Below are 184,758 nucleotides of genomic sequence, written 5' to 3'. Positions count from 1 at the left end.
TCTCCAACTGTCTCTTTCCTTTTCTGAAATCATACACCACACAGAGGCATGACCATATGTATGTCCAAAAGACCCGGCAAACAAACTCCAATAAGCACGTTTTCTTACCATCCAACCTCCATGATATTCAAATTGTGTTCCTGGAACTGGAAAAGCTGTTGGCATTTGTTCATAGGCAGGTTCTGCATCAAATACTGGCATAGGCTGTTCTGTGTCATAATATGTTTTTACTAAATCATAATTTTTTGGCGTTAACCCATGTCCTGATTGAATCATGATAAATGATATCCAAACATCATCGTCTGTCCAATAAGACATGGTTGAGCATTCCCCCGTCTCCTGTTCATGACATGGATGATACGTCATAAGAAGCTTTTCCCAATTAGGGTCTTTGTCATTATGTTTTAAGTCCTTGCCAAGTACACCTTTTGCAATACCTTCAGCCATACTCCGCCAAACATCCTTGTAATCGACTCCGAGATGGATTGGCTGCCTATCTCCTCCAAGACCCCAAATGATATTGGTTCTGTCCTTATAGCGATTCCCTATCCATTTCCCATATTCATAAGCATTATCTTTAGTAACAATTTTCTCCGAGAATTCCCCCATCCAGTTATGACCAACAACAAGTTCTCCCCATACAGGCAGTAACAGTACATAAAATCCATATTCCTCTGCTTTATCTACTATCCAGTCTAAATACTCGAAATATTTTTCATTTGGCGTGTTCAAGTTATTGTTTAATAACGCCTTATCTCCAGCTGGATTTCTCATTTCCTTATCCTGCTCTGGGTCAAGTGCAACCAGTTGAAGTACAGTAAATCCTTGTGATTTTCGTTTCTGCATCAGGTATTCTACATCGTCCCATTTCAATCTCTGTGCCAATGTCCAAACTGTATCTGCAAGCCAGATAAATGGTGTGCCATCCTGGTGTGTAAAGTATCTTCTATTCTCCGAAATTTTTAATTTTTCCATTTGAATTCTCCTTTTCGCAAACATTTATTTTTATTTAGCTGAATGATCGCAAGCGCTTTCAGAACCATGATCCCGCTGTTAAGAAAAACATCCTTATTCTTTTACCCTTTTGATATGCTTTATTACTTGAATGATAACGCATTCAAAGACATAACCACTGCTTCACATTAGACTTTTCACTAGTAGAATTACGACTTTACAGTTCTGTCCTCTCATACATTGCTATGAAAAATGCTTCAAAACCTGGAATACTTCATCATTTTTCAAAAACAAAGTGTGTCTCAAAAGCTCTAAAAATTAAAAACACGGTACCAACGAATGCAGGTCTCGTGTTTTTTATTATTCAATTTTTCATTTGGCGTATTCAAAATTGTTTAATAACGCTTTATCTCCTGCTGGGTTTCTCATTTCCCTATTCTGCTCCGGGTCAAGTGCAACCATCTGAAGTACAGTAAATCCTTGTGATTTTCTTTTCTGTATCAGATACTCTATATCGCTCCATTTCAATCTCTGCGCTATTATCCAAATCGTATCTGCAAGCCAGATAAATGCTGTGCCATCTTGGTATGTAAGATATCTTAACTTATCCGCTATGATTTTTAAATTTCAACTTCAAACGCATTATGCAAGTAATGTTCCAATTATAACATCAACCGAATTCCCACAATTATTAACACAAAACGAAGGATTATAACTAGCGCATTGCTACTTAACTTTGAATTAATAAAGGCTCCTAATTTCCCACCAAACCATGCCCCAGGTAATAGAAGTAAGGCGAACAACCAATTAACATTTCCTAATGATATGTGTGTGATCGAACTAAGTATAGCAGAAAGGAATACAATCATCATTGAACTTGCTATTGCTATATGCGGTGGAAAGGAAAACAGTATTATCATTGCTGGGACAAGTAATGATCCGCCACCGATTCCAAATAAGCCAGATAAAAAACCGACAAAAAATACAATTGGAATTGCTAATGTTAAATTTATACCATAGGTAAATTGTTCTCCTTCGGGGGTGACTATGTGACGACTAACAGTAAATTTTTTTGGTTGTCCAATAGGCTTTATCTTATTTTTTACCATAAGCAAAATAGCAACGATGACCATAAACAAACCGAAATAAAAAGAAAAGGAATCATCATTGAAATAACGATTGACCCAAGCACCTAATATGCCTCCTGGACCACTTCCAATAAATAGATAAAGACAGCTTTTATAATCTACTAGTTTCTTTTTCATATAAGTAAGGGTAGAGGACAAGCCAGTAATGACGACAGTAATCATAGACGTGCCTACAGCTATTTGTGGTGATATATCGAAGTGTGATATTGCACCAATTCCAAATAATAGTGGAACGATTACAATTCCTCCACCTAAACCGACAAGACCTCCTAATGTACCAGCCAGCAGTCCTCCAAATAATAATAATAATAATAATACATACTCCATTTTGTAACTCCTTTAAGTGCTACCATAATATATGTTCACGTGCGGTTTATAAGTACTTTAATAGATTCTTAAAAACTACTGAATATGCATTTGGCCACATATGAAATCCTTCAACCGTAAAGTTTTCTTTTAAATTACCTGCCGAATCAACTAATCCCTCATTAACATTAATAAATTCGTAGCCATGTTTTTCTGCTAGTATTGCTAATGATTTATTAGCTTCTAAAAAATTTGGATTATTTCTAGTTTTAAATAGTTCTTTGTTGAGGTTTTCATTTGTGGTCTTATGTACTTCTGCATTGACAGGGTAATAAGCCATAACATACACCATACATCTAGGTAGTCTTTCCTTTATTTGTTGTAAAATTTTTTCATAGTTTACAATGAGATTTTCCCTTTTATAGTCTGGTGAACCTATGTCGTTTGAACCGATATTAATAAATACTTTAGAAGGTTCTAATGCAAAAATGCATGTTTCCATGTGTGATAAAAGTTCAGTTGTTAGAAAACCACCAACGCCACGATTATAAATGATATAACGGTCCTCAAGCGTTTGTTGAAGTTCATTAATGGGGAAGTGTTCCATTAACGATGAACCAACGAACAAAATTTGTCCACTACGAACCTTTTGGTTTAAATGCTTATAACGCGTCAATTTTTCCTCTTTTTGAAATTTAAAAAATGCTTGCATTACTTCATTTGCCACAGGATTTTCTAGCATCTCAAACCATTGTTTATCTGACATCAAAATCGACTCCTTTAGCTGTTTATTTGATAATGATTTTTCTGCATATACTTGTTTTGTTCATTAACTCTGACTAAAGTATATTCTCTTGTTTTCATAATGTATAATATATAATAAATGATATCTTTATAATTATTTATATATAAGGTGGGAACGTATGGAACTTCAACATCTACGTCAATTTAAAGTAGTTGCAGAATTAGAGCATATGACAAGAGCAAGTGAGAATTTACACATCGCGCAGCCTGCTCTTAGTAAAACAATTCGTATCTTAGAAGATGAACTTAAGGTCAAGTTATTTACTCGCATAGGCAAAAATATAAAACTAAATCTTAATGGTCAAATTCTTTTAAAATACACAAACGAAATTATGTACATAATTGATAATGCAAAAAAGAGCTTGCAGATGCTAATGAACATCAAGATAACACAGTAGTGATTACAGTTTATGCAGCTTCCAAGTTACTTCCGAAAATCCTACTAGAAATAAAAAAACAGTACCCTGAATTTAAATTTATTATTAAACAACATGAGAATGAGAAAGAAATAAATGCTGATTTATTTATATATTCAACGAAAGAGAAAGCACACGGACCGAATATCATTAATTTGTTAGAAGAGGAAATATTATTGGCAGTTCCCAATGAACATCCTTTCGCTTCGAAACAAGATATTTGCTTAGAAAAATTGGCTTCAGAACCCATTATTAGCTTACAGAAAGGGAAGGGCTTAAGAGATATCACTACATCTTATTGCCGTATGGCTGGATTTGAACCTAACATTATACTCGAAAGTGATGACCCAGCTACTGTCCGCGGCTTTATAGGTGTTGGACTTGGGATTGGTTTTCTACCAGCAATTACATGGCAAGGAGGGGTGGATAATAGCATAAAACTATTGTCGATCGCAAATATCCAATGCAAACGCTATATAAATCTTTCTTTTAGAGAAGGGAGATACCGTTCTAAGGCAACAAAAGTTGTATGTGACCATATCGTGAAATATTTTGAACAACTACAACAATTTGAATAGTGAAGTACAGGTTCCAGAACCTGATTAGTTCATTTAGAGATCAAGAAGAATTCTTGGACATTCGCGAAAGATAAGAAAAGACAGCTCGCGCCCTTTGAGTGAAGCTAGAGCTGTACCCTAATCTGTCGTACAAGCGATAATGGTCCAACAATGAGAAACCTGCACCAGCAGGCACAAGAGGTGCGACATTATGATTATTTTCTGATTAAGTTAAATGGGACTTCAGTGTCTTCAATAAAGTACGGAATACTGTTTTTGACTATCTATACAACATAAACCTATTAGCTTGTTCTCTTTTGAACATTCAATCGATACTCGACAGGCGTTACCTTCAGATGTCGTTTGAATATTTTTGAGAAATACGAGAAGTTACTATAACCAACATAAAGAGCGACAGAACTCACGGACATATCGGTTTTTTCTAATAACTCCTTCGATATATTCATTCGTTCGTTAACGAGATACTCCGATATCGAACATCCTGTTTCCTTTTTAAAGATTCTAGATAAATAATCGGGATTTAAATAAACTTCATTGGCAATATCCTCACGGGAGATATTTTGATCAATATTTGCTGCAATATATTTAATTACCTTCTCTAGCACAGAATCTGATTTCGTTTCGGAAAAATGCTCTACCCTTGAAACACTATGAGAGAACCACTCCATCAGATCTTTAACAGATCGACATGCATGATTTAATTTATGAACAGATTCGTTGTCACTAAAAATGCGATGAGCCTGAATTCCTTTTTGCTTCAGTGTATAGTACACCATCTGCTGAAAATCATGATAAAAATTTCGCAGCCTCTTAGCGTCAATTCCTTCATTATACATCTTCTCCAGTATATTGCTTGCCTCTTCGGTTACTTTATTATAATTACCTTCCTGAAGCATAACAGACCATATACTCATATCAGGTAATTGAACTGTAGCATCGATAACGATTTTCTCATCAATTGTGAACACTTTATTTAAAAAAGAAATATTATTTCGGTCTTGTTCAAGTAACTTATCAATCATCTCGATTAATTGATCTGCTTTTATAAAGGTTCCAAGGTAACAGGTTAGATCACAATCAAAAGAGGTATGACAATCATTCACATAGGAGTCAAACAACTGTTTTAAATTCCTAGTAATAACCTCTTCTTCCTCTTCGTCGTCAATCGAAAGAATCACAATGAGTTTTCTCTCTTCTTGACGAATGATTTGCCCCGTATATCCATTTTTCGTAAAAAGCAATTCTTCTCCTGCTTTTTTTAACGCCTGTCTCAATGACCTGGCTTCATCTACACTACCCTGTTCAGATTCCCCTTGAAAACTAATAAGAATCGGCATGATCCGTTGGTTCTCATTTAATTCAATCGATCGCTCATCCGCGACTTCCTTAATTGTCTGTAAGTTACTTTCAATCGTCCCGTTCAAAATATCGTGCCAAAAGCGTTCCACTAACAATGGTTGATTTTTGACCCAATTCTGTCCGAGCATGCTTCCTTCCTGTAACTCTTTCTCTTTTTCTATTTTATCCGTTGTTTTTTTTATGACTTCTTCTAACTCAACAAAGGGGACTGGCTTTAAGATATAATCGATACTTCCTAATTGCAGCGCCTGCTTAGCAAAATTAAAATCGGCATGACAAGTAAGAAAAACACATTCTGTTTTTGGATATGATTCTCGCACCCATGCTAAGAGATCCAATCCACTCCCCTTAGGCATTTCAATATCGCAAAGCATGATATCAACCGAATGAGAATCAAATACTTCTTTTGCTTGTCGAAAATTATTTGCCGTATACACATTATCAATATCAAGTTTTTCCCAATTGACCCCATCCTTCACACCTTCAATAGCATGTATCTCATCATCCACAATTAAAACAGAGTACATGAGCAATCCTCCTTCATCATCTTTGCTTTACAGGCAAAAGCACCTCGACTAATGCGCCATTGGGCTTTGCATTTCCAATCGATAACCGTGCCCGCTCCTGATAATTGAGCTGCAATCTTCGTTTCACATTCCAAATCCCGATATGTTCTCCCTTTTCACTACGTTCCAGCTTTCCGGCCCGAACAGTTTCTAGGACATGTTCTGGAAACCCATCACCGGTATCTTGAATCGTGATTTTCATTTTTTCTTCAGCTTCCAGATTTACCGACTCTACTTTTATTAACAAGTGAATCGTTTTGTCCATGTTCACTGCATACTTGATCGTATTCTCTACAAATGTCTGGATAATTACCGGCGGAAGTTCCACACTCAATAATTGATTGTTTTCAACTTCTATTTGATACGTAAATTTTTCAGGAAACCGTAACTCTTGAATCCGTAAATAGTTTTTTATATGGGTTAGTTCATCATTTAGTAGCGCAAAGTCCATATTCCCCTTTAAAGTATAGCGGAAATAGCGAACAAGACATAACACCATTTCTTGTACAAGATCATACTTTTTGACTTGAGCTAGATTAAAAATAATATTTAATGTATTCATAAAAAAATGCGGATTAATTTGATAATTCAAGTACTGGAGTTCCGCTTTTTGTTTCAAGATTCGTTCTTCATAGATATTAATTTTTAATTCTTTGATTTGATCCATCATTTGATTGAATGTATGGTTTACAAGGATAAATTCATCCGAAGTGGAATGTTGCGGTATTCGAATATCTAAATTCCCTCTACCAATTCGCTTCATCGCATGAACAATTTTATACAAAGGAGATAATACTGCTTTATTTAACAAAAATAAGCTGAAAGGAATGATGAATAAAGCACCAAAAGCAACGAATGTTGCGATCCTCTTTAGTGATTGAAAATTTTCTGTTATCTTCACATCTGGTATCAATGCTACAAGACTAAAGTTGGCTGTTGCTGAAGGCTGACCAATGATTAAAAACTTATCCTCACTTCCTGACAGATAATAGTTTTCTAAATTTCCAGTCAAATTAATGGCATTCTTCTCAATGATATCAGCTGGTGCCCCTACTGCCTCACCAGTATCCGTAACAAAAAAGGAGGCCCCTAACTCACCAAAATCAATTAAATCGAGTGGCGTGAGCAATGTTTCTAAGTTAAGCCATGCCCCAATCACTGTCCCACTCGTTTTTATATAACGAAATAAATAATGTTCCCCATCAATCGCTTTTAGATGCCACCCTTTTTCGTTCACTTTTAAACTATCCTCGTTAATGACTTGACGTATATAATTTCTGGCATTTTCTCTATCCTTATACGAGGCACTATCAAGCTTAAACGCTTCTGTAAAATCATTGGTATGGTTAGAATATAAAAAGATAGATTCAATCGACTCAAACATTAAAATATGATCTTTTATTTTACCCTGTGCTCTTATTTTCGCTAACATATAATCCTTTTCTGATAAAAAGAACTCTAATTGCTGAATGTCACTATCAAACGTTGCCGTATTTATTAGATATTCCTCAACAGTTTTTAATGTACTATCAATCGTACCCATATAAAGCGTTACCATTTTTTCGTTCGATTCAGCTACTTCCTCACGAACCACATCCATTGCATGGTAATTGCTGTAAAACAAAAAAATAAGTAATGGGACGGTGAGTAACAAAAATCCTAATACTAACTTGAAACGGATTGAATTCCACAATATTTTTTTCATAGGTGGGTTCCCCTTTTACTATGATTAACCTATCCCTTAATTTTAACTAATATCATACTATTTTCATAGATAAAAAATCTTCCTTATGCCATATCGTAGGCGTAAGGAAGATTTTTAAAAGCAATACAACATACCTATATTGTAAGCGCTTATATTTTATTTGACTAACACTATTCAGACTTACTAATATGAAAAAGGTGACATTTGTTTTCAAAAGGCATAGTAGTAAATTCCTTTAGTAAATAGTCTAAACACTAGTTATAATAAAAGTAAGCTTATATCTAGACATTGAAGACCCACTAGTTTTACATCGGTTTTCTCATATTTTGCTGCTGGACCAACACCAATTACCATCATCCCAGCTCCTAATGCCGCCTCTACTCCTGCCTCGGCATCTTCTATAACGATACACTCTTCTGGGGAAACTCCTAACTTTTCAGCTGCCAGTAAAAACACTTCCGGATCTGGTTTACTATTTGTAATCTGATTCCCATCGACGATAGAATCAAATGCGTCTAAAAGGTCGATTTTTTCTAAAATAATCATCGCGTTCTTACTTGAAGAACCAATCGCTAGCTTTAGTCCGCGATCACCCGCATCACTTATCAGGGTTTTAACACCCGGCAATATATTTTCCGGTGTAAGTCCATTTAGCAAATGACGATAATGATTATTTTTCCTTTCCATAAGTTCTAATTTCTCTTGATCTGAATAGGATGTGGATGATTGTTCTAGAATGATATTCAAACTTTCCAATCTACTTATCCCACGTAACCGCTCGTTAATGTCTCGATTAAATGTCACATGTTCATCATCACTAATTCGCTTCCATGCTTGGTAGTGAAGTTCATCTGTTGAAACAATCACACCATCCAGGTCAAATATAATCGCCTTCTTTGTCATAGCAAACACCTCAATTATGTTTAGTTTAAAATAATCGTCGACTAAACCTTTTTTCTTTAACTAATGTTAATTTTAGTTAATAGCATTGTCATGCACTATATCAATTACGTCTAATTAATGAAAAAATCGCGACCTATATATAGGGACGGTTCTTCCGTTAGCCGGTCCCTTGTTCCGCTATTCCTCCTAAAATCCTTCGTTTCGGCTTCGCTTCGGTTCCTCGTTCCGCTATTCAGCTTTTTAAACTTCATTTTCGCTGTGTCTCCTACATTAACGGAACCAGAATCCGCTCCCCTCTTTTCGCGACCGCTTTCTCCTTATTTAACGGAATGAGGAACCGCTTTAGCCATTGAACGGTCCCTCGTTCCCCTATTCACTTATAAAAAAACGTCTCCCCACCATTCGTAGGGAGACGCCAGAAAAATATTATTTAAACAAATCGATCAATTTCGCCCAAAATCCTTTTGGTTCTTCTTCAGTTTGGGTGGTCTCTTCAGCCTCTTCCTTTTTAATACTTTCTGTCTTTACAACAAATTGAACCGAATTGATGTTTTCATTTTTGGGTGACACAAAGGAAACGGGTTCAAAATCAGATTTATCGTATTCAGCTAGCATCTGATCAACCTCTTCCTTCATTTGATCTGGTAAATCACTCGCCGCTTCATAGAGTTCTTCCGTACCGTCATGAAGTTGGTTGACTCCATTTTCTAATTCTCCTGTTCCTTGAGACAAGTTGACGATTCCATTATGCATCTCACCGTAGGAGCTTGATAATTGGCCGACTCCTCCCGTGTAATCGACTAAACCTGAGTGGAATGCTTGATAGTTAGAAGCAACGCTACGAATTCCTTCCTGTAATGGTGCCAATGAATCAGCTACATTCATCTGTTCAAAAGCAGTGGAAAGCCCTTCTGCCATCGCATCTACATTCTTAGCCATTTCAGAAAGAGCGCCATCTACTTGCTCTAATGTCACGGTGACGGCATCAAAGCCTTCTTTTACAGCGGAATACGTGCCTTTTGCCATACGAGCTGCCGTGTATGATTCGATTAATTGATCGAGTACAGCCTCGTTTGCACCGCTCACATATAATTGCTGAATTTCTTCTTCTGTAATCGTATAATCAGGAATCGCCTGCATCGCTTTATTCAATTCGCCGTACGCAGTGGCATAGTTTTGATTTAAAAGAACTAAGTTTTTTGACGTTTCATTAAGACCGGCCGACAGCTGAACAAGTCCTTCTTGTAATTGTTTCAACTCATCAACGTTCATATCCGGTAAGCTTTCACCCAATGATTTGTTCATTGTTTCAAGAGCTTGCTTAATGTTCGTTGACGCATTCACTAGTTCAGAAGACGATGTCGCAACGGTAGTCATTCCTTGTTTGTATTCCTTTGAACCGTTACGTAAAGACCCAACGCCATTGTTAAGTTCAGAAACACCATCATTTAATTCCCCAACACCATCATTAACCTCTTCGATCGCATCCGTTAACGTTTGAATGTCTCCTGTCATCTCGTCAATATTTGGTGCATCAATCGACATTGAGGAAGGAACAGCCGTGATATTGATCCCTTCAAGCTCAAAATCAATCACATCTGCTTCAAGCACAAATGTTGCCTCCTGTTCTGGCATCACTGTAAACGTCACTTGCTTATTCTTTCCTGCATTGGCTAACATCCCATCAGGAGCCTGAATGTTACGGTAGAGATCGAGATTAAGCGCAAGAGAAATTTGTAATAAATAGTTTTCAAAAAAGACAGAGTCGACGTTTTCATTAGCAGTCGTTGCAATTCGAATCTGAACATGCCCGTCTTTTCCAGCAAGCGCTTTAGGATCGATTTCTTCTCCATCTAATAAATAGGAAACTGAGATACCCCAGGGCAAAGCAACATCTGGTAAGTTCCCTTGATAATAAAACGTTCCCTCAGGTGCAGCGAACGACACGACGCTATCTGATTGCTTGATTGGTGAAACATCGGTTAAGTTTTTTAGCGTTGTATACTCACCATAATCAGTAACTTCTCCCGCTTTTTCTATCTCTAACATGTTGACAACATACATCTCTTGTCTATCACCAGTAGCACTGAGATTGGCATAGACGACTTCATCCTTGGAGGAAATTTCTCCTTTTTGCTCGGAAACTTTTTCTGTAGACGTGCCCTCAGGAAAAGCTGCCGATACAAGAAATGACGGCGCGACTATTATCATCGTTGCAAAGACAAGTAGGAACTTTCTCATTCTCATCATCATTTCTCCTTATAAAAATTTGCTTTCCATGTTGTTTTGCTTATCCATTTATCGAAAACGAGTAACATCGCTGGTAGGAAGAAGACAACCAAAATAAACGCAAGCAGCGCCCCTCTTCCAAGCAACAATCCGATCGAAAAGACCATTGGGTTCGAGGAGGTCATCCATAAGATAAACCCGACACTCGATAAGATGGCAGCCGAAATCGAAATCGAGAACACTTTTTCATTAAGTGTTTTCTTAATCGCTTTAAGGGCAGACATTTCCCTTCGATCCTCCACATACCCATCAGTCAGCAAAATCGCGTAATCGACCGTGGTAGCGAGTTGAATAATACTTATAAGCAAATAACCAACGTACCCCAAGGAGGTCTCCGTAAAATAGGGAACCGACAAATTCAACCAAACCGCCGACTGAATAGTAAGGAGGAGTACGACTGGAATGGCTATTGACTTAAAGGTGACAAGTAGGACGAGCGCAACTGTAACCACCGTCAATAGATTGACTAGCGTATTGTCCTTTTGAACGGTTTGCTTAATATCATACAATGTCACGCTTTCTCCAACTAGGTACACATCTTCACCAAAATAAGCTTCAGCCGTTGTTTGAACCCGTTCAACTAACTGAAACGCCTCGTCTCCCTCGTTTTTCGTATTTGTTTGAAGGATGATTCGACTATAATTTTCAGAGTAAAACTGCTCCGTCACAGATGGCTCCAAATACTCTGGAGGAATGGCGGCACTAACAGTATTCGTATAAGCTATTACACTAGATACATTCTCGATTCTCTCTACCTCTTGAACCAATTCCTCTTCTTTAGCGATATCCCCTTTGGGCACGAGTAACACCATAGGCGTGTTCTCTCCAAATTGCTCGTGAATTTTTGTTAAATCACTTCCGGGGCGAGTTGTTTCAGGCTGGTCCCCAATCCCATACGTGAAATCCGTCTGACTTTGCGCTAAAAAGGCTGGGAAAATAAGAAGAAAGACAAGAAGTAAGCTTGGAATTCTAACTTTTACGACCGCACTTCCAATTTTCGAAAAACTTGGAACGAAGGCTGTATGCTTCGTCTTATCAATCCATTTATAAAACAGAAGCGTGAGTGCTGGTAAAAAGACCATAACACTTAGAAAGCTTAATAAAATCCCTTTTACTAGATTAATCCCTAGATCTGAGCCAATTTCAAAGTTCATAAACGATAATGCCATAAACCCAAAAAATGTTGTTGAGGCACTCGCGGCAATGGCCGAGAAGGAACTTTTCATTGCAAGCTCCATCGCTTTATGAGGATCGGCTACTTTCTTTCGATAATCCTCAAAACGATGCAGAAGAAAAATCGCATAATCTAGTGAAACGGCAAGCTGTAAAATCGGGGCAACTGATTGCGTAACAAAGGAGATTTCTCCAAGAAACATATTTGTCCCCATATTAATTAAAACTGAAACACCAATTGCTGTTAAAAATAACACTGGTTCAATCCACGAGTTTGTCGATAGCACTAAAATAATAATAATGATCGGAACTAATAGCGCCGCCGCATACATCGATTCTTTTCCCGTCATTGTTTGCTGCGTCGCCGTATTGAGTGATACTCCGGCCATCGCATTTTCCTCACCTATTAACTCGTAAATTTCAGTCGTTATCGCGACTTCCTCCCCGTCACGAATACTGAACGAATAAAGGGCGTGGCCATTCTTATAATACGTTTCAACAACCTCTTGATCCGCCATTTCTAACGGTTCTTTTATATCGATCGCATCATCCAACCATGTGACATCCGACACCCCATCAATGGCAGCAAGCTCTTCTTTAAATACAAGCGCTTCCTGAAGACTCACATCATGGACCATTACGCGGTTATTTGGAACATTACCTTCAAATTCCTGCTCCATAATTTCCATTGCAGTCGTTGAAGGTGCATCATCAGGCAAGTAATCCGTCATATCATAATTTACTGATACCGTTAACGATGCCAAAGCACAGATTACCGTTAGCACCATAAACGTAAGCGCAACGGCCTTTTTATGTTTAATGATTCGAGCTGCAATTCCTATCTCCACTCACCCTCTCTTGCCTTTTTTTCATGTTCCCTCTAATATTATATTGACACTGTGTTGTCTAATCAACAAACAGTTTAATAACATCCGTCACTTTGACAACACAAACATCCATTATGTTGGAAAACAGAAAAGAAAGGAACTCTATATGGCTACTTCCAAATTGGACAGACGAAAAAAATATACTCAAATGGTTTTAAAAGATAGTTTTATAAAGCTATTAAAAGAAAAAGACATTTCCTCCATCACAGTAAAAGAAATATGTGAGCTAGCAGATATCAATCGCTCAACTTTTTATTCGCATTTCTCGGATCAATTTGACCTCCTAGATAAATTAGAAAATGAAATCATTGAGGACATGACGGGGTATTTAAGTCAGCACCATCACATGAACGAAGACGATGACATCCAGATGCTTGAAAATTTGATAGAATATTTCGCTTCAAAGCAGGAGATATGCAAAACGCTCTTAAATGAAAAATCAGACAACGCATTTCAGAAAAAGGTCATGGTCTTCGCACATCAATTCTTTAAAAATAGCTGGATTGCTGACAACCACCTGGATGAAGCTCTCTCTGAGTATGTAAGCACATTCATCATTAGTGGCAGTATTCATGTTATCAACAGCTGGCTAAACAATGGCATGAACAAATCACCAAAAGAAATGGCTGAAATCATAAATAACCTTGTTAAGAAAGGACTTTTAGGGATGAAGTGATGTTTTATTCGTTATTTACCATCCTCCCTGTTTTATTTCAGAAATACACATTATGTCTGCTCCTAGTGAGCAGGCAAAATAAAAAGCCCCCAAGATGTGGACTTAAATACAAAAAGAACCAACCAATTAAATGACTGTGATTCTTTTTTAAGTTATCGATAATATCACCAATTTGAGAACTAATAATCAATGTTTTTGCTCTGACAAAATGCTTTCGCAATTTCCTTATAACACTGATCCCGAAAATCATACCATTGTTCAGCAATCCCTAACTGATTGATCCTGTCCTTAAATCTCCGAAATGCTCCTTTTCCACTGATAGCCTGTAGCAAAATGTCTTGTTCTTTCTGGTCAGAGAGTCTATAGCAAAACTTTTCGATCATGTTATACTCATGAACATCAAAGCTAGTAGGGAGCAAGGCATACTTATCATCGTTTTCAACGATATCATTCGCTAGTTCGACTTCTTCTTGCTGCCAATCTGGTAGATGACCGAATTCCTCACCATCTTCTGCCATGTGTAATGCCTTACACGAAACATAGGCGATTTTTTAACTTTCATAGGTCTTGTCCCTCCTATTTTCATTTCCTATCAAATTATGACCTTCCTTCCATTATCCATTTTTTTCAGCCATCAATTCTAGTAGAATGGCCTCTTGTGTTTGAACATTCGCACCTAATCAAATCCTTCACTTAACTATGGGGAAAGCTGTCATGATATTTGTTGCTGTCTATACAATGGTTGATGGGATTTTCCAAGCTCAATATGTGAATGCAACGGCATTATTTCGTTTTTTCTGATGGAGACAACCAACACATAAAAACACGTGAATTCCTTTAAGAATCCACGTGTGAAATTACTATTTTTTTCGGAATGCGTACTTCCTTACGATTAAGCACGAAACCACTTCCAGATTTCCTGCGGTGTAGCATTTTTACTGTACATTAAGATTCCTGTTTTAAAAATCTTACTAGCAAGTTTCATGAAAATCCAGATGCTTGCGAATGTAAGTTTTCTAGTTACATCACATGTTCGTAAGTTATGTAAGCTGAGCGTGTGTAATCCCTACAAGCTCTCGTTCCAAGTCTCGTTGAACCAATTCCTCACCAATAAATACTAACACTGGGTTTACGTGAACATCGGACTTCACCCGTTCATACATCGGAAATCCATAGGCATAATTAAACAAGTACATCGCAGGGCTATCTGTTAGTCTGATAAATCCCTTCACCCTTAAGAGTTTTTCGTGATTTTTCTCCAAAAAATTTTGTAGTTGAATACGGTCTACAGGTTGTTCCATTGAAATGGCACATGTTTTTAAATGGAGGCTTGTCACATCTGTTTTGAACTCAACCCGATGATTTTCTAACTTATCTTTTTGATCCTTTGGGTCATCAAGAATTGACATATCCATCTCAGAGAACGTTACTGCTTGTTTTAATGCGAATGGATTCTCCTGCTCAATACTAGCTGTTACTTTTGCTACTTCATCTTCAGTTACTTGATCTATTTTATTAATTAAAACGACATCGGCAAATTTCACTTGATAGGCAATTAATTTTTTCAGACTTTTATTCATCTTTTGCTCTAGCCATTGCTTTGCATTCACGATCGTAATAACGGCATGAATTTGAATTGTTTCTACTAACAAAGGGTGAGTACATGCGTCAAGTACATCTAACGGATGGGCTGCCCCAGTTGCTTCAATATAAATCACATCAAGCTTATGATCTTCTGTTAAGTTTTTTAATTGAGTACTCAGTTCTCCTTGTATTGAACAGCAAATGCATCCATTTAACATTTCCTTTATAGGGACATTTGTAGGGACATATGAGGAATCGATATTCACTTTCCCCAGCTCATTCATGAGCACAGCTACTTGACGCCCCTTCTGATTTTCATAAGATAAAAGTCGAGATAATAATGTGCTTTTTCCACTCCCTAAAAATCCACTTAGTATGACAACATCAACTTTTTTCTTCATCCGTACACCTCACAGTTACTCTTTTATTCCTTTATACTGTTGGACATCTGCTAGCACCCTATCTAAAGCTTGCCAAGCCATTAATGCACAATTATGTCTAGCTCTTAACTTATGAACACCTTTTAGTGACATTGCATCTTGAAGATCAATTCCGGTATTTACCCGATCGCCTGTTCGAATTAACTGCTCAAACTCATGCCTTAGCTCTGAGACGTCAGTTAGACTAGTTCCTTTAATTAATTCGGTCATCATCGAGGTGGAAGCCATACTTATGCTACACCCTTCTCCCTCAAACGAGACGTTCTTGACCTGATTCTCATCGATATCAACATACAAAGTAACAACATCTCCACATGTCGGGTTTTTATAGTGAACTTTCTTCACTTGTTCTCCTTCTAACACACCTACATTGCGACGATACTTCGCGTGGTCCATCACCACTTTGCGATAAATATCTTGAAGCATGTAAACACACCTTTCATCCTGTCGTTCGCAATTACCTTTAAAAGTTTACCACTTTTAACGAAAAGTCATAAACAACCGTTTCCCTTGGCTTTTTTCGCTTAGCTCTGAAGCCATCTTTTTAGCTGTAGCTCAAACGTTCCTTGTTTCATTCCTGGTGAGACATAAATGACTTGGGCTTTTAGAGTTAATGGGTGTGTCCATATCGTTGCTTCTACTTGAAAGACTTCCTCTACTAGTTGCTTTGTGGGAATTTCGTTTGGTGACCCGTTCGCTACCAATCTACCGTCCTGCATAACGATGAACCGTTCACAATAAGAAGATGCTAGATTTATATCTTGCATCGTTGTAAGTACCGTTATCTTAAGCCGCTTTAATAGGTCAAGAATATGAAGCTGTTGATGAATATCTAGATGCTTCATCGGTTCATCAAGAATAAAGAAACTAGGCTCTTGCGCAATCGTTCTAGCCATCATAACACACTGCTTCTCACCATCAGACAATGTCGCAAATCTGCGGTGTTCATAACCCTCTAATCCAACCTGTTTAAGTGCATCTAGTGCAATGTCACAATCAATTTTAGTTTCCTGGTTGAGGAAATGTTTATGTGGATTTCTTCCCATAAGGACACTCTTTAAAACGGGAAAGTCTAAAGGAACGCAACCTACCTGCCCTACGACAGCAACCTTTTTTGCACAATCTTTATACTGAAAAAGACTTAATGGCTTCACCACCTAACAGACCACACCTTCAGTTGGTTTAAGCACTTTATAGAGCGTCTTTATAACGTCGATTTCCCACTCCCATTTGGACCAACTACCCCAACAAATTCTCCTTCGTTCCTATCAAAACGAACATCTTGAATAATGGCTTGGTGATTTAGTTCAGTCACTAACTTATTAAAACATAATTTCATTTTTCTCCACCTCCACCGTCCTTCGTTTCTGGCAAACATAAATCAACCTAGAGGATTCATTTTTTTCATACTTACTACCGTCATAATCACCAAACGTGTGGAGAATCGTAAACCCTACCTCTTCTAACATTTCATCCAATTTCCGACGTTCATATAATTTCACACGTTCCTCGTACTCTCTTAATACTCCTTTATCTTCTACCTTGATTTTCTTTACAACCGAATTGTTGATAATCATCCGATACTGAAGAATAGAAAGGTCATCGATGATATCCTTTGAAAAAGGAACAAGATGATTTTCCAAGAATGAAGGATTCAAATAATCAAAGACAAAGTATCCATTTGTTTTTAAAGCATGAAACACGTTTTTTAACACTTTTTTATTTTGTTCATCTTCATTAAAATATCCAAAGCTTGTAAAAAGATTTACCACGATATCAAAGTCATCTTTATAATACAGATCTCTCATATCTATACGTACATAATAAATATCTTTAGCGTAATCTTTCTTTTTGGCTTCATTTAATAAAGTCGGTGACAAATCAACCCCCGTAACATGAAAGCCTTGTTTCGCAAACCACCTACTATGCCTCCCATTTCCACAACATAAATCAAGTAATGACTGACCTCTTGTCGTTGGCACAAACTTCATTAATTGCGTTAACTCATTGTGAGCTAAGTCATCGTTACGGTGTTTATAGATTTTTAAATAGTCTTCATTAAAGTATTGTTCATACCACGTTTCCATTCGCCCTCCAATAACCGTTATTATTACGATTTATGTTTTGTCCTAGCTCTATCTAATTAAGAAGTAAGCTACTGAACGTAGCCTACTCCTTAACTGACAATACATGCGTTAAATTGTTTTTCTAGTTCTATCTTATCTAGATTTCTCCCAATGAAAACAAGCTCCGTTTTCCTATTTTCCCCTTCTTGCCACTTCTTATCAGGTCTACCTGAGAACAACATATGAAGTCCTTGAAACACAATTCGTTCTTGCATCCCTTCGATATTCAAAATTCCTTTATACCGAAGTAAGTCCTCTCCTTTTTCTTGAACCAAGTAATTGATCCAATAATCAACTTTGCTCATGTCTAGGGGCCTGTCTTCCGTAAATGCAACCGAGGATACACGGTCATCATGATGATGGTGATGATGCTCCTCTAGAAAATGAGGATTAACGGTTAGCTTATGGTCAACATTGAATGTGTGAATGTTTAATATGTCTTGTAGATTGATTTGGCAATTCTCAGCAAAGAGTCTTTTAGCTGTTGGATTCATTTGGCTCACCCTTGCTTCAAGTTGCTTGATTTCATCAGCTTTTATTAAATCTTGCTTATTAAAAACAATCACATCCGCAAAGGCAATTTGTTCCTGAGCTTCGTCTTTTTTATCTAAGTGTTTTGTAATGTGTTTACTATCGACTACTGTGACAATACTATCTATCTCAAACATCTCACTTAAGACTTCATCAACGAAAAATGTCTGCGCAACAGGAGCCGGATCAGCTAAACCTGTCGTTTCAATAATGACCTGATCAATATGTACATGTCCTTGTTCCATTGAAAAGTGTAAGGTACGAAGAATTTTAATTAAATCACCACGAACCGTGCAACAAATGCATCCATTGTTCATCTCGACAATTTCTTCCTCAGAATCCACAACAAGCTGATTATCAATCCCAACCTCGCCATATTCATTGACAATGACAGCGATCTTTTTATGATGCTTTTCAGTCAAAATCCGGTTAAGTAGAGTTGTCTTCCCAGCTCCAAGATAACCCGTTAATATGGTTACCGGAATTCTTGATTGTTTTGAAAAAACCATTTCATCACTACTCACTTAAAATTTTTTAGACACTTTCTTTACCTTTATCGGGTCTTTCGCAATCCCTTTTGAAATGCCCTCTTCACGGACGAACCCATCACCCGTGAATGTGTGACTTATTTTCCCGGTTAAATCTCGATTTAACACAAGTGAATTGACAAAGCTGCTTGCATCCTCAGGCTCCAATCCTTTGTACCAATCCCCTGAAGGATAAACGACTGCGACACAACGATCATCACACCGCCCATTACAACGAGTTCTTGTTGTATGGACAAGGTTATCTAAATTCCTTTTGGAAACCTCATCACGAATTGCTTGTGTGACCTCTTCAGCCCCCCAATTATTACAACTACTCCCATTACAAAACAACACATGAAGCTTCGTTTGACTTAGATCCCAAGTTGCCACTATAACACCTCTCCCAAATCGTTATCACTACGATTTATTAAACATGTTTAACCATTTCTCTTATAATTTATTCATTGGATTACAACAAATCGTAATCATTACGATTATAATCCTTACAAAGATAAGGTGTCAAATATAGGTCATTAAAAAGACTAATTACCCTGTAATTAGTCGATATTCTCCATCCACCGACTCTTCATCACACTTAACAAATCACACAAAATAATGTAAATAGTGAATGTTCTCTATCAAACTATTCTTTTTTAAATTTATACATTTTCCCCCTATTACACTGGCTTCCAAGTGATGAGGGCACCAATAATCCTCCTTCAAATACATTACCACAAATCGTAATAATTACGTTTTGCATTATAGTATATATCTTGTCTCTTGGCTAGGATTATTTTTCTTATTTTTAACGAAAACCAAAGATAATTAGATTAAACTACTATAATTTTTATAAGCAGAAGGGTTTCAAAAGAAATGTCAACAGCCTGAGTCCCCTATCGAACTCAGGCCGTCTTTAAAGAATCACTTAGGATATAGATACGTCTAAAGCGCACCGTAAATCACAGCCCGTAACCTTGGCTGGTGAATGGCTTCAAAGTTCGGTAACATTTGCTGCATATAGACAGCCGATAGTTTTTCTTTAGGATCAATCAGCACCCATGTTCCGGCTAAGCCTGACCACCCAAATTCGCCTATTGAACCGTTAATGCCTCCTTCTGCTGGGTCAATCATCGTTCTCACCCCTAAGCCATAACCATAGCCCTTTAGATAATCCCAATTATAGTGTCGTTTTTGTTCTGCTGTTAGATGGTTTGTGGCCATTAATTGGATCGTTTTTGAGCCGATAATCCGGGTACCGTTGAACTCTCCCCCATTTGCTAGCATATAGGCAAATCGACCGTAATCCCCTAACGTTGATAACAACCCCGCTCCCCCAGATTCAAACATCGCGTTCGGATGAAATTGCTCATCCGTCGTTTCATTTTTGATTAACGTTCCGTCCGCTTCACGGTTATAAATGGATGCAAGGCGATGTTTTTTATCTTCTGGGAGATTGAAAAACGTATCTCTCATTCCAAGTGGCTTAAAAATTTCCTCGTCTAAAAATTCACCAAACCTTTTGCCCGACACCACTTCAATCAATGCGCCAAGTACATCATGACTAAAACCATAGCGCCACTGGGTCCCAGGATCGAATGCTAACGGGATGGACGCAAGCAGTTTTGATAAATCCCGCGACGTCGAATTTTCACGTTGCGTCTTGTTCAACTCGCCTAGTGCCTTTGCAATCTGTCGTTCTGTTGGATTTCTATCTCCAGGATACGTTAAACCCGATGTCATCGTAAACAGGTCTTTCACAGTTATTGATCGTAATGCCGGCGAGACAACGGTTTCACCTTGTTCACTTCGATAAACCTGAGGATTTGTGAATTCTGGTAAATACTCCTCAAGTGGATCATTGAGCAAAAATAACCCACGTTCATACAGCATCAGTGCCGCCGTACATGTCACAACCTTGGTCATAGAGAAGATTCTGAAAATCGTATCTTCCTTTACCGGAATTTGAGATTCCTTATCTGCATACCCTACATAATCCTCAAATACAGTCCTACCTTGATGCATCACCATCAACGAGTTACCTGCAGGACCTTTTTCAACAAAGCTTCTTAATAATGGCTGAAGTTTTTGTAAAGATTCCAAACCTTATTCCTCCTTTAAAACAAGCGCTTATACTTTATAATTACGTTTATTTACTCTTACTCTTTCGACCAATACATCTTTTTTCCTTTTATTTAAACACGCTATGTAAAAACGAGTCCACTGAGTAAACTAGCCCTCTGAAGCGCAATGGATCTCCATATTACAAAAAGACCACTGAAAAGGAGATTTCACTTTTCAGTGGTCTTATCCTAATAACCTACACCTCATTGAAAACACTACGAGCAAAAAATAGAGTGGAACTCATTTATTCGATGAGTCAGGATGATAAAGAGATTCGCGTAGCGTCTACGTTTTGGTGACTCTTTTTAATCAGATAGATAATATTTGTAAAAAGGGACTTTCCACCTTGGATTTGGATCATTTGATTAGCAAAGAAATTGGCAATAGTCAGAGGAAATCGTTGAGAAGGCCTCATCCGAATGTATAACATCAAAGGAGGAATCACTGGGATGGTTCTTCCGCTCCCTTCGTTTTTGAAAGTAAAAAAGCCAAGGGGAACATCCCCTTGCTTCTTCCTGATCTCCTACTCCAATTGTCTCCATACCTGTTCGTATACGTTCTTCAAAGGAACATTATGGGTTTTCGCAATCTGTTTACACTCCTCAAACTCTGGTGCTCTTTGAACAACTTGTCCGTTATAAAACCCTTCCTTAACAGTGATAGGGCCCCATTTTGTTTCAACACTTCGAACCGATCTTTCCGCTCGAAACACCGTAATCGGGTAGTATCTGATCCCAAGTGTTGTTGTTTCTTTAAGTAGGATGTCGCGAATGGCTTCGAGTTTATCTCGGTTACATAACAGCTGAACTAAGACACCCGGCCTATTTTTTTTCATATAAATCGGTGTATAAAAGACATCATTCGCTCCACATTCAAAGAGCTGATCCATGACATACCCAAGCCATTCCCCAGAGATATCATCAAGATTCACTTCCACTTTTAACATCTGGTCGTCGATATGTTCCTCGTTTGGAGGATGAGAAACCATACTATTGCTCCTCTCAGTTCCAAATTAACTATATTCCGATTACAACTCGAAGTACATTTGGTCGGTCTTTAAACGTTTTCGTTCCTGCGCCATACCCTATTGCATTTACTTCCATTGAGGGAAAGGTCGAAAACTCTTCTGCTAAGACGGCCACAATCGCGGCACCTGTTGGAGTTGTCAGTTCAAATCTGACATCGCTTTGCTCGATCGGAACACCTTTTAATATTTCTAAGGTGGCAGGGGCCGGGACGGGGTAAACCCCGTGGTCAATTCGAATTCTCCCTGATCCGACTGGGATTGCAGAAGATTTTATTTTCTCGATGCCTAACTGCTCGATTAAAATTGAGGTTCCGACGATATCGATAATCGAATCAACGGCGCCAACTTCGTGAAAATGAACCTTCTCTAGAGGCAAGCCGTGTATATGACCTTCTGCCTCGCCGATTTTTTTAAAGATGCTCAGGGACATATTCTTTACTTTACTTGATAGTTCAGAAGACTCGATCATCTCGACAATATCTTGATACGCTCTGTGATGATGGTCATGCGTATGGTCGTCGTGATTGTGATGGTGGTCATGTCCATGATGGTGATGATCATGTTCATGATGATGGTGGTCCTCCCCATGGTGATGCCCATGATCGTGATGATGGGTCTCACCAGCATCTCCTTTTAATATGACATCAAACTTAGTACTTGTGATCCCATTTTTAACGACGCTGCCCCATTTAATTTCATATTCTTCTTCAATCGAAAGCTTCTTTAGTTCTTGTTTGAGAAGGACAGGGTCTCCGACCACATCAAGGAGCGCACCAATGACCATATCTCCGCTGATTCCAGAAAAGCAATCAAAATATAAGGTTTTCATTGTTGTCCTTCTCCTTTTTGAGCTAATTGATGAATGAGTACCGCGTTGTAGGCTGCACCAAAGCCGTTATCAATATTGACGACACTAATGCCTGATGCACACGAGTTTAGCATCGTTAATAATGCCGACAAACCGTTGAAATTGGCCCCATAACCGACACTTGTCGGGACGGCCAAAATCGGGTGGCTCACAAGACCGCCTACGACACTTGGCAGAGCGCCTTCCATTCCTGCGACGACAACGGAAACCGTGGCTTGTTGGATTTCTTCAATATGATTAAATAACCGATGAATTCCTGCGACGCCTACATCATAAAACCGGCGCACATTGCTTCCTAACGCTTCAGCCGTAATCGCCGCTTCTTCGGCGACCTTTAAGTCGGATGTACCTGCGCAAACAATCGCGATATACCCTTCCTTAGGCACGGTGGACTGTTCCTTTCTCCAAAAGAGAATTTGAGCGATTTCATGATAAGTGAATTCCGGAAACTCTTTTAAGATATGTGAAGCTTTGTCTTCTGAAATCCGTGTCACGAGTATGGAATTTCCATTTGCACGGATCGCTTGGACAATCGCGAGAATCTGTTCTTTTGTTTTTCCTTCACCATAGACAACTTCGGGAAATCCTTGTCGTTTTTCTCGATGGTGGTCCACCTTGGCAAAGCCTAAATTCTCAAAGGTTGCAAGCTGTTTCTTCGCATCCTCAATCGTTAACGTTCCTGTTTGTACTTGCTTTAGAATGTCTTCGAGCATAAATTGTCACTCACCTTAGTTAAAGTTCCTATTAAAAATGCTTTGCAATGTCTTTTGCTAACAGCTCATATTTTTGATAAATCTTAGCATATGCTTTATGGTTGGTCTCGTTTGGTAAAATGGGCGCATTCATCGGAATATGTTCTTTAATTTGTTCAAAAGACGAGACGTTTCCAAGCGCGACCAACCCTGTCCAGGCAGCGCCCCATGCCGCACTATGATGACTTTCCGAAACATAGACGTTCTTCCCGAATACATCTGCTAGCATTTGTAACCATAATGTCGACTGAGCTAATCCGCCATTGACATAAATCTTCTCAGGCACACCTGCTAGACGTTCTAAGCTCTTACCAATTTGAAAAAGATTAAACGTAATCCCTTCTAAAACGGCGCGAACGAAATGTTCTTTTTTATGAGTCACCGTCATCCCGAAGAAATTCCCTTTTGCGTGCTGATTCCATAACGGTGCTCGTTCCCCGTTAATATACGGTAGGAAAATAAGCCCCTCTGCACCTAGCGTCGTTTTCTCAGCTTCTTTTGTAAACTCCGTGAAACTGCCTTCATAATTGAGAAGTTCCTTTAACCATTGTAATGCAATTCCACCATTATTTGTTGGACCTCCAATGATGGAGTATTCGTCTGTAAATGCGTAACAGAACGTTTCTCGTTGGTCTGATACATGAAAGCCCTTTGCAAATTGCCTAATCGCACCACTTGTTCCTGCTGTAATCGCAACTTCACCCGGAGAAATCGCACCAATTCCTAGATTCGCTAATTGACCATCTGCTGCGCCCATCACAAATGGTAGATCGTCCGCAATCCCCATCTTTTCGGCAATGTCTTTCTTTACCCCTGTTAACACCTTCGTAGGCGGCACAACGTCTGATAGCTGTTCCTTTTTCACACCGGTCATCTCGAGTAATTCATCATCCCAATCTAAGGTCGTCGCATTAAATAGACCTGTCGCTGCCGCCATCGAATAATCGACGACACGTTGGTCAAACCACTTTACGAGGAGGTATTCTTTAATTGAGATAAAATAGCGTGCCTTTTGATAAGGCTCGTATCCTACTTCTTTCATCCATAATAATTTCGATAACGGGGCCATCGGGTGAATCGGAACCCCTGTTTTTTGAAAAATATTGGCGCCATCTTGTTGATTCAACCTGTCCGCTTGTCCACTACTTCGACCGTCAGCCCAAATCATCGCACGAGAGAGAGGACTATACCCTTCATCCACACAAAGAAGAGAATGCATCGCCGAAGAAAACCCGATCGTTATCAGATTTTCTTTTGGGATCGCCGCTTTCTCAATGGCTGCTCGAACGACAGTCACCGCTATTCTTTCAATTTCCACTGCATCTTGCTCCACCCAGCCTTGTTCAGGATAGTACGATGTAATCGCTTCTTCTGAATCTGCAACGACGTTCCCGTTTAAATCAAAGACAACGGCTTTGACACTTGTCGTTCCAAGATCAAGTCCAATCACGTATTCTTTTGACATTGCTTAGATTTCCCCCAATCTCGTTTCTTTCCACAGAAAAGACTTTGGAGCAATTCCAAAGTCTGTTTAATTAAGAAAGAACCTTATTCATACTTCCGCTCTTATATCCAATTAAATCTAACGTAATATATTTATAGCCGTATTTCGTTAATTCTTTTACGATCTCTTCATGATGGTTAAGTATAACACTCATATCATTTGGTTCAACTTCAATGCGAGCCATTTCATCATGTGTCCGAACGCGAACTTGACGGATATGAAGTGATTTTAAATACGCCTCGGCTTGCTCTACTTTCGTTAATTTCTCAATTGTGATTTTTTCACCGTAAGCAATTCTTGAAGAAAGACAAGCAAAAGAAGGCTTATTCCATGTTGGCAAATCGAATTCTCTTGATAGTTCTCTTATTTCATCTTTAAATAGGTTTGCCTCTTGAAGTGGACCTCGAATTCCCTTTTCTTTTGCCGCTTTCATTCCAGGTCGAAATTCATTTAAATCATCAGCAATCACGCCATAGACAATATTCTTGAATCCTCCCTTTTCCATGACTGGAATCAAGTGCTCGAACAAACTGTTTTTACAGAAATAGCAGCGATTCTTATCGTTCTCTGTATAACCTGGAATGGCTAATTCTGATGTTTCAATCACCTCATGTTTAGCCCCGATTTGTTTCGCTAATTCGATCGCCTCTTTTAGCTCTGTCGAAGGGTATGTTTCTGAATCGGCCGTGACGGCTAAGACCTGTTCCGGCCCTAGTGTGTCGACCGCTACTTTTAATAAAAACGTACTATCGACTCCACCAGAAAAAGCAACGACGACTGATTTCATTTCTCGGAGAATTGAAACTAATTGATGAAGTTTTTCATTCATTGTTGTCTTCTCCTTCCTCTATCAAATCGATACACCATGATTAAATCGTCATACTTCCAAAGCCGCCATCTACTCGAATCAGAGTCCCTGTAACAAAGCTAGATGCTTTTTCAGATGAAAGCCATACTGCCGCCCCTTGTAATTCTTCCGGATTTCCGAAACGATTCATCGGCGTATGATTCATAATCGATGCCACTCGTTCTTCACTTAAAATTTTACGATTTTGTTCTGCTGGGAAGAACCCAGGAATGATTGCATTGACACGAATGCCATGTGGAGCAAATTCTCTCGCTAAAAACTGAGTCATGCTGTTGACGCCGGCTTTTGATACGGAATACGTAAACACTTTCGAAAGTGGTGTTGTTGAAGACACAGAAGAGAGATTAATAATGCTTCCTTGTTTTCCAAGCTCAATCATTCTCTTCGCAAAGATTTGGCACGTAATCATCATACCTTTTAAATTAACATCCATAATATCATCCCACTCTTCTTCTTCAATTTCGAAGAATGGTGTTGCACTATTTTTTCCGGGTGCATTTAAAAGAATGTCAAAACCACCAGACCATGCTTCAATTTCTTTGACAACAGTTTCTAATGACTCACGATTACTCACATCCGCTTGGAACGCTTTGGCTACGCCACCTTTTGCCTCGATTTCTTGAACGACTTGATTTGCCTTTTCAAGATTACGACCGACAATGGCAACCTGTGCCCCGTGGTCTGTCAGTCCTTTTGCAATACATGAACCTAAAACACTATTTCCCCCAATGGCTACAGCTGTTTTCCCACTTAAGTCAAATAAATCTGACATCGTTAGTCCTCCTCGTTAATCTCCAGTTTATCTCTAAGCTTTTAAATTCCCATGTTCATTAAAATCAAGTTCATATGCAACCGTTAGTTGTTCCATATCAGGGTGTGCGTGGACATGGTCGAGTAACGCTTCTGATACTTCAATTTCGGCAATATCTAACGTATTTTTAATTCGCACCATTTTTACTTTTGTAAAGTCTAGAATATTACATGTTTTGATCGCTGCTTTTATCGCGTCTTGATCATTGGCTAAGGTTGTGGCGATTTTCGTTGGCGCACAAACCGTTGACGTTAATCCATTGGCATAGGTGACTTCACGATCCATCTGGTCAACGAGACGCTGGGTTGTAAAATCAGCCGTTCCGACTCCGTTTGCGTTCCCTTCTGATTGCGAAGTTAAATCAAGCACCACCATCTTATTCACATCCGGTCCACCTTTGGCATATGGCGTAGGGTAACGGCCGGTAATATTCGGGTCCATGCCATCTCCACTAATGTTCTTGCCAATCTCATCAATCACCAACACGTCAAATTTCTCAAAAAACAGTTTAGGTAGAAGCTGTTTTGCTAACGCTTGAAGGTCCGGCTCTTTCTCTTCGATTTCTTCAGCCGCTAGAACCTCGACTCTCGCTACTCGGTCAAAGGCATTTTCAAGTGTCGCTACTCCGAATAAAATCGGTGTTTTTTCCATCATCATTCGCGCCATGGCCGGAACATTCTCCGCCATATATTTAAAGCCTAATTGATGGGTCGCTTCTGCACCTTTTTGCTTACCAAGCCCAATACTAATCATTTTCATAATTCCGCTTTCAACTGGCCCTCTAAAAGCTGTGTGTGGCTTAATCCGATTAATTACAACGATTCCATCTGCAAGAGATGCATATTTGTCTATATAGACTGGTAATCCGTTTTCTAATTCACCTAGTTTGATCACTTCCATAGAAGAACGAATTTCCGCTTTTACGCTTTCTTCTGTTACACCTAAGTGAGCCAACACTTCACGTTGTCCTTCCGCCGTTGCCCCCCCATGACTTCCCATACTTGGGACAATAAATGGTGTAGCCCCCATATCCTTTAGAAACTGTACCGTTTTTGCTGTAACTTCCACAAGACGATCCATCCCTCGACTGCCGACAGCAATCGCAATTTCCATTCCTGGCTTTACTTTTGAGCGGATCGATTCTACTTGAAACTTTTCATCTAATGCCCGCTCTAAATCGTCTATTTTGGTATCATCAAAGTATTGCTTTACTTTTGCCATTTTTGGAACTGGAATGTCTTTTAATAAATCATGAAGAATACCCATCTTATCTGTGCTCCTTTAAAAATATTTCACTTAACGCTCTGAAAAATATTTTTGCGCATTATTGAATCCAATATTTTCAACCATGTTCTTAATTATCTTCTTATCATTTGGAACTTTTCCTTCTTCAACCCACTCACCAATAATGTTACATACAATTCTTCGGAAATACTCATGACGAACATAAGATAACAAACTTCTCGAATCGGTCGTCATTCCAATAAAATGACTTAAGACACCTAAGTTGGCCAGGTCTGTCATTTGTCTAAGCATTCCATCATATTGGTCATTAAACCACCAGCCAGAGCCAAATTGAACTTTCCCTGGTATGCCTTCTTCAAAGAAGTTCCCAGCCATGGTACCAAGTACATAATTATCTCGTGGATTTAAATTATACAACACCGTTCTAGGTAACGATCTTGCTTGGTCTAATGTATCTAAGAAACGTGATAAACCTTTTGCTAATTGATTGTCACCGATTGAATCAAAGCCACCGTCAGCGCCAATTAATTCACGCATATACGTATTGTTATTTCTAATTGCACCCATATGCAGCTGCATAACCCATTCTTTTTCAGCATACATCGTTCCTAGCTCGACAAGTAAATAAGAGCGATAGCCTATTAATTCCTCATTGGTAAGCTCTTCATTATTCATCCGCTTCATGAAAATCTTTTCAACTTCATCTTTTGATAATCGTTTATAACTCATTAGTTGAATATCATGGTCCGACGCGTAACATCCGTTCTCAGCAAAGTAATGAACTCTTTGTTTTAATGCCGTGACTAATCCATCAAGAGAATCAATTTTGATGTCTGATATAGCCTCCAGTTTTTTAAGCCAATCTTTGAAGCTATCTCTTTCAAGATAAAGTGCCTGGTCAGGACGGAAGGTTGGTGCGACTTCAACATCAAATGACCCATCTCTTAATAACTTATGGAATTCAAGCGTATCCGTAGGGTCATCCGTTGTTCCAACCAATGAGACATTTGATCGTTCAATAAACCGACGAGGCTTAAAATCCTCCGTCTGCAACTTTTCATTACATTCTTCCCAAATCTCAAGAGCCGTATCCGGTGATAAAAGCTTATCGATTCCAAAGTATGTTCTAAGTTCCATATGCGTCCAATGATATAATGGGTTTCCGAAAAGGTGAGGTACTGTTTCGGCCCATGCCTCAAATTTCTCCCAATCACTTGCATTACCTGTTATTAATGCTTCTTTCACTCCATGAATTCGCATCGCACGCCATTTATAATGATCTCCTGCAAGCCAAAGCTGTGTAATATTCTCGAAAGAATTATTTTCATAAATCTCTTTTGGACTTAAATGACAGTGATAGTCAAAAATTGGTAAGCCCTTCATTATTTGATGGTATAGTTCTTCAGCGGTTGAATTAGTTAATAAAAAAGCATCGTTTAAAAACGTTTTCATCTCATCACCCTCATACACACTATTTTGAAACTTTTTACTTTTTAATGCCTCTAGGATTGACACTTTTATGATATAATTTGGTTATCAATAATTTGTTAGTTTACCAAACTAATTAATATGTTGCCTGTAGAATATCATTTCTACTATTTCTCGTCAATATTTACTCCACTCTTTCTTTCATTAAATAATGATTGATTTTCTTTTACAGTGACAAAATGTACAATAATTTTATTAAACACATAAAGAATACGCTCTCGGCTCTATAGTTAAAGGAGGATTTTGCATGGCAACCGGCGATGCTGCTTATATAAAAAAAATAAATAGAAGTTTAATCATTAGTAAAATCATTGAAGAAGGAATGATTTCAAGAGCGGACTTATCAAAAATCACAAACTTAACAAGAGCTACGATTTCGGTTCAAGTAGCAGATTTATTAGATGAGGAATTAATTGTTGAATCTCAGCAAGAACATCATACCGTTGGAAGAAAACCGATTATGCTTTCTCTCAATCGAACTGCTGGTAATGCATTAGGAATCGATTTGGATTATAAGCACATTACGTTTACATTAGCGGATTTAGGTGGAATTCCTATCCAAACGGACGTGATTGAATTAACGAATTCTCATTATCATGAAGTCGTTGCATTAATCGTTACACAAATAAAAAAGTATGCGGCGCAATGTTCGGACAGCCGTTACGGACTGATCGGCGTTGTCATCGGCATTCATGGGATCGTGTCAAAAAATGAAATGGTCGATTTTGTTCCTCAACACAAATGGGAAAACAAAAACGTAAAAGGCGATTTAGAAAAAGAAATTAATATACAGATACAGATTGAGAATAATGCCAACTTATGCTCTTTTGCAGAAAAAGTCTTTCGGCATCATCACAGTGAAAATTTACTAAGCATCAGTATGTATTCAGGCATTGGGCTAGGCGTTTTAATCGCTGGCGAGTTCCTTAAAGGATTTCATGGGTATGCAGGAGAAATGGGCCACATGATTATTATCCCAGATGGAAAACCATGCAATTGTGGAAACTTAGGATGTTGGGAACTATATGCTTCAGAAGCTAGCTTCTTTTCACAGTTAAATGAATTGCATCAGAAAGAGTTAACCTATGAAGATGTTCAGAACTTGATTCGTAATCAAGACCCATCAACGATTCACCTTTTAGACCAATACATTAAATATGTGGCGATTGGCTTAAACAATGTGATTAATTTATTAAATCCAGAAACATTAGTGTTGAATAGTGAATTATTGAAATCTTATCCGGCCGGAATTGATAAACTCAAATCCTGCCTAACTTCCTCTGTTAGTCACTATAATGAATTATTGGTTTCTGACCTTGGGAAGGATGCAGCCGTCATGGGTGCCTGCGCATTTTCAATTAAACACTTTTTAGGTGTTCAGAAGTTAAATATTACAATTAACAACGAAAGTTAGCTTTTTTGCAATAGTGGAAAAGACGCTTCAGACCGTAGACAACGCCTTTGAGAAAGGATTCTAGAAGGCGTTTAACGTGTTTTTGCCTATTTGTGGTTGGTGTTCAAACAGATCACTGTCTCGCAATTGTGACAGTGATATTAAAAAGGAAATGGATTCCTGTTTTATCTCTAAAAAAGCGGACGATAGCGGGTTCGAAGCATTTACTCAAAATAAGGGGATGTCTCAAGGTCTTAAACAACCTTTTGAGACATCCCCTTTTCCATTCTATTTCATCCAGTTTGTATGAAAAACGCCTTCTTTATCGATACGTTGATACGTATGAGCACCAAAAAAATCACGCTGAGCTTGCAATAAATTTGCAGGTAGCGTCTCACTACGATAACTATCATAATACGCGATCGCATCTGCAAAAGCTGGTACCGGAATATCATCGCAATCTTTCCATAATTAAAATCCCAATTGTATTCCTCAGACGCCGCTCTCATTTGAGCAAAACCTTGAGCATAGGAAACAATTTCCCTTAGATACAGAGCCTTACGTACAGCTTCAATAAATCCACATTTTAATACTTATTTAATAAAAAGAGGCATTAAATGCCTCTCTTTACTACTCCAAACCTACACTATAATAGTCATTTTCTTTTGTAACTTCCTGTCCATTTACTAATAACTTTCGGTCTTCATTTTCAGGCAAATAGAAACGAAGAGATGAATATGGAAGTTTATAATTACCTTCGATTTTGTAACTTACATTAATTGTTTCGGAATCCGCATTCATTTCAACCGAAACAGTCGTGTGATTTTCTTTGTAATTTACTGAAATACCATCATCCTCATAAAGCACATAAGAAGCACTAGCTTCTTGCTTGTGTGGGAATAATAAGAATCCTCGCTCATCTTTATCCTTATTTGCAAATGAAGAATCAGCATCGTTAATTGGAATGATACTTCCACCTTTTATTAATAAAGGATTATAGTTTAATGGTGCAGGGATAGACACGGTTTGCCCACCTTCATACCATTGAGATGTGTGATAATCATACCATCCACCTTCATACTTTGGTAAATACACGCTTCTCTCTCTTTGGCCTTTCTCGACAACTGAAGCGACCAACATAGATTCTCCAAGCATGAAATCATCGTTCTCTTCAAATGTTTTCTCATCCGCTTCGAATTCGTAGAACGTTGGTCTTAGAATTGGCTCATACTTTTCATGTGCATGAAATAGTGCTGTGTATAAGTAAGGAATGATACGATGACGGAACTTAATCAAATCACGGATATTACTCGTCGTCTCTTCATACATCCAAGGAACATTTACAGTTTGGTCTTCATTCCAAGAATGGATCGTAAAGCGCGGGTGGAAAATTCCATTTTGTACCCATCTTAGTAGTAATTCAGGTTCAGGAGCTGGTCCCGAAAATCCACCGATATCATGACCAATGTTATAAATACCAGATAAGCTTAAACCAACACCCATCTTAATATTGTATTTTAGCGATTTCCAACTCGTATAGTTATCACCAGACCATGTTTGAACGTAACGCTGCATTCCAGGACTACCCGATCTCGAAATTAAATAAGGTCTAACCTCAGGCGCAAATTCCTTTTGTGCTTCATAAGAGGCTTTCATCATGAGAAGTGGCTGTAATGAACGTACAGCTTCAAAATTCAATTTCTCACCAAATCCATTAACTGTCGCATCTTTAGACCAAATCTCAAATTCGTTATTATCATTCCATGTAGAATCAATTCCGTATTCTAAAAGCTGCTCGGTCACCTTTTGTTTCCACCACTGAACAGATTCCTCATTCGTAAAATCAACATAGGCACCAACTTCATCCCAGAATTGCGACATTTCTGCTTGTCCGTCACCACCTGCAATGAACATATTTGCTTCTTTTAGTTCGTTAAAAAGAGGATGGTCTTTTAACAACGCTGGTTTAATATTCGCGCAAAGCTTAACTCCCTTTTCATGGTACTCGTCGATAAACCCTTTTGGGTCAGGGAATTTATCGGTATTCCAGTTAAACACATACCGTTTATCCCCAATTGATGTGTATCCCGAAGATAACTGGAAAGAGTCACAAATAATATCGTGTTCTTCACACTCTTCAATAAATTTCTTTAACTGATTTTGTGCATCAGGAGCATCTGTGTAGGTCATAGTCGAACCAGAGTATCCAAAACTCCACTTAGGAGCGAAAATAGTTTTTCCAGTTAACCAAGAGTATTTTTTTACAACATCTTTTACTTTTGGTCCTAAAATCACGTAATAATCCAAATCGCCGTCTAGAGATTGATAATATCGATAGGGACCATGATAATTATCCATTTCATTTCCCATGTCGAACACACTTTGTGCCATATTATCATAGAAAATACCGAAAGAAATGTTGGTTTGAGTATTTCTCGTGATATAAAACGGAATATGTTTATATAATGGGTCTGTATATTGAGCATCATAGCCCATTGGGTCAATGCTTAACATACGATAACGTTTTCCGTAACGATCCGTTTCACCACTTTTCTCACCTAGCCCAAAATACTGTTCATCTCTTGTACGTTGCAAATAATGAAAGTTTCCCTCTCCTAGAGAATCATCAAAATTATAGGCTTGTGTACTACGGTCAGCCGCTATTTGCTGTACATTCCCCTCACTGTCTTTGGAGAACCAAGTGATTTTAAAACCATCTAAATCAATAGCCAATTTTAAACGTGTGGATTCAACAGTAAAATTTCTTCCTTCATTTTCATACGTATATTGTGGTAACGAAAAGGGCGATAAGTCAAAACGATCTCTACCTTTAAGAGGAACATCATCCATTCCTGGTGCAACCAGCCAAGTGTTTTTTACATTAAGCTCATCACCTTTTGTCATTACAACCCGAATCATATCTTCTTCTAACACCATTACTCTTGCTATAACTTCAGAATTGTCCAATTGGAACGTTAAAACATTATCTTTTTGATTTAAAAATTGAAATTGATAGTTTTCTCTTAAAGACATAAAACTCACCTTTTCTTTTAGTGTCGGTATATATGATGTACATGTTTAAAGCGCGTGGTAACTTCCATCTCTTGTGTAAATAATCACGTTATTAAATATTCATTAATAACCAAGTAATTTTGGCAGAATCATAGTAATTTCTGGTATATATGTTACAATAAGCAAAACGGCAATAATCGCTACATAGAATGGTATAAGAGGTTTTATCACATCTTCAATATCTAAATTTGCAATACTTGCCCCAACAAAAAGCGCACTTCCAACCGGTGGTGTAATATTTCCAATACTTAAATTTAAAACCATCATAATTCCAAAATGAATAGGGTCCATTCCGAAACTTGTTACAATCGGTAAAAATATCGGTGTAAAAATCAGAACAGCTGGTGTAATATCCATGAAAGTACCGATAAATAATAAAAATACATTTAGAATTAATAGGATAATAATCGGATTTTCTGATATCCCCATAATCAATTGACTAAGAGCAGTAGGCATACCTGTGAATGCCATTACCCATGACATAACAGAAGAAGCAGCTACAAGTAACATAATAACTGAAGTAATTTCAACAGTTTCCATTATAATTTTTGGCAAATCCGAAAGTTTAACAGTACGATAAGCCATCGCCAAAATAAATGTATAGGCTACTGCCACAGCTGCAGCTTCAGTTGCAGTGAAAATCCCACCTAGAATCCCACCAATAACAATGACAATCAACATTAAGCTAGGAACTGCATCTAAAAATGTTTTAAAGGCTACTTTTAAAGGGACTCTCTCAGATACAGGATATTTATTGCGTTTTGCAATAAAGAAACCAACAACCATACAAGCTAATCCCCATAAAATTCCTGGTAAATAACCTGCGATAAATAAAGCGGCAACAGATGTCCCTCCACTTACTAAAGAATAAATAATCAATATACCACTTGGGGGAATAATTAATCCGGTTGGTGCAGAAGCAATATTCACTGCAGCTGAAAATTTCGGGTCATATCCTTCTTTCTTCTGTAAAGGCCCCATTGTTCTTCCAATTGCTGCTGCTGCTGCAACAGATGAACCTGAAAGAGAACCAAATAACATATTTCCCAATACGTTTGCATGAGCTAAGGAACCTGGCATTTTCCCGACAAGCACTTTCGCCAAATTTATGAGTCGTTCGGCGATCCCACCATTATTCATTAAGATACCTGAAAGAATGAAAAAAGGAACTGCTAACAAGGTAAAGCTATCAAGTCCTGTTACAATTTTTTGTGCTGCTGTAAAAACAGCCATATCCATCGGTAAAATGGTAAGGATAGTAACCAGAGAAGCAATTACAATACTTATCGAGATAGGCACACTAATAACAAGCATGAGTATAAATACGGTAACTAAAACAAGTCCTGCTTCTAATGCCATAAAACCTCACTCCTTTCTACTAAAACCTTCAAATTATTATGATTATTCATTATGAATTGGCTTTGATTTTGTGAAATACTCCTTCAAATGAACGATTAAATAAAATAAAAATAAAACTCCTGAAACTACTAGACTTAAATATAAATACTGTATTGGCATTCCTATCGCAGATGAAACTTGCCCAATTGCATTTTGATACGCTTTTATTCCACCGAAAAGGAGAATAACAACAATAAATATCATGACTATTGCTTCAACAAGTAAACGCACAATTATTTGATATTTTTCGGGTATTTTTCGAGCAACAAAAACAACGGCTAAATGTTTCTTCTTCCCGTATGCATAAGCTGCACCAACCATTGTCAGCCAAATAAGAGAATATCTTAAAAATTCCTCTGAAACCGTACTTGGTGAATTTAAAACAAAACGAGTAAACACTTGCCAACAAGCTACGATAACCATCACGGTCATTAAGGAGCATGTTAAAACTGCTGTAACCGTATCGACTATTTTTCTCATAGGCTTTGACACCCTTCTCTTAATATTTTATAGGCCTCTTTTTCTGAAAAACAACCAACCAGAAAATAGAGGCCTATTATTCCTATAACTTATTTTAGATGGCTTTGGAAGTCATCAAAGTATTTTACATTGGTTTCATTTTCTGCTTTAAATTTCTCATGAAGTGGTGTTGCCGCATCAATAAAAGCTTGCTTATCAATCGTATAGAATTCCACTCCCATTTCTTCCGATGCGGTGATAGATTCTTGAATTGCTGTAGACCATACTTCTTTATGGCTTTCGGATGAAGCATCTGCTGCATCTGAAATTGCTTGTTGCTGTTCTGATGAAAGACTATCCCATGTTTTAGTACTTATAATTAATACATCTGGTACATATTGATGTTCAGTATACGTATACGCTTTCGCTACTTCACCATGTTTACTGTTTACTAAAGCTGTTTCATTATTTTCTGCTCCATCAATAACCCCTTGTTGAAGAGAAGTATAAACTTCACCATAAGCCATTGGTGTTGGTGCTCCACCCATCGCTTCAATCATTGAAATGGACGTTGGACTTTCTTGTACACGAATTTTTAAACCTTTCATATCAGCAGGAGACTCTACTTTTTTATCAGCTGTATAAATACTGCGCTGACCCGCATCATACCAGCCAATAGCTACAAAACCTTGGTCTTCAGTACCTTGGAAAATTTCTTGTACAGCTTCACTATTATCCATTACTTCGTGATAGTGCTCTTTACTTTGAAAGACAAATGGAAGTGAGAAAATTGAATAATTTGAATCAAACGCTTCCAAAGCACTTGCACTTACCTTCGCCATTGGAAGTGTACCTGACTTTACAAGCTCAATCACATCACGTTCTTGCCCTAATTGTCCGTTCGGGAATACTTCAATTTTTACATTCCCCTCTGAATTTTCATCCGTAAGATTTGACAACTCTATTAAAGAAGTATGAATAGGATGATCTTCTGGCTGGTTATGTGCTAATCGTAAAGAAACTGCCTCTGCACTACTTTCATTTGGAGAGCTTTCATCTCCGCTATTAGTTTCGGTGTTCTCTGTATTATCGGTCCCACACGCAGCTAATAATGAAACTGATAAAAATCCTGTTGCTAACATTTTAAATATTTTTTTCATCTAAGTTTCCCCCTCTTATTTAAAATCATGTAATAAACCGACGTTGTTAAGTTGTAATCCCTTTCAAATACGTTCATAATCAAAGTAACTATAACAACTGATTACTAATATGAGACTAAACCATTATCCAGCAATTAAGAACACGTTTTCCGAAATTATAAATACGTTTTCATTTTTTAACCGAATAATAATAACGTGATTATTACATTTTTTATTTTATTTCATAAATCACAAAAATTCAAGTCCTTTTTCTACATTTTTTTGTTTTAATGGCTTGAAAGCGTTTGACATTCTTCTTTTTTACTGTGAAAATATATTTAATTACTCATTTTCTTTCATTTTATAATAACGTGATTATCTATTTGTAAAAATAATTTATATAGTTGGTGAATTTACATGAAAATAACAATTAAGGATATTGCTAAACAACTCGGCGTAAGCCATTCCACCGTTTCAAAGGCATTAAATGATAGTCCGCTGGTTAGACAAGATACTAAAGATAAAATTATTAAACTTGCAAAAGAAAAGGGCTATGAACCTAATTATGCTGCACAAAGACTTGTTTCTAAAAAATCTAATGTTATTGGCCTAATCTGGCCAACATTAGAACGTGTTGCACCCTCTACATTAGTAACAAAAATTAATGAAGAGGTTTCCAACCACAACTATAAAATGATTTTATCAATTGATTCAATTGAAGAATCAATTGAAATGTACAAACGTTTCCAGGTCGATGGCGTGATTTTGTTTAATAAAGACAACATCGACTTACCAAAAACGATATCTTTGCCATGTGTTACGTATGGTGTTAGTAAGGATGTATCCATTCCTGTCATCGACGTAAATTATAAAGAAGCAATGAACACCGCCGTGGAATACTTATACCATTTAGGTCATGAAAACATTGCTTTTGTTGGAGACTTTTCCTTTACTGATGAGCGACAAGTTGAAAAATATACTGGGTTTCATCAATCAATGGAAAAGTTAAACCTTCCCGTTAGTAATCAAAACTTGATTAACACGAGAGGATTAGATTGGTACGATGGATATACGGCGACTATTAATCTCTTAAATTCCTCTTTTAAGCCTACTGCGATCATCGGGTCAAGTTATGATATAAGTGCAGGGATTGTTCGTGCATTAAGACAAGCTAATTATATTATTCCAAAGGATATGTCGGTCATTAGTTATGATAATATCCCACAATTAGAGAATCTAGAGGTACCGTTAACAAGTGTTGGTGTCCCTGTAGAAGTAATTGCAGAAAATATGGTGAAAACGTTATTATCTTTTATTAATAACCCAGATACAGTCCCTGCTAGTCAAACATTAACACCGAGAATTTCAGAAAGAACATCTTGTGCCTTAGCTAGAACGATCATGAACTAATGTGCAATTTGCAAACAAAGAGGATGATAGAAAAAGAGACCGCAAAAACCATTACCTCAAAGGATAATGCATCGCGGTCTCTTACATCTTCCCTTGCATAGCCTCCTATGAAGTTCGTGTTCCTAGAGGCGGAGATTTGCCGCCGACTTCCTTCTGATTCCGGGTCACCCCTCGGGAATCTTGGGAAGAAGCAAGAGAATCATCCCTTGCTCCTTTCCTACCCCTTTCAACTTACATCCTTCCCCCATTGCTACTAATGACATCCTTATACCAATAGAAAGATTTCTTTCTCTTTCTTTCCATCGTTCCACTTCCATCATCATGCTTATCAACATAGATGAACCCATAACGCTTTGAAAATTCTCCTGTTGAAGCACTAACTAAGTCAATACATCCCCAGCTTGTATAGCCCATTAGGTTCACACCATCTTCAATCGCTTCACCCATTGCTTCAATATGACTACGTAGATAGTCAATACGATTCACTTTACTATTCAGAAAGGATAATGCAATGGTTAGAAGAGCATTATATGGAGCCCTTTGACTTGGGACTATTATCAGATGAGCTTCATTTATCAAAGTCATATGTCTCAAGAATATTCAAACGCGAAACTGGGAGTAGCTTAACAGAGTATCTTACTATTCGGAGAATCAAGCAAGCTTGTCAATTACTACAGATGACCAATAAACCTATAGAATTAATTGGTGAAAGCGTAGGCCTTGGGAGTGTCTCATATTTTATTCATATATTTAAGAAAAACATAGGAACTACTCCACATCAATATAGACTTTCTCATCAGACGATTCATAAATAAAACCAGATGAGCTTTTACTAGCTACGGTGCGGCCTTGAAAAATAGACAAATTCCCCTAAAGAAAAGCATGATACCTTTGACAACTTTGAGGGGACTCAGAAGTTAAACAAAGATAAATGTACACGTTACATCCTTAATTCTCATGATAAAAGGCACAAAGTATATTCTTTGTGCCTTTTAAGCCTATTTACTTGTTCAACTACGCCCCCTAAGTTAATCAAGGTGATATGTCTTAATATTAACTTTTTCGTAAACCTACCCTATTTTTACTTTTCTACTAAAAAATTAGATTTTATACGTTTCTCCATTGTCATGCTTGGCAAGACTAGGCATAGACATAAGTAAGAGGAAACTAAGAGACAGGAGTGAGAAGGTTGGGGAAGATCATTCATCTACACTCAAAGCCAAAGCAACTTCATCTAGGAGACCGCAAAGAGAATTTTAATAAGCGGTTCGAATCAATTGAACGGAAGAAGCAAGCCATTGAGAAAATGAAGAAGAACCTAAAAAAGGATAAATAGCACTTGGCTATCTACCCTTTGTATTACGCTTTTGCTTTTTGACATTTTTGATTCTGGCTGTTTTTGATTTCTTCTACTCGACGACGAATATCTACTTTACTTTGTTCTAGTTTCCGTTGACGATCTCGATTGATATCTTTTTGAGATTTGAATTGAATAATATGGTTAGCCATGTTTATTCGCCTCCTTTAGCGTAGTATGGTCAGTTTGTTGCATCCGTTCCGTAATTAAGCACAGCGCATGAATTAAGCGATATACTTCTCTTGAATCTATTATATCATTTTTTACCAATAAGTGATTAACTTTTTGTTTATCTGAATCAAAATGAAAGTTATAGACCCACTGCTTGTCTCTATCTATGTTCATTTTCACGGAAACAATCGTGTGGTTCTCATACGGGTGATTAATAACGGGTTGTTTCATATCCTTTTTAATCACTTCGACGACACCCCAATCTTCATAATAAGGATTGTCAATATCTATTATCTTGGGTGTTCGACCTGATGTACCTACATCCTCTAGCTTATGTAATTCTCTACCCCTAAGTTCGTGCAAAAAGCCCATCACCATTTTTGGCAATGAGCAATTATTAAGGGGGTCTGCCTCCCTTAAATCCCTGTTTCTTTTTCTATCGCATTTGGATCGTTAAACGTTTTTAAGTTCAACTTATTCATAATTCGAGACGTTAACGTACCAGATACCATCGCACCATTTACATTTAATGCCGTACGCCCCATGTCAATAAGTGGCTCTACTGAGATTAGGAGACCCGCTAAGGCGACTGGTAGATTCATTGAAGAAAGAACGATTAATGCGGCGAATGTCGCACCGCCACCAACACCGGCAATCCCAAACGAAGCAACACCTATAATCAGAACCAATTGAACGATGAACCCAGGTGATAGGGGATCGATTCCCATTGACGGTGCAATCATTACTGCTAGCATCGCAGGATAAATTCCCGCACACCCATTCTGTCCAATTGTCGCCCCAAACGATGCAGACATGTTTGCGATCCCTTGATGAACGCCTAAGCTATTCTTTTGCGCTTGAATGTTAAGCGGAATCGTCCCCGCACTTGAACGAGATGTAAAAGCAAACCCTAATACCGGCAATACCTTACGAAGGAAGGTTATCGGATTAAGCCCAAACAAACCAACGACAATTAAGTGAATAATGAACATAGCAAGTAACGCTGCATACGATGCGCCAACAAATTTACCGAGTTCAAGGATTCCAGCCACATTCGTATTGGCTACCGTGTTGGCCATTAATCCTAAAATACCATATGGTGTTAAACGTAGAATAAGCGTTACAATTCGCATCACGACCGCATAGACCGCATTAATCCAATCAACAAAAATCTTTGCTTGCTCCGGTTGTTTTTTGCGAACGCCAAGAACCGCAATACCGACAATGATTGAAAAGATAACAACAGCAATGGTCGATGTCGCACGAGCCCCTGTCATATCTAAGAATGGGTTCGATGGGATAAAGCTTAAGATTTGCTGCGGAATCGTCAAATCCTCCACAGTACCTAATCGCTCTTCTAACGCAATCCCTTGATTATTTTCAGCTTGACCAGCCTCAATTTGACTCGCGTCTAAATTAAAGATCGAAGCCGCGCCAATCCCAACGAATGCTGCCACCATTGCAGTCGCTACTAAAATACCAATAATCCAAGCCGACATTTTTCCTAATTCAGATGACTTCTCCAAATTGATGATCGACTGAATAATTGAAACCATGATGAGCGGGATGACGATCATCATTAATAAGCTCACATAACCTCTACCAACAATATTAAACCAATCGGTCGTTGCACCGACAATGGCCGAATCAGGTTGATACGCCAATTGGAGAAATGCCCCAAGTACAATACCAAGGCCTAAGCCAGTGAGCACACGTTTCCCAAAGGAAACATGCTTCTTTTGCATGTAAAATAAAATACCAATCAGTGCAAGCATGATAAAAATATTAATTAAAATAAATAAAGTATTCATCTTATTTCTCTCCCCCTATTACAGTTATGTCATTAATCGGCTTACATGTTTCTCTTTATCTCACAAATCCGATTAGTGCACTTGGAATAGGGTTATAGAATACCGATTTTAATGACCGTTGTCAAGAGCCTTGTTTGCGGGGGTCTGACCCCCTTCAACATAATGCTGGTAATGTTGGTTTTGTGGGTGGGGAAAATAGGATAGGATTTTTACATATGGATTGGATATTGAGGAAATAAAAGCGGAATAACTGCTCCACCAATAATCCGCCGGACTTGAAATCATCTTCGCTTCGACTGGATTCAGGTGAATATATTTACTCGCTTCCAAAAAATAAGGGGCATCATTAATTAATTCCGCATGGTACCGCCCTTGGAACAAATGGCCACTCATGTCGTGGCGCTTATTAAAGTAAATAGCATAGAGAGAATGGAGTCTTTTGATAATATCCTTGGTAGGTGTATCAATCGTTTCGAAGAGAAGGTGAATATGATTGGTCATCAAACAGTAGGCATGTAGGTAAAACGGATACTGCGAACGGTTTTTTTCAAGTAGTGATAGATACCTCAACCGATCCGCATCATCATAAAAAATCGAAGCACGGAGATTTCCGCGACTTGTAACGTGAAATGTCGCCCCCGGAAACCAAACACGAGGTTTACGCGCCACACATCCCACCCCTTTCTATGGTTGGTTTATCATAGAATGCATTCTACGTTATTTTACTTATTCCTGCTTCTTAGGGTCTGTCCCCCACTGCGTTAAAGCACCGGGGGACAGACCCCCCATTCTTACTCTACAAAACCTTCCAGCTCTTGCCTTTTCAAATCATCGGCAACAAGGTTTGCTAACACCAAGGCACCTTTACGATTAAAGTGTAGCCAATCTCCTGTACTGTATAAGAGAGTCGTTTCTTCTGGTCCAATTTCTGTAAAGTAAGCAGAACTAAGAACGTTAAGATCCACAAGGTCAACATTCTGTTCTTTTGCTAAAGCAATCATCGAATGTCTGTAGAAATCATCTTCTGCGTAATGAATGACATCTGTGCCCTCTGTTTTCCAGCTAATCGCCCGACCTTGAGGAGGGATTAATACCACACTTGCTCCTTTTTCTTTTACTGCTTCCACAATTTCTCTCACATAGGCAACAAATTGTTCTTCTGAATATGCTTTTTCATCGTTGATGCCCATTTCAAATAGAAAATAATCGCCGGGTTTAATGTACTTCAAGACAGCGTCCAATGATCCACCCTCTAAGAAACCTTTTGCAACCTGGCCGGCAGTCGCCATATTCCTAACTTTGAAAGTTTCTGCATCTACAAATTGATGAAAGACCTGTCCCCAGCCAACTAATTCATCGCTATCCTTTGGATAATATGTGGATACTGTTGAATCACCGCCGATCCAGACGGTTCTAGGCATAACATGACTATTTGAAATTTTTGTGATCTCAAGAGACGATAACGTAAAAGCTGTTCCTTCCCTACCTTCTGTAATCAACAGATTCAGTTGTCCATCCTTGATTGGAAGAAGAAAGGAATCCGAAACCCCGTTCCCCGTCATATTTAATACTTGATAGACATCTTCCGCAGCAACACTCGCACGCTCTACATCTCCTAACTTAACTTTTACATTGTAAAGTCCGTTTTGCAGGTCAAGATTGAACGTGTTTGTACTTTCTGTACCCGTCTTTAAAAATCGGACAGCATCGCTCCCCACTCCTGTTCCAGAAGCCGTTACATCTTCCATAAACTGCGGTGTTTGAAACCCATATCCTACAAACGAAGAATAGAGGTCGGATGCGCTAACACCAATATAATCTGATTCTATAGGTCCATTCCCAAAATCAAACTTATACGTGGTTGGTGTTGAATTAGCATGGATATTTGTAGTGCTAGCTAATACAACAGATACCAAAAAAATTAAACTTAATCCGAGGGACATAATTGTCTGCATTTTCCTTTTCAATTGAACGCCTCCTAAAAAAATTTTAATTTGGTCTCCAGCACGTAATATCGCTATTCAATTACAAGGATCGTATCGCTTCCTTCAAAAGGTCTTCCGTCTTTTAACTTTCCATTAATGGTGATTTTAACATCTCCCAATTTACCATCCAACGCATTAATGACCTTACTTTTGTTCAATTTGAGCATATAGTCTTTAATGCCATCGCTATCATAATCCCCTACTATTCCTGCATCCAATTCTTCTGGTTTAACAGTACTTTCATTAATTGCAAAAGTAATAGTTGAAGCCTCTAAGTCAGAATTTACATCAACAGATGAAAATTCGACATATGCGGTTAAGGTGTTTGTATCATTGCTGCTATTGGCATTTAGTGTATCTGGCTGTATATCAAGACTTGCAGGAACAAACACATAAATGTTCGGTTTTTGGGGTTGCTCCATTCCGTCTCCTAGGTAAAAGCTGGTATGCGGTGGTTGGTTATACGAGACATTCTGCCATGCGATACCTAATCGATATACTGGATCATGCATTAATGTGTGAATACGGTGTGATGTTAGCGATGTTGTGGTGAAAATCCGTAGTGCAGTATTTTCTGCTGTTCTCCATATCGCTTCTTCTCTCCAGTCACCTAATAGATCCGCCTGTAGGGAGGGGTTTCCTTTAGTAGAATTATTAGAAGAAGTCCCTACAGCTGTCAACAAATTCTCCGTCTCTTCATTTTCATAGTTCCATTTATCAATTGTGCCAAATCCATTGGTTACTAGATTATGATTCAATAGCTCTCGCAGTAAATCCCCGTCCCACCAAATGCCAAAATTGATGGAAGAAGGTACAGTGCTACTTATTTTGGTTCCTTTGTTCGACCATAGCCCAACTCCAGTACTGGCCCAGAGTTCTTCCCCTTTGTGCCTTGGATCAATATCAGCTGACATGCCTCTGCCCGTATCGTCTCCAGTATGTACCCCCCAGAGAATTTCTCCTGTTTTAGCATCTCGGAATGCAGCTCCATATGCCGCACCAGGATCCTCGTGAACACCAAATACCTCAAGCCCTGGTCGCTCTGGATCCAAATCACCTAAATGCATCGCATCCCCATGACCTAAACCTGTTGTGTAGATTCCCGTTCCATCATCATCTATAGCCATCGCGCCAAAGGTGATTTCATCCTTACCATCCCCATCAACATCTGCGATACTTAAATTATGATTACCCTGACTTGCAAAATCCTCATTCCCCGGATCATCACTGTCGAATGTCCATAGTTTTGTTAATTGACCATCTCTATAATTAAAAGCGGTCAGCATCGTTTTTGCATAATACCCACGGGTCATAATTAAACTTGGTCTTTCTCCATCTAGGTAAGCAATTCCTGCAAGAAAACGATCCACTCGATTCCCATAACAATCTCCCCAGTCACAGACATCCCCTCTAGGTGGTGAAAACTCGGTGGATACAAGCTCTTCTCCTGTTTCTCCATCAAAAATCGTTAAAAATTCAGGTCCTTTCAGGATCATGCCTTCTGAATCACGATAATCGGCATTCGGGTCTCCAATAACCTTCCCTTGACCATCAATTGTGCCGTCAGCTGTTCTAAATGCGACCTCTGACTTCCCGTCACCGTCTAAATCATAGACCATGAATTGAGTATAGTGTGCACCTGCACGGATATTTTTTCCAAGATTAATTCTCCACATTAGGGTTCCATCTAATTTATAAGCATCTATATAGACTTCTCCCGTACTACCCGTTGGTGACGGTGCATTATCTTTAGAGTTCGATGGGTCCCATTTTAAGACAATTTCATATTCCCCATCTCCATCTAAATCCCCTACACTTGCATCGTTTGCGTTATACACATAAGGTTCTCCTGATGGTGTGATGCCAGCTGGTGGTTGTTGAATTGGAACATCACGGTAATTTGTGCCCCATACACTAAATGCTTTTGACTTTGAAACCTCTTCCCCCTCTATAACAGCATGAACAGTATAGCTAGAACTAGAGGTACCATCTGAATCAAGATAATTCGTGCTTGATGTGATCGCTGAGAGATTTATCTTTTCCCCATCACGGTAAAGGTTAAAAGCTATATTCTCAGAATCGGTACCTAATAAACGCCAACTTATAAAAACTCCATTATCAACCTTCACAGCTACGGGAGCTCTTTCTAAAAACTCCATTTGGCGTAAATTCGATGATTTGTAAGCGGTTTCATTTTGGGATAAACCTTGATTAGGAAAAAAGGAAACAACTAGTAGAATACTAAACAAAAACGATATGAATTTAACTTGGCTAATTCGCATACATTACCTCCTTTTAAATGCAACAATTTAAAAGTAATCCGGCAAACCTCCTTCCTCAAAAAGAAAGCACATCCAAAACATGAGCCATTCCTTATTTCCACTATCAAAACTAGTATGATTCCTGACTTATGTTTTGATAGTTGAATAATTAAACAGGATCTGTTGATGTATGGAAAAATTTCTTAGGAGTTTGCAAGCGTTATATGAGGGTAAAATGTGATGGTAAGTTGTAGTGTTCAGATCCCATTCAACACGTAACATGTTACTTTATTCTGAATATTTAATAAATAGGATATTAGATTGATTATTACTTTGTGTGAAATGATCCAAAAGTCCTGCTATATGATTACAGCCATACGATTTTACCACTCTCACCGCCATGATGATAAAGGAATTATTCGAGTTTCTATTATTATATGGGCCGGTTATTCTTGCTCCTTCCCCTACTATGCGAATGTCAATAAAATAGTAGGCCATCACATTAAAAACGCTGAGAAAATCGCTTTAAGTAAATTTATGCATCTACAATGCTTAACCCTGCAGATGCATTTTATTATCTTTGCTAGGAACTCATTTTAGGTTGAACTGATTTGTCGTCTTAAATTTAGTCGACACTCATTTCATTTACGAGAGTCCATACGACGTTCATGTAACTAATTTCATTTCTATATTCCACTACGTATTTCTTCGTTCCATTACATTAATTCCAATGCCCATTAACACAACTCCCATTAAGGTCATAATGCTCATTGGATACATTAATTCACTTATTGATTCTCCGTAGATTGTCGCAGCTTTTAAACCTTCCATAGCATGTTTAATTGGTACAAAATCAGCTATCATTAATAAAAAGTCGGACGAGACAATCTCCAATGGCCAATAGGCACCACCAAGCATTGACATACTTACAGATACAAGCGAAATAATCGCATTGAATTGCTGTGTGTTTTTGACAATACTAACTAAAAACATCGTTAAGGCCACTATTGAAAATACATATGGAACTAAGACAAGTAAAGTTTTTCCAAACCCTCCGTAAAAGTCAACACCGATTACATAACGGAAAACGAAAAAAATTAGTGCAACCTGAAAGTACCCCAACAGGAAGCTATAAAATAAATTCGCTGCATACATTTCCCACTTTTTAAGTGGCGATAAAATCATTCGGTCCCATACTCCCAAATGTCTCTCCTGTAAAATGTGATGAACATTATAGGATATCGTGTATATGACAAAAAATAGTGTAAAACCAAAAATAGTCTGCATTTGGTTATCAATTATCACAGATTCATCCCCGCGGAAGGAAGCCACCTCAACCCCAAACAATGGATTTTCCTCTTGTTTCTTTAATTTATCTAACAGTGCGTCTTTATCAACATACTGGGAAGTTGACGTAGCCTTTTCGATCCTTTCCTCCATTAAAAGATCCCCATAAATAGAGTGGAAATAGTTTTCAAGTAGATGTAGATTCTGTGTTTCTGTTGCAATAATGATTGTATAAGACTCCTCATTAAGGTTTACACTTGCTTCCACATCGCCTTCACTGACCCTTTTCTTTGCTTCCTCTTCGGTTACTATCGTAAATTGAAAGGCCTCTGATTGGGTCAAATCCTCCCAAAGTGCTGTTTCTTCAACATTCTCGATATTCGTATAAACTGGTACCTGAATACTTTTATAATTTGCGCTACCTAATAACGTTGCAAAAAGGATACTCATCACTGTCATGCCAATCATAAGCATCGGCTTTCGAATAAATAATTGATACTTTGCCTTTAGGATACTTATCATATGGCATCACCCCTTTTTGGAAAACTAACGACTGCTGCTGTCAACATAATCAAGCCAAATACAAGCAAATAAAGAATATGGTTGGAAATACTTGAAAGCTCTTCTCCCTGTAGCAATTGCAACAACGAAGTCATTCCTGCACCATTTGGGGTGAAATTGCCCAAAAATCCGATTACGGACGATGAATCGCCAATTGGTGTAAAGCTTCCACCTAAAAATGAGAAAATGGCAACCATGACATTTCCGAAAAAATTGGAAACGGCTTCTGAATTGATTCTGTAATTTAGCGCAGTTAACAACGTTGCCAATCCACCAATCGCAAAGCATAGGGATAAGTTGACTAATAGGAACCCTAAAATGTCTTTCCACATAACATCAAACACAAGAGATGTTACCCCATATAAAATCATCTGTTGTATAAAAGCAATAATCATGACCGAGGTAAAAATACCTGTTAAATATGACCATCTAGAGGTATTGGATAAAATAATTCGATTAAATACTTGAATCTGCTTTTCACGGTATGCAAACGAACTAATATTTGATGCAATAAACATAATAAACATCACACTCATACCAACTGTGTAATATTGCACGGAGTTGATAGGATCCTGCTTCGAAACAGTTTCAACCGACCCAAGCTGCTGATTGTCTGTAGCAGCTAGCTGGATGCCTGCTTTCCCAATGACTGTCATTGTAGAAAGCTGCTTTTGATAGTTTAGTAGAATATCCTCCACTACATTTGAGGAAATTTCCTTCTCTTCATTTTTATATACTTTAATTGATGTAGAAGTTGGCTCTTCAAGTAAAACAGAAGAAAGAATATCCAATGTATACTTTTCTGGTATTTCAATTATCGCCGCAAAACTTTCATCATTTCGAACACCTTCTATCTGTTCCGGCTCTATCACCTCAAGCTGAACAATTTCTTTTAGATCTTTACTACCAAACACCTTGTTTACTAATATTTGAATTGGCTTAAGCTGTTCAGCCCCTTGAGAGAAAGCTTCCTCCGCCTCCATTGGTAGGTTTTTTGCTTTTACTTTTTCAATAAAAGCATCTGTATCCTTTTTCTCATCACTGTTGTCAATGAAAGCTACCTTAGCTGAAATCGTAGTTGGTTCATTCCCCATTACGCCTCCTAAGGCAAAGCCAAGAATCGCAATCAGCACAAGTGGCATCAGAAGTAAGACCATTAATTCTTGGGGATTTCGATACAATACCAATAAGTCTTTCTTAATAAAAGGAATAATCATCTGCCTCACCGCCTATTTAATCTCTTAGAGCCCTTCCTGTCAGATGAAGGAAAACATCCTCTAGTGTCGGAGCTTTAACATCAACTGAAATCAAATTTGTCATTGTTTCTTCTGCCAATTGAGAGATCTTTCGAAACAAGTTGTACTCCTTAGGGACAATGATTGTTACCTCACGATCCTGGGTTTTCACTTGACGAATAGCAGGGTCCGCTTGAAGCAGTTTGATAAACTCCTCTTTTACTCGCTCAACCTTTATTGAAATTGTATTTTCAGAGGAAAGAATGTTTTTTAGCTCTTTTTTTGTACCAGATGCGATAATATGACCTTTATCCATGATATAGATGCGGTCGCATAAAAACTCGACTTCTTCCATGTAGTGACTGGTATACAAAACCGTCATCCCTCTTTCCTGATTGAGGCGCTTTACCGTTTCTAAAATATAATTTCTTGATTGCGGGTCAATCCCAACAGTTGGTTCATCCATAATGATGATTTCCGGATTATGAAGCAGAGCCACCCCGATATTGAGCCTTCTTTTCATACCACCAGAGAAGGTTTTGACAAGATCCTTTCTACGGTCAGTCAGTCCGATTTGTTCCAACACCTCATCGATTCGCTTTTTCAATTCAACACCTTTTAAACGATAAATCTCACCAAAAAATCGCAAATTCTCTTCCGCTGATAAATCTGGATAAAGTGCGATTTCCTGAGGGACAACCCCTAAAATCATACGGATGTTCCGTGGATTTTTAATTGTGCTTTCATTTATTAGTCTGACATCCCCAGAAGTTGGAACAACTAATGAAGAGAGCATGGAGATTGTGGTTGATTTACCTGCCCCATTTGGGCCGAGAAGCCCAACAATCTCTCCCTTTTCCAAAAACATATTAACTCCTTGCGCTGCATATTTTTGTTTATATTTTTTCGATAAATTGATTACGTCTAACATACCGTCCCCTCCTTTATATTTTCATGATATCTATTTTGAGTTGATAACAGCACTATCTGACGTCACTTGTTTCTGTAAAAAACATGACCTAAGTCATATTCAAAAGAAAAAGGACCATCCATTTGGTCCATTTAGACCTTTGGACAACCCTGACTGTCACGTAATATCATTTTTTACAGCAAAAATGGCAAGCTGAGTGCGATCCCGAAGCTCTAATTTATGTAGAATCTGCGTAATATGGTTTTTCACCGTTCCAATTGATAAAAATAATTCATCCGCAATTTCTTTATTGGTTTTTCCTTCTCCTATTAATTTTGTAATATCCAGCTCCCGAGAGGATAGTGGGAACTCAAGCTTTTTCTCTACCTTATGTAATAATCGTGGCATTACCTTTGCTACAACCTCTTCATGAATTGGCAAGCCCCCCTGCAAGCAACTATGTACTGCATTAAGTAAGACATTCTGATCTGAGGTTTTTAATAAAAATGCATTTGCACCATATTTTAAAGCCTGTATTGCATACTCATCATCATTAAAGGTTGTCAGAATTAAAATTTTTACACGCGGCCAACATTCCTTTATTTTCCTTGTTGCTTCAAGTCCGTTCATGACAGGCATCCGTATATCCATCAACACCACGTCAATGACATGAGCCTCCATCTTTTTTATAGCCTTTTCTCCATTTTCGGCCTCAGCTACTACCTTGATTTGGCTATCCTGTTCTAGCATAAGCTTTAAGCCTTGCCTAACAATGGACTGGTCTTCTACGATTAACACGTTCCACATGTAGCAATCCCTACTTTACATTTTTTCTAATGGAATCATTCCTTTTATAATAAACTGTTCATCCGTTTGATAGACAGTTAGTGTTCCGCTTAGCTCCTCCACACGCGTTCTCATATTTTGCAGACCGAAACCTTCCTGAAATGGTTCCTTTTTATAAATTCGGTTTTTAACTATAAATTCGATATTTCCGTTTGCCGTTTTACCAAGTACCACTTGTATCTCACGTGAGTGCGCATGCCGCATTGCATTTGTTAGCCCTTCCTGTATGACTCGGTATAACACAACACTTTGTTCGTTTTTGAGCCTCTCTGAAAGGATTCCCTGCTTTGTTGTAAAGTGAACCATGATATGACTTTCCGCCTCTAGTTTTTTAATGAGGTGCAAAATCGTTGCAATTCCTTCGTATTCTCTATCCTTTAATGTTCTAACAGCATACCTGGTTTCTTCTAAACTATCCTTTGCTATCTCCTTCAGTTCTTTGTAGTTTTCAGCGCCGTTTTGAATAGAGAGAATTTCTAGCTGCATGAGTAACGCCGTCAACTTATGTCCAACAGAATCATGAATGTCCCTCGCAATCTTCGTCCGTTCCTGATAACGTGCTTCTTCTTCCGTGACGAGTGCAAGCCTTTTTACCTTGCGATATTCCCCTAGTAATTCTTCATAAAGGTCACGCTGCTCCTGTTTCTTCGTCCACAATGCATTTAACTGTATCACTAAAAAATAGAATAGTAGAAAATAAAAAAAAGAAGAAAGCTGAATAACATCTATCAAAAAGAATACTAGTAAACAAGATGCAGATATAATCACGAGTTTTTTAAAATATCCACTATCGAGCTGCTCAGCAGCCAAGATAGCAATAAATAGCAACAGTAAGAAAGTATAAGGATTATCTACTTCTACAACACCAAGCAACAACAACAATCCTGTCATTACAACATATAAATAAAACGGCCTTGGTGCGATTTTCAGAAAAAAATACAACGTTATGACTGCTGTACAAATCACTATAGAATAAGGAGACAGAATTTTTCTTTCATAAGCGAATAACAACCCCAAAAGTCCCATTAAACCTACTGTCTGGAAAACAAATTGTTTCATACAAACCCCGCATTTTTCAAGTTAGTTTTTCCTTTTATTCTTTTATTATATCACCTTATACGAATTTTCCCATTTTGTCTCTTTATAGACAATCCTTTATTTTTGTAAAAAGCTTTGATATTTTTTCTGTTCAACTTTACCACCGTAATATTTCAAAAAACACCTACAAACGTTGACATATCAACATTTGTAGGTGTTTTAATGTTTGTAGAAAAAACTCGTTTAATCTAAGGATCGGTGGTCGGATCGTTAAACCGATATGACCACTTTTTCCAATCCCGAGAACCTGTAAATCACTCCGACGTTTCCTTCAAGAAACTTTTCATACCGCGTACACTCTTCAACTCGATTGGTTGTATCTGCTTTTGAGATGTATTTTCTTCCTGAATATCGAGATGATGAAATAAGTAATCCTTCATATATCAGAAGGAACATTAACATATAATCCTTACCGCTAAGGAAGACTGATCCCTTTAATCACTTGCGTTTCCAAGCTTTGATTAATCCCTTTTTCAATCATTCGTAAGAACTCTAGATCCTTAGGAGCAACTAAAGTAATGGCAAGACCATCGCCACCTGCACGGCCTGTTCGTCCAATGCGATGAACATAGCTTTCGACATCATGTGGGATATCATAGTTGAAAACATGTGTCACACCTTCTACATCAAGACCCCTTGCGGCAACGTCTGTTGCAACTAAAAATTGGATTTTTGCCTCACGGAATCGTTTCATCGCTTTTGTACGTTTTGACTGTGGCAAATCGCCGTGCAGCTCGTCTGATTCATATCCGTTGGCAATCAAAGCTTCGTGAAGTTTTTGAGCACGAATTTTTGTGCGACAGAAAATAATCGCTAAAAACGGACGGTGTTCTTGTAGTAAATGCAATAATGTTGCCTGTTTTCTACGGTCAGTAGTTTCAATAACCACTTGTTTAATCTCTCCAACTGTTATTTTTTTTGCTTTTACCTCAATGATTTCTGGATCGACCATATACTTGTTAGCAAGAGAATGGATTTCGTTTGGCATAGTCGCAGAAAACAGCATCGTTTGTCGCTCAGAACGTGTTTCATAAATGATGTCATCTACCTCTGGAAGAAAACCCATAAGTAGCATTTGGTCAGCTTCATCTAGCACAAGCATCTGGATAGTTGAAAGGTCAATTGTTCCGCGTCGAATATGATCTAATAACCGACCAGGAGTGGCAACGACAATATGTTGAGCTCCTTTTAACTTTTTCAATTGACGCTCAACATCCTGACCACCGTATACAGCTAACACATTGACGCCTTCTACGTTCTCCATCATTTTCTTTGTTTCTTTTGAAATTTGCTGAGCCAATTCTCGCGTCGGTGTCAAAATAAGAGCTTGAACATCCGACTTGTTCACATTAATCTTTTCAAGGATTGGAAGTACAAAAGCTAGCGTCTTTCCTGTTCCAGTTTGTGCTTGAGCCATCACATCTTTCCCCTCAAGTACAGAAGGTATCGTCTTCTCCTGTATTGACGTAGGTGCTACAATCCCTAATGACTTTAATGTATGGTTAATTTCTTTTCGAATACCGAGTTGTAAAAAATCAGGCAAGGTTAATCACGTCTCTTTTCTTATATGAATGCCAGTATTTTTGTTCAAAGGCTTATTAACTATAGCATATTGAATAGTATTATACAGAGGGATTTTAATTATTAATTGCTTGAGGTGAATTTGTATCGAGGACTCATACATTTCCTCAAAAACGTTTCGTGGGAATTACGGGACGGGACAAAAATCTTACCCCATCCAAGTTGTATACATCCTCTTCAAGACGTGGTTACCACCTTGCTAAAGGACCAAAATATTTCATTAAACAGTTACAAGCAATATAAACAAAAGGGCTTCAATATACAATTTATTCGCGTGTTGGTTAGTTATGATTCTACTACGATTTATTTAGATTTTTAGTTTAGCTAAGAATGTTTTGATATGATTACGTAATTTTCCCTTTCACTGCGCATACTAAAACGATGACATTTGAAAGCGAGGTGGGATACGTATGTCCAATCAAGGAAAGCAAAAAAAGGATCAAACGAGAGAGCAAATCGAAAAACAAGACAAAAGCAATGATCTTGAATTAGGTGATGAATTTCGAATTGGAAACACTAGTTCACAAAGTTCCAAAAAAAGTGGACGACAAGTGAATAAAAAATAACATTGATTGGGAGGACTATGAAAAAAGAGACCTTTTTCAGGGTCCTCCTTTATAATTTAATTCAACAGAGGACTAAGCGCACAGTTTACTGTCCCGGGCTTTAATTTACTTCCTTTATTCATAAACTATCTTTTCAAACGTTTTTCCATTGCTATAAACCACTTTTATCCCTAGACGCATCTCCTCATATTGCTCTACTTGATTCAAATGAAAAAAGCGAACTCTATCATCTGGTGGATTATGTTGGTTATCTAATTCAAGTTCTTCTTCTCCTATGAGGGTTCCATCCTCATACTTCAGAAGATACGCACCCTCTAAAACGACAGGTGAATCATTTACCTTATGTTTAGTTAATGTCACGCTAAAGTTTTCGTTAAACATATCGATATCGGTTTGAAGGAAGCCATAATTGCTCGATTCAAAATACCCCAGCTGTTCGGTGTGGATCTCCCCACTCTTGAGAGTATCATCATAGGAAACGGATACGAAGTACTTGAGTGTATTTTTCTGTTGTTTTTGTTCTTCTACCCATTTTTCTTCACTTTCTTGTTGCGAATTAGAGTTAGAAGTGCTTAAACCAACTTCCCATTGGGGCTCTAAATCAACCTCAAATGGGACTTTCACTTGAAACAATCCTTGCTGTAACTCCTCCGCTTTAAGAGCTGTGTATTCCTCACTATCGCCGTAGAGGTAATTGAAAACAACTTCGGAATCACTTTGAAGCTCCTTTACTTGCCATTCAAAGGTTGCTTCCGCTTGACCACCTTCTAATTCTTTTGTATTCACATCCATATTTATCGCACTAATCCAACTCTGTTCCTTCATTATGTCATTCATTACATTTTGAATATGATTTGTTTGGCCATTTACCTCATTAGTGAGATTATGTTGGTTACTAGTCAAAACATTCATTTGATACTCTACTTGATCTAATCTGGACAATAATGTAAAATTCATACTTACACTCATAACCAATGCTACCGTCACAAAAATTCTAAAAGGTTTTATGTACTTATCTTTATCCAATGTTTCCCCTCCTTGTTGACTCTTACACTATTTCTCTAGGAATCAGCGGTAAAGCTAAGCTACTAAGAAAAATGCCTAGACCCTTTACCGCTCTTGGATATTAATTCTACCACATTGCTACGCTTCCATATAAAAAAGCACAAGAACTGACCATGTGCTTCCTAGAATTTTTATCAATATAACATGCATCCTAGTCATTCAGGCGCTTACAATTATAACAATATTCCCCTTTTTCTCTCCGTTTTCAACATAACTATGCGCCTCAGCAATTCTCTCTAGTGAATAATGTCTATCAATAACGGATGTTATTTTCCCTGCCTCAACCAGCTTTTTGATGAAATTTAAATCTTCAGTCTTTTCCAAAGCCAACGCACAGATTACTTTCTTACTGCCTGCCACACTCGTCCCTAGCATTTGAAAAAGCTGTTTCGTCTTAAAGCTAGCTAAAAGATAGCAGCCGCTTTCACTTAGAGAGCTCTTACATTTTGAAAACGAACTCTTGCCTAATATGTCAAAAATAAGATCATATGTCTCATTGTTCTTGGTGAAATCCTCTTTCGTGTAGTCAATGACCTTACCAGCTCCTAAAGACTTTACCAGTTCCATTCTCGGGGTACTGCATACCCCTGTCACTTCTGCCCCGTAGTAAAACTTGGCAAGCTGAACTGCAGCTGAACCTATATCTCCAGACGCACCATTGATAAGAACTTTTTGTCCGCTTTCGATTTTTACTTTTTTAAGTAAATTTAAAGCCATTAATGCCCCATAAGGTACCGTGGAAGCTTCTTCAAAGGTCATATTGGCAGGTTTTATTGCTACCACTCCGTCTTCAGGCATACATAGAAACTCGGCATAGGTTCCGAAGTGTTGACCCCGATATCCAAAGACTTGGTCCCCTTTTGTAAATCGTTTTACGTCTTTACCTGTTGCTTCAATCTCACCCGCAAATTGAGATCCTAGTATTCTTATTCTTGGTTTTCTAATCCCGAAAACTATTCGCGAGGGTAGCCAGAGAGCGAAAGGCATCGTGAACTTACGCGGAGAGATTTCTTTGAAGTTGCGAGCCATAATATCCCCGAAACTTACCGGTGTCGCATAAACCTTTACTAGGATTTCATTGTCCTTAGGCGTAGGTTTTTCTACCTCGTTAATTTGAAGAACATCGGGCGGGCCGTATTTTGTATAAACAGCTGCTTTCATATGACAATCCTCCCTCTCCTTGGTTAGCATCTCTTTCACGACTATTTCGAGCACAACTTGCTCTTTTTCCCAATATTTTAACTTTACCATAACTCTGAATTTTTACCATAGTTTTCTAATTTCTAAGTACTGTAAACATCTAAGTTCTTAAATACAAACAAGCGCTCATCCATACCGGATAGCACTTGTAAGTCTCTTATAATTAGACTATCCATTTTATCAAGTACAATTTACAAGTACATTTCCCCTCTAATATAAAGGCATCTTCCAAGGTTCTGCGACAGGGTAATACCGAGTTACAGAAAGTAGACGTAATGTGATCTCCTCTGGTGCGTCATCAAGACGGTCACTCCAAAGAGTACTCGTCGTTAGATATCTACCCTCTTCATTGGTTTTATTAAAAATGGATTCTCTTTTTAATAAAGGATAGGCATTACCCTTTTCATCAATAAGTACCCAATCCCTCATTTCACTTGATTGTCCTTCCTTACTCCCTTTGATTTCAATGGCAAAGTTTCGTTCAATGTTAAGGGGGAATAACGATTTACGCAGTGAATAATTATTTTTTCTTTTTGCCTCTTTGATGGTGAAATAGTTGCCCTCATATTCAAAGGAAATGGGCTCTTTTTTCAGGTCCTCCGGCTTGAAGGTAATCTCAAAATCTGCAGGCTCTGTTTTGATCATCCCATCAAGGACAAATGAAAGATTCTGTTCATCACGTTGTGGGATAAATGACTCTTTCCAGGCAAGGTGTCCGGTCTCACCTAAATCTTCTCCACTACCACTAATCGATCGAGAATCACTTGATTGTCCAAAATCTTCAAAAAACGATTCTTTTTGATAGATTAATTTCCCTGATTCATCAACGATATGATAAGAAATAGCTGTTCCGAAGCGAGTGAAGGAATGAACAATTTCTTCTCCAAATTCCTCTTCTATTTCTTCTATCTCTGCTTCTATTCTTACTTGTTCTTCGTCGGTGAATTTCGTTTCATAGAAAAGTTCTTTTGTCGAGGGTGCTGAGCGAACCTCTTTTAGTTGCACGTTGACACCATGTTCATTCGTCGATTCTTCTAAAGGAACCGTTGTTGCAGCTGCCAAACTGGCTTCAAGATTAACTGGAATCTCTAAATACCATTCCCCTTCTTTACCATCTAACTCTCGCAACTGAAACGTAACGATCATTTCCTTCATACCTTCTACTCTCGGTGTGGAAAACTCGATGATTCCATAATCACCCGTGAATCCCCAGCCCAAGCTTGAGACATCAATGGGGTCGCCCTGCTCAGTTGTAACAAGAACTTCATTTACGTCCTCTGCCAAATCAAAGTAGATGTTTTTCAGCTTCCCGCTTTTGGACAAGACTTGATAAGAGAATACCACTCGAGATGTATCGGCGACCACATCCTCCACTTTAAATGTTAACCCTTGATCGGTTACCTCCTCGTTTACACGTTCCATAAACCCAGCCTCCGAAGCCATTTGAAGACCTTCATCCACTCCTCCCCCATCAGAAAATAATCCACCAACCCACTGTGCAAATGCAGGATTAACTGATGTACTCAGACCAATCGCTACCATCAATATTGCTGCGACACTGACAAGTTTTTTCCAGTACCTTTTTTTCCTTTTCTCTTGATGGTAAGGCTCTATTTGACTGATAATCGTCGTTGCAAAATCATCAGATAGCGCAGGAGCCTGTAATGTTTTTGTCATAAAATCATTTTCCTGCTTAAAGATTGCTACGACCTTTTGACACTCCGAGCACGCTTCGATATGTGCTTTGATATCGCTGTAGTCTTGTTCAGAAAGAAGTTCATCCACATATTGGGACAATCTATCTATCGTTGGACACTTCATCAAAATAACCCCCCTTTTGCTTTGCTTCATTCCTCATCTTCTTTTTAGCGCGGTGAAGCTTGTTACGCACAGTTGAAAGTGGCAAATCAACAAGAGTGCTGATTTCCTCATAACTTAATTCCTGAATGTAGCGCAATAGAATAATCATCCGCTCATCCTCTGGCAAGTTTAAAAGCAATCGCTCAAGTTGACGTTCTTTCTCCTTTTTCAGAAAAATCATTTCTGGATTTGTACGTGGTTCACTTACACTATCTTGAAACTCCACGTGCTTTATTTTATAACGTTTTTTTCGAAACTCATCCATGCAGTGGTTAATAGCAACACGGTAGATCCAGCTTTTGAATGAGCCTTGATGATCATATTTAGAAAGCTGACGATAGACCTTGATGAAACATTCCTGAACTAAGTCTTGGGCATCTTGAGGCTGCTTCGTCATTCGTAAAATCGTCGCATACAATTGATTTTTGTATTTATTTATGATGTAGGTAAAGGCATGCTTGTCTCCAGCGAGTACCTCTTCAATCCTTTTTCGTTCTTCTTCCATAGCACCCTCCTGAAACGAACTTGCGCAAGTATCGTTTACTCTTACACCTTCAATAACGAGATAACAATAAAAATAATTTCACCTTTTTTTAAAAAGTTACTAAAATGGACTTCAGCATGCCCTTCTACCAAACCATACTCAAGGTTTCTTGAACACTATTGAGACAGAGAGGCGATCCTTGCGTCATGGGGCTTCATAATAAAAGTCAATCAAAAAAGTGCTTTTAACCTAAAGAAATAGCAAGAGCATGTTTTGAAAAAAGATTAATCAAAACATGCTCTTGCAACGTGTGGAGCCATTGCTTTTTCCTTGAATCTACTAAAATGGACTTTTTAAGTGGCTTCGACTTTTAAACTAAGCCAACATGTACTTTTCAAAGCCAATTAAAGACTAATAGCACATCTAAAGCCTGTATTCCCCGTAGAACTGTCTGGAGTATTGCTACTTCTCGCAGCAACCCTGTAACGATTACAATAGGATTTATGGCAGAGATAGGAGCCCCCCCTCATAACTCTGGCCGAACCTTCGCTTGGACCATTTGGATCATTTAAGACAGTAGCTTCTGGGTGGGTATTTGAAAACCAGTCAGAACACCATTCCCATACATTCCCTGCCACATTGTATAAGCCAAAACCATTTGGTTGAAAAGCATCAACAGGAGCTGTCGATACATAACCATCTTTGGCAGTATTATTTGTAGGAAACACTCCTTGCCAGATGTTGCATACATGCTTTTTTTTATGTGTTAGCTTATCTCCCCATGGATATTTCTTTTGAACAAGACCCCCTCGTGCGGCATACTCCCACTCAGCTTCTGTTCTGTATCCTGTTTCTTCAACGAATTCTTGAAATTGTTTATTTGTTACTGAAAAGCGATCAACGGCAAATGGCGACACATACACTTTTCGAACAGGACCTTCCCCATCAGCTTTAAACCCTTCCACATCATCTGTTCCCATCAGGAATTCGCCACCAGTGAGTTCAATTAGCTCCTCCCCATGTCTTAGTGTTTTGGACTTTTTAATAGCCATTTCACTTTCGAACGCTTTTACTGTATCTACTTGTTCGCGCATTGCTAAGCAACAACATGCTTTATCATTCATCTGGCTCACCTCTTATATTTTTCATATCTATGTCATTTGTAAACAATTCTAATATAAGGTTTCTACTTTTACACTAACACACTTCTATCCATTTCGGTATAAAGTATGTGACTTTAACTCTTTTTACATTGTAAATTAGCGTAGGGGCTGTCGTTAACACAAAAATGCAGGTTCACTCAAATGTCGATTCATCAAATTTTTGAGTCAACTTTCAATAAAACAATAAATATATAACAACTATTCTAATGATTTGAGGTTGAAAAACTGTCGAGGTTTCCTTTAAGTTTAACTAAATCTACTTCAATCTTGAGTAAGTTTGTTAAATTGGTAGTTTACGCAAGTTAATGCACTATTAAAAAACCATTCAACGCATTTCCTCTAGTAATCTAATTCTTCTCTGATCGTAAAATTTATTTAAAATTAACATTCTGTTAATAAATTCACTGTAAAATTAGCGGTATCAAATTATTTTTAAGGAGTGTTTGAATGAGTAGTTTTTCTAGGACAATGGTTGAGATCCCAGTTATAACAAAGTTATGGGCAAAATACCCAAAAACTTGGAAATACATTCTGAACATTGGCCTCTTTATGAAATACAAAACGATAAATCTCGAAAAGTTACCAACATACATTAAGCTGCCATCTTCCTTCGATTTACATATCAATCCACTGGAAAACAGGGGCCGTGCTTTGTTAATTAGCAGTGGCATCACACAAGAGCGCTTAGTTAAGTTTTGGGAGCGCTCTGTCAAAGAATATTCTCCAACTACGGTATTGGATATCGGAGTTAATTATGGGGAATGTTTATTTTCTGTAAAGTACCCTACTGAAACAAAAGTATATGGAGTTGAGGCAAATGCACAGCTCATACCTTTTATAAATAAGTCACTTGACAATCACCCAAATAAAAACCAGATTCAAATTATCAATGCATTTGCATCAAACCTAGAACATCAAGATCAGGATTTTTACATAGACACAAACTGGTCAGGTACTTCTTCAGGAAAAGAAATCTATTCACAGATGGTAGAAAAGCATCTTGTCCAAACGGTAACAGTAGACTCCTTATTGAAAGATCAGGATGTAAGCAAAGAAAGAATCTTATTCAAGATTGATGTGGAAGGGTATGAAGCGTTTGTCCTTGAGGGGATGAAACAAGTGATTAACCAAAGCAAAAGCTTGTTAGGAATCATTGAGTTTGATAGTGTTTATCTCCAAAATGCCGGCACTCATCTAGACTCCTTTCTAGCCAATCTTACAGAGAACTTTACTGTCTACCTATTTGATCATGCAGGTGAGTTAAATCTGCTAACTGAAGTGACCATAGAGAGGATCCAAAAAATCTTGAAATCGAGTGAAATTCATATAGATTTAGTCCTAGTAAAGGGAGAACTTTAAATATTTTCTAAGTTGACTTTGTGTGCTTGCGAATCAATTTATCCCGTTTACTAAGAGGGCACTGAAAAAGGAAAAGCACCCTTTTTCAGTGCTTTTTAAACTACACTCTCGTATTAACGATTTTTGTAAGGTCATTGTTCATTGGACGGTTTGGATCGTCACCGTTAATTTCTGGCAGTGCCGTTGCAAGCACTTGGAATGCTACCGTAATATTTAAACATGAGGCTGTTAATGGACGATATGCTACATTAATATAGCGTTCGTCTTGGACTGGTTCACTTGTTGCATTTACAACGAGTAGCCTACCTACTGTTCCACTTAAAAAGTCAATCGTTTTTTCCATAACCTCTTGACCGTATTCTTCAGTTTGAATCAGCATGACATTACTTGCGTTAGTCATTGTACGGTGAACCCCGTGTGAAAACTCACCTATTTCGCACACTGACCCCGGTACGCATAACGTCTCGAGAATTTTTAATGCCCCCTCGACTGCAGATCCATAATTGGTTCCATGACCAACGACTAGAAATTGATTGATGGTACTCCAATCTTGATGATTTTCCGTCCATTTCTTCGTTGCTTTAATTGTTGCGGTGATATCGTTAATGCTTGCTGTTATTTCGTCGATATACGCTTTAAAGAGCTCTTCTGAAATAAGCCCTTTCTCTTTGCCAACCGAAATCGCTAATACGATTAAAAGGGTTAAAGAGTTACTAACGCCTTTTGTTTTGGCATTGCATGATTCTAACCCGCTTAAGAAATTGAAATAATAATCTCCTAGCTGCTCGACTTGTGTCTCCTTTCTTTCGGTCATAGATAGTACTGTAAAACCAAGCTCTTTTGCTCGTTCTATTGATTGAACGGTGCCACTACTCGTACCCGTTTGAGAAATCGCAACAACTAGGGTTGCTGCTCTATCAAAGCTTTCAACTATTTTACTATGACCCAAAAATTCAAATGGCGTATACGTTCTTATTTCAATTTGTGCTACGTCTTCATAAAATCGTTTTGCTACTGTCGCAATATTTAAGGAGCTGCCCGAAGCAACAAAAATCACTTTGCTGATAGTTGTCGTATCATACGCCTTTAAAAATTGGTCAATTTGGTTGTGATCGAGTAAATCCATTAGTTTATCTGTTTCCTCATTTATATAATCCCACATTATATTTTTCATCTTCACGACTCCCTTTCTTTTGTTTCCTCAATGAGCTTACACATGTGAGACGATAAATTCCGCAACTCCCTCTAAATCATAGCTAGCTACCCCATGAGGTACTAAGAAATGGTCTCCTTTTGATAGAGAAAATGATTGACCAGCCATTGTAAGTTGAGCATTTCCCGCAATAACACTAACTTGTAAAAAGTCGTTTGTTACTTCACGTGACGCTTTTCCATTTAACATCCAGTGGTAGACGGTAAAATACTGCTCTTCCACCAATTTTTTTTCGACTAAATCACCTATGACCTTTTCTGTATGTTCTCCATTCACGTCTTGGTGCGGAACAGTTGTTACTTGTTTGGCACGTTCTAAATGCAGTTCACGTGTTTGGCCTGCTCCATCCGTTCGATCATAGTCGTAAACCCGGTACGTAATATCTGAACTTTGTTGTGTTTCTAAAATGACGATCCCCTTACCAATCGCATGAATCGTGCCACTTGGAACATAAACAAAATCGCCTGCCCTTACCTTGATGCGTCTTAGCAACTCGTCCCATTTCCCTTTATCGACCATTTCTTCTAGTTCTTCTTTTGTGTTGGCTTGGTGACCTAACACAAGCTCTGCTCCTTCTTCCGCACTTAAAACATACCAACATTCTGTTTTGCCATAAGGTACATTTTCAACTTCGCGGGCAAACCGATCATTCGGGTGGACTTGGACAGAAAGATCATCCGCAGCATCCAATATCTTTACTAATAAAGGATATTCTTCTTGGTCATTCTTCTTTTTATTGAAAAGTTCGCCATGGTCTTTCCACGCATCCGCTAAAGTTTTCCCTTTCAGCGGGCCATTCGTGATTAGACTCGGGCCATGTGGATGCGCAGAAATAACCCAAGCTTCTCCCGTTTGAGTATATGGAATATCGTAGCCAAATTCACTGTTTAACTTTTGCCCACCCCAGATTCTTTCCTGAAAAACTGGTTGTAAAAAGATAGGTTCATTTATGTACATAGTAGCCTCCATACTTTAGTAATACTGAGAGAAGAGCAAATCATGCTCTCCTCTCACCTATTCTATTATTTATTGAATTGTTTTAAGTAAGATAAAAGCTTCTTCTTTCGATGTCACACCAAGCAGTTGTTCTCTAAAAGCATCATCCATTAACTTACGAGAAAGCATTTGGAGTATTTTTAGATGAGCATCTCCTGCCGCTTCAGTCGGCACCGCAATCATAAAAATTAGCTTGGCTTCTGTTCCATCTAAACTATTCCAGTCTACGCCATCACGTTTCATTCCAAAAACAACAGTTGGTCGTTTCACTCCGTCTGATTTGCCGTGTGGAATGGCAATATTCATTCCAAGTCCTGTGGAGCTTTCCTCTTCACGAGTTAAAATAGCTTGTTTAAATGCTTGTTTAGAGCTTAGAACACCTACTGTATCAAGCTTAGAAATCAATTCATCGATTACATCATCACGTGTATTTCCTTTTAAATCGGTTTCAATTAAATCGACGGTTGTTATATCCGTTAACTTGGTAATCTCATTGGTTGTTGTTTCTTCTACCACATTCTTCTCTTTCATCGCCCCAGAAACTGCGTTAACATTCGCTGCATTCGGTTCCACATCCTTCTTCAATGCGATGACCATGAATGCTGTTACGAAGGAACCTATAATCGCTGCGATGAAAAACATAACGACATTATCTACTGCACCGAGTACGGCTACAATCGGTCCACCATGAGCCACTCGGTCTCCTACATTTGCCATCATTGCAATCACAGAGCCTGTCATCCCCCCGACCATAATACTCGGGATAACACGAAGTGGATCTTGTGCGGCGAACGGGATTGCTCCTTCTGTAATACCGAAAAGTCCCATTGTAAATGAAGCTTTCCCTGCTTCTTTGTCAGCTTGACGAAATTTACGCTTGCTTAGGAAGGTTGCGATTCCAAGTCCAATTGGTGGAATACAGATTGCTACTGCTATGGGTCCCATAATCATATAGTTTCCTTCCGCAATCATAGCGGAACCGAATAGAAATGCTACTTTATTGAATGGCCCACCCATATCAACTGTAATCATAGCGCCAAGAATCAACGCAAGTAAAATTGTGCTTCCACCTTGCATACCTGCAAGAAATACAGTTAATGATTCAAAAATTTGAGCTACTGGAGCCCCGATAACATAAATAAATAATAACCCAACAATGACCGTTGAAAAGATAGGAATGAAAATAATTGGCATAACCGGCTGGATGGCTTTTGGCACTTTAATTTTTTTAATTCCAAGAGCAATATAACCCGCTAGGAAACCAGCAATAATCCCACCGATAAACCCTGCACCAGCTTCACTTCCATAAAAACTACCCGTGGCTGCGATATATCCACCAATCATACCTGGTACAAGACCCGGTCGGTCAGCAATACTGACAGCAATGAATCCTGCTAAAATTGGAATCATGAACATGAAAGCAGTGCCACCAAGAGCTTCGACCTGTTTCCAAATGGAATCGTCTGGTATTTGAATTCCACCTGGTGTTTGCACGCCTCCAAGCGTTAATGCAAGCGCAATGAGTAATCCCCCGACGACAATGAATGGAACCATATAAGACACACCACTCATTAAGTGCTTATAAATAGGATTGCTCTTTTGTTTGCGATTGTTTGATTCGCCGGTAGACGCTAATTCCGGCTTATAAACAGGAGCATCTCCGTTTTGAATTCGTTTAATCAGTTCTTCTGGTTTACGGATTCCATCTTGAACACCCGTTACAATTACTTTCTTTCCTGCGAAACGTTCCTTTGCTACCTCCTTATCCGCTGCGATAATAATTCCATCAGCTTCTGCAATATCTTGTTCTGTCAACTCATTCTCTACCCCTATCGAACCTTGTGTTTCCACCTTGATGTCGACACCCAACGCTTTACCGGCTTTTTGCAAATTCTCTGCAGCCATATACGTATGAGCAATACCGACTGGGCAAGCTGTAATAGCTAATATTTTCCCCATAATGTGTTTCCCCCTATCTAATAATTGCTTACTCTTATCATAAGTCCAAACATACAGTGCATTATCTTTTTCTTTTACCGCAAGTTACGGTAAAAATAGATTTATTAAGAAAGCGCTATTATAGATAGATTACCTTCACGACAATAAAAAAGAATGGACATAAGTGTCCACTCTTAATTATTACCGTTGTCTATCTAAAATCTGCGAGAAGTCTTTGTAGCTTTGCGCCTCTACTAACTCTTGAACGATGAATGGCGACTCACTTAGAAAAGCTATCTGCCCCATAACACTTCGGAAGTTTTGTTGGTTTTCCTTGGAGAGGGCTAACATCATGACAAGGGTTACGCGTTCATTTCCCCACTCCATCGCCTCTCTCATGAGCGCAACGGCTATCACAGATTCCTTAACCATCAATGGGCTTCCATGTGGAATCGCGATCCTTCCGCCAATGGCAGTTGACGATGTCCTCTCTCTATTGACTGCGCTATGAATAAACCCTTTCTCAACATAGCCCCCTTGGTAAAGAGAAGTCGCAAGCATCTCGACTACTTCATATCGATGCCCTTTGTCCACATCAAAAAAAACGAGATCGTCCTGTAGAAATCGAATTAAGCTGTTAGAATCGTTCGGTTCTGTGCGTTTCTTCTTCAGTTTCTCCATAAAACGGTTTAATGCTTTCTTGTCTTCTTGTCCAAACAATGGAGAAATAACGATATATTCATGTGTTATTTTTTCAAGTGGAACCGTTGAAATAATAAAATTGATTTTGTGAGTTTTCAGATATTCTTGAACTTCGGCTTTCGCAATACATCCGACGATATCAATTTCCTGATATTGCTGTTGTATTTTCGCTTCTAATAAGTGTGACATACCAATACCCATATGACATACAATTAATGCTTTTTCCTTTTTCTCCTTCTTCCCTTCAAGTCTTTCAATGGAAGCTTGAAAATGAAGAACTATATAAGCAGCCTCATCTTCAGGAATATCAATCGCAAAGGTAGATTTAATTTCTTCAAGCGTTAAGATAGCCATATTAAACATATAGGGATACATTTTTTTAATATTAGGTAGCAATGGATTGGTAATCGGAAAACCATACTTAATTCGACTAATAACAGAGTGCATATGAACCGCTAGCCCTTTTATTAATATCGAGTCCGATTCAAATGGAAACAATGTTAACTTCTCCATCTTCCCAACTAATACGTTTACAATATCCATTTCGCTGTTATTGTATTCTAGCTGTTCTACGGCATCCTCACCTGTACGTTTACCGCTGATAAGATGCCATGTAATGTAAACTTGCTCTTCTTCTGGAAAGGACAATCGAAACGCCGACTCCAACTGATTAAAAAGCCAACGGGCATAGGCATATTCTCTCCGCTCAACAGCCTTCTCCTTTTCTGCATCATGGACAAAGACGGGCGATTTTTGCCGTGTACGCTTAATCATAATTAACACGTGTACGAGCAAACTCTCTATCGCATCCTCTGTGAAAGAAAGCGAAAACTCACGCTGCATATCCCGTAATGCTTTCCGGACAGCAGTCACTTCATAAGCCATAAATAAATCCAATACATAATTTGTTTCAAGTTGAGTAGCTTGAACTAATTCAGACAAATGTGCTAAGGCATGTCGTTTATTTAGTTCTAAACCCTGAATCACGTGACCGAGCCTTGTCTTAGAAATAAGTTGTAAATCAAAACGTTGAAGCCAATTTCCAAGAGTAAGCATATCTTTTTTGATCGTTGCTTTTGGCACATAATACTCATCTGCAACATGCTGTAAAGTAATCGCCTTATCGTTTGTTAAAAGCTGAAACGCTATTTCTAACAAGCGCTCTTCTGTTGTTCTTCTCTCAAAAGATAGTATGTTGTTAAAAAGGTTGGATCGGTCTTCTCCGTTAATATCAATCAAAATTCCAAGGCCTGGCTTCCGAATGAGATTTGCACTCGAATAATCTTGAAGAGACTCTTCTAAGCGATCCAAATCGTTTCGTATCGTTTTTTCAGCACAACCCAGTTTCTCTGACAACTCTTTTAATTGCAAAGCTCCTTCTGCATGAGCAAGCAATATTCGTAATAATTCCTTCTGTCTCTCGTTCATTTGCTACACCCGCTCTAAGTTGAATAAGATATAGCTTATCATACCTTATTCATTAAAGAGAAGAAAATATAGGATTGTCTCGCTAGAAATAGACTTTTCTTACTGTGCCTGAATTAGGGGTTGATGATAGCCGTTATGCGAGTCACTTCCCTAGTAATTCACGTGTCTTCTCCAAAATCTCTTCATCTTTTAAGCGAAATTTAAATTCTACTCGTCTTGATGCTTGATTGCTATAATTCCCCTCTTCATCGGTACGCCCTTCAGTGTAGGATCTTCCGTTCACTGTTAATTTCGTTTTTAAATGGTCTTGAATGTTTTTATAAGGGAACTCTTCACTAAGGATATACTCCGCTACACTGAACGCTCTTTGTTGGGAAAGTTCTAGATTATACAAATAGCTTCCATGTTTATCGGCATGACCTTCGATGATGATTTCTGAAATATACTGATCATATCCATTTTCGAGTAACACATCTAAATAGGCAGGAACAAATTCATCTAGAAATTTAAACGCCTCTGGCTTTAACACCGCCGCGTCAAACTCAAACAAAATATCTGTATTAAAGATTAACGCGCCTGTTTTCTCATCAATTTCAATACTTAGAGCCGAATCGTTAAATTCTTCATTTAAATCCTCAATAATATTCACTCGAACGCCCATAATTTGGTCAATGGTTCGTTTCATCTCTTCAATTTGAAACGATTTAATGACCATCATCGTAATAAAAATCAGGATAAAACAAAGCAGAAGTGCCGTTAATAAATCCGTGAATGACGGCCAAAAATGACTTTCCTCCTCTTCATGATGAAACAGCTTTTTATATTTATTAATCATGTGTTTCAACCCTTACTCGGCTGCTCTGTCTACTATCTTGTGAAATCGATTGTAGCTGGCGATTTAACTGAGTAAATTCTTGACTCAACGCTTGGATGGTTTGCTGCATATAACGAGCATTTCTGAGTTGGCTTTCTTCGGTTATCTCCCCAATTTGCTTGAATTCTTTCTTCATGGCATCATTAATATCTAGCACATAATCCCCCATGTTCCGACTTACCTTTTCCAATTTATCACCAAGGGTTCCTTCTAACGTAGCAACATATCTTGAGAGCGTATCTTTTAAAATCGCTACGCTTGACTCTATCTGATTTTCTCTCGTAGAAAATGAATCTGACATTTGTGTTATGGTCCGATTGATGTCATTGAGAATTTGCTGATTATTCGTACCTAGTTGCTCATAGAACCTGGATGCATCGTTCAAATATTTTTCATAGGCATGAGAATTGGCTGAATGAGCTTTTAAATGATTGTAAAACTCTTGATTAAATTGCTTCAGTTCGTCAAAACGGATTGAGAGCAGATTTTTATTCTCTTCTTGAGCTCTGTTAATCGTTTCTAGCTCATCGGGCAGTCGACCAATTGCATTGCTAAGTGTATGGAAATCATTTTTCAGCTCCCCTAAATACGAATTGATTCCTGATAGTTTTGAGCTAACATCGTCTCCAAAAATCCGTTGAAACTGTTGGTTGTGATCTTTCATTGTTTTTACCAACTGATCACTTTGTGTGTTCACTTTCTTGAAAGCATTATTCATAAATTCCTGGTTCCCCACAACGGAGGAGAAAAAGTCCTTCAAATCGACAACTGAATCTTGAAAGTGGTTCATCGTCTCCGTCTGAGAGGTTGTTAGTTCAGCTATTTTTTGATACGTTTCAGTAAACGCACTCGTCATCTTTTCGTTTCGTTGATCCATTTTGTAAAAATAAGAGAATAATTGATCGAAATTCTTATTTAGCTTCGTAACCCCTTTATCAAAGCCATGGGTTACTTCTTTGACATTATCAATGAGGATCGTGAAATCCTTTAAATTATCTGTAAGACCTTCATTAAACTTCGCCAAATCCTTCGCAGATTGCTGCAACCCACCAGTATAGTCTTGGAAACCTTTGAAGGAGTCTACAATGCTTTGCAACGATTCTTGGTTCGTTTCCCGAAGCTGAACGATGGAGGAGTTAATGGTCTCTGAAACATCAATGAGACGGTGCATGGCATCTTGTTCGTTCTCTTCCAAATACGATTCTGTTTTTAACATGATATCCGTTAATAGATATTCCGTATTCGCTACTCGAGTAATAACTGTCATGGCGAGCGATAACCCCATCCCAGCAATACTTGTGTAAAAGGCGACATCGATGCCAGCTAGCACCAGTGCCACATTTTCTACAAGCTGATCCCCTGTCGAATCTATACTTCCGAGTGACATAGCAAGTCCGATGAATGTTCCTAGTACACCAACTAATATGAAGACGGAAACGGTCATCTGAATCATTTTAATAAGACTTACGACCGGAATGTTAAATATACGCCAACCCGAGAACTTATTTTGAACAAAGGTCTCAACTTTCACCGATTCCTGTTGATTCTTAAATTCAAATTCCTCTTGAAATGTATTGACCGGCGCAATCTTCAATGAATTAGTTCCACTAATAAAGCTACGTATTCTTCGTAATTTATTATATAAGATAAAATGAACAAATACCGCTACAACAAATGTGACAAATAACACCATGAAAATAAATTCAATCAATGGGTTGGATACCATAGATTGGGCTTGCTGTTCACTCACGAATAACGTAAGAATTCCTTCAACCATTCAAAATCCCCCTAGTTAAAAGTTCAAATCCACCAAGACCTTAAATCCGGTAAGATGTCCCTTTCATCTTTGTTTATAGCTATTCGCAAGTTGGACAAAACATGCATCGGTGTAGGGGGAAGTTGCTTCAAGAATTCGGCTATAAACAAGAAGGCGGTTCCTCAATAGGAGTGAAAAGTTCTTCTGTTACCCCTTGGCATACTGACTAGCAAGGTATTTCCAATCATCCAAAAAGTTAGCCCATAAATTGGGCCTTCGTCTAATAGCCAAAGGATGATAGGCTACGGCAGTCTGATATCCTCTAACATCATGAAGCTTTCCACGTAAAGATTTTACTTCTGCTTCTGGATTCTGAAAAAAGGATTGGACAGCAATATTTCCTAAGCATACTATGAACAAAGGTTTTTTCATTTGTAATTGCTGATTAAGATGCCCCATACAAATTTGTCTGACAGTCTCTTTATCATAAGCTCGAACAGGCTTTCGCTTTAGCAGATATGTTACATATATGTCGCTAGTTTTTAAACCAACTTGGTTAACCGCTGTTTGTAAGGTTTGCCTTGTCCCACACACAAACGGATTCCCTTCTTTGTCTTCACGGGCTCCCGGGTTATCTAGCAAGACTATAATTGGGGCTTCTGGATTCCCCTCTCCCCAAACCATTCTTGTTCCATGTTCATCAAGACCACATTCACTGCAATTAATAAGGCTGGTGGGAGTTGGTTCTTCCGGCCATAAAGCTGGACAGAAATCTGACACTTGTTTCAACTCCTTGTTAATTTTTTAATGTAAATAGCATTGTCTCTATGTAGTATGCCGGATACTCACCAAAAAACTTATAGATTTTCCCTCTGGAGACGTTTAAATGGTGCAACCATAAAAAATGCTAAACGGCTATAGCCGTTTAGCATTTTTTTTATTTCCCTATCAGGACCTTGCACTATGTAATTTGTAGCGTTAGATCCGGTTAATTTATAGCAAAGCCGTCGTTTTCTTCGTTAATTCAACTTGTTCGCCGCCTTTTACTTCGACGATTTTCTCATCGACACTAAGCCATACGGACATTGCCGATGGGTTATAAACAAAATGACTATCCGCAGAGAATTTCAGGTGTTGGAATGCTTTGACATAATCAACAATTTCAATATTTGTCGCATACCAGATATCCTCACGATTTCCGATATATTCGCAGAAGTCTTCGATCACATGCCAATTTTGATCGTTGTCGAATTCATAGCTGTGTCCCCATACATACATCATATATAAATATTGTTTCTTATGTAGGTTCACAAAATCCTCTGCAATTTTCATTAAATCGCGGTTGTGATGACATGTTGGGTTCCATTCTAAGAAATCATCAGGCATCGCAAAATTGCCCGTGCTGTTGACGGTTCTAGAATATTCGATTCCCAGGTACGGCAGCAAGTTTTTAATAAAACTGCTATACGATCCATTCGGATAAGAAGAACCTCTTACCGTGTATCCAACGATTTTCTCTAAATTTTTGCGGTCCTCGACAAACTCTTCAATAAGTTGCTCTTTCGGTGAGCGAGCTATGGTCGGATGTGTTACGGTATGCGTGGATACTTCGTGATTACGGTATAGTTGGGCAATTTCCTCTCCGGGAATACGGTCCCCTGTTCCAAGTAAACCAGAATTAATATGAAATGTTCCTTTTATCCCATTTTTATTAAACGTATTGACAAGTTTTCTGTCGGCTGCCTTCCCATCGTCATAACTCATTGTTAACACTTTAAATTTTCCTTCGGGGAATGTCATCAGTACTTTTGGCATTTTTCATCTCTCCTAATTTTTCATTTATCTCTTTCTTGAGGGAACAATGATATTGCTCCGTCGTGATACGGCGTATGCGCTTGGATAAAATATTCATAGTCCGGAAATTTTTTCAAGCTTAATTCATCACGCAACCATACCCATTCATTTATTTCTGATTGTGTTTTATGTGCGCGAAATGCTTGTAATTTGAACGGCAGATAGTCTTTAACATTAATTTTCGTTATTTGCTGTGGTTCAAGCCCAACTTGGTGTGGATTTTTTGCAACACTACCATCTGAAACATAGAATAAGTTGGTCTTCGATTGTGAGATATATTTTTGGTACATTTGAAACGCTTTTGATGTGGCGAGTCCGATGGTACAGTGATCAGGGTGGCCCCCTAAGGTTTCATGAAACGTTACAACAGAATCTGGTTTTACATCAATCATTTGTTTAAGAATAGTCTCTGTGAGCGTTTGCAAAGGTTGAATTTCTACTAACTTGTCACGGATTCCTAAAAATCTTAAATTATTAATCTTTAGCGCTTTGCATGCATGTTTAAGTTCTTGTTCACGAATAATCGAAATGTCTTCCCGCGTTGCGATGGGTGGAACGCCCATCCGCCGACCCATCTCACCTTTCGTTGCGCAAACCAAGACTATACGGTGACCTTCATATCCGTATTTTGCCATGGTGCCACCGCAAATAAAGGTTTCATCATCTGGGTGTGCAAAAACTGCCAAAATCGTTGCCATTAGTAGAATCCCTTCTATTTTTAATAAATTTAAATCGGAAACGGCTGGGAACTAATTTCTAATGTGCGAGCAAGTCGGTCGTGCTCATCGTAACCGGTGACGATGACCAGGTCATCAGCAATATCCATATGCGTCAACTGATCAACATGGATGATTGACTTTTGGTCATCAAGTTCCAAAAAGACACGAAATCCATGTTCCCCTTTCACATGTGCCCGCTGCAAAGAAGCCTTGCCGTTTCGAAAATAACCGCCTGGGTTCACCTCAATATGGATGTAAATATTCGTCCCAACCCATTGTTGAAGTTTTTTCAACAGTAAGTCTGGGGAGAGTTTTTCCAAGATTCAAGCCTCCTCCGTTTAATGACACGTACTATGCCTCTCTAGTGTGGGTTACCTTATTGTCATACGTCTTTAATTATACCTTCATGTAACCCCTTTCATCAAACAAGATGCCTAGCCCACTGCTCTAAAGCCTGGGAGTCAGGATCCTTAATGCGTTAACACGTTTGATAGAAATGTATCGAACATACTTCTTGCTTTACAAATATAATAAAACCTGTCCTCTCGAGGGTGGCGGTTCCTCCCTATATAAAAATTGATGTTTAACTAGGTCTGGCACCAATTAATAAAAATCATGCCCACCCAATCTTGAAATGCTTTTACAAAACTTTGCCCATTTCAAAGGGACGTGATTACTTCCAGTTTTTATCTCACAATAGTTATCATATTCAATTCGGACTCTCCAATGTCCTCCATCTAAGACGCCGAACTCAACATACTCTTCTGCCCAATTAACAAAATCACATTTATGTAGTTCAGAACGGAACCATTGTATGTCATCTGTGGTAACTGTATTAACCGAACTATCATTGTCGAAGTTGCCCTCAGGGTTTACGACATGATGCTCAATCTCTTTTTCTTTTAAATTAATTTTCACCTTAAAATACGGTCCCGGATAGCCTCCAGCCTCTGCATATATGATGTTAATTAACTCATAAGGCTTCTTTCCTCTATATTTTTTCCATGTGTAATCACAGTCACTACAATAGTATTTTGCCTGACCAAAGCTGTGCTTATCTATGAAAACATCTTTAGACTGAAGTTCTGGTACGTTTAGTAGATTCGGTCGGACATCATAATTATCTTGCTTGCATTTGGGACATATTGACATGACTCTTCTATAGGTGGACACCCTTCTACCCCATTTCTATTAATTCGGCTACTTTTATTATAGTTACATTTTTTAATAACAGATACGGCAATCCAGCTATTTTGCATCTTTAGTGAAATAATATTCACAAAAAGGCGTTAACACTTGTCGGAGCAATTCATCCTATATTTTTTTCCCTTAACCTGCTTTAACGTCGCTACTATAAGAAAGCTAACAATCACTAATAAGAGCCATGAACTCACCTTTCCTAAATGAACGAGACTCCATGCATCACGTTGGTTTGGATATTCCCAAGCTCCATAAAACGTTGCGATATTTTCGGCTATCCATATAAAAAATCCGATGAGCACAAAAGAAAGTACGAGTGGCATACGATAACGAGTGCCATCAACCCCGTATGTGACCCTTGATTGCCAAAAGACGATAATGACAACTCCAGATAACCACCATCGAACGTCAACCCAATAATGGTGAGTAAAAAAATTCAAATAAATCGCAGCTGCAAGAGGTACAACTACCAAAAAACGTGGCCACTTAACCAGTTCAACCTTAAGCCTTCTCCAGGCCTGGCAAAGATAACTCGCTACACTTGCGTACATGAATCCGCTATACAAAGGCACTCCAAAAATTTTGAAATATCCTTCATCTGGATAAGACCACGATCCCATCTGGACCTTGAAAAGTTCAAGAGTAAGGCCAATAAGATGGAACAATGTGATAACCTTTAGTTCATCCCGTGTTTCAAGCCCTGAACGCACCATCCCCCACTGCATCAGAAGGCAGATGATGAGCAGCCAGTCATACCGTGGTAGGAAGGGAAGCGGCATGATTTGTGTCAAAGCCAAAGAGGCAAAAATAACGACAGGAAACAAACATGATAGGGCCTGCTCCCAACCAAAACGAACAAGTTGTTTTAATGCTCTCATGATTTGTGCCTCCCAAGGTTCTGAATATATGTAAGTCCTGCTTGTATAATAGCTAAATAGATTTTAGAAAATTGATGAACCTTGTATACGTTTCATAAAAAGAATCCCACTTATTTATTTGACTTTAATACATAATTTATCGAATGACAACAAAAAAATATTGAAATCAATTATATTGTTATTGTTTTAATTTCAGACAAGAAAAAAAGCATTCCTCATTACAGGAAATGCTCTATGTATTTTAAACTATTCAACTTATGACACCTGCTTCGTTACGAAGAGAAAATAACCCAGAATAATGTTCGCGCATAGTGGTCTTTTTAACTTAATTTATGATTATCTCTTTTATGAAGGTGATGTCCTCACAATCTACTAGTTAAACCGCTTTAAATCAGTAGAGTCAAACCCCTTTTCCCAACTCTTCAATCTGATCTGACGAATAAATGGTGACTCCACCTTGATTCATTTGCGCTGCTTTAAACATTGCGTTTGCAACGGTTTTTCCTTGAATGCCTTTGAATTTTTTTACTGGACCTATAAAGAGAAAGGAGAGAGCTGAAAAAACACCTTCAGCCATTTTTTCTCCTAAACGGAATTCTTGGCGTTTTCCAAGCAGCAGAGATGGTCGAAAAATCGAAATGGAATCAAAATCAATCTTTCTGACCTCCTCCTCTAATTTTCCTTTCATTCTTGTGTAAAAAACCGATGATTTTGAGTTTGCATAAGGAGAACTAATAAAAAGAAATTGTTTCGCCCCAACCTTTTTCGTCAGTTTGGCAATCGCAAGTGAATACGTCACATCTATTTTATACATCGTTTCTTGTGATTTTGCTTTTTTGATAGTCGTTCCAAGACAACTAAAAACATCGTCTACTCGAAATGGAATAACAAATTCATCTAATTGATCAAAATCAATAATCTTTTCTTCTAGTTTAGGGTGTGTGAAGCCTAAAGGCTTTCGAACAAGGGCCGTAACCTTTTTATATTCCTTTTGATTAAGCAAAATCGTTATTAACTCTTTTCCGACAAGACCGGTTGCCCCGACAATTAGAGCCATCTTTTCGGTCATTTCTCCTCCTCCTTAGTACCGCGTTCGTTCATTTTTTTAAAAATTTCTTTTATGTGGTTGAGTTCAGAGTCAGAAAGCATTCCAAACATTTTTTTCATGATAAGCATTTTCTGTTTTCTTGCTTCCTCTAACAACGTTCTTCCTGTATCCGTTATTTCTAATACGATGGCTCTGCGGTCATCCTCAAGGTGACTTCTTTTAATGAAGCCATCTTTTACAAGTTTGTTTGTTAGAGCAGTAACACCACCCGTGGTTATATGAAGTTCTTGTGCAAGTTTAGATGGACGTTTCACCTTATCTAGTTCTAACAGTTCAAGAATGAGAACATGTGTAGGAGAAAGACTAATTTGATTATGATTGTTCCATTCATTCGACCAATTTCTAGCAGCGAGAATAAAGGCCTCATAGAGTTCAAACATATCGTCACTCTTAGATTGAACCATCTGCAAGACCTCCTTTATTTATTAGTTTTACCGATTAAGGTTTGCACTAATTTTCTTGGTAAAAATCGCATAGAGTGGATGGCTGCCCTAAACTTAAATCCTGGTACAACCACAGGCTCCCCTTTTAACATCGCTCGGTATCCACTAAGTGCGACGTCTTTGGCTGACAAACCAATACTATTAAATTGCTCTATTTCCGCAACCTTTGCTGCTTTGGCAAAATTCGTTTTCGTCGGACCAGGGCAAAGTGCGGTTACTTTGATGTCGCCTTGCTGTTTCAATTCAGTATTTAATGATTCGGAAAATGAAAGAACAAAAGCTTTGCTAGCCCCATAAACACTCATCTTTGGAACCGAAAAAAACGAGGCAATCGATCCAACATTCATAATACGTCCATAGTGGTTCTTTACCATATCCTGAACAAATAAATGCGTAAGTTTCGTTAAGGAAAACATATTTAATTGCATCATAGTAAGCTGTTTGTCCAAATCTAATTCAATAAAATTTCCGGACATCCCAAATCCCGCATTGTTTATTAAAATATCAACAGAACTTCCTCGCTCTTTAATTTCCGTATATAATTCCTGAGGAGATTCAGGCAGAGAAAGGTCCTTCGCAATCGTCATGATTTTTATAGTTGATTGACCTAGCTCCGTTTTCATTTCTTCTAATTTTTCTTTGTTTCTTGCTACAAGAATCAAGTTGTAATTATGTTCAGCAAAAATTTTCGCTAATTCATACCCTATTCCACTACTCGCACCCGTAAGCAAAACTGTTTCATTCGCCATCATTCACCTCATATTTGTTTATCAACTAAGTAACTTACTACTAAGTAATTATACATGGTAATGCTAGCAGAGCAAAACAGATTTATTGTCAGAACCTAATAAAAAATAGCTTTTTTGTTTAAAAGTAATACGATATATACCTTGATTTAGATGATTAAAAGAACCAGTGAACACCACATAGACAATCCCAACAATAACAAGGATTCCAAGCAATGGAAAGTCCCAAAGCTCAACTAAGCCATGATTCTGAAAAATGTAGTCTACCATCTTCGTTCCTACCTTTTGTATAAGCTTTTAAAGCTTTTATATTTTTAAGGCTTAATACTTTCCAAATAATCTCCAATGTTTTCCTCCGTCATCCCACCAGTAATCACATCAACGATCATTCCATCCTTATCTATTAAAAAAGGCGTAAGCAACGGACTAACGTTATATGCATCAAGTACGTTTGAACCCCGGTCAATAACAACTGGGAATGATAAACCACCAACCCTCTGGACAAATCGCTTTACACTTAGTTCTGGTTCATCCACATTAACTGCCAAAATTTCAATTCCTTGATCCTTGTAAACTTGGTATTGACTTTACATATAGGGCATCTCTTTTTCACAAGGAGGACAATACGTTGCCCAAAAGTTTAAAAATACACCTTTGCCTCTTAAACTCTCAAGTTCTATTTTATCCTCATTTAAATCAGATAAGATAAAATTGGGTGCTTTGTCTCCGACAGAAAGCATATTAGAGTCGTTAAAAAAGGCTGTATAAAATGTATAACCAATTGCAGCAAATAGAATAAGTAGTATAATTTCTACTCATTAAACGTTTTTGTTTTTTGTGCATCACTACCACCTCTTACATCTTTAAAATCACCAATACGTGAGTGTATCTAAAATACCTAAAACGATCATTAAAATACCCGCAATCCGCTGGATGATCTTCCCGACCATACGACTTTTTTTCATCAGAGCACCATTTAGACCAAAATACCAAATTAAAAATATTGCTAAAATAAACGGAATCGCGGTTCCAATTGCAAATATACTTGGAAGAACAAATTCATAACTTTTTAAGACTGCCATTGGCATTAGTAACATAAAGAATAAAAGAAACATTGTTGGGCAAAAACCTAATGAAAAGCTACTGCCTAAAAAGAAAGCTCTCCCTTTACTTTTTCCATAAGATTTGTCCCGTTTTTTTATAAAAGAAAAAGACCATGAAAATTTGAAAACGCCTAATAAATAAATTCCAATAAACCCCAAAAACGGACCTAGTAATTTACGAATCCATGGAAGATACCCTGTTAATTCTCTTTGAAATTCAGAGCCCAATAACCAAACAATAAAACCAAGGCCTGAAAAAACGACTATTTTTCCTAGTAGATAAAAAAATACTTCTCCTAAGGGAATATTTTTTTGAATGATCGATTTCCATAGAGTGTAATCGCACTAATATTCCCTGTGAATTGTATAAGATTAGGAGGGTTTTAAATTTTCCACTTTTCTAAACAATAACTTTTTTGATTTGAGGTCAAAAAACGTCATTAGAATTACTGATAAAAGGGTTACAGTCCAACAGTAAAATCAAATAAAAATCTTGGAGAATCCCCTCGCAAGAACCCAAACTAATTCGTCCAATTGAATACAAAATATTATAGATTAAGAAGACTACCAATGCAGGGAGATTATAGACCATCTCGTCTTCCAAACCGTCTCTATCAATGTAAGCAAACTCCAAGAGTAAAAACAGGACATCCGATTGCGATCTTTTTAGTTTCTCTTAATAGCCGCCCCCTTAAGAGCATTCTATTGCATTGACCTTTGACAGCATCCACGGTCTTTTAGCTAATTCTTATAAGAAAGTCCCGCCTTGTTCCTACATTAGTCGGTTTTAAACGAAAGCAGTATAAATAAGAACCTGATAAAGATGCTTAACATCCCAATGACGATTAGTTCCGCTATCGCAGTAGTAAGGCTAAACATTAGTCATCCCTCTCCTCTTCAGCTTTGCTTGGCCCGGTTCTCTTTTCTTTTAGTTCAAAGTAAGCTTTTACAGCGTCTCTTGCTATATGCTGTGCCATTCCTTGTCTCGCTCCATTGATGTCTAGTTTCGCATGAGGAACCACGACAGCAAAAGCAATTTCTGGATCATTAAACGGGGCATATCCAACAAAGGTTTGTGTCTCTCCATCAATGACAGTCGTTTTTTCCCCCTGTTGAACGCCAACCTTGACTTGAGCTGTTCCCGTTTTTCCTGCAACCTCATATTGTGGACTTTCTGAGAATCTCGCGGCTGCATTTCCATGGGTAACGACACGCCTAAGACCTAATTGAGTTCGTTTTATATGTTCATTGCTCATTTCAATTCTATTTAAAACTCTCGGCTCAAACTTATGAATAATTGCCCCATGTTCATCTATGTCAGCAACTGGTTCTCGAATTTCCGTTACTAGATTTACTTTCATGCGATAACCATCGCTTGCAATTGTGGCGATATATTGGGCGAGCTGTAGCGTTGTATAAGTATCATATTGACCAATCATCAAATCAAGTAACTTTCCTCCATTTGTATTCTCCCCTTGCATCCCGTTGAAGGAGGAAGGCAAATCAATCCCTGTTTCAGCACCTAATCCAAATTGAGAAAAGCTGTTACGAACCACGTTATAAGCATCCGCTATCGTTAAACTGGTCCACCCGCATTGCGTATTAGGGCCGGCGTAATAGCAATTGGCTAGTCTCATTCCGATTTCAAACATATACACATTAGATGATTGTTCAAGAGCATAAACATCATCAATCCAACCAAACCCTCTTTTATTCCACGTTCCTTTTGGTGGCGTTGAGGGCAAATAAATTGTTCGGTCATTAAATTTAGTTCCTGGGCTAGTAACCCCCTCTTGAAATCCAGTCAAAACGGATGCCGCCTTCACGGAGGAACCCATTTCGAATGCTTTATTTACAACTCCTACATGATCGGCCATGTTAGAATTTTCTCTTTCAACTGAATCTAGAAATCCGGCCATCGCCAATACATCACCGGTCCGTGGATGTAAGATTACCGCATACGCAGAACGGTCTTTAATAAACGAATGTTTGCCAGCATCCATCTCATTGTCTAAAATATCTTCTAGCTTTTGCTGCAGTTCCATATCGATTGATAAAATAAGATCATTCCCTCTTTGACCATCCTTTTCAAATAAATGTTCTCCTACCAAATTCTCTCCCTCTTGACTCGTTACAGCCTTTACTCCTTTTAGCAACTCTTCATATTGAGCTTCTAAATAACTTGTTCCTACTACCTCATTTCGTTCATAGCCTCTTACCAAATAAGAAGGAAGCTTTTCACTTGGAATCAAGTTTACATTTCCAAAAAACCCTCGAAATGCATCTCCATAAGGATAGATTCTGCTAGAATCTAACTGAATGTCAATCCCAGGTAACAGGTCTAAGTTTTCACTAATTAAGTGTGCTTCTTCATCGGTCAACCCGCGCTTGATACGCTGAGGGGCATTGGCTGTTCCTTGAACCATTTCTCGAAATATCGCAATTATTTTTAGCTCTTTATCACTAATTGTCTTCAGATGTTTCTCCGTTATTGCTTCCACTTCTAATCGATACAATTTAGTATGGCTGTCTACGTTGTTACGTACTTCCCTGCTTACGAGTTGATATCTCTCTTCTTCCGCCATCGTTACCAGAAGATAATCTTTCTTATCTCTTTCCGTCACTTTAGATGTATCAATCGTTAAGAAGGGTTCAAGTGTTTGAGCTACTTTTAATACGGCGGATGGACGTGTATTTTCTGACGGCATCATATAAGTTACCGAGAACTCTACCTTATTGTTAACAACAATCGTTCCATACCGATCCACCATCAATCCACGAGGTACATCCGTTTGAAACATTCGTTCTTTCATGTTATCTATCTGACTTGCAAATGCCTCACCATTTATAATTTGGATGTATCCGAGTCTAAAAATAAGTGAGGAGAATAATAGAAATATCGTTAAGAATAAAATGTTGAGTCGATAGGTATAGCTTACTCGTCTTTTTTTCTCCATTTTTCTTCCTCTTTTTCTTTCACTTAAAGCTTGAATGAATTTTTATTAAAGCAATTCTTCAAAAATCTCCATAACCTTAGGAACAACATATTTACTGCCACCGCGAGTTTCTGCATTTTCAATCATCATTAACATAATTAAATCCGAATTATCTGGGTTGACTGCAATAAATCCGCCGGTTTCTTTCCCTGCTTCTTGTTGAGATTGTTTATATTCTGTGGTCCCTGTTTTTCCCGCTAGCCTAATCTGTTCTAGCTTCGAAGCGGCACCGGTGCCCCTCTCTACAACCGCTGTTAGATCTGCAAGTATTTTCGCTGCTTGTTCTTCACTTATAATAGACTCTTTCCAGATGGAGGGAATTTCCTCTTTATATAAGAGGGGCTTAGGAATAACACCATTCGTAACAAATGGCGCGTACATTAAAGCTAAATGCAAAGGAGTCACAAGTAATTCCCCTTGCCCGTAGGCCGTGTCTGCTAATTGAATTTCTGAATTCATGCCGTCATTATGAACGGTAGACATCGACATCCCATACGAAAACGGGAGCGTCTCGTTAAATCCAAAAGCATTCAAGCCTTTTATAAAATTGTCGATCCCAATTTCTAAGGCCATTTGGGCAAAGTAGATATTATCTGAATGGACTAACGCATCTGTCAAATCAACGGGATTAACAGCCGTCACTCGCGTAACAGCGTAATTACCCCAAGATGGGTCCTTCTGCCACTGTTTCCCTTCTATATTTTTCTTTTCAAAAGGATCCCAATGATGATTTAACCCAATTGCTGCGGTTATTGGTTTCATGATAGACCCTGGTGCATACGCTTGAGTAAAGCGATTTAGCAGAGGTTTATGTTCATTTTCATTTAAACTTTTCCACTTCTGAGATGATAGTCCAAGGATGAAATCGTTAGGGTTATACGCAGGGGAGCTGACTAATGATAAAACCTCTCCTGTTTTTGGATTCAATGAAACGGCTGTACCCGCCTCCCCATCAAACTTGTTGTAGATTATTTCTTGCTGGTGGGCATCAATGGTGAGTTGAATATCCCCCCCGTTCACAGCCTCCTTCCTTGCAATCTCTACCTTGCTCTTTCCTAGTGAATCGACAATATAAATAGAACACCCTTCTTCTCCGCGCAGCTTATGTTCTAATATCTTCTCAAGTCCAGCCTTCCCGACTTTATCGTTCGCCGTATAGCCATGATCACTTAGCTTTTCAAACTCTTCAGAAGTGATTGAGCCAATATACCCAATCAGGTGGGCGCTCGCATTTTTGTAAGGATACACTCTTGCACTTACTTCTCGGTATGTCACACCTTGTATTTCACGTAATGCCTCTAACATGTCTTCTTGATCTGTTGGAATAGCTGAAAGAGGAACAAACATATCTGGTTTTACCCATTTTTGATTAAGGGTCTCTACTATCGACTCTTCAGGGTGATTTAGAACGTTTGCAACTTTAGCTACTGTTATCTGCTCAGATTTCATTCGCTCAGGAACAATTCCGATTTCATAGTTCAGGCCATTTATAGCTAATCCCAAATGATTTCTGTCAAAGATCTCCCCCCTTTTAGCCTGCAGAGTTTCGATTCTCACTTTATCTCCCTCATCCAATTGTGGAAAAATTAATGATGGAGACCATGCGACATGCCATTCTTTTTCCTCTTTATCAAAAACCATCTCTACTTCAGAATGAGTGGTTACTTCTCCTGCTAACGTCATCATCGTTTGCTTGAACGGGATGGTGACAGACTCATTTTTTGATATTTTTTCTTCGTCTTGTTCTTTTGCTATCTGTTCTATTTTAATTTCCTCTGCTTCAATCCCACTATGGATTTTTTCATAGCGTTCTATAAAATGATTAGCTGAAATTGCTTCCTTAGATGACCTTGTTAGAAGTTCATACATTTCGTGATAGTTACCATTTTCCAAGAAAGTTGAAAAATGCATAAAACCTTCTTCTGGTGAGTTTTTTTCTTTAGTGCAACCGACAAGAACTTGACAAAGAACGATTAGTGCTAAAAAAAGTAAGGCTCTTCGTTTCTTCATAATTCATTCTCCTCTAAGACATATTGGGACTTCATGGTATGTAAAAAGTTCAACTTTCCTCTTTAAGAAACACATCTCATTCCTCTATCTTTTAAATATTACATATGTAGTATTTAAAAGTATTACACGTGTAATATTTAAAGTCAATATCTTTTTTTCTTTACTTAGGTTAGTAAAACTTTTTTAATTCAATCGCAAAAAACCCCAGATTATCAAATCTGCGGCTCATTCATATACACTTGATACTACCTAACAACTTTTATAACCCGATTAATACAGCTCTTCCTTCTCTAAAATGGAAAGAGCGATTTTCGCTGCAGAGCTTCCACCTGCCTGCTTTTCACCTTGAATATGAACGGCAAAAAAGATCGTATTATCAACAGTTTCTACATACCCCACAAACCAACCATCAATCTGTTCTCCATTTAAAACAGCCGTTCCCGTTTTTCCAAATAGACGCTTACCCTTTTTCTCTTCTAGAAGTAATGAGTCTTTGACAATTTGAATATTATCTGGCTCAAACATAAATTCATTATCGTAAAACTTTCTTAATAGGTCTACCTGCTCCACAGGAGAAATTGTAAGAGTTCCATCTAGCCAATAATCAGAGAGATTACCAGCTACATGACGGTTCCCATACTCTATTTCATTGAAATAACTTTGCAGTTTTTCTATGCCTATTTGTTGGTCAAGTGCCTGAAAATACCATGACGCAGAGCTTTTCATAGCAGAGAATAAATCATGATCCTGGTTCCACTCCTCATATGGTTGTGGCGTCCCATCCCAAATCAGCTGAGAATCGTCTCTAGTAATGATACCAGTCTCTAGTGCAAACAATGAATTGAAGATTTTATAGGTCGAAGCAGGTGCGTATCTAGTCGTACTCTCTTCCTGATTATATATACTGTACTGTTTCTTACTCGAATCATACAACACGGCACTTCCTGAAAACTCATCAAAAAGGTTGATGTAATCTTTGTTCTTCATAGTAGCACTCCCGAAAGAATGGTTTTCTTTCGGGAGTGCCAAAGCAGAAAGCGTTGGAGCACTAACCAATAAAAAACAAAAAACAGCAATTAACACAAAAATACTTTTCATCTTTATCCGCTGGGATTCTACTTCAAAATTAGTAATCCCTACAATACGCCTTTTCACTTGCTTGAACGGACTGCTGATTTCCGAAGCCGCTAAAAACGAGGGTCGGCCTTGAGAAAAGGAGGCAAATTTTAAGATAACCTTACCGTATTGTAGGTGTAAATCCTGATTTAACGTTTTTAAGACGGCATAATCGCAAGAAATCTCCATCTCTGTTTTCAATTCTCGTAAAAAATACCAGACGATTGGATTAAACCAATAAACCGTTTTAACAAGGAACATAAAATAATTTACTAGCATATCTTTGCGTTTACAGTGGTATAACTCGTGCAGCAATACACATTTCACCTCATCCACCGAAAGCATGGACATCTCTTTTGGCAAGACAATGTACGGCTGGAAAACCCCAAAGGTAAGCGGCGATTTAATCCAAGAGCAATACCCTAGCACCACCGTTTTATGAATAGCTAATTCCTCTTTACAACGATTAAAAAGCATGATTAACTCTTTATCTTTAACAACCTGCAAACTTTTCTTCATTTTCCCTATTCTTACGTTGCTATGTAAAATGACTGTTAACATACTAATTATTCCTACTACCCACACTAGGAAAAAGCCAGCATCCAGTATCCCCATAGAAGACTGCTCAATTGACATTGAAAAGTCTTGCAGCCAATTGGCACCATGATTCATCGTATCTGTCGTTCCATCATCGGCATGATTATCAGCTTTTATCGAATGGTTTGCTCTAAAATTTATGAGCCAATTTTCAACTAAATTTATATTAAAATAACGAAAAGGAATAAAAGGAGCGACTAAAATGAAAAGTGTAATTAAACTAATATGATAGTGAGCGCTAACCGTAATTTGCTTATTCGCTGCTTTCTTTAGTAAGAGAATCATGCCTAATATGACGGATACTAAAATATTACTGATAAGAAAGAGAGTAAAGAAAGAATCCCCCATGTTATTCCTTCTTTCTATTCTTACGTTCTTCTAAGATTTCGTACAACTCATCAATTTCTTCTTCCGATAGTTTATCTTTTTCCAAAAAATTTAACACCATTGAATTAAGGGCGCCATTATAAAAACGATTTAAAAAACTATGGCTCTCGCCTTCTACATAATCACTTTCAGCTACATTTGGTGTGTAAACAAAAACACGCCCTTCTTTATGATTACTTAAAGCACCCTTTTTAATAAGCCGTAACAACATCGTTTGAATTGTTTTAGGACTCCATGTACTCACATGGGACAACGTTTCAATCACTTCATTCGTATTGATAGAAGGATGCTTCCAAATAACTTTCATCACTTCTAATTCTGCTTCTGAAATTTGAGGCAACTTTTTCATCTAACCCACCCTTAAACTTACGATTGTAATACTTCCATTATATTGGTCGTAGTTTATGACGTCAATGAAGATATAAGGTAAAGGTACCAGTTGATTATTTCGTTAAAGGGAATTCTTTGCGTAACTTCACGCAGGAGATCAAATGGTGTACTAGCGGAGATAGACATCAATTTTTTCTACAGTAGAAAAAAAGATTCAAATAAACATAAATAAAAGGTATTCAACCGCAGTTTTTTTAAAACACTGCGGTTAGATACCTTTTATCCTTTATAGTTCTACAACTGCTTTGATTACTTTGTTTTCTGGAGCGAAGAAGCTTTCGAAGTCATCAATTAAGTTTGCTAAGGTCGAACGGTTTGTGATTAATGCATCGACATTCACTTGCTTGTTCTCGATGCAGTTAATAACATAGCTAAAGTCTTCCTTTGTTGCATTACGTGAACCTAGTAAACTCATTTCCCGTTTATGAAATTCAGGGTCATTAAATGAGATTTCATCCTTTACTAGCCCTACATACACTAATTGACCGCCATGACTAACTAGTTGGAAAGCGTTGGTCATCGATGCTTTGTTTCCCGTTGCATCAAATACAGTTGTAGGAAAATCTCCATTTGTTAGCTTGCTTACTTCTTCTACTATGTTGTTAGAGGCATTAACCGTCCCATCAACATCTGCCCACTCTTTGCAAAATTGAAGACGGTCCTCATTAAGGTCCATTGCAATCACCTTAGCACCAGCGAGCTTAGCAAATCTCATCACACCTAAGCCAATTGGTCCCGCACCAATCACTAATACGGTTTCCCCTTTTTGAATTTTTGAACGTTTAACGGCATGGGCACCAATACTTAACGGCTCAACCATCGAAGCTTCATCAAGACTAATCTGGTTTACTTTAAGTGTATGGTCACTTGGAACGAGGAGGTATTCTCTCATACCGCCATCCAAATGAACGCCTAGTACCTTCATATTGGTACAGCAGTTTGTTTTTCCACTGCGACACGCAATGCAGGTACCGCACTCCATATAGGGAATGACTGTTGCTAAGTCTCCAGACGAAAAACCATCCACTGCTGCTCCAACCTTCACGACTTCGCCAGCAAGCTCGTGTCCTAGTATTCGCGGATAGGTGAAAAAAGGCTGCACTCCGTTATATGCATGGATATCCGTACCACAAATTCCAATACGCTTTACTTTTAATAGAATTTCCCCTTTTCCGACTTCTGGGATTTCCTCTTCCATTTGTTTAAATTGTTTTGGTTCCTCGCAGGTGATTACCTTCATCGTTAATCCTCCATCTCTATGTTTAGCTCTCCACTCAAACTATCTGTTTTTTTGTGAAACATTTCACAAAAATTGTTTTATTTTTATTAGCTGAGGACGGCATTATCACAACGCCGTCATTTTTTTATATGGATTGTTTGTGATTCTCTCTCTTTTATCACTTAAAACAATACCGTTGGTAGCCACATCGATATTGCTGGGAAAAATGCTACGATGATTGCTGCAATAATAAGGACTAAATAAAATGGTAGTATTTCCTTCATAAACTCTTCTATTTTTGCACCAGTAATTGCGCAGGTCGTAAACATAATCGTGCCAAGTGGTGGTGTAATTGTACCGATGCTTAAGCATAGAATGAAAAAGATACCAAAATGAACCGGGTCAATTCCATATTGCATCAGCATTGGCATAAATAATGGCGTTAAAATAATTAAAGCAACATTTCCTTCGATAAACATTCCTACAATGAGTAAGAAAATCATCACAACAAGCAGAAACATATATGGATTACTAACGAAGCTTGTTACAAATTCTGTTAATTTCTGCGGAACTTGCTCTAATGTTAAAATCCACGCAAACGCTGATCCTGCGGCAATGATAATCAAAATAGAAGCTGCAGTATAAACTGTCTCAATGAGGGCTTGAATTAATTCACTAAATTTTAATTTACGAAATACAAGTAATCCTAAAAATAACGCATATAGAACAGCAATCGCTCCGGCTTCGGTCGGGCTAAATATACCAAATCTGATCCCACCAATAATAATAACTGGTAATAATATCGCTAAGATGGCATCTTTAGAAGCAATCACAACCTCTTTTACTTTTGGACGTTTTGCATTCAAATTAACTTCATAGCCTCTTTTTCTAGCAATTAAATCAACTAGTACTAGCATTAACAAACATAATACAATACCTGGAATAACCCCTGCTAAAAATAGTTTACCAATGGAGACGTTCCCGACATATCCGTACATAATTAACGCAATACCTGGTGGAATAATCGGTGTAATCAGAGAAGAAGCTGCTGTTAGGGCTGTCGCAAAGCCTTTTGAATAGCCACGCTTTTCCATTTCAGGAACCAATACTTTTGATTGCATCGCCGCATCAGCAATATTAGAACCGGACAGACCACCCATCATCGTACTCAGCACTACGTTCACTTTTGCCATACCACCTGGTAAATGACCTGTTATAACATTGGCGAAGTTTAACATCCTTTGGGTAATGCCTGTATAATTCATTAAAACCCCAGCTGCTACAAAGAAAACAATTGCCAATAGTGGATAAGATTCAACCCCGCCTACCATTCGCTGAATTAAGACCATGCTTGAAAAATTATCATTAAACATAAAGTAGACAAAGCTACTTCCAATAAGCGCAAATGAGATCGGAACATTCAGGAAAAATAAGATTATTAAAACAAAGAGTGTAACAAATAAAGCCATTTTAGTTTTCCTCCTTATTCCTAAGCGCTTTAGCTTCGTTAACTAAATGAATTGTTAAATGGACACAAGCCAATAGCCCTCCAAGTGGAACAGCGATATCAATAGCTGTATAGCTAATACCTAGAACGGGTGTAATTTTTAACTTTGCTTGAATGGCAAATTGCAAGCCCATAATTAAGAAAACAACGATGCAAACAAAATAAATCGTAAAGTAACGAAGTGCTTCGGCGACAATCCGTACAGAATTAGGCATTCTTCGTACAAAGTAATCGATTCCGATATGCCCTTGCCGTTTCATCGTAGAGCTGACGCCGACAAAAATTAACCAAACAAACAATCCCAACGTCACTTCTTCAGCCCATGCTAACGGACTATTCACGACAAATCGTAGGAAAACACTTACAATAGTGATAATAATAATGCCTGATAATGCCGAAACACTGATTACATCATCAATATTTAATACCCACTTTTTTAATAGTTTCCCCATAGGTCTCCTCCTATTTTTTAAAAGGGCCCTAAAGGATGAGGACCCTTACATTCCACCTAAATTATCGATTGTTTAATAGTTCTTGAACTTTGTCATGCAAACCAGGAGTCCAGTTTGGAAATGCATCATAAACACTTTGTGCTTTTTCTTTAAATGGCTCTAAGTCAACTTCATTTATTGTAATTCCCTCTGCTTCGAAATCTGCAAGAATTTGCTCTGACAGCTCTTCTGAAATTTCACTTCCATATTCAGTTGCTTCGTCGCCAGTTTCTTTTAGAATCGTCACAAGGTCTTCTGGTAACTCGTTTAAGAATTCCGTTCCTGCAATCCAAGGACTGATAATTTTTGTATGTTCTGTTAATGCTAAATATTTAGCAACTTCATTTGTTTTTGAACCTTGCAGTACAGGTAATGGATTTTCTGCTCCATCAACCATTCCTTGTTGTAATGATGTATAAAGGTCGGCTAGTGGCATTGGAGTTGGTGATGCACCTAATGCCTCAAATACGTTAATATACATATTGTTATTAGGTACGCGGATTTTTAAGCCTTTTAAGTCCTCAGGCGTTTTTACTTCCTTCGTCGTCATCAGGTGACGCTTCCCGTAAATCGTTTTTGTTGTTACGATATCTAAACCATTTCCTTCTAATTCAACCTCTAATTCTTTAAACCAGTCAGTTGTTGTTAAGTAGAAAAGGTCATCAAAATCATCTGTTAAGTAAGGAGCTGTAAAAATCCCAAGGTCTGGTACATAGTCCATAAGAAAATCATAACCAGTTAAAATAACAACATTGCTTCCCATAATCGCTTGCTCAACAACGTCCTTCTCAGAACCTAATTGAGAACTTGGATATAACTTCAGCTCTAATCTGCCTTCACTGCGTTCTTCTGCTAACTCTTTCCACTTTTTAGCTGCTTCATCAATGGGTTCACCCGGTTGATTTCCATAAGCAATATTAATAGAATATACTTCTTCAGTTCCGGTATTACTTGTAGAGTCATCATTTGATTCAGTGTTAGCTGAATCCGAACCACATGCACCTAAAATAGATCCTAAAACAATCATTGAGCTTAAAAATAAAGTAGAACGTAATTTTTTCATGTAATGCACTCCCTTTTTCATTTAATAGCAATCCAACTAGTTATCTCTAATGGAACGGTGGTACTTATTCTGCATAATCCACAGATAACTGACAAGTTTATCTCTTTAAAACGTCATTTTACTGTTTCAATTATTTAAGATACCATAAATTCATTCGACTTTTAATCTGCCTTTTAGAGAAATAACCGTCAATATATTCCAGTCCTTTATTGACTCCGCTTACAATGGAGCGTTTTCATAACTTACTATATGAACAGGTCTTTCCTCTTTCCGGTTTTCAATACGATATAGTTGAATTGCTTCTTTGTTAACGCTTACTATTTCAGTATATCAGCAATTATTGAAATAAAAATTGCGTATCATTGCAAAAATATACTCTTTTTTGATATTATTAATTTAACATTTTCTAAAATTGGTGGTGTTTTCTAATGAAGCCAGTACGTAAATCATTTGAACCTAAAAGCTTGTTTCCATTTCAAATTGTTTACCAAGATACCAAAACCCCTCAAAAAGAGTTACCCATTCATATTCATGATTGGTTTGAATTAGTTTATGTCTATGGCGGAAGTGGAACATTCTTTGTTGATAACTCAATTCAAGAGATGAAAAAAGGAGATTTGTTTGTCTTACCTGGCAATACGATTCATCACGCTATCCCAGATAAAGAAAATCCTATAACGTCTACGGCAATCTTCTTTAATCCAGTTCTTGTTCAACACCGTAATTTAGGAGATGCTTTTTCTTTTTTAGAGTTGTTTGAAAAAAGTCTTCGGCTCCGTAATTATCGTTACTCCATTCTAGAGCCACAGCAAACAGAAGTTGAGGACTTTTTAAAGGATATGCATGATGAAATGCTAAAAAAAGAAGTGGGTTTTAAGCATTCTGTGTTACTTCAACTCCAAATGCTGTTGCTTACGTTAAATCGTTCGATGGTTAATCAGGATGAGGGGGATGAGCGAATTAATATTTTGCCAAATTGGTTTAAGGACGTATTAGATCACATAGAGACTCATTACACTCATGAAATCTCCCTCGATTCGTTAGCTTCCTGTGGCAATGTTAGTACCGCACACCTTAGCCGTGTATTTAAGCAAATGACCGGTTTAAATATCACAGAATATATTGCAACGAAAAAGATATTACTAGCGAAAGACCTCTTGATTAAAACAGATGAAAATATTGCTTCAATCGCTGAGCAGTGCGGGTTTGAAAGTATACCTCATTTCTACCGTACCTTTAAAAAGTTTATTGGCATAACACCTGCTTCCTATCGAAAACATGGAAATGTGGGTCAACTTCTTAATTAGTATAAAATGCTACTTGTGACAAAGCTCCTATTTAGACCAATTTCTACATTCCCGGAAGGGTAGATCATGTTCTCTTATCGTTGCTAATCGACTAGTAAATCTTTTAATTTAGTGGAAAAAATAACATTTGCTTAAGGTCTGCCTTGCGTGAAGTCATTGCCTCCTCTCCTCTTTTAAAAAACAAAAGTAATCCACCCTTAAGCTTCACAAGGTGGATTACTTTGACCAGCTGCCCCTTTTTAGGGCAGTTCTATTGCATTGATTATAGATGTCCCCCCCCATCAGAGGTTAGCCATTATTATGCCGCTGATAAATTTGAAACATTAAAGCTTTTGCTTATTAAATCCCTTCACAATTAACCAGGCTGCCAAACTCATCTCATAAAAGAAAGCTTCAGAAATTTTTCACAATAAAAAAGGCACCCTCTTTTGAGAAGTACCAATAATTTAACTATTATACTATCCCTCTACCACAAAAAAGTCACACTTATAAAGATTCTTTAACCTTTTTGCTCTATCCATTGTTCACTCTTGTCGGAAGTGAACGAAAACGTGGATGCTCAGCAAGAATCGATTTTCTCATTTGCATGACGACAGGATGTTTTGATGAAAAAAACTGTTCTTTTGAATCGTAAAGCTCTATTAATTTCCCTTTTTCTAATACCCCTAAAGTATCAGAGATTGAAAAGGCAGCTTTAATATCATGTGTAATAAAAATATAAGATAAGCCAAAATCATCTTTTAATTCGTTTAATAATTCTAAAATTAAGCTCTGTGTAACCATATCTAAACTACTAACCGATTCATCTAGAACAATTAACTTCGGTTTAAGAGAAATTGCCCTTGCAATATTAATTCTTTGCAATTGTCCACCGCTAAATTCATGCGGGTATTTTTTTAAGTGCATTTCACTTAATCCTACTCGTTCTAATAGCGAAATAACTGTTTTTCTTTGTTCCCCAGTGGTTAGTTTTTGGTAGTTCTCTAATGGTTCACTTATAATTTGTTCAGCTGTCATCCGGGGATTAACCGATGAATATGAATCTTGAAAAACAACTTGTATATCGCGACGTATTTTTCGTTGTGTACGTTTATCGGCGTTATAAATATCATATCCTTGAAACAAAACCTGACCTTGTTGTGGAGGTTGTATGCCAAGAATCACTTTCCCTAAGGTGCTTTTACCAGCTCCACTTGTACCAAGTAACCCCAAACATGTTCCTTCTTCAACAGAAAAGGAAATATCAGTAAGCACTTGATTGGATCGAGCCTTCCACTTAAAAGTCTTCTTAGAATGATAGCTATGAGTTACATCTTTTACCTGTAATAAGCTCATTGGTTTCACCCCTTTTCAAAGTACAATCTAAATATCACAACATATGGGTGATAGTTTCTTGTTCAAGATGTAAGGAAGGCCTTGTTCTTAACAGCTTTTTTGTGTACTCATGTTGGGGGTTATCAAATAGTTTAAACACATTTGCAGTTTCGACAATTCTTCCATTTTGCATCACGATTACATCATCTGCCATTTCTGAAATCACGCCAAGATCATGAGAAATGAGTAAAATCGACGTTTTATATTTAGCACGAATTTCATCTAATAGACGAAGGACTAATAATTGGTTATGAAGGTCAAGTGCTGTAGTTGGCTCATCAGCAATAATAACAGAGGGGTGTAAACATGCGGCCATGGCAATCATCACTCGTTGAAGCATACCTCCACTCAAATGAAAAGGGTATTTTTTTAATAATTCACCAGAGTTTTCCAAATTTACACTTTCCATCGCATCAACCGCAAGCTCCTTAGCTTGCTTTTTGTTTAATGAGGTATGTGACCTAATAGTTTCAACAAATTGATGGCCAATTGTAAAGACAGGCGTAAAAGAATTCATAGGATTTTGCATAATAAAAGCAATATCCTTCCCTCGAATTTTCCGCATTTCCTTGTTTTCTAAGCCATTCAATTCCCTGCCTTGTAGTGTAATGCTTCCTTGGATGTTCATATTTTTCCGATCAAGTAACTGTAAGATAGACATACTCGTAACTGTTTTCCCACTACCGCTTTCCCCAACAAGACCCAGTACCTTTCCTTTTTCAATTCCAAAATTAATATCTTTAACAAGGGAGAACATACCTTCTTTTGTTTTCACTTGTACATGTAAGTCTCTAACATTTAAAATATTTTGCTCTTCTGTTCCCATTATTAACCAGTCCTTTTTAATTAACGGCGTGTAATGCCATAATGTTCTGATAGTGCTTCACCTAATAAATTAAAGGTAACAACTACTAGCATAATCATTAGACCTGGATACAGCATTAATGCTGGATTAGTTCTGATATAGGATTTCCCTTCGTGAATCATCGCTCCCCACTCTGGTGTAGGGGGTTGCACACCTAAACCTAAAAAGGACATAGAGGATAAATCCATAATCGCCCAACCCATTTCTAATGTTCCCATTACCGCTAGTGGTGGGAGGACATTAGGAATGATATGTTTCTTCATGATCGTCCATTGAGAAGAACCACTTATTTTAGCTGCAGTAATATAGTTCTGTTCTTTAAGACTTAAGACTACTCCTCGGATGATCCTTGCATAATAGACCCACTGTACGAAAATTAATGCCAATATGACTTGTTTAAGCCCCGCTCCCCAAATACCGACTAATCCAAGAACAAGCAAAAGGTTAGGGACTGCCATCAGACCATCAGCGACCCGCATTAACAGCTGATCAACCCAACCACCTTTAAAACCAGCAATAAGACCAATGATTAAGCCGATACTTAAAGATGAAATAAAAATCAAAGTAGCAAAACCTAGCGAAACGCGAGCGCCAAATAAGATACGTGATAACGTACATCTTCCTAAATGGTCTGTTCCTAATGGATAATCAAAAGAAGGAGACTGAAGTTTATGAGCTAAATCAACAGCAGTCGGGTCATTAGGTGCAAGCCATGGAGCAAAAATCGTGATAAAAAATAACATGCACACTATTAGAGAACAAAGAAAAATCACTTTTTGACTTCTGAACATAACTCGACACTTTGCAATCATTGATGGTGCCTTCCTTTTCTAGAAATACGTGGATCAATATACATTTGGATAAGGTCAACAATTAAATTGCTCACAAGAAATAAACCCGCTGCTAATAGTACATAGCATTGAATAACTGGAACATCGCGGTTAAAAATAGCCTCGATAAAATATCGCCCAAATCCTGGCCACGAAAAGACTGCCTCTACAATTATAGCTCCAGTCATAAGTTTTCCTAAATTGATTCCAAGGCCGGTAATCATAGGAGAAATGGCAATTCTCAATACATGTTTTCCCATGATGACTTTTTCATGAATCCCTCTCGTCCGCGCAAAAAGAATATAGGGCTCTTGTAAATGTTCTAGAACGCTTGCACGTAATAGCCGAGTATATAAAGCGATTAATGGTAAAGCCAACGTTACAGAAGGTAAAATTAAATGTTTCCAAGTTCCGATACCTTCTACTGGAAAAAGATCAAGTTTTACTGAAAAGAAAAAAATCAATAAATATCCAAGCCAAAAAGAGGGTATCGATGCCCCAAAAAAGGAGAGAACTCTACTAAAATGGTCAATTCCACTGTTTTTCTTTATACCAGCTAAAAACCCAAGAGGGACACTTACTAGGAGCGCTATTATGATACTGCCTAAAGTTAACTGAATTGTTGCTGGCAGTCGAGAAGAAACCTCTTCCCACACGGGTTTATTTGTAACATAAGATATGCCAAAATCAAATTGGCATATCTTAATAATAGAATTTACATATTGAACAAGGAGAGGTTGATCTAAGCCAAACTCCTGTCTTTTTTGGGCCAATATCTCATCTGTTGGTTGAATATGGGCAGCGGCTAAGTATGCCTCAGCGGGATCCACTGGTGATAGATTAATCATGCCAAATGTCAGTAGAGTGGCCAAAAGAAAGATAGGAACGATGGCGATGATTCTTTTCAAGATATAAATGCCCATAAAAACTCTCCTATCGCTTACTCGTCTACGCTAATTCCTATAAATGGATGTTCGTCTCGGTTAGCAGGGAATGTAAAATTAGAAACATCCTTTTGATAGATTGCTATTTTCTTAATATAAGAAATAGGTACAATTGCAGCCTGTTCTTGTAGTGAACTTAAAATTTCGGTGTACAATTGTTGGCGCACTTTTTCATCCGTTGTTTGTTTAACCTCAGTAATCTGATTCATTAACTCATCTTTGTTAGGATAAGCTGAAATAGCTTCGTTAAATCCAAATCCTTCTGTAGCAACAATGTTTACAAAAGTATGCGGATCATATGGAGCGCCATAGTTACTAAAGAAATTCATATCAAAGTCATTATCTTTGAATCTTTCTATTTGAGTGGTTAGCTCAACTCCGACAATATTTAAATTAACACCTATCCCTCTCCACTCAGATTGTAATGTTTCAGCCATTGTTTTTTGAATGGATTCAGCAGAGTTATACATTAACTCGATTTCAAGTGGTTGCCCGTCCTTTTCACGAATATCTTTTCCTTCTGGTAACGTCCATCCTGCTTCATCTAAGAACTGTTTCGCTTTTTCAACATCATAATTAACCGTGGTTACATCGACGCTTGAAGTGTAGGGGAAATTAGTTGGTAAGATATAGTCAGCCTTCTCTTCCAAACCAGACGTTACTCCCTCAACCATTGCTTCTTTATTAAAACCATAATGTAATGCTTGACGTACTCGTATATCTGAAAGCTGTTCTCTCGTCGTATTCATAACTAGTTGTCTTGTAGCAACTGGATCAGAAATATTAGTTTCATAGGAACCTGTAGATTCTAATTGGTTAAATGAATCTACATTGATAACACCTTCACCATATATTAGGTCTACTTCACCTTTCTCAAAGGCAAGTACGTGTGTTTCAGCATCAGGTATAACCTTGACTGTAATTTGTTCTACACTTGGGAGTTCACCCCAATAATTTTCATTACGTTTAAAAATAGCATATTGATCTACTTTATATTCATCCAAAACCCATGGTCCTGTACCGACTGGTTTTTCTACACCTTTTGATGTGTCACTATCATCAGGAAAACCAGCTTCTCCTAAAAACCGGACTGGACGAACGACAGCTAATTCCTGAATAGTAGGATAATACGGTTCCGTTAATGTTAATTTAAACGTGTACTCATCTACGACCTCTGTTTGATCAATCTTTGTAATAACACCTAACCAACTATGTAAATTTGCATTTTTTAGAATAGCATCAAAGTTCTTTTTAACAATCTCGGCATTAAAGCTTGTACCATCAGAAAAGTTCACATCTTGACGTAAATTAAATATATACTCTTTCCCATTCTTAGAAATATCCCAAGACTCAGCTAAATGTGGTTTTAGCTCTCCTCCATCTTGATAACTAACTAAAGGTTCATAAACCATAGATTGAGCAAATAATTGAGATGGATTATAAACATGTGGGTTCATTTCGCCTACATCTCTATGCCAAGCAACAGTAATCATATTTTTGCTTTCATTGCCAGTTGATGCATTTTCTACTGAATCACTTGAACAACCTATTAAAGTCATTGATAAAATTAAAACAATTGCAAATAAAAACAATGTTTGTTTTGTGGTTCTATGTATTGCCATAACATTTGTGCTCCTTTTATATTGAAATCGAAAATCATTATCAATTATAGGTAAAACAAAAGTGAATGTCAATTATACGTTTAGGACTACCGCTCATAAAATTATAGTAAACAAGAAGAGAAAATTATAGAGGGAAGTCAACCAAAATCGGTAACATTTCTCCAACAAACTGCCTACAATCACCTATGATAAAAAAACAGACCATCTAATTAAAAATGGCCTTAAAAAATTCGAATACACCTTCATCATCGGTTCAAGGATTTTGGAAAGGAATTGGATAAGGTCGGCAGGTTAATCCCCGAACGACCCCAACATTTGATTTAAAAACACTCATTTTGTTAATAGTACATCCTAACGTTTGAGCTAATTATTTTTTTCAGCTTCAATCATCACATTTTCAATCAAACATTCTCTATTTTTAGGTTCACTATGTTCCAGCGAACAACTAAATAAGGTTGTTTTACCTTCAATTTCCTAAATAACATCCAAAAAGAATGCTACACTCTATTTCATTCTTCCTCGATTTACAACATAAATATACTTAATCTTTAATATTATTACTGATAACGTCAATCCCCTCTTTGAAGGAGTGAAGTCAGTGAAGTACTTCATTGGTAAAAATCAAGATAACCATGCTCCTATTTCAAACGGTCATGTATTAGCTTGGATTCAACAGTATGATGTTGGATGTCGTCCAATAGATAAAATAAGTCAACTTTTTTTCGGAAACTTTGACCTGTCAAGTTCACTTTTAGATCCTCCCGGTTCTTATATTATAGCAAAAGATTTAAATGAAAAAATCTGGTACGATCCATATGGATATATTCAAGAAAAGTTGGGACAAATCGGGGAAATTATTTCGTTAAATAGTACGAAATACATTCACGGTTCTGGCATTTATGAAGTAGTCTCTCATAAAGGTAATACAGTAGTCAGAACAAAAACATGGGCTCCTCCTAACAGAAACTCCGTCATACGCTCTATCGAAGTTAAAACTCTCCGTAGCAACCCTTCAGAAGTGTCGATTTACCCTGTCGTACATTTAAAAAACATTGTTCAAAGAATTAATAACACCTTTATTTCTCGAATTTCTGAAAACCAGTGGCTTGCAACTACAGTTTCTCCCTCAGTTGAAGGAATGACAGGTAACATTTCTAAAGCTGTAACTAAAGGCGAGGTAACCATCTTTGAACACAGCTTGCTCCCTGTTCCATTGATTTTTTCCATTCCTGCAAAAAAGATAACAGGATCAAAATATAGTGATCCAGTCTTTCAAATATTTGCAGCAGGCGCTTCAAAAGAGGAGGCTCTACAAGAATTAGAGAATACATTAGTTCATATAAGACAAAGTGAACAACAAACATTAAAAGTATGGCAGACATGGCATAGTGAAACGGTAGAAATTGGTACACTCCCACCGAATCTAGATTATTTTTGGAGAGTCAGTAACACTTTAACAAAAATGAGCCTACAGAAAGATGGCACACCTATTATCATCGGATTTAAACCTTACCAAGGCAATGTATGGATTCGTGATAGCTTATGGATTTCTTCTACGTTAGCTCTGGTGGGGCATCTGGAAGACGCTGTAAATGCATTATACGCGACACTTAGTTATTTAATAGAACGCCCTGATGGTAATTATTATTTTGCTTATAATGTTGTCACACGTTTACCAAACGAGCATGCTTCTGAAAATGATACCACCGGACTCATTTTATACGGAATATGGCAAGTTTGCTCATTAGTAAAAGATCCTACAATTATATATGATATGTGGCCAATTATAACCCAATCGACCGAATGGATTTTGAAAAACCGTGATTCAAGCGGGCTTATCTTTCCTGATGCAGGCATTTGGGAAACGTTTGGCCCCCATTTAGGAGAAAAGTTCGAACATATGACATGGACATCAGCCATTTCAGCATTTGGTTTAATTAAAGCAGCCGATATGGCGGAGGTTATCTTTGAAAATGAGAAAGCAAGTCGATTTAGACAAGGAGCATCTGAATTAATTCAGGCAATTCATAGACATAACGTCCATAATGGAATTGTAACTCGGTCTATGGAGACAAAATTATTAGATGCTTCTGTTACTCTATTCTTCTCTGAGTTTCCTATATTTCCAAAAGAGTGGATGAAACCTACACTTAGGGCCATTCAGCAAAGACTTGAAGATCCCTTCATTGGAGGTATTTGGAGGCATGAGAGTTTAACTACAGAAGAAGGCGATTTAAAGCCGTGGACAGGACCAACCTTTTGGTTAGGTGAAGCACTCCTAGTTAACAATGATGTAAACCAAGCTTGGACATATTTTAATCATAATTATAATAACAGTGCTTTTTGTGGACTTTTACCTGAATTATTATATAGCAGAGGTCGTCCAAGAGGGATTGGGATGCCAAGTTATTCTCAATCAGGTGTGATTAGATCGCTATTGTTATATAATAATTTATATGATGGAAAGGGATTGTAATTTTCATAAAGGGAACTCAAGGCTTTTTTACTTATCGATTTGCTTCCGCTTAGGTGAAGTTTATTTAACTTTTACATTCTCCTTTAGAACCTCATTTGCTTATGATACGGTTCTCCTTAGTCTATCTAAATGAGGTTTATTTAGATTTTCCATTTGAAAACGGTATTACTATTGGAAACTCTTCTACTAAAGGACCATATTTTATGGAATACTAAACTTCTTAAAAAACGACATGAACAATAAAAAGCCAGTTGTTTATACGGACTAAACAACTGGCTTTCCTTGTAAAACGAATTTTCTTAAATCTCCATTCCCTAATTAGTAGACTTTTAAGGTAAAGCTTAAATGATGATCGCTATTACGACAGTGGAATAGTTTGAGTCTTTTGTCTAACATAATTTCATTTTACGTAATTAGATGTAGGAAAGGGCCGGTACTCATTTCACCATTGTTCGCCCTCTTAGATCTAATATTAGCATTTAGAGGAACTACTTCCTACAATGATTAATAAAATAAACAACACAACAATTAATATAAAGCCGTGCCCACGAGTAGGTGCGGCATAACCATATCCGTAAGCAGAGGCAGTATAAGGTGCATCCGTTACGCCAGCAACCATCGTAGGGGGGATATTGGGCGGTACATTGGCTCCTGCCATCATAGTAGGGTGGATGTTTGGCGGTACATTGTTACCATACATATTCTCAGCACTTCCTTTTCGGTTAGTATATTACATTATACTCACCTAGTTAAAATATGAACCTGTCTAGCTGCTAAATGGGTGGATGTCACCGTTTTTATTAAAAAATCTAACATGGTAAAAAATTAATCATGAATGTTTATTCAGATAAAACTGATAATGAATACTGGAAATGGAACAAAGATTATGGTGTATAACAGTTTTTGGATTTTTATAGGAGCTGCGATCACTTTGTAAAGTGAAAAGCTTATGCATCGTTGCAGGAGAAATTCTTGTGATTTCATTTGCTAAATATGCCGGTTGTGTACTTTCTGGAAATCTTTGTGAATTTAAAAATTGTATCATCTGTTCGGCAGTCATGATACCAAATCCATGTCCAAAAAATGTTCCATCGCTTAACACGACGGCGTTTTCTCCCCGATACCATGGTGTATTTGGATGAAAAGCAGGATTATTAAAATACACAACATCCCCTGGCAAAAAACGATTCGAATAGAAGGAGTGTAATTCTAAGTCAGGATCTGTATGCCAACTGTATAAATAGAGGTTTTGAAAAATAGCATCGAAACGACGTCTCCCGATACTTTTTAAGATGGCCTGGTAATAGATAATGATGATTGCAGTCGCGCATTCAAATGCATAAAGGGAGCCGTTCCGATAAATATCTAGAATGGCATCAGATGGCCTGACACCTGACCTTAACAAAAAACCTCCAGCATATGTTAATGTCCAGTATGAACGATTACAACGTGCATTTTCAAAGATGGTAAACTCCACTTGACTCGCATTCATTTCATTTGCGCTATCCATAATATTTTTTCGACTGTTGATTTCAAATCTAAGTTCATTCATGGAAGGATAGGAAAACAATTCAGGAGAATCAAGCATTTGTTTAATGATTACTCTTTCTACCCTTCCGACGTCCGTCGTGCTATCTAATGAAAACGCCCTTCCAGCTACTTGTATCATGTCATTCCCCATTTCATTTGATAGATGGTTTCTTCTCTAACGCTTCTTTCCTGGAATCATTAAGCAATCTATCGCATCTATATCTAACTTTATATGATAAGGAGGTGGAATACTTGCTACTGGGTTTTATGTCGGTTCGGCTTTAGAGTATAGTTTTTACAGGAATAAGTGGGGTGGGGACTGAGATTAGTCGTGCAGTTTCACTATCCAGACCGACATTTTCAGGAAGAGTGACGCCCCCCATTTGTTATATTTCCCATAAAAAAGGGCCACAATAAGGGACCGCATCTTAATTGCAATAATAGTTGTTGTATACGTTCACTCAATCAAACAACTTTAAATACCAATTATAATTCAGAGTGATTTACAAAGAATAAAAACCTCATTTTTGAAATTGTCTCTTTTCGGAGAATGGGTTTTCGTAACAGGCGCGCAACGTGTGGAGCCATTGCTTCTTCCTCGAAACTGCTAAAAGGGACTTTTTCATTGGCCCGAATTTCATGTCTTTTTATGATAAATTACCTGCTAATATGCTTGTCGCATTTCATGATAAAATACTAAGAAATATAGAAAGGGCGTTCAAACTGAACGAATGTACATAGGAATAGACTTGATACAACCCTAACATAATCGCCACTTGACTACGCTTCCATGAACTCTTTAAACTCTCATAATTACCTTCTTTTATGTTATTTATAATCCATTTGAAGAACCTCCAATAAAAAGCTATATATTGAGGTTTTTATTATAATGAATTTCCATCCATAATTTCACACGCTTATTTTCACTATACTGCTCTTATTTGAATTACTGCATTTGCTCCACTGAAAAAAGTACCCTATTATCGTAATAAAATCCCCCTACAAAAACTACCTACTCAAAAATGGAATATATTAATTGAAATAGGCAGAGTATAACAATATAAACATACAGTAATCATGTCTAAAAGGAGTGGTATTTGATGGTAGCAGAGTATCAAACGAGATTAACATCTTCGGAAATTGCAGCACTTTGGAGTAATTGTCAGAACAATAGCATGGCAGTATGTGTTTTTAAGTATTTTTCAGAAAATGTTGTTGATACAGAAATTAAATCAATTATAAAATACGCACTAAACATCTCTGAAGAAAACCTTAGCCAATCCAAACATATTCTTAACGAAAATAAACATCCTCTCCCAGTTGGTTTTTCAGATGAAGATGTGAGCCCCACTGCTCCACGTCTTTATTCGGATGCATATTACTTATACTATATTAAAAATATGGCAAAGGTAGGGATATCCGTTTATGGTGTCGCTTTGGCAACTACCTCACACTCAAATGTCCGTAAACTTTTAAGTCAATCCATACAGTCATCAACTGAATTGTACAATAAAACAGCCTCTCTTTTATTATCGAAGGGGTTATTTGTAGAACCACCTTATGTTGCAACCTCTGATGATGTAGATTTTATTGATAAAAAAAATTATAAAGGTGGTCTGTTAAATAGGAATCCTAGACCAGTAAATGTTATTGAAATTACACATGTATATGCCAATATTGAAACAAACATAGTCGGTCAGGTACTTTTAGTTGGTCTGGCGCAAGTTTCAAAATCTAAAAAAGTCCGTGAATATTGCTTTAGAGGCAAAGATATAGCAAAGAAACACGTTAAAATATTTTCCTCAATTTTAACTGACGATGAGATTCCTGCACCAATCCCGTCTGACCTTGAAGTTTCTGACTCTACTCTAACACCATTTTCAGATAAACTAATCATGTTCCATTCATCCTTGTTAATCACATCTAGTATATCGAACTACGCAACAGCTTCTGCAGCTAGTTTAAGAACGGATATAAACACAACGTACCTTCGTTTAACAACAGAAGTTGCAAACTACGCCAATGATGGTGTAAATCTAATGATTGATAACGCCTGGATAGAGGAACCACCTCAAGCAACAAATCGAGAGCAGTTATCTAATCTATAATTGGTGTGAAGAGATGGAAAACAAAACCGAGAAATTACTGTGGAGTATAGCTCTACCAGGGTTTGCTCAATTGCTAAATGGTAAATTGGTAAAAGGAATTGTTTTTATTTTTTTGGAGTTTTTAATTAACGTACAAGCTAATCTGAATTTAAATATTGTCCACAGCTTTCAGGGCAATATGCAGTCTGCTATTGATTTAACTAATTACCAGTGGTTGATGTTTTATCCATGCCTATATCTGTTTGCGATATGGGATGCCTACCGTGATGAAGGAGGAGGGAGCGAACCCTATTCCTTTCTTCCTTTTGTTTTTGCAGCTTTTCTATCAACCATAGGCGTTATTTATTCCTCCACCTTGAGAATATTTGGAGTCTTGTGGGGACCTACATTTTTACCTATTCTATTTCTTCTAATTGGTCTTGTTATTGGCTGGATAATTAAAATATGTGTAATCAGTATCAGCAAACTCGGTAAATAAAGAAACAAAAAGGGCGTAGTCATTCACCAAGCTTGTATCAGGATTTCATTCTTGCACAGCATTGATTGCAATAAATAAAACATCTAAAATTCATCTCTACTTTTGTAAGTCAAACAGCTTATCTAACCTATAAGGCTAGATAAGCTGTTTTACATTACTCATATTCCGGTAACCAATCCCCATGCTCTGCAATTAATTCATCACACAAAGAGATGATATCATCTATCGATAGCTCTGCTGCTGTATGAGGGTCTAACATTGCTGCTTGATATATCTTACTTTTCTGTTTTGTAAGCGCTGCTTCAATTGTTAATAATTGTGTATTAATATTTGTGCGATTTAGTGCAGCACACTGCTCTGGTAAATCACCAACATAAGTTGGGGTAATTCCACTTGCATCTACCAAACACGGAACCTCTACCACTGCATTTTCCGGTAAATTACTGATTAATCGTCCTCTATTCAATACATTACCACCAATTTTAAATGGTTTGTTTGTTTCCATTGCCTCGATAATGTAAGATCCATACTCATGTGTACGTTCATGCTGCAAACTTTTATCATGAACAAGATCATCACGCATTTGTTTCCAATCTTCAATTTGTTTAACACAACGACGAGGGTATTCATCTAACGGAATATTATATTTTTCAATAAGCTCTGGATATTTACTCTTGATGAAATATGGATGATATTCTGCATTATGCTCAGAGGATTCTGTTACATAGTACCCGAACTTATCCATCAATTCAAAGCGAACCATGTCATCATGCTTTTCTTTTTGTTTCTCTTTTGCTCGTTTCTTAATTTCTGGGTATAAGTCCTCACCATTTCTAGCAATTTCTAATAACCAAGCCATATGGTTAATACCCGCTATTTTCCACTGGATGTTATCTTTGGGTATATCCAAAGAATCTAGTAAGTGGTCCGCACAAATCTGGACACTGTGACATAATCCAACCGTCTTAATTCCCTCTTGTAGCATAACATTCGTCAATACTGCCATAGGGTTTGTGTAATTTAAGAACCATGCATCCGGACACACTTCCTTCATATCACGAGCAAATTCTTGCATAACAGGAATCGTTCTTAAATTTCGGAATATACCCCCAATCCCTAGCGTATCGGCAATCGTTTGTCGTAAGTTAAATTTTTTCGGAACTTCAAAGTCAGTAATTGTACAAGGATCGTAACCACCAACTTGAATGGCATTAATTACATACTTAGCATCGCGTAATGCCTCTTTACGATTTGGATACGCAACTACTTTCACAGTAGAGTTTAATCTTTCCTTCAAATTATTTAACATCATCTCTGAATCTTTTAATCTTTCATGATCAATATCAAATAAAGCGAATTCAAAACCCTGCAATACATCTACCGTCATACAATCTCCAAGTACATTTTTAGCAAACACGGTACTTCCTGCACCTAAAAAAGTAATTTTTGACATAGGTTTTCCCCCTTGAGCACATATAAGAATGTGCTTAAATTATTGTCTTACCAACAATATAAGGGCAATAAAGCGTTTCTACAATCGTAAATAAATCTGAAATAAGTAAAATATTGCTCTTCTTTAATCAAGAAATAATTGGTTAACAGGCATAAAAAATTGACTGTTGCGATACTCACTAGGTGTAACATCTAGCACACTCTTAAATACTTTACTAAAATAATTTGCATTTGTATAACCTACATTTCTTGCAACTTCTTCTATTGTTAGCTCTTTATTTTGTAATAACTCTAATGCATGATTCATTCTTATTTTGGTTAGATACTTAATTGGTGTATCATTAACTGTTCGATGAAATAGTCTAGTAAAATGGTATTTTGACAAGCCAGAGACATTAACAATATCAGATAATATTAAGTCTTCTTGATACCGTTGTTCCATAAATTGAATTGATTTAACAATGGCAATTGGCCACTTTTCTACTTTATTTTGATCATGCTCAAAATATTGCATACATTCCATTAAAAAGGTATAAGCATAACCGGACAATTCATAGGCATGATGAATACCTGTTTTTTGAATTTTATCTATTAAGTGAACAATATGTTTGACTGGTCTTGCATTTGTGTCTAAATCTAAAATATGACCATGTTTCTCCGTAATTCTATGAAAATAATATAGTGCTTCTTGACCATATAAAGTAATAAACATAAATTCCCAATGGCTTGAGTTATCCGGCAAGAAATAACAATGATCACTAGGGATTTGAACGAAGAAAGCTTGTCCTCTTTTTAAGGTTGTCAATTGCTCACCTATTCGAATGGCACCTTGCCCATCTAATGTGTACTGAAATACGACTCTACCATTCTCATTACGCTTTAAACCATCCCATTGATATAACTCATTAAATCTATATTCCTTTCCAATCGAATGAATTCCGGCAACACGTTGCTGATGCTCCCCCTTTAATTTAAACCCAAAGGTATCATGATTATTTATTCTGTTCATAATAACTCCCCCCTTAGATACAGCCAGGTTAAAACAATACCTTCTTCTTGAAAACGTATATAGGAGAGCATAATCCAAATTAGATTTGCCCAGATTAGTATGTTTACGCCTAAAACAGCAAGTCAGTTGGACGTAATCCCATAAGAAGATAGTCTGAAGACGATGGCCGATAAAGCTACACTGGCAATGATAAGTGCTTTAAATTAAGGCAAAATTTATATAATCAGAAATGTTCTTTCTCTCGCTGTGCGGCTTTCAGTTATGGAGAATATGATGACGGCCAATACACAAAAGAGCATTCCGCTAATTGTCATGCTGGGTTATAGAATGCCAAATTCTAAATTAAATTATGGATAAATTCATATTCCCTTACCAATAATAAAAATAAAAAGGTGGGATTAAATTTATGTTGACGTCAAAAGAACAATTGGAGGCCTTTAGTAAAATAACTTCAATGACAGAAAAACTAAGCCAATCCCAGCTAGAGTACTGGCAACAATATTCCCATATTGATACCTGGGGATTTAAGGCAGTTTTACTTATGTTCATAGCTCCCTTAGTTTGCTTGTATTTTGTTATAGATAGGAAGAATATTTTACTTTTTGGTTTTTATGGTATGAATATTCACATTTGGTTCAGTTATATTAATATCGCTGGTGTTAAACAGGGATTTTTTGGTTATCCCTTTGAGTTAATTCCATACATTCCTGGTAACCTATCCTTAGATGCAGCTTTAATTCCAGTTTTGTTTATGCTTATTTATCAATGGTCAATAAACCATAAGAAGAATTTTATATTTCTTCTATAGCATTGTCACTAATATTATCCTTTGCATTTAAACCTTTACTGGTAAATCTAAATTTATTTACTTTACATAAAGGATTAATTATTTTCATCTATTTTTTTTGTATTGCATAATATTTTTATTCTCTAAGTTTATTACAAACCTTTTCTTAAAGATGCAAAATTCCCTGAAGTATAAGGAGTAGGGATGTATAATCATATATATCTCTTTTTTTGTCAGTTTGGTACTACCAGTTAACATATAACTCCAAGTTTTCGGGAATTATAGGAAATTTATTACAAATCCTTTGTTCTAGTCAATCCATACCTTATTCGGGCGAATCATAAATAATTAGACACTATCTCACTAATTATATGTTTTAATTGTGTCTACGTTCGTTTTACTTCTCCCTCTGCTCGAATAACATTTAAAGACCAAATTTTCGAATTAAATACGTCGGTGTACAACTCCATGCATGACAGTAGCTATTAATTAAAGGATTTCCGTAGGGAGAATAGGTTTTGTCCGCTGGATTATATAACTCCCAGAAGGTATCAGCTCCATCCTTAATCATTCCACCCCAGTATTGCTTTAAGAAATCCACAGCTTTTTTCTTTTCTCCTACCAACAATAAAGCCTCGACTAGATGGTGATACATATATGGTGTGTTCATTTTTATTTCTGGTTTTTTCTCTAGTAGTCGTTGGAGAATGTTCCTATTCTTCTCTTTGTCAAAAACTTCAGCCAATACCATCCATACTAGACTATCCAGGAAATTTGCTTATTCTCCCCACTTAAAAACAAACCCTCTGCCTCATCCCACAAATAATTTATGCTTGCTCTAGTTACCTCTTCTAATCTCGAAGTAAGATAAGCCTTTTCTTCTTATTTTCCAAGAATTCCAGCTAACTCAATCGTTCTTTTAAGCGTATAAATTAGTACGGCCTGAGCAGGTGTTTGTTTGTTTAATTCAGAGTTCCAGTCGATGAACGCCCGAAAAGTAAAACTAATATATCATTCTTAAAAACAGTTTGATTAGTTATAGTAATTACCTAAATATTGATAATAGCTCTATCCCTACTAACATTCCTCTTTAACACTTCTAGTAATCTCCTTGTAATCTCTTGTAAACATTTTGTAATACTATTCTATTTAAGTTCTTCATAGAAATAGAGTGAGACAAGAGCTCAATAATAAAAATTACTAGGAGGACATACCATGAAAAAACTAATGTTTTTACTAATATTACTAGTATCAACTCTCCTTTTTACTACACCTTCCTTTGCTTATACAGTTGAAAAAGGGGATACGATGACGAAAATCGCACGAGAACATGGCTTATCATTAAATGAATTAGCGAAGGCCAACCCACAGGTTAAAGATCTCGATCAGATATTTATCGGTCAGCATATACATACGCATGAGATGGACAACTCCCCTGAACCCAATATAGAAATTAGCAGTTCGAACCAAGTAAGGATTTCAGAACAAGAAAGTCTTTCAGAAAATGACATAGATTTATTAGCTAGAATTGTAAGAGCCGAAGCCCAATCAGAACCTTTTGAAGGAAAAGTTGCCGTAGCGGATGTTGTCTTAAATCGAGTAGAAAGCACTCAATTTCCTAATACGATTAAAAAGGTTATTTATCAGCCTGGTCAATTTCAACCTGTCGCAAATGGACAAATCAACAAACCTGCTGATAAGGAATCCATCAAAGCAGTGCATGCAGCATTAACAGACATGAGAAATATCACTGAAAATTCATTATTCTTCTACAACCCAGTCATCGCCACGAATCGTTGGCTTGATACAAGAAAGACAAGCGTTGTGATTGGACAACATGTCTTTAAATATTAACCTTCAAGGAACTAGTATTAACGCTACTCCTTAGGTTCGCAAGTAAAAAGTGCTGTTCCTCGTTTTAGAAGGAACAGCACTTTTTCTTTGGTGAAACGAAGACACTTCTAAATGGTAGCTTCTCTCTTCCATCTTTCCCGCCATTTCACCCGTTCTTGCTCTTCTATTTGTTTTTCGAGATTATCATCCCAGTGTTCAAGCCACGTATTCCACACACGTGCGTAGAAAATGTCCTGTTCATTATTGTACATTCGAAATTCTAGACAGGGGACATGCTTGACAGGCTGTTCGTGAAAGCTATTTACGTCAGCCACTACCGTTTGAAACCCATTTTCGTCCAGTGCATTTTCACTCGCGGAGAGCACCTGCAAAATTCGGTCCGCATTGATACGATCCTGATTATCTGCATACCGATACATTGTCAATTTTTCATTTGTTTCGGGGACAGGTACGGTCATCTTCGGCCAAAATTCATCGTGACTTGGGCTGTAAAAAAGCACTGCCCACTCTTCTTCCATTTCCTCTTCAACGATTCCTGTCTTCAGTTGCTCATGCCCTTTCGTTGTGAGCTTGTAGTTCTCTTTTTCGATCCGAATTAAGCCTGTTCTCAGTATTTTTTCTATTAAATCTGCAATGAACAGTTCTTCTACAAGCAACATTTCGGACAAATTGGCTGCCCGCCGTATATCAGCCTGCTCAAAAGCTAGCAGCATCATTTTCATGAGAATATCCATTTGGGCCCTTCTTACGCGTTTAAATGCCACATCAAATGTCTTGACCGGCACATACCAATTAGCAGACTCCTTGATTTGGACAGCTGGATTCTCAAGCAAGCTTTCTCGTAAACGTTTTGTCAACTTATCCATGTTATTACACCTCTTCAAGCGTTCGCAGTCCTTGTTGTTTTTTAGCGGCTTCTAATACATGTGTATACATGCGTCTGGTATCTGCTTGTTTTGTCCGCTCGGTAAACATCTTTGTACTGCCAATTAGAACGAGTAGCTCTTTCGCTCTTGATAGGGCGACATTAAGCCGGCGGTAGTCTTTTGCAAAGCCGATATCGTCGTGTTTATTATCGTGATTGCGCACCATGCTTAACAGAATAATATCCATTTCCATCCCTTGAAACCGATCCACTGTTCCGGTGCGAATCGTCAAGTGGCGTAAGCGAAGTTCTTGATGAATTAAGCGGTCCAGCCTTTTTACTTGTTCCCCGTAAAAACTGATGACGCCAATGCTTTTCTTCTCATCCGTTTTCATTCTTCCAGCTTGCTTCGACTGTTCTGTCGCCGCGTCTATTTCCGTAAGCAAATCACCAATCTCCCTCAATTCAGCCGGGTTATACAGGCTTTTTCCGCCTTTCATTCTTTCTTCGAAAAACGCGGCTTCATTCGGCATATCTAGCCATACTAGATGACTATCGCGCTGTATGCGCGGTGATTCCAGCAAGTGGTCCCGTACTGAATCGGAATCGGTCAAGCCACATTGAAGCCGTTCGTTTTCCTGCTCATAAAACGGTGCGATGGTTGCCATAATCTTTTCATGCATCCGGTATTGGATCGCGAGCATCGTTTTATTGCTGTTTGGCAAGTTTTTATACAACCGTTCAAACAGCGATTCTTTTAACAGCTTTTTCAATTCCACTTTTCCTTTAAAGTCTTCACTTTCGTCCGCCATTTCCTGCAGCGTTTCTTCTAGCGTATCGTTTCCTAAAAGTGGTGGCAGCTGGTGATGGTCGCCGACTAAGATGATTTTTTTCCCTTTTAACATCGGCAAAAGCAGCTCTGGCGGTGTCGCTTTTGAGACTTCATCAATGATCACCACATCAAAAACAGGGTAATTGTCGATAAAATCTTTTCGTGCGGACGCCACACATGTCGTTCCGATCACATTGGCATGCTTTACATAAAGCTTTCGGATTTCATCTAGGTCATGGTCATTTGCTTCCTCTAACAAGGCAAGCCACTGTCCTTGGATTGACTGGAACAGCGGGAGTTTCTGCTTTTCCTGCTTTAGCGATTCTCGATTAAAGGACAAACTCGCCAATTTCTTTAATAGCTTTTCATGCTCTTGTTCCGGTTCGGTAGAGAGGATTTCCTTTAAAGGTATCTCTTCTTCTTGCTTCTGCTCAATACTGCTATACAACTGCGCCAAACGGGTCGCGATTTGATCGAGTTTCAGCTCCATTTCTTGGAGCTGAATGGCTTCTTTCTCGCGTTTTTGGCTATTTAGTTCAACCCGCTGCTTCACTTGTTCATATTCTTCCTTCTTTTTCTGTAGTTCAAGCGCTTTGGTTTCTTTTTGAGGAAGCATTTCTTTTGCGTTAAGAATAGGGTTCACTGACGCCGTCATTTGCTTGTACTTGTTTTGTAGAGAATCAAGCTCGCTGCTCTGCTTTTCTAGCGCTCCCAGCCATTTTTGATGCGATTGTTTATTTTCACGCTGCTTATGCTGAAATTGGTCTACCATTTCCTGCTTTAGTAAACGAAATGCTTCCTGTGCACTTCTTTTATACGTGTCAAACGACTCTAGGTCTTCCCTTTTTTGCCAGACAAAGAGTCTCCTACTATACAATCCTTCTAGATATTCTTTAAGCATCTGCGGGTAGATTTTAGTTCTTCCTGCTAATTTATTTCTCAGTTCAGCTAGAAATTGATCAATCTCAACTGCGGAATAAACAGATGCCTCATTCAGCTGAGCCTGCTGCAGCTCGTCAATCGATATGCGATGCCGCGCTAAAAGCGATTCAACATATGAAATGGCCTGGTTTAGCTTATCATTATATTCTTTTAATTTTTCCAGCTGCTTTATAGAGCCGCGAACGTCCTCAAGCTTTTCGATTAACTGCTGTACATTTAAAGGTCGTTCCATATTTTGTTCAAGTAAAATCCATCTCAAAACGTCGATTTGTTTAGTGTCTGTTACTTTTTCGATTAAAGCATCCATCTGCTTCGTTGCCTCAGACCACTTTTTTCGTTCAGCAGTCGTTTGCTCGATCGTTTGTGTTATTTCATCAATCTTTCCTTCTAGTTCCTGACAGGATATGCTGTGCCGAAGTTGCTGTATAACTTGCTCGTTATCTTCCCACTCTTTTTGAATCGCGTCACTACCGGGCTCACGCCGCAGAAAGGTTTCGTCTTGTTCAATCGATATATTCAACGAACGAAGAGACTGCTCACTCTCCTCTACATTTTGCTTAGCCGTTTGTTTCTCCTGCTCTGCCTCATGCACATTCTTTGTTTGCTCTTGAATAATCGACTGGATTTCACTAAACCGTTTTTCCGCTTTCTGTTTTGCTTCGAGATCCGCCTCGACGCGTCCAAGCACCGGCTCGATTTGTCCTATTTTTTGTTCATTCTCAGCCCATTCCGCTTCCATGTCTATAACTCTTTTTTTACCCTCTTCAAAATGAGCAGAGACTTCTTTTAACGTATGATCTTTCCAATACTGACCCACATTTTCTTCGATGAATCTTTTGCCTTCTTCTTCAATGCTTTCCGTGCGTCCCACGCGAAGAATGCGGATGTCTTTATTCGCCAACAATCGTCCAAGCGCATTGTCAACCGCCAAATTCGACTGCGAAGCAACCAGGGTTCGCAGCCCCGCTCGCGCATTTTGCAGGCAAATCTCAGAAATGACCGTTGTTTTTCCTGTTCCAGGCGGCCCTTGAATGACGTATAAGTCTTCAGCGGACACAGCGCCTTTAACTGCTTCTTGCTGAAACTCGTTTAATCGATTGTGAAACCGTAGTGGGGCTTGCTTTTTCGGCGCTCGAACTGGCGGCTTATTTTCAAATAAAAGACGCTCAAGCTCCGGATTTGCAGCCAGTCCCTCTTCTAAATGCTTAAACCCTTGTCTTAGTCTTTTCACTTGGCTTAATGTCGCAAAATTGCTGAAGACGACTTCTTTTTGTTTCATATCTAATCGCTGCTGCCGGGCCCGTTCCTCCATATAACCGTGCAGTTCCACTTCAACTGTATGAGCGGAACGATTCGCTTTCAGCACCTTCCCGACATCCTGGTCAATCCCCTTGAGTTTAACGCTCAAATCTTTAAGTGATTTCCATTCCTTATCACCTAGCTCGCACCCGGTGATGGTCATCCGGCTGAAATCACGATTGAACGTAAGCCCTGAATAACGAGAAATCATGTCGGGAATATCCGCAGAACGCTCTTGAATTTTCAAATAGCCTTCCCAACTCGCAATACGCTTTTTCACATACAGTGAACTTTCCTGCGCAACCGGCATGTCGTGAATCAAGTTCAACAATTCAAGCGGGAGCATCCCGCCCCGTTGTACATTCAAATCAAATATGATATCCACCGCTCGGCGCCAATTTGTCTGCACCGATGAATGCGCCGTTCTCGTCGTCACATTCGTCGTAATGAACCGGTCCTTTTCCACCACACAATGCAGAACGAACACAAGCCCATTGTACGTTTCGGCCATCCGCTCATTCGCCTTATTGTCAAAGACTAATGCGACGGAAAGAGGCCGTTCCGCCGTCTGTGGATACTTTTCTATATAAACACGAAACGATGTCTCCAACGAAAAAAACGAGTTCCCGTCTAGCCCGAGTTCCCGCATCTTGTCCTTCGCCTTATTCGTCAAAGTTACTGGACATCGATAAGTCGTACTATGTTTCTTCATTATCTATCCACCTGCTTTATTCTGCACCACCGAAGAATGGTTTTCTACCAAATGAATTATAGCATACTGAGCATGTTAATAGAGTAAACCTATTTTTGTTACTAAAAATAAAAAAGAAACATTGTAAATTAACCTTCCTCAACAGATGGTTCACATACTCCCCTATCAAAAACTATTAATGCAAAAAAAACGAGGCACTGAAAAAGGTGAAAATCCTACTTTTTAGATTCTCAAAGAAGCGGCAATGGCTCCACACCTTGCGCGCCTGCTACGAGAAACCCACTCATAGCAAGCTTAAGACAAAGCAACGGTTCCGCTCATTGCTAAGAGGCCACAGAAAAAGGTGAAAATCGCACCTTTTTCTGTGGCCTCGTGAATTTCCCGCAGGTTTTTTTACTTTATAGTCCTAATAAGTTTGGTAGGAACAAGCTGATTTGTGGTACATAGGTTACGAGCAACAGCAAGATGAAGATGGCTACATAGAATGGTAGCAAAGGTTTGATGAGACTCTCGATTTTCACTTTACTAATACTTGAACCTACGAAAAGCCCCGTTCCAACTGGTGGTGTAATCGTACCTACACACAAGTTCAAGATAAAGAAGAGACCGAAGTGGACTGGATCGATACCGATGCTTGTTGTGATTGGTAAGAAAATCGGTGTGAAGATTAAGATTGCTGGTGCCACGTCCATGACAGTACCAACGAGTAACAAGATAATGTTAATGATTAATAGAATAACAATTGGGTTGTCCGAAATGCCTAACACAAAGTTACTGATTGCTGTAGGCATACCCGTAAATGCCATTGCAAATGACATCAATGAGGAAGCAGCGATTAATAACATGATAACGCCTGTCATTTCAATTGCTTTAACCATAACTGCTGGCATATCTTTTAACGTCATTGTTTTATAATAAACAAGCGCTAAAAATAATGCATATACTACACAGATAGCGGAGGCTTCGATTGCTGTGAATACACCTGTTAAAATTCCGCCTATAATAATGAAAATAAGCAAGAGACTTGGAACCGCATCTAGAACGATTTTTAACGTATTTTTATTTTTCTCTTTTGAGGCAACTGGATAATTACGCTTTTTTGCAATGAAATAGGATACCGCCATGATGGCTAGAGCCCACAAAATACCGATTACATAACCACCCATAAATAATGCTGCAATGGAGGTCCCTCCGCTGATTAACGAAAAGATGATAAATGCGGTACTTGGCGGGATGACCATCCCAGTCGGTGCTGAAGCAATATTTACTGCGGCAGCAAATTTCCGATGATACCCTTCTTTTTCTTGGAGAGGAACCATGACCCCCCCGATGGCTGTTGATGAAGCAATTGCAGAACTTGAAATCGATCCGAAAAGTGCGTTACCGATGATGTTCGTATGTGCTAAGGATCCTGGCACGCGACCTGTTAGCAATTTTGCAAAATTAACGAGTTTTTCGGCAATCCCACCGTTGTTCATAATTACCCCAGATAGGATAAAAAACGGTACGGCGATCAAGGAAAAGCTATCGATGCTGGCAACCATTTTTTGAGCCGAAGTGAAAACGGCAACATCAAAAGGTAACATTAATAATACAGTTGCTAAAGATGAAATCGCGATACATATGGCAATTGGAATGCCGACGGCTAACAATACAGCAAAGACGAGGAATAAAATTAAACTAGCTTCAAGTATCATAGCACGCCACCTACTTTGGTTGGTTCTTCTTTGTTTTCGTTATAGAGCGCATCTTCTTTTTCTATAAATAATTCGATTAGATTTACAATGCTATAGAAAATAATTAAGATTCCTCCTACGGGCAAGGATAAATAGACAAGCCCCATTGGCAGACCTAGTGACGGTGATAGTTGGGCCATCGTTAATGAAACCGCCTTTGTTCCACCGTATACCATAATAATCGCCGCAAACAACAAGAAAATTACTTGAATCCCGATGTCTAGTACTAATTTTTTCTGATCTTTTAAACGTTCACTAAGAAACGTAATGGCGATATGGTTTTTTTGTCCAACAACATAGGCCGCCGCTAAGATTGACAGCCAAACAAGGCTATATCTTAGAAACTCTTCTGTCAGGGTACTAGGATCATTTAATAGATATCGACTAATAACTTGCCAAGTCATCACTGCTACCATGACGAGAAACAAGATACCCGTTATGATTAACAATGTCTTATCAACGTATTTCTTAAACGTTTTCATCTCGTTTCCTCCGATTTCTCGTTTTCACTCATATTCCGAATGGCTTGATAAACGGAACCAAATTTTTCACTGTTCTTAAATTCATCGTGTAGTGGTTGAACCGCTTCTTGGAATGGTTTATTATCAATGTCTTCAAAAAATTCCACACCATGTTTTTCGATAGCTGCCTGTTTTTCGGCTTCAACCGCATCTTTCCAAACCGTTTTCTCATATTCCGTGGATTCTTCTGCTGCTTCATATACAGCTTGTCTTTGTGCTACTGTTAAACGATCTAATGTTGCTTGATTCATCACAACAATATCAGGTACGCGCGTGTGTTCATCATAAGAATAATATTTAGCAACGCCCCCGTGTCCAGCTGTTACCATAACAAATTCATTATTCTCAGACCCATCGATAATGCCTTGTTGTAAGGAGGTGTAAACCTCACCGCTACCCATTGGCGTCGGAGAACCGCCGAGCAGTTCAACCATTTTAATGGCCGTTTCACTTTGCATGACACGAATTTTCTTCCCTTTTAAATCATCGGGTGATAACACTGGACCATCAGTCATATAAAAACTTCGTTGCCCCGAATCATAATAAGTGAGCCCAACAAATCCAAGATCTTCGGTAGATTGATAGAGGGGTTCCATGATTTCTTCGTTTTCGAGCACGTTGTAAAAATGCTCTTCCCCATCAAATAAATACGGGATCCCGAAAATAGAGTAGTCTTTGGCGAAACTTTCTAATGCTGAACCGCTTACTTTTGTAAGATCAACAGCACCTGTTTGCGTTAATTCGATAAGCTCTCTTTCCCCACCTAATTGACCATCTGGAAAATATTCGACAGTTACTTCACCATTTGTTTTTTCAGTCACTAATTCACCGAATTTAGCCATAGCATCTTTGACGGGTTGCGCATTACTTGCATAAGCAAAGCGTAACACTACTTGATCTTTTGCTTCTGTTTGTGTCATACAGCCAGAAGAAATCAACAGAGAAAATATGGCCACTAGCAAAAGAATAATATGTTTTCTCATTATTCACGTACCTCCATTTGACATCGCATATTGTTAAAAAGTAGAACATTGTCAGGTTATGTTGTTTTCTGATTCAGTCTATAGATAACCCCCTAAAAAAACAATGCAAAAACAATGTAAACAAACAAAATCAAAAGAATTTGAGGGTATTTATAATATGATTCAATAATTATATCCGTTTACAATAGAAACCTAGTTTTATTTATGTGTAATTATTTTTGGTTTTTACTTATCTGCTGCATTCGCTATTTACAATCGTAATTACTTCGCCTCTACCCTTGGATTGAGTTGAAATACAAAAAGGGCTCTCCCTATTTCATAGGAACAGCCCTGTAATCCTACTATAAAACTGAGACACACCTCTACCTTCTATCTCTTGCAGACTGCATACTACTCCCTACACTGGAAGTGCTTTAAAGGTTATTCAAGGATATTACATGTGAAAACCTACCTAGTCAATACCCTCGAATTTCCACACCTCTTTTAATTTTTTTATATTATCTCGTTCAAATGATACCTTTCATTCACAATCGCCAATATTCGTGTTAAACTAGCTTTTGTGCCTTTGTACATTGAATCACTACTACGTTTTTATATTATTCTAGTATTAGAAAATTCGGAGGGAAATTAATGAAAAGTTTAATCCAGAAATGGAATCAATTGAGCCTAGTAAAACGAATAGTTGTAGGTATAGTAATTGGTGTTCTCTTGGCTCTAACAATTCCTGATGCCGCAAAAGGGGTCACAATTTTCGGTTCTTTATTTGTAGGTGCGTTAAAGGCAGTTGCTCCATTTTTAGTCTTTTTCTTAGTCATGCATGCCATCTCTAAACATAGAAGTGGGAAGCAAACGAACATGAAATCTATTATTATTCTTTATGTTGTCAGTACATTCTTAGCAGGATTGGTCGCAGTCGTTGCAAGTTTTATCTTTCCGGTACGTTTATCACTTGTAACAGGTGCTGAAGGCTTAACCCCTCCAGATGGTATTGTCGAAGTACTCCAGACATTGCTGTTTAATATTATTGACAACCCGGTTCATGCGTTATTAAATGCCAACTATATTGGGATTCTGACTTGGGCTGTCCTTCTTGGAATCGTCTTAAAAAATGCACCTGATACAACTAAGACCATGCTAGCTAATTTTTCAGATGCGATTTCCCAAATTGTGAAATGGGTTATAAACTTGGCGCCAATCGGCATCATGGGGCTTGTCTTTGAAGCCATTGTTTCAAATGGCCTTTCAGCCTTGCTCGATTACGGAAAACTATTATTCGTTCTAATTGGATGTATGGTATTTATTGCTCTTGTTATTAATCCAATTATCGTATTCATAACTATTCGTAAAAATCCATATCCACTTGTTTTTAAATGCTTAAGAGAAAGTGGCATTACAGCATTCTTTACGCGTAGCTCAGCCGCAAACATTCCAGTCAATATGCGTTTATGTGACAAACTAGATTTAGATAAGGATACGTATTCAGTCTCCATTCCATTAGGAGCAACTATTAATATGGCCGGTGCCGCTGTTACGATTTCTGTCTTAACTCTTGCGGCCGTTAACACTCTTGGCATTCCAGTCGATATTGGGACGGCACTTATTCTATGTACACTAGCAGCTATTTCCGCTTGTGGTGCTTCAGGTGTGGCTGGTGGTTCGCTGTTACTCATACCTTTAGCTAGTAGTTTATTTGGGATTCCAAATGAAATTGCGATGCAAGTCGTTGCTGTCGGTTTCATCATCGGAGTTTTACAGGACTCTTGTGAAACTGCCCTTAATTCATCGTCAGACGTACTTTATACAGCAACCGCTGAATATGCTAAATTGCGTAAAGAAGGTAAGGAAATTAGTATTAATTCGTAGCTTCTTACATTTAAAACTCTTTACACCCCCATTTACATAATGGGGGTGTTTTAATTATTGAGACGTTTGACGGTAAATTAGATGCTTTCTAATAACTTGTGTAATTATACGACTCTGTTTCTCGTTCTAACATTCTTTAAAAAAGTTCGTTGACACTCCGAAAGACCTCAGCTGTTTTTCAATCCTCTTCAGATTCTCGCATTAGTTAACTTTTGAAGAGATGACACCATCTTCAATTCGATAAATTCCCCGCTCTAAATCATCTATACTATTATAATCAGCGAGACACTTTTCCATGTCCGAGGTGACTTTTAACACGATAAGATAACTTGATTGATTTAGATCCTCAATTAGTTCTTCCAAGTCTTCCTCTGACTTACATGCCGTATTTATCGAAGTCATCTCATTCATTCGTTCATATCGCATAATATGGCGTAACAAACCACGGTCCGATTCCCCTATATCGTAAATAAGTGTAATAGGAGTAGTGTTAAAGTAATCTTCTTCACCTTTTAATTGACTATACAACTCTATAACATCCATTCGTGGGTTAGCAGCAAACTTCACATGTTCAAAGAAGCTCCGAGCTTCCCCGAGAAGTGGAGCCATGACTATCAAACATGCTAAAAACACAACGAACTTAGGAATCCATGCCCTCCCTTTATGAAAGGCTTCCTGTACATTCACCACTTCATGAATGATAAATACGAGCAGAGTCCCAATATAGAAAATCGTCATCGTGGCATGGTAACGGTCAAACCCAGCCAAATAGACCGCTTCCACTTCCGGCATGAGAAATAGGTAAAGCATATACAAAAATAAAATATAGGCGGCATACGATATATTTACAAACAATACGGTCAGAGCTAGTGTTTTCGCGAATCTTCTATATAAGAATGCGATGAGAACAATTGCTAACACAGCTACTACATTCACAAGAAACATGGCTTGAAACGAACTAGATGAAAAGTTGAATGAGGCACTCAACAAATCTTGCAACAAGTCCCCAGCGAATTCCAACGATTTATTATTCCTCGTAAAGGTTTCTTTCGTGACCGCAAACTTATTTTCACCATACCCCGAAGCGTATGCACTTTCAGTGTATTTGGACCATAATAAATTTACAAAAAACGGAATGACCACGATATTTATTAACGTATAGCCAATAACCACTCTATCCCTTACGACCTGAAGGGAATGACGTCTATAGTAACGATAAAGCAAGACAACCATCCCAATAAGAATAAACAAATAAAATACTTTCCCACTGTCTTTGACCAATATTAGTAAAGAAAGGATTGGTAAATTAATAAACGTCATGAATCGCCACTGGTCACGATAATAGTAGGCAATCAAAACAATAGCGATAGTCAGATACCCTAATAAAGAATCTACTAATAATGTATAAATGCTTCCGCTGTCAATAAGAAGCACAATACCTGCAACAAACAGAGGGCCTATGAGTGAGGCTGAATTTCTCCACGTTGAAAACATAAACAATGGCGTCAAGGTACTAGCAATTAAAATAGCTTGAGAAATTAAGGTCCTACTTTCAGTCCAACCAATGAGTGTGACGAAATAGTAAATAAAGAGCGCTGAACCTGGAGGATAATTTTTATACGTAATGATTGACGAATCATTCGGAAGACTATTTGTCTCCACCATATCCTTTACAATGATTCCCCAATGGCTGAAATTATCATAATGAAGCAAAAACTCACCCTTCAGCAAAATAGCAAAAACAATACAACAAAAGCTAAAAAAAACAACCGGTGGCGTGAAGAAAGTTGAAATTGAAATGCGCTTTTTAAAAACCTGATATATCGAATAAATAAATAGAAAGAAACCAGCCAGAAAAATAACATAGACTGATTCCAGAAGAAGATTTAGAAGACCCGCAATAAACAACAGCAGCACAATGCTCGAAAAAAGAAAAAGAGGAATTACGGCAGTCGCTATCTGATATCTCTGCCGTAAATACATACCGAACCCCGCAAAAGATAGGAGTGTAAGTATACCCATTATGAACACGTTACTCATAGTTCACCTCTTTTTTTACCTTTACCTCACTCTGATTAAACACCCAGTTACGCTGTATATAAAAACTGAGCAAAAACAGGATTGAATCAATAACAATTTTAATTAACACTTCATGTGACCCAATGGCATGGTACACGGTGTGGACACCAAAGGCAGAAGCGGCCATGAGAATAAGCGCTAAAGCACCATACATAACCAGTCTTTTCTTTACGTTATTATACGATTTAAAGACAACCTTTCTGTTTATTACAAAATTGAACAATGAAGATAGTAATCTTGCCAGCACGGTTGCTAGTAAAATAAAGCCTACTGGCATAAAGGCTTTAAAAATAAACACAAACAAAGCAAATAAAGCGATATCCACTATAAAGGAAAGAAGTGAAGAAATCAAAAATTTCCCAAACACATAATATATCTTGATTGAATCAATAATTGGATTAAAATGGGAAGATTCATTTTCATCTATATAAATCGTATCGATGCTAAACTCAGAAATATTCCTATTGTAGGTTTTACAAGCTAAAATCATTTTCATTTCAAACTCATAGCGTTTGCCATTTACATTCAAAAGTTGTTTTGCAAACTCCCTAGGAATGCCTCGCAAACCTGTTTGAGTGTCAGTAACATTCAGACCTGATACTAGCTTAGTAGCTTTTTGAGTGAGAATATTACCGAAACGACTTCGTGCAGGAATATTTTCCTTAGAAAAGTCTCGTGCCCCCAATATTAAATTAGCGGGCTTGTTCACAAGTTCCTGTGCAATTTTTTTGATATCCTCAGGGCGATGCTGACCATCAGCATCAGCGGTTACTACCCCAATCCCCTCTTGATAATTTTCTACATAATAGGAAAAGGCGGTTTTTAAAGCTTGTCCCTTTCCTAGATTTTCAGGATGAGTCAATAATGTGCATGAAGTAAAAAAACGTACCTTATCAAAAATAGGCTTAAATTGCTTATCACTTCCATCATTGACGATAATGATCTCTTTAAAGCTATAAGCACTAAGTTCATTTACTAATTCCACTAGCTTCTTATCTGGATTATAGGCTGGTATAACAATTGAAACATTTTCAGAAGTAGCCGTCATTATGACTCCTCCTTTCTTTTATACTTACTATTTTTATGTAGTTGAATAGCCATACTTTAATGTAGTTCCTCCTCTTCTATCATATAAACAAAATTTTTCCTAACGACTAGAAGGAAATCCCTTTCTATTTCCAATTACCCTAATCTCCTAACTATTAATCTTTTTTTGAATAGTTCACACCTTAATACATAAGAAAAGACATTCATCAAACACCTGAGTGCTTGATGAATGTCTTTTCTATGAAGCCAATTTTAATAGTTTGTTTCTGCCCAATCCGAAAAGGAACCACTCCCTCTACAGCCAGTACAGTCATTAAAAGAGCCCATCATTATTTCACTTTCTAACATATTAAAGCCTCTACCCTGGCAATTTGGACAAGTACCCTCTAATTCGAAATCTGCAATCCTTTTGCTCTTTCTCGTCTCTGTCCATTGACGAATCGCATTAAAAAATCCCATTTTTCTTTCACCTCAAAACTTAGTGTTCCTAGAGGTGACGAATTTATTCCTATCGTATTCTTATTAAGTTTTCATTAGTTTTACATAAACGGCAAGCGGGTACAACAAAAAGGAATGAAATTTTTGGAGGCACCATAAATCTAAGTGGTGCACCGATTCATCCTAAAACCAGCGCTTAAGGAGGTGTTAAAGCGCGTTAGCCTGTAACAATAGTACATTGTTTTTTGTCACTTTATGAACAGTTGCAACGTTAAATAGTTAAGAGCAAACTAAACAAATACGTAGAAAGTTGGTTTTAGTTATGAAAAAACGAGCAATGATTGCTGCCGGTCTGGTGGCATTTATCTTTTCGACTACTTCCGCGGCAGCAGAAATCTCTTACTCGGATGTGTCAGCAGACTTCTGGGCAGCGGAGGAAATTGGCTTTATGGCTGATCAGAAAGTAATGACCGGCTATGAAAATGGATTGTTTGGAGCTAATGATGATATGACGAGATCGCAAGCAGCTAGAACTCTAGCAAGAATACATGGCTTGGATACTGCCAACCCAGCCCCCGTGTCGTTTACTGATGTAAAGGAAAGCGATAGCGCGTACCCAGCAATTGCAGCAGCAGTAGAAGCTGGGTACTTTATTGACGGAGAAGCATTTCATCCAAATGATAAGCTGACCCGTGCGCAAATGGCAGCGATTTTAACTCGTTCTTATAACTTGGAAAGCAACGCTCATGTCGACTATCGTGACGTTTCAAAACAATACTGGGCATACGATAACATCAGCCTACTTGGTGAGCATCGCTTGACCACAGGTTATCCAGACCTAACCTTCCGTCCCTCTGAAAACGTGACACGTTCACAGTTCGCGGTCTTCCTCTCCCGTGCAGAAGAGGAATCATTTCGTAAAGAGGTAGCTGTGCTCCCGCAGCTTGCGGCTGAGGATATATACTATCCGCGAGTGACGGGACTAGAGAGCGCAAGTCAGGAACAGATCAACCAAACCTTAAAAGCTCACGCGGATAATTCTGTGATTGAGAGAAAAGCCTTATTGGACACTGCCCAGCACGAAGAAAACGAAGAATTGGCCGATGCTTATGACTATGTAGAAAACTATCGTATTGAGCAAAACGATTCGAATTATTTGAGTGTTGTTTTTGAAGTATTTCAATACACAGGTGGAGCTCACGGTATGAGCGCACATACCGCCTATACTTTTAATCCTGAAACGGGAAATCAATTGGAATTAAGTGACCTTTTCTCTGCGAATACAGACTACGAAACGATTATCAATCATAACGTATCTGAAGTAATAAAGGATAAAGAACAGCAACTAGAGTATGGGCAATATCATGAATTTGATGGAATAGACCCAAACACCTCTCAATTCTACGTAACGAACAAGGGGCCGGCCGTCTATTTTAGTGAATATGAAATCGGTCCTTATTCATTAGGAATTCCATCGTTTATTATTCCATGGGAAGCCTTCGAGCCAGTTGAGGTAGACGTTCGTCCTGTTAAGCAGGAATTCAGCTTTGAACAGGAAGGCATGCAGCAAACTGATACGTTTAAACTAATGGACGAAACAGGCATGCCATTCTCCACGTATATTCCTCAATATTTTGAGGTAGAAAATGTTTCATCTGGTTCTGGGGATGAAGTTCTCGTCTATGCGAAATTCACCGAAGATTCGGCAGCGACGGAAGAACCTGTTTGGCGATTTAATTATCCTTCGTATGGAAAAGCAGATAATGTTACTCTTGAGAGCATGATTCAAGAAGTGCATGATTACGCTGCACGAGAAGAAGTAAATCTTAAATTAGTCGATGAGGAACATAACCCAAACTTTGGCGAGTATAGAGCAAGATTTGAAACAGAAGCTGGAATGACATACTGGGTAACTATACTAAAGTATAATGATACTTTCCTTGAATGGCACCAAGAATACCCGGTTGAGCTTGAAGAAGGCATCGGACCGCGTGAAACAGTCGTGAAGGAACAATGGGTATGGGGACAGTAGTTTAAACTATAACAATTCAGGGGTTGTGCAATTACCATATTGCACAACCCTCTTTTTAACTTCGCTTATTTTTGGGTCATGGCTGTAGACTTCATGACCGATGTGGCGTATCAGCTTTTTGGCCCCTCCCCTGCTCTAAATACTTAAACCAGCCCTGAACATTCCCCTAAAAAATATATCATTTTTGTCACAAACCTACTAACTTCTTCGTCATACTGAAGAAGGTTCCAGAAACCTTTTATTTTGAAGTTGACACGATCAATGGCCAGCCAGCAATTGTCAATTACGTGAATGATAGAATTCATAGTACCCTTAGTTTTTATATCAATTCTAATCAAATTACCGAAATGTATATTACGATGAATCCTGATAAGTTACCAGATTTAGAGAATAGATTGATATTCTAAAAGAAACTTCCCCCCGAGAAGCATCTATAATATGTAATAAAACAAATCCACCCAAACTCAAAATTAGGTGGATTTTATAATATGATTTTATTTATTCCTATCAAGAATTAATTGTTTGATTTCTTGAATATCTCTCTTTAGCTCCTGATTCTCTTGGAACAAGCGATCCATCTGTTCCTCTCGATTCACTTCGTCATCCTGGCCCAAATAGCTTAATATAACCGCAACGACAAGGTTTAAAATAACCAATGCTCCAATGATGATAAATGATACAAAGTAAGCCCACGCCCATGGAACCTCACTAATTATCGGTCTTGCTACCTGACTCGCCCACGATTCAAACGTTACGACTTGCAGCAAGGTGAAAAGTGCTGAATGAAAGCTTCCAAAAAATTCAGCTGCTAAAATATCTTTAAAAAAGGTTGTTCCAATAATTGCATAAATAGAAAAAATTAAAATCGACAACCCTAATATCCCTGTTAAAGCTGGGACGGATTTCATTAATGAGTCGATTATTTTTCGTAATGCAGGAATGGCTGGAATCATTCGGATCAGACGCAATACCCTTATTAACCTCAGAACGCTTACGAATGGAGTTGAGTAGAACACTAAACTCCCTATCACAATACCAAAATCAAAAACATTCCATCTATCCGAGAAATAACCTTTAAAACCAAGACCGATGATTTTTAATAATAGTTCAATCACAAAAACCCAAACAATGATTTTATCTAAGAAGATCAATAGATTATTACCAGTAAAATACGTCTCGGTAATGATAATTAGTCCGTTTAATAAGATTACGGCGATAACTATCGGTTGGAAAGACTTATGCTCTACCACCTGTTTCATGTAAGTTCTTAAGGATTTTTTATTATGAGTCACTTCTTCTTTGTGTTTCAGTGCCATTGTCTTAACCTACTTTTCTATGCTATGAATTTGTTTTTTTCTATTATACCAGTTAAACGACCTGATGCATTACTTTAACGTACGAAATACTAGTTTCTAATTGATGACAATTTTAAGAACAACGTAAAACCCCCTCTAACTTGCTAGTGCGGACATAATCTAACATGAAGTTTTACCGTATTGAGCTAAATATACCTGACTATTTATAGGTAATAAGATTACTTATTTTAGGAGGTTATTTGTTAGATACTCAGAACCAGAGATATTAGCTTAGTTAATCGTCCCGTTTTTTGGGTAAGTATACGTTTTTGGTCAAAAGCCAGAAAGCTTATTTTGAGTCATTTGACTCTTTTAATCTATTTAAGTCGACAAATAACTGCATGCATGAAACCGCTCATGCCTGCATACTTCCCTAGGTAAATATCTTCAAACTCTTGTTGTCTAAACATTTTGATGATTATGGATGGTGTAGTTTCTCTCTATCTCGTGTTAGTACAATATTCATTTAATCCAATGGTCGTTATTGGTTATATTTAACTAATAATATAAGTTATGTAAGTAAATGTTACAAATCTACTAGTTTCAGGTTTGAATTCAATATATGCTTTTTATAGAAACACCGAATAATAGATTTACTAAAACAGAGGAGGCGTTGCTAATGGCAAGTAACAATGGAAAAATTCTTACACGAAGAGATTTTCTCACTCAAGTAGGCAAAGTTGGTGGTGCTGTTGCAGTATTTGGAGCGATGGATACCTTAGGCTTATTTGGCTCTTCTGTTTCAGCCAATGCTGACTTTAGAGCACCTAAGAAAAGCGATTTAACTGCTAAAAAAACAGGAAAGAAAGTCGTGATTTTAGGAGCTGGGATTGCAGGGTTATGCGCAGCATATGAGTTTAGTAAAGCTGGATACGATTGTAAAATCTTAGAGGCACGAGATCGAACAGGAGGTCGTAATTGGACCGTACGTGGTGGCACAACTGAAACGGAAATCGGAGGAGTGGCGCAAACAGCCAAATTTGATAGTGACCAGTATTTCAATGCTGGTCCTGCTCGGATTCCCCAGCACCATATCACGATGGATTATTGTCGAGAACTTGGTGTGCCATTGGAAATTTTCACAAACGTTAATGAAACAGCTTATTACTATCAAGAAAATGTTGGATCCCTTGCAAATAAGAAGATACGAAAGCAAGCCATAAAAGCAGATATACGCGGACATGTATCAGAATTACTTGCCAAAGCCGTCAATCAGTCAGCACTTGACATGCCACTGACGAGTGAAGATGCTTCAATGCTACTAGATTACTTGCGTAGAGAAGGCGATTTAAATGCAAGTTTCTCCTATACCGGTTCTAGTAGAAGAGGATATAAGGAACTCCCTGGAGCTGGTCTTACACCAGGTAAGATCGATACCATTTATTCTCTAAATGAGGTTTTAACATCTCAAATGGCCAATAATATCTCTTCAGAATACGATTTTAATCAACAAGTTTTAATGTTTCAGCCTGTCGGAGGAATGGATGCCATTCCTCGAGCTTTGGAACAACAACTTCCGGGTAAAATAACATTCGGTGCAGAGGTGCAAGAAATTAGACAAACGGCTGATGGTGTCCGTGTCGTCTATAAAGGAAAAGGAAACAGTGGAACAAAAGAAATAACAGGAGATTACTGTATATGCACCATCCCTCTTCCCGTACTTAAAAACATACCAGCTGATTTTTCAGCTGAAATGCAAAACGCTATAAAAAATATTGGTTATGCAACGACAGGGAAAATCGGTCTCCAGTTTAAAAAGCGCTTTTGGGAGGATGAACGAATTTATGGTGGAATAACAACAACCAATATGGATATATCACAAATTTGGTACCCATCCTCTGGATATGGATCGAAAAAAGGGATAGTTGTTGGTTACTATAATTTCGGTGAGAATGCTGTAAATGTAGGGAATTTGTCATTTACCCAACGTCAAGCACATGCTCTTTCGCAAGGATCCAAAATTCACGATACGTACAAAATTGACTTTGAAACAGCCTTCTCCCTTGCTTGGCACAAAATTAAGTACAATGAAGGTGGTTGGGCCTCTTATTCAGCTTCGGACAGAAAGAATTATTACCCAATCTTGAATAAGCCACAAGGACGTATTTATTTAGCTGGTGAACATTTAAGCTATATGACCGGTTGGATGGCGGGAGCGTTTGAATCGGCACGAATTGCTGTTAGTGACATCCATGAGCAGGTTGTGAAGGAAAGCGATGCTGTAACTACAAAAGTCGGATAATTCAAAATAGAAAGAAAAGGAGTGTTTGATTAATGAAAAAAAAGGCGAAAAACTTAGTCGCTTCTAGTCTTGTTATTGCTAGTCTGATGATAGGGGCAACGGTTGGAGCTAGCAGTGAAAAATTGGAAGTATGGAAAGCAAAGACAGTGACGTTTTTTGGGAGCCCTACTTCCACAATTTCTAGCTCAGTAGCTGTCCCTCACAATTACAATACTCTTTATTTTAGTGGCACTGTTCCTAGCCTCAAAAATACTAACGGAAAAACAATTTACGAACGGTATGGAAATACAGAAACGCAGGCACTTTCCATACTAGAGAAATTTAAAATCGACCTAGAATCCAAAGGCCTTTCCATGTCTGATATTACATATCTTCGAGTGTATGTAGTTCCAGATCCTGCACTAGACGGAAAGATTGATTTTGACGGTTGGTTTAAAGCGTATTCTAAATACTTTAATACGAAAGAAAATCCAGTAAAAACAGCACGTTCCACTGTGGGTGTTGAGGGGCTAGTGAATTCCGATTGGTTAATTGAAATTGAAGCAGAAGTTGCTTTCAAAGGCGAAAAGTGAATTTAATAAGACAATAAAGGGAGATGATGACTATGTTTCATAACATTGGTGTACCGGGTTTAATTTTAATCTTAATCATTGCCCTTGTTATTTTCGGGCCTTCGAAGTTACCCGAAATCGGACGTGCTTTTGGTCGAACGTTAACAGAGTTTAAGAGTGCCACAAAAGACCTTGTTTCAGGAGAAACTGAAGACGATATACAGTCTAAAGAGGTAAACAAACCAATAAACTAACCGAGTTAGGGAGATGTAATTTCTAAATTACATCTCTCCTATTTTTCAAAGGGACGGTGATAGTTTTGATGCCCGCTGGTATGCAGTTAGAGGAACATTTAGAGGAGTTACGCAAAAGAATCATTATAACGTTAGCTACTTTTATTATTTGGATGTGTGTTGGATTTATTTTTGTCGAAGAAATTTACAACTTGATTATACTGTCTGCTAATCAAGAGCTGACCATTTTAGGGCCAAGTGATATACTTTGGATTTATTTTGTCTTAGCCGGGTCATTTGCTATTGTAGCCACGACTCCGATCGTCCTTTTTCAAATATGGAAATTTATTAAGCCAGCTATATCAAAGGAAGAACAAAAAGCAGTGTTGATTTTTTTACCCTCCATCTTAATCTGCTTTATTGCTGGTATTTCATTTGGCTATTTTCTGCTATTTCCAAGTGTGTTTTCATTTTTAAATTCCCTAGCAACAGAGCAACTAAATACAATGTACACAGCTGAGAAATATTTTAAATTTCTATTGCACTTAACGCTCCCTATTGGGGTTCTCTTTGAGATGCCTGTCGTTATCATACTATTGACTAGACTAGGAATTTTGACCCCTTTGCTTCTAGTAAAAACTCGAAAATTCGCTTATGTTATTTTAACCATTATCTCAACTCTTGTTACCCCGCCCGACTTTATTTCAGCGATTATTGTCATGGCTCCGTTAATTCTTTTATATGAAGTTAGTATCACTATTTCAAAAATCGTGTACAAAAAAAGATTAGTGGTATTACAACAAGCTAGCTAGAAGGATCGCTAAGATGGTCCTTTTTTGCTTTGTTAAATAAAAGAGGTTGTGACATAATGCCACAACCCCTTTGCAATATGAAGATGATTTACTCTTTCAGGTTCCGCAAAAGGTTCGGTACGGACGGGCTGATGCCTCTGGCAATGTGGTATATTTAACCTGTTCTGGAGAGTGCGCATAGGGGCTTGAAAGAGCATCAAGAAGTCGCTCCATCACTTCGTAGTCTCCATCTTTTTCTGCGGCTTCAAGAGCCTCCTCTACTCGGTGGTTGCGCGGGATGACCGCTGGATTGGAATTTCGCATCAACTCATGCGAAGAAGCTTTTGGTTCCTGCTGTCTAGCTAACCGCGCCTGCCACAATTCATGCCACTGCTCAAATTCATCCTTACCAAACAGGACTGTATCCTCAAGTTTATCAAACGTTAAAGCGCGAAAAGTATTTGTATAGTCCGCACGATACTTCTGCATCAATTTTAGAAGGCCTTCAATTAAGGTTTCATCCTCTGGCTCTTCGTTAAATAATCCTAGCTTGTTTCTCATTCCTGTGAGCCAATTACTGCGATACAAGTCAGGAAAATCTGAAATCGTCTCCTGGGCCACTTCGACCGCTTGCTCCTGATTATCATGCAACAGAGGCAATAATGTTTCAACAAACCTTGCGAGATTCCATCCCGCGATATTCGGCTGATTACCATAAGCATATCGCCCCTGCCTGTCGATCGAACTGAATACTGTTTCGGGGTCATAGGTATCCATGAAGGCGCAAGGACCATAATCAATTGTTTCTCCACTAAGGGCCATGTTATCAGTGTTCATTACCCCATGAATAAAGCCTACCAGTTGCCATTTGGCAATTAACGCGGCTTGACGCTTGATTACCTCCTGAAAAAGTGAAAGATACCGATTCTCATCAGATTCAAGCTCTGGAAAATGACGCTTTATTGTATAATCAGCCAAAGCTTGAAGGTCATCGACTGTTCCCCACTCTGCAGCGTATTGAAAGGTACCGACACGTAGGTGACTATCCGCTACACGAGTCATTATTGCCCCCGGCTGTGCAGTTTCACGAAGAATGGTCTCACCTGTCGTCACAACAGCTAGGCTGCGGGTGGTAGGAATACCAAGCGCATGCATGGCTTCGCTGATAATGTATTCGCGCAGCATCGGTCCAAGTGCTGCTCGCCCGTCGCCCCCGCGAGAGTATGGTGTTCGACCTGAACCCTTGAGTTGAATATCAAATCGTTCACCTTTGGGCGTGATTTGCTCGCCAATCAACAGAGCTCGCCCATCCCCTAACATATTAAAATGCCCGAATTGATGACCTGCGTATGCTTGAGCGAGAGGCAAAGACCCTTCAGGAATCTGATTTCCAGCAAATAACTCTGCACCCTCAGTTGTTTGCAGCGCTTCATCGTTCAACCCTAGGGATGCTGCTAAGGGTTTATTGAGAATGATTAACTTTGGTGCTCGTACAGGGTTTAGGTCGAGGGTGGTAAAAAACGATTCCGGTAGACGAGCATAACTGTTGTCTAAGTTCCATCCAGCTTCTGTCATTGCTTTACTATTTGTCATCATATCTCCTTTTATTTCGATGTCTTTTTAAAATTCAAAGCTTTTTTTTACATAAAACAAAAGATATTGGCACTCTATAAATGTTTTGTTATTTACTTTCCATCGTAACAGGCAGTTCCTTTTATTGTCTACTTCTCCCAATTTAATATACCATTTCCTACAAAGTAAGCCCTTAAATATTTGCGTACAAATTATTTTTTCTCCTTACTCATTAAGATGCAAGAGCTCTTACTTTCACCTACTAAGTCTTTACCCAGTAGGATTTTTTATCAAACTTTTCAACGCCGTAGACAGAAAAATCCCCCTTCAGATTTAAATTACACTTTAATCTGAAAAGGGAGAACTTCTTACTTTTTATTTTTTAAACAAAAAGTGGTATTAACAAACCTGCTAATAATAATATCAAGGCTCCGCCAAGTCTAGAAGCAATCTGTGCAAATGGCATTAACTGCATGCGCTTTGCTGCTGATAACACAGCAACGTCACCTGTTCCTCCCATGTTGGCCATACACAATCCGGCAGTGATCGCAGCTTCAATTGGATAAAACCCAACTAGTTTTCCTAATAAAGCTGCACCTAATACAGCACCTACCACTACCCCTGCAACGAGTAAAACATATTGAAAACTAAGTGAGGCGAGAACAGCATTTAAATCTGTAAACGCGACACCAATCCCGAATAATAAAGCAAGGGTCCATGTCTTTGCGACAAATTGATACCACTGGCTTGCCCCTTCTACGACGTTTTCAGGAATAAGATTTGCAATTTTAGCAATGGCTACCAAAATAATCATTAAAGCATATGGATGAAGTGGGATTATAGCGCCTAATAATTGACCACAGGCAAAGAATAGCAAGGCGGCAAGTAACCCAATACCCATTTTTGAAATATCAAACTTTGACTTTTTTTCTTCCATCTTAAATCCTGGAATAAGCTGACCATTTCCTGATAAAGAGGGCATTTTATTACTAAGACTATTTAGAAGACTTGCAAATATAATAGCGAAAACATTTCCAAGTGCTAAAGCAGGAACAAGAATCGAAATATAATAACTCGGTGAGTTCCCTAGAAATTCAGAATATACTTGAGACATCGGAATGGCTCCTGCCCCCATACCCCCACCTAGGATTGGTAGGGCAATGACTAAAACAGCGTCTTTGATTGAGAAACCAATTAGCAGTCCAACTAGACCTGCGATTGCCATCGCTCCAACAACAGCTCCAAAAACCGGCACAAAGTAACGAACCCCAATTTTCATGAGTACTTTTGAGTTCATTCCTAAAATACTTCCAGTAATTAAAGCAGCGATATAGAAGTCCAAGAAGCCGCCCGTTGTCATGAATTCATCGACGCCAACCGTCACGATCTCTGGCAAAATTCCACTGTAGACCATGTAAGCTGATCCAAAAATAGCGACAATCGCCCCGCCACCTAAATAGGTTTTCACAAGTGGTAGTCGATCGCCAATCCAACCGAGTGCTTCTCCAAACACAACCATGACAAGTAAGCTACCAATCATTCCAGTCGGTAAGTTTCCAGTATAAACGGTTACAAGTGCTACGAGTAAAAAAACTGCAAACCAAAGGAGCGGTAGCCCCATTACTGTTAATTGATTGGTTGGATTGAGAGCATATAATTTTGATTCCTTCTGAGTAGGCTCACTATTTTCGAGTTTTCTTACTGTTTCTTCCATATTCCTCACTCTCCTTCTTTGATATTCACTATTAAATTTGTTTTAAGAGTATTCGCTCCTTTTTTAAGGCAGTGTCTGCTACTGCTTTTGCAACGACCTTAGGGACTTCATTGTTAAGCGCATTCGGTATAACATAGGTTGAACTCAACTCTTTTTCTGGTATCAAGTTTGCGATTGCATATGCGGCAGCAATCTTCATCTCTACCGTTATATCTGAAGCACCCGAATCAATTGCCCCTCGAAAAATACCTGGGAATGCGAGCAGATTATTGATTTGATTTGGATAGTCTGAACGACCTGTGCCAACTACTTTTGCTCCTGCTGCTAGCGCTTCCTCCGGATATATTTCTGGAATCGGATTGGCCATTGCAAAAACAATCGGATTTTTAGCCATTTTCTTCACATGTACAGCTTTCAATGCTGCTGGCCCAGATACTCCAATAAATACATCTGCACCCATTACAGCCTCTTGTAAAGTTCCTTTAATATTTGTTTTATTCGTTACTTTAGCGATGTTCCGCTGGCTTGAATTTAACCAACTTTCATTTTGATGAACAACACCTTCTAAACTGACAAGCGTAATATGTGCGAAGCCGGCTTCTAAGAGCAATTTTGCTATTGAAATTCCTGCGGCGCCTGCGCCATTAATCACAATTTTTACTTTTTCCATTTGCTTTCCGACCACTTTTATTCCATTTAATAAACCAGCTAATACCACAATCGCTGTCCCGTGTTGATCATCGTGAAACACAGGTATATCAAGTTCTCTTTTTAAACGATCTTCAATCTCAAAACAACGCGGCGCTGAGATATCTTCTAAATTCACACCGGCAAAGGTTGGTTGTAGCGCTTTCACAACGGTTACAATCTCATCGACATTTTTGGTGTCTAAACAAATGGGAAATGCGTCAATATCAGCAAAGGTCTTAAACAACATACATTTTCCTTCCATTACCGGCATTGCAGCATGTGGACCAATGTCACCTAAACCAAGAACAGCCGTACCATCCGTCACAACTGCTACCATATTACCTCTAGCTGTTAGATGATTAAGTTCCTTAGGATTTTTTTCAATCTCTTTACAGACATCTCCTACTCCTGGGGTATACACAAGGCTTAAGTCTGCTTCACTAGTAATCTCTATTTTACTAACGACTTCTATTTTCCCTTTATATTGGCGATGTAGTTGAATCGCTCGGTCTCTTAAATTTCTCTGACTCATTTTGTCCCCCTTGTTGTAATCGGTTTCACATGAATTACTATTAGTTTAATAAATATGAATTATTTGTGACAGTTTATGAAACTTAAGAAACCTTTTGTAACTAAAAAAAGCGACCAGAGGCCGCTTAGAAAAAGGATTGAAATGTTGATTTAGTCAAGTCTTTGTTCACATATAAGTACACTGGCCTCCCAATGGCCCCGTATGTCATTCTCTCTCCAAGTATACCGATTTCCTTTAAATACTTAATATATTTCCGAACGGACACACGTGAGACTTGTACCTGCTCAGCAATTTCATCTGTCGAAAAAGGTTCCTCCCCTTTTGATAGAATCACATCTACAATAACTTGCAGTGTATTCGTTGTTAGTCCCTTTGGTAAAGACGCATGTTTGCTCTCTTTTTGTTGTAAAATTTTTCGATCCAGTTCTTCTTGATTAAAAGAATTTAGCTTTTTAAGCAAATGATTCTTCTCTCTATAAGTGGTGAGGGCTTGGTTAAATCGTTCAAATTCAAACGGTTTGATAATATAATCCACCGCTCCGTACCTTAGTGCCGTTTGGATCGAATCTACATCATCGGCTGCTGTCACAAGGATCACATCTATTTTCCATTTGTCATTCTTCCTAATATGTTGTAATAATTCTAATCCGCTTTTTCCGGCCATGTAAATATCTAATAAAAGCAAATCAATGTTTTCTGTTTTAATGACTGCCATCGCTTCATTGAAAGACTTTGCAATTGCTACTAATTCAAACCCTTCCACTTCGTTTAAATAGCGCCTATTGAATTCAGCAACCATTGGATCATCGTCTAAAATCAACACCTTAATCAATAGAATCCCCCTTTATTTCGTATGGAATCTCAACCGTAATGGTCGTTCCAGAACCTTTAAATGTATCAATTGTTAAGTGCCCATTGAGATCGTCAATACTTGCTTTCACTAAAGCCAAACCATAGCCTCGATCCTCTCCTTTGGTTGAAAAACCCGTTTCAAATATTTCTGCTAAATCCTCTGTTTTTATACCTGAGCCTGTATCTTTCACTTCCATTTTCAGACGCTGATTTTCAAGAGAAAAATTCACGTCAACTTTCTTAAATGGACTATTCTCAACAGCTTCAATGGCATTATTTATTAAATTCCCTAAGATCGTAATAATCTCATGAATGACATCCGCAGACGTAGCTTTTGGAATAACGGTTACGCTTTTAATGGACAGATTCACTCCGCATTCTCTAGCATAACTTAATTTGCCTAACAAAAAACCTGATAGTACGGCATCGTGAATGTCTGTCACTTGGCCAATTTCATGGTTCTTATGGTTCACCAAATCAAGAATGAATGTTTTCAATTGTTCATATTCTCCTATTCGCACCATTCCTAAAATCACATGAAGATTATTTTTCACCTCATGGGACTGGGCACGAAGCGCATCAACATATAGCTTGACCCCCGTTAACTGCTGGGCTAGCTCTTTGACCTCCGTCTTATCACGAAGGGTCGAAATGGCACCAATCACCTGGTTATCAACAATGAGCGGGACACGGTTCACTAATATAGAGATTTCATTAATCGTTATTTCCCTAGCTAGCTCCGCTTCTCCTGTTTTTAAGACGCGCTCTAGACCTGTCATTGGTAAATACGTCGTTATATCCATCCCAATTGGTTGTTCAGGTAACCCTGCTTTTTTGAATAATGTAAGCGCTGATTTATTTACAAGTGTAATAAGTCCATCCTGATCAACCGCTATAATGCCTTCGTGGACAGATTGAAGCATCGTATTACGTTCTTCTAGCATTTTCGCAATTTGAGGTGGCTCTAGCCCATATAACGTTTTCTTTATGTAATTGGCAATTAATAATGCACCAATCAACCCGACTAACAGTCCTAGAAGAGAACCTACGATAATATTTCTATGATTTTGATTAGTGATGTGTTGAATATGCTCTAGAGAAATCCCAACAGAAACTGCACCGATTTGTTCATTTGATTCATTCATCACAGGGGTAAACGATCGAAGCGAAGTGGATAGGGTTCCTTCTGATATTGAACTATACTCCTCTCCTTCAAGCACAAGAGCTTCATCTCCCCCTTTAAATGGTTTGCCGACTAGCATGCTATTTGGGTGAGAATAGCGAATTCCTTTCATATCGATAACAACGACAAAGAGAACATCGGCTGATCGCCGAACATCATTCGCATATAGTTGGATTTCTCCTGCCCTTTCTTCTGTCAATCCTTTTTGTACAACCTCTGCTTGAGATACAATTCTTGCAACTGTTAGCGCCTTTTCTTCTTCGTACCGTACGCTATTATCGTTTATCGATTGACTCACTAAGAGATCAGTAAATAATAAGGATAGCACGACAACCATGCAAACTAGCCAGAGAATAATCGTACGCATTTTAAACTTTTTTATTAACAATAGCTACCTCACTTCCTATATCTATAGTATAAGTTTAATGTTAATCAAATGGTTCCTTAATCTCAAATCAAATTAACACAGGGTTTATTTTATCGATGAGATCGTATCTTAATTGCTCTGATTCGAAGGCAGACATTAATCCCCTCTTGAGCTTAGTTAGCTAGGTGGATTATATATCATCTGAAGGGCCACTTGAAAGGGGTAAGCTCGAGGGTACTGAGAAAGTCTCTATTAGAAGATTCAAGGCAGCGGCAATGGCTCCGATCGTCGCGCGCCCGCTATGAGAAACCCACTCATAGCGAACTTAAAAGAAGGCGAGGTCTGCGCTCATTGCTTAAATACGAAAAAGAAGGTGAGACTACTCTTAAAGGAGGGATCACCAATGACAAATATTATGGATGGCATGGACGCAGCAAGATTCCGGTCAGGAAATCCTAATGCGAAAGAGCGACCAAAACAGGAAAAAGAGACCAGTAAAGAAAAGAAAATGCCTCCCGTGTTAAAGAACTTAAAAAACGGTTCGTAAAAAAGTAACTGACCCAGTATGTAAAATACCGGGTCAGGCTAATTTATCCGAAGTTGTTAATCACCTCTAAATTCAATGACTTTTCTTACTGATCATGAAAAAGAACCGGAGGAGAGCCTTAAGGATCTCCTCCGGTTCTACTTAACGATATTCCCTGATAACACCTTATTTAAGGTCTTCTACAGAATCAATGTCCATGTAAGATGGAACAACTAAACCGATTTTTGCACCTTCTAGGTTTGGACCTAGGTCTACAAGATCATCCTTAAAGTCTTGGTAATAAGCGTCATGTGTTCCCGGTAACCAAGCTGCAACAATCCACCAATACCCCTCCTTATAATCAAAGTATTACTCACAAAAATACATATTACTTGATTGGCAATATTCTTAGGCATATCAACGGATTCTATGAACTTTCTTCTTCCACTCTTCTGCTCTTTAACTTAAAACCTCAACTTAATTTTAACATTAATTTCCTTTCTGTTGCATACAGAAAGAAAAAGCATCCCTACGTTATCGCAGTGAATTTATGTTATTAGTTTCCGGCTTAGTTCATATGTTAAAATACAAAATAGGGAGGAAGTTTGTATGAATATAATGCTTTGTGTGCGTACATTCTTGTTAACTTTTATAGCGTTTATTGTACATATTGTTAGAATTATGCTAAGTGAGTGGGATTCTGGAATTGGAGGATTCACAAAGTATGAGGAGATTGGTTTTTTGGGTCCGTTTCTTTTATTAGTTTATTTACTCTTTATTTTTGTTCCCTCCACAATAATTCTACACTTTAATCTATCGAAATGGATTCAATTTGCCTTAATCATAGTTATTTCGATAGTAAGTGTGTATTTTGTTGAACGTTCTATTCAAGGAAATTCTGATGCTCAGGAATATATTCATACTTACCTTGTTATGACTTCACTTTCAATATTTTGTTTACTTCATTATTTTATTCCACAAAAATATAAACGTAATGGTAGTTTTTATGAACAGGTAAAATAATAATTTACAGCGGTGTCACGTTAAGGCATCGCTTGTCATAAAAAGTAAAGAATTTGGTAGTACCTTCTCCACTTATTGGGTTTACTTTTACATTCTATGTTAGTAAAAGTCTGTGGCCTTCTTCTATGTTAACAGGAGTAAATACTCCTTTAACATTCTCCAATCATTTTTCCAACCCTTTCTCAAATTGATTATTGTTATTCAACATTACTGCGAGTGAGTTCAGTAATTCCACAAAAAGAGCGTTAACCCTTCTAGATCAACGACCCTATACTTTAAGTATCTTAATTCACAATCCTTTGCTTTGACGGTGATATATACTTAAAACATCTTTCATATATCACCTGAAAGCCATATAACAAAAATGTCTTTATTAAAAATACAATTGATAATTGAAATTTTGAAAGCCTAACCAAAGTAGCGTAACCGATTTTCTTAAACAAATCCATTCCCAAATAGGTAAAGAGGGAGTCAACTATAATATTTATTAGGAGATATAGATTAAATTTACCATAGGTGAATTTCAATATCCAAAGTGCGCCAACTAAGAATGGACCTATTATTAGTGGCAGTTCTCCTAACATATTTGGTTTAACATTAATTGGGAACCACCACCATTTTTTCTTTTCTGCAAACCTCCCCTCAGCAATTAGGTATAAACTTATAAATATTGATGCTGGAAGAAATCTTCTTAATACTTTTACACCTAGAAAAGGAACAGTAAGCCACGGTAAAATCGTCATTAAAAATATAAAACCATTTGTTTTCTTCATTTAAAACATCCTTTACTTTATCTTCTTACATTTATTTTTCTCTACTTAGATGCTTTTATGAATGATTTCTACCTTTTTCCTGAGTATAAATTACCTTTTTTCAGTATCGCGCCCTTTCGCATTAACTTTAATAAAAAGATAATTGAGATGTTTCAACGCAAAAAAAGGTACCTCGATTCATCAAGGTACCTTTTGCAATCTAACTTATTTTGACTCTGCAGCCGAAGAAGCCTCAGGTGATGTAACTTTATCGTAGAATTCCACAAATTTATCACGGTCTTCGCTTGCACGGTAGGCCATTGCAACACGAGGGTGTTCATTCAATGTACCAGAAATCATGAAAGGAATGATATAGCCCCACTCCCATTTTTGACGCATTTCGAGCATGTGCTTTTCAATCACGCCAAGAACGGGCATTAGCTCATAGCTTGGTTTTTGTATATGGCTAACTAGAAGCTCTGTGTTGCAGTTCCCAGCTGCACGACCCATTCCATAAACAGAAGAATCAAGGAACGTCACACCATTTCGCATCGCAGTTAACGTGTTTGCAAATGCCAACTGCATGTTATTATGTGTATGAATTCCAAGCTGTTTATTCGGGATCATCTCTTTAAATTTTTTCACTTGATATTCAATATCGGCTGGATCTAAGCTTCCAAAAGAGTCAACAATATAAACCACATCTACAGGGCTTGCCTTCACCATTTCAAACGCTTCTATCAGTTGGTTTTCAGGTACATTTGATAGAGCCATAATGTTAAGTGACGTTTCATAGCCAAGATCATGGAACATTTGCACAAGCTCTAACCCTTTATCAACTTCACGGATATAGCATGCTACCCGAATCATATCTAACACGCTTTGCTCACGTGGGAGAATATCATTTGAATCTACACGGCCAATATCGACTAAAGCAGATAGCTTCGTGAACTTTTTCTCAGGGATAATTTCTTTCAAAAAATTATCTTCAAGAAATCTCCAAGGATTTGGCTCCGTCGCTTGAAGTAATTTCGCAGAGTTCTTGTAGCCAATTTCCATATATTCAACACCAGCGCTACTTAGTCCCTCATATAAGTCTTGAACAAATTCTACGCTGAAATCCCAATTGTTAACTAAGCCCCCATCACGAATGGTACAGTCTATAATTTTGTTACTATGTTCCATAATAATATCTCCTCCTATAATTCTATTCTTTAGTACGTTTTATTTTCCGTTTGAAAATTATCGCTTTAATACTTTTATGCTTTTATGCTTTTATGTACTAAAATACCTTATACTGTTTGTATCATGATTTGTTAGTAGCTGTCAATCTATTCTTCCTAAGTCCTCTCTTAATATGATTATCCTCAACACCTTATCTCTATTTTACATAGAGATAAGGTGTCTGTCACTCCTCGAAAGTAATCATTCTTACACTTAATTGAAAACTTACCGTCTAAGGTTGTATTATGGGGCTAACTAGCGCCTTTTCCACAATTTTCTATATAACGAGTGTTCCTTACTTGCTGTATTAATAAGTAGGGGTTAAACTATAATTTGTCTTAAGAAAGAACATGAGAGTAAAGATAGAAATTGGGCTTTGATTTAGCCTCAGGGGGAATGAAGATGAACATTATTGAGGTTCAAGATTTACGTAAAGAATTCAAATCTCATTCAAGTCGCTCTGGTTTATCGGGAGCTTTTCGAGACTTATTTACAAGAAATTATAAAGTGCTAGCAGCCGTTGATAATATTTCCTTAACCGTGAAGCAAGGAGAAATGGTTGGTTACATAGGTGAAAATGGTGCTGGCAAATCGACGACGATTAAAATGCTAACAGGGATTTTAACGCCAACATCAGGATCTGTCGTCGTAAATGGGATGGATCCCCATAAAGAACGGGAACAATTTGTCCGCACAATAGGCGTTGTTTTTGGACAACGCTCCCAGTTATGGTGGGATATTGCGGTCCAAGAGTCATTTAGATTATTAAAAAAGGTATACCGTGTGTCTGATGAAGATTATAAGAATCATATGGGCCATGTGATTGAAACGTTAGAAATTGGTCCGTTATTAGATAAACCTGTACGGAAGCTGTCGCTTGGGCAACGAATGCGCTGTGAATTAGCAGCGGCTCTTATTCATAATCCTCCCCTCCTCTTTTTAGACGAGCCAACAATTGGATTAGATGTATTAGTGAAGTTGAAAATTCGAAAGTTTTTAAAAGAAATTAATAAACAATATAAAACGACCATTCTGCTGACCACTCATGATTTAACAGATATCGAGGCCCTTTGTGAACGAGTTGTTCTATTGGATGAGGGTAAGATTGTCTATGATGGGAAGCTAAATCAACTACAAGCAAAAGCTGTTGAAGGAAAACAGGTGGAGTTTCAATTTCTACCAGAGACTCATGAAAACAACTTACCTCGTATTCCAAAGGTTCACTGGGAACAAAAAGATGCAACGACATGGCTCGCAAATGTTAACGGCGACGAACAGATGGTCTCAGAATTAATTAGTAAAGTGGTTCAAAACAATCTGATCAAGAATGTTCGAATTAATGAAGTTTCCACTGAAGAGATTATCCGAAAGATTTATGAAGAAGGAATGGCCATCTCATGAGTCAATATATTGAAATGATCAGGGTTCGTTTTTTAATGATGCTTGCTTACCGGACAAACTACTATAGTGGGATTCTAATTTATAGTATCAACATAGGGGCTTACTACTTTTTATGGACGGCTATTTATGGTGGCAAAGAAGAAATTCAAGGGTTATCCGTTCTTCAAATGTCCACGTATGTGGCAGTAGCTTGGATGGCTAGAGCTTTTTATTTTAATAATATTGACCGTGAAATTGCGACTGAGATAAAAGATGGTAAGGTTGCGATTGAAATGATTAGGCCTTACAACTATTTAGGGATGAAAACGATGCAAGGCCTTGGAGAAGGGATATTCCGTTTATTGTTTTTCTCCGTACCTGGGATGGTGATTGTGTCCTTAGTGTTTCCAATTAGTTTTTCTGCTAGTTTTTCGATATGGATGTTATTCTTTGTCTCACTTATATTTAGTTTTATCGTGAACACGCAAATCAACTTACTTACTGGAATTATGACGTTCTTCTTATTTAATAACTCGGGATTAATCAGGGCCAAACGTGTCATCATCGATTTGTTCTCAGGCCTTTTACTCCCAATCTCATTTTACCCGCTTTGGGCGCAATCTATTATGACCTATTTACCATTTCAAGCGATAAGCTATGTACCAAGTATGATTTTCACTGAAGGGTTTGTAGGAAAAGAGGTTTATACGGCCATCATGCTGCAAGCATTTTGGGCACTTATTTTACTCATTCCTATTCAGCTATTATGGTATTTGGCAAAAAAACAATTAATTGTACAAGGAGGCTAAACGATGTTTAATGTTTCCATTTTCTTTCAATACGCCTCTCAATATCTAAAAACTAGATTAACGTATCGCGTTGATACAGTTGTAGAAATTTTCTCTGACTTTTTACTTCAAGCGGTAAATTTAATTTTCATTTTAGTTGTATTCGGCCATACCACCCTATTAAGTGGTTGGAGTCGTGAAGAAATTATCTTTATTTATGGGTTTTTCCTTATTCCTTATGCCTTATTTACATCATTCTTTAATATTTGGGATTTTAATGATCGTTATATCGTTAAAGGTGAAATGGATCGCATCTTAACACGTCCAATCCATAGTCTATTTCAAATTATTATGGAACGAATGGAGCTAGAGTCGCTATTCGGTGTAGTAACAGGATTAGTGATTATGTTTTATGCGGGAACGAGCTTAGGGTTAACATTCGCCTGGTATGATGTCTTTATCTTTATCGCCATGGTGATTGGTGGGGCCTTTATTTATGCGGGGATTTTCATTTCCATTGCAACCATTGGCTTTTGGTCAGATAGCCGAACAGATATCATGCCGATGATGTATAACATTGGAAATTACGGCAGATATCCAGTTGATATTTACCACCGTGTGATTCGCTTTGTATTAACATGGATTTTACCTTTTGCCTTTGTTGGAGTGTATCCTGCTGCTTACTTTTTAAAAAGAGAAGAGTGGTATGTGTATGCCTTCTTAACACCAGTGATGGGAGTCGTCTTCCTATTCATTTCTATTTTATTGTGGAATGCCGGAGTTAAAAGGTATCGCGGAGCCGGGAATTAAGCGTGTATTAAAAAAGAAAGCCACTTCTTCGTTTGAAGATAGTGGCTTTCTTTTGATTATTATTTGATTTACTCGAATGCCCGTCAGATCATCCCTGATTCTTGTCGAGAGCTATTAGCTTATGCCGACTCCACATTTTCTGATTTATGCTTAACGAGCGCCTTCTTCTCCCAAACCCTGCTTCTCCATCTAGCCCATAACGCGATACCTCGGATCCATTCATCAGCAATAAAGACAAACCATATGCCGATTAATCCCCAACCAAAATGGATTCCCGATATGTAATACATCGGCACACTAAAGCACCAAATCACCACAATAGAGACAATCATCAAATAACGAGCATCCCCTGCGGCCTGAAGTGTCGCCCCATAAACCAGGTTTAAACATCTTCCGGGTTCAAGTAATAACCCCATAATTAGCAGGATGGCCCCCATCTGAATTATCTCTGGGTCATTCGTAAACAAACCGAGTAACCGCTCTCTGATTAAGACAAGAATCGTTGTCATCACCATCGCCAACAGAATACTCCAACGCGTGTTTCGTACCCCTTGCTGAAATGCCTCATCCATCTTCCCCGCACCAATTAAATGGCCGATAATAATTTGTGATCCTCTACCTAGGGAGATACCTAGTATCATTACAAAAAAGAGAACATTTAATGTATAGATTCTTGTCGCAAGCATTTGCGTTCCTAGCAACGTTATGATCGCTGTTGTGACAATTTGACTACTAGAATACGAGATTATCGTCATCGAAGATGGAATGCCAATACTTAGCACTTTTTTCAGACGTTCTTTTTGGATATCGATAAAATCATGCCACGTCAATTTCAGATTGACTCTGTAATAAAGAACTAAAGCAAAAGCAATAAGCGCGAGAAACTGACTAATTGCCGTTGAAATCGCCACTCCAGGAACGCCCCATTGAGGAAAACCTAAAGCACCATAAATAAAGAGGTAGTTCCCAATGATATTAATGATGTTCATACCACCACTAACGTACATCGTTTCTTTCGTAAATCCGTGGGTTTGAATAATCATAGACATCGTCACAATCATCGCTTGAAAAACAAGAGCTCCCCCTACAATAATCAAAAAGGTTCTCGCTTGTGAGAATAATTCCGGCTCGAGCTCAAATAATCCTAATAGTTGATTACTAAAAACAATGATAACGGTTGCTACGAACAGGCCAAAGATTAGGTTGATTAAAATTCCATTTCCTGTATACTTCTTGATTTCATCAAATTTCTTCGCACCAAGATATTGGGCCACCACAACAGATGTCCCCGTTGCGATAAATTGGAAAAGAAAAAACATAAACATAATTAACTGATTCGCCACTCCGACAGCTGCAACCGCTTCATCTGAAACTTTACTTAACATAAACGTATCAGCCGTTCGCAAAGAAAAATGCAAAAGCGATTCAATAAAAATAGGCCAGGTAACAGCAATGAGTGATAAGGTCTTCACCTTGGATGTTGTCATAAAGATCCCTTCTCGTTTAAAAGTTTTGCTAAAGAATGAGTGACCTTTGTGAAAAACCACTCTAATCTAGTTAGTTGATAAAGCGTTTACTATTTTAGATTAATGATAGCATTAAATAATTAACAAAAATATAGACGTTAATATATTTTACTAAATTTATAGTGAGAAAAAAAGAAAGATTTTTTGCTAAGTTGTATCAATTATGGAAGTTTCTCTTTCTTAATGTACAATGATTAACTCTAATACGCAAAAAGGGCTAAACAGCCCTAGTAAAACCCATTAGTATTTAGATGATCAAAACGGAAATTTGCGGTACCCTTTTTGAATTGAAATCCATTTAGTAATTGTAAATTCTTCTACGACCCAGGGATTTCCAAATCTCCCCATCCCACTTGATTTGCTTCCACCAAACGGAATCGTTGGACTATCATTTACTGTTTGGTCGTTAAGGTGCGTCATGCCACTTTCAATCTTTAGGCCTAGTTGCTCCCCTTCACTTAAATCTTCTGTGAATATAGAAGAACTTAAACCGAACTCTGTGTCATTAGCCATTTCGATTGCGTGGTCATCTGATTCCGCTTTAATAATTGTGGCAATTGGTGAAAACAACTCTGTTTGAGCAAGTTTGCTTTTATTATCAACATCCACAAAAATAGTTGGTGATAAAACATTGCCTTCTCTCTTTCCTTCTAATACAATTTTTGCTCCATCTTTTTTTGCATCCTCAATTAAACTTAATGCCTTTTCAACCTGGATTTCGTTTATAAGTGGTCCAATCACTGTTGTAGGCTCCATTGGATCACCATATGGCAGAGACTTTACTCTTTCCGTAAACTTCTTAATAAATTCATCGTAGTGGTTTTTGTGAACAATTATTCGATTAATAATCATGCAAATCTGACCTTGGTGGATAAACTTGCCGAAGATTGCGGCATCAATTGCCCGATCCACATTGGCATCAGCTAAAACAATAAACGGATTATTCCCACCAAGTTCAAGTGCTACACGTTTTAACAGACTACCCGCAATCATTCCAATATGCTTTCCGACTGGCGTTGAACCTGTAAAACTAATTAATTGCGAATGGGGAGTTGTTAGCATCGCATCTCCGATTTCCTCCAAATCGGTTAATATACAGTTAAATACACCCTTTTGGAGACCAGCTTGTTCAAATGCTTTGGCAATCATTGAGCCCCCGGTTAAGGCAGTTTGAATATCAGGTTTATGTACGACACTATTACCTAAGGCAATAGCTGGTGCTATCGTTCTCATTGATAAATTCATTGGAAAATTAAATGGAGAAATCGAAGTTATCACTCCTAATGGGAGACGATGAATCCGATTAATCTTTCCTTCTATGTCCGATTCAATTTCCCTAACTTCATCTAATTTGTCTACCATTTTAATCGCTTCTTCTACTAGGCCGATCGTTAGGTCAACTTCAACATTTGCCTTTAAGATACTTCCACCCGTTTCACGAGAAATAACTTTTATCATTTCATCGCGGTTATTCTTTAAGTATTCTGCTGCTTTACGAAGGACTTCTTTCCGTACAGGAGCTGATGACTTTGCCCATTTCTTCTGCGCATCCTTTGCAATTTCGTAGGTTTGTTCAAGTTGTTTTGCTGTTACTAAACGGATTGTATTAATAAAAGAATTATCATATGGATTTAAGTTGTCATAATTTCGACTACTTAACCCCTCTGTCCATTCACCATTAATAAAACTTTTGTTTAATTCTTCATAACGTTCCATGAATGCACTCCTTCTGTCATATTTTTTTAGTATGTGAAGAGTTTAGGCATTTATTCTTCTATTATTTGTTTAACAGAAAGGAGATATGCTAAAAAGCCCTTACCTCAAGTGTGTCAAAGCACTAGAGGTCAAGGACTGAAATTCATGAAAGAAAACATTCGGAAATTTTTCGTCTACGGGTTAATACTCTACTTGGTATGTTCAACAACAGGGAACCATCCGGGAGTATTCATTATCGCCTGCCAAAGTGGGTCAGGGACAACAAGTTTCGCTTGGTCCTCTTTTGATATCGTAGTCGCAATTTCTGCTTCTTGTCCTTTTTCTATTTTCTCAACCCAATCAGGTTCCATAATAAGTTCTCTACCTAGGGCTATCATTGGAACACCTGTTTTGATAGCGTTTTTTGCATCTTCAGGTGTGTGGAGCGAACCAACACCTATCAACGGCACTCTATTATTGATTTTTTCTAAAAGAAGTTCCATGCGTGATTTAGAAGTATCCACCCCGCGTCTAGGATTAGACCAAAAATCCATTAACGACACATGCAGATAGTCCAGTTCTTTATCTGAAAGGGCATCGACTAAATCAAGAGTATCTGCCATCGTAATTCCTGGTGTTTCTTCTTCCTCTGGTGAAAAGCGATATCCCACTATAAACGGCTGTTTTGCATATTCTTTTACGACCTTTTTCACTTCATCGACAATAGCAAGCGGGAATGCCATTCGCTTTTCAACACTTCCTCCAAATCGATCCTCACGTCGGTTTGAATGTGGTGAAAAGAACTGCTGAATTAAGTAGCCATTCGCACCGTGAATCTCGACACCATCAAATCCAGCTTCTATGGCCCGACGAGTCGTCTCGCCAAATGCATGAATCATGGCTTCGACTTCTCCTTCATCTAATGCTCGCGGTGTGACTTTTCCCTCCTCAGAAGCAACGGCGCTAGCACTTACCGTTTCTCCATTTGGAACCAATTCAGGAGGACACATCCGTCCACCATGAAAAATTTGGATTACAGCTTTCGCTCCTTGTTCTTTCATTGCCTCTGCTAAGCGGCGTAAGCTTGGAATCATCTCATCGTGATCCGCTCCAAATTCTCCTTCAAATCCTTTCCCGTTGGCCGTTACATAAGCGCAAGCAGTAACCGCCATCCCGACTCCTTTTGTTCGCCGAACGTAGTAATCAATCTCCACATCTGAAACGGTTCCATCTGGATGCGAAGCAAAGTTTGTCATTGGAGCCATAACCAGGCGATTCTTTAACTGAAGGCCTGATTTAAATTGTATCGACTCAAAGAGCGACGTGTAGCTTTGATTCATGAATAATTCCACCCCAATTAGTTGTAGTTTATAAGGTACTTGATTATAGTACCCAATAATGTGAAATGCATAGCTCCTTCAACATTTAAGTACGAAAGAGGCGTATTTGGAAGTGTGTATTCAAAAGTATTATTGCTTACACTACGGGGACTTTCAACTTCTGTAAGTGGCCTCTCATTCCTTATATCGCTTCCGTATCCATTAAGGAAACGAAAGGTATTAATTAAAAGAATTAGGGGAGACCTCTCACGAAGGATAGAAAGCCTCATATGGCGTCTGTCAACGGTCATTAAGACTCTCTTGGCATTGAACAAAAAAACCTTTTTTGTTCTTGCCTACAAAACAGCTGTTCAAGTTCCGAATAAGAATAACTGTATGAGATGCTAAATCATTCCGCAGCTTCACTTTCCCATCTAGATATTTCCTCTCGAACCTTAGGTGCCACCTCTGTTCCTAAGAGTTCTATCGCCTTCATTACATCATCATGAGGCATCGATCCAACTGGAACGTGAAGCATAAAACGTGTGATTCCCACATTTTTTCGAAGGTGAATTATTTTCTCGGCAACAGTATTCGGATCACCAACATACAATGCTCCGTCAAAGCTGCGAGCGGTGTCGAAGCTTGAACGGTCATAGTGCCCCCACCCTCGTTCTCGTCCTAATTTATTCATAACTTGCTGGGTCGAAGGAAAGAATTTATCGGCTGCTACTTGGGTCGATTCCGCAATGAAACCGTGCGAATGTGACGCAACCGGCAACTTCGATAGATCATGGCCTGCGTGAGCAACGGCCTTTTTATAGAGCTGTACAAGCGGTTCAAACTGTAGCGGACTGCCACCAATAATCGCTAGAACAAGTGGTAGCCCAAGAAGACCTGCGCGAACAACGGATTCTGAATTACCACCACTGCCAATCCATACAGGTAAAGGGTCCTGAACCGGGCGTGGATAAACACCGAGATTATTAATGGCCGGCCGATGCCCACCTTTCCAATTTACTTTCTCAGATTCTCTTATTTTCAACAATAAATCGAGCTTTTCATTGAATAATTCATCATAATCATTCAAATCATAGCCAAATAAGGGAAACGATTCGATAAAAGAACCCCGTCCCGCCATAATCTCTGCCCGTCCGTTCGAAATCGCATCGAGTGTAGCAAAATCCTGAAACACCCGTACAGGATCAGCAGAAGAAAGTACGGTAACTGCACTTGTTAGTCGAATTCTTTTTGTCTGCGATGCAGCAGCAGCGAGCACAACCGCAGGAGAAGATGCTGCAAAATCTTCGCGGTGATGTTCCCCCACACCAAAAACATCCAACCCAACCTGATCTGCTAGTACAATTTCTTCGACAACTTCACGTATACGCTTCGCATGGCTAACCACCTCACCGGTTTCAACATCCGGTGTTGTTTCTACAAACGTGCTCACACCTATCTCCACTAAAAGCCCTCCTATCATATTTTCGCTTAATTGAGAAAAAGTCATTAACTAATAGAGTCTATTCAAAAAGGCGAAACTAACCTTTTTGAATAGACTCTAAAATTGTTACGCTTTTTTTTAAAACATACCACGTTTAATTGTTTTCATAAAGATTCCTGCCTACAGTGCTTAAAAGCACTGTAGGCCCTTCAAAAGACCATTTCTTCCGGCTCACTATCGTCGCTAGTAACCTGCACTCGGTACTGCACGCGATTACTTAAATCCGCCAAACTAAGAAAGTGACCATGACTGGCTCCAGTATCAATTCCAATTTTATTAGTACTTTTCCAGATAGCCGATTGCTTCTTGTTTCTTTTAGCATGAAAGTAACAAGAGATATCCCCTGAACCTTTGCACGTTAAAATATTGGGATTCCAAACTAAAAAACAAACGTCACAACTACATACAGCACCGTCGTAATAGCAGCAGCTATTAGTGCTGGTTTTAATTTATATTTAGCGTAATCAATGACGGAAAGATTTAATATTTTTGCGATTGTATTTGTATCATCACTTAATGGTGAGGCAAAAGCTCCGAAAGAACCGCTTGCAAAAACGGCTCCAATGATGAGTGGCAGCGATACATCACCTACCACCGCCAGTGATACACCCAAGGGCATTAATATGCCCCATGTCCCCCATGCCGATCCGATAAAATACGAAACTGCGGCCCCGAATACAAAAATGAGCGGCGCGATGAACATCTGCGGAATCCAGGTCGAATGCGCGGTAACAAAGCTTGAGAATCCTAAGTCATCAGTAATAGAAGAGAGTCCCCACACAATAGATAACAACAGAATGACGGACATCAATTCATTTCCACCTGCTATAAACCCGGCAACCAGTTCTTCGAGTTTAAATCGTTGAAGTAAATAATAGCCTATCGATAGTAAAATCGTTATCAGTAACGCTATGACCATTGCATCGAGTACATCGGCTTTAATAAAGGCCAGTAGAAACCCATATCCTTGTTCATGGCCATCCCACCATGTTAAAAATAACGTGAGTCCAATTACTAAAATTAATGGAAGTAAAAGATTCAGCGGTTTAATCGGTAGCTCTTTTGCAACAGATGGATGACAATCATGCCAATCGTCTTCCTCTTCTTCTGTCTTCTCATCTATTTGAGTCGGAGCTTGTGATTTTGTTTTGGCATTGTGAAAAAAGCTTAAATACACCCCTAAAATAATCGTCACGATTGAAAAGAAATTAAAAGGGATGCTTTGAATAAACAGTGAATAAGGATCGAGTTCAATTCCTTGATTTTGTGTGGCTATTTGAATAATCGAAACCATGTAGCCGACGAATGCCGTTGCAACAGGAATTAACACAATAACCGGCGTGGCTGTCGTCTCAATCACAAACCCAAGCTCCTCCGTTGTCATTTTGACTTTTTTAAGAAGCGCTCTCATAATTGGAGCAATCGTAACAAACCGAAACGTAGGAGCACTGAAGGTTCCAATCGTTGAAACATACGTCAAAAGAAGCGCTTGCTTTCTCGTATGTATTTTTTCTGATGCCTTTTCAACGAATCCTCTTATTCCGCCTGTCATTTTTATCATGCCAACTAGACCGGAAAATGCATACAAAAAGACAATAATCTTAATATTATTCGGATCAATAAGTGCTTGGACCACATAAACAAACAGGGCTTGGACACCGCCAATAATGGTAGGTTCCATAATATAAGCCCCAACTAACAAGCCGAGAAAAAGCCCTGGAAGCACTTGTTTTGTATAAATGGCTACAGGGATTACTACTAAAAAGGGGAGAATTGAAAGCCAGCTCGATTCCATTTCTAATCACCTATCTTGGATTTTAAGTACTTGCCTTTTTTTAAAGTTCTGTTCACTTATCTTGTGACCCGAGCTAGAATAATATACTTCTTTGCATTTTAAACAAACCATAATTATATTAAGATAAACCTATCACTACGTGAAAGAACGAGAACAAGGAGAATAACATGAAAAAGGCAAAAACAAATGCAATGCGTTTATTGGAAAAAGAAAAAGTAGAATACAAAATGATCTCTTACCATGCAGAGGATGGCGAAATTGACGGACTAGCTGTGGCAAAAAAAATCGGAAGAGATGTGGAAATTGTTTATAAAACGTTGGTTTCACAAGGAGTAAGTAAATATTATGTATTTGTTATCCCGGTGGAGGCTGAACTTGATTTGAAGAAAGCTGCAAAAGCGGTCGGAGAAAAGAAAATCGATATGATTCCAGTAAAGGAGATTTTGAGCGTCACTGGTTATGTACGAGGAGGATGTTCACCAATTGGAATGAAAAAGTTATTTCCGACTTTTATCGATCAACGCGCAAAGCTTTTAGAAACGATGATTGTCAGCGGAGGAATGATTGGTATGCAAATTGAGTTAAAGGTAGAGAATTTAGCCGAAATAACTAGGGCTCACTTTGTTAATTTATCAAAAGATTTTAATTAAGTAACTTTACAAAACCTGAGTAATTTTGAGGACACTGAAAAGGGGTGCTTTTCCTATTTCAGGGCCCTCTTAGTTATTGTTTATTTTTTAACTTCTCAAGTAATGAGGCTGCTTTACTGCGCGCCTCGGACGTTTCCTTTGTTAATCTCTTCATTTCACGCACAGTTCCATCTTCATTAAAGGATGCTTCGATGATGTCTCCTTCTCCTACTTTAGGTAATTGTTCAAGGGGTACCTTTCTCGTAATGGCTTCATTTCCCCCTAGAAGGAGGACTACTATATTGTTATCAACGATTCGATCTACTGTGTATTTTTTCAAATAAATTCCTCCTAAATTGTTATCTCATCGCTCATCTTTTGATATGTAGCATCCCCAATTCCACTAACCTTTTTGATCTCTTCAATTGATTTGAAAGCTCCATGCACGTTTCGATAATCAATGATTCTCTGTGCAATGACATCACCAACCCCAGTAATGATTTGCAAGGTTTCGTAATCTGCTGTGTTAATATTAATTAAGTTCTCATTAGTAGTATTTGGTTTCTCATCTATAGATGCACTCGGTTCAGCCGTATACGCCTCCCCCGTTACCTCAAATTGAAGTCCATCTGACTTTACGACAATTGGACCTCTTATAGTATGATAGACACGGTTTGTACCAACAGTTGTTAAACGTTCCAATACTTCAACATGTGGGTGGCCATAACTATTTCCTTCACCATAACTAATGATTGCCACAGAAGGGTTTACCTCTTCTAAAAAGAAGCTCTCGGAACTAGTTGCTGAGCCATGATGACCTACTTTTAGGACGTCTGACTTTATATTGAAATGATTAACCATACGTTTTTCTGCAGCTTCTTCTGCATCACCAGTTGTTAAATAAGTAAAGTCATTATACGTAATATGCAAGGAGATCGAAGCATTATTCAGGTCGTCACCCTCTTGCCCACTATTAACAACGACTATATCTAGCTCAGAATCTAAATTAATCATGTCACCTGCACGTGGTACAACAAAGTCAATATCATGTTCATCAATATAAGAAAGGTAATCGATATACGTTTCACTTGTATGCGGAATGCCACTGTCAAGAACCTCACCAACAGCAAAGTTATTCATAACAGCTACCGCCCCTCCTAGGTGATCTTCATGGGCGTGAGTAATGACTAATTTGTCAATTGAAGAAATTCCAATCTGTTTTAAGTATTGAACCACTTTTTCGCCACTAGAACGTTCTCCTGCATCAATAAGCATCGATTTACCATTTGGGGTAATAATAAGTGTCGAATCCGCTTGGTCAACATTAAGGTGGTGAATTTCTAAGCCTCCCGTTTCTATTATCGGGTCTTTTGCTAGCTTATCTTCAGTAGAGGTTTTTTCACTCGGAGAAAGACTATCTGTTGTAGCTCCACATCCCCCGACAAGTAATGATAAAGCCACAAGAAAAACCATTAAGATACACTTTTTATTTATTATTCTGTTCATCATGTTGACACTTCCAATCTCATTAATCTATGCCTAATTACTGATTATAGTTCACTTACAAATTAAATCATTCTAATATTGTAGCATAGTTGCATGAGGAAGGTGGCGTCTCCTCTTGCCACGTGCGCCAAAATACCGTTCGAATCTGTTAATCCTTTACCATTTTACACTTATCTTACCTTTATAAATAAAATCCTAATTTGTAACTGTGTTATACTAATAATAGATTACAGAATAAATTGTATATTCTCTAAAACACCTTACATTTATTTGGCGTCTGGTCTTTGTCAGACTGTTTACGTTCCACAATAAAGATATAGGTGTTTTTTGTTATGTTTATATTATCTGTGGTTCTAAAAATCAAGGATTATGGAAGGAAAGTGTTATGAAAAAAACAGCACTCATTTATTGCGAGAATCATTTTGGAACAATGGACGGAAAGACAGCAAACGGATTGGTTAGAAGTTCAAGGAACTATCGAATTGTTGGGGTTATTGACAGCACAAAGGCTGGCATGGATACTGGTGAAGTGCTTGAAGGTGAGAAAAATGGAATTCCGTTATTTTCAAGCTTTGATCATGCTTTAGAAAGCTTGGATCACATACCCGACCAATTCATTTATGGTATCGCTCCCTCAGAAGCATTTTTAAAGGCAGATGAAAGAAATATCATCATAAATGCGATGAAACAAGGAATGCATATCGTCAATCCTCTTCATGAATTTTTAACTGACGATGAAGAGTTTATAAAATACTCAGAACAATATGGAGTCACAATCAAAGATGTTAGAAAGCCCCCTTTAAAAAAGGATATGCATCTTTTTTCTGGACGTGTTTTAAACATTAAAACACCAATTATAGCTGTTTTAGGAACAGACAGCGCAGTAGGTAAACGGACCACTTCTGTTATACTTGAAACCGCTTTACTAGAAAAGGGTCTTAAAGTAGCTTTTGTCGCAACAGGGCAAACCGGATTAATTCAAGGAGCAAAATATGGCGTAGCTATCGACGCCATCCCATCGCAATTCATGACCGGAGAAATTGAAAACGAAATCATGAAAGCCTATGAAAATGAAAAACCTGACATCATTATTGTAGAGGGCCAAGGAGCGTTAAGTCATCCAGCCTATATAAGTTCATGTGGAATTATACGAGGAGCAAGACCTGGAGCAGTCATTGTACAACATCCACCAAAACGAAAACACTTAGGTGACTTTAGTTTTATGAAAATGCCATCAATCCAAAGTGAAATTGACCTCATCGAAAATTTTTCGAATGCAAAAGTAATCGCAATTACCATCAACCATGAAAACATGTCAAATGATGAGGTTGCTGATGTGATTACAGCTTACGAACACCAACTCAAACTTCCTACCACCGATGTCCTCAAACACGGATGTGACAAGCTTGTAACCAATATCTATGAAACCTTTCCATCATTGAATAAGACAAAAGTCGTTTTAACTTGATCCCATCCATTGCTCCTAGAATTGAAATCAATCTTGCGAAAATTGCTCATAATGCCAAAATCCTCTCCAAATTATTCGGCTCCAAAGGGATTCAAATTATGGGGATTACAAAAGGTGTTTGTGGAAGTCCCGAGGTGGCAAGAGAGTTCGTAAATAATGGAATTCACCTCCTCGGAGACTCGAATATAACTAACCTCAAAAAAATGCATGAAGCAGGAATTAAGGCCGAATTTGTTCTGGTTCGGACGCCAGCGTTAAGTGAGATTGAATTAGTTTTTAGCTATGCTGATATTAGTCTTAATACCGAGTTAACAGTCATCAAAAGCCTTTCAGATGTCGCTACGTCAAATAACTCTGTGCATAAAATCATTCTAATGATTGAAATGGGCGATTTAAGAGAAGGAATTATGCCCGCTAATATTGTCGAATTTATCCAAGAGGTTCTGCACTTACCTGGAGTTAAAATCGTTGGCATTGGTGCAAACTTTGCTTGTTTTGGCGGAATTAAGCCAGACGAAGAAAATATGAAGCTACTATCTGAGCTAGCTATTGCAATGGAAAAGAGATTTTCATTATCCCTTCCCTATATTTCTGGTGGCAATTCAGCTAATTATAATTGGTTCCTGACTACGAAAAATACTGGCCAAGTTAATAATTTAAGATTAGGAGAGTCGATACTTTTAGGACGGGAAACTCTTAATCGAATAGCCATACCAGGGTTATTTACAGATGCATTTAGTTTTATTTCTGAGGTCATCGAATCAAAAATCAAGCCTTCAGTGCCCTACGGAGAAATTACTCAGAATTCACTTGGCCAAACACCCCATTTTAAAGAACGTGGAAATATTAGAAGAGGTATATTGAAAGTGGGGTTTCAGGATGTGCTTGTTTCAGGTCTTACGCCTAAACTCGATATGGAAATCCTTGGTTCAAGCAGTGATCATACAGTTCTTGATGCAAAGAAGGTCAACCTACAAGTAGGAGATGAAGTTGCATTTTCACTTAATTATGGAGCCGTTCTTTCCGTCATGTCTTCTCCTAATGTATTAAAGAAATATATTCATACTTTATCAGCGAACGAACAATCCCAAATTCAGTTCTAGTTCACGTCTAAATCTTGTTAATGTTTGTAATTTCAAGCAGGTTGTTTAGAGTGACACAGTTCTTGCTAGAGCTTCCCTAGAAAAGAATAGCCAAGACCCTCAAAAAGTACATGCTGAGGGTCTTTTTTATTATCACAACCATCTTTAACAATTCTGCTAAGGTTTGCCTTTTCCGAAAGAAATGTAAAAAAAAATCACACTTATGCTAAGTGTGATTTCAAGACATATTCAGGATATTTTTTATTTATCTACGCTTCCTTCTAAACTTCCCCCTTTTGTAAAAAAACGTTCAATATTCATCTCCACCTGGGGATCGGCGATTAATGGCGGGGCGTGATGTGGCTTGGTGCGTGCATCAATAATTAAATTATCGCATGCCCAGTGCTTGTTTTCATAATAACCATTCACCCCATAGATATCATGAGAAGGATTGCTGCGCGTAAAGGTAACCCAAAGAAAGTTGCTAATTGTCTTACTTACGAATTCACTGTCATCACAAAGGATAATCATTGGACACGTTGGTATCGTGCCCTTCGACTTTATCGCTTCATTAAATTGCAATAGCTCTTTTTGCGCCTGCTCATATGTGGAAAACGCAGAACCTTCAATTGCAACAACACCCGGCATTACGAAACGAGGATTTTCAAATCCCAGTAAATACTTCAGATTTTCTGGGACGTCATTACATAAGTCTCTTTTTTTGTCTCCATACGCAGCAATCACAACTTTGCTGCCTGTATTTAACCCTGTTCCTGAATAATCTAGTGTATCTATCGTCGTATTCGTTTGAAAGTGAATGTCACGCTGAAGATCAATACGTTCAAGTATATATGAAAGAAACTCCACTTCTTTATGCGTATCTAAAGGCAGCGAGTCTTCTGCTGTGATAAATAGGTATTTCGCCAAACTAACCTGGCCTGTTCCTAAAATACGATTCGCAATCGTAAGCAATTCGGCCGGTTGTTTCACTTTTTGATAAGGTGTATAACGTTCACTACCGATCGCAAATAGTAACGGATGGACCCCAGCTGCATCAACAGCATGCACTTCTTTGACCCCTGGGATTTCTTGTTTGATGGCGTCACCTGTTAGCTCATGAATCAAATCCCCAAAAGCTGTATCTTCCTGAGGAGGACGACCAACAACGGTGAACGGCCAGATCGCATTTGGCTTGGCATAAACTTTATGGACTCTCATTAGTGGAAATGGATGCGTGAGACTATAATAGCCCAAATGATCGCCAAATGGTCCCTCTGGCTTGGTTTCCTCTGGGTGGATTTCACCAGTAATGACAAAATCAGCGTCATGGCTAATGCAATAACCCTCTTCATAACTATAGCGAAAACGTCGTCCCGAAAGTAATCCAGCAAACGTTAGTTCACTTAGACCCTCAGGTAATGGCATCACTGCTGCTAAGGTGTGTGCGGGCGGTCCGCCGATAAAAATACTTACTTTTAATGGTGTCCCTCGTTTTGAAGATTTCGCTTGATGGACACCGATCCCGCGATGGATTTGATAATGCAATCCAATTTCCTTATTCAATTCATAATCATTTCCAGAAAGTTGTACCCGGTACATCCCTAAATTGGCATTCATCATTCCAGGCTTATCCGGATCCTCACTATACACTTGAGGCAAGGTTACGAACGCTCCCCCATCATCAGGCCAGTGCTTAATAAGAGGAAGATCCGTGATTTGTATTTCTTGCAAATTATGTGAATGACTAGACCTTTTTGAAGGTAATGCCTTCGAAGCTGCTAAGCCCGTTCTAAGATGTTGAAACGGATGCTTTAACGCACTCATTGGGTCATTCCGCAAAGCAACCACGTTCTGTGTCAACTCCCATGTCTGACGAAAAATAAATTTACTTCTCTCAATGGTGCCGAATAAATTTGAAATGGCACGAAAGTTCGACCCTTTTACATTTTCAAATAATAATGCAGGGCCACCTGCTGCGTGGACCTTCATATGAAGCGCTGCCATCTCAAGATCAGGATCTACCTCTTCATGGATACGAATCAATTGACCATTTTTTTCTAAATCAAGAATACATTGTTCCAAATTCTGATACATAATTTTCTGGCTCCTATTTCAATATCTAATGTTCCATCATTTTACATCGATGAATCCTTGTTTCTACCTCATATCGAATATTTCTTTTTTCATGTGTATAGTACTACTTTAACAAAAATCATTGGCTTAGCCTAAAATAAACTTATACAAATTAGTACAATTAATATGTTTGACAAAAGTCTAGTATTATTAAAGAGATTTTCAAAACGTTCAGGACAACAGAAAATGCTAATATGCTTTACATGTAGCAACTCTTGTAATATGGTTCTATTTTTTTGGACATTTAGTGGTAGCCACATCTTCATTTTAGTTTACCTAGATAAAGTACGAATAGTTCACTCAATTCTAACAAAATACGAACATCAGTTCTCTTTTATACTTATTTTATGGTATACTATCTATATAATAGAATAAGGCATCTTAAGGGTGGCAGCACATCCCTATTAGAAAGGGGGTGATGCTAAGTGACGGTATTCGAAGCATTAACATTGATGCTACTTTTCGGTACATTTGTCATTTCGTTACTGTCGGGTAGAAACAAAAAATAATCCACCCTTGAGCTTTGCAGGCTAGGTGGATTATTCATCATCTTATGCTGCCCCCTTAAAAGGGCATTCTATTAGTTTTGACCGTTGGTGTTACCGCACCAACGGTTTAACGAATTCTTATACTCATTTCATTATACATGCAAGCTCCATCATTTTCAATATTCCAAGTTTCGTCTTCCTATCTCCAAATATAGTTGTCTCTAGTAATTTAGTGTAAGCTCTACACAAGATATCATTACTTCATGCAGCATTATTCTCTGATTAAGGGAGGCTAGCGTATAGTATATCATGGACAAGGAAGGGACTGAAGGGTGCATTTCACTAAGAAATCCTTTTAATATCAACCCCCTTTTATTAAATCATGTGAATTCTTATTTTACTTAGAAACCCTACACGTCGATGAAGAATAACATAGATTGCAACTTAGTGGTCAAATAAGACCATAATAGATATACTAATGTTGTAAAATGAAAACGGAGGGATACCATTATGTTAGAAATTGAAATGTGGACTGATTTTGCTTGACCATTTTGCTATATTGGCAAAAAGCGTCTGGAAGACGCTCTTCAGAAGATGGATCATGCTGTTAAAGTGACTTATCGCTGTTTCGAATTAGACCCTACGAGCGAGCGAGATATAAAGCAGAATATGTACGAAATGTTGGCTGCTAAATATAGAATGAGCTTAGAACAAGCGAAAGCAAACTGCCAAAACATGGTACAGATGGCACGAGAGGTCGGCTTAGACTTCCAATTAGATCAGCTAATTTTAACCAACACGTTTGATGCGCATCGTTTAACAATGTTCGCAAAAGACAAAGGACTCATGCACGAAATGACGGACCGCATCTTACGGGCTTATTACACGGAGTCCAAGCATATCGGTGACCATGCAACATTGACCGATTTAGCTGAGGAAGTTGGCTTACAGCGAGAAGAAGTAGCCGAAATGCTCGCAAGTAACGAAATGAGTGACAAGGTTCGTGGAGACGAACAAAAAGCAAAGGAATACGGCATTCAAAGCATTCCTTTTTTCCTTGTGAATGGAAAATACTCGATTACTGGCGCTCAACCAACCGAAGTGTTCGTGCAAACCTTGCAACAAATTATTGAACAAGATGGTCTACATGCAGATGAGAACAGCGGTACGGTTTGTGATGACAACGGCTGCGACACTCCTGAAAAATAATGATATTAAAAAATCCTCGCTTTAAAGCTTAAGAGAGCACTGAAAAAGGAAAAAACAAGCTTTTTCCTGATTCTCAAAAATTGCAATGGCTCCGATCGTCGCGCGCCCACTATGAGAAACCCGCTCATAGTGGGCTTAAAACAAAGCGACGTCTTCACTCATTACTTAAGAGAGCACCGAAAAAGGAAAAAATAACCTTTTTCAGTGCTCTCTTTTTCTATTCTGGTTTCTCATTATTTGCTGATTTGTTCTTTTCTTCTTCTACCAACAATCGGCGTAAGGTTTTCCCTATTAAGGTTTTTGGTAGGCTTGGGCGGAATTCATACTTTCGCGGCACCTTGTAAGCAGCCAGCTTTTCTCGACAAAACGCCTCAAGCTGTTCTTCGTCGGTTGTCGTTCCTTCTTTTAGAACAATGTATGCTTTCACTGTTTCTCCCCGGTAATCATCCGGAACCCCTGCTACAACTGCGTCCATCACGGCAGGATGTTCAAATAAGACCTCTTCGATTTCACGAGGATAAATATTAAACCCACCAGCAATTATTAAATCCTTTTTTCGATCGATAATGTAGAAAAACCCCTCATTATCCATTGTTGCCATATCACCCGTGTACAGCCAGCCATCCTTCAATGTGTATTCTGTTTCTCTTGGCTGATTCCAGTATCCTCGCATCACTTGTGGACCCTGAACAATTAGCTCTCCAATTTCACCATGTACGACTTCTTCTCCTGTTTCTGGATCAATAACCTTGGCAATCGTATCAGGGAAGGGAATCCCAATTGATCCAAGCTTTCTTTTTTCCCAGAGGTTATTGGCATGGGTTACTGGAGATGCTTCGGTCAGACCATAGCCTTCAATGAGCCTTCCACCTGTTATCTTTTCAAACCTTTCTTGAACCTCACCTGGTAGCGGAGCGGCTCCACTTATACAGACATTAATTGAAGATAAATTATATTTTTTGATATTTTTATGGTTGATTAACGAAATATACATCGTTGGTGCTCCAGGGAAAATGGTTGGTTTAAGTTTGTCGATTAGCTTCAAGGTGACATCCACATCAAATTTCGGGAGGAGTATAAGCATACCACCTAGTCGCATAGCAAGGTTCATGAGAACGGTCATGCCAAACACATGAAAAAATGGTAGTCCAGCAAGGTAGCGCTCCTTACTTTCCTCGCATTGATAACACCAGGCTCTCGTTTGCAGCGTATTAGCAACGAGATTATAGTGGGAAAGCATGACGCCTTTTGAAACTCCTGTTGTTCCTCCCGTGTATTGTAGTAGTGCTAAATCTTTCTCTGCATCAATATAAACATTACTCGGCAAATCCGAGGCGCTCGCCAGAAGGTCTTTAAACGAATACACATTGTTAGCATACGTAACATTCATCGATAAACCTTCTTTTTTTACTTTAAACGGGTAGAGAACGTTTTTCGGAAAAGGTAAGTAGTCCTTAACTGAGGTGAAAATCGTATGCTTTACTTTCGTCTTCGGTATCACTTTCTTCACACGCCGAAACAGGAGGTCTAGCGCGATAAGTAGCTTCGTCCCTGAATCGTTAAGTTGGTACTCTAGTTCTCTTTCCATATAAGTTGGGTTGGTTTGAACGACAATGGCGCCAATTAATAATGCCCCGTAGTAAGTGATGACCGCTTGAGGGCAATTTGGAAGCATGATTGCTACCCGATCACCTTTCTTAATCCCTAATTCTTTTAGGACATTTGCAAATCGATATGTCTCGTTTACCAGTTCTTTGTACTTCATCTTTCTTCCATAGAAAAATAATGCCGTTTTTTCTGGATACTTTGCTGCTGAGTCTAACATGAATTGAGCCAAATTTTGTTTAGGATACTCGTAAGTTGGTAAAACCTGTTTAGGGTAATTATCTAACCAAACTTTTTCGGACATATCCAACACTCCCTTGTGGCTAGATATTCATTTGTTAAACAACGTACTTCTCTGAGGCAACGACACGTTCTGCGATTTTCCTTTTCAGTTCAATCGTATTAACTGGAGTTCTCCGTGATAGCTTCTTCAGAATAGATAACTGGGTCCTAAGCATATCTCCTGATCCCATGGCAGTCAGCGCTTCCTTAGCTAAAGATTCTATGGTATCGAATGAATCATGAACAATAACCTGTGTCATGGCGATCGCATGACTAGTTTTTTCTTCACCTTGTTTATCCATCAACTTTTTCGTTCTCAGGTAAGCGCTTTCTATTGTAAATACATGAATCATCATATCAGCGAGATGACTTAAAATTTCTTGTTCTTGCTCCAGTTTAAGTTGATATGTTTGGACGGCTAGACCGCCTATCATAAGAAATATTTTTTTTGCCATAGCCAATAGATGTTGTTCTTGCCCTAACACTCCTGCAAATGTTCGCTTTGGTACAAAGTTGAGAAGTTCAGATTGTAGCGACTGTGCCTTTTGCATGAGAGGAAGCTCACCCTTCATTGCCCTTTTGATAAGTGTGCCTGGAATCAGCAAACGATTAATCTCATTCGTTCCTTCAAAAATTCGATTAATTCGGGAATCCCGATAAATGCGTTCAATTTTATACTCTTGAATAAATCCGTAGCCACCGTGAATTTGAACTCCTTCGTCTGCGAGTACATCCAACGTTTCCGAACCAACTACTTTATTAATCGAACACTCAATCGCATACTCAGCAATCGCCTTAGCCGATGCCATCCCCGCATCTGAACTACTAAAATCAATACCATTCATACTAGCATCCATTAACCCAGCTGTGCGATAAACCATACTTTCAAGAGCGTACGTTTTCAGGTTCATTTCTGCTAATTTTTTTCGGATAAGATTGAATGATGCAATTGGTTTATTAAACTGATTTCTCTCATTCGCGTATTTGGCCGCCAATTCTAGTGTATCTTTTGATGCACCGAGACAGCCTGCCGCAAGCTTAAAGCGACCAATGTTCAAAATGTTAAAAGCAATAAGATGCCCCTTCCCCACCTCCCATAAAAGGTTCAGAGCAGGAACCTTCACGTCTTCTAATATCAGTGGACAAGTGGAGGAACCCTTAATTCCCATTTTTTGTTCTTCCGGTCCTATACTTACGCCTTCCATCGTTCTCTCAATGATGAACGTGCTGAAGTCCTTTCCGTTTACTTTCGCATAAACAATGAAAATATCTGCAAATCCTGCATTTGTAATAAACTGCTTTGTTCCATTTAAAACATAGTGTGTTCCGTCATCTGACAAGATCGCCGTCGCTTTTGCACCAAGGGCATCTGATCCTGATGAAGGTTCTGTTAAGCAATAAGCCGCGATTTTACGACCGCTTGCTAAATCAGGTAGATAGTTTTTCTTCTGCTCTGTTGTTCCAAAATAAACGATCGGCAGTGTGCCGATTCCGACGTGTGCACCTAGGGAAAGTGCAAAAGATGAAGCCTTAGACAACCGTTCACTAATTAAGGTCGAGCTTACTTTATCAAGTCCAAGACCGTCGTATGGTTCGGGTACGTCGGCACTTAGGAGACCCAATTCGCCCGCTTTTTGAAGGAGCTGTACAGTAAGGTCATAATCTAATTTCTCGAGCTCTTCATCATGAGGAAGAACCTCTCCTTCGATGAAATCCTTTGTCGTATCGGCAATCATTCGCTGCTCTTCTGAAAAATCTTCAGGAGTCACAATGGATCGAAAATCAACGTCTTCGATAATAAAGCTTCCACCAACTAATTTTTCAGCCATGAAACCTCTCCCCCTTACATCTGTTTACCTTCAATGGACTTGAAATACCCCAGCTGCCCCCATCCCACCACCAATGCACATAGAAACAACCCCATACCCCCCTCCGCGTCGCTTCAGCTCATAAAGTAAAGTAGAGGTTAGTTTTGTTCCTGTACATCCTAGGGGGTGACCGAGCGCAATCGCACCCCCGTTCACGTTTATTTTCTTCTCCTCAATGTTTAGTTCTCGAATAATTTGGAGACATTGCGATGCAAACGCTTCGTTGATTTCAAAAATCTCAATATCTTCCTGAGTAATCCCTGCGATTTGAAGAGCTTTTGGGATCGCCTTGACCGGTCCCACCCCCATAATTTCAGGTTCCACTCCAGCAAGAGCAAATGAATGGAATGTAGCGAGTGGTTTAAGACCAAGTTCCTCGGCCTTCGCTTTGCTCATGACCACACATGCTGCAGCACCATCACTCATTTGAGAAGAATTACCAGCAGTCACCGACCCACTAAGCTTGAATGCTGGTTTAAGTCCTGACAGTACCTCAACCGTCGTTTCAGCACGCACCCCTTCATCTGTTTCGAAAACTATTTGTTCCTCCAATCGCTGATTGTTCTCGTTAACACCTTTAAGAGAGGTATGAACAGGAACGATTTCATCCTTAAACTTCCCCGATTGAATAGCGGCAGCTGCTTTGGAATGGCTCGATGCCGCAAAGAGGTCCTGATCTTTTCTTGAGACGCCATAACGACTGGCTACTTCTTCCGCCGTATAACCCATTCCCATATAGATTTCAGGCATTTCTTCGGCAATTTTTGGATGTGGGGATAACCTGAAGCCCGTCATCGGAACATGGCTCATACTCTCTACTCCTCCAGCGATAACGACATCTGCATGACCGAGCATTACACGCTCTGCAGCAAAGGCAATCGATTGTAAGCCTGAGGCACAAAAACGATTAATCGTAATCGCTGGTGTTGTCACCGGAAACCCAGCGTAGAGGGAAATAATTCTTGCTACATTTAACCCCTGCTCACCTTCTGGCATCGCACAACCAATGATGATATCTTCCACTTCTTCTTTCTTTAGTCCTGGAGCGCGCTCGATAACAGCATTCAACACTGTTTTCCCTAAATCTTCAGCACGTGTTTGGGAGAGAGCTCCTTTCTTTGCCTTTCCTGCCGGTGTACGTGCAATCGATACAATCACTGCTTCTCTCATTGGAATCACCTCTCCTGTCTACAATTAATTACGTAAAGGTTTTCCTTTGCTCAACATGTACTGCATCCGCTGCTGCGTTTTCGGCTCTCCGCATAAGCTCAAAAATGCTTCACGTTCAAGATCCAACATATACTGTTCACTCACTTGAGTTCCAGCAGGTACATCCCCCCCAGCCAACACATGAGCAAGCTTATTTGCAATTAATTGATCATGGTCACTAATATATCCGCCTAGTTTCATTTGGTACGCAAAGAGCTGTAAAATCGCCTTTCCTTCACTTCCTACGACACGCATTTTATTTTCCCGTGTCGGCCTATACCCCAATTGGACCAACTGTAGTGCTGCTTGCTTAGCTTCATGAAGAAGATGGTCCTGATTGCAGACAATCCTATCCATGTCTCGGAGGTATCCAAGCTTTTTGGCATCGTGGGCACTTGTCGATACTTTCGCCATCGCGATCGTTTCAAAGAAGCTGTTTACATACGGTTGTAAATCCGCGTCGGCATGAGTCACAGTTTGGCTGAGTCGATAAATTAATTCCTTACACCCTCCACCAGCTGGGATTAACCCAACACCAACTTCGACCAAACCATAGTATGTTTCAGCAGAGGCGACAACCTGGTCTGCAGGTAGACAAACTTCCACACCTCCGCCTAATGTCATCCGATGCGGAGCTGCAATGACTGGTTTTTCAAACTGTTTTAAGTTGTACATCGTGTTCTGAAACAAGCGGATGATATGATCAACTTCATCCCATTCCTCGTCCTGCGCTTCCATCAGCAACAACATTAAATTCGCACCAACACAGAAATTTCTCCCTTGATTGGCGATTACAAGACCTTCAAAATTTTGACGTACCTCCTCCATGCTTTGTTCAATCATCATTAGAATATCCGCGCCAATCGCATTATTAGGTGAATGGAACTCAAGACAAGCAATCCCTTCGCCAAGGTCAATCAAACTTGCACCACTATTGGATATGATAAGCTTCTTTTGCTCCTTCAACGTTTTTAGGGATATTTCTTCAGGCTTTGACTCCTGCTGTTTATAGGCACCGTTCGAAGTGTAAAAATGTCGCCCTCCCTCTTTCATGTAGAACGAGTCATTTCCCGCCGCTAGCCAGTCCTTGACCCATTTCGGAACAGTCATCCCTTCTGCTTCCATTCGTCGAACTGACTGGGTTAATCCAATCGCGTCCCATGTTTCAAACGGACCGAGCTCCCAATTAAATCCCCATTTCATTGCATTATCAATCTCTATAATCGAATCGGCAATTTCACCCAGCTTCTCTGCTGAATAAAGAAGTACTTTCGCCAACGTATTCCAGGCCATTAACGAGTAATGGTCATTCCCATTAAGAAGGGCCGCCAACTTCGCCTTCGTTCCTTTTGCGATGTTTGCTGTCTCTAAAGAAGCCCCAATTACTTTCTTTCGAGGGCCGTAATCCATCGTCTCTAGGTTTAGAGAATGAATTTCCTTGCTATTTGCATGTTTGACTTTTTTATAAAACCCTTGACCCGCCTTCTCGCCAATCCATCCTTTTGCTACCATAATCTTCAGAAATTTCGGTACCTCAAAAACTAATTTTTCCGATTGCTCTGAGATGTTCTCGTACATATTGCTTGCGACATGTGCAAGCGTATCAAGACCAATTAAATCGACCATTCGAAATGTCGCACTTTTAGGGCGTCCCATCGCCGGCCCAGTAACCGCGTCAATTTCTTCGACTGTATAACCTTTCTCAAGCATCTCGTTAAAGGTGATGAAAAGACCATATGTCCCAATGCGGTTGGCGATAAAGTTCGCGGTATCTTTCGCAATCACCACACCTTTGCCAAGTCTTTTCTCACAAAATCGACTCATGAATTTCACCATTTCCGGTAGCGTTTGCTGACCTGGAATAATTTCTAAGAGTTTCATGTACCTTGGTGGATTGAAAAAATGGGTCCCGAGAAAAAATGTTTTAAACTCATCATTACAATCTTCGACCATCGCGTTTATCGAAATTCCTGATGTATTGGAGCTAACAATCATTCCTTTACTCCATTCTTTTTCAATTCGCTTGTAAAGCTGTTTTTTAATTTGTAAGTTTTCTATCACCGCTTCAATCACCCAGTCAACCTCTTGGATTTGTTTCAAGTGGTCCTCGATATTGCCAGGTGTAATCAGATGCGCCAGCTTATTATCATAAAGTGGAGCTGGCTTGGTTTTTGTTAACTTCTTTATTGCATCTATCGCTATACGGTTACGAAAGTCCATGCTTTCTAAACATATGCCTTTTCTTTTTTCTTCTTCTGTTAGTTGATCCGGTACAACATCGAGTAAGAGAACTGGTATCCCCACATTAGCAAGATGAGCCGCAATGCTTGCTCCCATAACCCCCGAACCGATAACGGCTGCTCTGCGAATTTGTCTAACCATACGATGTAACCCTCCTCTTTCATTCACCCTGTTGGTTTGCTAGAATCACCAAATACAGCCTGTTCAAGAATTTCTGCAATATCCTTCGCCTTCACCTGTTCATCCGTTTCTGTTAGTTTTGTTCCATCTTCAAGCATGGTGAGGCAAAATGGGCATGCACTGCTAATGACGGTCGGGTTCACTTGAAGAGCCTGTTCCGTTCGAGCGAGATTGACTCGCTTTCCTGTTGATTCTTCCATCCACATCATTCCACCTCCCGCCCCACAGCACATACCATTATCACGGTTCCGCTCCATCTCAACCAATTTCACACCTTTAATCGAACGAAGAATATCCCGCGGCTGTTCATATATGTTGTTATAGCGTCCTAGATAACAAGAATCATGATACGTAATGCGTTCATTCACTTCCTTAGTTGGCTTTAAACGACCTTCTTTTAAAAGTTGATCAAGCATTTCAGTGTGATGGTAGACTTCGACCCCTTCTAAACCGAAATCCGGGTATTCATTTTTTAACGTGTTATAGGTATGCGGACAAGCTGTGACGATTTTTTTGATGTTGTATTTTCGGAACGTTTCAATATTCTCCAAGCATAATTGTTGGAATAAGAGTTCATTGCCCATTCTTCGAGGTGTGTCACCTGAGTTTTTTTCCTCATTACCAAGAATCGCAAAGTTTACTCCCGCCTCCTTCATTAATCTCACAAACGCTCGGGAAACTTTTAGACTACGGTTGTCATACGATCCCATTGAGCCCACAAAATATAGAATCTCAAAGTCAGGACAATCCATTACAGTCGGTACGGCAATACCACTGATATCCTCTGTCCACTTAGCTCGGTCTTTTCGATTTAGTCCCCATGGGTTGCTTTGTCGCTCAATGTTCTGCATCGCACGCTGAGCTTCATGAGAGACATTCCCCTCCATTAAAAGCAAGTGTCTACGCAGGTCAATGATTTTATCAACATGTTCATTACCTACTGGACATTGTTCCTCACAGTTACGACAAGTCGTGCACGCCCAAATCTCCTCTTCTGTTATCACATCACCAATAAGAAACAGATCATTCACCTTTTTATCGCCAGTCGACCACATCTTGTTCTGAAGGGACATGGTTGGTTCAATGGTAGTAATCAGACTAGATTCCCAGTTAACTGAGTCTATATCACCATTTAACGGCTGGACGTTGTGGACACCACTTGTATTAAATGCAAATTCAGGAACCCAGGGTGATTTGGAGGTTATCGCTGCGCCTTTGTCGGTCAGATGGTCACGGAGCTTAACAATAAGATGCATCGGCGATAAAACCTTGCCTGTATTTGAAGCTGGACAGACATTGGTGCAGCGCCCACATTCCACGCAAGCATAGAAATCTAGCATTTGTTTCTGCGTGAAATCCTCAATCTTGCCAACGCCATAGGTTTCTGCGTTCTCGTCCTCTAGGTCTAACTTTCTCAGTCTACCTACCGGTTCGGTTCGTTTTAGTAGTATATTAATTGGCGCGGTGATGAGATGAAAATGCTTTGATTGTGGAACATAAACGAGAAACGCTAGTAAAATCAACAGATGCGCCCACCAGAAAACATAAAAGAAAATGGCTGCCGTGACTTGATCCATCCATGCAAACATAGTGGCAATCACAGAGGAAAGCGGAGCGTACCATGAAAATTTAGCTATATGCATCGCTTGTTCAAATCCAAGTGTCAATAAAACTGAAAGCATTAAAGAAAAAATGAAATAGATTACAATACTAGGCTTTTTACCTCGTTTTAGTCGAGGTAATTTCTCACCATAACGCCGATATGCCGCATAACCTATTGCTACTAAAATGAGTAAGACCGTAATCTCCTGTAAGAGACCGAACACTTGATAGCCCGGAATCGGAAGACCTTTTGCTCCAAGCCCTTTCACGATAATATCTAACGCTCCAAATTGGAGAATGATAAAGCCGTAAAAAATAACGACGTGCATCATCCCACTTTTTCGGTCCTTTAATAATTTTTTCTGACCAAACACTTGGGAGATAAACGTCCTAAAGCGGTCGTTTAATTGTAGTTCCACCTGATTTCCAAGCTTGATATATAAATAGCGATGATACACAACCTTTAGAAATAAATACAAGCTGTAAGCGCTTACAATTATAAATGCTAAACATTGAACCCATTGCCCAGCCACAAAAATCAGCCCTTTCATCTCTGGATTGCATTGGTTTACAGAACAAAATTGTCGATGATATCAATAAAATATATTTAAAGAGCAAGGAAGATATTCCACTTTCTATTTTAGAAAGAGTATGCGAAATAAATATACATTAAAGTGTAAGTGTTTTCATAAATATAACAATATGTCCTACAGTAAAAGAAAAGACCACTCATTTCTAGTATTGAAAGGAGAATGGGAAATGAATATTTATGTCATCCTGAAGCAGACCTTTGACACAGAAGAAAAAATAATCATTAAAAACGGGGAAATTTGTGAAGAAGAAGCTCAACTGATCATTAATCCTTATGATGAGTATGCCGTTGAAGAAGCGATTCAAAAGAGAGATGCTTTAGGGGGCAAGGTTTTCGTTATCTCAGTCGGTCCCAAACGGACAGCTGAAGCGCTACGGACCGCTTTAGCAATGGGAGCGGACGAAGCTGTATTAATAGCCGATGAAAAGATTGGCTCAGATGAGAATAGTATCTCAAAAGTCTTAGCCTCCTACTTAAAAAACCAAACAGTTGATTTGATCCTAGGCGGGTACTTTTCTGTCGATAACGGATCCGGCCAAACAGCGATTCGCTTGGCACAACTTTTAAATCTCCCTCATGTCGGATCTATTACAAAGTTGGCTATCGATGAAGGAATAGCAAAAGCAACTAGGGATGCTGAAGGTGATTTAGAACAGATTGAGGTAACACTCCCTGCTCTCTTTACGACTCAACAAGGGTTAAACGAACCTCGTTACCCGAGCCTTCCCGGAATTATGAAAGCGAAACGAAAACCATTCAAACAATTAACTCTTGACGATTTAACTATCAAGGAAGCGGAGCTTTGCCCAAAAACTGTAAGAATAGAGCTTTCACTCCCAGAAGAAAGAAAGGCAGGTCAACTTCTTAAAGGGGAGCCTACTACTCAGGTTAAAGAACTTGTAGAGAAACTGCGTCTTAATTCAAACGTTATCTAATTTAACTCCTTTTGGCACTAATAATATAGTAAGGAGGCTAACATTATGAATCAAACAATTCTCGTTGTTGCCGAGCACCGCAACGGAACCTTACGTCAGGTAAGTTATGAGGCTATCCATGCAGCAAAGTTATCATCAATAGGTGAAGATCATATTGTTGTCGCTGTACTAGGTTATCAAATTGACCACATGATAGACGACCTCTCCACGAATCATGTTGAACAGATTTATCTAATGGATCATCCAGATTTACAGCATTATCATCCTGAAGTATACGCTTCTGCATTAAAGCAGATTATTGACATCTCAAACCCTGACGGAATAATATTCGGGCACACGGCTAATGGACGCGATCTTGCCCCGATGATTTCAGCGATGCTAGATGCAGGTCAGATATCGGATGTTACAAAGATTGAAAAATTAGAAGAACAGATTGAGTTTACCCGCCCTATTTATGCAGGAAAAGCATTTGAAAAAAAGTCATTTCAAGATTCGCCTTGGGTCATCACGATCAGACCAAATAATATTAGGGCAGCTGTACCAAGTGATAGCCATCCTGTAATCGAAAAAGTAATCTACACAAAACCTATAGTATTACAAACTGTGATTAGGGACATCGTACGAAAGACCACGGGTAAGATTGATTTAGCGGAGGCAAACATTGTGGTAGCTGGCGGACGCGGTGTGAAAAATGAAGACGGATTTAAACCTCTTGAAGAACTAGCCGAGTTACTTGGCGGAGCCGTTGGTGCGTCTCGCGGAGCTTGTGATGCAGGATACTGTGATTATTCTATGCAAATCGGGCAAACAGGAAAAGTAGTCACACCAGAACTATACTTTGCTTGTGGAATAAGTGGTGCGATTCAGCATGTTGCTGGGATGAGTCAATCTCGTATTATTGTTGCGATTAACAAAGATCCCGAAGCTCCCATTTTCAAGATCGCTGATTATGGTATTGTCGGGGATCTTTTTGATATCGTACCTCTCCTCACAGAGGAATTTAAGAAGGTATTAGCTGGTTAATTATTTTCTCAACAGATATAGTACTATTTTTACATTCTAGGCCTTTAAATAAATCTAATATGAATAAGTTTCCATTCATTAACTCATCTTAACAAAGAAGATTAGTTAAAGGGAGGTATTTAAATGAGCCAGAAACGTGATAAAGGTTATAGTCAGAAAGGGAAGCCAACTAGCAATACCGTTGATCCTGTAATTGCAGCAGAGGATTTGGAAAAAGCGATTCATCCTACAAATAAGCCTCCTCGAAATGCAAAATAGGCAACTTTATTAGTGTCATAAGGTCAGTTTTTGACCTTATGACACACTAAGCAATAAGCGCAACGTGTGGAGCCATTGCTACTTCCTCGAATCTGCTAAAGGGACTTTTTCAGTGGCCTCCTTTCTACTATTTTATTCTGACTAACTTTTATTCAAATGGATATTTCAATCCCCACTGTCCACGGATTTCGTCCATAAGTTTCATGATCGCTTGTGATTCCTCAAGTGGTATAACTGCACTCTCTTTAAGACCCTCTCGTAAACATTTTCCGACCTCTTCCGCTTCAAAAGCATAGCCCTTGGATTTGCGGTCATCTTTAAATGTTTCAATTTCCTCGTTACCCACATAGAGTGAAGCAGACTTAGCATTTAAGAAAGAAGGAATGCGAATATAACCTTCTGTTCCATGGATGTACGCTTCATTCGTAAGAGCAAGACGGACCGCACCATTAAGGCTTGCTGTAGCACCAGAAGGGTATGACATAATAATAGAAAATTGTTCGTCTACACCGGTTTCACCAATATGAGCCGTGCTTAAAATCTTCTCTGGTTTTGTTCCAAGAATCATTGATGCGAATGAGACCGGATAAATTCCCGCATCAAGAAGGGCGCCTCCCCCAAGCTCTGGATTAAGCAACCGCCACTTTGGATCCCATGGGGCCCGGAAACCAAAGTCCGCTTTTACGAGACGCACTTCTCCGATTCTTCCGCTCTTTATCCATTCCCTTGCCTTTATGATTGGCGGTAAGAATCTTGTCCACATTGCTTCCATTAGAAAAAGCTTTTGCTCTCTTGCAAATTGAACGATTTCTTCGAGTTCGTCTGCATTCACAGTAAATGGCTTTTCACATAGAACAGCCTTCCCCGCCCGCAAACACTTTAATACATTATCTTTATGGTGAGGATGTGGTGTGGCTACATAAATTACTTCAACATCTGAGTCCTTTACAAGTTCGTCATAACTACCGTAAAAATGAGAAAAATCATTGGCTTCAGCAAAGCCCTCGGCACTTTTTTTCGTGCGTGAACCGACAGCTAGTCGAACTGCATCTTTAGCGAATACTAAGTCCTCGGCAAATTGCTTTGCGATTCCTCCTGTACCCATAATCCCCCAATTAATACTTCTCTCCTGCTGATTTTCCATGGACTTAAATCCTCCTCAATATAAATAAAAATAGTATGTAAAGTTACATCATGATGAAGTTGTTAGCTCTTGCTTTAAGACTACCACTATTAAACTGTAGCACTATAATACTATGTATAAAATCGGTAAAATAGGACAGACCTCGTCTACTACCTTACCATAAATACCTAGGCAAATCAGATAATTATCTGAATAGTCTAATCTATCATCTTTCCCGAGAATTTTTTTAACAGCTGAAATCCTAAAAAAACAACCATTTTCAATTAGATACTCTTGAAATGGTTGTTTTTCCTTTAATGTATACACTTTAGAAACCTTGAATCTCTTTCACATGAAAATGTGGTTTTAATACCTCTATAAGATACTCAAGCGGAGTTGTCTCTACCTGACCATATTCTCTCTGTGTGTATAAATGAGTCGCATTTGGTAACTCTCTTTTTAAATGTTTTCGCAAGCTTTCACCTGAATCATCAGCATCCACAAGGATATAGACATCCTTATCTTCGATTGGGAATATCACCGTTTCTAGTTTTTCTTCACTTAATGTCCCGTTCGTACAAATCACCTCTACAGGCTCATTTAACACTTTATTCACACGTTTGCGATCACTTGTTCCTTCTACAATCAATACCTTATCTTCCATGGCACTCACCCTTTATCCGAACTTGTGCATCATCTTACATTATTTTAAGATGATGCCCATTATTTTCCCCATCTGTTTAACAATTATTCTCTTTAAATCAAATCTAACTCTTTTAGACAAAAAAATAGCTACTCCAAGTAACTAGAGTAACTATTTATTCACCTATTTAACGCTCTTCTAAGCGAGCAATTCTTTCGTCTAAATCAGGATGAGATGAAAAGAGCTTCATCATCCCGCCTTTTCCACTAATCTTCATCGTTTGAACCGCCGAATCGTCGGTGCGATCATTGACTTTAGCTCTTCCTACATATGCTTTCAAAGAACGTAGGGCATGGGCCATTTTATCGTTTCCTGCTAAATCAGCGCCTCCGCGGTCAGCATGAAATTCGCGGTGACGTGAGTACGCACTTACGACAATACTTCCAAGAATCGAAAATAATATTTGGAAGATTATAACCGCTGCAAATTGGACAATCATTTGCATTTCAGAACGAACTAAGCGCGACACTAGAATAGCTGCGATTCTTGAGAAAAAGACGACAAACGTGTTAACAACACCTTGCAACAACGTCATCGTCACCATGTCGCCGTTTGCTACGTGGGCGACTTCATGAGCAATAACACCTTCAACGGCAGCGTCATCCATTGCATTTAGTAATCCTGATGAAACGGCTACAAGTGAGCGTTTCTTGGATGGACCCGTGGCAAATGCATTTACCTCAGCTGACTGATAAATCCCAACCTCTGGCATATGGACTAATCCAGCTGCACGAGAAAAACGGTGAACCTTCTCAACTACAGATCGTTCATGTGCTGTTAACTGACCATCCGGATTCAAAACTTTAACTTTCATCATTTTCTTTGCTATCCAGCGTGACATAGCCAGGGAGATGAATGAACCTGCAAAACCTACAAGTAAGCTGAATATCATTAACGATACATAATCAAGTCCAAGAACAGCCCCTTCTTTCTCAAAGGAACCGCTAACGTCTGTAAAAGTAGTTATCAGCGTCCAAGCGATGATAATTGTTGTCATAACTAGCACATTTGTTAAAAGAAATAGTAAAAATCGTTTACCCATTTATACGCCTCCATTTTCTAATCTACACATCTATTCTATCATGATTCGAGCGATAAGGTAGAATCATAGCTTGCGTTTCCTTATATTAAATTAATTCCTTAAAACGAATAATCATCCATAAGATTAACTTTTGCCATTTAGGGAAAACAACGTTAGAGGAAAAACCCCAGAAAAGGAGAATGAAAATCTAAATGATTTCAATTATTTTAATTGTCTTTACCATTTTATTTATAATAGCAAATCTCTATTACTTTTTCACGAACAAATCATATAAGAATTCTTCCTTTTACTCTCCTCTATTTTACCAGCTTTTTTTTAATATGATGAGTATTACCTTTGTATTTGCATTGCTTTACTATGTCTTGTCTTTAAATGGGGTTATTTTGCGACTTGGCTCCCCCACTGGAGATCCTGCAGACGAAACGTTTTTAAATTTACTTTATTTTAGTGGTGTAACCCTATTATCAATAGGCTACGGCGATTATGTCCCTGTTGGTAGCTTAAGGTTCTTCACACTCATTGAAGCAGGAATTGGCATTTTACTTCCCGCAGCCTATTTTATTAAGGCAATGAACAAAAAAGACACAGACGACAAAGATGATGAAAAGTAATCATTCTTTGTCGTTTGTTAAATTCGTTATTTCTATAAAATCGGGGATAACAATCTCGAAATGGATTCTTTAAACCTAATCATTCTAGAACGTTTTTCGTATGAATCAAGTGTTAGGATTTTGGAGAATTCCATATCCCTTTCAAAAAAGGCTACGAGTTTCTTTGACACCTCGACATCATATATAAACGCATTTACTTCAAAATTCAACTTAAAACTTCTCATGTCAATATTTGCTGTGCCTACAGAATTTATTTCCTCATCAATAATAATGGTTTTGGCATGAATAAATCCTAATTCATAGATATAAACTTTCACTCCTACTTTTAGTAATTCTCCCACATGAGAATACGTTGCCCAGTAGACAAAAGGATGATCAGGTCTATTCGGAATCATGACACGGACATCCTTTCCTGATAAGGAGGCAATTCTTAGTGCATCTAATAAGCTTTGATCAGGAATAAAATAAGGCGTCTGGATATAAATTGATTTTTTGGCTGACATGATCATTTTTATATAACCATTTTTTATTTGTTCCCACTCCGAATCAGGTCCACTTGAGACAATTTGCATTGTCGCCTTCCCATTCAGATGGTGTTTCTCAGGAAAAAAATGCTCCTCATACTGAATATAGTACTGTTTGGAGGCTAGGTTCCAATCTAAAATAAATCTCGTTTGCACGGTATCTACAGCGGTTCCTTTAATTCTTAAATGTGTATCTCTCCAATACCCAAATTTCTTACTTAATCCAAGATACTCATCACCAATATTGAAACCTCCAATGTATCCCACTTGCCCATCGATATTTACAAGTTTACGATGATTTCGATAATTCAGGCGTAAATTGATTAAAGGGATCTTTGAAGGAAAAAATACCCCAACCTCACCGCCATGTTCCTCTAATTCAGAAAAGTACTTACGTTTTAATTGGCGGGAGCCTAATTGATCGTATAATACTCTGACTTTAACGCCCTGTTTAGCCTTTTTGACTAACTCCTGGATAATTTTCTTCCCTAAATCATCATATCTAAATATATAGTATTGTAAGTGAATAAATACCTTTGCTTCGCGGATGTCATTTAACAAAGAATCAAATTTTTCTTTTCCGTCAACTAAAATGTCTACTTCATTATTTGATGTTAGAAGAGAGTCGTTGTTCATCAAGTGCATATAAATCAAATCACGATAACGTTCAATTTCAAGCTCCAAAAACAAAAATGCTGGATCCTTCATCTGTTCTATCTGTTTTTCAATTAACTCTTCAATGCCAACTTTTCTCATATCATCCCAATGAAATAATCTTCTTCTCGTTAAATTTTGTCCAAAGAAAAAATAAATGATAAATCCTAAAAAAGGGATAAAAAATAAAATCATTAACCATGCCCAGGTCGCACGAGGATCTTTGTGTTCAATAAAAATAATAACTATTGCTAAAAGAATATTAATAATAAATAACATAGCAAGCACAACCGAAAATACATCCATTTGAAAACTCCTTCCTATCTAGTTCTAGGTTGATTTTTAGAATCAATAGTCTAAGGAAACTGTTCAAAAAAAAGACAATGTTCTCTATAAAGGGCACTGGAAAAGGTAAAAACCGTCCCTTTTTCAGTGCCCTTAAAATCGTACCTTTTTCAGTGCCCTCGTCTTTTTTGGAAGATACATTCACGTTTTTTGCACGTATAGTTGGTCTTACTATATTAATTTTTATTTAAAGAACACTTTGTCTACATTATACTTCGCTTGAAGTTCATTAATAATATATGTTTCATAAATTTCTCTATGAACAGGATTTTCAACAAGACACACCTCAATTTTCGTTACTTCATCTCTATGATCTTTGATGACGGATACAGTGTCTTCAAAATGTTTCTTTATTCTTGGTCTTAATTTTCTAGCTTTCCCTACGAACAATAGTTCCCCATTGTCGTTATAAAACATGAAAATACCGCCCTTGTCCCTAGAAATTAGGTGGAAATCAGTAAATCCATAGATATTGCTTAGCTCAGGATAATCTTGTTTAGTAATGGTCACATCTGGTGTTGGTATCGTTATGTTTATCACGTAAAACACTTCCTTATCATTGTCATTATTTAATTGCTGGAGTTACCTTTAATTTCTTACCTTTGATGGTGGTTGTTTCCATTGCTTGGAGTACTACTGAGCCTTTACCATTTAAAATATCAACATAGGACAGGCTATCTTGAATGGTTATAATCCCGATGTCCTCAGCTGTGACTCCTGGTATATTCGCAATCGTACCAACTAAATCTACAGCTCGGATCTTCTTCTTTTTGCCACCACTAAAATGGAGCTTCAGAATATCTTGATTAATCCGTGCTGTTTTATTATTTCTTACAACTCGACGACCACTGATTTTTTCGTCGAAAGCAGCTTGTCCTTTTATTACTTCGTGGCGCTTTGGTGCTTCCACTGTCGGGATCTCAAAACCTATATAGCGTTCGATGGCTTTAAGATATTTCCCATCATGAGGTGTTTCAAACGTAAGTGCTTTTCCCTCTTTACCAGCACGTCCAGTTCTTCCAGTTCGGTGAACATAGCTTTCTTTTTCCATTGGAATGTCATAGTTAATGATGAGTGAAACGTTATCAATATCAATTCCTCTCGCAGCAACATCCGTTGCGATAAGATAACGAAAATTCCCCATTTTAAAGCCATCCATCACAGCAAAGCGGCTTTCTTGTTCTAAACCGCCATGAAGTTTTTCACAAGAGTAACCGGATTCTTCTAACTCATTATAAACAGTATTCACATGTTCTTTCGTATTACAAAAAATGATACAGCTATCCGGGTTCTCAACAACCGTTATGTCCTTAAGCAGAGGAATCTTTCCCTCTTCTCTTACTTCAAATAACCCATGCTCAATTGTATCTGTTGTGATACCTGTCGATGCAATCTCAATATTTTTAGGTTCAATCATATATTTATGGCAAAGAGTTTCAACATCTTTAGGCAATGTCGCTGAAAACACCATCGTGACCCGATTTGTAGGAAGTTCCTTTAGAATTGTCTCAACTTTGTTGATAAAACCCATATTAAGCATTTCATCGGCTTCATCAATAATAAGATATTTTATGTTGTCCAATACAAGCGTTTCTCTTTCAATATGGTCAATTACACGACCGGGTGTTCCAACAACAACATGTGTTTTTTGTTTCAACTCTTCTCTTTGTTTCGAGAAAGGTTCTTTCCCATAGACCGCCATGGCTTTGATTCGCTTAAATCTGCCAATATTCGTGATATCCTCTCGAACTTGAGCAGCAAGCTCTCGAGTTGGTGTAAGAATTAATGCCTGTGGCTTTTTTTCTTCCCACTCAATGTTTTCGCAGATAGGAATACCAAAGGAAGCTGTCTTTCCGCTGCCTGTTTGAGATTTAACGACAAGGTCTTGATTCTCCAAGGCTCTTGGGATAACCTCAATTTGTACCTCGGTTGGATTTTCGTATTTTAACACATCTAGGGCTCTTTTTATTTCATCACTTAAATGATACTCATCAAAACTTCTCTCGTTCATGTAGTAACCTCTTTTTTTGTAGTATTCGACTTGTCTATAGGTTTCTCTCTTAGATGCATCATATGCAAAATCTGACTATCTTCATTATATCTGATAAGTGGTTAAATTTCCTAAAACAATTTGAAACAGAGCTGGATTCTCCCAATTATGTATTCGGTCGTTGCGTCATTAGGTATTTTCCCATTCCTGTGATATGCTTGTACCAACCATTTAACTTGTAACATGTTGTTAAAGGCTGACTATAAGAAACGTGATGACAAGCTAACCGAAAGATAGACTCGACTTAACAAACGGGCCTATCTCTTCTGCTTAGAGCCACACATTCATAGTCAGCCTTTTTTATTTTTTATAAATAAAAAAGGACTCGTATAGAGTCCTTTAATAATTATGCTTTGTTAACGTTAGTAGCTTGAAGTCCACGTTGACCTTGCTCAGTGTCAAATGTAACTTTTTGGCCTTCGTCTAAAGATTTAAAGCCTTCGCCTTGGATAGCTGAAAAATGTACGAATACATCTTCTCCGCCTTCAATTTCGATAAAACCGAATCCTTTTTCTGCGTTAAACCATTTCACTGTACCTTCTTGCATGTTTGTATCCTCCTGTGTGGATATCATTCCACATTTTATTACTATAGTTGCTCAATTATCAAAGGCGAAAAGTTTAAACACTTCTTCTTTCCTTACTGACCGAACAAAAATAATTCTTACTTAGAATAACAGATAATTTTTGGAAAAGCAAATATTATTTTAAAGTTTTTTCTCGCTAGGTGAAATTATGGCAATATTTCGGCCTCTATTTGCTTAAAGCTAGGCGATTCTGGACAATTTTTTGTATTTATTTTTTGTGTTTATTTACTAAGCATCCGTTGACTTATAGCGTTTTGATAAACCTGAATTAATTTTAAATTAAAAATTTCCTTCTATAAGTATTTAGGATTAGCTCTCCTCTCATACATTGTTATAGGTTCGTTATTTTAAAGGAGGAGTTAACTTCATGGGCGATTTTACATCTAGAAAGCATTATTATCCCTACGCCAGTCCGTATGACCCTTGTCCACCGATAACGGTAAAGACCTATGTAACAGCTCCAAATCTATACCTCACCTATCAACCACCAAATTTACCTCAATTCTCACCGCGTGAAGCTTTATATGCAGGTACAGTGTGGAAGTATTTTTACGATCCCTACTATGGCCCTTGTGAATTAAGAAAGGAGAATACCACATGAGCCCCAAACAGCTACCGCCGCAATTTTATCAGCAAATGGAAGAATTGCAAGCAGTAGATTTTGTACTCGTTGACTTAACGTTATATTTAGACACGCACCCAAATGACATGACTGCCATTCAACAATTTAATCAAATGTCTCAAGTCCGCCAGCAACTTAAAATTGATATTGAAAAAGTTTACGGACCCTTGCAACAATACGGAAATAGTTATAGTGGGTACCCTTGGAATTGGAATGAGTCGCCTTGGCCATGGCAACTATAAAATCTGAAAGAGGTGGATCTTTTTGTGGATTTATGAGAAAAAGTTACAATACCCAGTAAAAGTCAGCACATGTAATCCAACTCTTGCAAAATACTTAATTGAACAATATGGCGGTGCTGATGGCGAGCTCGCTGCAGCACTGCGTTATTTAAATCAAAGATATACAATCCCTGAAAAAGTAATTGGCTTGTTAACCGATATTGGAACAGAAGAATTTGCCCATTTAGAAATGATCGCTACTATGATATATAAATTAACGAAAGATGCTACACCTGAACAAATGAAAGAAGCAGGACTCGCTGATCATTATGTTAACCATGATAATGCGCTCTTTTATCAAAATGCAGCAGGAGTACCTTGGACGGCCAGCTACATTCAAGCAAAGGGTGACCCAATTGCAGACCTATACGAGGACATTGCAGCGGAAGAAAAGGCTCGAGCAACCTACCAATGGATTATTGATGTGTCAGACGATCCTGATTTAAATGACGGTCTTCGTTTTTTACGCGAAAGGGAAATCGTCCATGCACAGCGATTTAAAGAAGCTGTTGAACTGTTAAAAGAAGAACGAGATAAAAAAGCACATTTTTAATCGCCAAACAAAACAACGATGTTTGGGTCTTCTATTTCCCTTTCAAATTCGCCTTCGCAAAGTTATTAAAATAATATCACTTGGGAAACCCCTTATTTACGGTGCTTTCCCTTTTTTATATTACATTTGTTGAATAAAGTGTTAAGAAGCCCTCCCTACTATCTGTGTTCAACTGAAGACGTACTATAATTTACATATTCAAATATGAACATTTATCACGACTCAACATACTCTATTAATAGCTATAGGTAAAAAGGTGGGTCTTTAGATGCCAGCGATAGTCGGTGCAGTAAAAGTTATCAGTATAGGAAGTAGCGGTGTGTTTAATATTGGTGACGTGTTTACATTGTCTCCAAGTGGAACAGCAAAAACGTTTGCTGGTGCAGGTTCATTTAATACGGGTGATTATTTAAAAGTAAGAAATTTCCATAGTGTCACAAAAACGTATGACCAAGATGCCAATGATTCTAATGTAAACTCTGTCTTATAAAAGGAGGAGTATATGAACTTCCATATTCACCAGAACATTACGATACACAACCTAAGGGTCGATGGAATAACAAACTCTTCTGTTTTACAAATTGGTAGTGCCGGGATGATAAAACCGTTATCTAATCTCTATAATACAGGCGGGTTTACCGAACCAGCTGTGGAAGCAAGTGGCGTTCGACCTCCACTTGTTCCTCTTGCCCCTCCAGCTAGTTAAAAAATTGTATGGATAAAAGGAGGAGATTTCATGTATTACAACACCCCTGATACAATACAAAATCTCCAACAAATTTATAATTATCTAAATTTCCAGCAACAAAAGATAGACCAATTAGAGAAGTCTATTCAACATTTGCAAACTGAGTTAAACAGCTTAAAGCAAAACAAATCGCCTAGCATTGAGAAAATCGAGTATAAGTTTGACCAATTAAAAGTTGAGAGACTTGAAGGAACCTTAAACATTGGCATCACTCCAAATAATGGTGACAATTCGATTGAGGATTTTGCGGTTAATCAACATGAATTAAATACCCCTCAAGTAAACGATCAGCAACCGATCATATTTGAAGCTGTTCAACAACGTATAAATGATTATTTAAATGAACCTTACAACGAGAACATTCATTCGATTGAAAAACAAATGAACTACCAACTAGATGACCATTACCGACTTTATATTATTGAAGATATTAGAAAACAGGTTGACCATCGTATTCAGCACTATCTAAATAAAATGAAACTTCATAACCTAACTCCACAACAATTAGCGGAGATCGAGGAAATGACGACAAATAAAGTAAAGGAAGACATCCACAAAACCTATAAAAACTTTATTGGGAATTTACCACAAAAGGAGAGTGATTTTTAAATGAATTTTACCGTCGTCAATAAAAATATTTGTGTTGATACGATTCGGATTATCGGTGTAACAAGTTCCTCGGTTTTCTTAGTCGGAGATACAGATACGATTACGCTATCTTCCATTTTTGATACACCGCCAGAGTCTTTAATTATTGGTCCCTTCGTTCCACTTGCCCGTTCATAAAGGAGTGTGACAATTTGTTTAAAAGAACCTCAAACGTTAAAACCATAACGGTAACAGACATTTCTAATGGGTCTATTGCTGAAATTGGTGATTCTCTTAACATTACACCGCGATCAAAAGCATTAGCCGTACAACGTGAGTATGAACTCTTTTACGAGGATGAGGGGAATTTCGAGGCGTTTCCGCTCTTCACACAACCTATTCCGAAACCAATTATCGAAGAAAAAATAAACTTAAAAAAATATCACGATTCTTCATTTATTCACGTCAATCATATTGATGTTATAAGTTTCTCTACCGCAGGAGTTATGCATATTGGGTCAACGAAAACTATCGATGCTGAATCGAGAGTAAAGCATATTAGGCAGTTACTAAATGATTCGAGTAACGATTCTCCGACTCCCGAATAAAATAAAGAAACAAACGGAAAAGGGTGTTATTATGCCTTCTATTGTTCTTGGGCCTTTTAAAATCAACTCAAATGCAGGAGTTATTAATTTTGGTGACTCCCAAAACATATCTCCAAAAAGCACAGCTAAATCTGTTTCTGGATCAGGTGCCTTAAACACAGGTGATTTTATTAACACCAATAATGGGTTTAATATGAATACTACCTTTGATCCAGACGCTGCGGACCAAAACCTAACTGGAAATGTTTAAATTATATTGAATCGTGGTGATTAATAGTGAATTCATATGATTGGAATAAGCCTTTTCAAGGACAATTTCAAGATGAATTTTGGAAAAGTTTCAATACCTTTTTTAATGGAAATGAACAACATCTTAGAGTAAACCTTTATCAATCTGGACATGAGTTACTATGTATTGTATTCTTACCGGGAATTAAAAAAGTAGAAGATATTCATCTGAACGCCTATGAAAACGTATTGGAAATTAGCGGAGACAACAGCCTTGACTATGAAGGATTTCAATTAGTGCAACAGGAAATTTCACAAGGGTCGTTTAAACGTAAAATTGAATTACCATTTTCAGTTCGAAAGGATAAAATTGATGCCTCGTATAGTCGTGGTGTACTCACAATCCACTTGTATCGCTTAATTCCCGATAAAAATAAGAACCAACAAGGGATCGTCATCCGTGATGATGAGTAGGATCAGCATCGATTAGCTGCTGATCTTTTTGTTGTTATTTTTTCTTTTTTACTTGTGATCCCCTCCTAAGTATATAGGGCAAAGGGAAAAACCGAACCCTTTTTGATCTAAGAGGGCACTGAAATAGGAAAAGTACCCTTTTTCAATGCCCTGAGACTACCTTTTTTAATAAGAAAATCAATCACATACAGAAAATTAGTTTTTCTCTTCTATATATTCTTTTAAAGAAGGCCAACCGATTGTTCTTAAAACATTTTCAATTGAATATTCCTTTACTTCATCCTTTGTTAAAGCTTTCGCCCATTCTACTCTCTTCTCCATGCTTCCACCTGGGCCTCTACTATTGTATTCTGCATAGTATGTTGTTTTCTCGGCATCGGGCTTATCCCAGTTGTGCCAGCCTTCAGCCTTGATATGCTCGCCCATCCAACAATTGATAAAAGCCGTTTTAGCGTAATTTCTCCATGGTCTACCTAAATACACTGTATTAGCTGCAGCATTGCTTGTTAAGCGACAATCTATAAAAACATATCCGAACTTTTCTTCGATTGGCGTTGATGCTGCAGTAATAAAGCCATTTACATCACTAGAGCGATCTAGGCTATAAATTTCACATTCTTGGAATATTGCTGTGGCTGATCCGAAAATAAAATCAACATCCCCTTCGATATAACACTTCTTAAAATAATTTCTTCCAACTTTCCTTTCAAGTCCATCTCTCGGTCCACCAAACCGATTACCCTCTTTCGGCTTCGGTGGCAACGGACCTGTAAATACAGTATCCTGACTACCTAAAAACGAACAATTGTGAAATTCAATTTTATCGCCATCAACATAGGCAGCTACTGCCTGCCCTACTTGTGTTCCCAACCCAGCATGATTTTCAAATGTTATGTTTTTTGCAACAAAACCTTCCCCTGTAATAAGCGCACTATATGTTGAGAACGTTCCCATTTGTTCACCATTTGCTTGAAGCTTTCTTGCATAATCACCAAATGTAATCAACACTTTCTCTTTATTTGTACCGATTAATGAAATGAAAGGTTTATTGATTACTAGCTTCTCTTTATACACCCCAGCTTTTATAGAAAGGATTACTCTTTCTGTGTTCTTTTCTGGTATGCTATCAATTGCCTCTTGTATCGTGGTAAACTCCCCACTTCCATCTTGGGCAACAATCATTTCCCATCCCCCTGTTCCATTTCAGAACTTGCTAAAATAAAGGCACCAATTCCTTTTAAATCATTTGTGATAATCGGCTCACTAATATAATATTCAAACGTACCATCTCTATTATCAGCACCACCTAAACCAGCCACTTGACACGTTCTATTGAGATTGACTAATCCTTCATTTGTTACGGTAATAAACTCGTCAATAATCCCTTTATATGCTTTATCTGCAACAGCACTCCACTCTTCACTTAACAGCTTAAGTCTGACACCTTTTGCAACGGCATATAATATCATACAAGAGGCCGAAGCTTCGAGGTAATTCCCTTTGCAGTCAGCTTTGTCTAGTACTTGATACCATACTCCAGATTTATCATCTTGAACATTTTTTAGAGCTTGTAATACTTCTTCGAGTAGTGTGACTAAGGTTGTGCGATCCTTATGAGTGTCAGGAAGGAATGAAAGCGTATCCACTAAACCCATAACGAACCACCCCATCGAGCGTCCCCAGAAGTTCTTTGAATGGCCAGTGGCTGGATTGCACCATGGCTGGACCTTTTTTTCATCAAATGCATGATAAAGAAGCCCACTTTTATCGTCTTTTGTATTTTTGGCACACAATATGTATTGCTTCGTAATGTCAGCAAATTCTTCTTCAGTTCCATACTCTTTCACATACTCCGCATAAAAGGGGGCGCCCATATATAACCCATCAAGCCAGATTTGCCATGGATACACTTGCTTATGCCAAAATACACCTTCTGACGTACGAGGATGAGATTGTAGTTGCTTTCTCAATCGATCAATGGCCTTTTTGTATTTCTGTTCTCCTGTTTCTTTATATAAGGTTAGTAAGACCTTCCCGTTATTAATATGGTCAATATTGAATAGCTGACTATCATATCCACGGATGTTTCCCTCAGCGTCCACAAATGCGTCCATGTTTTCCTTCATATACTTAAAATATTTAGGATCACCTGTCTTCTTCCAAACAAGCTCTGTCCCTTTTAACACAACCCCGTAATCATAGGACCATTTATCACTTTGTACACCTTCAGATAGTAGC

General features: G+C 38.3%; 165 protein-coding genes and 5 pseudogenes (1 of these 170 only partly in view). 44 read left to right on the top strand and 126 right to left on the bottom strand.

The window, feature by feature from the left end; translation table 11 throughout:
• From CEF19_RS19270 to CEF19_RS19255, 4 genes are all read right to left on the bottom strand, one after another.
• Positions 1-975, bottom strand: a 975-nt coding sequence (locus CEF19_RS19270; RefSeq protein WP_100407572.1) for a glycoside hydrolase family 140 protein, incomplete at its 3' end; no start/stop codon positions are given.
• A gap of 351 nt (positions 976-1,326) precedes the next feature.
• Positions 1,327-1,569 carry an apiosidase-like domain-containing protein gene (locus CEF19_RS24340; protein ID WP_227522115.1) on the bottom strand — a complete coding sequence of 81 codons (243 nt, stop codon included), beginning with the start codon at positions 1,567-1,569 and terminating at the stop codon, positions 1,327-1,329.
• A gap of 47 nt (positions 1,570-1,616) precedes the next feature.
• Positions 1,617-2,429 (bottom strand): sulfite exporter TauE/SafE family protein, encoded by an 813-nt coding sequence (locus CEF19_RS19260; protein ID WP_100407570.1) that lies wholly within the window; start codon positions 2,427-2,429, stop codon positions 1,617-1,619.
• A 46-nt stretch (positions 2,430-2,475) separates the two neighbouring features.
• The gene (locus CEF19_RS19255) at positions 2,476-3,174 is read right to left on the bottom strand and encodes a GDSL-type esterase/lipase family protein (protein ID WP_198510323.1); all 699 of its coding nucleotides are present in this window, start codon (positions 3,172-3,174) and stop codon (positions 2,476-2,478) included.
• A 157-nt stretch (positions 3,175-3,331) separates the two neighbouring features.
• On the opposite strand from CEF19_RS19255, the gene CEF19_RS24025 reads away from it, so the two are divergent.
• Positions 3,332-3,610, top strand: coding sequence for a LysR family transcriptional regulator (locus CEF19_RS24025; RefSeq protein WP_100407569.1), 279 nt, complete (start codon positions 3,332-3,334; stop codon positions 3,608-3,610).
• Entirely contained in the window at positions 3,610-4,206 is a 597-nt protein-coding gene (locus tag CEF19_RS19245; RefSeq protein ID WP_100407568.1) for a LysR substrate-binding domain-containing protein, read from the top strand. The genes CEF19_RS24025 and CEF19_RS19245 overlap by 1 nt, the downstream gene beginning before the upstream one ends.
• Before the next feature lie 281 nt (positions 4,207-4,487).
• Here CEF19_RS19245 and CEF19_RS19240 read toward each other — a convergent pair whose 3' ends face one another.
• From CEF19_RS19240 to CEF19_RS19220, 5 genes are all read right to left on the bottom strand, one after another.
• Positions 4,488-6,092, bottom strand: coding sequence for a response regulator transcription factor (locus tag CEF19_RS19240; protein ID WP_100407567.1), 1,605 nt, complete (start codon positions 6,090-6,092; stop codon positions 4,488-4,490).
• A 16-nt stretch (positions 6,093-6,108) separates the two neighbouring features.
• Complete coding sequence (locus CEF19_RS19235) at positions 6,109-7,836, bottom strand: sensor histidine kinase (protein ID WP_100407566.1); 1,728 nt, start codon at positions 7,834-7,836, stop codon at positions 6,109-6,111.
• A 258-nt stretch (positions 7,837-8,094) separates the two neighbouring features.
• Positions 8,095-8,739, bottom strand: a complete 645-nt coding sequence (gene pgmB, locus CEF19_RS19230) for a beta-phosphoglucomutase (protein WP_100407565.1) — start codon at positions 8,737-8,739, stop codon at positions 8,095-8,097.
• Positions 8,740-9,165: 426 nt separating this feature from the next.
• Positions 9,166-10,986 (bottom strand): coiled-coil domain-containing protein, encoded by a 1,821-nt coding sequence (locus CEF19_RS19225; protein WP_319830085.1) that lies wholly within the window; start codon positions 10,984-10,986, stop codon positions 9,166-9,168.
• 2 nt (positions 10,987-10,988) lie between these two features.
• Positions 10,989-12,989 carry an efflux RND transporter permease subunit gene (locus tag CEF19_RS19220; RefSeq protein WP_100408380.1) on the bottom strand — a complete coding sequence of 667 codons (2,001 nt, stop codon included), beginning with the start codon at positions 12,987-12,989 and terminating at the stop codon, positions 10,989-10,991.
• A gap of 205 nt (positions 12,990-13,194) precedes the next feature.
• Between CEF19_RS19220 and CEF19_RS19215 the strand changes: the two genes are divergently transcribed.
• Positions 13,195-13,764: a TetR/AcrR family transcriptional regulator gene (locus CEF19_RS19215; protein ID WP_227522032.1), complete on the top strand. Its 570-nt coding sequence runs from the start codon at positions 13,195-13,197 to the stop codon at positions 13,762-13,764.
• 179 nt (positions 13,765-13,943) lie between these two features.
• On the opposite strand, the gene CEF19_RS19210 is transcribed toward CEF19_RS19215, so the two are convergent.
• The 17 genes from CEF19_RS19210 to uxaC all read right to left on the bottom strand — a co-directional run bounded on the left by CEF19_RS19210 (position 13,944) and on the right by uxaC (position 29,620).
• Positions 13,944-14,282 (bottom strand): UPF0158 family protein, encoded by a 339-nt coding sequence (locus CEF19_RS19210; protein WP_100407563.1) that lies wholly within the window; start codon positions 14,280-14,282, stop codon positions 13,944-13,946.
• Between the two features lie 522 nt (positions 14,283-14,804).
• Positions 14,805-15,749: a CobW family GTP-binding protein gene (locus CEF19_RS19205; protein ID WP_100407562.1), complete on the bottom strand. Its 945-nt coding sequence runs from the start codon at positions 15,747-15,749 to the stop codon at positions 14,805-14,807.
• Between the two features lie 15 nt (positions 15,750-15,764).
• Positions 15,765-16,214 carry a Fe-S cluster assembly sulfur transfer protein SufU gene (gene sufU, locus CEF19_RS19200; protein WP_100407561.1) on the bottom strand — a complete coding sequence of 150 codons (450 nt, stop codon included), beginning with the start codon at positions 16,212-16,214 and terminating at the stop codon, positions 15,765-15,767.
• A 98-nt stretch (positions 16,215-16,312) separates the two neighbouring features.
• Positions 16,313-16,945 carry an ABC transporter ATP-binding protein gene (locus CEF19_RS19195; protein WP_100407560.1) on the bottom strand — a complete coding sequence of 211 codons (633 nt, stop codon included), beginning with the start codon at positions 16,943-16,945 and terminating at the stop codon, positions 16,313-16,315.
• A 47-nt stretch (positions 16,946-16,992) separates the two neighbouring features.
• Positions 16,993-17,127 (bottom strand): ATP-binding cassette domain-containing protein, encoded by a 135-nt coding sequence (locus tag CEF19_RS24020; protein ID WP_157801015.1) that lies wholly within the window; start codon positions 17,125-17,127, stop codon positions 16,993-16,995.
• Complete coding sequence (locus CEF19_RS19185; RefSeq protein WP_100407558.1) at positions 17,111-17,875, bottom strand: class I SAM-dependent methyltransferase; 765 nt, start codon at positions 17,873-17,875, stop codon at positions 17,111-17,113. The genes CEF19_RS24020 and CEF19_RS19185 overlap by 17 nt, the downstream gene beginning before the upstream one ends.
• An 89-nt stretch (positions 17,876-17,964) precedes the next feature.
• Positions 17,965-18,954, bottom strand: a complete 990-nt coding sequence (locus CEF19_RS19180; RefSeq protein WP_100407557.1) for a CobW family GTP-binding protein — start codon at positions 18,952-18,954, stop codon at positions 17,965-17,967.
• A 15-nt stretch (positions 18,955-18,969) separates the two neighbouring features.
• A complete protein-coding gene (locus CEF19_RS19175) occupies positions 18,970-19,362 on the bottom strand; it encodes a (2Fe-2S) ferredoxin domain-containing protein (protein WP_100407556.1) in 393 nt (130 codons plus the stop codon).
• 552 nt (positions 19,363-19,914) lie between these two features.
• A complete protein-coding gene (locus tag CEF19_RS19170) occupies positions 19,915-21,072 on the bottom strand; it encodes a serine hydrolase domain-containing protein (protein ID WP_100407555.1) in 1,158 nt (385 codons plus the stop codon).
• A gap of 544 nt (positions 21,073-21,616) precedes the next feature.
• A complete protein-coding gene (gene larC, locus CEF19_RS24015; RefSeq protein WP_100407554.1) occupies positions 21,617-22,081 on the bottom strand; it encodes a nickel pincer cofactor biosynthesis protein LarC2 in 465 nt (154 codons plus the stop codon).
• A 28-nt stretch (positions 22,082-22,109) separates the two neighbouring features.
• Positions 22,110-22,949 carry a nickel pincer cofactor biosynthesis protein LarC gene (locus CEF19_RS24010; RefSeq protein ID WP_100407553.1) on the bottom strand — a complete coding sequence of 280 codons (840 nt, stop codon included), beginning with the start codon at positions 22,947-22,949 and terminating at the stop codon, positions 22,110-22,112.
• Positions 22,946-23,701 carry a nickel pincer cofactor biosynthesis protein LarB gene (gene larB / locus CEF19_RS19155; protein ID WP_100407552.1) on the bottom strand — a complete coding sequence of 252 codons (756 nt, stop codon included), beginning with the start codon at positions 23,699-23,701 and terminating at the stop codon, positions 22,946-22,948. Before larB ends, CEF19_RS24010 begins: the two co-directional genes overlap by 4 nt.
• A gap of 31 nt (positions 23,702-23,732) precedes the next feature.
• On the bottom strand, positions 23,733-25,205 hold the full coding sequence (locus tag CEF19_RS19150) for a gluconokinase (RefSeq protein WP_100407551.1): 1,473 nt from the start codon (positions 25,203-25,205) through the stop codon (positions 23,733-23,735).
• Between the two features lie 70 nt (positions 25,206-25,275).
• The gene (gene larE, locus CEF19_RS19145) at positions 25,276-26,073 is read right to left on the bottom strand and encodes an ATP-dependent sacrificial sulfur transferase LarE (RefSeq protein WP_100407550.1); all 798 of its coding nucleotides are present in this window, start codon (positions 26,071-26,073) and stop codon (positions 25,276-25,278) included.
• A gap of 40 nt (positions 26,074-26,113) precedes the next feature.
• Entirely contained in the window at positions 26,114-26,884 is a 771-nt protein-coding gene (locus CEF19_RS19140; RefSeq protein WP_100407549.1) for an SDR family oxidoreductase, read from the bottom strand.
• A gap of 33 nt (positions 26,885-26,917) precedes the next feature.
• The gene (locus tag CEF19_RS19135) at positions 26,918-28,189 is read right to left on the bottom strand and encodes a nickel pincer cofactor-dependent isomerase, group 22 (RefSeq protein ID WP_100407548.1); all 1,272 of its coding nucleotides are present in this window, start codon (positions 28,187-28,189) and stop codon (positions 26,918-26,920) included.
• A gap of 30 nt (positions 28,190-28,219) precedes the next feature.
• Complete coding sequence (gene uxaC, locus CEF19_RS19130) at positions 28,220-29,620, bottom strand: glucuronate isomerase (protein WP_100407547.1); 1,401 nt, start codon at positions 29,618-29,620, stop codon at positions 28,220-28,222.
• Positions 29,621-29,903: 283 nt separating this feature from the next.
• On the opposite strand from uxaC, the gene CEF19_RS19125 reads away from it, so the two are divergent.
• Positions 29,904-31,070 (top strand): ROK family transcriptional regulator, encoded by a 1,167-nt coding sequence (locus tag CEF19_RS19125; protein ID WP_100407546.1) that lies wholly within the window; start codon positions 29,904-29,906, stop codon positions 31,068-31,070.
• A 267-nt stretch (positions 31,071-31,337) separates the two neighbouring features.
• Here CEF19_RS19125 and CEF19_RS19115 read toward each other — a convergent pair.
• From CEF19_RS19115 to CEF19_RS19095, 5 genes and pseudogenes are all read right to left on the bottom strand, one after another.
• A pseudogene (locus tag CEF19_RS19115) lies at positions 31,338-31,624 on the bottom strand (NADP-dependent phosphogluconate dehydrogenase); the annotation flags it as partial.
• A gap of 55 nt (positions 31,625-31,679) precedes the next feature.
• Positions 31,680-34,082: a glycoside hydrolase family 31 protein gene (locus CEF19_RS19110; protein ID WP_100407544.1), complete on the bottom strand. Its 2,403-nt coding sequence runs from the start codon at positions 34,080-34,082 to the stop codon at positions 31,680-31,682.
• Between the two features lie 102 nt (positions 34,083-34,184).
• Positions 34,185-35,480, bottom strand: a complete 1,296-nt coding sequence (locus CEF19_RS19105; protein WP_100407543.1) for a TRAP transporter large permease — start codon at positions 35,478-35,480, stop codon at positions 34,185-34,187.
• A 42-nt stretch (positions 35,481-35,522) separates the two neighbouring features.
• The gene (locus CEF19_RS19100; protein ID WP_100407542.1) at positions 35,523-35,999 is read right to left on the bottom strand and encodes a TRAP transporter small permease; all 477 of its coding nucleotides are present in this window, start codon (positions 35,997-35,999) and stop codon (positions 35,523-35,525) included.
• A gap of 89 nt (positions 36,000-36,088) precedes the next feature.
• Complete coding sequence (locus tag CEF19_RS19095) at positions 36,089-37,138, bottom strand: TRAP transporter substrate-binding protein (RefSeq protein ID WP_100407541.1); 1,050 nt, start codon at positions 37,136-37,138, stop codon at positions 36,089-36,091.
• Positions 37,139-37,534: 396 nt separating this feature from the next.
• On the opposite strand from CEF19_RS19095, the gene CEF19_RS19090 reads away from it, so the two are divergent.
• On the top strand, positions 37,535-38,527 hold the full coding sequence (locus CEF19_RS19090; RefSeq protein ID WP_100407540.1) for a LacI family DNA-binding transcriptional regulator: 993 nt from the start codon (positions 37,535-37,537) through the stop codon (positions 38,525-38,527).
• 231 nt (positions 38,528-38,758) lie between these two features.
• Here CEF19_RS19090 and CEF19_RS19085 read toward each other — a convergent pair.
• Positions 38,759-39,007 (bottom strand): annotated as a pseudogene (locus CEF19_RS19085) (family 1 glycosylhydrolase); the annotation flags it as partial.
• A 26-nt stretch (positions 39,008-39,033) separates the two neighbouring features.
• Between CEF19_RS19085 and CEF19_RS24335 the strand changes: the two are divergent.
• Positions 39,034-39,342 (top strand): helix-turn-helix transcriptional regulator, encoded by a 309-nt coding sequence (locus CEF19_RS24335; protein ID WP_100407539.1) that lies wholly within the window; start codon positions 39,034-39,036, stop codon positions 39,340-39,342.
• A gap of 374 nt (positions 39,343-39,716) precedes the next feature.
• Positions 39,717-39,863: a hypothetical protein gene (locus CEF19_RS23300; RefSeq protein ID WP_157801013.1), complete on the top strand. Its 147-nt coding sequence runs from the start codon at positions 39,717-39,719 to the stop codon at positions 39,861-39,863.
• A 23-nt stretch (positions 39,864-39,886) separates the two neighbouring features.
• Here CEF19_RS23300 and CEF19_RS23295 read toward each other — a convergent pair whose 3' ends face one another.
• The 12 genes and pseudogenes from CEF19_RS23295 to CEF19_RS19025 form a co-directional block, all read right to left on the bottom strand.
• The gene (locus tag CEF19_RS23295) at positions 39,887-40,036 is read right to left on the bottom strand and encodes a hypothetical protein (RefSeq protein WP_157801012.1); all 150 of its coding nucleotides are present in this window, start codon (positions 40,034-40,036) and stop codon (positions 39,887-39,889) included.
• Entirely contained in the window at positions 40,029-40,418 is a 390-nt protein-coding gene (locus tag CEF19_RS19075) for a hypothetical protein (protein ID WP_157801011.1), read from the bottom strand. The genes CEF19_RS23295 and CEF19_RS19075 overlap by 8 nt, the downstream gene beginning before the upstream one ends.
• Positions 40,419-40,471: 53 nt before the next feature.
• Complete coding sequence (locus CEF19_RS19070) at positions 40,472-41,866, bottom strand: L-cystine transporter (RefSeq protein ID WP_100407537.1); 1,395 nt, start codon at positions 41,864-41,866, stop codon at positions 40,472-40,474.
• A 108-nt stretch (positions 41,867-41,974) separates the two neighbouring features.
• A complete protein-coding gene (locus tag CEF19_RS19065; protein WP_100407536.1) occupies positions 41,975-42,535 on the bottom strand; it encodes a transposase in 561 nt (186 codons plus the stop codon).
• 122 nt (positions 42,536-42,657) lie between these two features.
• Complete coding sequence (locus CEF19_RS19060; RefSeq protein WP_100408378.1) at positions 42,658-43,809, bottom strand: rhamnogalacturonan acetylesterase; 1,152 nt, start codon at positions 43,807-43,809, stop codon at positions 42,658-42,660.
• 434 nt (positions 43,810-44,243) lie between these two features.
• Positions 44,244-46,133: pseudogene (locus CEF19_RS19055) on the bottom strand (rhamnogalacturonan lyase); the annotation flags it as partial.
• A 675-nt stretch (positions 46,134-46,808) separates the two neighbouring features.
• Positions 46,809-47,921 (bottom strand): ABC transporter permease, encoded by a 1,113-nt coding sequence (locus CEF19_RS19050; protein ID WP_100407534.1) that lies wholly within the window; start codon positions 47,919-47,921, stop codon positions 46,809-46,811.
• Positions 47,918-49,177, bottom strand: a complete 1,260-nt coding sequence (locus CEF19_RS19045) for an ABC transporter permease (RefSeq protein WP_100407533.1) — start codon at positions 49,175-49,177, stop codon at positions 47,918-47,920. The genes CEF19_RS19050 and CEF19_RS19045 overlap by 4 nt, the downstream gene beginning before the upstream one ends.
• A 16-nt stretch (positions 49,178-49,193) precedes the next feature.
• Positions 49,194-50,126 (bottom strand): ABC transporter ATP-binding protein, encoded by a 933-nt coding sequence (locus tag CEF19_RS19040; RefSeq protein ID WP_100407532.1) that lies wholly within the window; start codon positions 50,124-50,126, stop codon positions 49,194-49,196.
• A 156-nt stretch (positions 50,127-50,282) separates the two neighbouring features.
• On the bottom strand, positions 50,283-50,912 hold the full coding sequence (locus CEF19_RS19035; RefSeq protein WP_100407531.1) for a response regulator transcription factor: 630 nt from the start codon (positions 50,910-50,912) through the stop codon (positions 50,283-50,285).
• 15 nt (positions 50,913-50,927) lie between these two features.
• Complete coding sequence (locus CEF19_RS19030; RefSeq protein ID WP_100407530.1) at positions 50,928-52,010, bottom strand: sensor histidine kinase; 1,083 nt, start codon at positions 52,008-52,010, stop codon at positions 50,928-50,930.
• Between the two features lie 454 nt (positions 52,011-52,464).
• Complete coding sequence (locus CEF19_RS19025; RefSeq protein WP_100407529.1) at positions 52,465-53,592, bottom strand: DEAD/DEAH box helicase; 1,128 nt, start codon at positions 53,590-53,592, stop codon at positions 52,465-52,467.
• Between the two features lie 448 nt (positions 53,593-54,040).
• On the opposite strand from CEF19_RS19025, the gene CEF19_RS23585 reads away from it, so the two are divergent.
• Positions 54,041-54,196, top strand: coding sequence for a hypothetical protein (locus CEF19_RS23585; protein ID WP_198510322.1), 156 nt, complete (start codon positions 54,041-54,043; stop codon positions 54,194-54,196).
• A 114-nt stretch (positions 54,197-54,310) separates the two neighbouring features.
• Here CEF19_RS23585 and CEF19_RS19015 read toward each other — a convergent pair whose 3' ends face one another.
• From CEF19_RS19015 to CEF19_RS18995, 5 genes are all read right to left on the bottom strand, one after another.
• Positions 54,311-55,222: a hypothetical protein gene (locus tag CEF19_RS19015; RefSeq protein ID WP_100407527.1), complete on the bottom strand. Its 912-nt coding sequence runs from the start codon at positions 55,220-55,222 to the stop codon at positions 54,311-54,313.
• A 198-nt stretch (positions 55,223-55,420) separates the two neighbouring features.
• Positions 55,421-56,422 (bottom strand): NAD(P)-dependent alcohol dehydrogenase, encoded by a 1,002-nt coding sequence (locus CEF19_RS19010; protein WP_100407526.1) that lies wholly within the window; start codon positions 56,420-56,422, stop codon positions 55,421-55,423.
• Positions 56,423-56,671: 249 nt separating this feature from the next.
• Complete coding sequence (locus CEF19_RS19005) at positions 56,672-58,282, bottom strand: DUF4179 domain-containing protein (RefSeq protein ID WP_198510321.1); 1,611 nt, start codon at positions 58,280-58,282, stop codon at positions 56,672-56,674.
• Positions 58,260-58,826, bottom strand: coding sequence for an RNA polymerase sigma factor (locus CEF19_RS19000; RefSeq protein WP_100407524.1), 567 nt, complete (start codon positions 58,824-58,826; stop codon positions 58,260-58,262). Before CEF19_RS19000 ends, CEF19_RS19005 begins: the two co-directional genes overlap by 23 nt.
• Positions 58,827-59,209: 383 nt before the next feature.
• Positions 59,210-59,929: a formylglycine-generating enzyme family protein gene (locus CEF19_RS18995; RefSeq protein WP_100407523.1), complete on the bottom strand. Its 720-nt coding sequence runs from the start codon at positions 59,927-59,929 to the stop codon at positions 59,210-59,212.
• Positions 59,930-60,415: 486 nt separating this feature from the next.
• Between CEF19_RS18995 and CEF19_RS18990 the strand changes: the two genes are divergently transcribed.
• Entirely contained in the window at positions 60,416-61,327 is a 912-nt protein-coding gene (locus CEF19_RS18990) for an FkbM family methyltransferase (protein ID WP_100407522.1), read from the top strand.
• A gap of 100 nt (positions 61,328-61,427) precedes the next feature.
• Here CEF19_RS18990 and CEF19_RS18985 read toward each other — a convergent pair whose 3' ends face one another.
• The 26 genes and pseudogenes from CEF19_RS18985 to CEF19_RS18860 form a co-directional block, all read right to left on the bottom strand.
• Positions 61,428-62,501 (bottom strand): SIS domain-containing protein, encoded by a 1,074-nt coding sequence (locus CEF19_RS18985; protein ID WP_100407521.1) that lies wholly within the window; start codon positions 62,499-62,501, stop codon positions 61,428-61,430.
• 36 nt (positions 62,502-62,537) lie between these two features.
• Complete coding sequence (gene manA, locus CEF19_RS18980) at positions 62,538-63,497, bottom strand: mannose-6-phosphate isomerase, class I (protein WP_100407520.1); 960 nt, start codon at positions 63,495-63,497, stop codon at positions 62,538-62,540.
• A gap of 69 nt (positions 63,498-63,566) precedes the next feature.
• Positions 63,567-65,495 carry a PTS fructose transporter subunit IIABC gene (locus tag CEF19_RS18975; protein WP_100407519.1) on the bottom strand — a complete coding sequence of 643 codons (1,929 nt, stop codon included), beginning with the start codon at positions 65,493-65,495 and terminating at the stop codon, positions 63,567-63,569.
• Between the two features lie 180 nt (positions 65,496-65,675).
• Positions 65,676-67,604, bottom strand: coding sequence for a BglG family transcription antiterminator (locus CEF19_RS18970; RefSeq protein WP_100407518.1), 1,929 nt, complete (start codon positions 67,602-67,604; stop codon positions 65,676-65,678).
• 142 nt (positions 67,605-67,746) lie between these two features.
• Complete coding sequence (locus CEF19_RS18965; RefSeq protein WP_100407517.1) at positions 67,747-68,439, bottom strand: OmpA family protein; 693 nt, start codon at positions 68,437-68,439, stop codon at positions 67,747-67,749.
• Complete coding sequence (locus CEF19_RS18960; RefSeq protein ID WP_100407516.1) at positions 68,432-70,255, bottom strand: MotA/TolQ/ExbB proton channel family protein; 1,824 nt, start codon at positions 70,253-70,255, stop codon at positions 68,432-68,434. The genes CEF19_RS18965 and CEF19_RS18960 overlap by 8 nt, the downstream gene beginning before the upstream one ends.
• A 186-nt stretch (positions 70,256-70,441) precedes the next feature.
• Positions 70,442-71,014: a uracil-DNA glycosylase gene (locus CEF19_RS18955; RefSeq protein ID WP_100407515.1), complete on the bottom strand. Its 573-nt coding sequence runs from the start codon at positions 71,012-71,014 to the stop codon at positions 70,442-70,444.
• Between the two features lie 213 nt (positions 71,015-71,227).
• Positions 71,228-72,049: a polysaccharide deacetylase family protein gene (locus CEF19_RS18950; protein WP_100407514.1), complete on the bottom strand. Its 822-nt coding sequence runs from the start codon at positions 72,047-72,049 to the stop codon at positions 71,228-71,230.
• A 20-nt stretch (positions 72,050-72,069) separates the two neighbouring features.
• On the bottom strand, positions 72,070-72,786 hold the full coding sequence (locus CEF19_RS18945; protein WP_100407513.1) for a PIG-L family deacetylase: 717 nt from the start codon (positions 72,784-72,786) through the stop codon (positions 72,070-72,072).
• 29 nt (positions 72,787-72,815) lie between these two features.
• On the bottom strand, positions 72,816-73,127 hold the full coding sequence (locus CEF19_RS18940) for a DUF1806 family protein (RefSeq protein ID WP_157801009.1): 312 nt from the start codon (positions 73,125-73,127) through the stop codon (positions 72,816-72,818).
• A 283-nt stretch (positions 73,128-73,410) separates the two neighbouring features.
• Positions 73,411-73,980: a hypothetical protein gene (locus CEF19_RS18935; protein ID WP_100407511.1), complete on the bottom strand. Its 570-nt coding sequence runs from the start codon at positions 73,978-73,980 to the stop codon at positions 73,411-73,413.
• Between the two features lie 116 nt (positions 73,981-74,096).
• Complete coding sequence (locus tag CEF19_RS18930) at positions 74,097-74,885, bottom strand: DUF817 domain-containing protein (protein ID WP_100407510.1); 789 nt, start codon at positions 74,883-74,885, stop codon at positions 74,097-74,099.
• A 400-nt stretch (positions 74,886-75,285) separates the two neighbouring features.
• On the bottom strand, positions 75,286-75,954 hold the full coding sequence (locus CEF19_RS18925; protein ID WP_100407509.1) for an oxidoreductase: 669 nt from the start codon (positions 75,952-75,954) through the stop codon (positions 75,286-75,288).
• Positions 75,951-76,397: a MarR family winged helix-turn-helix transcriptional regulator gene (locus tag CEF19_RS18920; protein WP_100407508.1), complete on the bottom strand. Its 447-nt coding sequence runs from the start codon at positions 76,395-76,397 to the stop codon at positions 75,951-75,953. The genes CEF19_RS18925 and CEF19_RS18920 overlap by 4 nt, the downstream gene beginning before the upstream one ends.
• A 14-nt stretch (positions 76,398-76,411) precedes the next feature.
• Positions 76,412-77,185, bottom strand: coding sequence for an SDR family NAD(P)-dependent oxidoreductase (locus CEF19_RS18915; protein WP_157801008.1), 774 nt, complete (start codon positions 77,183-77,185; stop codon positions 76,412-76,414).
• Between the two features lie 63 nt (positions 77,186-77,248).
• Positions 77,249-77,452, bottom strand: coding sequence for a hypothetical protein (locus CEF19_RS18910; protein WP_100407506.1), 204 nt, complete (start codon positions 77,450-77,452; stop codon positions 77,249-77,251).
• Positions 77,453-77,496: 44 nt separating this feature from the next.
• Positions 77,497-78,025 (bottom strand): annotated as a pseudogene (resA, locus tag CEF19_RS18905) (thiol-disulfide oxidoreductase ResA).
• A 26-nt stretch (positions 78,026-78,051) separates the two neighbouring features.
• Positions 78,052-78,525 carry a sulfite exporter TauE/SafE family protein gene (locus CEF19_RS18900; protein WP_264755156.1) on the bottom strand — a complete coding sequence of 158 codons (474 nt, stop codon included), beginning with the start codon at positions 78,523-78,525 and terminating at the stop codon, positions 78,052-78,054.
• A 638-nt stretch (positions 78,526-79,163) separates the two neighbouring features.
• Positions 79,164-81,242, bottom strand: coding sequence for a peptidoglycan D,D-transpeptidase FtsI family protein (locus CEF19_RS18895; protein ID WP_100407504.1), 2,079 nt, complete (start codon positions 81,240-81,242; stop codon positions 79,164-79,166).
• A gap of 45 nt (positions 81,243-81,287) precedes the next feature.
• A complete protein-coding gene (locus CEF19_RS18890) occupies positions 81,288-83,291 on the bottom strand; it encodes a penicillin-binding transpeptidase domain-containing protein (protein ID WP_100407503.1) in 2,004 nt (667 codons plus the stop codon).
• 270 nt (positions 83,292-83,561) lie between these two features.
• A complete protein-coding gene (locus CEF19_RS18885) occupies positions 83,562-85,352 on the bottom strand; it encodes a BlaR1 family beta-lactam sensor/signal transducer (protein ID WP_100407502.1) in 1,791 nt (596 codons plus the stop codon).
• 1 nt (position 85,353) lies between these two features.
• A complete protein-coding gene (locus CEF19_RS18880) occupies positions 85,354-85,740 on the bottom strand; it encodes a BlaI/MecI/CopY family transcriptional regulator (protein WP_100407501.1) in 387 nt (128 codons plus the stop codon).
• Positions 85,741-86,007: 267 nt separating this feature from the next.
• Positions 86,008-87,021 (bottom strand): zinc-binding alcohol dehydrogenase family protein, encoded by a 1,014-nt coding sequence (locus CEF19_RS18875; RefSeq protein ID WP_100407500.1) that lies wholly within the window; start codon positions 87,019-87,021, stop codon positions 86,008-86,010.
• 161 nt (positions 87,022-87,182) lie between these two features.
• A complete protein-coding gene (locus CEF19_RS18870) occupies positions 87,183-88,469 on the bottom strand; it encodes a TRAP transporter large permease (RefSeq protein WP_100407499.1) in 1,287 nt (428 codons plus the stop codon).
• Between the two features lies 1 nt (position 88,470).
• On the bottom strand, positions 88,471-88,959 hold the full coding sequence (locus CEF19_RS18865; RefSeq protein ID WP_100407498.1) for a TRAP transporter small permease: 489 nt from the start codon (positions 88,957-88,959) through the stop codon (positions 88,471-88,473).
• Between the two features lie 61 nt (positions 88,960-89,020).
• Positions 89,021-90,061, bottom strand: a complete 1,041-nt coding sequence (locus tag CEF19_RS18860; protein WP_100407497.1) for a C4-dicarboxylate TRAP transporter substrate-binding protein — start codon at positions 90,059-90,061, stop codon at positions 89,021-89,023.
• Between the two features lie 428 nt (positions 90,062-90,489).
• On the opposite strand from CEF19_RS18860, the gene CEF19_RS18855 reads away from it, so the two are divergent.
• Positions 90,490-91,368 carry an AraC family transcriptional regulator gene (locus tag CEF19_RS18855; protein ID WP_100407496.1) on the top strand — a complete coding sequence of 293 codons (879 nt, stop codon included), beginning with the start codon at positions 90,490-90,492 and terminating at the stop codon, positions 91,366-91,368.
• 513 nt (positions 91,369-91,881) lie between these two features.
• Here the strand turns inward: CEF19_RS18855 and nikE are convergent.
• The 5 genes from nikE to nikA are packed head-to-tail and all read right to left on the bottom strand — an operon-like array spanning position 91,882 to position 97,003.
• Positions 91,882-92,703, bottom strand: coding sequence for a nickel import ATP-binding protein NikE (gene nikE / locus CEF19_RS18850; RefSeq protein ID WP_100407495.1), 822 nt, complete (start codon positions 92,701-92,703; stop codon positions 91,882-91,884).
• Positions 92,704-92,737: 34 nt separating this feature from the next.
• Positions 92,738-93,568, bottom strand: a complete 831-nt coding sequence (nikD, locus tag CEF19_RS18845) for a nickel import ATP-binding protein NikD (protein ID WP_100407494.1) — start codon at positions 93,566-93,568, stop codon at positions 92,738-92,740.
• Positions 93,569-93,588: 20 nt separating this feature from the next.
• Entirely contained in the window at positions 93,589-94,419 is an 831-nt protein-coding gene (nikC, locus tag CEF19_RS18840) for a nickel ABC transporter permease subunit NikC (protein WP_100407493.1), read from the bottom strand.
• On the bottom strand, positions 94,416-95,360 hold the full coding sequence (gene nikB / locus CEF19_RS18835; RefSeq protein ID WP_100407492.1) for a nickel ABC transporter permease subunit NikB: 945 nt from the start codon (positions 95,358-95,360) through the stop codon (positions 94,416-94,418). The genes nikC and nikB overlap by 4 nt, the downstream gene beginning before the upstream one ends.
• Before the next feature lie 17 nt (positions 95,361-95,377).
• A complete protein-coding gene (gene nikA, locus CEF19_RS18830) occupies positions 95,378-97,003 on the bottom strand; it encodes a nickel ABC transporter substrate-binding protein (RefSeq protein WP_100407491.1) in 1,626 nt (541 codons plus the stop codon).
• Between the two features lie 598 nt (positions 97,004-97,601).
• Between nikA and CEF19_RS18820 the strand changes: the two genes are divergently transcribed.
• Positions 97,602-99,479: a glycoside hydrolase family 15 protein gene (locus CEF19_RS18820; RefSeq protein ID WP_100407490.1), complete on the top strand. Its 1,878-nt coding sequence runs from the start codon at positions 97,602-97,604 to the stop codon at positions 99,477-99,479.
• Positions 99,480-99,951: 472 nt separating this feature from the next.
• Here CEF19_RS18820 and CEF19_RS24145 read toward each other — a convergent pair whose 3' ends face one another.
• Both CEF19_RS24145 and CEF19_RS18810 read right to left on the bottom strand, forming a co-directional pair.
• Complete coding sequence (locus CEF19_RS24145) at positions 99,952-100,179, bottom strand: YjcZ family sporulation protein (RefSeq protein WP_319830084.1); 228 nt, start codon at positions 100,177-100,179, stop codon at positions 99,952-99,954.
• Between the two features lie 129 nt (positions 100,180-100,308).
• Entirely contained in the window at positions 100,309-101,148 is an 840-nt protein-coding gene (locus tag CEF19_RS18810; protein WP_227522031.1) for a protein-glutamine gamma-glutamyltransferase, read from the bottom strand.
• Between the two features lie 961 nt (positions 101,149-102,109).
• Here CEF19_RS18810 and CEF19_RS18805 point away from each other — a divergent pair.
• Together CEF19_RS18805 and CEF19_RS18800 are read left to right on the top strand one after the other, a co-directional pair.
• Positions 102,110-103,117, top strand: coding sequence for a DUF3231 family protein (locus tag CEF19_RS18805; RefSeq protein WP_100407488.1), 1,008 nt, complete (start codon positions 102,110-102,112; stop codon positions 103,115-103,117).
• A gap of 13 nt (positions 103,118-103,130) precedes the next feature.
• On the top strand, positions 103,131-103,595 hold the full coding sequence (locus CEF19_RS18800) for a hypothetical protein (RefSeq protein ID WP_100407487.1): 465 nt from the start codon (positions 103,131-103,133) through the stop codon (positions 103,593-103,595).
• Between the two features lie 154 nt (positions 103,596-103,749).
• Here the strand turns inward: CEF19_RS18800 and melA are convergent, their stop codons facing one another.
• From melA to CEF19_RS18785, 3 genes and pseudogenes are all read right to left on the bottom strand, one after another.
• A complete protein-coding gene (melA, locus tag CEF19_RS18795; RefSeq protein WP_100407486.1) occupies positions 103,750-105,048 on the bottom strand; it encodes an alpha-glucosidase/alpha-galactosidase in 1,299 nt (432 codons plus the stop codon).
• A gap of 123 nt (positions 105,049-105,171) precedes the next feature.
• Positions 105,172-106,056: an AraC family transcriptional regulator gene (locus CEF19_RS18790; protein ID WP_100407485.1), complete on the bottom strand. Its 885-nt coding sequence runs from the start codon at positions 106,054-106,056 to the stop codon at positions 105,172-105,174.
• Positions 106,057-106,106: 50 nt separating this feature from the next.
• Positions 106,107-106,352, bottom strand: a pseudogene (locus CEF19_RS18785) (DUF4153 domain-containing protein); the annotation flags it as partial.
• Between the two features lie 110 nt (positions 106,353-106,462).
• On the opposite strand from CEF19_RS18785, the gene CEF19_RS18780 reads away from it, so the two are divergent.
• The gene (locus tag CEF19_RS18780; protein WP_227522030.1) at positions 106,463-106,864 is read left to right on the top strand and encodes a hypothetical protein; all 402 of its coding nucleotides are present in this window, start codon (positions 106,463-106,465) and stop codon (positions 106,862-106,864) included.
• A 403-nt stretch (positions 106,865-107,267) separates the two neighbouring features.
• Here the strand turns inward: CEF19_RS18780 and CEF19_RS18775 are convergent, their stop codons facing one another.
• Positions 107,268-107,588: a hypothetical protein gene (locus tag CEF19_RS18775; RefSeq protein WP_157801007.1), complete on the bottom strand. Its 321-nt coding sequence runs from the start codon at positions 107,586-107,588 to the stop codon at positions 107,268-107,270.
• A 470-nt stretch (positions 107,589-108,058) separates the two neighbouring features.
• Here CEF19_RS18775 and CEF19_RS18770 point away from each other — a divergent pair, with 470 nt between their 5' ends.
• Entirely contained in the window at positions 108,059-108,697 is a 639-nt protein-coding gene (locus CEF19_RS18770; RefSeq protein ID WP_100407483.1) for a cell wall hydrolase, read from the top strand.
• A gap of 107 nt (positions 108,698-108,804) precedes the next feature.
• Here the strand turns inward: CEF19_RS18770 and CEF19_RS18765 are convergent, their stop codons facing one another.
• From CEF19_RS18765 to CEF19_RS18745, 5 genes are all read right to left on the bottom strand, one after another.
• Positions 108,805-109,563 (bottom strand): hypothetical protein, encoded by a 759-nt coding sequence (locus CEF19_RS18765; protein ID WP_100407482.1) that lies wholly within the window; start codon positions 109,561-109,563, stop codon positions 108,805-108,807.
• 4 nt (positions 109,564-109,567) lie between these two features.
• Entirely contained in the window at positions 109,568-113,347 is a 3,780-nt protein-coding gene (locus CEF19_RS18760; protein WP_100407481.1) for a DEAD/DEAH box helicase, read from the bottom strand.
• Positions 113,348-113,745: 398 nt separating this feature from the next.
• A complete protein-coding gene (locus tag CEF19_RS18755) occupies positions 113,746-115,044 on the bottom strand; it encodes a TRAP transporter large permease (protein ID WP_100407480.1) in 1,299 nt (432 codons plus the stop codon).
• Positions 115,041-115,565 (bottom strand): TRAP transporter small permease, encoded by a 525-nt coding sequence (locus CEF19_RS18750; protein ID WP_100407479.1) that lies wholly within the window; start codon positions 115,563-115,565, stop codon positions 115,041-115,043. Before CEF19_RS18750 ends, CEF19_RS18755 begins: the two co-directional genes overlap by 4 nt.
• A complete protein-coding gene (locus CEF19_RS18745; protein WP_100407478.1) occupies positions 115,562-116,587 on the bottom strand; it encodes a TRAP transporter substrate-binding protein in 1,026 nt (341 codons plus the stop codon). The genes CEF19_RS18750 and CEF19_RS18745 overlap by 4 nt, the downstream gene beginning before the upstream one ends.
• Positions 116,588-117,217: 630 nt before the next feature.
• On the opposite strand from CEF19_RS18745, the gene sstT reads away from it, so the two are divergent.
• Positions 117,218-118,450, top strand: coding sequence for a serine/threonine transporter SstT (gene sstT, locus CEF19_RS18740; protein ID WP_100407477.1), 1,233 nt, complete (start codon positions 117,218-117,220; stop codon positions 118,448-118,450).
• Positions 118,451-118,651: 201 nt separating this feature from the next.
• Here the strand turns inward: sstT and CEF19_RS18735 are convergent, their stop codons facing one another.
• The 3 genes from CEF19_RS18735 to CEF19_RS18725 all read right to left on the bottom strand — a co-directional run bounded on the left by CEF19_RS18735 (position 118,652) and on the right by CEF19_RS18725 (position 122,035).
• Positions 118,652-120,490 (bottom strand): hypothetical protein, encoded by a 1,839-nt coding sequence (locus CEF19_RS18735; protein ID WP_100407476.1) that lies wholly within the window; start codon positions 120,488-120,490, stop codon positions 118,652-118,654.
• The gene (locus CEF19_RS18730; RefSeq protein ID WP_100407475.1) at positions 120,483-121,577 is read right to left on the bottom strand and encodes a bifunctional glycosyltransferase family 2/GtrA family protein; all 1,095 of its coding nucleotides are present in this window, start codon (positions 121,575-121,577) and stop codon (positions 120,483-120,485) included. The genes CEF19_RS18735 and CEF19_RS18730 overlap by 8 nt, the downstream gene beginning before the upstream one ends.
• Positions 121,578-121,828: 251 nt before the next feature.
• Positions 121,829-122,035: a methionine aminopeptidase gene (locus CEF19_RS18725; protein ID WP_100407474.1), complete on the bottom strand. Its 207-nt coding sequence runs from the start codon at positions 122,033-122,035 to the stop codon at positions 121,829-121,831.
• A 301-nt stretch (positions 122,036-122,336) separates the two neighbouring features.
• On the opposite strand from CEF19_RS18725, the gene CEF19_RS18720 reads away from it, so the two are divergent.
• Positions 122,337-124,046, top strand: a complete 1,710-nt coding sequence (locus CEF19_RS18720) for an S-layer homology domain-containing protein (RefSeq protein WP_100407473.1) — start codon at positions 122,337-122,339, stop codon at positions 124,044-124,046.
• Positions 124,047-124,540: 494 nt separating this feature from the next.
• Here the strand turns inward: CEF19_RS18720 and CEF19_RS18715 are convergent, their stop codons facing one another.
• Entirely contained in the window at positions 124,541-125,362 is an 822-nt protein-coding gene (locus CEF19_RS18715; protein ID WP_100407472.1) for an ion transporter, read from the bottom strand.
• Between the two features lie 658 nt (positions 125,363-126,020).
• On the opposite strand from CEF19_RS18715, the gene CEF19_RS18710 reads away from it, so the two are divergent.
• From CEF19_RS18710 to tatC, 4 genes are all read left to right on the top strand, one after another.
• Positions 126,021-127,643, top strand: coding sequence for a flavin monoamine oxidase family protein (locus CEF19_RS18710; protein ID WP_100407471.1), 1,623 nt, complete (start codon positions 126,021-126,023; stop codon positions 127,641-127,643).
• A 32-nt stretch (positions 127,644-127,675) separates the two neighbouring features.
• Positions 127,676-128,215 (top strand): RidA family protein, encoded by a 540-nt coding sequence (locus CEF19_RS18705; protein WP_100407470.1) that lies wholly within the window; start codon positions 127,676-127,678, stop codon positions 128,213-128,215.
• 32 nt (positions 128,216-128,247) lie between these two features.
• Entirely contained in the window at positions 128,248-128,448 is a 201-nt protein-coding gene (locus CEF19_RS18700; RefSeq protein WP_100407469.1) for a twin-arginine translocase TatA/TatE family subunit, read from the top strand.
• 68 nt (positions 128,449-128,516) lie between these two features.
• Positions 128,517-129,239, top strand: coding sequence for a twin-arginine translocase subunit TatC (tatC, locus tag CEF19_RS18695; protein WP_100407468.1), 723 nt, complete (start codon positions 128,517-128,519; stop codon positions 129,237-129,239).
• A 96-nt stretch (positions 129,240-129,335) separates the two neighbouring features.
• Here the strand turns inward: tatC and CEF19_RS18690 are convergent, their stop codons facing one another.
• The 5 genes from CEF19_RS18690 to dcuS all read right to left on the bottom strand — a co-directional run bounded on the left by CEF19_RS18690 (position 129,336) and on the right by dcuS (position 136,149).
• Complete coding sequence (locus CEF19_RS18690) at positions 129,336-130,811, bottom strand: protein adenylyltransferase SelO (RefSeq protein WP_100407467.1); 1,476 nt, start codon at positions 130,809-130,811, stop codon at positions 129,336-129,338.
• Between the two features lie 361 nt (positions 130,812-131,172).
• The gene (locus CEF19_RS18685; RefSeq protein WP_100407466.1) at positions 131,173-132,504 is read right to left on the bottom strand and encodes a 2-hydroxycarboxylate transporter family protein; all 1,332 of its coding nucleotides are present in this window, start codon (positions 132,502-132,504) and stop codon (positions 131,173-131,175) included.
• 31 nt (positions 132,505-132,535) lie between these two features.
• The gene (locus CEF19_RS18680; RefSeq protein ID WP_100407465.1) at positions 132,536-133,726 is read right to left on the bottom strand and encodes an NAD(P)-dependent malic enzyme; all 1,191 of its coding nucleotides are present in this window, start codon (positions 133,724-133,726) and stop codon (positions 132,536-132,538) included.
• 124 nt (positions 133,727-133,850) lie between these two features.
• A complete protein-coding gene (locus tag CEF19_RS18675) occupies positions 133,851-134,558 on the bottom strand; it encodes a response regulator (protein WP_100407464.1) in 708 nt (235 codons plus the stop codon).
• The gene (dcuS, locus tag CEF19_RS18670) at positions 134,551-136,149 is read right to left on the bottom strand and encodes a DcuS/MalK family sensor histidine kinase (protein ID WP_319830083.1); all 1,599 of its coding nucleotides are present in this window, start codon (positions 136,147-136,149) and stop codon (positions 134,551-134,553) included. The genes CEF19_RS18675 and dcuS overlap by 8 nt, the downstream gene beginning before the upstream one ends.
• A 382-nt stretch (positions 136,150-136,531) precedes the next feature.
• Here dcuS and CEF19_RS23290 point away from each other — a divergent pair, with 382 nt between their 5' ends.
• Positions 136,532-136,675: a hypothetical protein gene (locus CEF19_RS23290; RefSeq protein WP_157801006.1), complete on the top strand. Its 144-nt coding sequence runs from the start codon at positions 136,532-136,534 to the stop codon at positions 136,673-136,675.
• A gap of 165 nt (positions 136,676-136,840) precedes the next feature.
• On the opposite strand, the gene CEF19_RS18665 is transcribed toward CEF19_RS23290, so the two are convergent.
• Entirely contained in the window at positions 136,841-136,993 is a 153-nt protein-coding gene (locus tag CEF19_RS18665) for a glycine betaine ABC transporter substrate-binding protein (RefSeq protein WP_319830099.1), read from the bottom strand.
• 270 nt (positions 136,994-137,263) lie between these two features.
• Between CEF19_RS18665 and CEF19_RS18660 the strand changes: the two genes are divergently transcribed.
• Entirely contained in the window at positions 137,264-137,677 is a 414-nt protein-coding gene (locus CEF19_RS18660) for a hypothetical protein (RefSeq protein WP_100407463.1), read from the top strand.
• 284 nt (positions 137,678-137,961) lie between these two features.
• Here CEF19_RS18660 and CEF19_RS18655 read toward each other — a convergent pair whose 3' ends face one another.
• Both CEF19_RS18655 and CEF19_RS18650 read right to left on the bottom strand, forming a co-directional pair.
• Positions 137,962-138,450, bottom strand: a complete 489-nt coding sequence (locus CEF19_RS18655; protein ID WP_100407462.1) for a hypothetical protein — start codon at positions 138,448-138,450, stop codon at positions 137,962-137,964.
• Positions 138,451-138,654: 204 nt separating this feature from the next.
• Positions 138,655-139,614 carry an aldolase catalytic domain-containing protein gene (locus CEF19_RS18650; protein WP_100407461.1) on the bottom strand — a complete coding sequence of 320 codons (960 nt, stop codon included), beginning with the start codon at positions 139,612-139,614 and terminating at the stop codon, positions 138,655-138,657.
• 441 nt (positions 139,615-140,055) lie between these two features.
• Here CEF19_RS18650 and CEF19_RS18645 point away from each other — a divergent pair, with 441 nt between their 5' ends.
• From CEF19_RS18645 to CEF19_RS18635, 3 genes are read left to right on the top strand one after another with little or no spacing between them, the layout of a single operon-like run.
• A complete protein-coding gene (locus tag CEF19_RS18645; protein ID WP_100407460.1) occupies positions 140,056-141,054 on the top strand; it encodes an ABC transporter ATP-binding protein in 999 nt (332 codons plus the stop codon).
• Positions 141,051-141,842 (top strand): ABC transporter permease, encoded by a 792-nt coding sequence (locus tag CEF19_RS18640; RefSeq protein ID WP_100407459.1) that lies wholly within the window; start codon positions 141,051-141,053, stop codon positions 141,840-141,842. The genes CEF19_RS18645 and CEF19_RS18640 overlap by 4 nt, the downstream gene beginning before the upstream one ends.
• Before the next feature lie 3 nt (positions 141,843-141,845).
• Positions 141,846-142,631 carry an ABC transporter permease gene (locus CEF19_RS18635; protein ID WP_100407458.1) on the top strand — a complete coding sequence of 262 codons (786 nt, stop codon included), beginning with the start codon at positions 141,846-141,848 and terminating at the stop codon, positions 142,629-142,631.
• Positions 142,632-142,750: 119 nt separating this feature from the next.
• Here CEF19_RS18635 and CEF19_RS18630 read toward each other — a convergent pair whose 3' ends face one another.
• The 5 genes from CEF19_RS18630 to CEF19_RS18610 form a co-directional block, all read right to left on the bottom strand.
• Positions 142,751-144,118 carry an MATE family efflux transporter gene (locus CEF19_RS18630; protein ID WP_100407457.1) on the bottom strand — a complete coding sequence of 456 codons (1,368 nt, stop codon included), beginning with the start codon at positions 144,116-144,118 and terminating at the stop codon, positions 142,751-142,753.
• 294 nt (positions 144,119-144,412) lie between these two features.
• Positions 144,413-145,873 (bottom strand): aldehyde dehydrogenase family protein, encoded by a 1,461-nt coding sequence (locus CEF19_RS18625; protein WP_100407456.1) that lies wholly within the window; start codon positions 145,871-145,873, stop codon positions 144,413-144,415.
• Between the two features lie 188 nt (positions 145,874-146,061).
• A complete protein-coding gene (locus tag CEF19_RS18620; RefSeq protein WP_100407455.1) occupies positions 146,062-147,192 on the bottom strand; it encodes an NADH-dependent flavin oxidoreductase in 1,131 nt (376 codons plus the stop codon).
• Positions 147,193-147,580: 388 nt separating this feature from the next.
• A complete protein-coding gene (locus tag CEF19_RS18615) occupies positions 147,581-148,636 on the bottom strand; it encodes an LLM class flavin-dependent oxidoreductase (RefSeq protein ID WP_100407454.1) in 1,056 nt (351 codons plus the stop codon).
• Between the two features lie 418 nt (positions 148,637-149,054).
• A complete protein-coding gene (locus CEF19_RS18610; protein ID WP_100407453.1) occupies positions 149,055-150,470 on the bottom strand; it encodes a Na+/H+ antiporter NhaC family protein in 1,416 nt (471 codons plus the stop codon).
• A gap of 167 nt (positions 150,471-150,637) precedes the next feature.
• Here CEF19_RS18610 and ybaK point away from each other — a divergent pair, with 167 nt between their 5' ends.
• Positions 150,638-151,120, top strand: coding sequence for a Cys-tRNA(Pro) deacylase (gene ybaK, locus CEF19_RS18605; protein ID WP_100407452.1), 483 nt, complete (start codon positions 150,638-150,640; stop codon positions 151,118-151,120).
• A 73-nt stretch (positions 151,121-151,193) separates the two neighbouring features.
• On the opposite strand, the gene CEF19_RS18600 is transcribed toward ybaK, so the two are convergent.
• Complete coding sequence (locus tag CEF19_RS18600) at positions 151,194-151,439, bottom strand: DUF3006 domain-containing protein (protein WP_100407451.1); 246 nt, start codon at positions 151,437-151,439, stop codon at positions 151,194-151,196.
• An 11-nt stretch (positions 151,440-151,450) separates the two neighbouring features.
• Positions 151,451-152,608: a helix-hairpin-helix domain-containing protein gene (locus tag CEF19_RS18595; protein WP_100407450.1), complete on the bottom strand. Its 1,158-nt coding sequence runs from the start codon at positions 152,606-152,608 to the stop codon at positions 151,451-151,453.
• A 382-nt stretch (positions 152,609-152,990) separates the two neighbouring features.
• Between CEF19_RS18595 and CEF19_RS18590 the strand changes: the two genes are divergently transcribed.
• Complete coding sequence (locus CEF19_RS18590) at positions 152,991-154,073, top strand: N-acetyltransferase DgcN family protein (RefSeq protein ID WP_100407449.1); 1,083 nt, start codon at positions 152,991-152,993, stop codon at positions 154,071-154,073.
• On the top strand, positions 154,070-155,176 hold the full coding sequence (locus CEF19_RS18585; protein WP_227522029.1) for an alanine/ornithine racemase family PLP-dependent enzyme: 1,107 nt from the start codon (positions 154,070-154,072) through the stop codon (positions 155,174-155,176). Before CEF19_RS18590 ends, CEF19_RS18585 begins: the two co-directional genes overlap by 4 nt.
• Before the next feature lie 240 nt (positions 155,177-155,416).
• Here the strand turns inward: CEF19_RS18585 and CEF19_RS18580 are convergent, their stop codons facing one another.
• Positions 155,417-157,249: a UbiD family decarboxylase gene (locus CEF19_RS18580; protein ID WP_100407448.1), complete on the bottom strand. Its 1,833-nt coding sequence runs from the start codon at positions 157,247-157,249 to the stop codon at positions 155,417-155,419.
• Positions 157,250-157,709: 460 nt separating this feature from the next.
• The gene (locus CEF19_RS24435) at positions 157,710-157,838 is read right to left on the bottom strand and encodes a hypothetical protein (RefSeq protein ID WP_264755138.1); all 129 of its coding nucleotides are present in this window, start codon (positions 157,836-157,838) and stop codon (positions 157,710-157,712) included.
• Between the two features lie 496 nt (positions 157,839-158,334).
• Here CEF19_RS24435 and CEF19_RS18575 point away from each other — a divergent pair, with 496 nt between their 5' ends.
• Entirely contained in the window at positions 158,335-158,985 is a 651-nt protein-coding gene (locus CEF19_RS18575; protein WP_227522111.1) for a DsbA family oxidoreductase, read from the top strand.
• A 217-nt stretch (positions 158,986-159,202) separates the two neighbouring features.
• On the opposite strand, the gene CEF19_RS18570 is transcribed toward CEF19_RS18575, so the two are convergent.
• Genes CEF19_RS18570 through CEF19_RS18550 form a run of 5 tightly spaced genes read right to left on the bottom strand, consistent with a single transcriptional unit; the run spans position 159,203 to position 168,505 of the window.
• The gene (locus CEF19_RS18570; protein ID WP_198510319.1) at positions 159,203-160,894 is read right to left on the bottom strand and encodes a long-chain-fatty-acid--CoA ligase; all 1,692 of its coding nucleotides are present in this window, start codon (positions 160,892-160,894) and stop codon (positions 159,203-159,205) included.
• 34 nt (positions 160,895-160,928) lie between these two features.
• Entirely contained in the window at positions 160,929-162,701 is a 1,773-nt protein-coding gene (locus CEF19_RS18565) for an acyl-CoA dehydrogenase family protein (RefSeq protein WP_100407445.1), read from the bottom strand.
• A gap of 30 nt (positions 162,702-162,731) precedes the next feature.
• A complete protein-coding gene (locus tag CEF19_RS18560) occupies positions 162,732-163,910 on the bottom strand; it encodes an acetyl-CoA C-acyltransferase (RefSeq protein WP_100407444.1) in 1,179 nt (392 codons plus the stop codon).
• Positions 163,911-163,934: 24 nt separating this feature from the next.
• Positions 163,935-166,331: a 3-hydroxyacyl-CoA dehydrogenase/enoyl-CoA hydratase family protein gene (locus CEF19_RS18555; RefSeq protein WP_100407443.1), complete on the bottom strand. Its 2,397-nt coding sequence runs from the start codon at positions 166,329-166,331 to the stop codon at positions 163,935-163,937.
• Positions 166,332-166,354: 23 nt separating this feature from the next.
• A complete protein-coding gene (locus CEF19_RS18550; RefSeq protein ID WP_406565368.1) occupies positions 166,355-168,505 on the bottom strand; it encodes a (Fe-S)-binding protein in 2,151 nt (716 codons plus the stop codon).
• Positions 168,506-168,731: 226 nt separating this feature from the next.
• Between CEF19_RS18550 and CEF19_RS18545 the strand changes: the two genes are divergently transcribed.
• The 3 genes from CEF19_RS18545 (at position 168,732) to CEF19_RS24000 (ending at position 170,780) form a co-directional block, all read left to right on the top strand.
• Positions 168,732-169,499, top strand: coding sequence for an electron transfer flavoprotein subunit beta/FixA family protein (locus CEF19_RS18545; protein ID WP_100407441.1), 768 nt, complete (start codon positions 168,732-168,734; stop codon positions 169,497-169,499).
• Positions 169,500-169,544: 45 nt separating this feature from the next.
• Positions 169,545-170,522 (top strand): electron transfer flavoprotein subunit alpha/FixB family protein, encoded by a 978-nt coding sequence (locus CEF19_RS18540; RefSeq protein WP_100407440.1) that lies wholly within the window; start codon positions 169,545-169,547, stop codon positions 170,520-170,522.
• A 123-nt stretch (positions 170,523-170,645) separates the two neighbouring features.
• A complete protein-coding gene (locus CEF19_RS24000; protein WP_264755137.1) occupies positions 170,646-170,780 on the top strand; it encodes a hypothetical protein in 135 nt (44 codons plus the stop codon).
• 148 nt (positions 170,781-170,928) lie between these two features.
• Here CEF19_RS24000 and CEF19_RS18535 read toward each other — a convergent pair whose 3' ends face one another.
• The 3 genes from CEF19_RS18535 to htpX form a co-directional block, all read right to left on the bottom strand.
• Entirely contained in the window at positions 170,929-171,924 is a 996-nt protein-coding gene (locus tag CEF19_RS18535) for a Gfo/Idh/MocA family protein (protein ID WP_100407439.1), read from the bottom strand.
• A 307-nt stretch (positions 171,925-172,231) separates the two neighbouring features.
• Positions 172,232-172,567 carry a toprim domain-containing protein gene (locus CEF19_RS18525; protein WP_100407437.1) on the bottom strand — a complete coding sequence of 112 codons (336 nt, stop codon included), beginning with the start codon at positions 172,565-172,567 and terminating at the stop codon, positions 172,232-172,234.
• A gap of 166 nt (positions 172,568-172,733) precedes the next feature.
• The gene (htpX, locus tag CEF19_RS18520) at positions 172,734-173,648 is read right to left on the bottom strand and encodes a protease HtpX (RefSeq protein WP_100407436.1); all 915 of its coding nucleotides are present in this window, start codon (positions 173,646-173,648) and stop codon (positions 172,734-172,736) included.
• Between the two features lie 191 nt (positions 173,649-173,839).
• Between htpX and CEF19_RS18515 the strand changes: the two genes are divergently transcribed.
• Positions 173,840-174,259, top strand: coding sequence for an ion channel (locus tag CEF19_RS18515; RefSeq protein ID WP_100407435.1), 420 nt, complete (start codon positions 173,840-173,842; stop codon positions 174,257-174,259).
• 32 nt (positions 174,260-174,291) lie between these two features.
• Here CEF19_RS18515 and cls read toward each other — a convergent pair whose 3' ends face one another.
• From cls to CEF19_RS18495, 4 genes are all read right to left on the bottom strand, one after another.
• A complete protein-coding gene (gene cls, locus CEF19_RS18510) occupies positions 174,292-175,743 on the bottom strand; it encodes a cardiolipin synthase (RefSeq protein WP_100407434.1) in 1,452 nt (483 codons plus the stop codon).
• Between the two features lie 222 nt (positions 175,744-175,965).
• Positions 175,966-176,322 (bottom strand): nucleotide excision repair endonuclease, encoded by a 357-nt coding sequence (locus tag CEF19_RS18505; RefSeq protein ID WP_100407433.1) that lies wholly within the window; start codon positions 176,320-176,322, stop codon positions 175,966-175,968.
• A gap of 25 nt (positions 176,323-176,347) precedes the next feature.
• Positions 176,348-177,793, bottom strand: coding sequence for a DEAD/DEAH box helicase (locus CEF19_RS18500; RefSeq protein ID WP_100407432.1), 1,446 nt, complete (start codon positions 177,791-177,793; stop codon positions 176,348-176,350).
• A gap of 385 nt (positions 177,794-178,178) precedes the next feature.
• On the bottom strand, positions 178,179-178,379 hold the full coding sequence (locus CEF19_RS18495) for a cold-shock protein (RefSeq protein ID WP_060671790.1): 201 nt from the start codon (positions 178,377-178,379) through the stop codon (positions 178,179-178,181).
• A 406-nt stretch (positions 178,380-178,785) separates the two neighbouring features.
• Here CEF19_RS18495 and CEF19_RS18490 point away from each other — a divergent pair, with 406 nt between their 5' ends.
• From CEF19_RS18490 to CEF19_RS18445, 10 genes are all read left to right on the top strand, one after another.
• A complete protein-coding gene (locus tag CEF19_RS18490; RefSeq protein WP_100407431.1) occupies positions 178,786-179,019 on the top strand; it encodes a spore coat associated protein CotJA in 234 nt (77 codons plus the stop codon).
• A complete protein-coding gene (locus CEF19_RS18485) occupies positions 179,016-179,282 on the top strand; it encodes a spore coat protein CotJB (RefSeq protein WP_100407430.1) in 267 nt (88 codons plus the stop codon). Before CEF19_RS18490 ends, CEF19_RS18485 begins: the two co-directional genes overlap by 4 nt.
• 22 nt (positions 179,283-179,304) lie before the next feature.
• A complete protein-coding gene (gene cotJC / locus CEF19_RS18480; RefSeq protein ID WP_100407429.1) occupies positions 179,305-179,874 on the top strand; it encodes a spore coat protein CotJC in 570 nt (189 codons plus the stop codon).
• Positions 179,875-180,142: 268 nt separating this feature from the next.
• Positions 180,143-180,364 (top strand): spore germination protein, encoded by a 222-nt coding sequence (locus tag CEF19_RS18475; protein WP_100407428.1) that lies wholly within the window; start codon positions 180,143-180,145, stop codon positions 180,362-180,364.
• Between the two features lie 12 nt (positions 180,365-180,376).
• Positions 180,377-180,580, top strand: coding sequence for a spore germination protein GerPB (locus CEF19_RS18470; protein WP_100407427.1), 204 nt, complete (start codon positions 180,377-180,379; stop codon positions 180,578-180,580).
• 30 nt (positions 180,581-180,610) lie between these two features.
• Positions 180,611-181,231, top strand: coding sequence for a spore germination protein GerPC (gerPC, locus tag CEF19_RS18465; RefSeq protein ID WP_100407426.1), 621 nt, complete (start codon positions 180,611-180,613; stop codon positions 181,229-181,231).
• On the top strand, positions 181,232-181,408 hold the full coding sequence (locus CEF19_RS18460; protein WP_100407425.1) for a spore gernimation protein GerPD: 177 nt from the start codon (positions 181,232-181,234) through the stop codon (positions 181,406-181,408).
• Between the two features lie 14 nt (positions 181,409-181,422).
• Positions 181,423-181,818, top strand: coding sequence for a spore germination protein GerPE (locus CEF19_RS18455; RefSeq protein WP_100407424.1), 396 nt, complete (start codon positions 181,423-181,425; stop codon positions 181,816-181,818).
• Positions 181,819-181,849: 31 nt separating this feature from the next.
• Positions 181,850-182,068, top strand: a complete 219-nt coding sequence (locus CEF19_RS18450; RefSeq protein ID WP_100407423.1) for a spore germination protein — start codon at positions 181,850-181,852, stop codon at positions 182,066-182,068.
• A 26-nt stretch (positions 182,069-182,094) separates the two neighbouring features.
• The gene (locus CEF19_RS18445) at positions 182,095-182,520 is read left to right on the top strand and encodes an Hsp20/alpha crystallin family protein (RefSeq protein WP_157801005.1); all 426 of its coding nucleotides are present in this window, start codon (positions 182,095-182,097) and stop codon (positions 182,518-182,520) included.
• Positions 182,521-182,715: 195 nt separating this feature from the next.
• On the opposite strand, the gene CEF19_RS18440 is transcribed toward CEF19_RS18445, so the two are convergent.
• Positions 182,716-183,702: a pectinesterase family protein gene (locus tag CEF19_RS18440; RefSeq protein WP_100407421.1), complete on the bottom strand. Its 987-nt coding sequence runs from the start codon at positions 183,700-183,702 to the stop codon at positions 182,716-182,718.
• Positions 183,699-184,758, bottom strand: partial view of a glycoside hydrolase family 88/105 protein gene (locus tag CEF19_RS18435; protein WP_100407420.1) — the 3' portion only. Its footprint extends 62 nt past the window's final position; only the last 1,060 of its 1,122 coding nucleotides appear in the window; its start codon lies beyond the right edge, outside the window; the stop codon is at positions 183,699-183,701. Before CEF19_RS18435 ends, CEF19_RS18440 begins: the two co-directional genes overlap by 4 nt.

The organism is Bacillus solitudinis (genome assembly GCF_002797395.1).
GTDB lineage: Bacteria > Bacillota > Bacilli > Bacillales > Bacillaceae_D > Halalkalibacter_A > Halalkalibacter_A solitudinis.
The sequence above is the reverse complement of the archived record's forward strand: the minus strand, read 5'-3'. Positions and strand labels throughout refer to the sequence as shown.

Bases quoted from the DNA above. Each gene is read 5' to 3' on its own strand.
- CEF19_RS23585 (WP_198510322.1), top strand. From the start codon at position 54,041: ATGTCCAATCAAGGAAAGCAAAAAAAGGATCAAACGAGAGAGCAAATC.
- melA (WP_100407486.1), bottom strand. From the start codon at position 105,048: ATGTCAAAAATTACTTTTTTAGGTGCAGGAAGTACCGTGTTTGCTAAA.
- CEF19_RS18555 (WP_100407443.1), bottom strand. From the start codon at position 166,331: ATGGTTAGACAAATTCGCAGAGCAGCCGTTATCGGTTCGGGGGTTATG.
- CEF19_RS19205 (WP_100407562.1), bottom strand. From the start codon at position 15,749: ATGAAGAAAAAAGTTGATGTTGTCATACTAAGTGGATTTTTAGGGAGT.
- CEF19_RS18650 (WP_100407461.1), bottom strand. From the start codon at position 139,614: ATGGAACATAGTAACAAAATTATAGACTGTACCATTCGTGATGGGGGC.
- CEF19_RS18755 (WP_100407480.1), bottom strand. From the start codon at position 115,044: ATGATACTTGAAGCTAGTTTAATTTTATTCCTCGTCTTTGCTGTATTG.
- CEF19_RS18500 (WP_100407432.1), bottom strand. From the start codon at position 177,793: ATGAACGAGAGAAGTTTTGATGAGTATCATTTAAGTGATGAAATAAAA.
- CEF19_RS24435 (WP_264755138.1), bottom strand. From the start codon at position 157,838: ATGATGAATAATCCACCTAGCCTGCAAAGCTCAAGGGTGGATTATTTT.
- CEF19_RS18610 (WP_100407453.1), bottom strand. From the start codon at position 150,470: ATGGAATCGAGCTGGCTTTCAATTCTCCCCTTTTTAGTAGTAATCCCT.
- CEF19_RS19010 (WP_100407526.1), bottom strand. From the start codon at position 56,422: ATGAAAGCAGCTGTTTATACAAAATACGGCCCGCCCGATGTTCTTCAA.
- CEF19_RS18890 (WP_100407503.1), bottom strand. From the start codon at position 83,291: ATGAAGAAACGAAGAGCCTTACTTTTTTTAGCACTAATCGTTCTTTGT.
- CEF19_RS18540 (WP_100407440.1), top strand. From the start codon at position 169,545: ATGAATCAAACAATTCTCGTTGTTGCCGAGCACCGCAACGGAACCTTA.
- larE (WP_100407550.1), bottom strand. From the start codon at position 26,073: ATGAATGAAAAACTTCATCAATTAGTTTCAATTCTCCGAGAAATGAAA.
- CEF19_RS18735 (WP_100407476.1), bottom strand. From the start codon at position 120,490: ATGAGTAACGTGTTCATAATGGGTATACTTACACTCCTATCTTTTGCG.
- nikC (WP_100407493.1), bottom strand. From the start codon at position 94,419: ATGATTGCAAAGTGTCGAGTTATGTTCAGAAGTCAAAAAGTGATTTTT.
- CEF19_RS24020 (WP_157801015.1), bottom strand. From the start codon at position 17,127: ATGAAATTATGTTTTAATAAGTTAGTGACTGAACTAAATCACCAAGCC.
- CEF19_RS18640 (WP_100407459.1), top strand. From the start codon at position 141,051: ATGAGTCAATATATTGAAATGATCAGGGTTCGTTTTTTAATGATGCTT.
- CEF19_RS19105 (WP_100407543.1), bottom strand. From the start codon at position 35,480: ATGGCATTAGAAGCAGGACTTGTTTTAGTTACCGTATTTATACTCATG.
- CEF19_RS18770 (WP_100407483.1), top strand. From the start codon at position 108,059: ATGAAAAAACTAATGTTTTTACTAATATTACTAGTATCAACTCTCCTT.
- nikD (WP_100407494.1), bottom strand. From the start codon at position 93,568: ATGGGAACAGAAGAGCAAAATATTTTAAATGTTAGAGACTTACATGTA.
- CEF19_RS19220 (WP_100408380.1), bottom strand. From the start codon at position 12,989: ATGGTGCTAACGGTAATCTGTGCTTTGGCATCGTTAACGGTATCAGTA.
- CEF19_RS18965 (WP_100407517.1), bottom strand. From the start codon at position 68,439: ATGATTAATAAATATAAAAAGCTGTTTCATCATGAAGAGGAGGAAAGT.
- CEF19_RS18790 (WP_100407485.1), bottom strand. From the start codon at position 106,056: ATGAACAGAATAAATAATCATGATACCTTTGGGTTTAAATTAAAGGGG.
- CEF19_RS18580 (WP_100407448.1), bottom strand. From the start codon at position 157,249: ATGTATCAGAATTTGGAACAATGTATTCTTGATTTAGAAAAAAATGGT.
- nikB (WP_100407492.1), bottom strand. From the start codon at position 95,360: ATGGGCATTTATATCTTGAAAAGAATCATCGCCATCGTTCCTATCTTT.
- CEF19_RS18865 (WP_100407498.1), bottom strand. From the start codon at position 88,959: ATGGGGAAACTATTAAAAAAGTGGGTATTAAATATTGATGATGTAATC.
- CEF19_RS19060 (WP_100408378.1), bottom strand. From the start codon at position 43,809: ATGTCCCTCGGATTAAGTTTAATTTTTTTGGTATCTGTTGTATTAGCT.
- CEF19_RS18915 (WP_157801008.1), bottom strand. From the start codon at position 77,185: ATGGCGAATGAAACAGTTTTGCTTACGGGTGCGAGTAGTGGAATAGGG.
- CEF19_RS19180 (WP_100407557.1), bottom strand. From the start codon at position 18,954: ATGGTTTTTTCAAAACAATCAAGAATTCCGGTAACCATATTAACGGGT.
- CEF19_RS18975 (WP_100407519.1), bottom strand. From the start codon at position 65,495: ATGGGGAAAATATTAGCTATTACAGCTTGCCCAGTCGGTATTGCTCAT.
- CEF19_RS18440 (WP_100407421.1), bottom strand. From the start codon at position 183,702: ATGATTGTTGCCCAAGATGGAAGTGGGGAGTTTACCACGATACAAGAG.
- CEF19_RS19215 (WP_227522032.1), top strand. From the start codon at position 13,195: ATGGCTACTTCCAAATTGGACAGACGAAAAAAATATACTCAAATGGTT.
- CEF19_RS18485 (WP_100407430.1), top strand. From the start codon at position 179,016: ATGAGCCCCAAACAGCTACCGCCGCAATTTTATCAGCAAATGGAAGAA.
- CEF19_RS18945 (WP_100407513.1), bottom strand. From the start codon at position 72,786: ATGGCAACGATTTTGGCAGTTTTTGCACACCCAGATGATGAAACCTTT.
- CEF19_RS24025 (WP_100407569.1), top strand. From the start codon at position 3,332: ATGGAACTTCAACATCTACGTCAATTTAAAGTAGTTGCAGAATTAGAG.
- CEF19_RS18565 (WP_100407445.1), bottom strand. From the start codon at position 162,701: ATGGCTGAAAAATTAGTTGGTGGAAGCTTTATTATCGAAGACGTTGAT.
- CEF19_RS18450 (WP_100407423.1), top strand. From the start codon at position 181,850: ATGCCTTCTATTGTTCTTGGGCCTTTTAAAATCAACTCAAATGCAGGA.
- CEF19_RS18700 (WP_100407469.1), top strand. From the start codon at position 128,248: ATGTTTCATAACATTGGTGTACCGGGTTTAATTTTAATCTTAATCATT.
- CEF19_RS19050 (WP_100407534.1), bottom strand. From the start codon at position 47,921: ATGATAAGTATCCTAAAGGCAAAGTATCAATTATTTATTCGAAAGCCG.
- sufU (WP_100407561.1), bottom strand. From the start codon at position 16,214: ATGCTTCAAGATATTTATCGCAAAGTGGTGATGGACCACGCGAAGTAT.
- CEF19_RS19070 (WP_100407537.1), bottom strand. From the start codon at position 41,866: ATGAATACTTTATTTATTTTAATTAATATTTTTATCATGCTTGCACTG.
- CEF19_RS18880 (WP_100407501.1), bottom strand. From the start codon at position 85,740: ATGAAAAAGTTGCCTCAAATTTCAGAAGCAGAATTAGAAGTGATGAAA.
- CEF19_RS19045 (WP_100407533.1), bottom strand. From the start codon at position 49,177: ATGATTATTCCTTTTATTAAGAAAGACTTATTGGTATTGTATCGAAAT.
- larC (WP_100407554.1), bottom strand. From the start codon at position 22,081: ATGGTTTCTCATCCTCCAAACGAGGAACATATCGACGACCAGATGTTA.
- ybaK (WP_100407452.1), top strand. From the start codon at position 150,638: ATGAAAAAGGCAAAAACAAATGCAATGCGTTTATTGGAAAAAGAAAAA.
- CEF19_RS18930 (WP_100407510.1), bottom strand. From the start codon at position 74,885: ATGAGAGCATTAAAACAACTTGTTCGTTTTGGTTGGGAGCAGGCCCTA.
- CEF19_RS19240 (WP_100407567.1), bottom strand. From the start codon at position 6,092: ATGTACTCTGTTTTAATTGTGGATGATGAGATACATGCTATTGAAGGT.
- CEF19_RS19005 (WP_198510321.1), bottom strand. From the start codon at position 58,282: ATGAAGTGTCCAACGATAGATAGATTGTCCCAATATGTGGATGAACTT.
- CEF19_RS18995 (WP_100407523.1), bottom strand. From the start codon at position 59,929: ATGAATGATAAAGCATGTTGTTGCTTAGCAATGCGCGAACAAGTAGAT.
- CEF19_RS18475 (WP_100407428.1), top strand. From the start codon at position 180,143: ATGCCAGCGATAGTCGGTGCAGTAAAAGTTATCAGTATAGGAAGTAGC.
- CEF19_RS18635 (WP_100407458.1), top strand. From the start codon at position 141,846: ATGTTTAATGTTTCCATTTTCTTTCAATACGCCTCTCAATATCTAAAA.
- CEF19_RS19185 (WP_100407558.1), bottom strand. From the start codon at position 17,875: ATGGAAACGTGGTATGAACAATACTTTAATGAAGACTATTTAAAAATC.
- gerPC (WP_100407426.1), top strand. From the start codon at position 180,611: ATGTATTACAACACCCCTGATACAATACAAAATCTCCAACAAATTTAT.
- CEF19_RS19140 (WP_100407549.1), bottom strand. From the start codon at position 26,884: ATGTCAGATTTATTTGACTTAAGTGGGAAAACAGCTGTAGCCATTGGG.
- CEF19_RS18560 (WP_100407444.1), bottom strand. From the start codon at position 163,910: ATGAGAGAAGCAGTGATTGTATCGATTGCACGTACACCGGCAGGAAAG.
- CEF19_RS24000 (WP_264755137.1), top strand. From the start codon at position 170,646: ATGAGCCAGAAACGTGATAAAGGTTATAGTCAGAAAGGGAAGCCAACT.
- CEF19_RS18590 (WP_100407449.1), top strand. From the start codon at position 152,991: ATGAAAAAAACAGCACTCATTTATTGCGAGAATCATTTTGGAACAATG.
- CEF19_RS18525 (WP_100407437.1), bottom strand. From the start codon at position 172,567: ATGGAAGATAAGGTATTGATTGTAGAAGGAACAAGTGATCGCAAACGT.
- CEF19_RS19030 (WP_100407530.1), bottom strand. From the start codon at position 52,010: ATGAAACAATTTGTTTTCCAGACAGTAGGTTTAATGGGACTTTTGGGG.
- sstT (WP_100407477.1), top strand. From the start codon at position 117,218: ATGAAAAGTTTAATCCAGAAATGGAATCAATTGAGCCTAGTAAAACGA.
- larB (WP_100407552.1), bottom strand. From the start codon at position 23,701: ATGCTCGAAGACATTCTAAAGCAAGTACAAACAGGAACGTTAACGATT.
- CEF19_RS19225 (WP_319830085.1), bottom strand. From the start codon at position 10,986: ATGAGAATGAGAAAGTTCCTACTTGTCTTTGCAACGATGATAATAGTC.
- CEF19_RS18620 (WP_100407455.1), bottom strand. From the start codon at position 147,192: ATGAATCAAAGCTACACGTCGCTCTTTGAGTCGATACAATTTAAATCA.
- CEF19_RS23295 (WP_157801012.1), bottom strand. From the start codon at position 40,036: ATGGCTAACCATATTATTCAATTCAAATCTCAAAAAGATATCAATCGA.
- CEF19_RS18895 (WP_100407504.1), bottom strand. From the start codon at position 81,242: ATGGAGAAAAAAAGACGAGTAAGCTATACCTATCGACTCAACATTTTA.
- CEF19_RS18910 (WP_100407506.1), bottom strand. From the start codon at position 77,452: ATGGTAGACTACATTTTTCAGAATCATGGCTTAGTTGAGCTTTGGGAC.
- pgmB (WP_100407565.1), bottom strand. From the start codon at position 8,739: ATGACAAAGAAGGCGATTATATTTGACCTGGATGGTGTGATTGTTTCA.
- CEF19_RS18750 (WP_100407479.1), bottom strand. From the start codon at position 115,565: ATGAAAACGTTTAAGAAATACGTTGATAAGACATTGTTAATCATAACG.
- CEF19_RS18990 (WP_100407522.1), top strand. From the start codon at position 60,416: ATGAGTAGTTTTTCTAGGACAATGGTTGAGATCCCAGTTATAACAAAG.
- CEF19_RS24335 (WP_100407539.1), top strand. From the start codon at position 39,034: ATGCAATGGTTAGAAGAGCATTATATGGAGCCCTTTGACTTGGGACTA.
- CEF19_RS18800 (WP_100407487.1), top strand. From the start codon at position 103,131: ATGGAAAACAAAACCGAGAAATTACTGTGGAGTATAGCTCTACCAGGG.
- CEF19_RS18855 (WP_100407496.1), top strand. From the start codon at position 90,490: ATGAAGCCAGTACGTAAATCATTTGAACCTAAAAGCTTGTTTCCATTT.
- CEF19_RS24145 (WP_319830084.1), bottom strand. From the start codon at position 100,179: ATGTATGGTAACAATGTACCGCCAAACATCCACCCTACTATGATGGCA.
- CEF19_RS18490 (WP_100407431.1), top strand. From the start codon at position 178,786: ATGGGCGATTTTACATCTAGAAAGCATTATTATCCCTACGCCAGTCCG.
- CEF19_RS18885 (WP_100407502.1), bottom strand. From the start codon at position 85,352: ATGGGGGATTCTTTCTTTACTCTCTTTCTTATCAGTAATATTTTAGTA.
- CEF19_RS19040 (WP_100407532.1), bottom strand. From the start codon at position 50,126: ATGTTAGACGTAATCAATTTATCGAAAAAATATAAACAAAAATATGCA.
- CEF19_RS19135 (WP_100407548.1), bottom strand. From the start codon at position 28,189: ATGGGTATTCTTCATGATTTATTAAAAGACATTCCAGTTCCAAAAATG.
- CEF19_RS18645 (WP_100407460.1), top strand. From the start codon at position 140,056: ATGAACATTATTGAGGTTCAAGATTTACGTAAAGAATTCAAATCTCAT.
- htpX (WP_100407436.1), bottom strand. From the start codon at position 173,648: ATGGGTAAACGATTTTTACTATTTCTTTTAACAAATGTGCTAGTTATG.
- CEF19_RS19095 (WP_100407541.1), bottom strand. From the start codon at position 37,138: ATGAAAAAAATATTTAAAATGTTAGCAACAGGATTTTTATCAGTTTCA.
- CEF19_RS18470 (WP_100407427.1), top strand. From the start codon at position 180,377: ATGAACTTCCATATTCACCAGAACATTACGATACACAACCTAAGGGTC.
- uxaC (WP_100407547.1), bottom strand. From the start codon at position 29,620: ATGAAAACGTTTTTAAACGATGCTTTTTTATTAACTAATTCAACCGCT.
- CEF19_RS24010 (WP_100407553.1), bottom strand. From the start codon at position 22,949: ATGAAAACCTTATATTTTGATTGCTTTTCTGGAATCAGCGGAGATATG.
- nikA (WP_100407491.1), bottom strand. From the start codon at position 97,003: ATGGCAATACATAGAACCACAAAACAAACATTGTTTTTATTTGCAATT.
- nikE (WP_100407495.1), bottom strand. From the start codon at position 92,703: ATGAGCTTATTACAGGTAAAAGATGTAACTCATAGCTATCATTCTAAG.
- CEF19_RS19035 (WP_100407531.1), bottom strand. From the start codon at position 50,912: ATGTGGAACGTGTTAATCGTAGAAGACCAGTCCATTGTTAGGCAAGGC.
- CEF19_RS18920 (WP_100407508.1), bottom strand. From the start codon at position 76,397: ATGGTTCAATCTAAGAGTGACGATATGTTTGAACTCTATGAGGCCTTT.
- CEF19_RS19150 (WP_100407551.1), bottom strand. From the start codon at position 25,205: ATGTCAAAAGAATACGTGATTGGACTTGATCTTGGAACGACAAGTGTC.
- cls (WP_100407434.1), bottom strand. From the start codon at position 175,743: ATGGATGTATTTTCGGTTGTGCTTGCTATGTTATTTATTATTAATATT.
- CEF19_RS18715 (WP_100407472.1), bottom strand. From the start codon at position 125,362: ATGGCACTGAAACACAAAGAAGAAGTGACTCATAATAAAAAATCCTTA.
- CEF19_RS18625 (WP_100407456.1), bottom strand. From the start codon at position 145,873: ATGGAACGTTATGAAGAATTAAACAAAAGTTTTATTAATGGTGAATGG.
- CEF19_RS19090 (WP_100407540.1), top strand. From the start codon at position 37,535: ATGAAAATAACAATTAAGGATATTGCTAAACAACTCGGCGTAAGCCAT.
- CEF19_RS18720 (WP_100407473.1), top strand. From the start codon at position 122,337: ATGAAAAAACGAGCAATGATTGCTGCCGGTCTGGTGGCATTTATCTTT.
- CEF19_RS18875 (WP_100407500.1), bottom strand. From the start codon at position 87,021: ATGAAGGTAATCACCTGCGAGGAACCAAAACAATTTAAACAAATGGAA.
- CEF19_RS18725 (WP_100407474.1), bottom strand. From the start codon at position 122,035: ATGGGATTTTTTAATGCGATTCGTCAATGGACAGAGACGAGAAAGAGC.
- CEF19_RS18970 (WP_100407518.1), bottom strand. From the start codon at position 67,604: ATGAACGAGAGACAGAAGGAATTATTACGAATATTGCTTGCTCATGCA.
- CEF19_RS19210 (WP_100407563.1), bottom strand. From the start codon at position 14,282: ATGGCAGAAGATGGTGAGGAATTCGGTCATCTACCAGATTGGCAGCAA.
- CEF19_RS18570 (WP_198510319.1), bottom strand. From the start codon at position 160,894: ATGTCCGAAAAAGTTTGGTTAGATAATTACCCTAAACAGGTTTTACCA.
- manA (WP_100407520.1), bottom strand. From the start codon at position 63,497: ATGTACATAAATGAACCTATCTTTTTACAACCAGTTTTTCAGGAAAGA.
- CEF19_RS18545 (WP_100407441.1), top strand. From the start codon at position 168,732: ATGAATATTTATGTCATCCTGAAGCAGACCTTTGACACAGAAGAAAAA.
- CEF19_RS19000 (WP_100407524.1), bottom strand. From the start codon at position 58,826: ATGGAAGAAGAACGAAAAAGGATTGAAGAGGTACTCGCTGGAGACAAG.
- CEF19_RS18710 (WP_100407471.1), top strand. From the start codon at position 126,021: ATGGCAAGTAACAATGGAAAAATTCTTACACGAAGAGATTTTCTCACT.
- tatC (WP_100407468.1), top strand. From the start codon at position 128,517: ATGCCCGCTGGTATGCAGTTAGAGGAACATTTAGAGGAGTTACGCAAA.
- CEF19_RS18515 (WP_100407435.1), top strand. From the start codon at position 173,840: ATGATTTCAATTATTTTAATTGTCTTTACCATTTTATTTATAATAGCA.
- CEF19_RS18660 (WP_100407463.1), top strand. From the start codon at position 137,264: ATGAATATAATGCTTTGTGTGCGTACATTCTTGTTAACTTTTATAGCG.
- CEF19_RS18780 (WP_227522030.1), top strand. From the start codon at position 106,463: ATGTTGACGTCAAAAGAACAATTGGAGGCCTTTAGTAAAATAACTTCA.
- CEF19_RS18860 (WP_100407497.1), bottom strand. From the start codon at position 90,061: ATGAAAAAATTACGTTCTACTTTATTTTTAAGCTCAATGATTGTTTTA.
- CEF19_RS18765 (WP_100407482.1), bottom strand. From the start codon at position 109,563: ATGGATAAGTTGACAAAACGTTTACGAGAAAGCTTGCTTGAGAATCCA.
- CEF19_RS18690 (WP_100407467.1), bottom strand. From the start codon at position 130,811: ATGACAAATAGTAAAGCAATGACAGAAGCTGGATGGAACTTAGACAAC.
- CEF19_RS18595 (WP_100407450.1), bottom strand. From the start codon at position 152,608: ATGATGAACAGAATAATAAATAAAAAGTGTATCTTAATGGTTTTTCTT.
- CEF19_RS18630 (WP_100407457.1), bottom strand. From the start codon at position 144,118: ATGACAACATCCAAGGTGAAGACCTTATCACTCATTGCTGTTACCTGG.
- CEF19_RS18535 (WP_100407439.1), bottom strand. From the start codon at position 171,924: ATGGAAAATCAGCAGGAGAGAAGTATTAATTGGGGGATTATGGGTACA.
- CEF19_RS18705 (WP_100407470.1), top strand. From the start codon at position 127,676: ATGAAAAAAAAGGCGAAAAACTTAGTCGCTTCTAGTCTTGTTATTGCT.
- CEF19_RS18985 (WP_100407521.1), bottom strand. From the start codon at position 62,501: ATGAAAAATATAATGTGGGATTATATAAATGAGGAAACAGATAAACTA.
- CEF19_RS18685 (WP_100407466.1), bottom strand. From the start codon at position 132,504: ATGGAAGAAACAGTAAGAAAACTCGAAAATAGTGAGCCTACTCAGAAG.
- CEF19_RS19235 (WP_100407566.1), bottom strand. From the start codon at position 7,836: ATGAAAAAAATATTGTGGAATTCAATCCGTTTCAAGTTAGTATTAGGA.
- CEF19_RS19255 (WP_198510323.1), bottom strand. From the start codon at position 3,174: ATGTCAGATAAACAATGGTTTGAGATGCTAGAAAATCCTGTGGCAAAT.
- CEF19_RS18730 (WP_100407475.1), bottom strand. From the start codon at position 121,577: ATGACGGCTACTTCTGAAAATGTTTCAATTGTTATACCAGCCTATAAT.
- CEF19_RS18810 (WP_227522031.1), bottom strand. From the start codon at position 101,148: ATGATACAAGTAGCTGGAAGGGCGTTTTCATTAGATAGCACGACGGAC.
- CEF19_RS18460 (WP_100407425.1), top strand. From the start codon at position 181,232: ATGAATTTTACCGTCGTCAATAAAAATATTTGTGTTGATACGATTCGG.
- CEF19_RS18745 (WP_100407478.1), bottom strand. From the start codon at position 116,587: ATGAGAAAACATATTATTCTTTTGCTAGTGGCCATATTTTCTCTGTTG.
- CEF19_RS18805 (WP_100407488.1), top strand. From the start codon at position 102,110: ATGGTAGCAGAGTATCAAACGAGATTAACATCTTCGGAAATTGCAGCA.
- CEF19_RS18960 (WP_100407516.1), bottom strand. From the start codon at position 70,255: ATGGTTGAAGGAATTCTTACGTTATTCGTGAGTGAACAGCAAGCCCAA.
- CEF19_RS23290 (WP_157801006.1), top strand. From the start codon at position 136,532: ATGACAAATATTATGGATGGCATGGACGCAGCAAGATTCCGGTCAGGA.
- CEF19_RS18870 (WP_100407499.1), bottom strand. From the start codon at position 88,469: ATGGCTTTATTTGTTACACTCTTTGTTTTAATAATCTTATTTTTCCTG.
- CEF19_RS18655 (WP_100407462.1), bottom strand. From the start codon at position 138,450: ATGAAGAAAACAAATGGTTTTATATTTTTAATGACGATTTTACCGTGG.
- CEF19_RS19260 (WP_100407570.1), bottom strand. From the start codon at position 2,429: ATGGAGTATGTATTATTATTATTATTATTATTTGGAGGACTGCTGGCT.
- CEF19_RS19125 (WP_100407546.1), top strand. From the start codon at position 29,904: ATGGCAACCGGCGATGCTGCTTATATAAAAAAAATAAATAGAAGTTTA.
- CEF19_RS19110 (WP_100407544.1), bottom strand. From the start codon at position 34,082: ATGTCTTTAAGAGAAAACTATCAATTTCAATTTTTAAATCAAAAAGAT.
- CEF19_RS18950 (WP_100407514.1), bottom strand. From the start codon at position 72,049: ATGCCAAAAGTACTGATGACATTCCCCGAAGGAAAATTTAAAGTGTTA.
- CEF19_RS18925 (WP_100407509.1), bottom strand. From the start codon at position 75,954: ATGACCGAAAAGATGGCTCTAATTGTCGGGGCAACCGGTCTTGTCGGA.
- CEF19_RS18495 (WP_060671790.1), bottom strand. From the start codon at position 178,379: ATGCAAGAAGGTACAGTGAAATGGTTTAACGCAGAAAAAGGATTCGGT.
- CEF19_RS19100 (WP_100407542.1), bottom strand. From the start codon at position 35,999: ATGAGAAAAATAGTCGATACGGTTACAGCAGTTTTAACATGCTCCTTA.
- CEF19_RS18680 (WP_100407465.1), bottom strand. From the start codon at position 133,726: ATGAGTCAGAGAAATTTAAGAGACCGAGCGATTCAACTACATCGCCAA.
- CEF19_RS18760 (WP_100407481.1), bottom strand. From the start codon at position 113,347: ATGAAGAAACATAGTACGACTTATCGATGTCCAGTAACTTTGACGAAT.